Annotated in this window: 181 protein-coding genes, 1 tRNA gene, 2 pseudogenes, 2 riboswitches and 1 other annotated feature (2 of these 187 cut by a window edge); of the genes and pseudogenes, 148 read left to right on the forward strand and 36 right to left on the reverse strand. The window is 53.7% G+C overall.

Annotation, left to right across the window (positions count from 1 at the left end; genetic code table 11):
* Positions 1-109, forward strand: partial view of a glycoside hydrolase family 105 protein gene (locus MHH28_RS30860; RefSeq protein ID WP_405109191.1) — the end only. Its footprint begins 2,552 nt before the window's first position; 109 of the gene's 2,661 nt are visible here — the last part of the coding sequence; the start codon falls outside the window, past its left edge; its stop codon occupies positions 107-109.
* A 272-nt stretch (positions 110-381) separates the two neighbouring features.
* Here the strand turns inward: MHH28_RS30860 and MHH28_RS30865 are convergent, their stop codons facing one another.
* On the reverse strand, positions 382-561 hold the full coding sequence (locus MHH28_RS30865; RefSeq protein WP_405109194.1) for a hypothetical protein: 180 nt from the start codon (positions 559-561) through the stop codon (positions 382-384).
* Between the two features lie 196 nt (positions 562-757).
* Between MHH28_RS30865 and MHH28_RS30870 the strand changes: the two genes are divergently transcribed.
* Together MHH28_RS30870 and MHH28_RS30875 are read left to right on the forward strand one after the other, a co-directional pair.
* Positions 758-2,149 (forward strand): MATE family efflux transporter, encoded by a 1,392-nt coding sequence (locus tag MHH28_RS30870; RefSeq protein ID WP_405109197.1) that lies wholly within the window; start codon positions 758-760, stop codon positions 2,147-2,149.
* 545 nt (positions 2,150-2,694) lie between these two features.
* On the forward strand, positions 2,695-6,666 hold the full coding sequence (locus MHH28_RS30875) for an endo-1,4-beta-xylanase (protein WP_405109200.1): 3,972 nt from the start codon (positions 2,695-2,697) through the stop codon (positions 6,664-6,666).
* A gap of 101 nt (positions 6,667-6,767) precedes the next feature.
* On the opposite strand, the gene MHH28_RS30880 is transcribed toward MHH28_RS30875, so the two are convergent.
* On the reverse strand, positions 6,768-7,361 hold the full coding sequence (locus tag MHH28_RS30880) for a TetR/AcrR family transcriptional regulator (protein WP_405109203.1): 594 nt from the start codon (positions 7,359-7,361) through the stop codon (positions 6,768-6,770).
* A gap of 116 nt (positions 7,362-7,477) precedes the next feature.
* On the opposite strand from MHH28_RS30880, the gene MHH28_RS30885 reads away from it, so the two are divergent.
* Genes MHH28_RS30885 through MHH28_RS30895 form a run of 3 tightly spaced genes read left to right on the forward strand, consistent with a single transcriptional unit; the run spans position 7,478 to position 9,227 of the window.
* Positions 7,478-8,896 carry an MDR family MFS transporter gene (locus MHH28_RS30885; RefSeq protein ID WP_405109206.1) on the forward strand — a complete coding sequence of 473 codons (1,419 nt, stop codon included), beginning with the start codon at positions 7,478-7,480 and terminating at the stop codon, positions 8,894-8,896.
* A 32-nt stretch (positions 8,897-8,928) separates the two neighbouring features.
* Positions 8,929-9,090 (forward strand): hypothetical protein, encoded by a 162-nt coding sequence (locus MHH28_RS30890; protein WP_405109208.1) that lies wholly within the window; start codon positions 8,929-8,931, stop codon positions 9,088-9,090.
* 11 nt (positions 9,091-9,101) lie between these two features.
* On the forward strand, positions 9,102-9,227 hold the full coding sequence (locus MHH28_RS30895; protein ID WP_405109210.1) for a hypothetical protein: 126 nt from the start codon (positions 9,102-9,104) through the stop codon (positions 9,225-9,227).
* Between the two features lie 82 nt (positions 9,228-9,309).
* Here MHH28_RS30895 and MHH28_RS30900 read toward each other — a convergent pair.
* Positions 9,310-9,386: transfer RNA gene (locus tag MHH28_RS30900), tRNA-Pro, on the reverse strand.
* 152 nt (positions 9,387-9,538) lie between these two features.
* Positions 9,539-12,274 (reverse strand): tetratricopeptide repeat protein, encoded by a 2,736-nt coding sequence (locus MHH28_RS30905; protein WP_405109213.1) that lies wholly within the window; start codon positions 12,272-12,274, stop codon positions 9,539-9,541.
* Between the two features lie 474 nt (positions 12,275-12,748).
* Between MHH28_RS30905 and alaS the strand changes: the two genes are divergently transcribed.
* The 12 genes from alaS (at position 12,749) to MHH28_RS30965 (ending at position 27,852) form a co-directional block, all read left to right on the forward strand.
* Positions 12,749-15,382, forward strand: a complete 2,634-nt coding sequence (gene alaS, locus MHH28_RS30910; protein WP_405117343.1) for an alanine--tRNA ligase — start codon at positions 12,749-12,751, stop codon at positions 15,380-15,382.
* Between the two features lie 337 nt (positions 15,383-15,719).
* Positions 15,720-15,995, forward strand: a complete 276-nt coding sequence (locus tag MHH28_RS30915) for an IreB family regulatory phosphoprotein (RefSeq protein WP_036696603.1) — start codon at positions 15,720-15,722, stop codon at positions 15,993-15,995.
* Positions 15,995-16,411, forward strand: a complete 417-nt coding sequence (gene ruvX, locus MHH28_RS30920) for a Holliday junction resolvase RuvX (RefSeq protein WP_405117344.1) — start codon at positions 15,995-15,997, stop codon at positions 16,409-16,411. The genes MHH28_RS30915 and ruvX overlap by 1 nt, the downstream gene beginning before the upstream one ends.
* 13 nt (positions 16,412-16,424) lie before the next feature.
* Positions 16,425-16,733 (forward strand): DUF1292 domain-containing protein, encoded by a 309-nt coding sequence (locus tag MHH28_RS30925; protein WP_036696606.1) that lies wholly within the window; start codon positions 16,425-16,427, stop codon positions 16,731-16,733.
* Positions 16,726-17,031 (forward strand): DUF1292 domain-containing protein, encoded by a 306-nt coding sequence (locus MHH28_RS30930; RefSeq protein WP_405109218.1) that lies wholly within the window; start codon positions 16,726-16,728, stop codon positions 17,029-17,031. The genes MHH28_RS30925 and MHH28_RS30930 overlap by 8 nt, the downstream gene beginning before the upstream one ends.
* A gap of 202 nt (positions 17,032-17,233) precedes the next feature.
* Entirely contained in the window at positions 17,234-18,259 is a 1,026-nt protein-coding gene (gene mltG / locus MHH28_RS30935) for an endolytic transglycosylase MltG (RefSeq protein ID WP_405109220.1), read from the forward strand.
* A 47-nt stretch (positions 18,260-18,306) separates the two neighbouring features.
* A complete protein-coding gene (locus MHH28_RS30940; protein WP_405109223.1) occupies positions 18,307-19,239 on the forward strand; it encodes a peptidase U32 family protein in 933 nt (310 codons plus the stop codon).
* 258 nt (positions 19,240-19,497) lie between these two features.
* Complete coding sequence (locus MHH28_RS30945) at positions 19,498-20,820, forward strand: U32 family peptidase (RefSeq protein ID WP_405109226.1); 1,323 nt, start codon at positions 19,498-19,500, stop codon at positions 20,818-20,820.
* Between the two features lie 446 nt (positions 20,821-21,266).
* The gene (locus tag MHH28_RS30950) at positions 21,267-23,324 is read left to right on the forward strand and encodes a methyl-accepting chemotaxis protein (RefSeq protein WP_405109229.1); all 2,058 of its coding nucleotides are present in this window, start codon (positions 21,267-21,269) and stop codon (positions 23,322-23,324) included.
* Positions 23,325-23,532: 208 nt separating this feature from the next.
* Positions 23,533-25,419 (forward strand): sensor histidine kinase, encoded by a 1,887-nt coding sequence (locus MHH28_RS30955; RefSeq protein ID WP_405109231.1) that lies wholly within the window; start codon positions 23,533-23,535, stop codon positions 25,417-25,419.
* Between the two features lie 21 nt (positions 25,420-25,440).
* Positions 25,441-26,742 carry an ABC transporter substrate-binding protein gene (locus tag MHH28_RS30960; RefSeq protein WP_405117345.1) on the forward strand — a complete coding sequence of 434 codons (1,302 nt, stop codon included), beginning with the start codon at positions 25,441-25,443 and terminating at the stop codon, positions 26,740-26,742.
* Positions 26,743-26,790: 48 nt separating this feature from the next.
* A complete protein-coding gene (locus tag MHH28_RS30965) occupies positions 26,791-27,852 on the forward strand; it encodes a substrate-binding domain-containing protein (RefSeq protein WP_405109234.1) in 1,062 nt (353 codons plus the stop codon).
* Positions 27,853-27,993: 141 nt separating this feature from the next.
* Here the strand turns inward: MHH28_RS30965 and MHH28_RS30970 are convergent, their stop codons facing one another.
* A complete protein-coding gene (locus MHH28_RS30970; RefSeq protein WP_405109236.1) occupies positions 27,994-29,169 on the reverse strand; it encodes a glycosidase in 1,176 nt (391 codons plus the stop codon).
* Complete coding sequence (locus MHH28_RS30975; protein WP_405109238.1) at positions 29,169-30,398, reverse strand: AGE family epimerase/isomerase; 1,230 nt, start codon at positions 30,396-30,398, stop codon at positions 29,169-29,171. Before MHH28_RS30975 ends, MHH28_RS30970 begins: the two co-directional genes overlap by 1 nt.
* A 261-nt stretch (positions 30,399-30,659) precedes the next feature.
* On the opposite strand from MHH28_RS30975, the gene MHH28_RS30980 reads away from it, so the two are divergent.
* The 8 genes from MHH28_RS30980 (at position 30,660) to MHH28_RS31015 (ending at position 40,414) form a co-directional block, all read left to right on the forward strand.
* Positions 30,660-31,424 (forward strand): response regulator, encoded by a 765-nt coding sequence (locus MHH28_RS30980; RefSeq protein WP_405109240.1) that lies wholly within the window; start codon positions 30,660-30,662, stop codon positions 31,422-31,424.
* A gap of 415 nt (positions 31,425-31,839) precedes the next feature.
* Positions 31,840-33,216, forward strand: coding sequence for an ABC transporter substrate-binding protein (locus MHH28_RS30985; protein WP_405117347.1), 1,377 nt, complete (start codon positions 31,840-31,842; stop codon positions 33,214-33,216).
* Between the two features lie 109 nt (positions 33,217-33,325).
* Positions 33,326-34,207, forward strand: coding sequence for a carbohydrate ABC transporter permease (locus MHH28_RS30990; RefSeq protein WP_405109243.1), 882 nt, complete (start codon positions 33,326-33,328; stop codon positions 34,205-34,207).
* A 4-nt stretch (positions 34,208-34,211) separates the two neighbouring features.
* Positions 34,212-35,045 (forward strand): carbohydrate ABC transporter permease, encoded by an 834-nt coding sequence (locus MHH28_RS30995; RefSeq protein ID WP_405109245.1) that lies wholly within the window; start codon positions 34,212-34,214, stop codon positions 35,043-35,045.
* Positions 35,046-35,109: 64 nt separating this feature from the next.
* Positions 35,110-36,135, forward strand: a complete 1,026-nt coding sequence (locus MHH28_RS31000; RefSeq protein WP_405109248.1) for a glycosylase — start codon at positions 35,110-35,112, stop codon at positions 36,133-36,135.
* On the forward strand, positions 36,080-36,250 hold the full coding sequence (locus MHH28_RS31005; RefSeq protein ID WP_405109251.1) for an acetylxylan esterase: 171 nt from the start codon (positions 36,080-36,082) through the stop codon (positions 36,248-36,250). Before MHH28_RS31000 ends, MHH28_RS31005 begins: the two co-directional genes overlap by 56 nt.
* Before the next feature lie 105 nt (positions 36,251-36,355).
* Positions 36,356-38,425, forward strand: a complete 2,070-nt coding sequence (locus tag MHH28_RS31010) for a methyl-accepting chemotaxis protein (protein WP_405109254.1) — start codon at positions 36,356-36,358, stop codon at positions 38,423-38,425.
* A gap of 168 nt (positions 38,426-38,593) precedes the next feature.
* The gene (locus MHH28_RS31015) at positions 38,594-40,414 is read left to right on the forward strand and encodes a peptidoglycan D,D-transpeptidase FtsI family protein (RefSeq protein WP_405109256.1); all 1,821 of its coding nucleotides are present in this window, start codon (positions 38,594-38,596) and stop codon (positions 40,412-40,414) included.
* On the opposite strand, the gene MHH28_RS31020 is transcribed toward MHH28_RS31015, so the two are convergent.
* Positions 40,360-41,601 carry an AI-2E family transporter gene (locus MHH28_RS31020; RefSeq protein ID WP_405109259.1) on the reverse strand — a complete coding sequence of 414 codons (1,242 nt, stop codon included), beginning with the start codon at positions 41,599-41,601 and terminating at the stop codon, positions 40,360-40,362. The genes MHH28_RS31015 and MHH28_RS31020 overlap by 55 nt on opposite strands.
* A gap of 248 nt (positions 41,602-41,849) precedes the next feature.
* On the opposite strand from MHH28_RS31020, the gene MHH28_RS31025 reads away from it, so the two are divergent.
* The 12 genes from MHH28_RS31025 to MHH28_RS31080 all read left to right on the forward strand — a co-directional run bounded on the left by MHH28_RS31025 (position 41,850) and on the right by MHH28_RS31080 (position 57,912).
* Positions 41,850-43,220, forward strand: a complete 1,371-nt coding sequence (locus MHH28_RS31025; protein WP_405109261.1) for a polysaccharide deacetylase family protein — start codon at positions 41,850-41,852, stop codon at positions 43,218-43,220.
* Positions 43,221-43,457: 237 nt separating this feature from the next.
* The gene (locus MHH28_RS31030; protein ID WP_405117349.1) at positions 43,458-44,588 is read left to right on the forward strand and encodes an amidohydrolase/deacetylase family metallohydrolase; all 1,131 of its coding nucleotides are present in this window, start codon (positions 43,458-43,460) and stop codon (positions 44,586-44,588) included.
* On the forward strand, positions 44,542-45,654 hold the full coding sequence (locus tag MHH28_RS31035; protein WP_405109264.1) for a DgaE family pyridoxal phosphate-dependent ammonia lyase: 1,113 nt from the start codon (positions 44,542-44,544) through the stop codon (positions 45,652-45,654). The genes MHH28_RS31030 and MHH28_RS31035 overlap by 47 nt, the downstream gene beginning before the upstream one ends.
* Positions 45,647-46,402, forward strand: a complete 756-nt coding sequence (locus MHH28_RS31040) for a KDGP aldolase (RefSeq protein ID WP_405109267.1) — start codon at positions 45,647-45,649, stop codon at positions 46,400-46,402. Before MHH28_RS31035 ends, MHH28_RS31040 begins: the two co-directional genes overlap by 8 nt.
* A complete protein-coding gene (locus MHH28_RS31045; protein ID WP_405109270.1) occupies positions 46,395-47,411 on the forward strand; it encodes a sugar kinase in 1,017 nt (338 codons plus the stop codon). Before MHH28_RS31040 ends, MHH28_RS31045 begins: the two co-directional genes overlap by 8 nt.
* Before the next feature lie 139 nt (positions 47,412-47,550).
* Entirely contained in the window at positions 47,551-48,567 is a 1,017-nt protein-coding gene (locus MHH28_RS31050; protein WP_405109272.1) for a glycosidase, read from the forward strand.
* A gap of 365 nt (positions 48,568-48,932) precedes the next feature.
* Positions 48,933-50,246: an extracellular solute-binding protein gene (locus MHH28_RS31055; RefSeq protein ID WP_405109274.1), complete on the forward strand. Its 1,314-nt coding sequence runs from the start codon at positions 48,933-48,935 to the stop codon at positions 50,244-50,246.
* A 100-nt stretch (positions 50,247-50,346) separates the two neighbouring features.
* The gene (locus MHH28_RS31060) at positions 50,347-51,222 is read left to right on the forward strand and encodes a carbohydrate ABC transporter permease (protein ID WP_405109277.1); all 876 of its coding nucleotides are present in this window, start codon (positions 50,347-50,349) and stop codon (positions 51,220-51,222) included.
* Positions 51,223-51,252: 30 nt separating this feature from the next.
* The gene (locus MHH28_RS31065) at positions 51,253-52,083 is read left to right on the forward strand and encodes a carbohydrate ABC transporter permease (RefSeq protein ID WP_405109280.1); all 831 of its coding nucleotides are present in this window, start codon (positions 51,253-51,255) and stop codon (positions 52,081-52,083) included.
* A gap of 60 nt (positions 52,084-52,143) precedes the next feature.
* A complete protein-coding gene (locus MHH28_RS31070; RefSeq protein ID WP_405109282.1) occupies positions 52,144-53,952 on the forward strand; it encodes a sensor histidine kinase in 1,809 nt (602 codons plus the stop codon).
* Positions 53,942-55,537 (forward strand): response regulator, encoded by a 1,596-nt coding sequence (locus MHH28_RS31075; protein ID WP_405109285.1) that lies wholly within the window; start codon positions 53,942-53,944, stop codon positions 55,535-55,537. The genes MHH28_RS31070 and MHH28_RS31075 overlap by 11 nt, the downstream gene beginning before the upstream one ends.
* Positions 55,538-55,593: 56 nt before the next feature.
* Positions 55,594-57,912 carry a glycoside hydrolase family 3 N-terminal domain-containing protein gene (locus tag MHH28_RS31080; protein ID WP_405109287.1) on the forward strand — a complete coding sequence of 773 codons (2,319 nt, stop codon included), beginning with the start codon at positions 55,594-55,596 and terminating at the stop codon, positions 57,910-57,912.
* 153 nt (positions 57,913-58,065) lie between these two features.
* On the opposite strand, the gene ilvD (MHH28_RS31085) is transcribed toward MHH28_RS31080, so the two are convergent.
* Both ilvD (MHH28_RS31085) and MHH28_RS31090 read right to left on the reverse strand, forming a co-directional pair.
* Entirely contained in the window at positions 58,066-59,751 is a 1,686-nt protein-coding gene (gene ilvD / locus MHH28_RS31085) for a dihydroxy-acid dehydratase (RefSeq protein WP_405109289.1), read from the reverse strand.
* Between the two features lie 264 nt (positions 59,752-60,015).
* Entirely contained in the window at positions 60,016-61,056 is a 1,041-nt protein-coding gene (locus MHH28_RS31090) for an acyltransferase family protein (protein ID WP_405109292.1), read from the reverse strand.
* 213 nt (positions 61,057-61,269) lie between these two features.
* Between MHH28_RS31090 and MHH28_RS31095 the strand changes: the two genes are divergently transcribed.
* The 4 genes from MHH28_RS31095 (at position 61,270) to mgrA (ending at position 64,720) form a co-directional block, all read left to right on the forward strand.
* Positions 61,270-62,019 (forward strand): alpha/beta hydrolase, encoded by a 750-nt coding sequence (locus MHH28_RS31095; protein ID WP_405109295.1) that lies wholly within the window; start codon positions 61,270-61,272, stop codon positions 62,017-62,019.
* 56 nt (positions 62,020-62,075) lie between these two features.
* Positions 62,076-62,846 (forward strand): HAD family hydrolase, encoded by a 771-nt coding sequence (locus MHH28_RS31100; protein ID WP_405109298.1) that lies wholly within the window; start codon positions 62,076-62,078, stop codon positions 62,844-62,846.
* Positions 62,847-62,886: 40 nt separating this feature from the next.
* Positions 62,887-63,627, forward strand: a complete 741-nt coding sequence (locus MHH28_RS31105) for an NAD-dependent protein deacylase (RefSeq protein ID WP_405109301.1) — start codon at positions 62,887-62,889, stop codon at positions 63,625-63,627.
* Between the two features lie 94 nt (positions 63,628-63,721).
* A complete protein-coding gene (mgrA, locus tag MHH28_RS31110; RefSeq protein WP_405109304.1) occupies positions 63,722-64,720 on the forward strand; it encodes an L-glyceraldehyde 3-phosphate reductase in 999 nt (332 codons plus the stop codon).
* Between the two features lie 108 nt (positions 64,721-64,828).
* Here the strand turns inward: mgrA and MHH28_RS31115 are convergent, their stop codons facing one another.
* Positions 64,829-65,686: an AraC family ligand binding domain-containing protein gene (locus MHH28_RS31115; protein WP_405109307.1), complete on the reverse strand. Its 858-nt coding sequence runs from the start codon at positions 65,684-65,686 to the stop codon at positions 64,829-64,831.
* A gap of 227 nt (positions 65,687-65,913) precedes the next feature.
* Here MHH28_RS31115 and MHH28_RS31120 point away from each other — a divergent pair, with 227 nt between their 5' ends.
* The 14 genes from MHH28_RS31120 to pulA all read left to right on the forward strand — a co-directional run bounded on the left by MHH28_RS31120 (position 65,914) and on the right by pulA (position 85,703).
* Positions 65,914-67,095: a galactokinase gene (locus MHH28_RS31120; protein WP_405109310.1), complete on the forward strand. Its 1,182-nt coding sequence runs from the start codon at positions 65,914-65,916 to the stop codon at positions 67,093-67,095.
* A 1-nt stretch (position 67,096) separates the two neighbouring features.
* Complete coding sequence (gene galE / locus MHH28_RS31125; protein ID WP_405109313.1) at positions 67,097-68,083, forward strand: UDP-glucose 4-epimerase GalE; 987 nt, start codon at positions 67,097-67,099, stop codon at positions 68,081-68,083.
* An 81-nt stretch (positions 68,084-68,164) separates the two neighbouring features.
* Positions 68,165-69,748, forward strand: coding sequence for a UDP-glucose--hexose-1-phosphate uridylyltransferase (locus tag MHH28_RS31130; protein ID WP_405109316.1), 1,584 nt, complete (start codon positions 68,165-68,167; stop codon positions 69,746-69,748).
* Between the two features lie 422 nt (positions 69,749-70,170).
* Positions 70,171-71,334 carry an iron-containing alcohol dehydrogenase gene (locus tag MHH28_RS31135; RefSeq protein ID WP_405109319.1) on the forward strand — a complete coding sequence of 388 codons (1,164 nt, stop codon included), beginning with the start codon at positions 70,171-70,173 and terminating at the stop codon, positions 71,332-71,334.
* A gap of 178 nt (positions 71,335-71,512) precedes the next feature.
* Positions 71,513-72,049 (forward strand): protease, encoded by a 537-nt coding sequence (locus MHH28_RS31140; RefSeq protein WP_405109321.1) that lies wholly within the window; start codon positions 71,513-71,515, stop codon positions 72,047-72,049.
* A complete protein-coding gene (locus MHH28_RS31145) occupies positions 72,049-73,638 on the forward strand; it encodes a flotillin family protein (RefSeq protein ID WP_405117351.1) in 1,590 nt (529 codons plus the stop codon). The genes MHH28_RS31140 and MHH28_RS31145 overlap by 1 nt, the downstream gene beginning before the upstream one ends.
* 117 nt (positions 73,639-73,755) lie before the next feature.
* Entirely contained in the window at positions 73,756-74,463 is a 708-nt protein-coding gene (locus tag MHH28_RS31150) for an ATP-binding cassette domain-containing protein (RefSeq protein WP_405109324.1), read from the forward strand.
* The gene (locus MHH28_RS31155; protein ID WP_405109327.1) at positions 74,456-76,075 is read left to right on the forward strand and encodes a hypothetical protein; all 1,620 of its coding nucleotides are present in this window, start codon (positions 74,456-74,458) and stop codon (positions 76,073-76,075) included. The genes MHH28_RS31150 and MHH28_RS31155 overlap by 8 nt, the downstream gene beginning before the upstream one ends.
* Positions 76,076-76,216: 141 nt before the next feature.
* Complete coding sequence (glcT, locus tag MHH28_RS31160; protein WP_405109330.1) at positions 76,217-77,092, forward strand: glucose PTS transporter transcription antiterminator GlcT; 876 nt, start codon at positions 76,217-76,219, stop codon at positions 77,090-77,092.
* 339 nt (positions 77,093-77,431) lie between these two features.
* Entirely contained in the window at positions 77,432-79,489 is a 2,058-nt protein-coding gene (gene ptsG / locus MHH28_RS31165) for a glucose-specific PTS transporter subunit IIBC (RefSeq protein WP_405109333.1), read from the forward strand.
* 100 nt (positions 79,490-79,589) lie between these two features.
* A complete protein-coding gene (locus tag MHH28_RS31170; protein WP_036696683.1) occupies positions 79,590-79,865 on the forward strand; it encodes an HPr family phosphocarrier protein in 276 nt (91 codons plus the stop codon).
* On the forward strand, positions 79,858-81,570 hold the full coding sequence (gene ptsP, locus MHH28_RS31175; RefSeq protein ID WP_405109336.1) for a phosphoenolpyruvate--protein phosphotransferase: 1,713 nt from the start codon (positions 79,858-79,860) through the stop codon (positions 81,568-81,570). The genes MHH28_RS31170 and ptsP overlap by 8 nt, the downstream gene beginning before the upstream one ends.
* Positions 81,571-81,729: 159 nt before the next feature.
* Complete coding sequence (locus MHH28_RS31180) at positions 81,730-82,974, forward strand: MFS transporter (protein ID WP_405109339.1); 1,245 nt, start codon at positions 81,730-81,732, stop codon at positions 82,972-82,974.
* 329 nt (positions 82,975-83,303) lie between these two features.
* On the forward strand, positions 83,304-85,703 hold the full coding sequence (gene pulA / locus MHH28_RS31185) for a type I pullulanase (protein WP_405109341.1): 2,400 nt from the start codon (positions 83,304-83,306) through the stop codon (positions 85,701-85,703).
* 127 nt (positions 85,704-85,830) lie between these two features.
* On the opposite strand, the gene MHH28_RS31190 is transcribed toward pulA, so the two are convergent.
* Positions 85,831-87,435, reverse strand: a complete 1,605-nt coding sequence (locus MHH28_RS31190) for a diguanylate cyclase domain-containing protein (RefSeq protein ID WP_405109344.1) — start codon at positions 87,433-87,435, stop codon at positions 85,831-85,833.
* Between the two features lie 602 nt (positions 87,436-88,037).
* Positions 88,038-88,325, forward strand: a binding site (T-box leader).
* Between the two features lie 59 nt (positions 88,326-88,384).
* On the opposite strand from MHH28_RS31190, the gene pheS reads away from it, so the two are divergent.
* The 3 genes from pheS (at position 88,385) to MHH28_RS31205 (ending at position 94,584) form a co-directional block, all read left to right on the forward strand.
* Positions 88,385-89,416 carry a phenylalanine--tRNA ligase subunit alpha gene (gene pheS / locus MHH28_RS31195; protein WP_405109347.1) on the forward strand — a complete coding sequence of 344 codons (1,032 nt, stop codon included), beginning with the start codon at positions 88,385-88,387 and terminating at the stop codon, positions 89,414-89,416.
* Positions 89,417-89,763: 347 nt separating this feature from the next.
* Positions 89,764-92,208, forward strand: a complete 2,445-nt coding sequence (pheT, locus tag MHH28_RS31200) for a phenylalanine--tRNA ligase subunit beta (protein ID WP_405109350.1) — start codon at positions 89,764-89,766, stop codon at positions 92,206-92,208.
* A gap of 204 nt (positions 92,209-92,412) precedes the next feature.
* Entirely contained in the window at positions 92,413-94,584 is a 2,172-nt protein-coding gene (locus MHH28_RS31205) for a hypothetical protein (RefSeq protein WP_405109352.1), read from the forward strand.
* Between the two features lie 260 nt (positions 94,585-94,844).
* Here MHH28_RS31205 and MHH28_RS31210 read toward each other — a convergent pair whose 3' ends face one another.
* Positions 94,845-95,474 carry a hypothetical protein gene (locus MHH28_RS31210; protein WP_405109355.1) on the reverse strand — a complete coding sequence of 210 codons (630 nt, stop codon included), beginning with the start codon at positions 95,472-95,474 and terminating at the stop codon, positions 94,845-94,847.
* A gap of 209 nt (positions 95,475-95,683) precedes the next feature.
* Here MHH28_RS31210 and MHH28_RS31215 point away from each other — a divergent pair, with 209 nt between their 5' ends.
* The 6 genes from MHH28_RS31215 to MHH28_RS31240 all read left to right on the forward strand — a co-directional run bounded on the left by MHH28_RS31215 (position 95,684) and on the right by MHH28_RS31240 (position 103,803).
* Complete coding sequence (locus tag MHH28_RS31215) at positions 95,684-96,673, forward strand: sugar-binding protein (protein ID WP_405109357.1); 990 nt, start codon at positions 95,684-95,686, stop codon at positions 96,671-96,673.
* The gene (locus MHH28_RS31220) at positions 96,670-98,103 is read left to right on the forward strand and encodes a histidine kinase (protein WP_405109360.1); all 1,434 of its coding nucleotides are present in this window, start codon (positions 96,670-96,672) and stop codon (positions 98,101-98,103) included. The genes MHH28_RS31215 and MHH28_RS31220 overlap by 4 nt, the downstream gene beginning before the upstream one ends.
* 26 nt (positions 98,104-98,129) lie before the next feature.
* Positions 98,130-99,713, forward strand: a complete 1,584-nt coding sequence (locus MHH28_RS31225; protein ID WP_405109363.1) for a helix-turn-helix domain-containing protein — start codon at positions 98,130-98,132, stop codon at positions 99,711-99,713.
* Between the two features lie 248 nt (positions 99,714-99,961).
* A complete protein-coding gene (gene xylF, locus MHH28_RS31230; protein ID WP_405117352.1) occupies positions 99,962-101,008 on the forward strand; it encodes a D-xylose ABC transporter substrate-binding protein in 1,047 nt (348 codons plus the stop codon).
* A gap of 87 nt (positions 101,009-101,095) precedes the next feature.
* Positions 101,096-102,607 carry a xylose ABC transporter ATP-binding protein gene (locus MHH28_RS31235; RefSeq protein WP_405109366.1) on the forward strand — a complete coding sequence of 504 codons (1,512 nt, stop codon included), beginning with the start codon at positions 101,096-101,098 and terminating at the stop codon, positions 102,605-102,607.
* 2 nt (positions 102,608-102,609) lie between these two features.
* Positions 102,610-103,803 (forward strand): sugar ABC transporter permease, encoded by a 1,194-nt coding sequence (locus MHH28_RS31240; protein WP_405109368.1) that lies wholly within the window; start codon positions 102,610-102,612, stop codon positions 103,801-103,803.
* A 692-nt stretch (positions 103,804-104,495) separates the two neighbouring features.
* Here MHH28_RS31240 and MHH28_RS31245 read toward each other — a convergent pair.
* Positions 104,496-104,882 carry a cupredoxin domain-containing protein gene (locus tag MHH28_RS31245; protein ID WP_405109371.1) on the reverse strand — a complete coding sequence of 129 codons (387 nt, stop codon included), beginning with the start codon at positions 104,880-104,882 and terminating at the stop codon, positions 104,496-104,498.
* Positions 104,883-105,138: 256 nt separating this feature from the next.
* Between MHH28_RS31245 and MHH28_RS31250 the strand changes: the two genes are divergently transcribed.
* Positions 105,139-106,272: a diguanylate cyclase gene (locus tag MHH28_RS31250; protein WP_405109374.1), complete on the forward strand. Its 1,134-nt coding sequence runs from the start codon at positions 105,139-105,141 to the stop codon at positions 106,270-106,272.
* A 43-nt stretch (positions 106,273-106,315) separates the two neighbouring features.
* Here the strand turns inward: MHH28_RS31250 and MHH28_RS31255 are convergent, their stop codons facing one another.
* Entirely contained in the window at positions 106,316-106,663 is a 348-nt protein-coding gene (locus MHH28_RS31255; RefSeq protein WP_076083650.1) for a phage holin family protein, read from the reverse strand.
* A gap of 152 nt (positions 106,664-106,815) precedes the next feature.
* Here MHH28_RS31255 and MHH28_RS31260 point away from each other — a divergent pair, with 152 nt between their 5' ends.
* The 4 genes from MHH28_RS31260 to MHH28_RS31275 all read left to right on the forward strand — a co-directional run bounded on the left by MHH28_RS31260 (position 106,816) and on the right by MHH28_RS31275 (position 111,600).
* Positions 106,816-109,182 carry an endonuclease MutS2 gene (locus tag MHH28_RS31260; protein ID WP_405109378.1) on the forward strand — a complete coding sequence of 789 codons (2,367 nt, stop codon included), beginning with the start codon at positions 106,816-106,818 and terminating at the stop codon, positions 109,180-109,182.
* Between the two features lie 32 nt (positions 109,183-109,214).
* On the forward strand, positions 109,215-109,634 hold the full coding sequence (locus MHH28_RS31265; protein WP_340755540.1) for a DUF350 domain-containing protein: 420 nt from the start codon (positions 109,215-109,217) through the stop codon (positions 109,632-109,634).
* A gap of 130 nt (positions 109,635-109,764) precedes the next feature.
* On the forward strand, positions 109,765-110,310 hold the full coding sequence (locus MHH28_RS31270; protein WP_405109382.1) for a hypothetical protein: 546 nt from the start codon (positions 109,765-109,767) through the stop codon (positions 110,308-110,310).
* Positions 110,311-110,391: 81 nt separating this feature from the next.
* Positions 110,392-111,600, forward strand: coding sequence for an MFS transporter (locus MHH28_RS31275; RefSeq protein WP_405109385.1), 1,209 nt, complete (start codon positions 110,392-110,394; stop codon positions 111,598-111,600).
* Positions 111,601-111,644: 44 nt separating this feature from the next.
* On the opposite strand, the gene MHH28_RS31280 is transcribed toward MHH28_RS31275, so the two are convergent.
* Positions 111,645-112,346, reverse strand: coding sequence for a Crp/Fnr family transcriptional regulator (locus MHH28_RS31280; protein ID WP_405109387.1), 702 nt, complete (start codon positions 112,344-112,346; stop codon positions 111,645-111,647).
* 94 nt (positions 112,347-112,440) lie between these two features.
* On the opposite strand from MHH28_RS31280, the gene MHH28_RS31285 reads away from it, so the two are divergent.
* The 3 genes from MHH28_RS31285 to MHH28_RS31295 all read left to right on the forward strand — a co-directional run bounded on the left by MHH28_RS31285 (position 112,441) and on the right by MHH28_RS31295 (position 114,637).
* Positions 112,441-113,118, forward strand: a complete 678-nt coding sequence (locus MHH28_RS31285) for a lactate utilization protein (RefSeq protein WP_405109390.1) — start codon at positions 112,441-112,443, stop codon at positions 113,116-113,118.
* 158 nt (positions 113,119-113,276) lie between these two features.
* On the forward strand, positions 113,277-113,900 hold the full coding sequence (locus MHH28_RS31290) for a DUF4291 domain-containing protein (protein ID WP_405109393.1): 624 nt from the start codon (positions 113,277-113,279) through the stop codon (positions 113,898-113,900).
* A gap of 17 nt (positions 113,901-113,917) precedes the next feature.
* A complete protein-coding gene (locus MHH28_RS31295; RefSeq protein WP_405109396.1) occupies positions 113,918-114,637 on the forward strand; it encodes a response regulator in 720 nt (239 codons plus the stop codon).
* 128 nt (positions 114,638-114,765) lie between these two features.
* Here the strand turns inward: MHH28_RS31295 and MHH28_RS31300 are convergent, their stop codons facing one another.
* A complete protein-coding gene (locus MHH28_RS31300; RefSeq protein WP_405109398.1) occupies positions 114,766-115,224 on the reverse strand; it encodes a hypothetical protein in 459 nt (152 codons plus the stop codon).
* Between the two features lie 184 nt (positions 115,225-115,408).
* Between MHH28_RS31300 and MHH28_RS31305 the strand changes: the two genes are divergently transcribed.
* The 4 genes from MHH28_RS31305 to MHH28_RS31320 all read left to right on the forward strand — a co-directional run bounded on the left by MHH28_RS31305 (position 115,409) and on the right by MHH28_RS31320 (position 120,717).
* Entirely contained in the window at positions 115,409-116,839 is a 1,431-nt protein-coding gene (locus MHH28_RS31305; protein ID WP_405109401.1) for a flavocytochrome c, read from the forward strand.
* Positions 116,840-116,864: 25 nt separating this feature from the next.
* Positions 116,865-117,224, forward strand: a complete 360-nt coding sequence (locus MHH28_RS31310) for an FMN-binding protein (RefSeq protein ID WP_405109404.1) — start codon at positions 116,865-116,867, stop codon at positions 117,222-117,224.
* Positions 117,225-117,419: 195 nt separating this feature from the next.
* Positions 117,420-119,033, forward strand: coding sequence for a DcuS/MalK family sensor histidine kinase (gene dcuS / locus MHH28_RS31315; protein ID WP_405109407.1), 1,614 nt, complete (start codon positions 117,420-117,422; stop codon positions 119,031-119,033).
* Positions 119,034-119,160: 127 nt separating this feature from the next.
* The gene (locus MHH28_RS31320) at positions 119,161-120,717 is read left to right on the forward strand and encodes a flavocytochrome c (RefSeq protein ID WP_405109410.1); all 1,557 of its coding nucleotides are present in this window, start codon (positions 119,161-119,163) and stop codon (positions 120,715-120,717) included.
* A gap of 120 nt (positions 120,718-120,837) precedes the next feature.
* Here MHH28_RS31320 and MHH28_RS31325 read toward each other — a convergent pair whose 3' ends face one another.
* Positions 120,838-122,076: an NAD(P)/FAD-dependent oxidoreductase gene (locus MHH28_RS31325; RefSeq protein ID WP_405109413.1), complete on the reverse strand. Its 1,239-nt coding sequence runs from the start codon at positions 122,074-122,076 to the stop codon at positions 120,838-120,840.
* A gap of 189 nt (positions 122,077-122,265) precedes the next feature.
* Between MHH28_RS31325 and MHH28_RS31330 the strand changes: the two genes are divergently transcribed.
* The 5 genes from MHH28_RS31330 to MHH28_RS31350 all read left to right on the forward strand — a co-directional run bounded on the left by MHH28_RS31330 (position 122,266) and on the right by MHH28_RS31350 (position 125,287).
* On the forward strand, positions 122,266-122,499 hold the full coding sequence (locus MHH28_RS31330) for a hypothetical protein (RefSeq protein ID WP_209991462.1): 234 nt from the start codon (positions 122,266-122,268) through the stop codon (positions 122,497-122,499).
* A gap of 36 nt (positions 122,500-122,535) precedes the next feature.
* Positions 122,536-122,934 carry a spore coat protein gene (locus MHH28_RS31335; RefSeq protein ID WP_076083710.1) on the forward strand — a complete coding sequence of 133 codons (399 nt, stop codon included), beginning with the start codon at positions 122,536-122,538 and terminating at the stop codon, positions 122,932-122,934.
* A 168-nt stretch (positions 122,935-123,102) separates the two neighbouring features.
* The gene (locus tag MHH28_RS31340) at positions 123,103-123,594 is read left to right on the forward strand and encodes an Lrp/AsnC family transcriptional regulator (RefSeq protein WP_405109417.1); all 492 of its coding nucleotides are present in this window, start codon (positions 123,103-123,105) and stop codon (positions 123,592-123,594) included.
* 13 nt (positions 123,595-123,607) lie between these two features.
* Positions 123,608-124,825: an aminotransferase class I/II-fold pyridoxal phosphate-dependent enzyme gene (locus MHH28_RS31345; RefSeq protein WP_405109420.1), complete on the forward strand. Its 1,218-nt coding sequence runs from the start codon at positions 123,608-123,610 to the stop codon at positions 124,823-124,825.
* A gap of 267 nt (positions 124,826-125,092) precedes the next feature.
* Positions 125,093-125,287: an aspartyl-phosphate phosphatase Spo0E family protein gene (locus MHH28_RS31350; protein ID WP_405117354.1), complete on the forward strand. Its 195-nt coding sequence runs from the start codon at positions 125,093-125,095 to the stop codon at positions 125,285-125,287.
* A 188-nt stretch (positions 125,288-125,475) separates the two neighbouring features.
* On the opposite strand, the gene MHH28_RS31355 is transcribed toward MHH28_RS31350, so the two are convergent.
* Positions 125,476-126,609 (reverse strand): IS4 family transposase, encoded by a 1,134-nt coding sequence (locus MHH28_RS31355; protein WP_405109423.1) that lies wholly within the window; start codon positions 126,607-126,609, stop codon positions 125,476-125,478.
* Between the two features lie 223 nt (positions 126,610-126,832).
* Between MHH28_RS31355 and MHH28_RS31360 the strand changes: the two genes are divergently transcribed.
* The gene (locus MHH28_RS31360; protein WP_405109426.1) at positions 126,833-127,729 is read left to right on the forward strand and encodes an alpha/beta fold hydrolase; all 897 of its coding nucleotides are present in this window, start codon (positions 126,833-126,835) and stop codon (positions 127,727-127,729) included.
* Between the two features lie 62 nt (positions 127,730-127,791).
* Here MHH28_RS31360 and MHH28_RS31365 read toward each other — a convergent pair whose 3' ends face one another.
* Together MHH28_RS31365 and MHH28_RS31370 are read right to left on the reverse strand one after the other, a co-directional pair.
* A complete protein-coding gene (locus MHH28_RS31365; protein WP_405109428.1) occupies positions 127,792-129,081 on the reverse strand; it encodes a methyl-accepting chemotaxis protein in 1,290 nt (429 codons plus the stop codon).
* Positions 129,082-129,127: 46 nt separating this feature from the next.
* On the reverse strand, positions 129,128-129,868 hold the full coding sequence (locus tag MHH28_RS31370) for a cache domain-containing protein (RefSeq protein WP_405109431.1): 741 nt from the start codon (positions 129,866-129,868) through the stop codon (positions 129,128-129,130).
* Between the two features lie 257 nt (positions 129,869-130,125).
* Here MHH28_RS31370 and MHH28_RS31375 point away from each other — a divergent pair, with 257 nt between their 5' ends.
* The 5 genes from MHH28_RS31375 to MHH28_RS31395 all read left to right on the forward strand — a co-directional run bounded on the left by MHH28_RS31375 (position 130,126) and on the right by MHH28_RS31395 (position 134,101).
* Entirely contained in the window at positions 130,126-130,905 is a 780-nt protein-coding gene (locus MHH28_RS31375; RefSeq protein WP_405109434.1) for a class I SAM-dependent methyltransferase, read from the forward strand.
* 140 nt (positions 130,906-131,045) lie between these two features.
* Positions 131,046-131,612, forward strand: a complete 567-nt coding sequence (locus MHH28_RS31380) for a cob(I)yrinic acid a,c-diamide adenosyltransferase (RefSeq protein ID WP_405109437.1) — start codon at positions 131,046-131,048, stop codon at positions 131,610-131,612.
* Entirely contained in the window at positions 131,609-132,679 is a 1,071-nt protein-coding gene (locus tag MHH28_RS31385; RefSeq protein ID WP_405109440.1) for an RluA family pseudouridine synthase, read from the forward strand. The genes MHH28_RS31380 and MHH28_RS31385 overlap by 4 nt, the downstream gene beginning before the upstream one ends.
* A gap of 86 nt (positions 132,680-132,765) precedes the next feature.
* Positions 132,766-133,131 (forward strand): arsenate reductase family protein, encoded by a 366-nt coding sequence (locus MHH28_RS31390; protein WP_036722484.1) that lies wholly within the window; start codon positions 132,766-132,768, stop codon positions 133,129-133,131.
* Between the two features lie 28 nt (positions 133,132-133,159).
* A complete protein-coding gene (locus MHH28_RS31395) occupies positions 133,160-134,101 on the forward strand; it encodes a 5'-3' exonuclease H3TH domain-containing protein (protein ID WP_405109443.1) in 942 nt (313 codons plus the stop codon).
* 60 nt (positions 134,102-134,161) lie between these two features.
* On the opposite strand, the gene MHH28_RS31400 is transcribed toward MHH28_RS31395, so the two are convergent.
* Both MHH28_RS31400 and MHH28_RS31405 read right to left on the reverse strand, forming a co-directional pair.
* A complete protein-coding gene (locus MHH28_RS31400; protein WP_405109446.1) occupies positions 134,162-135,139 on the reverse strand; it encodes a hypothetical protein in 978 nt (325 codons plus the stop codon).
* The gene (locus tag MHH28_RS31405; protein WP_405109449.1) at positions 135,136-135,549 is read right to left on the reverse strand and encodes a peptide deformylase; all 414 of its coding nucleotides are present in this window, start codon (positions 135,547-135,549) and stop codon (positions 135,136-135,138) included. The genes MHH28_RS31400 and MHH28_RS31405 overlap by 4 nt, the downstream gene beginning before the upstream one ends.
* Positions 135,550-135,737: 188 nt before the next feature.
* On the opposite strand from MHH28_RS31405, the gene MHH28_RS31410 reads away from it, so the two are divergent.
* Positions 135,738-137,231, forward strand: a complete 1,494-nt coding sequence (locus MHH28_RS31410; protein WP_405109452.1) for an alpha-N-arabinofuranosidase — start codon at positions 135,738-135,740, stop codon at positions 137,229-137,231.
* A 36-nt stretch (positions 137,232-137,267) separates the two neighbouring features.
* The gene (locus tag MHH28_RS31415; RefSeq protein WP_405109455.1) at positions 137,268-137,516 is read left to right on the forward strand and encodes a DUF6171 family protein; all 249 of its coding nucleotides are present in this window, start codon (positions 137,268-137,270) and stop codon (positions 137,514-137,516) included.
* Between the two features lie 817 nt (positions 137,517-138,333).
* Here the strand turns inward: MHH28_RS31415 and MHH28_RS31420 are convergent.
* Entirely contained in the window at positions 138,334-139,266 is a 933-nt protein-coding gene (locus MHH28_RS31420) for an ArsR/SmtB family transcription factor (RefSeq protein ID WP_405109458.1), read from the reverse strand.
* Between the two features lie 139 nt (positions 139,267-139,405).
* A riboswitch (cobalamin riboswitch) is annotated at positions 139,406-139,600 on the forward strand.
* Between the two features lie 284 nt (positions 139,601-139,884).
* On the opposite strand from MHH28_RS31420, the gene MHH28_RS31425 reads away from it, so the two are divergent.
* The 16 genes and pseudogenes from MHH28_RS31425 to MHH28_RS31500 all read left to right on the forward strand — a co-directional run bounded on the left by MHH28_RS31425 (position 139,885) and on the right by MHH28_RS31500 (position 157,014).
* The gene (locus tag MHH28_RS31425; RefSeq protein ID WP_405109460.1) at positions 139,885-140,649 is read left to right on the forward strand and encodes an energy-coupling factor ABC transporter permease; all 765 of its coding nucleotides are present in this window, start codon (positions 139,885-139,887) and stop codon (positions 140,647-140,649) included.
* Positions 140,649-140,942, forward strand: coding sequence for an energy-coupling factor ABC transporter substrate-binding protein (locus MHH28_RS31430; RefSeq protein WP_405109463.1), 294 nt, complete (start codon positions 140,649-140,651; stop codon positions 140,940-140,942). Before MHH28_RS31425 ends, MHH28_RS31430 begins: the two co-directional genes overlap by 1 nt.
* Positions 140,939-141,724 (forward strand): cobalt ECF transporter T component CbiQ, encoded by a 786-nt coding sequence (gene cbiQ / locus MHH28_RS31435; RefSeq protein WP_405109466.1) that lies wholly within the window; start codon positions 140,939-140,941, stop codon positions 141,722-141,724. Before MHH28_RS31430 ends, cbiQ begins: the two co-directional genes overlap by 4 nt.
* A 44-nt stretch (positions 141,725-141,768) precedes the next feature.
* Positions 141,769-142,614, forward strand: a complete 846-nt coding sequence (locus MHH28_RS31440; protein WP_405109469.1) for an energy-coupling factor ABC transporter ATP-binding protein — start codon at positions 141,769-141,771, stop codon at positions 142,612-142,614.
* A 30-nt stretch (positions 142,615-142,644) separates the two neighbouring features.
* Positions 142,645-144,141: pseudogene (cobJ, locus tag MHH28_RS31445) on the forward strand (precorrin-3B C(17)-methyltransferase); the annotation flags it as partial.
* Between the two features lie 87 nt (positions 144,142-144,228).
* A pseudogene (locus MHH28_RS31450) lies at positions 144,229-145,314 on the forward strand (sirohydrochlorin chelatase); the annotation flags it as partial.
* The gene (cobK, locus tag MHH28_RS31455; protein WP_405109472.1) at positions 145,311-146,105 is read left to right on the forward strand and encodes a precorrin-6A reductase; all 795 of its coding nucleotides are present in this window, start codon (positions 145,311-145,313) and stop codon (positions 146,103-146,105) included. The pseudogene MHH28_RS31450 and the gene cobK, both read left to right, overlap by 4 nt.
* A gap of 2 nt (positions 146,106-146,107) precedes the next feature.
* Complete coding sequence (locus MHH28_RS31460) at positions 146,108-146,773, forward strand: precorrin-8X methylmutase (protein WP_405109475.1); 666 nt, start codon at positions 146,108-146,110, stop codon at positions 146,771-146,773.
* Between the two features lie 1,101 nt (positions 146,774-147,874).
* Positions 147,875-148,990, forward strand: a complete 1,116-nt coding sequence (locus MHH28_RS31465; RefSeq protein ID WP_405117356.1) for a cobalt-precorrin-5B (C(1))-methyltransferase — start codon at positions 147,875-147,877, stop codon at positions 148,988-148,990.
* The gene (gene cbiE / locus MHH28_RS31470; protein WP_405109477.1) at positions 148,983-150,209 is read left to right on the forward strand and encodes a precorrin-6y C5,15-methyltransferase (decarboxylating) subunit CbiE; all 1,227 of its coding nucleotides are present in this window, start codon (positions 148,983-148,985) and stop codon (positions 150,207-150,209) included. The genes MHH28_RS31465 and cbiE overlap by 8 nt, the downstream gene beginning before the upstream one ends.
* Before the next feature lie 31 nt (positions 150,210-150,240).
* Positions 150,241-151,116, forward strand: coding sequence for a precorrin-2 C(20)-methyltransferase (cobI, locus tag MHH28_RS31475; protein WP_405109480.1), 876 nt, complete (start codon positions 150,241-150,243; stop codon positions 151,114-151,116).
* The gene (gene cobM, locus MHH28_RS31480) at positions 151,113-151,910 is read left to right on the forward strand and encodes a precorrin-4 C(11)-methyltransferase (protein WP_405109483.1); all 798 of its coding nucleotides are present in this window, start codon (positions 151,113-151,115) and stop codon (positions 151,908-151,910) included. Before cobI ends, cobM begins: the two co-directional genes overlap by 4 nt.
* The gene (locus tag MHH28_RS31485; RefSeq protein ID WP_405109485.1) at positions 151,903-153,039 is read left to right on the forward strand and encodes a cobalt-precorrin 5A hydrolase; all 1,137 of its coding nucleotides are present in this window, start codon (positions 151,903-151,905) and stop codon (positions 153,037-153,039) included. Before cobM ends, MHH28_RS31485 begins: the two co-directional genes overlap by 8 nt.
* A 52-nt stretch (positions 153,040-153,091) precedes the next feature.
* The gene (locus MHH28_RS31490) at positions 153,092-154,567 is read left to right on the forward strand and encodes a cobyrinate a,c-diamide synthase (RefSeq protein ID WP_405117357.1); all 1,476 of its coding nucleotides are present in this window, start codon (positions 153,092-153,094) and stop codon (positions 154,565-154,567) included.
* A 362-nt stretch (positions 154,568-154,929) separates the two neighbouring features.
* Positions 154,930-155,811: an ROK family protein gene (locus MHH28_RS31495; protein WP_405109488.1), complete on the forward strand. Its 882-nt coding sequence runs from the start codon at positions 154,930-154,932 to the stop codon at positions 155,809-155,811.
* 186 nt (positions 155,812-155,997) lie between these two features.
* A complete protein-coding gene (locus MHH28_RS31500) occupies positions 155,998-157,014 on the forward strand; it encodes an HRDC domain-containing protein (RefSeq protein WP_405109490.1) in 1,017 nt (338 codons plus the stop codon).
* A gap of 168 nt (positions 157,015-157,182) precedes the next feature.
* Here the strand turns inward: MHH28_RS31500 and corA are convergent, their stop codons facing one another.
* Complete coding sequence (gene corA / locus MHH28_RS31505; RefSeq protein WP_405109493.1) at positions 157,183-158,118, reverse strand: magnesium/cobalt transporter CorA; 936 nt, start codon at positions 158,116-158,118, stop codon at positions 157,183-157,185.
* A 426-nt stretch (positions 158,119-158,544) separates the two neighbouring features.
* A riboswitch (SAM riboswitch) is annotated at positions 158,545-158,676 on the forward strand.
* A 116-nt stretch (positions 158,677-158,792) separates the two neighbouring features.
* Between corA and metA the strand changes: the two genes are divergently transcribed.
* The 23 genes from metA (at position 158,793) to MHH28_RS31620 (ending at position 190,781) form a co-directional block, all read left to right on the forward strand.
* A complete protein-coding gene (gene metA / locus MHH28_RS31510) occupies positions 158,793-159,710 on the forward strand; it encodes a homoserine O-succinyltransferase (protein ID WP_405109496.1) in 918 nt (305 codons plus the stop codon).
* 129 nt (positions 159,711-159,839) lie between these two features.
* Positions 159,840-161,006 carry a PLP-dependent transferase gene (locus MHH28_RS31515; protein WP_405109498.1) on the forward strand — a complete coding sequence of 389 codons (1,167 nt, stop codon included), beginning with the start codon at positions 159,840-159,842 and terminating at the stop codon, positions 161,004-161,006.
* Between the two features lie 216 nt (positions 161,007-161,222).
* Positions 161,223-162,359 (forward strand): cyclic dehypoxanthinyl futalosine synthase, encoded by a 1,137-nt coding sequence (mqnC, locus tag MHH28_RS31520; RefSeq protein WP_405109501.1) that lies wholly within the window; start codon positions 161,223-161,225, stop codon positions 162,357-162,359.
* A 610-nt stretch (positions 162,360-162,969) separates the two neighbouring features.
* On the forward strand, positions 162,970-167,379 hold the full coding sequence (locus MHH28_RS31525; RefSeq protein ID WP_405109504.1) for a bifunctional 2',3'-cyclic-nucleotide 2'-phosphodiesterase/3'-nucleotidase: 4,410 nt from the start codon (positions 162,970-162,972) through the stop codon (positions 167,377-167,379).
* A 132-nt stretch (positions 167,380-167,511) separates the two neighbouring features.
* Positions 167,512-168,354, forward strand: a complete 843-nt coding sequence (locus MHH28_RS31530) for an SPFH domain-containing protein (protein WP_405109506.1) — start codon at positions 167,512-167,514, stop codon at positions 168,352-168,354.
* A gap of 13 nt (positions 168,355-168,367) precedes the next feature.
* Positions 168,368-168,541, forward strand: coding sequence for a toxin-antitoxin system HicB family antitoxin (locus MHH28_RS31535; RefSeq protein WP_405109509.1), 174 nt, complete (start codon positions 168,368-168,370; stop codon positions 168,539-168,541).
* 516 nt (positions 168,542-169,057) lie between these two features.
* Positions 169,058-170,995, forward strand: coding sequence for a threonine--tRNA ligase (gene thrS / locus MHH28_RS31540; protein ID WP_405109512.1), 1,938 nt, complete (start codon positions 169,058-169,060; stop codon positions 170,993-170,995).
* 113 nt (positions 170,996-171,108) lie between these two features.
* Positions 171,109-171,867 carry a 3D domain-containing protein gene (locus MHH28_RS31545; RefSeq protein ID WP_405109515.1) on the forward strand — a complete coding sequence of 253 codons (759 nt, stop codon included), beginning with the start codon at positions 171,109-171,111 and terminating at the stop codon, positions 171,865-171,867.
* 137 nt (positions 171,868-172,004) lie between these two features.
* Positions 172,005-172,151, forward strand: a complete 147-nt coding sequence (locus MHH28_RS31550; protein WP_405109518.1) for a hypothetical protein — start codon at positions 172,005-172,007, stop codon at positions 172,149-172,151.
* 238 nt (positions 172,152-172,389) lie between these two features.
* Entirely contained in the window at positions 172,390-173,469 is a 1,080-nt protein-coding gene (gene liaF, locus MHH28_RS31555; RefSeq protein ID WP_405109521.1) for a cell wall-active antibiotics response protein LiaF, read from the forward strand.
* Positions 173,470-174,537, forward strand: coding sequence for a sensor histidine kinase (locus MHH28_RS31560; RefSeq protein ID WP_405109524.1), 1,068 nt, complete (start codon positions 173,470-173,472; stop codon positions 174,535-174,537).
* A 63-nt stretch (positions 174,538-174,600) separates the two neighbouring features.
* Positions 174,601-175,254 carry a response regulator gene (locus MHH28_RS31565; protein WP_405109527.1) on the forward strand — a complete coding sequence of 218 codons (654 nt, stop codon included), beginning with the start codon at positions 174,601-174,603 and terminating at the stop codon, positions 175,252-175,254.
* 209 nt (positions 175,255-175,463) lie between these two features.
* Entirely contained in the window at positions 175,464-177,125 is a 1,662-nt protein-coding gene (locus tag MHH28_RS31570) for a S1C family serine protease (RefSeq protein ID WP_405109530.1), read from the forward strand.
* Positions 177,126-177,255: 130 nt separating this feature from the next.
* The gene (locus MHH28_RS31575) at positions 177,256-177,942 is read left to right on the forward strand and encodes a response regulator transcription factor (RefSeq protein ID WP_405109533.1); all 687 of its coding nucleotides are present in this window, start codon (positions 177,256-177,258) and stop codon (positions 177,940-177,942) included.
* 1 nt (position 177,943) lies between these two features.
* Complete coding sequence (locus MHH28_RS31580; protein WP_405109536.1) at positions 177,944-179,392, forward strand: sensor histidine kinase; 1,449 nt, start codon at positions 177,944-177,946, stop codon at positions 179,390-179,392.
* A 57-nt stretch (positions 179,393-179,449) separates the two neighbouring features.
* Positions 179,450-180,406, forward strand: a complete 957-nt coding sequence (locus MHH28_RS31585; protein WP_405117359.1) for a 4-hydroxy-3-methylbut-2-enyl diphosphate reductase — start codon at positions 179,450-179,452, stop codon at positions 180,404-180,406.
* A gap of 292 nt (positions 180,407-180,698) precedes the next feature.
* Entirely contained in the window at positions 180,699-181,745 is a 1,047-nt protein-coding gene (gene aroF / locus MHH28_RS31590) for a 3-deoxy-7-phosphoheptulonate synthase (RefSeq protein ID WP_209991419.1), read from the forward strand.
* Positions 181,746-182,027: 282 nt separating this feature from the next.
* Complete coding sequence (gene glnA, locus MHH28_RS31595) at positions 182,028-183,452, forward strand: type I glutamate--ammonia ligase (RefSeq protein WP_340942542.1); 1,425 nt, start codon at positions 182,028-182,030, stop codon at positions 183,450-183,452.
* Between the two features lie 942 nt (positions 183,453-184,394).
* Positions 184,395-187,142 (forward strand): GH36-type glycosyl hydrolase domain-containing protein, encoded by a 2,748-nt coding sequence (locus MHH28_RS31600; RefSeq protein ID WP_405109541.1) that lies wholly within the window; start codon positions 184,395-184,397, stop codon positions 187,140-187,142.
* Between the two features lie 496 nt (positions 187,143-187,638).
* Positions 187,639-188,523 carry a hypothetical protein gene (locus tag MHH28_RS31605; protein WP_405109544.1) on the forward strand — a complete coding sequence of 295 codons (885 nt, stop codon included), beginning with the start codon at positions 187,639-187,641 and terminating at the stop codon, positions 188,521-188,523.
* A 105-nt stretch (positions 188,524-188,628) separates the two neighbouring features.
* Positions 188,629-189,720 (forward strand): 3-phosphoserine/phosphohydroxythreonine transaminase, encoded by a 1,092-nt coding sequence (gene serC, locus MHH28_RS31610; protein ID WP_405117360.1) that lies wholly within the window; start codon positions 188,629-188,631, stop codon positions 189,718-189,720.
* Between the two features lie 188 nt (positions 189,721-189,908).
* Entirely contained in the window at positions 189,909-190,373 is a 465-nt protein-coding gene (trmL, locus tag MHH28_RS31615; RefSeq protein ID WP_209991414.1) for a tRNA (uridine(34)/cytosine(34)/5-carboxymethylaminomethyluridine(34)-2'-O)-methyltransferase TrmL, read from the forward strand.
* 153 nt (positions 190,374-190,526) lie between these two features.
* On the forward strand, positions 190,527-190,781 hold the full coding sequence (locus MHH28_RS31620; protein WP_405109547.1) for an AbrB/MazE/SpoVT family DNA-binding domain-containing protein: 255 nt from the start codon (positions 190,527-190,529) through the stop codon (positions 190,779-190,781).
* Positions 190,782-191,167: 386 nt separating this feature from the next.
* On the opposite strand, the gene MHH28_RS31625 is transcribed toward MHH28_RS31620, so the two are convergent.
* Positions 191,168-192,235 carry a phosphodiester glycosidase family protein gene (locus MHH28_RS31625; protein ID WP_405109550.1) on the reverse strand — a complete coding sequence of 356 codons (1,068 nt, stop codon included), beginning with the start codon at positions 192,233-192,235 and terminating at the stop codon, positions 191,168-191,170.
* Positions 192,232-192,639: a hypothetical protein gene (locus tag MHH28_RS31630; protein WP_405109553.1), complete on the reverse strand. Its 408-nt coding sequence runs from the start codon at positions 192,637-192,639 to the stop codon at positions 192,232-192,234. The genes MHH28_RS31625 and MHH28_RS31630 overlap by 4 nt, the downstream gene beginning before the upstream one ends.
* Positions 192,640-193,010: 371 nt before the next feature.
* Here MHH28_RS31630 and MHH28_RS31635 point away from each other — a divergent pair, with 371 nt between their 5' ends.
* The 4 genes from MHH28_RS31635 (at position 193,011) to MHH28_RS31650 (ending at position 196,774) form a co-directional block, all read left to right on the forward strand.
* On the forward strand, positions 193,011-193,667 hold the full coding sequence (locus tag MHH28_RS31635) for a response regulator (RefSeq protein WP_405109556.1): 657 nt from the start codon (positions 193,011-193,013) through the stop codon (positions 193,665-193,667).
* Positions 193,668-193,734: 67 nt separating this feature from the next.
* On the forward strand, positions 193,735-194,952 hold the full coding sequence (locus MHH28_RS31640; RefSeq protein WP_405109559.1) for a PLP-dependent aminotransferase family protein: 1,218 nt from the start codon (positions 193,735-193,737) through the stop codon (positions 194,950-194,952).
* Between the two features lie 324 nt (positions 194,953-195,276).
* Positions 195,277-195,969 (forward strand): ABC transporter ATP-binding protein, encoded by a 693-nt coding sequence (locus MHH28_RS31645; protein WP_405109562.1) that lies wholly within the window; start codon positions 195,277-195,279, stop codon positions 195,967-195,969.
* A 31-nt stretch (positions 195,970-196,000) separates the two neighbouring features.
* Entirely contained in the window at positions 196,001-196,774 is a 774-nt protein-coding gene (locus MHH28_RS31650; protein ID WP_405109565.1) for a hypothetical protein, read from the forward strand.
* Positions 196,775-197,291: 517 nt separating this feature from the next.
* Here the strand turns inward: MHH28_RS31650 and MHH28_RS31655 are convergent.
* On the reverse strand, positions 197,292-198,182 hold the full coding sequence (locus tag MHH28_RS31655) for a DUF2161 family putative PD-(D/E)XK-type phosphodiesterase (RefSeq protein ID WP_405109568.1): 891 nt from the start codon (positions 198,180-198,182) through the stop codon (positions 197,292-197,294).
* Between the two features lie 170 nt (positions 198,183-198,352).
* On the opposite strand from MHH28_RS31655, the gene MHH28_RS31660 reads away from it, so the two are divergent.
* Positions 198,353-200,248 carry a PrkA family serine protein kinase gene (locus MHH28_RS31660; protein WP_405109571.1) on the forward strand — a complete coding sequence of 632 codons (1,896 nt, stop codon included), beginning with the start codon at positions 198,353-198,355 and terminating at the stop codon, positions 200,246-200,248.
* Positions 200,249-200,425: 177 nt separating this feature from the next.
* Here MHH28_RS31660 and MHH28_RS31665 read toward each other — a convergent pair whose 3' ends face one another.
* A complete protein-coding gene (locus tag MHH28_RS31665; RefSeq protein ID WP_405109574.1) occupies positions 200,426-201,325 on the reverse strand; it encodes a hypothetical protein in 900 nt (299 codons plus the stop codon).
* Positions 201,326-201,387: 62 nt separating this feature from the next.
* On the opposite strand from MHH28_RS31665, the gene MHH28_RS31670 reads away from it, so the two are divergent.
* The 4 genes from MHH28_RS31670 to MHH28_RS31685 all read left to right on the forward strand — a co-directional run bounded on the left by MHH28_RS31670 (position 201,388) and on the right by MHH28_RS31685 (position 204,513).
* A complete protein-coding gene (locus MHH28_RS31670; RefSeq protein WP_405109577.1) occupies positions 201,388-201,873 on the forward strand; it encodes a TetR/AcrR family transcriptional regulator in 486 nt (161 codons plus the stop codon).
* A gap of 92 nt (positions 201,874-201,965) precedes the next feature.
* Positions 201,966-202,883 (forward strand): effector binding domain-containing protein, encoded by a 918-nt coding sequence (locus tag MHH28_RS31675; protein WP_405109580.1) that lies wholly within the window; start codon positions 201,966-201,968, stop codon positions 202,881-202,883.
* Between the two features lie 53 nt (positions 202,884-202,936).
* Positions 202,937-203,869, forward strand: a complete 933-nt coding sequence (locus tag MHH28_RS31680) for a VanZ family protein (protein WP_405109583.1) — start codon at positions 202,937-202,939, stop codon at positions 203,867-203,869.
* 38 nt (positions 203,870-203,907) lie between these two features.
* Entirely contained in the window at positions 203,908-204,513 is a 606-nt protein-coding gene (locus tag MHH28_RS31685) for a DJ-1/PfpI family protein (RefSeq protein WP_405109586.1), read from the forward strand.
* A 57-nt stretch (positions 204,514-204,570) separates the two neighbouring features.
* Here the strand turns inward: MHH28_RS31685 and MHH28_RS31690 are convergent, their stop codons facing one another.
* On the reverse strand, positions 204,571-206,973 hold the full coding sequence (locus MHH28_RS31690) for a transglutaminase domain-containing protein (protein WP_405117362.1): 2,403 nt from the start codon (positions 206,971-206,973) through the stop codon (positions 204,571-204,573).
* Positions 206,974-207,252: 279 nt separating this feature from the next.
* Here MHH28_RS31690 and MHH28_RS31695 point away from each other — a divergent pair, with 279 nt between their 5' ends.
* Positions 207,253-207,822 carry a Uma2 family endonuclease gene (locus tag MHH28_RS31695; RefSeq protein ID WP_405109589.1) on the forward strand — a complete coding sequence of 190 codons (570 nt, stop codon included), beginning with the start codon at positions 207,253-207,255 and terminating at the stop codon, positions 207,820-207,822.
* Positions 207,823-207,900: 78 nt separating this feature from the next.
* Here the strand turns inward: MHH28_RS31695 and MHH28_RS31700 are convergent, their stop codons facing one another.
* On the reverse strand, positions 207,901-209,298 hold the full coding sequence (locus MHH28_RS31700; RefSeq protein ID WP_405109592.1) for a SpoVR family protein: 1,398 nt from the start codon (positions 209,296-209,298) through the stop codon (positions 207,901-207,903).
* A gap of 156 nt (positions 209,299-209,454) precedes the next feature.
* A complete protein-coding gene (locus MHH28_RS31705; protein ID WP_405109595.1) occupies positions 209,455-209,658 on the reverse strand; it encodes a hypothetical protein in 204 nt (67 codons plus the stop codon).
* A gap of 141 nt (positions 209,659-209,799) precedes the next feature.
* Between MHH28_RS31705 and hsdR the strand changes: the two genes are divergently transcribed.
* The 3 genes from hsdR to MHH28_RS31720 are packed head-to-tail and all read left to right on the forward strand — an operon-like array spanning position 209,800 to position 216,029.
* On the forward strand, positions 209,800-213,051 hold the full coding sequence (hsdR, locus tag MHH28_RS31710; RefSeq protein WP_405109597.1) for a type I restriction-modification system endonuclease: 3,252 nt from the start codon (positions 209,800-209,802) through the stop codon (positions 213,049-213,051).
* A gap of 3 nt (positions 213,052-213,054) precedes the next feature.
* Entirely contained in the window at positions 213,055-214,539 is a 1,485-nt protein-coding gene (locus tag MHH28_RS31715; protein ID WP_405109600.1) for an N-6 DNA methylase, read from the forward strand.
* Positions 214,536-216,029, forward strand: a complete 1,494-nt coding sequence (locus MHH28_RS31720; RefSeq protein ID WP_405109603.1) for a restriction endonuclease subunit S — start codon at positions 214,536-214,538, stop codon at positions 216,027-216,029. Before MHH28_RS31715 ends, MHH28_RS31720 begins: the two co-directional genes overlap by 4 nt.
* Before the next feature lie 174 nt (positions 216,030-216,203).
* Here MHH28_RS31720 and MHH28_RS31725 read toward each other — a convergent pair whose 3' ends face one another.
* Together MHH28_RS31725 and MHH28_RS31730 are read right to left on the reverse strand one after the other, a co-directional pair.
* Positions 216,204-216,503 (reverse strand): hypothetical protein, encoded by a 300-nt coding sequence (locus MHH28_RS31725; protein ID WP_405109606.1) that lies wholly within the window; start codon positions 216,501-216,503, stop codon positions 216,204-216,206.
* An 89-nt stretch (positions 216,504-216,592) separates the two neighbouring features.
* Complete coding sequence (locus MHH28_RS31730) at positions 216,593-217,510, reverse strand: ArsR/SmtB family transcription factor (protein ID WP_405109609.1); 918 nt, start codon at positions 217,508-217,510, stop codon at positions 216,593-216,595.
* Between the two features lie 479 nt (positions 217,511-217,989).
* On the opposite strand from MHH28_RS31730, the gene MHH28_RS31735 reads away from it, so the two are divergent.
* Together MHH28_RS31735 and MHH28_RS31740 are read left to right on the forward strand one after the other, a co-directional pair.
* Positions 217,990-219,786 (forward strand): glycoside hydrolase family 2 protein, encoded by a 1,797-nt coding sequence (locus MHH28_RS31735; protein WP_405109612.1) that lies wholly within the window; start codon positions 217,990-217,992, stop codon positions 219,784-219,786.
* 33 nt (positions 219,787-219,819) lie between these two features.
* Positions 219,820-220,935: a glycoside hydrolase family 105 protein gene (locus MHH28_RS31740; protein WP_405109615.1), complete on the forward strand. Its 1,116-nt coding sequence runs from the start codon at positions 219,820-219,822 to the stop codon at positions 220,933-220,935.
* A gap of 76 nt (positions 220,936-221,011) precedes the next feature.
* On the opposite strand, the gene ilvD (MHH28_RS31745) is transcribed toward MHH28_RS31740, so the two are convergent.
* The 3 genes from ilvD (MHH28_RS31745) to MHH28_RS31755 all read right to left on the reverse strand — a co-directional run bounded on the left by ilvD (MHH28_RS31745) (position 221,012) and on the right by MHH28_RS31755 (position 225,843).
* Positions 221,012-222,703 (reverse strand): dihydroxy-acid dehydratase, encoded by a 1,692-nt coding sequence (gene ilvD, locus MHH28_RS31745; RefSeq protein WP_405109618.1) that lies wholly within the window; start codon positions 222,701-222,703, stop codon positions 221,012-221,014.
* Positions 222,704-222,720: 17 nt separating this feature from the next.
* Positions 222,721-223,386: a GntR family transcriptional regulator gene (locus tag MHH28_RS31750; RefSeq protein WP_405109621.1), complete on the reverse strand. Its 666-nt coding sequence runs from the start codon at positions 223,384-223,386 to the stop codon at positions 222,721-222,723.
* A 204-nt stretch (positions 223,387-223,590) separates the two neighbouring features.
* Entirely contained in the window at positions 223,591-225,843 is a 2,253-nt protein-coding gene (locus tag MHH28_RS31755) for an FAD-dependent oxidoreductase (RefSeq protein ID WP_405109624.1), read from the reverse strand.
* A gap of 137 nt (positions 225,844-225,980) precedes the next feature.
* Between MHH28_RS31755 and MHH28_RS31760 the strand changes: the two genes are divergently transcribed.
* The 4 genes from MHH28_RS31760 to MHH28_RS31775 form a co-directional block, all read left to right on the forward strand.
* On the forward strand, positions 225,981-226,778 hold the full coding sequence (locus MHH28_RS31760; protein WP_405109627.1) for a helix-turn-helix domain-containing protein: 798 nt from the start codon (positions 225,981-225,983) through the stop codon (positions 226,776-226,778).
* A 103-nt stretch (positions 226,779-226,881) separates the two neighbouring features.
* Positions 226,882-227,655, forward strand: a complete 774-nt coding sequence (locus tag MHH28_RS31765; protein ID WP_405109630.1) for a GNAT family N-acetyltransferase — start codon at positions 226,882-226,884, stop codon at positions 227,653-227,655.
* 223 nt (positions 227,656-227,878) lie between these two features.
* Positions 227,879-229,444 (forward strand): glycoside hydrolase family 43 protein, encoded by a 1,566-nt coding sequence (locus MHH28_RS31770; protein ID WP_405109633.1) that lies wholly within the window; start codon positions 227,879-227,881, stop codon positions 229,442-229,444.
* A 19-nt stretch (positions 229,445-229,463) separates the two neighbouring features.
* Positions 229,464-230,686, forward strand: the 5' portion of a protein-coding gene (locus tag MHH28_RS31775; RefSeq protein WP_405109636.1) for a glycoside hydrolase family 28 protein. The gene runs 229 nt beyond the window's last position; only the first 1,223 of its 1,452 coding nucleotides appear in the window; the start codon lies at positions 229,464-229,466; its stop codon lies off the right edge, out of view.

Here is a 230,686-nt window from a genome sequence, read left to right on the forward strand (position 1 = left end):
GGAGCAGCTCACCTGGCAGCTCAACGATACTCACGGAATCGGCATTGTGCTGCTGGCCGGTATTGAAGCGCTTGAGCTCAGGCGGGAGCTGGAGGCGCAGCACATATAAGGGTAGCAGGCCAAATTTAAAGGGATAAATCCCATTGGTGCAGCTGAAAGGGATGATGAGCGGAAATGAAAGGGATAAATCCCTCCGAGCCTTCAGAAGGAGGAGCACAAGTGCACTTGAATTCGTCAAAAGCAGGCCTGGAGCGTAAATGAGGAGCATTAGTGCACCTGAAGTTGCCATAGCCACACAAAACCCCGCAGGAGAAAATTTTCTTCCTGCGGGGTTTTTGCGCGGTGTGCCTTACGGGTATGTAGCACAGACAAGCTGCGCGGTTAATCTTTGTCGATCAGCTCCAGCTTTTCCAGAATCTTAAGGGTGGTCATGGCAGACAGGTGCAACGCCAATTGAATGCTGGCTTTGCTGTTTCCATGCTGCTCCAGGGCGTTTTGGTTCTCGGACAGGACTTCTTCTGTAACCTGCTGGATCAGACTTTTGACGATCTCGTTATTCATAATGGGCTCCTCCTTCCGAAAGTAAATGCTCTCATTCTATATTTCGGCCGGACCCAGGATTTTACTTAGGGAGCAAGGAATGTTATCCGCTAAGATGAAAGAAATCCACACTTAACACAGACTTGGAGCGGAATCTGTAGTAGACTGGAAGGACTGTATTGTATGCCTGCAATTATTCTACAGAAAAGAATGTGATATGTTTATGCAGCTTCAAGCTCGTCAACCGGCCAAGAAATGGCTGGAAAAATATCTGTCCGGAGACAGCATGGATTACCGGCAAATTATTGCTTTGTTTCTCCCTATTCTCATTGATCAGGCTTTCATTATCGGGCTGAATCTGGTCAATACTGCGATGATCAGCTCGTCGGGGATGGCGGCGGTCAGTGCGGTGAATATGGTGGATTCACTGAATATTTTCTTGATCAATGTATTTGTGGCGATTGCGACCGGGGGGACCGTAGTGGTTGCACAATATAAAGGAAGCGGGAACGACCGCATGGTCTCCCAGGCTACGGCGGGCTCGGTAACCTCCGTCTCGCTGCTTGCGGTGGGAATTGGCCTGCTGCTGATGTCCTTCCATACGCCGATTCTGAATCTGTTGTTCGGGACGGCTTCCGCCGATGTGCTGGACAATGCCCGGGTCTATATGATTGGCAGCAGCATTTCTTATCTGGGGATTGCCGTGGTTCAGGCTGTATGCGGTGCGCTGCGGGGTGTGGGCCGGACGCGGGCTTCGCTGATGCTGTCGCTGATTATGAACCTGCTGTACGTGCTCCTTAACGTCGTCTTTATTAACCTGCTGGACATGGGTGTGCTGGGCATGACACTTGCGGTCAATATTGCGCGTTATACGGGGATGGTCTGTGCTTTGGTCTACCTGTTTAAAGTCGATACGGTGCTGCGTGTGCAGTTCCGCGACCTGCTCCATGTTCCGCTTACGATGCTGCGCAAAATCATGTTCATCGGCGTACCCTTCGCCGCGGAGCAGATGTTCTTCAACGGCGGCAAGCTGCTGACGCAGATCTTCATTGTCAGTCTGGGCACGTATGCCATTGCCACCAATGCGATTGCCGGGTCGCTGGCGATGGTTTTTCAGATTCCGGCCAGTGCGCTGTCGCTGACGATTGTGACCGTGGTCGGCCAGTGTATCGGACGGGGGGATGTCGCGGATGCCCGGAAGTTCATCAAGTCCTTCCTGTGGATTGGTTCTGCTTCGTACGCTCTGGTGGCTTTGATCCTGATGCCGCTGTTCCATCCGCTGGTGTCTATCTTTTCTCCGCCTGCGGAGATTATCGATGATCTGTTCGTGGTGCTGCTGGTCAATGCGATTGCCCAGATTCCGCTGTGGGCCTTCAGCTTCATTCTGCCATCTGCCCTGCGGGCAGCGGGAGATTCCCGCTTCACCTCCATTGCCTCAATGCTGACCATGTGGCTGTTCCGGGTTATTTTCGGCTATATTCTCGGGATTGTACTGGGTTACGGGGTGCTAGGGGTATGGCTGGCGATGAACTGCGAGTGGGCGGTCCGCGGAGCTGTATTCCTGTGGCGCTTCCGGGGCAAGAAGTGGTATGCGCACAAGCTGATTTAGATCCTGCCGGTAAGAAGACTCCTGATTCAGGGGTCTTCTTTGTTTTTTCTTCTGGTGTGAAAAACCGAATACAATGGGTGCTGCTGCGCCGAGTGAAGGTCCCATGCTACACAGCCAGTAACATTTGTAGAGGAATCCTGCAAGAAGTGCAACAATACAGCTCCATAGAAGCGGTCTATGCTGATATCCTGCACCAAATGCAACAAATCCAGCGCTGACTTGCTCAAAATACTGAAATTTGTGCAAATAATGCAACATTGTTCCACAGCCAGTAACATTTATAAAGAAATCCTGCAAGATGTGCAACAATGTGCTCCATACAAGCGGCCGGTGGGAGAACATCAACTTCCTTTACCCGTTAGGGTGATCTTGTTCAGCCTATTCAAGCCGGAATCATCTATAAAAAGCACGGTACAACCTTTAATTTCGGGTAAGACGCCCTTGGGTCCGTATGCTACGATTTGGGTGGTGAAGGGGGAGGCTTCCACATTAGCTGTAAGCGCTTAACTCATTGAAACCCAAATTCATACAGAGGAGTGCAATGCATGAAGAGAATAATCAAGAAAGTCTCTCTGGTGCTGCTGGCAGCCCTTGTGCTTCTTCCGGCAGGCGGGGGTCTTCCGGCTGCTCAAGCAGCCGAGGCTAAGACCACTATGGTGTATCATGAAACGTTTGCGAATGGGACAGGCAAGGCAGTCCAGTCGGGCGGTGCTAAGCTGGAGGCGGTTACGGGGGTTCCTTTTACAGGAAATTCCGACGGGGCAGCGCTCTATGTTAGCAGCCGTGGAAACAGTTGGGATGCCGCCGATTTCAACCTCTCGGATATGGGGATGAAGAAGGGCAGCACCTATACCGTAACAGCCGTGGTCTATGTGGATGGCAGCGTAACTGTGCCGGAAGGCGCACAGGCAGTGATGCTGACACTGGATGGTTACGGCAATTTCGCCGGTGGCGATTATCATGCGGGCCAAGCCGTGACCTTGACCAAGACCTTCACGGTGGACGCGGAGGAGAAGCTGCGCATCCAGTCAGACGATAAGGGAGCCACAGTTCCGTTCTACCTTGGTGACCTTCTGATTACGACAGAGGATACCACAGGCGGCGGGGAAGATCCTGTGCGGGAACCGGCTTTGCCGTTCAGTAAGATTAATTTTGAAGATCAGCAAGAGGGCGGCTTCACCGGCAGAGCCGGAACCGAGACACTGACCGTAACGAATGAAGCGAATCATACGGAGGGCGGTTCGTATTCCCTGAAGGTCGAGGGTAGAACGGCTACCTGGCACGGTCCTTCCCTGCGTGTGGAGAAATACGTGGACAAGGGCAGCGAATATACCCTGTCTGCCTGGGTGAAGCTGATTGATCCGGCCAGCGCGCAGCTTCAGCTCTCGACGCAGGTGGGCAATGATACAGGAGCAAGTTATGTGGCACTGTCCCCCAAGACGATCAGCACCGCTGACGGCTGGGTGAAATATGAGGGCAGCTACCGCTATAACAGCGTGGGCGGCGAATATCTGACCCTGTACATTGAAAGTTCCAATAATGCAACCGCTTCCTTCTATATCGATGATATTAATTTCGAGCATACAGGTACGGCACCAGTGGATATTCAGAGGGATCTGATTCCGCTAAAAACGGCCTATCAGAACGACTTCCTGATCGGCAACGCGCTATCTGCCGAGGATCTGGAAGGTGTGCGGCTGGACCTGCTGAAAATGCATCACAATGTTGCTACCGCAGGCAATGCCATGAAGCCGGATGCGCTTCAGCCAACCAAGGGCAATTTCACTTTTACCGCGGCAGATGCGATGGTAAATAAGGTACTTGCCGAAGGCATGAAGATGCACGGGCATGTGCTGGTATGGTATCAGCAGTCGCCCGACTGGATGAATTTGACCACAGATGCAGCTGGCAAAAGCGTTCCCCTGGGGCGTGACGAAGCACTCGCTAACTTGAGAGCCCACATCAAGGGAGTCATGGAGCATTTCGGAGACCGGGTGATCTCCTGGGATGTCGTCAACGAGGCGATGAATGATAACCCGTCCAATCCTTCCAATTGGCAAGCGGCGCTGCGTAAAGCTCCGTGGTATGACGCTATCGGCCCGGACTATCTGGAGCAGGCGTTCCTGGCGGCCAGAGAGGTGCTGGACCAGCATCCAGAGTGGGATATCAAGCTGTATTACAATGATTACAATGATGATAACCAGAACAAAGCCCAGGCCATTTACAGCATGGTCAAGGAACTGAATGACAAGTATGCGCTGACTCATCCCGGCAAGCAGCTGATTGACGGCGTAGGAATGCAGGCGCATTACAATATCAATACGAATCCCGATAACGTGAAGCTGTCCCTGGAGAAATTTATTTCGCTTGGTGTAGAAGTTAGCATTACTGAGCTGGATATCCAGGCTGGCAGCCAGAATAAGCAGACAGAGAAGGAACGGATTGCCCAGGGCTATCTGTATGCCAAATTAATGGATATTTATAAGGCCCATGCCGACCATATCGCGCGGGTAACCTTCTGGGGCATGGATGACCACACAAGCTGGAGAGCAGAGTCAAGCCCGTTGCTGTTCGATAAGAATTTGCAAGCAAAGGAAGCCTACTATGCGGTTATCGATCCGGCCAAGTTCATGGCTGAGCATGAGCCGAATACTGCGGAAGCCAACGTGTCAGAGGCGGTCTACGGCACGCCGGTTATTGACGGAACAGCGGATGGAATCTGGGCCTCTGCGCCCGAGATGGCTGTGAACCGTTATCAGATGGCCTGGCAGGGCGCAAGCGGAACCACGCGTACCCTGTGGGATGACCATAATCTATATGTACTGGTCCAGGTCAGTGATGCCCAGCTGGACAAGAGTAATGTGAATGCATGGGAGCAGGACTCTGTCGAGATTTTCCTGGATGAGAATTTCGGCCGCACGACCTTCTACGAGAGCGATGACGGACAATACCGGGTTAATTATGACAATGAAGCCTCCTTCAGTCCGGCAGACATTGCTGCAGGCTTCGAGTCGGCAACCAAGGTCACCGGAACTAACTATACCCTTGAAATGAAGATTCCGTTCAAAAAAATCACGCCGGCCGGCGGCACTAAGGTCGGCTTCGACACTCAGATCAACGATGCCAAGAACGGCGTCCGGCAAAGTGTGGCCGCCTGGAATGATACCACCGGCAACGGCTATCAGGACACCTCCGTCTTCGGCGTGCTGACGCTTAAGGCCAAAGACGGCGGCGAGCCGTCAACGGAGCCGACGCCAACACCGAAACCGGAAACAACGCCGGAACCAACAGCGACACCGGCACCAGTATCCGGCGGTACCAGCTATAGCAGCAGCACACCTGCGCCTAAGCCTGCACAGTTTGATGTCAAGGATGGTGTTGTGACAATCAGACCTGTAGTGAAGACCGAAGGCACAGAGGCGAAGGCCATTGTTACGGTTGAGCTGTGGCAGCAAGCCCTGAAGCAGGCGGTTCCGGCAGCAGACGGGCGGAAGCAGCTCATCATTGACCTGCCGGACCAGACCGGCGTAGCTTCCTATGAAGCCCAGTTGCCGCTTCAAGGCCTGAAGACTCAGGAGAAGTACCTGCTAGTTCTCCGGAGCGGCCTTGCTACGCTGTCCATTCCAAGTGAGCAGCTCGCAGGAATTACGACAACTGCTGAATATGTCAGCATCCGGGCTGGAGTAGCCGGGGGGCTGAATGCGGCTGCCCTCCAGCAGACCGGCAGCCGTCCGGTGGTGGAGCTGAGTCTGCTCGCAGGCGGGCAGAAGTTAGCCTGGTCTGGCACCGGCGCGATGACCGTCTCAATTCCTTACAAAGCGTCAGCGGAAGAGCAGGGCGAACTTGACTCCCTTCTGGTCCGTTCGCTCACCGGCACAGGCGCGTTGTCCGCTGTCGTGAATAGCCGTTATGTCGCGACGCAGGAAGCTCTGATGTTCCGGACACCGGAATTCGGCACCTTTGCCGTTGCCTATGCTCCGCTGGCCCTCACAGATATCGGGAACGTGTCCTGGGCTAAGCAGGCAGCCTCTGCCATGGCTGCCCGCAGTATCATCCCGGATGGGAACAGCCTGCTTGCTGCGGATCCTGTGAACAGGGCAGACTTCACGGCCTCCCTTGTGAAGGTGCTGGAGCTTAAGGCTGCCGCTGAAGCAGGTGCAGGCTTCAGCGATGTCCAGAGCAACGCTGCCTATAGCAAGGAGCTTGCGGCCGCGAAGCAGCTCGGAATCGTTACTGGCTACGCAGATAACACCTTCAAGCCAGCGGGCCTCCTCACCCGCCAGGAGATGATGGTGATTGCGGCCCGGGCCCTGAAGGCAGCCGGAATCATGGCTGAGGGTAGCGGATCGGCAGAGTCCTACTCCGATGCCAGCCTAATCTCCGCCTATGCCAAGGACAGCGTGTCCGCACTGCTGAAGTACGGCCTAGTGAACGGCAAGAACGGCAAGCTTGCACCGGGCGACACGCTCACCCGCGCAGAAGCAGCAGTCATTCTGTACCGGATCTGGAAGCTGTAAAAGTTACTTCTATAAGAGAGAGCAAAGCAACAGCCAGCCGCCGGGCAGATTTCCGGTGGCTGGCTGTTTATGGTTGCGGTTGGATGGCCGGGAATGAAGGGTTACCGCTTCAACACCAGCGGCAGGTACACCTCGTCCACAATATTGGCGATCGTTTCCTCCGACATGGGTACGTTATACAGCATCAGCTCATGGCGGGCCAGATCGGACGGCAATGTGAGCATGCGTGGGGTAACGGCTTCGGCAGACACTTCTCCCCGCTCAACAGCCCGCTCTAGCAGAATCGACATGGTTCTGTTTTGACGTCCATGGGGGAAAATATACGAGGCAAGCGGCATATCGCCCATTTCCGCCACAAGCCCGTAAAAAGCGTTCAATATCGCTTGAATATTATTGTGGTTCATGGCCCGGAGCACCCCGCATACATCGTCCCGCAAATTCCCGTGGTCGGGCACCTCCTCCAGCGGCAGGGGCACACGTTCCCGGATGGCAGCAAGCACAAGCTCAGCACGATTGGCCCACCGGCGGTAGAGTACGGCTTTGCTTGTTCCCGCCCGCTCGGCCACACTTTCCATCGTCAGATTGGAATACCCCTGCTCTGTCAACTCTTCCCGCACGGCTTGGAGAATGGCGGCTTCCAGTTCCTTGCCCCGGCGTCTGTTTTTCAACTTATCCTGTTCTTGAGAAGTGGACATATCGGTCTTGCCCTCCTTGGGAGAATTTCGTTGCGTTTCTTATGAGGATAGTATATCATAGGCTCAAATAAGAAACTTAAAGTTTCTTATTTAGCGACCAAAGGGAGGTAATCAACTTGCAAAAGCAGGCTAAACCAGCACCTGAACCAGTGGAACAGCAGGCAGCAGCTAAGCATTTGATGTGGATTCTGATGCTTGGTATTTTGGCCCCGATATTCGATACGACGATCACCAATGTGGCGATTGATACGCTGGTCCGGGAATTTAACACCTCGGTGTCGACTATTCAGTGGGTGATGACCGGATATCTGCTGTCACTTGCGATGGTCATTCCGATAAGCGGTTGGGCGGTGGAGCGGTTTGGGGGAAGGAGGATGTGGCTGTTTTCGCTGGGCATGTTTTTGCTCGGCTCTGTGCTGTGCAGCATGGCGTGGAACGTGGAGAGCCTGATACTGTTCCGTACCCTTCAGGGGATCGGCGGGGGCTTGCTGATGCCCATTATGCAGACCTTGGCCGTACGTGCCTACGGAGGTCAGAATATGGGTAAAAAAATGGCGACCATCGCTCTGCCAGCGCTGCTTGGGCCCATTCTGGGACCGGTGCTGGGAGGAATAATCGTCAATCATTTGAGCTGGAGATGGATATTCTTTGTCAATATCCCGCTTTGCGTGGCTGCCATAATTGTTGCCTGGAGAGGGCTTCCTAAGGAAGAGCACAGTGCCCGGATGCTACGGCTGGATGTGCCTGGACTGCTGTTGATGTCTCCGGCTATCGTGCTTATCCTGTACGGCCTTGGAGAAGTCAGCTCCCACCATGGTTTCGGTCATGCGGCAGTGCTTGTTCCCGTTCTGGCGGGGGTCTTACTTCTGACCCTGTTTGTAATTCACGCCCGGCGCAAAGGAAACGAAGCCTTGATCGATGTCATGCTATTCCGGGTACGTTCCTTAACTGTATCCTCTACACTACTGTTTCTGTCCGGATTGACCACCTACGGGGCGATGCTGCTGCTGCCGCTGTATCTCCAGCAGGTCCGCGGTGAATCGGTGCTGATCTCCGGCCTGCTGCTCGTTCCCCAAGGCATCGGGATGCTGCTGACGAGGTCGCTGGCCGGCAAATTGACGGATCAGATCGGATCAAGACCGGTAGTTCTTGCTGGTACGGTCCTTACTATCCTTGGCACTTGGCCGCTGACGCAGCTTGGCGGAGATACGAGTTATTATTTTCTGAGTGCGGTTCTTATCGTGAGGGGGGCCGGATTAGGGGCGGTTTTTCTGCCGGTTATGGCTTCTGCCTATATTGGCCTGTCCTCGAAGCAAATCCCGCACGCCAGCAGCACCACCCGTATTATGCAGCAGATTGGCGGCGCCTTCGGCGTATCGGTTATCGCAATTATTTTACAAAATGAGCTGAATTCCGTCCTGACTCCTGATCCGTCCGCAGCAGCCGTTGCCTTCGATCATACCTTTATGTGGACGATTGCCTTCTCGACTCTAGCGTTAATTCCGGCGGCGTTCCTGCCTAGAATACGAAGATAGCGCAGCTAGCAGGATCATTGCTTTTTGTGATATTGGGGATCTGGTTGCTAAAAATATCCGGGGAGGTTACGACCGTTCTTGCCATCCTTCTGCGGACGCTGGGGATTGGCCTGGCGGCCATCGTCTATCTTATCATGCTGCTGCGCCGCTCCCCGCTGACCCCAAAGCCTACCAGTCCCGGCAACGCGGACTAGAGCGGTGGCTGATGGCCATCAACCCCCATCTCGCCGGCACACCTGTAAACATTACGGGCCAGTCCATGCAATTGCCGCTGGAGCGTATCTATGAGGAGATGGAGCTGAGAAGACGGCTGTGGGCGGGGCGGGGGTAGTCGTCTGATCAGAATAGGTGTTTTGACACGCCAAAAAATCGCGGCTCCAAAGCCGCGAATCTTAATTAGATCATGTTAGATATGGTCGAGACGACAGGATTCGAACCTGCGGCCTCTTACTCCCGAAGCAAGCGCTCTACCAAGCTGAGCTACGTCTCGACGCTATGAATAATTAAATTATACGCCTGTCTGTAAGCGCTGTAAATAACCTTTTGAGGGGGATATCAGGGGCCTTACCGGGTCTGCAAAGGAGCGTTACACCAGAATGGACAATGGCCATTCTGGTGCCCCACCTTCGCACTCGCAGCACGTTAGTTTGAATCTAACTCCTCGTCCGAATCCGGCTTCGGATGAGAGAGCATCTCCTTGGCAGCTGCCACACCTTCTAGATCGAAGGCCTCCAACTTGCCCAGATAGGCTTCGTAGAGCTCGTCCAATTCCGGTGGGAGTGAAGCGCTGCCGGTTTGCGCGGTATAAGCAGCTCTTGCCACAAGAATCAAATCGGGCTGTTTGTTTATGAATTTTACTAATTTTTTCATGAATTTTTCTTCATTTTTATTTACTAAGGCTCTAGCAAGACATTCTACGGCATCATTCAATTCATTAAAATACTCATGGATAAGGGATTTATTCCAGAGTGAATCAGTATCTTTGGGTTCAAGCTCCAATGAAAGATTATAATCATCCATCGACTTTCTGTATAAGACTTCTTTATTAGCTTCATTTTCTTCCGTTTCAGCTTGCCCCTGAAGACAATAAGCTCTTTTAAAATATAGTTTCTTATTGTTTTTAAGAGATCTGCGTTTCCGTTCCTCGATCGCCTCACTTAATGAATGGATGGCTTTATCCAATATGGCATGAAAGTAAGTTAAGCTATTGTTGTCCTTTTTTAAGATCGGGAATAAATAAGAGCAAGAATTACCTAAGTTGCTATTATAAATATGATTCCAGTTCTCACTGGAGAGAGAATTTTCAATCGCCTTCTCATACATCGCGATAGCTTTCTCATACAACTTGATAATATCCTGTTCATCATATGGTTCCACCTTTTGAGATACTGCCTTATTATGAAAACAATTACCTATTAAATTATATTGGGAGGCAGTAATAAATTCTGATTTTGCTTGAGTCTCAGCATGACTGACAAATTGAATTGCCCTATCATACATTTTCTTATCCCAGCAAGCTCTCCCAACCTTAAACAACCACTCACTATCGACAATGCTGGATTCCAGCAGCAGTTTCCCTTTGGCCTCCAGCTTGTTCAGATCCGGCGGGTCCACATTAATGAGATCAATCATCTCTTCGGCAGTGGCCAGCAGCAGGTCTTCATTCTCATTCTCAGGAATCAGGTTAACCATGCCGTCTTCGGAAATGATCGCAATGACACATTCCTGTTCACCGCTATCCTTAAGCTTATGCAGATAGCGATGGGCAGAGTTGAAGCGGGCGCCGCGGCTGGGATCGCCGATGTCCGGTTTGGCATTGCCGTCCAGAATCACTCCTAACGCGTGGCACCGGGCTTGAGTATCGAAGTAGATAGCGCCGTCAATCGCTGTCAGAAATTTAACGTGATCCGGATGAATCGCTTTTTCCTCAATGGGCGTGGATTGTTTGCTTAAAGTGATAAGCTCCTGCTTGGCCGTATCGGGACTCGTAATAACGACCATAGTTCCGTGTTTCTGTTCCCTGGCCTTTCGGACAATCAGGTCCAGAGCTTCAATGCTGGATTGGTGGGCAGCAGTGGATTGATCCTTCCAGAATGTATTCTCCAGCAGCTTCATGAACCGTTCAGAGCTGTAGCCTTCTTCGCCCAGTCTGGGATTCTTGGAGCTTAAGGAAATCAGCTGCTGCTCCACCATGGCAAGATCTGAGCGGTAGTAGCGCTTGTCATTCTCTACAATGAGTTCCCCGCCTTTGGACAATTCAGCTTCGGTGTGAACCAGGACCAGCTTTAATTTGGATAAGCCGTTGAAATCCAGACGAACGGCAAGGGTGCTATGCTGCAGATTCCAGTTCACTTCGCCCAGTCCGTAAATATACCTATGGTCGGCAATGAGATACAGATCCTTATCCTCATTGGTCAGCTCCAGCAGCTTACGGATACGTTTGGCATCGTCCAGCAGAATCCGGCCCGTCTCCTTGAACCGGATGCTGAAGCGGATCAATCCCGGCAAATCGATGGCCTGGCTGTGCAGAAACAGGATGGAGCCGAACGGGCTTGCATTCTCATAGGGAAGGCTGGAGATCTCATCCATCTGCTCCATTAGGTTATGTATAGAATAATCAAACTTTAAGTCATTGTTGAATTCAGGAGCGTCAGCAGACTTATTGCTGAGGATGTACTCCTGCATTTTGCCAAAAAACAAACGTGACATTCTTCGGTTGAACAGCAGGGGGTCCTCATCGAAGCGGCTCTGGATCTTGTTGTCTTGCAGCGTAATTTCTCCCGTGGAATTCACCGAGAAATAGTTGCCGAAGAAATAGTCCAGCGACATCCGGAGGAACGAGAACTGAGGCCTGGAGAAGAATAGCTCCCGCGATACCGGATCCACATTCCTTATTTCTAATAGATAAGAAAGCATAACTTGTGTATTCTTGGCCCCGGCGTACCGTAAATGATTGGCATAGAGCAGCCGTGTATCTTCACTCTCTGGCTGCGCCTTGATCTCAACTTCCTCTTCTTTGTCCTCGGCATTCTTCTGTTTGTAATCCGCCGGGGGTTTGTAGCATTGTTGATCCAGAAAGCCCTTTAAGGCCTCCATTGTAGCGGGCAGATCGCCTTCAGCGGCTGGAAGAATACGCAGCTCGTCAAACACCCTCTGCAAGTCCACCTCCGGGAATATATCCTGGGCAACGCCAGGCTCACCATTGGAAGCGGGTACTGTTTTTTTGACACGAACGATTTTGATGAGCTCTTCATTGTTATCATACACGAGCGCATATAGCTTGAGGTGAATGCGTTTGTTCAGTTTCTTGAGCCATAGGTCCATATTCTTATAAATAATCTCATTGACCGTTGACAGTTCTTTTTTACTGATTTCCAAGGAAGCTCCCCCAGTTGCAGATGGAATGAATTGCTAAATAATAATTTGATTATATTCCGACTTGGTAAAGCTGTAAATCTCTTGATGAAGATTGACAGAACCCCACCCGCTGGCTATACTTGAAATGTTAAAAAGCAAATCGGACAAAGCGTTGATGAAAACAAGTACGCCGGAGAATGGCTTCACCAGAGAACAGGTTCCTTTGCGGATTCGCCGCATCGGGTGTGAGAACCTGGGAGACAGACCGGCTGAAAGCTAATTTCGGAGTGCGGGGACAATCCCGCCGGGGGCACCCGTTAACAGCCGCACAAGGCGATCGTCTGCAGTTGTCCGTCATTGACGGATCAAGGCGATAACCAGGGTGGTACCGCGATAATCATCGTCCCTGAATATATATTCAGGGGCGTTTTTTGTTTTTGATTTTTTGTATCCGGCCAGCGTGCCGCACTAATGAAGAGACAGGAGCTGTACATGATGAAAGCAAGTGAAATCCGTTCCAAATGGCTGCAGTTTTTTGAGAGCAAGAACCACCGTATTGAGCCGAGCGCATCGCTCGTGCCCCACAATGACCCTTCGCTGCTGTGGATTAACGCAGGTATGGCGCCGCTGAAGGCGTACTTTGACGGCCGGGAGATTCCTGAGAATCCACGCCTGACCAATTCGCAGAAATGTATCCGCACCAATGATATCGAGAACGTGGGCAAGACGCGCCGTCACCATACCTTTTTTGAGATGCTGGGTAACTTCTCCATCGGCGACTACTTCAAGGAAGAGGCCATTACCTGGGCTTGGGAATTCCTGACCGCCAAGGAGTGGATCGGCTTCGACGGCGACCGGATCTCTGTGACCGTGTATGCTGAGGACGAAGAAGCGTTCAAGCTGTGGAATGAAAAAGTCGGCCTGCCCGCAGAACGCATCATCAAGCTGGGCGATGAGAACTTCTGGGATATCGGCGAGGGCCCGTGCGGCCCGTGCTCGGAGATTTTCTATGACCGCGGGGAAGCGTACGGCAGTGATATGAGTGATCCGGAGATGTATCCGGGCGGCGAGAATGAGCGCTGGCTGGAGGTATGGAACCTCGTATTCTCGCAGTTCAACCATAATAAGGACGGCAGCTATACGCCGCTTCCCAACAAGAACATTGATACCGGTGCAGGGCTGGAGCGCTTCGCTTCCATTCTCCAGGATGTCGATTCCAACTTCGATACCGATCTGTTCCAGCCGATTATCCAGAAGACCGCCGGGCTTGCCGGGGTAACCTACAAGGATAATGTTGAACAGGATATCGCGCTAAAAGTCATTGCCGACCATGTACGTACCGTTACATTTGCAGTGGGTGATGGCGTGCTTCCTTCCAATGAAGGACGCGGCTATATTATCCGTCGTCTGCTCCGCCGCGCCGTACGCTACGGCAAGACGCTGGGACTGGACCGCCCGTTCCTGCATGAGCTGACCGAGACTGTTGGAGAGATTATGGGAGTATATTATCCTTCCGTGGTCGAGAACCGTGAATATATCGCCAAAATCATTCGTCTGGAAGAGGAACGCTTCCACGAAACGCTGTCCGATGGTCTGGCTATCCTGGGCGAGATCAGCGCCAAAGCCAAAGCGGACGGCCTGAGCACCATTGCCGGTGCCGATGCGTTCAAGCTCTATGACACGTATGGCTTCCCGTTTGACTTGACCGAGGACTTCGCGTCCGAGCAGGGGCTTGCCGTAGACCGCGAAGGCTTCGATGCCGCGATGCAGGAGCAGCGTGACCGTGCCAGAGCAGCCCGTCAAGACAGTGCCAGTATGAAAATCCAGGGCGGCGCACTGGCCGAGCTGACGGTTAAAAGTGAATTTGTTGGATATAATGACACGGTAACAGAGTCCAAGGTGCTGGCGATTGTCATTGACGGCGCACTTGTTGATGTCGTCAGTGAAGGCGCCGAATGCCAGGTCATTCTTGAAATGACTCCGTTCTATGCGGAAAGCGGCGGTCAGGTCAGCGACACCGGTGTTCTGACCGGCGGATCGGTGACAGCCAAGGTGAACGGCCTCTTCAAAGCGCCGCACGGACAGCATGTTCATCTGGTTACGGTGGAAGCAGGCGATCTGAAGGTAGGCGATACCGTCCGTGCTGAGGTGAACCGGGCGGAGCGTGAGGATATCGTGAAGAACCACACGGCCACCCATCTGCTGCACAAGGCACTGAAGGAAGTGCTGGGCAGCCATGTGAATCAGGCAGGCTCTTTAGTAGAAGGCTCACGCCTGCGGTTTGACTTCTCGCATTTCGGTGCGATCACGCCGGAGGAGCTCAGCGATATCGAGCAGCGCGTGAACGCCCAGATCTGGCGCAGCCTTCCTGTAGTCATTGAGAATAAGCCGATTGATGAAGCCAAGGCCATGGGAGCAATGGCCCTTTTCGGAGAGAAATACGGCAATGTGGTCCGTGTCGTTCAAGTCGGCGACTACAGCCTGGAGCTGTGCGGCGGATGCCATGTGTCGAATACAGCGCAGATCGGAATCTTCAAGCTGCTCAGTGAGAGCGGCATCGGTTCCGGGGTGCGCCGGATTGAAGCTGTGACTGGCCGTTACGCTTATCAGTTCACGGAGAGCCAGCTGGACCTGCTGAAGCAATCGGCAGCCCTGCTCAAATCTTCGCTGACCGATGTGCCGAAGCGGATCGAAGCCCTGCATGCCCAGGTACGCGAGTTGGGCCGTGAGAATGAATCGCTCCAGTCCAAGCTGAGCGCCACCACTGCAGCTGAGCTGACCGGCAGTGTAATCACAGTAGGCGGAGGAACACAGCTCCTGGCTGTCTCCGTACAAGCCGGCAATATTGACGCTTTGCGCTCGACGGCAGACGAACTGAAGTCCAAGCTCCCGGATGCTATACTGGTGCTCGGTGCTGCGATGGATGACAAGGTGAACTTCGTGGTCGCTGTGCCTCAGGAGCTGGTGAAGAAGGGCTTCCACGCCGGCAAGCTGGTGAAGGAGATCGCTGCTGTGTGCGGCGGCGGCGGCGGCGGACGTCCGGATATGGCACAGGCCGGAGGCAAGGACGCTTCCAAGCTGGGCGATGCCCTCAAGAAGGCTGAGGAACTGGTAGCCGCACAGGCTTAAGCGGTATGCAGTAACCCCGTCTGTAAGAAACTGTGGATTTCTATCAAGGGTTGGGAAGCAGCGGTGCTGGGGGCATTTTCCCAGTGCCGCTGCTTTATTCACAAAATGTATATTTTTTGGGGTTATTCATTATTGACCCTGGGCTTGCAATAGCTTAAAACCCAAAAAAACATCTATTTTTGTAGACAAAATGCCAAAAAAAGCGCTTTAACCAAGGGAGGATTTCCTCGTTGGGGCATGAATATGTTATGATGAGGGCAGCAAGTGAGCTGTACAGCAGCAACTTTGCGAAGCCGCCCGAACCCGAGGTGATTTTGCAGAAGGAAGGTGTCACCACATGGACTCCATGGACAAAACGGTCAAATTCAATGTGAAGGGCGACGAAAAGGAAGCCTCTCCCCAGGAAATTCTGCTCGCCGTGTACGACGCGCTGGTGGAGAAAGAATATCATCCGATCAATCAGATCGTAGGGTATCTTCTTTCAGGAGATCCGGCTTACATTCCACGCCACAACAATGCGAGAAGTTTGGTCCGGAGGAAAGAGCGTGATGAGCTGATTGAAGAACTGGTCCGTTTCTATCTGGCTAATCATCGGGTGGACCAGCCCAAATGATGAAGAAGCTGGGACTGGATTACGGCGACCGCAGAATCGGTGTCGCCACAAGTGATATTTTCGGATGGACAGCACAGTCTCTGGAGACCATTGAGCGGCGCGGTAACGGTAATGAATTCGACCGCATCGGTGAGCTGGTCAAGGAGCACGAAATCGGCGAGATTGTTGTCGGGCTGCCGAAGAACATGAATGGCTCCGTAGGACCCCGTGGTGAAATTTGCATCGAATTCGCAGATAAGCTGCGGGAGCAATTCGATTTACCCGTACACCTTTGGGATGAGCGTCTGACGACGGTATCTGCTGAGCGGGTGCTGATAGACGGGGACGTCAGCCGTAAGAAACGCAAGGGGCTTGTGGACAAAATGGCCGCAGCGCTGATTTTGCAAAATTTTTTGGATGCTAACAGTAAAAGGTGAGGGGTGTGCGGATATGACAAACGAACAGATCGGCCAAGAAGAGGAACCGGAAATTATCTATATTCCCGATGAGGAAGGTAATGAAGAGGAATTCGAGGTCATCATGAAGTTTGAAGTGGACGGATCGGATGCCAAGTATATGATGGTGGTTCCGCTCGATTCCGAGGATGAGGAGACAGATGAGGTCTACGCGTTCCGCTACGAGGAAGACGGCGACGATCTGCAGCTCTTCATGATTGAGAACGACGAGGAATGGGCCATCGTAGAGGAGACCTTCAATACTTTGGTTGACGAGCTGGATGGAGGAGCAGAGAATGACTGATTTTTCCGCTGAACAGGCGGTATGGACTTCTAAGCTCAAGGAAGTATATGGAGAAACAGTAGAACTGGAGGATGAGCAGGGCAAATCTTCCGTTTACGATATTATTGCAGAATTTGCTGTGGGTGACCGTGCTTATGCCGTTCTGGGCGGATCGGGAAGAGCTGCGGAGCAGGAAATTCTGCGCATCGTAGTTTCTCCGGACGGACTTCCAGAGCTGGAGAGCATTACGGACGATGAAGAGTGGGAGGATGTTTCCGAGCTGTACGACGAGCTCACCTTCCCCGCTGATAGCGAGTAAGCGTCTGCAGCAACTTCATATAGGGCATACGGAAGAGGGCGGATTTTTTCCGCGCTCTTTTTGCTTATGATGGCACTAAAGTGACTTTCAGTCTGCATGAAAAAAGCTTATGCTATAAAAATAAGTTGAATTTTGAACAATACAATTTTATACTTTATAGTCGGAAAGTGAGGCGTAACATTTGAAAGCCGTAATCCGCACTGTGCTTATCTTAATTCTGGTCCTGGCTGCTGCCGCAGGAGGAGGAGCATGGTACATCTGGAATGGAATGCAGCCGGTAGAGCCCGGAGGGCCGGCCGTAACGGTTACGATAGAGAAGGGTATGGGAAGCTCGCAAATTGCCGACCTGCTGGAGCAGGAGGGCATTATCAAGCACAGTCTGTTCTTCAAGGGGTATCTGAAATGGGTCCAGGAAGGCTCCAGCTTCAAGGCGGGCACGTATCAGGTAAGCCCCGGCGACTCCTATGACACGCTGATCAGCCGGATGAATGCCGGAGATGTCGTGAAGGAAGCCACGGTTACCTTTACCATTCCTGAAGGGTATACAGCGGTCCAGGTGGCAGAGAAGCTGGCCGCTGCATGGAATCAGAAGCCTGAAGTGTTCCTGAAGCTGATCGATTCCGGCACAGGTCTGGAAGCTGTAAGCAAGCTGGAGATTCCGGACAACCCGCTGCTGCGCCACCGGCTGGAGGGGTATCTGTTCCCCGAGACCTATGAACTGGCCAAGGACAGCACTCCGCAGGAAGTCATTGAGGCGATGCTGAACCAACTCGTCCAAAAGCTGGATACGATTCCTGAGTGGAAGGCCAAGCTGGCGAACCGCGGCCTCTCCCTGCATGAGCTGCTGACTGTTGCTTCACTGGTGGAGCGTGAGGTTGTAGTAGACAAGGAACGTCCGCTGGTGGCCGGTATTATCTATAACCGGCTGGATAAGGAACAGAAGCTGGAGATCGACGCTACCGTCCAGTACTTGCTGGACAAGCAGAAGGAACGGCTGTATGAGAAGGATCTGAAGGTAGACAGTCCTTATAATACGTATAAGCAGGCCGGCCTGCCGCCCGGACCGATCAGCAGCCCCGGGCTGGCGTCGATTGAAGCCGCCATGACGCCGGAAGTCTCGGACTATTTCTTCTATGTGACCAAGAAAGACGGCTCACAGGGACATTTATTTGCCAGAACCTACAAGGAACATTTAGCCAATATTCAAAAAAGCAAACAAAATCCGTAAGAACCCGCTACAATAGTAAGGATGAGCAATGCACAGGAGGTAACACGATGAATAACACACCGGAGCTGCTGGCAACAGCGGCTTCTCTGGAAGAAGCGGCGGCGCTGCTGGATGCAGGGGCGAATGCGCTGCTGGTCGGCGATGACCGCTTTGGTATGCGTCTTGCCGGACATTTTACACTAGAGGATACGGCAGCAGTGGTTAAGCTGGCTCATGCCCGGGGCGGCAAGGTATATGTAAGCATCAATGGACTGATTCCCAATACCATGCTGGAGGAGCTTCCGGCTTATGTGAAGGCGATCGGCGAGCTGGGAGTGGATGGGGTAGAGTTCGGTGATCCCGCCGTACTGGCGGCCGTCAAAGCTGAAGCGCCTGGAATGAAGCTGCATTGGAATGCGGAAATGACCTCGACCAACTATGCTACAGCCAATTATTGGGGCCGCAAGGGAGCTACGCGGGTCGTTCTTGCACGTGAGCTGAATATGGATGAGATGACCGAAATGGTCCCTAACCTTGAGGTGGAAGCCCAGGTACAGGTGCACGGCATGACGAATATCTACCATTCCAAGCGCAAGCTGGTAGCAAGCTATATGTCGCACCAGGGCCGTCCAAGCGATGGCGGAAGCCTGGGTAAGGAGCGCGGGCTGTTCCTGATTGAAGCGGAGCGTCCGAATGAGAAGTTCCCGATCTATGAAGATGAGAATGGAACGCATATTATGAGCTCGGATGATATCTGCATTCTGGAGGATCTCCATTTCCTGCTTAAGGCTGGCGTACACAGTCTGAAGATAGAAGGTCTCCTGAAGCCCGCTTCCTATAACGTGGCTGTGGTTAAGGCTTACCGTCATGCCATGGACGTCTATGCCGCTGATCCGGCTGAATATGCGTTCGAGGAATCCTGGCTGGACGAGGTCCGGGCCTTGCAGGACCCGGAGCGTGAGCTGTCGTTCGGCTTCTTCTACAAAGAGCAGGTATATTAATATAAAAGGTTTTGTCTCAGCTCTTTAAAATGGGTTGATAAAATTACCATCCAGATGGAAGCAGCGGAGGGGAATTTGGACTGTAGGAGCGATAGCGTCCGCCTTTAGGTTTGGATTTCAACTGCGGACCGCAGCTTAAATGAAGAAATCCAAACCTAACAGCGGCCGAAGGTCCAAATTCACCGCAGCAGCGTTTGTCATCAGGGTGTAAGCTTCTCTAGCCTTTTAACAAGATGAGACACAGAAAGGAGAACAGGAATGGGAACTATGACGAAGCCCCAGTTCAAGGGCAAGCGTTACCGTCTGGACAGACCGGAGCTCCTGGCTCCGGCAGGGAATCTGGAGAAATTGAAATTCGCCGTGCACTATGGCGCGGATGCAGTCTATATCGGAGGCCAGAAATACGGCCTGCGATCAGGAGCGGATAACTTCACCTTCGAGGAGATGCGCGAAGGCGTTGAATTTGCCAAGAAATACGGTGCCAAAGTATTCGTAGCCACCAATATCTATGCCCACAATGAAGATATCGCGGGGATTGAAGAATACCTGCGTAATTTATATGAGGCCGGAATCGCAGCGATAATCGTAGCAGATCCGGTAATTGTTGATACCGCCTTGCGTCTGGTTCCGGGTCTTGAGGTGCACCTAAGCACCCAGCAGTCTACACTCAACTGGCAGGCCGTTTCGTTCTGGAAGCAAGAAGGACTGCCGCGTGTCGTATTGGGCCGGGAGACCAGCCTGGAGGAGATTGCCGAGATCAAGCAGCATGTGGATATTGAGATTGAGAGCTTCATCCATGGGGCCATGTGCTCCTCGTACTCCGGGCGTTGCGTGTTGTCCAACCACTTCACCGACCGTGACTCCAACCGCGGGGGCTGCTGCCAATCCTGCCGCTGGAAGTACGATTTGTTCGAAGATGCCCGTCCCGAAGGGAACTGGGTATCGGAAGAGGATCAGGCAGAAGCGCCGCAGGCCTTGCAGCCTGGAGTCACCCAGCTTCCGCTGCATCAGCCCGAGGATAACCCGTTCACCATGGGCTCGAAGGACCTGTGCATGCTGGAGAGTATTCCTGACCTGATTGAAGCCGGAATCGACAGCTTCAAGATTGAAGGCCGGATGAAATCGATCCACTACGTAGCTACAGTAGTGAATGCCTACCGCAAAGCCATAGATGCTTATATGGCCGATCCTGAAGGGTATGTGCTGAAGCCCGAATGGCTGGAGGAGCTGCAGAAGGCGGCGAACCGTCCGCTGAATACCGGCTTCTTCTACGACACACCGGACCATGAGGACCATATCTATGAGCCGGAAGAGAAGGCGGCTCCGTATGATTTCGCAGGTCTGGTGCTGGAATACGATGCAGAGAGCGGGACAGCGCTCGTTCAGCAGCGCAATAACTTCAAGCCGGGGCAGGAAGTCGAGTTCTTCGGCCCGGATGATACCTTCTTCAAGCAGACCGTTGGAGAGCTGTGGGATGAGGCCGGCAATCCGCTGGATGTGGCCCGTCACCCGCTTCAGCGCGTGCGGATGAAGGTGGACCAGCCTGTTGCCTATTTCGATATGATGCGCAAGAGAAAATAGCAGCATTACAAATTAAGGGATGTCCGTTTACACAAGGGCATTTCTTTTTTTTGTATGTAAACCTCGAAGCTGCAACCTCACGTTGCGGGGGGAGACTTGAGCCAAATTACTTATGCAATTCGACAAAAATAAATGAATATTGAAGCAATTTGCAAATAATGCTAAGAAAAATGAGACTTTGTGCCGATATATAGGGCAGGTAACGCTTACATAAGTCTTCCATTCTAAGGGATAGGCAGGTGATGGTTATGGGGGCTCCCAATTCGGATGACAAGACAGATAAACAGAAGGAGAGTAGGATAAAAGTGGCAAAAAACAGTAAAAAGTCAAAGGATACACCAAAAGCTAAGGCCGGAAAGACAGAGGTTTCACAGGCAGCAGGCAAAACGGCAGAAAAGAAAACGTATAAAAGTGTATTGAACGGCTCACTACGCCAGGTGAAAAGGGTGAACCCGACAAAATCCGTTGGGGTTAAGCTGTTCCTGATCTTCTTATCCTCTATTGTGGTGGTTGTCCTGTTCTTGGGACTTCTGTCTTACAACAAAGCTAAGACTACAATTAAAGAAAATGTGTCCGAAGCCAACCGGCAGACGATTATTCAGACCTCGGAGAAGCTGGACATTACCTTGAAGCAGTATGAGAATCTGGCACTGCAGTTATACTTCGATACCCAGATGCAGGCGAATCTGACAGAGCTGTCTTCGGCGAAGAGCAGCTACGATAAGTTCGTGGCTACCGATGCGATCAGCAAGAAGCTGTCCAGCCAGACTACAACGGATGCCAATATAGTCGCCATCTCACTCATTCCCGAGGACCCGGAGATGGGGATTGTCTCCAGCGGAAGCACCGGCCTGGCCGGCGATGATGTGAGAGCACAGGAATGGTACAAGACCGTGGTCAAGAATTCAAGCTCATATGAGCCTTATTATACGACAGAAGGCAAATCCGCACAGAACTACTGGTTCCCTACGGCCGTTGAGGGCAGCGGCGGCAAGAATCTGGCTATGGTCAGAACGCTCAAGAATCTGGGCTCCAACGCCTCTTATGTAGTTATGCTGGAGCTTAAGAGCACTCTTCTGGAAGAAGCCTTCAAGAGTGTGGAGCTTGGGGATGGCTCGCGGATTCAGCTCGTTGCCCCGGATGGAACGGTAGTAGCTTCCTCGAAGCCTGAAGAGGACGGCAAGGCCTCCACACTGAGCTTCATCAAGGACAGCAAAGCGGACAATGACAGCAAGGAAGCTGAGGATGAGAGCGGAGAGGATATCCTGGCCGTGTACAACCCGATGCAGAAGGCAGACTGGAAGCTTGCAGGTGTAGTGCCTACCGGACAGCTGGTTGAAGCGGCCACTCCGATTCTGGTAACCACCTTTATTGCTGCGGGAGCGGCAGCTCTGCTGGCCATGGTGGTCGGCTTCTGGATGGTCCAGCTGATTGCCAAGCCGCTGGCGCGCCTGAAGGACCTGATGCTGCAAGGAGCCGAAGGCAACCTGAGTGTCCGTACCCAGTATGTCTCGCAGGATGAGATCGGCCAGCTGTCGGCCTCCTTCAATATGATGATGGGTAAGATTACGGAGCTGGTTGCCCAGACTTCAGATACAGCCCGCGAAGTCCTGGAGACAGCGGGTGAACTGGGGGATGCTTCGCGCAAGACGGCAATCTCCGCCAAGGAGATCGCTGCGGCCACGGAAGAGATTGCCGGCGGTGCCGGAAGCCTGGCCCAGGAAGCCGAGCGCGGCAATGAGCTGACAGATCTGATTGCCACGCAGATGCAGAGTGTAATTGCCGCCAATTCCGAGATGGATCAGGCAGCCCGCGGAGTTGGGGAAGCCAGCGGACAGGGTGCTGTACAGCTGGAAGAGCTGCTGAATCAGACCGGACGCACCGGCGAGATGACCTCTGCGCTGGTGGATAGAGTCAACAACCTTAAGGAAACGGTGTATTCCGTAATCAAGGTGCTGGATGTGATGAAGAATATTACCCAGCAGACAAATATTCTGTCCCTCAATGCAACGATTGAAGCGGCGCGAGCAGGCGAAGCCGGCCGTGGCTTCATGGTCGTAGCAGGGGAGGTCCGGCAGCTTGCCGACCAGTCCAAGCAGTCCATTGCCTTGGTCGCAGGAATTACCGATAAGATTGTGGCTGAGATGGACGAGACGGTAACTGTATTGTCGCAAGTGGCTCCGCTGTTCAAGGAACAGATGGTCTCCGTGAAGAGTACCAGTGAGATCTTCGTATCCGTGAAGGGGCAGATGGAAGACTTCATTACGAGTCTGGAGTCTGTAACCGGGGCCATCGACAGTCTGAACCATTCGCAGGGTGTGCTGTCTGAAGCGATGGGGAATGTGAGCGCCGTAGCACAGCAATCCTCGGCAACCTCCGAAGAAGTAGCTTCACTCAGCAGTGAGCAGCAGAATGTCAGCGACCACCTCGTAGCCTTGTCGAATAAGCTGCAAGGGGCTTCCACACAGCTGGAGAGCAAGCTGTCGCTGTTTACGATCAAATAATGTTCAGAACCGTTTTTTAGATTCGGATTCTAGGGCGTCACGCAAGCCGATATTTGGCTGCGTGGCGCCCTTTTCAGCATAGCTGGACTTGTGGGGGGGATATGTCCTTGTGCATCCTTAAGCGTATGCGTATAATGGTTTTGTTAGGATTTTGTTATTGTTGTTTGCTGAATTAGTTATGGAGATTCTGGACCAGGGAGAAGGCCGAATGAAAGCAGGACGCAATTACAACTGGTGGTCTTATATTGAGGACATGTCCATGGAGCGCAAGCTGTTGCTGGTCTTTCTGGTTATTATCACGTTACCGCTGTCTGTCATCAGTGTGATCAGCTTCAAGAGCTACTCGGAATCCATCCAGGCGAACACGGTCGCCTATTCCGAGAAGCTGATTGATCAGATGATGGATTCCATCGATGATTACATAGAAGATATGAAACGGATATCCTCCATGCCCGCCTACGTTAATGATATTAAGCAGAATCTGATCCGCTCGAACCGCTATTATGAGCAAAAGCAGATGATGGAAGGCAAGCAGGACACAGCCCTCATGGCTCCCGGCGACTTGGATCTCCTGTTGTCCATTCAGCGGGGCATCGAAGAGAATATTTCGTTTATCAATAATATTAAGCGGGGAACCAACTCCGTTTATATTTTTGATGCTTACGGGAACGGATATTATTCTGCCAAGGATGGAGGGGTCCGGCTGGATCTGAAGCAGAGCTACAGGTTCTGGAGTGAGCAGGTGAAAGACTCCGGCGGAGAAGCGACCCTTCTGGGAACACAGGCGTATACAAGCAATTTGCAGAGCACCCGTTATGCCTTTACAGTAGTGCGTCCCCTTCTGGACGGGCTGTGGAAGCCGGTCGGCCTGATCGCGGTGGAGGCTAACTTCAGTAATCTGGAGAATCAGATCGCTGAGCTGGATAAGGTAACCCATGGGAAATCGATTATCGTGGATCATTCGGGAAAAGTCATCTATGACAGCGACCAGAAGCTGCTGACTGCGGATATTTCCCGCTCCTCCTTATTCCGTTCTGCGGAGGGAAGCTCCGGGAGCTTTTATGACACGGTATCCGGTAAGGACCGGCTTAATATCTATTCAAGCTCATCCAAGACCAGCTGGAAGGTGATTATTTCCATACCGGTGGATGAATTGACCCGTGGAGTGAAGCTGACCCGCAATGCTACTATAGGCGCTACTCTAATCATCATTGTGCTGGCTCTGATCATCTCGATCATTCTGTCGTTTGCCCTGACCAAGCCGCTGACCCGGATGATTCAGTTGATGAAAAAGGTACAGAGCGGCGACCTCGATGTCACCTTCCGCGTGAAACGCCGTGACGAGATCGGCCTCCTGGGGCATCAATTCAACCGGATGCTTGCCCGCATCCGCCAGTTGATTGACGACATTTACCGGATTGAGGAGCAGAAGAAGGAAGCGGAGCTGCAGGCGCTTCAGAGCCAGATCAATCCGCATTTTATCTACAACACGCTCGAAACCATCCGGATGACGGCGGAGATCAATGATGATGTGGAAGCGGCTGACATGATCTCCATTCTGGGGAAGCTGCTTCGCTACAGCACCAGTGACTTGACCGGCTGGGCAACGATGAAGCAGGAGCTGCTATATGTACGGAACTATGTGGAGCTGCTGGGCAGCCGCTATCCGGGAAGATTTGAGCTGACGATTGATGTTCCGGGGGCGCTTGACAACTATTCCATGATTAAGCTGGTTTTTCAGCCGATTATTGAGAATGCTGCGTATCACGGTCTGGATGATACCAAGCCCCGGATGCATCTGAGCATCAAATGTGAATATACAGAGCATAAGCTTCTGTGTCATATCCGCGATGACGGCTGTGGAATGGATCAAGTCACGCTGGATACCCTCAAGGAGCGGCTTAGACATGAGACTCCCCCGAAGAAGAGCATCAATGGCGGGATTGGCATGATCAATGTACACCAGCGGATACAGCTGCATTATGGGCCGGCTTACGGTATTGAGGTGTTCAGCAAGCCGGGCGAGGGTACGGATGTCATACTATCGCTGCCGCTGCCGGGGCATGGCACTGTAATTGAAGGGAAGATCCCTTGAGGAGGAATGGGCTTGAAAAGGATGATTTTACGCTTTCCGGTGTATACTTTTCTGCTGCTGCTGTTTATCCTGCTGTCAGCGGGTTGTGACAGCCAGAGCAACAGCCGTCCGGCCCCCGCCCCGGCAGCTACTGCCGGAGATGAAGCGCCCTCTGGGCTGTCCGGTACAATCGTGATGCTGACGAACCGGATTGATCTGATTGAGAATGGAACATTCAAGGGCTACGCCAATGAGTTCAGGAAGCGGTATCCTGAGGCTCATGTGGAATTTGAGGGGCTGTCCAGCTATGCCACGGATATCCTGGTCCGCTTGTCCACCAAGGATACAGGGGATGTGCTGCTGCTTCCGGTCAATCTGCCCGCGAAGGAGCTGGAGCTGTTCTTCGAGCCTCTGAGTGAGGAATTAGCAGCGCAGGAGAGATTCTCGACCTTCGCTACTTATGGCGGCAAGCGATACGGGCTGTCTACAGGCACTACCACGAGCGGAATCGTCTATAACAAGAAGGCTTTTGAGCGGGCGGGTATTGAACAGGTGCCGCAGACGCTGGATGAATTCTACGCGGCCTGCGCCAAGCTGAAGCAGGCGGGTATCATCCCGCTGTATATGAATTACGGGGCAGTCTGGCCGCTGCGGGAGTGGGGCAATAATCTGGTTAATTATATGACGGGTAACCCTGATTATTTGAATGATATGGTCCATGAAGACAGCCCCTGGCAGATGGATAACGAATGGGGGCAGGCTCTGGGAATTGCCAGAACCATGATGGCTAAGGGTTATGTCGAGGAGCAGCTGTTCTCCAACAACTGGGAGGTCTCCAAGGCCAAGCTGGCCAAAGGAGAAGCAGGCATGTACCTGCAGGGGAACTGGACGATCCGGCAGATTATTGCTGCAGGAGCTTCACCGGAGGACATCGGCTTTTTCCCTTTTCCCTATGACAACGATCCGGCCCATTATGCTGCGCTCAATCCCGACTGGTTCATGGGCGTCAGCAGGTTCAGCCGCCATAAGGAGCTGGCGATGGCTTGGCTGGAGTATTTCATTACAGAAACCTCGTATGCGACAGACTGGGGATTCCTTCCGGCGGATCATTCGGACGAGCCTGCCCTGCCGCAGTACAGCGAGTTCCTGTCCTATCATCCGCAGCTGGTTGAGGCTACGGTGCAGACGGATACTTTTATTGACATGGCGAACCGAGCGAAGCTGAGTTTCTGGTCAGGCGACTATATTCAGGACTTGCTCGCGGCCCCGGATTTGCAGAAATCCTTGGACCAGTTGAATTCGAAATGGAAGGAAGCACGCAGGAGTCAGCAGGCTGCTCCGTAACCACCGGGCACTGCACAGCAAGCAAGATCACATTCTGGAGGTATTGTTGTGGCCAAAAAAGTAACGATGCAAAAAATAGCCGATCATCTTGGGGTATCCAAGTTCGTTGTATCCAAATCGCTCTCCGGCAAGGAGGGGGTCAATGAGACCACCCGGGAGCGGGTCATTCAAGCCGCCTCTCAGCTTGGATATTTCACCCAAGCAAACGCCTATGTACAGAGTCCGAAGCGCCGTTCCCTGACGGGAGAGCAGGACCGCAATAAGCAATCCGTGCTGGTGCTGATGCCCAATATCCGCTCGCAGACCCAAGATTCCCTGTATTGGGGTAAAATCGTGGATGGCATTGCGCTGGCGCTAGATCAGGAAGGGCTTGGCATGGTGATCATTTCAGAGCATAGGGCGGATAATTTTGCTAATGTGCTTAATCCGGACGGCCTGCTTGGTCTGATCGGAGTCGGGCAGATCTCCACCTCGTTGCTGCTTGAAGTGCATCGGACCGGGCTTCCCATGGTCATGATTGATCATGAGGATGCCCTAATTCCGTGTGATACCGTGTTTGCGAATAATACCGATTCTATGGCCCGGCTCTGCAACCACCTGATCGGCAGCGGACATACGTTATTTCACTTTGTCGGCAATATCCGCTACTCCCGCAGCTTCCGTGACCGCTGGATCGGGTTCCGCAGCGCCTTGGAGGAGAGTCATCTGAAGACCCCGGCTATTGATGACGGGCTGTTGCTGGAGGGGATGGAGGATGTCGCACTCCGCGAAGAATTCAGACGCTGGGTCGCTGCGCGTCAAGAATCGGGTACATTGCCCACTGCGCTCGTGTGCGCGAACGACCTCATAGCGCTCACGGTTAGCGACGTATTGCGGGAAGCAGGGCTTGATATTCCTGCTGATATTTCGGTGACTGGCTTTGACAATATCGAGGATTCCTTGCGGGGGGTTACTCCGCTTACAACCGTTCATGTGCCTAAGGAAGCTATGGGCCGGGCTGCTGTAGAGAAGCTGCTAAGCCGGATTCAGAATCCCGCTGCACCGCTTGAGAAGATTCTGATCTCGGCAGATATCGTCCACCGGGACTCTGTGGGCAACCCCTGGGCTTGAAGCAGCAAAATTACCCCGCAAAGTGGAGCTTTAGCTTCGATGATGACTCAAAAACTTTGCGGGGACCCCAAGCATATAAATTCTTTCAAAAAGAAACGGTACTGTCCTATGAAAGGACGGTACCGTTTCCGCTTGTTTACGTTATTTCAACTGTAAATTCCGGTCGATCAAAGCAATGCGCTGTTGTACGCAGGCATAGGAGCGAAGCGGATCTTCAGGAGTATTCATGACATAATCCAGCAGTTGGTCTACAGTGGTGGTGGCTACATGGATACGGGTATCGGAGGAAGCGTAGTAGATGAATACCTCTCCATTGTCACGGGCGATTACACCGTTGCAGAAGACAACGTTGGAGACGTCGCCGACGCGTTCTTCGCCGTCCGGAGCAATAAGGTGTCCGCCCGGGGCATGGGTCACGCGGTCAGGCGCAGCAAGGTCAGACAAGAAAGCATAGAGCACATAGCGCAGTCCGGCAGCCGTGGCCCGGACGCCATGGGCGATATGCAGCCAGCCGAGCGGAGTTTTAATTGGAGCCGGGCCTTGGCCGTTCTTGACTTCTTTGATGGTGTGGTAGTAACGCTGGTCCATAATCGTCTCACTGGTGATAACGGCGTTCTCAATCTGCTCTGCTAAGCCCCAGCCGATGCCGCCGCCGGAGCCGGCGTCGATGAACCCGTCCTGCGGACGCGTATAGAAGGCATATTTGCCGTCTACGAACTCTGGATGCAGGACCACATTGCGCTGCTGGGCGGAGCCGGTCTTGAGGTCGGCGAGACGCTCCCAGGTCTTGAGGTCCTTGGTGCGGGTAATTCCGCACTGGGCAACGGCGCTGGATAAATCACCATGAGGGGCATCCGGATCCTTGCGTTCGGTGCAGAACAGACCATAGATCCAGCCGTCCTCGTGCTGTACAAGGCGCATATCATAGACGTTGATGTCCGGGTCTGCTGTCTCGGGAAGTACAATGGGATGATCCCAGAAGCGGAAGCCGTCCACACCGCTGCTGCTCTCGGCGATGGCGAAGAAGGATTTGCGGTCATTGCCCTCCACCCGGGCTACGATGTAGAATTTGCCGTTCAGCTCGATGGCACCCGGATTGAATACGCCGTTCACTCCGATTCTCTCTGCGAAATACGGGTTGGTCTCAGGATTGAAGTCATAACGCCAGATCAAGGGGGCGTGTTCAGCAGTGAGCAGGGGATACTTGTAGCGGTCATAGATCCCGTTGCCGTAAGGCTGCTTTTCATTGGGGCGGCTGATCAGTGCTTCATAGCGTTCGGTCAAAGCCTGCTTGCGCTCTTCAAAGATTGTGTTCATTATATAGTCTCCTTCAAATGTAATGTTTCGCCAAGCCGCCGGATCATCTCGAAGCAGGCCCGGCTGTTATGGTAGGGGCATTTCCAGGCGCTGACCTTCGGTGCATGGGCCAGCGGCTGCAGGAATTCATCCACACCCCAGTGCCATTCGCCCAGCTTGTGATCAATCATATATTTCTCTATGAAGTTCCATGAGTTCTCAGCAGCCTTAAGGAAACGCGAATCTCCGGTTAACTGATACGCATTGTAGAATCCGACCATGGCTTCAGCTTGCGGCCACCAGTCTCTGGATTCATGGGATTTATCAATATAACCGTTAAGATCAGCCTCATTCCAGATTCCGCCGTCCGGTTCTATCCCCTCATTCAGTGCGGCTTCGGCCATAGACAGGGCTGCCTTGCGTACACGCCCAAGCAATGCTTCATCCCCGAGCACCTCCGCAGCTTCATAGAGCAGCCAGCTTCCCTCGATGTCGTGGCCGAAGGAGATGTTCCCGGACTTCACCTGCCACTGGTCATCCATGAACAGGTGAAAATGCTTGCCGTCCTCATCAAGGATGTGGTCCAGCATCGTGGCAATCAGTTCTGCCAGCTTGTTCCCCAGCGTCTCTGATTTCCATACCCGGTACAAGCCGGTGTACCCTTCCAGCACATGCAGATGCGTATTCATGGATTTCTTCTCATTCATATCCTTCGCGCTGAGACTTAAGTGATCGGTCATCTCCCACTCCCGCGTTAAGGCTTCGATATACCCTTTGTGAAGAGGGTCGTAGCCGTATTTCTCAATCAGGTGGAATAACTGGGTGGCATGCTGAAGGGAGTCATCCCGGCCGGTGGCATGATGGTACTCAGCCAGGGCATAAATGGCGAAAGCGAGACCATAGATTTGTTTCTTGGGCTGGGAAGCAGCGCCTTGTTCATCCACCATCCAGAAGAATCCGCCGTATTCGGAATCTGTGAAATTCTGAATGAGATAATCATAGGCACGGTCAGCGATTGCCAGATATTCTGCGGTTCCGTACACTCTGTAAGCACTTGCGAATGTCCACAGAATCCGTGCATTCAGTACAAGGCTTTTGTCCGCACCGGGCATCACCTGCAGCTGATTGTCCATTTCACCGATGAAGCCGCCATGAGTATCATCCAGGGTATACTTCATCCAGAAGCCAAGAATATTGTCTTTCAGCTCTGCTTCCAGCCGGGTGCGCCATACTTCGGTTGCGATGTTCATATTCGTTCTGTTCACTCCTTAATTTTGCTTGCTGGTATTGGAGTTTAATTTATTTATATTTGTTATTATTATATTAGTATATAATAATAACAAATATATAATTATGTTATAACCCTTTTTAGGCTTAAATTCAAGCGGGAAATGGATGAAGTCAATTGAAGACTATAAAAGTGGATAGGGACACATTTCCGATTAGACTTGGACAGTCTATACTTATATTGATAACGCTACCAAAGTAGGTATAATGACGGGGGCGATAAGGTGGTAATCCGGATTATGATTGCGGATGATGAGGAAGTGATCCGCCGCGGGCTGGAGAAGATCGCTTCCAGAATGGATGTGGAGGTTAGGGTCATCGGCTCCTACGGCAACGGGTTTGAGGCCTGGAACCATCTGCAGGAGTTAAGCCTGGAGGAGATCGATCTGCTTATTACAGATATCAAGATGCCGAGGATGGATGGATTCCAGCTGATTGAAGAAGCGAGAGCACATCATAAGCAGCTGCCTATAGCAGTACTGAGCGGCTTCAGTGAATTCGACTACGCCCGTAAGGCCATGCGCTTCGGCGTGCTTGATTATCTGCTGAAGCCCATTGATAAGGCTCAATTATATGATCTGCTCAAAAGTGTAGAAGCGACCCGGCGGACGCCTGCGGCTGCTCCCCCCGACGAAATGCCGCATCAGCCTTCCGAAGGCGGGGAGCATTATGTAGTCGAGCAGATGAAGAGCATTCTTGAGCAGGATTACGGTCTTAATTTCGAGCTTGAGCGGCTGGCTGAGGCGGTGGGAATGAATGCGAGTTATATCAGCAGGCTGTTTAAGCATAAGACAGGGCAGACCATCACGGACTATCTGATCGGCATCCGGATTGCGGCGGCCAAGAAGCTGCTTCTCCATCATCCGGACCTGAAGAATTATGAGATTGCTGACAAAGTCGGTTACAGCGATCCGGTGTACTTCAATAAGCTGTTCAAAAAGATGTGCGGCATGACGCCCAAGGAATACAAAAGCAGGTACAGATCATAAGCTTGCGCCGCACTTTACAGGAAAAGAGCCCATTGGCACTACCATTTCACTTCTTCAGGGAGTGACAGGGTAGTGTTTTTTAAAATATAAAAATTTATATGTTTCACATGATGAATTTTCCTTCTATTTCTCGCTGAAACGGTACCGTCATTTAAAAGGACGGTGCAGACGTTTTGTTTTTGCTGCCACTATATTTTATATAACAAAAATAACAAATTGAAGACCAGAAAAAGCAATTGAAACCATCGTTTAAAAGAATAGTAAGGTCTATAATTGCAATGAAAGCGATAACAACAAGAGATTCAAGATGAAGATAGGACGATTTAAGTTCTGTTTAGTGGAAAGATGAATTATGTTGTTATTGTTTTGTTATTATACTATTCCGTTTCAAATGAAGAGAGGGGTCAGAAATATGATGAAAAAAACCAAAGCAGTTACCGGATTGGCGGCGCTGACGCTGATGGCAGGGTTGTTCTCCGGCTGTGCATCTGACAACAATAATGCCACGAATGCCGCAGCAACTAATGCAGGCGGGAACACAGGCACCGCTGCGGAGGCAACTGCCGCTCCAGAGGGAGATGCCGCCAAGGATATCAAGGGTGATATTACGGTGATTACACAACGGACGGATATTGTGGATACCGTTTTCAAAGACTACGCCGCCAAGTTCAATGAGAAATATCCAAATGTCAAAGTGAATTTCGAAGCCTTATCCAATTATGAAGATCAGATCAAAATCCGTATGAGCACCAGTGATTATGGCGATGTTCTGCTCCTGCCTACCAGCGTGGCGATCAAAGATCTGCCGGACTTCTTCGAGCCGCTGGGTTCAATGTCTGATCTGGAGCAGCAATATACAGGCCTGGAAGAGCGGACGGTAGACGGGATTTCATACGGTATTCCGATTACGGTTAATTTCTCCGGCGTGATCTATAACAAGCAGGTCTTCAAGGATGCCGGAGTGACCGAGGTTCCAAGAACCTTCGACCAGTTCTCCGCTGCACTGAAGAGCATCAAGGAGAAAACGGATGCTGTTCCTCTCTACACGAACTATGCTGCGGGCTGGACGCTGACCCAGTGGGAAGCAGATCTGGCGACCGTTGCCGGCGACCGTGAATATGTCAACATCGGCCAGGTCGCTTCAGACGATAACTTCGTTCCAGGCCAGCCGCACTACGAGCTGTACAAAGTAATGTATGACGCAGCCAAAGAGGGTCTGATTGAAGAGGACCCGACCACTACAGACTGGGAATCCTCCAAGGCGGATCTGGCGAACGGCAAAATCGGTACGATGATGCTTGGCTCCTGGGCCATCGGTCAGATTAAAGCGCTGGCGGCGAACCCGGATGACGTAGGCTTCATGCCGTTCCCGACCCATGCCGACAAGATCCTGGTTCCGCTGTCTGATGACTATAATCTGGGGGTTAGCATTCACAGCAAAAATAAAGAAGCCGCCAGAGCGTGGGTGGACTGGTTCATCAATGAGTCCGGATATCCGACTACAGAAGGCGGAGGCATGAGCCCGGTAAAAGGAGCGGAATTGCCGGAAATTCTCAAGCAATTTGCAGGAACTGACATTACTTTTGACACGCTTGCTCCAGCTAAAGCCGGTGAAGAGGGCTGGGTGGATGCCATCGATAAAGAAGCTGAAATCGGCCTGTGGCAGCCTGACTTCAAGAAGGTCATCATCGAAGCGGCGATCGGCAACCGCAAGCAATCCTATGATGACATCATGAAGGAACTGAATGATAAATGGAAAGCAGCCAGAGCCAAAATTGTGACTGCCAAGTAGATCAAGGGTCAACAGAAAGGGGAGATGCCGGTAACGGCATGGTCCCCTTCACTTTTGCAGAGAGTAGGAAGCAGACTTCAGAGCAGTAAGTTTTCAGGAGGTGTGGAGCGTGCCCAAATTGTCTAACCTGAGCTATAAAAATCAACGGATTTTGATCATCTTTTTATTTTCGCTAGTACCCGTAGTTCTGCTGCTGACATTCTCCTATTTACCTGTATTTAAAATGTTTCAGTACAGCTTCACCAGCTGGAACGGGCTGAGCAAGGATATGGAGTACATCGGCTTTGACAACTACAAGACGATCTTCACCAAACCGGAGTACTTCGCCGTGTTCAAGGTTAGCTTGTATTACTTTTTTGCCACCTTTGTGCAGATGGGGCTGGCGCTTTATTTTGCCACGATTCTAAGCTTCAATGTCCGGATGAAGAACTGGTTCAAGGGGATTCTGTTCTTTCCGACCTTGCTGAACGGTGTGGCGATCGGGTTCATCTTCCTGTTCTTCTTCAAGCCGGAAGGAACGCTTAATACGATTCTTGATCTGCTCGGACTCGGGGCGCTGGAGCAGAAATGGCTGCTGAATCCGCAGCTGATCAACGTTTCCCTGGCTTTTGCCTCGGTGTGGAGGTATATGGGGATGAACTTCATTATCTTCCTTGGCGCGATCTCCTCGATCGGAAGCGATATCTATGAAGCCTCGGAGATAGACGGCGCGAACCGCTGGCATCAGTTCCGGCATATTATCATTCCAAGCATTAAGCGCATCCTGCAGCTCAATCTGATCCTCGCGGTCAGCGGTGCGATCGGAGTGTTCGAAATTCCGTACGTCATGACCGGCGGCTCCAATGGCAGCGGCACCTTTGTCATCCAGACCGTCGATGTGGCCTTCAAATACAGCAAGCTGGGACTGGCTTCGGCAATGGCTGTCATACTGCTCGGGATTGTTGTTGTGGTTACCATTCTGCAGCGCATTCTGATCAAGGAGGAGAAATAGAGCGATGCATACCTTGAAATACAACCTGGCGGCCTTCTTCAAATATCTCTCCCTGTTGCTGGGTGCGCTGATGGCGCTGATCCCGATTGTCGTTGTCTTCTTCGCCTCCTTGAAGACCAATGCGGAGTACGCTTCCACGGGGCCGCTGACCCTGCCGGAGAACTGGCTGAATTTCGCCAACTATTCTAAAGCCTTCGTAGACGGAAACATGCTGCTCGGTTTCATGAACACGATCATTATCGTCCTTATTTCCATTGCGGGCGCTACGCTTACCGGCTCGATGATGGCTTACATTCTGGCCCGGTTCAAGTTCAGAGGCAGCAAGGCGCTGATGGGAGCTTTTCTGCTGGCTACCCTGATTCCCGGAGTAACGACGCAAGTTGCCACTTTTCAGATTATCAATGCCCTGGATTTGTTCAACACCCGCTGGGCACCGATCTTAATGTATCTCGGGACCGACATTATCGCTGTCTATATCTTCATGCAGTTCCTGGACTCGATCTCTGAATCGCTTGACGAATCGGCAATGCTGGATGGCGCCTCCTACTGGAGGATCTATTGGAGAATCATTCTTCCGCTGCTGAGTCCGGCCATTGTGACGGTGATTATCGTGAAGGGCGTTAATATCTACAATGACTTTTACACCCCATTTCTGTATATGCCAAAAAGCAGCCTGCAGGTCGTATCTACCGCGCTGTTCAAATTCAAAGGGCCTTACGGCTCCCAGTGGGAGGTCATCTGCGCCGCGATTATGATCGCCATCATTCCGACGCTGATCGCGTTCGTAGCGCTGCAGAAATACATCTATAACGGCTTCGCCCAAGGGTCGGTCAAATAGCTGACGCCGTACACTAGACTTATCCGCAGCGACTGCTGTATTTAACATTTGGAGGGATTCTATTATGAGAGAAGTAAAACTGACTGGCAGCCAGAATCTGCCGAATATGCCTTGGCAGGACAGACCTGCCGGGAATGACCATCCGGTCTGGAGACATAGCGATAACCCGGTGATCAAGCGCAATCCGGCCAAGGGGGTCGCCCGTATCTTCAACAGTGCGGTGATCGCTTATGAGGGCAGCTTCCTGGGGGTATTCCGGGTGGAGGATCACACGACCCGCCCCCATCTGCGGATGGGCCGCAGCGTGGATGGCCTGGATTGGGTCATTGATGAGCAGCCGATTCAGTTCACAGACGAAGCAGGCCAGCCGTACATGCCGCGTTATGCGTATGATCCCCGTCTGGTGAAGGTGGAGGATACGTATTATATTATCTGGTGTACGGATTTCTACGGGGCGGCGATCGGCGTTGCCAAGACACTGGATTTCAAGAGCTTCGTCAGCCTGGAGAATCCGTTCCTGCCGTTCAACCGCAACGGAGTGCTGTTTCCCCGGAAAATAGGCGGCAATTTCGTCATGCTCTCCCGGCCAAGCGACAGCGGGCATACTCCGTTCGGCGATGTCTTCCTGAGCGAGAGCCCTGACTTCGTCTACTGGGGCAAGCACCGCCATGTCATGACCAAGGGCGGACAAGGCTGGTGGCAGAGCACCAAGATCGGCGGCGGCCCCGCACCGATTGAGACCTCGGAAGGCTGGCTGATGTTCTACCATGGGGTTACAGGGACCTGTAACGGCCTGGTCTACAGCATGGGCGCTGTTATTCTGGATAAGGATGAGCCTTCGAGAGTGAAATACCGCTCCCGGAACTTCGTGCTGACACCGGAAGAATGGTATGAGGAAAGGGGATTTGTCAACAATGTACTCTTCCCTTGTGCGACGCTGAACGACGCGGATACCGGCCGGATCGCTATCTATTACGGGGCCGCCGACACCTATGTTGGTGTTGCCTACACCACTGTCCAGGACATCGTTAACTATGTCATCGATACCCATGAAGAGGTTGGAGATGATGCCGCTCCCGGCAGAATATAGGAAGACAACCGCAGAGGAGACCGGATTGGCCGGTACCAGCTGTCCGCCATCGACGCAATTTGCCGCATACAACAAAATCACAGCCGCCAAAGAGCTGATGGTATATCATGAATAGGGTCATGAATATCTGCCATCTCTTTCTGATCGGACGCTTCAGACGTTCATGACCTTGTAACGGGTTCCTTCCGTACAAGAATACATAGAATCTGGCGGTGGTTTTTTGAGCAAGTCAACAGTTCGCAGTACATCTATTCTTACTCGGCTGCATCCCTCCAAGTCGCTGGGGATGCGGCTCTTTCTGGTGTTTTTTATCGCGACCATGGGAATTGTGCTGTCTCTGGGGTATACCTCCTACTCTGTGGCCAGACACACGATTGAGAACAATGCATTATCCGCTAATCAGCAGACCGTGGAGCAGACGGCAGAGAAGCTGGATGTGATCCTGCTGCGCTATGAAGATAATCTGGGTCAGCTGTTCTACAATGAGGATATTCAGCAGGCCATTGCCTTGGAAGGTCTTGCGGCCGCAGATCCTGCGAAGCACACAGAACTGGCCAAGACGCTTGACACAGAGCTCAGTCAATGGCTCTCCGCTGTACCTGGCGTGCAGGCAGTCTATCTGGTTCCGCTGAATGAAGCGTTGCCCGCCGCCGGGGCCGGTGAAGTGGACCGTGATTTCATGGCGGCTCTGCGCGGAGCGGCATGGTACAAGCAGCTCCAGGAGAAGCCGCAGAGGCTGTGGATTACCGAAACCCTGAAGCAGGGAGAGGCCGCAGGCGTGGTTCGTTTCGCCAAGTCCGCCGCAGCGGAAGCAGGCCACTCCGGTTATCTGGCGGTCTGCGATATTAAGACTACGGAGCTTGACAGCCAGCTGGGAATGGTTGATCTGGGTCAGGATTCCTATATTCAGCTGCTGACGGCCACCGATGAAGTGATTGCCTCCTCCCAGCAAGAGGAGACTGATACCTATCTGCGGCTGGGCGGAACCCTGTTCAAGGGCTTAAGCGACACCTCCGGCTCACTGCCGACCAAGGATGAGAAGGGCGAATCTATTCTTGCTGTCTATGGTACGCTGCATACCTCCGGCTGGAGACTACTCGGTGTGGTGCCTTCCGGCAATCTGACCAAGGATGCGGGACGGATTCTTAACACTACCTATATAGCAGTGGCTGCCGCTGCCGCCGTTGCTGTGCTGATTGGACTCTGGATGGTTCGGATGGTCTCCCGTCCGCTCTCACGGCTGCGGGATCTGATGGTCAAGGGGGCAGCCGGGGACCTGCGTGTACGGACCGGTGTCGTCACCCGTGACGAGATCGGCCAGCTGTCTGGCTCCTTCAACCTGATGATGGAACAGATTACAGAGCTGGTTGTCCACACCAATGAGACCGCGCGTGAGGTCACGGAAGCGGCGGAAGCCCTTGGCAATGCCTCGCGTGATACGGCGGTGGCCGCGAAGGATATTGCCGCAGCCACGGAAGAGATTGCCGGAGGTGCAGGCAGCCTGTCGCTGGAGGCGGACCGCGGCAATGAAATGACATCCCGGATCTCGGAGAAGATGGAAGCCGTCATTGCCGTAGCCCATGAGATCGGCGGAACCGCCCATAGCGTGGAGCAAGCCAGCGCTGAAGGGGTCGTCAAGCTGCAGGAGCTGCTGGGCAGAACACAAGAGACGGGTGACAGGACAGGCCGGCTGGTCCTTAAGGTGAACGAGCTTAAGGACACCGCCTCCTCAGTCATTCAGGTGCTTGAGGTCATGCAGAGCATCACCCAGCAGACCAATATCCTGTCGCTGAATGCTTCGATTGAAGCGGCGCGGGCAGGCGAAGCGGGCAAGGGCTTCACGGTGGTCGCCGATGAGATCCGCCAGCTGGCGGAGCAGTCCAAGCGTTCCATTGCCGTTGTGGGCGAGATTACGGACCGGATTATGCGGGATATGCATGAGACGGTGGACGCCCTGTCCGAGGTCGCACCGCTGTTCGGGGAGCAGATGGAATATGTTCAGAACACCAGTGGCATCTTCACCCGTGTTCAGGGGCAGATGCATCAGCTGATCACCAGGCTGGATTCGGTGTCCGCTTCCATTGACGGGCTGAACCACTCGCAGCAAGTCTTGTCAGAGACTATAGGCAATGTCAGCTCATTCGCCGAAGAATCCTCCGCCGCCTCTGAAGAGGTGGCCTCCCTGACCGGTGAACAGGAGAATGTAAGTGAATATCTGGTTACGCTCTCCGGCAGTCTGGAGAATGCCTCCTCCAGACTCCGGGAGCGATTATCCAAGTTCAGCGTGTGAACATTCTTCAGCGCCGCCTTTCCATAATGGAAAGGCGGTTTTTTTACCTCTCCAAAGTACCTGAGTCATCACCGAAGTTAGAGCCCCACTTCGTGGGGTTATTTTGACCATTGTGGTGGGTATAATATTAGCCATGGTTCTGCAGCCCACTTGATGGAGGAATAGCTCGTGCACAAGCTGATTCATAAACGTATATTTTGGGGATGCCTGATCCTGTGTATGCTGCTGGCGGGCCTGGTGATCCGGCTGGCCTGGGTACAGCTGCTGCTGAAGGACAGCCGGGTGAGCGGCACCCGGTACACTGTGGCTCAGATGGCCGAGCTGCAAAGTGAGCGCGAGACCGTGCTGGATAGCGGACGAGGGCGGCTGTATGACAGAAATGGGAAGCCGCTGGCCGGGGAGACGGTATGGACTGCTGCGCTGTTCCCGCCGGAGGAGCAGTTTCACCTGCATCATGGAGCCGGAGAACCTAACGATGACCGGCAGCTGCACCGGCTGGCGGAGATCCTTGGCGTCAGCTACAGCCAGCTGCAGGCAAGACGGCTGGGGCTGAAGGAGCCGCTGCTCTGGCCTGCCGACCAAGGCACGGGTCCGCTGGCCTTGACCCTGCCGCAGGCCAGAGAAGTGGAGGGGCTTGCGATCGAAGGCGTCAGGGCGCTGCCTTTTGCCCGCAGATATGACGGGTCTGCTTCCGGCCGCCAGTGGCTCGGTTATCTGTCCGAAGCTTCAGGTGAGGCAATCCGTCAATCCCCCACAGGCCTGAGAATTCCAAGAACCGGCACAGACGGACTGGAGAGAACGCTGGAGCCGCTGCTTCAGGGCATAGGGCATACGGAGGCGGTTGCCCAGGTGGATGCACGCGGCAACCGGGTTCCGGGCAGTCCGATCACCGTTAAGGCACCGGGCAATCCCTATTATCCGCTGTCTATATATACCACGATTGATCTGAAGCTTCAGGAGAGTATAGAGAAGCTGGCGGCGGAAGCTGGGGTGAAGGAAGGGGCGATTGTGGTACTCGACAGCCGGAGCGGAGATATCGCAGCGATGGTCTCCTTGCCGTTCTATAATCCGCAGCAGGTCTCCCCCCAGGGAGGAGAATGGAACAACCGTGCTCTTCAAGCGGCAGCCCCCGGCTCCATCTTCAAAATTGTTACGGCGGCGGCTGCGCTTGAAGCCGGGCTGACCACACCGGAGGAGCCCTTCTTCTGTGCAGGAGCGTATGGGAAATACGGATTGTCCTGTCTGCACGGCAAAGGACACGGCGCCCTCTCGCTCGCGCAAGGGTTCGCCGTGTCCTGTAATACTGTATTTGCCACGCTGGCCGAGCGGCTGAGCGGGGTGAAGCTCCAGGCCACCGCGCTTGCCCTTGGGCTTGGCCGGGGCATCGGATGGGAGGCGGAGAATACGCTTGGACTGCCGCTGCTCCGGCCGCTTGCCGGGGAGCAGCCGGGAACCATCTTCACCACGCTCCTGCCCGATGACGGAGGGGCGAGGGTCCAGACGGCGATCGGCCAGCGCGATGTGCGGGTTACCCCGCTGCAGGCGGCGAATCTGGTCGTCACGCTGCTGCATGGCGGCGAGGTGAGAGCGCCGCGGATTCTGGAGCGGGTTGCTTTTGCCAATGGACAGACGCTTAAGGAGCTTCCGGGACATCTGGCGCCTGCGCCGGAGGGCCGGATCTCTCCGGCTACTGCCCGGGTGCTGCTGGGTATGATGCGCAGTGTAGTCACTGAGGGAACAGGCCGTATGCTGAAGCATTCCGCTTGGCCGCTCGCCGGCAAGTCAGGCACGGCCCAGACGCTGGTGCATGGGACGCCGCGCAACAATCAATGGTTCATCGGCTATGGTCCGGTTGACCATCCGAAATATGCGGTGTCTGTGGCCATAGAGAATGTGGCTCCAGACAGTCCGCAGGCTGCCACCCGGCTGTTCGGTCAGGTGTTCGAGCTGTTATCGGGATTGGAAGGCGGCGGATCAACCGGGGCCTGAGGGCTTGGATCTTCATTCACGATAGGCTCCCCATTCCCGGCCGGGCCGCTGCTTCCGGGGCCGCCTGGAGTGGAGGTCCCGGGGGCCGCGAAGGGAGAGACGATGAACTCCTCCTGCGGCAGATAGATCCACTGCTGGAGATATCCCTGCTGGAGCAGCTCCTTGAGCAGAATCAGCAGAATCGGCGACAGGATGAGTCCAGGTATGCCGAACAGGGAGGAGGACAGAATCACGAACGAGAGCATCAGGAAGGCGGAGGTGACACCGATCGAATTCCCTGTGATTTTGGGCTCCAGCAGCTGTCTTACCACCATCACCACGGCCAGCAGAACGATCAGCCCGATGGCAAGCGACGTATTGCCGACAATGAACAGATAGATGATCCAGGGGATCAGCACCGCAGGTACGCCGAGCAGCGGCAGCAGGTCGACCAGGGCGCAGACCAGTGCTAAGGTAAGCACATTGCCCGTCCGGAGAATCAGCAGACCGGCAAGAATGATGACAAAGGTGATGCTGATCAGGATCATCTGGGCTTTGATATAAGAACCGATAGCCTTGAACACATTCCCCTGCAGGAAGGCATAAGCGGTCTTGAACGTCTTCGGCAGCTTCTCATGGGCGATTCTGCGCCAGTCCTTAATCTCCATACTGAGGAAGAAGGCCAGAATGATCGCAATCCCGAAATTAGCCATGAAGGAAGAGAAGGAGCCAAGCACTCCGACCATATACTTAAAGAAGGCGACCATCCACTTCGAGAGAATGTTGGTGGCATCCGTGAAATACCCGTTCAGCTTATCTGTCACATCGGATGGAAGCGAATCAATCTTGTGCTGAAGATAGGTCGTAGCCTCTGCGAAATGCTGCTGGACCACGTATGTATATTTGGGAAGATTATTCTGGAAGTGAATCGCCTGGGTCGTAATCAGCAGTCCGGCACCGAACAGGATGCCCAGCAGGATCACCAGGAACAGAACGACGGAGATCGCGGAGGCGAAGGGCTTGGCCATCCCCTTACGGTTCAGGAAGCGGGCCAGCGGCTCAATGAGCAGAAATACAAAAAAGGACAGGAACACCGGAGCAGCCAGCTGGTATAATTTGCTGAAGCCAAGCATCACTAAATATACGGTCAGAACAAGCAGCCCAATGTCGAAAAAGGTGCGCCAATATTTTTTGTACAGCGGCAGCATAGATTTAAACGACCCCTTTATGTAAGATGGATTTGTAACCGGTACTTCAATTCATTGTACACGATTTTAATAAAAAGCGTCTATTTCTTTGGCAGCTGTGTTAAAATAGGAGGTAATGTTTTTTTGGGGGATATGATCCTTCGAGGGCATTATTTACGCTTCTACTAACTCAACTTGGCCGTATCACATCGATCTCTTAACAGACGTAGGGCGAGCCAAAGTCAACTCTGGAAAAGCGGTGATTGTACATGCAGACTTTGCTGCTCTGGCTATTTTACATCTCTACCTTTTATGCCTTTATTCCCGGTATGATCAGCCGTTTGTTTGGTTATCGCGTCTTCCGCAAAGGGATTGGACGCACGGATTACGGCCTGACCTTCGATGACGGGCCTGACCCGCATTATACGCCGCTGCTGCTGGATCTGCTTAAACGATACGATGCGAAGGCGACCTTCTTTGTCGTTGGTTCCCACGCGGAGAAGCATCCCGAGATCATCAAGCGAATGCATGACGAAGGGCATTTGATCGGTATTCATAATTATGTACACAAGACGAACTGGCTCATGCGTCCCGCCACGGTGAGGAAGCAGATTGACCGGACGGATGAGATCATCTTCTCCATTACCGGAGAGCGCAGCACCTACTACCGGCCTCCCTGGGGGATCGTGAACCTGTTCGACTTCTCCAAGCGCCGTCAGGTCCAGATTGTGCTGTGGTCAGCGATGTTCGGCGACTGGAAGGAGAAGCTTGGTGCGGAAAAACTGACCGAGAAGCTCATTGCAAAGCTCGGTCCGGGTGAGGTGCTGCTGCTGCATGACTGCGGGACGACGATGGGCGCTGATCCGAACGCACCGGAGCATATGCTGATTGCGCTGGAGCGGATGCTCGCCGAAGCCGAGAGACGCGGACTGCGCAGCGTGCGGATTGACGAGATGATCAAGGCGGTGCAGCGCTCCCCGATCACGCACTTGTCCTTCGGCAAGCGGCTGCTTGTCGGCTTGTGGCTGGCGTGGGAGAAGCTCTTTCAGCTGATGTTCCAGCTCAAGACGATTACACCGGCCGACCCGTTCCTGCATTACCGTCTGCGGAAGTATCAGGGCAATAGGGTGCTGATGGATAACGGCGAGACCTTAAGCAAGGGCGACAAGGTCATTGAGCTGCATATCGACAACAGGCAGCTGTTCGAGCTGGGGGTTCATTCCCGTTCTCCGGCGCAGCTGGCGATCCGTATGATCCGCCGGATGGAGAAGGATCTGCCGCTGCTTGCAGCGCATATTGCCGGTGATGTGGAGCTGGCCGAAGCCAAAGCACTCTACGGGGTGAGCATGATCAACCGCGGGCCGGAGAAATTCGGCTTCATGGTGGTAGACCTCCCCGGCGGCCTGTTCGCCCGCACGACCAAATTCTATCTCAGTGTTCTGCTGAGTGTGATCCACCCATCAGGCGGGGCAAGGCTCAAGGTACGCAGCGAAGTGCTGGTACCCAAGATGATGCTGATGCCCGTGTCGCAGCTGCTGAACCAGATGAACCAGCGGCGGCCGCAGAAGCCGGTGCAGCGGGTGCAGGAAGAGGAACTGGCGCTTGAAGCTGAGCTGCCCGGAGCAACGGTGGTTCATTGAAGACGAAGCATAAGCAGTATAATGCACTTATATTCATTACAGATCTCCGCTGGCCTATATGGGCTGGCGGTTTTTTTGTTTGGACATGTATTGTTTTGAGAAATTTGAGAACCGGACTCACCTGAATTCTGACGATATAATCGCAATTCTATGGGATATTTCTTTAGCCGGGGGCGGGCTATGATTAATTCATACACTGGGCAGCATGAACAGCTCGACTGAAAGGTGATGGACATGATGACAGAGCGGTTGCTGCTCCGCCGGGTGAGGCGGATGGACGGCAGGGAAATGGATTTGGTGGTGGAGAACGGAAGGATCATGGAGATCGTACCGGCAGGCACAGCAGATGCGGCCGGCGGCCGGGTGTGGGAGGTGCCCGGAGCCTATGTCTCCAGCGGCTGGATTGATTTGCATGTTCATGCTTTTCCGGCCTTTGATCCTTATGGGGATGAGATCGACGAGATAGGTGTGAAGCAGGGGGTAACAACCCTGGTGGATGCCGGGAGCTGCGGGGCCGACCGGATCACGGAGCTTGCGGAGGCAGGCCGGGGAGCAGCGACCCGGCTGCTGGCTTTCCTCAATATCTCCCATATCGGGCTGCAGCGGATTGATGAACTGTCCGATATGGAATGGGTTAACCGGGCGAGGCTGCTCTTGGCCGTCTCGAAGCACCCTGATTTTATCGTTGGGCTGAAGGCGAGGATCAGCCGGAGTGTGGTCAAGGATAGCGGACTTGAGCCGCTGCATGCAGCAGTTCAGTTATCGGAAGAGACTGGCCTGCCGCTGATGGTCCATATCGGCTCGGGTCCCCCGGATATCCGTGAAGTGATACCGCTTCTGCGCAAGCGGGACATCATCACCCATTATCTGAATGGCAAAAGCAATAACCTGTTTGACAGTGCAGGCCAGCCGCTTGAGGTACTCAAGGAGGCGGTCTCACGCGGCGTCCATCTGGATGTCGGCCACGGAACGGCCAGCTTTTCCTTTGCAGTGGCGGAAGCCGCGAAGCGCAGCGGCTTCCACCCGGATACCATCAGCAGCGACATCTACCGCGGGAACCGGGTGAACGGTCCGGTGTTCAGTCTGGCCCATGTGCTGAATAAATTCCTGGCGCTCGGCTATTCCCTGGAGGAGACGGTGGCACGGGTGACAACACAGGCTGCAGACTGGCTGGGTAGACCGGAGCTGGGCGAGATCCGCACCGGAGGTGAGGCGAATCTGACGTTATTCCGGGTGAAGGACCAGCCGGTGGAGCTGGTGGATTCAGAAGGCGCGCGGCGGGAAGGCCGTCAAATTATTGAAGCGATGGGAGTGTTCGTTGATGGCAGATTCATTGAATGCGAAATACGGGCTGAAGCGGGTTATTAATGCCAGCGGCCGCATGAGTATCCTGGGGGTATCCGCCCCTACGGATACAGTGATGGAGGCGATGAAGCAGGGAGGGCAGCGGTATGTGGAGATTGCTGAGCTGGTTGATAAGGCTGGCGACTATGCAGCACGGCATATCGGCTCGGAGGCTGCTGTGATTGTCAATTCGGCTTCCAGCGGAATTGCACTTGCGGTAGCGGCGGTGGTCACACGCGGCGATCACCGCGCAAGCCTGCGCCTGCATCAGGACAAGCTGTACCGGAACCAGATTATTATGCTGAAGGGGCATAACGTGCAATACGGTGCGCCTGTTGAGACTATGATCTATCTGGGCGGCGGGGAAGTCCTGGAGGCCGGTTATGCCAATGAAGGCCGGGCAGAGCATCTCAGAGAGGCCGTGTCGGACCGGACGGCTGCTATTCTATATGTGAAATCCCATCATGCAGTGCAGAAGAATATGATTTCAGTCGAGGAGGCCTGGGAGACCGCCCAGGCGGCGGGCCTTCCGCTGATTGTGGATGCCGCAGCAGAAGAGGATCTGCAGAAGTATGCACAGATGTCCGATCTGGTCATTTACAGCGGCTCCAAAGCCATTGAAGGACCGACCTCCGGCGTTGTTGCGGGCAAGCGGACCTATATTGAATGGCTGAAGGTGCAGCTTCACGGCATCGGACGGAGTATGAAGGTCGGCAAAGAAACGACGTTCGGGCTGCTCCAGGCGCTGGATGAGTATGCGGTTAAACGGGATAACAGTGGTCAGGAAAAGGCAGCCTTGCAGACGCTGCTGACCCTGAATGAGCTTCCCGGCATACAGGTATCGGTTGTCCAGGATGAAGCAGGACGGGCGATCTTCCGGGGAAGAGTCCAGGTGGACCGGGCTCTGGCCGGAATTTCTGCACAGGAGCTGTCCGAAGGGCTGCGGCAGGGCGATATTGCGATTTATACCCGGGACTATGGCGTCCGCCAAGGGTATTTCGATATTGATCCGCGTCCGCTGACGGGAGATGACATTCACATCATTGCGGCGGGAATTCGTGAGTTGACTGGAGGAGAGGCAGATGTCTAAGATTGAAAAACGGTTTTACAAGGGCCGGGTTGCCCTGAACGTGCTGGCCCGGGATATCGGGAATGCCAAAGAGGTCTTCGAGGCGTCCGAGGGGCATGTGCTGGTTGGCGTACTCTCGAAGGATTACGCCACTGCCGGGGAAGCGGTAACAGCCATGCAAGCCTATGACCGGGAAATTGACGGCGCCGTATCCATCGGGCTGGGCTCCGGAGACAACCGTCAGGCTGCCGTGGTGGCGGAAATCGCCAAATCCTACGGAGGAAGCCACATCAATCAGGTGTTTCCTGCCGTAGGTGCCACCCGCGCCAATCTGGGCGGAGAGGAGAGCTGGATCAATAGTCTGGTCTCCCCGGCAGGGCAGCCAGGCTACGTTAATATTTCTACCGGCCCGGTTAGCGCTGCTCACAAGGAGCAGGCGGTTATTCCTGTTAAGGCGGCCATCGCCCTGGTCCGGGATATGGGTGGCAATGCATTGAAATATTTCCCGATGCAGGGTCTGAGCAGGGAAGCAGAGCTGCGCGCGGTGGCTGAAGCCTGCGCCGAGGAGAGCTTCGCACTGGAGCCGACAGGCGGCATTGACCTGTCCAACTTTGAGGCCATTCTCTCTATTGTGCTTGGTGCCGGCGTCCCGCAGGTCATTCCCCATGTCTATACCTCCATTATTGACCCGGATACCGGGCGTACGCGGCCTGCCGATGTGCAGAAGCTATACGGGATCATGACCAGGCTGGCGGACAGCTATGTCTAAACAGGTCGCCGCGTTCGGCGAAGTGATGATGCGGTTGCAGGTTCCCGGATACGAGCTGCTGTCACAGGCCAACCATTTGAAATATTCCTTCTCGGGGAGCGGTGTGAACGTATTGTCCGCTCTGACCCGGTACGGGCATCAGGGCAGTCTGGTTACCAGACTGCCAGAGGGCCCGCTGGGTGATGCCGCAATTGCCAGCCTGCGCAAGCTGGGCCTTCATTCCGGCTATATTGAGCGCGGCGGGCAGTATATCGGCATGTATTTTCTGGAGGACGGGTTCGGGGCGAGGCCCGGCAGAGTGACTTATACGGACCGGGCCGGCAGCAGCTTCAATACGGCTCCGCAGGACACGTATTCCTTTGCCCGGCTGGCGGGCAAAGCGGATGCTGTCCATTTCTGCGGCATTACACTGGCGATGAATGACGGCGTCAGAGCAGCGATGAAAAGCTACGCCGAAGCGGTCAGGCTGAGGGGAGGCCTTGTGGTTTTTGACTGCAATTACCGCCCTTCCCTCTGGGGGGAAGGCGGCTATGAACGGGCGAAGCCGCATTATGAAGAGATGCTTCATCTGGCCGATATCGTGCTCATGAACGAGCAGGATGCCATGTTCATCCTGGGCTTGGAGGCTGTAAGCGGCGAACGGGAGGGGCAGCTGCAGGAGCTGATTCCTGAAGTAGCCTCCCGTTACAGTCTCTGCACGGTGGCCGGAACCCAGCGGACCATCCATGAGGATAACCGCCACTCCCTGCGCGGGTATATCTTCAAGGCGGGCAGCTTCTCGTTCTCGGATACGCTGACCTTCACAGTCCTGGACAGGGTTGGAGCGGGAGATGCTTATACCAGCGGGATTATTCATGGCGAGCTGGAGGGCTTTGATCCGCAGCATACCGTTTCATTCGCCTGTGCTGCCGGAGTGCTGGCGCACACCGTAGCGGGCGACACGCCGATGTCCTCCGAGCAGGAGGTCTTCCGGATGCTCATGAATCCGGGCGGCGATGTTCTGCGCTGAGGACTCTTCTTCCTGGCCGGGCATATCAGCGCTATTATTCGGATGATTTCTATACTATGCCGGATATTTTGGCTCCCGGGGCCGGGCTATAATGGGGATAATTCAATTCAAATACAGACGAATCCGAGGAGGCAGTGCAATGCAAATCAACAGACATCCGGAGAATCCGATCGTAGTGCCGGGGAAATATGACTGGCGGCTGGCGACGGTATTTAATCCGGCGGTGATCAAGGATAACGGGAAATTCTATATGATTGAACGGACCGCAGGCTCCCTGACGCCATGCAAGAATTACCTGGGTCTGCTGGAAAGCGAAGACGGTGTCCATTTCACCCATGTGAAGGACGAGCCGGTGGTTACACCCGATATGCTCGGCTTCCCGTACGGCAGTGTACAGGACCCGAGAATAGTGAAAATTGGTGACCTGTTCTACATGAGCTTTGCGCTTCGTCCCTGTGCTATGAACTATTATCCGACCGGAACCGGTATCCCGGAGCGCTCGATACCTGAATATCCCGATGGCTGGGGAGAGGAAGAAGGGCACTGGCTGACGCGTTCCATTCTGATGTCCTCCCGCAATCTGACGGACTGGGAATATGTAAGCACTACAACCCCGCTTGAGATTAACGACCGCAACAATATGCTGTTCCCGGAGAAAATAGGCGGCAAATACGCGCTGCTGCGCAGACCGGAGGAGTACATTGGTGAAGCTTACGGAACTGAGCAGGCGGCCATCTGGATCTCCTACTCGGAGGATCTGAAGGAATGGGAAGCACCAAGTCTGCTGGCCAAAGCGGAAAACAGCTGGGAAAGTAAAAAGATCGGGGCCTCTACTCCGCCGATTCGTACCGAACAGGGCTGGCTGCTGCTGTACCACGGTGTGGACAGTGATACAGTCTACCGCCTCGGCGCCATGCTGCTCGATTTGGAGGATCCGTCCAAGGTGATCGCCAGAACGAAGGACTTTATCATGGAGCCGGAGACGTATTACGAGAAATTCGGCTATCAGATTCCCAATGTTATTTTTCCGACCGGCTGTGTGCTTGATGATGGCATTCTGCATATCTACTACGGCGTAACCGATACGGCTATCGCGCTGGCAACTGTTCCGCTCTCCGAGATGCTGGACCATCTGCTGGGGCAGACGGTACTGTAGGCAGAGGTTGTAACAGAATACACAATCAGCTAAAAGCTTCAACTGTGAATCACTAACCGCTTGGATATTGTCAGGCGGTTAATACAAACCTGACATTGGAAGCGTTTACCTTTTATGATCAACGAAAATAACACTATTTATATAACAGCAAGTGTAAAGTAACATGACTTATTTTCATCAGTTTCAGCATTTATTTCATAATTTTTGCAAGATCACTGTAGAATAACGGATATAATCTAACATTTGTGGGATATAGACAGCGGCGGATAGCTTTTATAATTAACGTAACAGCTCAGGCCACCACAGAATACGGGAATCTGAGATGCGGGAACAGCAGATACTAATAAGTAGGAAGAGGGTTGATTATGGTGACAATGAAACAGACAAAAAAAGTAGCTTTGCTTGGCATGGCAGGCGCGCTGGCTTTGTTCACGGCGGCATGCGGCAACAGCAACAACGCAGGTAGTGCAGACGGAAGCGGGAACAGCGAAGAAACCATCACCCTGAACATGATGCATCCCTGGACATCGCCCAATGTGGACAATGAGGTATATAAGGCGCGGATCGCCAAATTTGAGGCGGAGCATCCGAATATTGTGATCAAGCAGGACGGAGTGCCCTCCGCACAATATAAAACCAAGCTGCGCACACTGGCAGCCGCCAACAATCTGGCGGATATCAATGTCGTATGGCCCGGGGCCGACCTGGAGCCGCTGGTGGAAGGAAGCCTGGTGGAGCCGATCGACAGCCTGATGGATAACTGGAAGTCAATTCTGCCGGAGAGCGCGCTGGCCGGGTTCAATATGGGCGGCAAGCAGTATGCCGTCCCGACCAAACAAACCTTCGTAGATATCATTTATTACAACAAAGATCTGTTCGCCCAGGTAGGTTATACAGAGTTTCCTGATACGTACGACAAGTTCATCGACGCAGTCACCAAGCTGAAAGCTGCGGGCATTACACCAATCTCGCTGGGTAACAAGGAGCAATGGCCGCTGCAGTCCTCCTATCTGTCTATCATCGGGGACCGCTTTACCGGCAGTGATTTCCTTACCAAGGTGGTAAATAAGGAAGCTAAGTTTACAGATCCGGAGTTCGTCAAAGCGATTGCGGTTATCGACGAGCTGGCCAAGCTGAATGCCTTCAACACCGATGCCAACAACATGGATTCAGTGCAGGGCCAGGATTATTTCATTCAGGGCAAAGCAGCTATGCATATCTCTTCTTCCACGGTTGATGCGAGAATCCGGATCAATAATGACGGAGGCGACAAGTTCGGTATTGCCTTGTTCCCGAGTGTGGAGGGCGGCAAAGGCGATCCGGTGAAGAGCGCGGGTGTGGTACAGTACGGCATCGCCATGAAGAGCGGGCTGAATGAGAAGACCAAAGCGGCGGCTGAGGAATTCATGAAGTATTTTGTCAGTGAGGACCTGTACAAGGAGCTGATCCGCAACGGCGTTGTAGTTCCGGCCACTGTGGAAATTCCCGAGGATGCCAGCCCGTATCTGAAAGAAATGCTTGAGCTGACCGGCAAAGGCACAGCTCCTGTATTCGACAGCATCATTCCGACACAAGTGGTTGACGTAGTGCAGAACGGCATACAGGCGCTTACGATAGGCCGCGGCACACCGGAAGAGGTCGCCAAGGAAGCGCAGGAAGCTATGGACCAAATGAACTAGGACTTACTCGGAGAAACGGACAACGCCATTTGCATTATCAGGCGAAGCCGTTTCTCCATTTCATAAGCAGAAGAGGATTCAATTGGAAGGGGGATGCCCTGTGCATACGCTTAAGCAAACTAAACTGGCGATCTTTATCGGATTATTTCCGGCGCTGGTCATCTATCTTGGAATTGCGATCATACCGATCGGCATTTCGCTCTACTACTCAGTGATGGACTGGAACGGGATCGGGAAGATGACCTTTATCGGCCTGGACAACTACTCCCGTATTCTTACTGATGATACATTCTGGCTTTCGGTACAAAATAATATTGTAATTATGCTGACCGGGCTGGTCGGTCAACTTCCGCTGGGGCTGATCATGGCGCTGCTGCTGAACAAGGGGCTGAAGGGCTCAGGCTTCTTCCGCACCGTCGGATTCATGCCAGTTGTCATCTCGTCCGTTATGGTTTCCTTAATCTGGGGCATGATTTATAACACGGAATACGGGATGCTGAACAGCATGCTGGCCTTCTTTGGACTGGAGAGCTGGCAGCAGAACTGGTTGGGGGACACGAAGTGGTCCATGCTGTCCATCAGTGTGGCTTACATCTGGCAGAACTGCGGGCTGTACATGGTCATTTTCCTTGCGGCTCTGCAGAATATTCCGGACGAAGTGAATGAAGCCGCCGAGCTGGACGGTGCAACAGGCTTCCGCCGTACACTGCATATCACGATTCCGATGCTCCGCAGCACAATTATGGTAGCGGTCGTATACAGCATCAGTAACTCTTTCCGGGTATTTGATCTGATTCAGGTGCTGACCGGCGGCGGTCCGGCACATCAGACAGAAGTCATGACGCTCTATATGTACAACAGCGCGTTCATGAACCTGCGTTACGGCTACGGCAGTGCGGTATCCATTCTGATTCTGCTGTTCAGTCTGGTTGTGATATCCATCGTTAACCGGATCGGCCGGGAGAAGGATGCCTGATGAAGATTTACAGAAAGGAGGAGAGAAGCTATGAATAAAAAAACACCGTTATTCAAAGTCGTGGCCTACACATTTTTGAGCCTATTCGCTATTATGAATATAATTCCGATCTTTTGGATGGTCGTTAATTCGTTTAAGGAAGAACAGGAATATGCGGCGAACCCGTTCTCCTTCCCGACCACGCTGCATTTCTCCAATTATACCAAGGCCTGGGAAATCGCGAATATGAACATTTATTTCTTGAACAGTCTGCTGATCACGTTCGTGTCGCTGATTGTGACCGTGCTGCTGGGCTCGCTTGCCGCCTATTTCCTTGCCCGGTTCACCTTCAAGCTCCGCGGCTTCACGTATGCGCTGTTCCTGCTGGGGATGCTCGTGCCGATTCACGCCACATTGATCCCGATCTTCCTGATTATGCAGAAAATGAGTCTGATTGATACGTATTTCTCGCTAATTCTACCGTATACGGCGTTTCACCTGTCATTGACGGTGTTCATTCTGGAGGGCTTTATGCGCGGCTTCCCCAAGGATCTGGAGGAGTCGGGTATTATGGACGGAGCAGGGGTATTCCGCATCTTCTGGTCCATCATTCTGCCGATCACCCGCCCGGCTATGGCTACCGTCGTGATTCTGAACTTTATATACAACTGGAATGAATACTTATTCGCGCTCGTACTGATCACCTCGAATTCGCTTAAGACGCTCCCGCTGGGGCTGGCGAACTTCGTCGGTGTAGAGACAGCGAGCTATACGCTGCAAATGTCGGCGCTGACCATTGCGCTTGTTCCAATATTGATCTTCTATCTGTTGCTGCAGAAGCAGCTGGTTACCGGAATGACTGCCGGAGCTGTCAAGGGCTGAGTCCGGGTCGCAGGGAAGACTGTTGCAGGAAGCGGCGGTGGAGGGAAAAGGAGTCTGAGGATGAAGACACGCTGGAGAATGGCCGGTAATTTCGGTTTGAAGCGCAAGGCGATGGTGATCTTTCTGCTGTTTGTCATTCTGCCGACCATCGGGGTCGGGGTCATTGTCCAATATAAGTACAACAAGGTGCTCCGCGAGCAGTTCATCAGTGCTACCCGCCGCAACCTGGATAATGTGACCAGCCAGCTTGGAGAACAGACCAAGATGGTGGAGGATATCGCCGACTACCTCATCCTGAGTCCTGACATGCGGAACTTTCTCCGCAGTTATCCGCTGCTTGAAGCTGAGCAAAGGTCTGTATACAAACGTAATATTGAGGATTTCCTGACCTTCCAGTTAATGTCGAGAAGCTATATCCGCACCATTGAAATTTCCGGCTACAACGGCAACACCATCGAGATGGGCGAGCCGTTCAGCGGGGATGAAGGCAGGTGGCAGCGCGAGGCGGTGGCCCGCAAAGGCGGAATTCTCTGGACAGAGGGCTATCCGCTGAACAGCTCCTGGAACGGGCAGGTGCGGGTGCTCTCCATGGTCCGTATTCTCAATTCCTTCAGCGAGATTACGAAGCCGCTCGGCATGCTGACCATCCGGCTCGATGAGGCGGAGATCGCTGCCCAGCTTGAAAAAGGTGTGCTGGCAGCCGGCTACGGCAGCGTGTTCGTCATGGGCGGGGCAGGTGATCTCATCCTGGAATCCGTCAACCGTCTGCCGGACGGCTATGTTCCAGACGAGGCTCTCATGCAGAAGCTCACAGCGGGCAGCAGCAAGCTGGCCGCCTCTGACATCGGAGGCAAGCGCTATCTGGCTATGTCTAACCAAATTGAAAATTCTGACTGGAAAGTGGTCGTTATCATCTCCGAAGAGAAGATGGCGGAGGAATTCCGCAGCGTCAAGATTGTAATGTCCGTTATTCTGATTGCCATTGTGGTGCTGGCGCTCACTGCGCTTGTTGGCTTCCACTATACGATTATCCGTCCGATTCTGCGGCTGAAGATCGAGACTGGGCGTGTGGCGGGTGGTGACTTCCGCGCGCGGGTGCCCGTCAATTCCCAGGATGAGATTGCCGAGCTGGGCAGCAAATTTAATGAAATGGTTATGACCATTGAGCAGCTTATTGATCATAAATACAAGCTGGAGCTTCGGGAAAGAGAGTCGGAGCTAAGGCTGATGCAGAATCAGATGGACCCGCATTTTCTGTACAACACCCTGGATATGATCCGCTGGACGGCCCGGCTGGAGCAGGCGGAGCAATCCAGTCAGCTGATCGAAATGCTGTCCAGATTCTTCCGCGCCAGCGTCAATAACGGAAGCTATCAGACGACGGTGGGCAAGGAAATGGATTTCGTCCAGGCCTATTTGTATTTGCAGCAGTACCGGCTAGGCGATAAGCTGTCCTATTCACTGGAGCTGGAGCCGGGCATTGAAGAGACGGCTACCCTGAAGGCGACCATCCAGCCGCTGGTGGAGAACGCGGTCAAGCACGCTTTTGACAGGAGCAACCCAGTTCTTAGGATTGAAGTGAAGGCTTATACTGCCGGAGAGGAAATCAGAATTGATGTGACCGACAACGGCATAGGCATGACTCCGGACCGGATGCGGGAGATCGCAGCTAACCTGGATCGCAGGCCTTCGATGCGCGTAAGCGGTCACGAAGGGGCGCTGCGGAATATTCATGAACGGCTGTCCATTAAGTTCGGACAGGATTACGGGCTGCGGATTATCCATTCTTCGGGTGAAGGCACTGGAATTCGTGTCACACTCCCGCTGCGGCAGGCCGGAAGCGAGGGGGCAGAAGATCATGACCAATAACGGACGAATAGAACCCAGAGGGCTTAAGATGCTGATTGTCGATGATGAGCCGGTGATCTGCAAGGGGCTTCGCTTGACCATCGATTGGGCTGCGCTGGGGATAGAGGTCATAGGCGAAGCTTACGACGGTGAGGAAGCGCTGCAGATTATGGGGGAGCATGAAGTTGATGTCGTGCTCTCGGACATCCGGATGGACGGCATGGATGGTCTGCAGCTTGCCGGACAGGTGAGGCAGCGTTATCCCGGGGTCCGTATGGTGATCATCAGCGGCTATGAAGATTTCGATTATGCCCGCCAGGCGATCCGGCTCGGGGTGAACGATTATTTGCTGAAGCCGGTGAATATAGAGGAGCTTACCGGAGTTGTGGGCAAGCTGGCGGAAGATATCTTGCGGCAGAAGCAGGAGGGCGGCAAGGATGAAGTGAAGCTCTGGCTGACCAACATGGCCCGGCAAGGAATGGCCTACCGGAAGGCGGCACCAGCTTCGCTTCAGGGAGCGCAGTTCAGAATTCTTGCCTCGCAGCTCAGCTGCTATCAGGAACGTTATGCGGAGCTTGGACAGGAGGAGTATGAGCAGCTCCAGGAGCAGTGGATAGAGAGCCTCCACAGGCAGCTGGCACGCCCCGGCCTGAAGCTCGTCTCGATCTTCGATCATGAGAATCTGCTGATTACACTTGCGGCATCGGACAACTTGCTGAAGCCGCAGGAATGGCGTGAATGGCTGGACGGCTTCGTTCCCGGGCTGATCCCCGGGGCCGAGCTGCATTGCGGGGCATCACGGACTTATACCGATGCCGCTGAGACGGCAGACCGTTGTGCGGAAGCCGCAGAGCTGCTGCGCTATGCTGTTCTGAAGAGCCCTGCCGTACTGGAGGAAGAGGTTATCCGGGAGTGGAGCGCTGCAAGGGAGCCTGCAGCATTGGATATTGCCGATACGGTGCAGAATCTGGTGTCGGCTCTGTTCAAGCAGGATGCCGGGGAGACCGAAGAGCTGGTGGCGGAGATGCTGCGTTTTTTCCGGCGTGAGGCATATTTGCTCCATGAGATCGTGACGGTGTATGAGGAGCTGTTCGCTCTGCTGCGCCAGCGGCTGCGCAAGAGCGGAATCACCGGGATGGATTATGGCCGCCAGTCGCCGGATCTCTATCTGTACAATTCTTACGATGCTCTGCAGGCGCTGATCCGTAAGGATATGGGTGATCTCCTGGAGCTGATTGAACAGAACGGGACGGACCGCTCCTACTGGATCGTGGAGAAGGCCAAGCGTTATATTGAAGCGCAGTACCGTACGGATCTGAAGGCATTCGAGGTGGCGGCCTGGCTGAAGATTACACCCAGTTATTTCAGCTATATTTTCAAGCAGAGCACGGGCAAGGGCTTCACAGAATATATGAACGAGCTGCGGATTGAGCAGGCGAAGGCACTGCTTGCGGCTACGCATGACAAGGTATTCGAAATTGCCGATAAGGTGGGCTACAAGGAATACAAATATTTCGTTACCGTATTCAAGTCCTATACCGGCATGACCCCCAAAGAATACCGGGGCCTGAGGGCAAGCGAGGATCTATCCAGCAAGGATGGATAAGGCTGAAGCGGCAAACGGAAGTCAGATAACTTGGGACAAGCGGGAGGAACGAGACGATGGAAATATATAAGTTATCCTCTTATAGTGTGGAGGAGCGGGTTCAGGATCTGCTGTCCCGCATGACACTGCGTGAAAAGACAGGCCAGCTGAACCAGCGGATGTATGGCTGGGATGCCTACGCCTGGGAGAACGGGGAGCTTGTGCTTACCGAGGCCTTCCGCCAGGAGGTGGCTGACGGAGGAGGAATGGGCGCGCTGTATGGATTATTCCGCAGCGACCCATGGTCCGGCGTGGATTACAGCAACGGGATAACCGCCGCCGACAGCGCCGCTGCTGCGAACAAGGTGCAGCGCTATGTGCTGGAGCATACCCGGCTGGGCATTCCCGTGCTGCTTAGTGAAGAGTGTCCGCACGGGCATCAGGCACTGGACGGAACCCTGCTGCCCGTGAATCTGGCTGTCGGCGCAACCTGGAATCCGCAGCTGATGGAACAGGCCTACAGCCGGGTGGCACTGGAGCTGCGGAGCCGTGGAGCCCACATCGGGCTGCTGTCCGCCCTTGATATTCTGCATGATCCGCGCTGGGGGCGTTCCGAGGAATGCTACAGCGAGGACCCGTTCCTGGCCGCCGCCTTCACGGCATCGGCGGTGCGCGGGATGCAGGGAACAACACCGGGCGGGCTGGCTTCACCGGACAAGGTGGCGGTGGTTCTCAAGCATCTGTGCGCGCAGGGAGCGGCACAGGGCGGGAGGAATGCCGGGCCGGCCGCAATCGGTGAACGTGAGCTGCGCGAGATTCATCTCCCGGCTGCGCAGGCAGGGGCAGCGGCGGGGGCTGCCGGATTCATGGCCGCCTACAATGAAATCGACGGCATTCCCTGCCATGCAAATGAGGCGCTGCTGAGCGGCATTCTGCGCGGAGAATGGGATTTCGGCGGTATAGTTATGGCTGACGGCCAGGCTGTTGACCGTCTGATAGCGCTGACCGGCAGTTATGAAGGCGCGGCAGCGCTGGCCTTATCCGCCGGTGTAGACCTGAGCCTGTGGGACAAGGCGTTCAGCACACTTGAACAAGCGGTGAAGCTGGGGCTTGTCCGCGAGGCTGAGATTGACCGCGCCGTATCCCGTGTGCTGGCGCTGAAATTCCGGCTCGGCTTGTTTGAGCGCCCGTATACAGATGAAGAGCTGGCGCTTACTGTGGTGGGCCATGCGGATACCCGCAGGCTGAACCTGCAGGTGGCGCGGGAATCGGCCGTTCTGCTGAAGAACGAAGATGCGCTGCTTCCGCTCGGCGGCAAGCTCGGGCGGATCGCAGTCATCGGCCCGAACGCGGACCGGCTGTATAATCAGCTCGGTGATTACACCAGCATCCAGCGGGAAGGAAGCGGCACAACGGTGCTGCAGGGCATCCGGCAGTGCGCGCCGGCCGGGATTGAGGTTGTGCATGCTCTGGGCTGCGGCATCCGCGAATCGTCCACAGCCGGCCTGAGCGAAGCGGTAGGGCTGGCACGCAGCGCGGATGTTGCTGTATTGGTGCTGGGAGGCAGCAGCGCCCGGCAGTTCGGCGGCGACTTCGAAGCCAACGGTGCCGCTATTATCAGTGAAGGCAGTCCATCCGAGATGGACTGTGGAGAAGGAGTGGATCTGGCCGACCTGCGGCTCGGCGGCATCCAGCTGCAGCTCGCGGAGGCGGTGGCAGCCACCGGCACACCGGTGGTCGCCGTCGTTATCCAAGGCCGTCCGCATGCACTGGACGGACTGGAGCCGCTCGCCGGCGCGCTGCTGTGCGCGGCTTATCCCGGTGCGGAAGGCGGGCAGGCGATCGCTGAGATTCTGTTCGGCCGCGTGAATCCCAGCGGCAAGCTGCCGGTGTCCCTGCCGCGCTCCTCCGGGCAGCTGCCGGTATATTACAACCAGAAGGACCCGGGCCGTCCCCGGGTATATGTGGACATGCCGTCCGCTCCGCTGTATGCCTTCGGACACGGGCTGAGCTACACGAGTTATGAATACGGAAGCGTCTCATTATCCGCTGCTGCGATCTCAACGGCTGAGCTGGAGGCAGGCGGCGGGGTATCGGTCCGCGTCAATGTGAAGAATACCGGCGCCGTCACAGGGCTGGAGACCGTCCAGCTCTACATCCGCGCCCGGGAGTCGGGGATCACCCGCCGGATTGCAGAGCTGAAGGGCTTCAGCAAAATCCTGCTGCAGCCTGGTGAAGAACAAACAGTAACCTTCCGTCTTGGCTTGGAAGAGCTGGGCGTATGGAATACGTCCATGAAGTTTGCCCCTGTTCCCTGCCGGGTTACGGTGATGGCTGGAGGGAGCCTTGCCGAGACCCGGTCCGCAGAGCTTGTAATTACCGGCGGCAGATTCTAATCCCTTTCTATTAAATACACCTCGATTCAAAAAAAAGATGCCCTGGCAGACAGCAGTCTGCAGGGCATCTTTTGTATGCTTATTTCAATGGGGTAACATTTCAACAGGTAAAGACTTGCGTTCTTGTATTATACAGAATCACGGCTCTAACGATTAGATCTTCAGCACGCCGCCTTTACTTGCATTGGTAACCAGCTTGGAGTAACGGGCCAGATAACCGGTCTTCACCTTCGGTTCGAACTCTTTCCAGCCGCCACGGCGGACTGCCAGCACTTCTTCTTCCACCAGCAGCTCGATCTTGCGGTTGATCAGATCCAGCTCGATGATGTCGCCATCCTCTACAAAAGCGATCGGACCGCCCTCAGCCGCTTCCGGCGAGATGTGGCCGATGCTGATGCCGCGGGACGCACCGGAGAACCGTCCGTCCGTGATCAGGCCGACCTTCGCGCCAAGACCCATGCCCACGATCTGCGAAGTCGGAGCCAGCATCTCAGGCATGCCCGGTCCGCCCTTCGGTCCTTCGTAACGGATAACCACAACATGGCCTTCTTTGACCTTGCCGTTGGCGATGCCTTCCAGTGCTTGCTCCTGGGAGTCGAAGCAGATGGCAGGTCCTTTGTGATAGCCGCCAACGGAAGCATCTACGGCACCCACCTTGATGATAGAGCCTTCGGGAGCCAGGTTGCCGTAGAGCACAGCCAGTCCGCCTACTTGGGAATAGGGGTTGTCGATGGTATGAATAACAGACGTATCCTGGATCTCATGCCCGGTCACATTCTCGGCCAGTGTCTTGCCGGTAACGGTCATGCAGTCGCCGAAGATCGCGCCCGGCTTCTTCAGCAGCTCGTTCAGCACGGCGCTTACGCCGCCTGCCCGGTCCACATCCTCGATGAAGATATCGGAGGCCGGAGCCAGCTTGGCCAGGTAAGGCACGCGGTTGGCTACTTCATTGATGCGCTCCAACGGATAGTCGATTTCAGCTTCCTGGGCCAGTGCCAGGGTATGCAGCACAGTGTTGGTGGAGCCGCCCATCGCCATATCGAGTGCGAAGGCATTGTCCAGCGATTCCTGAGTTACGATATCACGCGGCTTCAGATCCAGCTTGATCAGCTCCATGAGCTGGGTTGCTGATTTGCGGACGAAATCTCTGCGTTCTTCGGCAACCGCCAGGATCGTGCCGTTGCCCGGAAGCGCAAGGCCCATAGCTTCGGCCAGACAGTTCATGGAGTTGGCGGTGAACATACCGGAGCATGATCCGCAGGTAGGACAGCCGAATTGTTCCAGTTCCAGCAGCTCAGCATCATTGATCTTACCGACCTGATGGGCACCAACGCCTTCAAATACGGAGGTCAGGGAGAGCTTATTGCCCTTGCTGTCCACGCCGGCCTTCATCGGCCCGCCGCTGACAAAGATCGTCGGGATGTTGACGCGCAGCGCGCCCATCATCATGCCCGGGGTGATTTTATCACAGTTGGGAATGCACACCATACCGTCGAACCAGTGCGCGGATACCACCGTTTCCAGAGAGTCGGCAATGATCTCGCGGCTTGGCAGCGAATAACGCATACCGATATGACCCATGGCAATACCGTCATCTACGCCGATTGTATTGAATTCGAACGGAACCCCGCCGGCTTCACGGATCGCTTCCTTAACGATCTTGCCGAATTCCTGCAGATGCACATGACCCGGAACAATATCGATATAGGAATTGCAGACCGCGATGAACGGTTTGCCGAAATCCTCTTCTTTGACGCCTGCTGCCCGCAGAAGGCTGCGGTGAGGAGCGCGGTCGAAGCCTTTTTTGATCATATCTGAACGCATTTTCTTGTTTGCCATGATGACTTTTCCCCCTAACAATATTGGTGAAGCAAATATAGTGCCGCATTAACGCATTGCAATCCCGGAATATACGTACCCTGCGGTGATTGGTTACGAACGTTAATAGAGAGTCTATCACAAAAAAGCTCATTTTTCTACCGGACAATGTGAAGTTTGTCGGGGAGTTATTCATGTAAAGTCTGGGCTGATATACAGAAGAAGCCTATCCCGTACATACCGGATAGACTTTAGTATAATAGCAACTGCTTGAGTAGTTTCAATCTATAGAGAGCGTCTGAGGGCGGCGCGCTGCAATGAAATCATCCAGTCTACAGACGGCTCCACCAGCGGCTTCAGCAGACGTCTCACAGCAGGCTGGGCGAGCAGCACTGTGCACAAGACTGCACCGGCAAGCAGTAGTGCTGTTCCGGCAGGATTGCCGAGATACGCGTACAGGCCGGACATGACCGCCGTGCGGACCACAAAGCCATGCAGCAGAAAAACATAAAGCGTCCGGCGTCCCAGACCGGTCATGCGGCTTAACCCGTAAGGCACCAGACCCAGAAAGGCCAGGGAAGCGATGAACTGCAGGCCATAGATTGCCAGCCGGAACAGGCCTGCGTACCATTCATGGACGCCAAGCTGCATATAGGTCATGCTGCCGTACAGCCAGCCCATGGGGAGATCACGGCCCATCAGGCCGATCACAAAGAACAGCAGGAGCGAGGCAGCGGCGGCCGTGCTTTTGACATACCGCTGATACAGCTTCATGAAAGCTCCGAAGGAGAAGTGGGTTCCGATCACAAAAAAGGGCAGATAGACAAAGGTGCGGCTGATGCTGAACCAGATGCCGTCCAATTGCAGATAACCTACGGCCACCCCTGCGGTGATGGCGAAGGCCAATTGGGCGCTCCGGGTCCAGCGGCTCATGCCCAGCATCAGCAGGCGCCAGAAGGCGTGGCTGGCCAGGAACCACAGCAGCAGATAAGGAGCGAAGAAGGAATGCTGTATGTTGCTGACATGAAACAGGGAGGCGTCAAGTAGGGAGTAGAGGCTCTGAAAAATAACATATTGCAGGGCAATCTGCAGCAGCACCTTGCGTCCTGGCGCTCCATGTAAGCTTGAACGGGCAAAGTATCCGGTCACCAGCACAAACAGCGGCATATGAAAACTGAAAATCCACTGGTAAAGAGTGTGCAGTCCGCTCATATCCTGAATCAGGGGTTCGATCGCATTGGCCACAAAGACAGTTACAATAAGCATGAAACGCAGATTAAGAAAATAGGTTTCTCCGCGCGTGTCAAGCGAGCTTTCCCGGGTCATGACGTAACCTCCAAGTGGAATAAGGTTTGCGTACCGTTTGATGTTTTAATTTTAAAATACATGTTTTCCGGAAATTAAATTGTGAAATACATCACAATAGTAAGCGCTATCATTAGGGGCGGATGACGCCAGATGTGGCGAAGTCTTGAAGGTTGTTTGAATTCACCGATTCCCTTATAATTTTCAGTATGCAGTAACCGGGAGTGAACACTAATGAAAAAGAATATAACCAGACGCCGTGTGCTAATAGGGGTTGTATTGGTTCTGCTGACGGCGGGGGTGTTTATTTGGAGGTATCTGACCCCGTATAAGCCGGAGGCACGGGCGGAAACCGCCCTGGTCTCTGCCGGGGGAGTCTCGGTTGAGCAGAATGACCATTGGATCTCGTTCGACCCATCAGTAGTGCTCGGCACAGCCGTGATTTTCTATCCGGGCGCACTGGTCAAGGCGGAAGCGTATGCGCCGCTGGCCCGTAAGGTTGCCGCTGCCGGACACCCGTTCTACATTGCCCGAATGCCGCTTAATCTGGCCGTGATTAAAGGGGATGCCGCCGAAGAGATTATCCGCGTGCATCCGAAGCAGTCCTTCGTCCTGGGCGGACATTCGCTCGGCGGCGTGATGGCTTCACGCTTCGCTGCGGAGCATGCCGGCCAGCTGGAAGGCGTTTTTTTTCTGGCCTCGTATCCCGATGAGAAAGGCAGCCTGAAGGACACCACACTGTCTGTCTTGTCTGTGCTTGGCACGCAGGATGAAGTCGTAGACCAGAAGAGCTATAACAAAGGGCGTTCCTACTTGCCGGGCAATACCGTATATGTGTCGGTTGAAGGTGGTAACCATGCCCAATTCGGCAGCTACGGCGAGCAAAAGGGTGACGGGACCGCGAAGATTACCGAAGAGGAACAGCAGACAAGGACGGTCCGGGCGATGCTGGATTGGCTGGGGAATCTGCGCCAGAGCAAATGAACATCTATCTGACTAATTAAGTAGAAGCTATACAATTTATGCAGAGGAGAGATGGAATGCCTGTATTGCACATCAAGGAGTTCTCTGTTCCCGTAAGCGGCATCCTGTTCGATAAGGACGGCACGCTGCTCGATCTTCTTGCCACGTGGGGCAGCTGGGCTGAACTGGTGCTTGAGGGGCTGGGCAGCCAGTTGACTCTGATTGGCAGCAGACCCGTGACCGGAGCCGATCTGGCCCGGGTGCTGGGGACGACGCATGATGCTTCCGGACGGATTACGGGTTATGATCCCGCAGGTCCGCTCTCCATGGCAACGGTTGAGGAATCCACCGGGATTCTGGCCTGGCAGCTCTATACAGCAGGTGTTCCCTGGAATGAAGCGGTGACGCGTGTGAATGCCATCTCCAAGGAGGCGATGAATGAGCTGCGCCGCCGCCGTACGGCTGTACCCATGCCGGGACTGCTGCCCTTCCTGAAGGAGTGTGCCGCCGCTTCCCTGAAGCTTGGAGTTGTGACCTCGGATAATCTGTCCGCTACCCGCGAGCATCTGGAATGGCTTGGCATCTCGGGGTACTTCGGGGCGGTGGTTACCCGTGACCGGGTGAAGTATGGCAAGCCTGCACCGGAGATGGCCGAGAAGGCCTGCCTGGAGCTGGGGCTGCAGCCCGTTGAGACGGTGATTATCGGTGACAGCAATGCCGATATGCAGCTGGGCCGGGGAGCAGGCCTGCGGCTTGCTGTCGGGATCTCACCGGACGGGGTGACAGAGCATCTGCTCGATGCGGATATTGTGGTATCCGGCTTCCCGGCGCTCCGCTTAACGGTCTGAAATCATTACGAATTACGCAGAGAGAGGACAGGTGTGGATCATGGAACAATTACAGCTACTGGCTTCCTGGATAAAAGAAAGCAACAATATTGTGTTTTTCGGCGGTGCGGGAACATCGACGGAGAGCGGCATCCCGGACTTCCGTTCGGCAGCCGGTCTGTACCAGACACAGCATAACTCTCCTTATCCGCCTGAGGTGATGCTCAGCCGCAGCTTCTTTATGTCCTCGCCGGACATTTTTTTTGATTTCTACCGCAGTAAGATGATTCATCCCGGAGCGGAGCCGAACGGTGCCCACCGGCTGCTGGCCGGGCTGGAGGAGAGCGGCAGGCTGAAGGCGGTCATTACGCAAAATATCGACGGCCTTCATCAGATTGCGGGAAGCCGCCGGGTGCTGGAGCTGCACGGCTCTATCCACCGTAATCACTGTATGGGCTGCCAGCGCTATTACGGCTTGGAGGAATGGCTGGAGCAGGAGGGCGCTGTGCCGCTCTGCGAGGACTGCGGCGGCATTATCAAGCCGGATGTGGTGCTCTATGAGGAAGCGCTCGATCATGAGGTACTGGTCGAAGCTGTGGATGCCATTGCGGCGGCGGATCTGCTGATCATCGGCGGCACCTCGCTGACTGTTCAGCCTGCTGCGAGTCTGGTCACCTACTTCGGAGGGCGGCATACCGTGCTGCTTAACGGTGAGCCTACCCCGTACGACCATAAGGCAGATCTGATTATTACAGAGCGGATTGGAGAGGTGCTGGGCAGAGTGCAGGGACTGCTGGGCTAGCATTCAAGCTTTTTGGCAGAAGAAGATTATAAATTCCGTCCTGTGTTTATAGTTGGGTAACGCACAAGAGAGAAACGAGAGGCAGGGATATAACATGGTATATGTGGCTAGTGATGAACGGTATGAAGGAATGCGTTACAACCGCACCGGCAGGTCGGGCCTCAAGCTTCCGGCCATTTCACTGGGCCTGTGGCATAATTTCGGCGGCATTGATGCTTACGAGAACGGCCGCGGGATGATAACCCGCGCTTTTGATCTCGGCATTACCCATTTCGACCTGGCGAATAACTACGGGCCTCCGGCGGGATCGGCGGAAGCGCTGTTCGGCAAAGTGCTGGCTGAAGATCTCTCCCCATACCGTGACGAGCTGGTGATCTCGACCAAGGCGGGATATACGATGTGGCCCGGTCCTTACGGGGACTGGGGTTCACGTAAATATCTCCTGTCGAGTCTGGACCAGAGCCTGAAGCGGCTGGGGCTGGATTATGTGGATATCTTCTACTCCCACCGTCCGGATCCGGAGACGCCTATGGAAGAAACAATGGGAGCACTGGATCATGCTGTCCGTTCAGGCAAGGCTCTGTACATCGGTTTGTCCAATTACACGGCGGAGCAGACCCGGCAGGCTATTGCTATCCTGAAGGAGCTGGGCACCCCGCTGCTGATTCATCAGCCGAGATATTCCATGCTGGACCGCTGGATTGAAGGCGGGCTTCAGGATGTGCTGGAGGAACACGGAGTGGGCAGTATCGCCTTCACACCGCTGGCGCAAGGTCTGCTCACGAATAAATATCTGAACGGCATCCCTGGAGACTCCCGGGCGGCCGGACCTTCGGCCGCGCTGAATGAGAGCCGGATTACGCCGGAGGTGCTGCGCAGAATCCACGCGCTGAACCAGATGGCGGTAGCGCGCGGCCAGAGTCTGGCCCAGTTCGCCCTGCTCTGGACCCTGCGCGGCGGCCGGGTGACCTCGGCGCTGATCGGCGCAAGCCGGGTCAGCCAGATCGAGGAGAATATCGCCGCCCTGTCTCATGCGGACTTCACGCAGGAGGAGCTGGACCGGATCGAGACGATCCTTAAGACGGAGGAGTGAAGCCTGAACGATCAACCCCAGTGTCGCCCTTAGGCTCAGCTTCGATAGATTAGAATGCAACAGCCCGCTTCCTGTTCAGGAGACGGGCTGTTGCTCTGGGCGCTAAGTCTATTGCTCCCCGGGGTTCACCGTGGCATGGCGGTAAGCGGTGGGGGACTGGCGGTAGAAGCGCTTGAACTGCCGGGAGAAGTACAGGGCGTCGGTCAGTCCGACCGATGCCGCTACCTGCTCCACGGACAGCTCGGGACGTTCACGCAGCAGCTGGCGGGACTTCTCCACCCGCAGCTTCAGCAGGTAAGTGACTGGAGAGAGACCAGTCTCCTGCTTGAAGATGCGGGAGAGATAAGCGCGGTTATATCCCAGACTGCCGCACATCTGTTCAATGGAGACCGGATGGGCATACTGGGAGGACATGTAGTGAATCATCTGTTTTACCGTCCGCTTGATCTGTGATTCTGCACCCGGCAGCCGGGAGGAGGAGACCAGCAGCTCCGCCGCTTCCCCTGCGATCAGGTACAGGTAACCCAGCGAGGTCAGGGCGGCGCTCTCCTTATTGGCATAGAAGGCGGACATCATCCCGGCAAGCGCTCCGGGAATTACACTGCCGCCTGCGGTAGACAGCACCGGGGCTAGCGGCGCGAAGCCCGCCTGCTGTGCAAGCTGCCCGGCATCGCCGCCGGTGAAGGCGGCCCAGCGGTAGCGCCAGGGCTGCTGCTGATCCGAGACGTAGCTGACCAGCTGGCCCGGATGGATCAGGAAGCAGTCTCCGGCTCCCAGTTCGTAGGTGTGCTCCTCTGTCCGGAAGACACCGGAGCCTGATTCAATATAATGCAGCAGGTAGTAATCGTAGATCTTGGGACCGGCCTGATGCAGCGGGAGGGTCTGGCTCTCTCCGGCGAAGAGTACATGCAGCGTCTGCTGATCGTAATATACAGGATTTGATCCTACTGAATAGGTATGTTGCACTGGCAAGCCGCCTTTCCTGATCAGATCGCTCCCATAGCTAAGTGCATAGGGAGCGCCGGTTCGCTTTGCTTCTTACCGAGTATAGTCTCTTCAGAGGTGAAAGTCACATTTGTCCATATATTGCACACATGATTGCATTATCAGGGCAAGTCTGATTTTATTATAATGTAAGCATGAAGGACGCAAGTTGAATTCCAAAGCGTAAGCAGCGAAAGGATGGATTGGCAATGTTGAGCACACAGGAACTGAACAGCAAATTTATTGAGAAATATGGAGACAGCAAGGAAGAAGCAAGGGTATTCTACGCCCCGGGCCGCGTGAATCTGATCGGAGAGCATCTGGATTACAACGGAGGCTACGTCTTCCCGGCAGCCTTGGATTTCGGAACCACCCTGATCGTGCGTCCGCGTGCAGACGGCAAGGTTCAGTTCGCATCAACGAATTTACCTTACGAAGCTTCTATTGACTACAGCGAAATCGGCAAAGCCAAGACCGGCGAATGGATCGACTATCCGGTAGGCGTGTTGGTAGAGCTGGCCAAGAAGGATCTGCCGGTATCCGGCGGCTATGACCTTCTGTTCCACGGTGAAATTCCTAACGGTTCCGGCTTGTCCTCTTCTGCTTCGATTGAGGTAGTAACAGGCTTCGCCTTCCTGACGCTGCTTGGCGGAGAGATAGATACGGTGGAGCTCGCCCTCTTGTCCCAGCGTGTGGAGAACCAGTACGTCGGCGTGAACTCCGGCATTATGGACCAGTTCGCAGTTGCCAACGGCAAACGCGATCATGCGATCCTGCTGATGTGCGATACGCTGGAATATAGCCTGGTTCCCTTCGTGACTGGCAGCTATAAGCTGGTTATCGGCAACACGAACAAGAAGCGCGGCCTGGTGGACTCCAAGTATAATGAGCGCCGCAGCCAGTGTGACGAGGCGCTGGCTATTCTTAAGCAAGAGGTGCCGAACCTGTCTTATCTGGCCGAGCTGACACCTGAACAATTCGAGCTTCATCAGGATAAGATTTCGGACGAAACCGTACAACGCCGCGCCCGCCATGTGGTGGAAGAGAACCAGCGTGTGCTCGACTCGGTTGAAGTACTGAAGAACAATGATCTGAAGCAATTCGGACTCTATATGAATGACTCACATGTATCCCTCCGCGACCTGTATGAAGTCAGCTGCGAAGAGCTGGACGTGATGGTAGAAGAGGCGCAGCGTATTCCGGGCACACTCGGCTCGCGTATGACGGGGGCTGGTTTCGGAGGATGTACGGTATCGCTGGTACATGAGGATGATGTGCAGCGGTTCATAACGGAAGTTGGAGAAGCTTACAAGAACAGAACCGGACTGACCGGCGAATTCTATGTATGCGGCATCGGCAACGGCGTGGAAGAATTGAAAGGAGTGAAATAAGATGGCGATTCTGGTAACAGGCGGCGCAGGATACATCGGTTCACACACTGTAGCAGAGCTGCTGGACCGCGGGGAAGAGGTAGTGGTGCTGGACAATCTGGTGACCGGACACCGTGAGGCGCTGCTGGGCGGCAAGCTGTATGAAGGAGACTTGCGCGACAAGGCGCTGCTGAAGAAGCTGTTCGCAGAGAACAGTATCGATGCGGTGATTCACTTCGCAGCCAGCTCCCTGGTGGGCGAGAGCATGAAGGACCCGGTTAAATACTACGACAACAATGTCTATGGAACGCAGTGTCTTCTCGAAGCCATGCAACAGGCCGGTGTGGATAAAATCGTCTTCTCCTCCACAGCCGCCACCTACGGCGAACCGGAAAAGGTGCCTATCGAAGAGACCGACCGCACCGAGCCTGCGAATGTCTACGGCGAGACCAAGCTGACCATGGAACGTATGATGGCTTGGTTCGACAAAGTGCTCGGCATCAAATACGTAGCGCTGCGCTACTTCAATGCCGCAGGCGCACACGCCAGCGGCAAAATCGGCGAAGACCACCGTCCGGAGAGCCACCTGATTCCGCTGGTGCTCCAGGCTGCACTGAAGCAGCGCGAGAATATCGCTGTGTTCGGGGAAGACTATCCGACAGAGGATGGAACCTGCGTACGCGACTACATCCATGTCAGCGATCTGGCGGATGCGCATGTCCGTGCAGTCACCTATCTGCGCAGCGGCAGTGCAAGCAATATCTTCAACCTGGGCAACGGCCTCGGCTTCTCCGTGAAGCAGGTCATTGAGACAGCGAAGAAGGTTACCGGCCTCGATATTCCGGTTGTGATTCAGGAGCGCCGCGCCGGAGATCCGGCAGTGCTCGTAGCTTCCTCTGCCAAAGCCCGGGAGATTCTGGGCTGGGACCCGCAGCATACCGACCTGGAAGGCATCATTCAGAGCGCCTGGAGCTGGCACTCCGCTAATCCGCAGGGATACGGGGAGTAAGCAGCAGCTCTGATTATTGCCTGAAGGTGAACCAGACAGAATGCCAAGCGCCGCATAAGGCACCATAGAAGGAGAAATGAAATGCAGAACGATAATAGTACGGCTGCTGCCGCTGAGAAGGCGCTGTATGCGATTGAACAGCTGGTTCTCTTTGCCGGACATACTGGACTGATCCAGCCGGCAGATGTGGATTACAGCCGCAATGAACTCCTGGACCAGTTCGGCTTCAGCGAGCCGTATCCCGGTGAGTTCACTGAAGGCCCGCTGGACAGCCCGCAGGCCCCGCTGGACCAGCTGATTGATTACGGGTTCGGTCTCGGACTGATCCCGGAGAATACGGATACGTACCGCGACCTGCTGGATGCCAAGATTATGGGCCTCCTGATGGCCCGTCCGTCCGAGGTGAATGCGGAGTTTGCCGCTCTCCGGGCAGAGCAGGGCATTCAGGCGGCGACGGACCGCTTTTATAAGCTGAGCATTGATTCCAATTATATCCGTATGGACCGGGTGGCGAAGAATGTCTATTGGCTCCAGGAGTCACCATACGGGGATATCGAGATGACGATCAATCTCTCCAAGCCGGAGAAAAGCCCGAAGGAAATCGCCATGGCCCGGCTCCTTCCGCCTCCGGTCTATCCCAAATGCCAGCTCTGCCGCGAGAATGTCGGCTATGCCGGCCGGGTCAATCACCCGCCGCGCCAGAACCTGCGCGTGATCCCGCTCTCGATGAACAGCGAGAAGTGGTTCTTCCAGTACTCGCCTTATGTGTACTATAACGAACATTGCATCGTGTTCCACCACGATCATGTGCCGATGAAGCTGACGAAGGATACGCTGAAGCGTCTGCTTAGCTTCGTGGAAGCCTTCCCGCATTATTTCATCGGCTCGAATGCCGATCTGCCGATTGTCGGCGGCTCCATTCTGACCCATGACCACTTCCAGGGCGGACGGCATACGTTCCCGATCCAGAAGGCCCCCAAGGAAGATACCTTCACGCATGCCTCGTATCCCGGTGTCAGCTTAAGCACCGTGAAGTGGCCGATGTCCGTGCTGCGGATGCATGCGGAAGATCCGGCGGTGCTGCTGGAGGCAGGCAACCATATCTACGAGTCCTGGAAGACGTATAGCGATCCGGCCGCCGAAGTGCTGGCATTCAGCGAAGAGGGCGGCGAGAGCGTGCCGCATAACACCGTTACGCCTATAGTGCGCCGGGCAGAGGACGGCGGCTACGAGATGGATCTGGTGCTGCGCAACAACCGGACCAGCGAAGAATATCCCGAAGGGATCTTCCACCCGCACCGGGAAATGCACCATATCAAGAAGGAGAACATCGGCCTCATTGAGGTCATGGGCCTGGCGATTCTGCCGGGACGGCTTAAGGAAGAGCTTGACGCCATCGCCGGTATATTGGCGGGCGATACCGCGCTTCTCGGAGCTGTCCAGAGCGAGGGCAAGGATCATCCGCTGGCGCTGCATGCTTCCTGGATTGTAGAGCTGGTAAGCCGCTTCAGTACTTCTCTGAACCGTGAAGAAGCGGTGAAGGCCATCCAGAATGAGGTGGGTACGAAGTTCACTCATATTCTGGAGCATGCCGGAGTCTACAAACGCACGCCGGAAGGACAGGCGGCCTTCCGCCGGTTCCTGAACAGCAGCGGGTTTAACTGAGACCTTGCTTAAGTTAATGATTGCATAATCTATTGTCCCTGCCGGATTCGGCGGGGGCATTTCTTGTCATTGGGAAATGAGGATATTCTTCTCTATTGGGGGTTAATTACTGAAGCCTGCGGGTGAAACGGACTGAGAAGACGTTATATCCCTCAGAAACTATTAAATGAGGATGAAGCGGACTGAGAAGCGCTTATCTTGTTCATTTGAGCGTAGAATAACGGATATCAGGCCGCTTAACGGAATCTCAGTCCGTTTATCCTGTCATTTGATCAGATTTTCCAAAATAACGGAATCTCAGTCCAACTACAGGTGGAGGAGTAAAGTATGCTGTCTCCGTCCGGTTCGATTTGAATGCGCCAAGCCGGAGGACTATAATAGACAAGTGCTTCACATACACATACTCATGGAGGTTTACCCATATGCGCAAGTTTGAATTTTATAACTCTACCAAGCTTATTTTTGGACAGGGAACATTGCAGGCACTCCGTACCGAGGTGCCGAAATACGGAAAGAACGTCCTGCTGATGTACGGCGGCGGCAGCATCAAGCGCAGCGGCCTGTACGACAACGTCCTTGCCGAACTGGCTGAGGCAGGTGCCGCAGTTACCGAGCTTGCCGGCGTGGAACCGAATCCGCGCCTCTCTACGGTACATAAGGGTGTAGCGTTATGCCGTGAGCATAACATCGACCTGATTCTTGCCGTCGGCGGCGGCAGCGTGCTGGATTGTGCCAAGGCGGTGGCCGTCGGTGCTAAATATGAAGGGGATATGTGGGACTTCGTGGAACGCAAAGCCGCACCGCAAGGGGCCCTTCCGCTTGGAACGGTGCTGACAATGGCAGCTACCGGCTCTGAAATGAACAGCGGCTCTGTCATTACCAATGAGGTCACTAAGGAGAAAATGGGCTGGGGCAGCATCCACGCCTATCCGGCCTTCTCGATCCTTGATCCGCAGAACACCTTCTCCTTGCCGCGTGACCAGACGGTATACGGTATGGTGGACATCATGTCCCATACACTGGAGCATTATTTCCACACTGACGGCAACACGCCGGTGCAGGACGGCTTCTGCGAGACCCTGCTTCGCACCGTGATCGAGACAGCGCCGAAGCTGATTGAGGATCTGAACAACTACGAGCTGCGCGAGACCATTATGTACTGCGGGACGATGGCCCTGAACGGTATGGTCAGCATGGGTTTTGCCGGTGACTGGGCTACCCACAACATCGAGCATGCCGTATCCGCTGTGTATGATATTCCCCACGGCGGCGGCCTGGCGATTCTCTTCCCGCAATGGATGAGATATAACCTCAGCACGAATCCTGCCCGCTTCCGCCAGCTGGCTGTGAACGTGTTCGGGATTGACCCTGCCGGCAAAACCGATGAACAGACCGGCCTCGAAGGCATTGAAGCGCTCCGCCGCTTCTGGGATTCCATTGGCGCTCCGAAGACGCTCGGCGATTACGACATCGACGACAGCGAAATCGGCAGTATGGCCGACAAGGCGGTCCGCTTCGGCCCGTTCGGCAACTTCCGCAAGCTGGAGCGCGAGGATGTTGTTGAGATTTATAAGATGGCTTTGTAATTCAGCTGTCAATAGTAAAGCCGCTTCCCTTCTACGGGGGCGGCTTCTTTTGTCTGTTAATTTTCCCGCTTCCGGCATACATTAATGAGAGCAATACCCAACTTTGTGAAACCAAGGGCATGACAGTTGCGTTTATACTAGTATGACAGTCCGGAAGCAATGACGGGAGGAGACTAACATGCAAACGCTGTATTTGGGCTGTTTGGTGCTGGGTATTTTATTTGCTGTAGTCAGTGTAGTGGTAGGCGACCTGATTGGGAGCGCTCTGGACGGGGTTTTTGACATTGTATCCTTTGATTTTTTTAATCCGACCCTTTTGGCTGGAGGGATCACTGTTTTTGGCGGGGCAGGGGTGCTGCTTAGCCGTTACAGCGGACTGGAAGATGGCGTAATTCTTGCCTTGTCCCTGCTGATTGCGGCGTTTATGGGAGTTGTCATGCACCTGGTTGTCGTGAAGCCAATGAGGAACAGCGAGATGTCGAACGGCTTCTCCATGAGTGAACTGCCGGGGAGAATCGGAGAGGTTACCATTCCGGTTCCCGGCACAGGCTATGGCGAGATTATGGTGAAGTTCGGTGCAGGCAACAGTCTGCATACGGCGGCCAGCTTCGAGCAGCATGCACTGCCGGCCGGGATCAAGGTTGTAGTCGTGGAGGTACGCGAGGGTGTAGCACTTGTGTCTGAATTCGAAGAGAGAAAAGGAGTGGACTTATGATGCTAGAGAATATTCCAGAATCCCTATTTATACCTGCGATAGTAATCGCCGTACTGCTTGTCCTCGGACTGGCGTTCTGGGCGCGTTACAAGACGGTTGGCCCGGATGAAGGCATGATAGTCACCGGTTCCTTCCTGGGCAACAATCATATCTCGGATGACGGCTCCGGCCGCAAAATCAAAATCGTCCGCGGCGGCGGTGCGTTCATTCTGCCTGTCTTCCAGAAGGCGGAGTTCATGTCACTGCTCTCCCATAAGCTTGATGTGACGACCCCGGAGGTCTACACCGAGCAAGGCGTGCCGGTTATCGCTGACGGGGTCGCTATTATCAAGGTCGGAAGCTCCACAGAAGATGTGGCAACGGCAGCCGAGCAGTTCATGGGCAAGCCGATTGAATCGCTGAAGAGTGAAGCGCAGGAAGTGCTGGAAGGACATCTGCGGGCAATCCTCGGTACGATGACTGTGGAAGAGGTCTACCGCAACCGTGACCGTTTCGCCCAGGAGGTTCAGGGCGTTGCCGCCCGTGACCTGAAGAAGATGGGACTCCAGATTGTCTCCTTCACCATCAAGGATGTACGCGATAAGCACGGATACCTGGAAGCGCTGGGTAAACCGCGGATTGCCGCTGTGAAGCGGGATGCGGAGATTGCTGAAGCCGAAGCTGTGCGGGATGCGCGGATTCAGAAGGCCAATGCCGAGGAGCAGGGGCAGAAGGCGGAGCTGCTGCGAGATACCAACATTGCCGAAGCGTCGAAGGAGAACCAGCTCAAGGTCGCCGCGTTCAAGCGCGATCAGGATACCGCCAAAGCGGAAGCTGACCAGGCGTACCACATTCAGGAGGCGCGTGCCAAACAGACGGTGGTGGAGGAGCAGATGAAGGTTGAGCTCGTCCGCAAGGAACGCGAGATTGACATCCAGGCCAAGGAAATTCAGGTGCGCGAGAAGCAGTATGACGCCGAAGTGAAGAAGAAAGCGGAAGCTGACCGTTACGCGGTGGAGCAGGCGGCTGAAGCCGACAAGGCGAAGCGTATGCGTGAAGCCGATGCGCTGCAGTACAGCATTGAGAAGCAGGCACAGGCGACCTCCGAGCAGAAGCGTCTGGAAGGTCAGGCGATCGCCGATGCTGAACTGGCTAAGGGTAAAGCGGAATCCGAGGTTATCCGGCTACGCGGTCTGGCCGAAGCGGAAGCCAAGGAGAAGCTGGCGGAAGCCTTCCAGAAGTTCGGCGAGGCGGCAGTGCTAGATATTATCGTCAAAATGCTGCCTGAGCTGGCCGGCAAGATCGCCGAGCCGCTGGCGTCCATCGACAAGCTGACTGTAGTGGATACAGGCAACGGAGAAGGAGCTGCACGGGTCAGCAATTATGTGACCCAGCTGATGTCCACAGCTCCCGAGATGCTTAAGAGCGTATCCGGCATTGATGTCGAGGCGCTGATCAAGGGACTGACCACAGGCAAATCTGCACAGAAGGATGTCGTCAGACATACCGCAGCACCAATCACCTCTGTGGTCACCAGACCGGCCCCGGCTGCTCCGCTCACGCCAACAGCCCCGGCCCCGGCGGAACCTTCAGAACACCCTGAGGGATAAGAGCAAGCCAGCGAGGTATGGCAGGCAGCAGCAACGCCAGCCATACCTTTTTTTAGTAAGATTAACAAAACAGACAATTCTTATCTTTCATACGGAAACGGAAACGGAGGCAGAGGCATGGAGCTCATACTGGATAATATACGCAAGAGCTTTGACGGCAGGGAAGTGCTGAAGGGCATAGACTTTACCTTCCAGCAAGGTAAAATTTACGGATTGCTTGGCCGCAACGGTGCAGGGAAAACCTCGTTATTCAACTGCCTGAGCGGGGAGATCCGTATGGATAGCGGCGGGGCTTTTCTGCGCAGAGATGAGGTGAGTCTTCCGCTGCTTGAGGAGGAGATTGGCTACGTCTTTTCCTTGCCGATTCTGCCTGACTTCCTGACCGGCTATGAGTTTGTGAAGTTCTACATGGACATTAATAAGAGCAGGATCAGCGCGGATAGGACCATCGAGGAGTATTTCGACATCATCCGCTTTGAGGAGGAGGACAGGCACCGTCTGATCAAGGGCTACTCCCACGGAATGAAGAACAAGATTCAGATGCTGTGCTTTATCATCTCCCGGCCGCCGCTGATCCTGCTGGATGAGCCGTTAACCTCGTTCGATGTGGTGGTGGCGCTGGAGATCAAGAAGCTGCTGCGGGAGATGAAGCAGGATCATATCATTATTTTCTCCACTCATATTCTGCAGTTGGCCGCCGATCTCTGCGATGAGCTGGTTATTCTGAATAACGGCTCGCTGAAGGAGATTCCGGCCGAGACCCTGCGCAGTCCGGAATTCGAAGAGCAGATTATTGCCCTGCTGAAGGATGAGGACCATGATTAGGACGCTGAAGGCGATTCTGGAGGTACGGGGGATGTCCGGTGCCAACCGGCTGATGTTCTATGCCCGTAAGCTCCCGGTGCTGGGCAAGCAGATCCCGGCCTCTGTCTATTCGGAGACCAAGCTGAAGCAGACCTTATCCGTTATCGTGCATATTCTGAAGGTACTCATGGCTTTTATAACCAAATTTGCGTATCTGGGGATCATGATCTATCTCCCGGTGACATTCATCGGCAACGATATCAACTTATCCCTATCCGTCCAGTACCAGCTCTATCTGCAGATTCTGCTGTGCTTAAGCTTCTTGACGGGTGCGGTCTCAAGTGCCATTATTCTGGAGCCGAAGCGGGATAAATACATATTCGTGAAGCTGATGAGACTGCCGGCGGAGCGATATATGCGGACGACACTGACTCTGCGCGGGATCAGCTTCCTGGTTACTATGATTCCGGCGATGATGTTGTTCGGGAGCCTGCTTGGTGCTCCGCTGTGGCAGGGGGCGGTGCTTGCGCTGCTGCTGACGTTCTGGCGTACGGCTTGCGAGGCGCTGCATCTGCTGGTGTTTGACCGCTATGGAATTGTCATTGTCAAAAAAATAGGCTGGGTCTGGACCGCCATCGGCGCCGGCTATCTGCTGGCTTATATTCCGCTGGTTCCCGGATTTGCGGTAGTAGAGAGCGGGATGCTGTTCAATCTGCCTGTGGTGCTTGGCGTGTTGGTGCTAGGAGCCTTAAGCGCGGTCTATATCGCCCGTTATAAGGATTACAAGAATGCCGTCGATGCCGTCACCAAAATCGATGATCCGCTGCTCGACATGGGACGGATGATGAAAGAGGCGCGGGTGAAGGATGTTGCCACCCAGGATGTGCCGTACACGGCGGAGCGCCGGAACCCGAATCAGTTCGAGGGGAAAAGCGGGTATGCCTACCTGAATGCGATCTTCTTCTCACGCCACCGGCGGCTGATTACCAGCCCGATACAGCGCAGGCTGGTGATCATTGGTTCGCTCTTTGCCGCCGCTGTGCTGACGATGCTGTTGTCGCAATCCACTTTTACCATACTGACTCACTACCTGATTACCGCCTTGCCGACCTTCCTGATCATTATGAACTATACGTCTATTGGGGAACGCCTCTGTAAGGCGATGTTCTATAACTGCGATCTCAGTCTGCTGCGCTACGGATTCTACCGTGAACAGTCGGCGATTCTAAGCAACTTCCGCATCCGGCTGCTGCGTCTAAGCATGCTTAATCTCATCCCGGCTGCCGCGATCTGCCTGGCGGTGAATCTGCTGCTCATGCTGTCGGCCGAGCGCTGGGGCGCGGGGGATGCCTTACTCTTTTGCGTGACGATTGTGGCGCTGTCCCTGTTCTTCTCGGTGCATCATCTGTTCATGTACTATATCTTCCAGCCCTACAGCACGGAGCTGAATGTGAAGAATCCGTTCTTTACGATTGTGAACAGTGTCGTGCTGGGGGTAGGATTCATTGCGATGCAGTTCAAGAGTGAGCCTGGAATGTTTGCCGTGATCGTAGTGCTATCGGCTGTGCTCTATATGCTGGCTGCCCTGATTATGGTATACAGATTCTCGGGCCGGACGTTTCGGGTGAAATAAGCCTTCGGGCGGTTTGCGGCACACTTCTAATTTGAGATTCTTGATGTTATGATAGGAGCTTAAGGTAACGAATCACACACGTTGAACATGCATCGTGCTGCCGGAATAGATCGGGATTCAGAAGTAAAAGAGGTGTCGCAAGTGAGCAGCATTACCGTGGGCAAGGTGCTAAATAATAACGTTATCATTGCCGAGCATCCCCAGTATGCCGAGGTTGTGGTCATCGGCAAGGGGATCGGCTTCAACCGCAAAGTGCGCGACCGGATCAATCTGTCCTCTGTGGAGAAGATGTTCATCCTGCGCAGCCAGGAGGAGCAGGAGCAATATAAGCAGCTGGTACCGCAGGTAGACGAGAAGCTGATTGAGGTGGTTCAGGAGATTGTGCTGCATATTATGCAGAGCAGCCGCCAGGCGCTGAATGAGCATATCCATATCGCCCTGACCGACCATATTGCCTTTGCGATCCGCAGAAGCGAGCAGCATATGGCTATTCATAATCCGTTTCTGTACGAGACCCGGGAGATCTATCCGGAGGAATACAGTCTGGCGGAATATGCGGTGAACCGGATCAACGAAGCGATGGAGGTTGCGCTGCCGCCGGATGAGATTGGCTTCGTGGCCCTGCATATTGTCAGTGCGCTCAGCAACCGCCATATCTCCGAGGTGAAGCAGCATTCCCAGCTAATCGGGGATCTGGTGGGGCTGGTAGAGGATAATCTGGAATACCATATTCCGCGGGATTCGCTGGATTATTCGAGACTGGTGACCCATTTACGCTTCGTTCTGGAACGTCTGCGCCGGGGAGAGACGGTGCGCGAGACCTCGTCCCTGGACGGACTGATGAAGCGGGAGTATCCCGAGATGTACATGCTTGCCTGGAAGCTGACGAAGGTGATCGAGCAGCGTGTGCATATCCCGGTATATCCTGCAGAGGTCAGCTATCTGACGATTCATCTGCAGCGTCTTGCCCAGAAGAAGGAAGATGAGCCGGATCTGGAGCAGCCGGAGAAGCTCTAAAATATAAGAATATATAGGCTTCACGCTATAAATGATCCTTCTATTTGTCGCTGAAACGGTACCGTCCTTTAAAAGGACGGCAAAGCCGTTTTCACTTGGCCGATTTTGGGGGTTGCAACATCAAATCAATGGTGCTACAATGATCCCTGTTATGAAACAGAAGCAGAATACAAACGTGTAACTGATACGATCAGGCATGAGTGATTTACAGTATTATGGTTGTCCAGCCCCATCTCGGGGTACTCTAACGTTAGCGTTAGACGGGCAATCTGTGTACTGTATTGCTCATGCCTTTTTTGGCTTCTGTTGACAGAAATTTAGGATTAGGAAGTGAACCTAATGTTCAAAAAATTATTTGGCGTGCTGCAGAGAGTCGGTAAGGCGCTTATGCTGCCTGTAGCCATTCTGCCTGCGGCGGGCCTGCTGCTCGGAATCGGGAACATGCTGGTGAATCCGGACTTCCTGCAATACGTGCCTGCCCTGGAGAATAATATAGTACAGGCGATAGCCACAGTACTTATGAATTCCGGGCAAATCGTATTCGATAACCTGTCTCTGCTCTTTGCCGTTGGCGTAGCCATCGGGCTGGCCGGAGGCGAAGGTGTGGCCGGGCTGGCAGCGATTATCGGCTTCCTGGTAATGAACGTAACCATGGGTACGGTAGTCGGTGTCAATGCTTATGTGCTGACCTGGAAGGATTTCTCGTATTCCAGTGTGCTGGGGATCCCCACCTTGCAAACCGGGGTGTTCGGTGGTATCCTGGTCGGGATATTGGCCGCATCCATGTACAAAAGGTTCTTCCGCATAGAATTGCCGTCGTATCTCGGCTTCTTCGCGGGTAAACGTTTCGTACCGATTATGACTGCGGTGACCTCCCTGATTCTGGGTCTTGCACTGACACTGGTATGGCCGCCGATCCAGCACGGTCTGAACTATGTGTCGCAGAGTATGATCAATACCAACCTGACGCTGTCGGCCTTTATCTTCGGGGTCATCGAGCGTTCCCTCATTCCGTTCGGTCTGCACCATATCTTCTATTCACCGTTCTGGTATGAATTCGGAAGCTATATTGACAAGGCGGGGGATCTGGTCCGCGGGGACCAGCGGATCTTCATGCAGCAGCTTCGTGACGGTGTGGACTTCACAGCGGGTACATTTACTACCGGTAAATATCCGTTCATGATGTTCGGCCTTCCGGCTGCCGCTCTTGCGATCTACCACGAGTCCAAGCCTGAGAACAGACGGATTGTCGGCAGCTTGATGATCTCGGCTGCACTGACTTCGTTCCTGACAGGGATTACGGAGCCGCTGGAATTCTCATTCCTGTTCGTAGCTCCGCTGCTGTTCGCCGTCCATGCCGTGTTCGCCGGTCTGTCCTTCATGACCATGCACATCCTTGATGTGAAGATCGGGATGACCTTCTCCGGCGGCTTCATCGACTATGTGCTGTTCGGCGTCATTCCGAACCGTACCGCCTGGTGGCTGGTGATTCCGGTAGGTCTGGTGCTGGCCGTGATTTATTACTTCGGGTTCCGCTTCGTAATCCGTAAGTTCAACCTGAAGACTCCGGGTCGGGAGGATGATTCCGGGGATGAGGATGAAGTAAGCACAGAGAGTGTGTCCAAGACGGGCGACGATCTTCCGCGCAACATTCTGTCCGCCCTGGGCGGCAAAGAGAACATCACCCATCTGGATGCCTGCATTACGCGTCTGCGGGTTGAAGTGAAGGACAAAGCTGGCGTAGACAAGAACCGTCTGAAGAAACTCGGTGCTTCTGGTGTTCTCGAAGTGGGTAACAACGTTCAAGCGATCTTCGGCACACGTTCGGACACGATCAAGTCACAGATTCAGGATGTCATGAACGGCAGAACACCGGCTGCTGCGCCCGTGGCTCCGAAGCCGGAGCTTGAGCAAGCGGCTGGCGAGCAGGGTGACGCTATTATTGCCGAAGATATCGTATCTCCGGTAAACGGCGAGCTGATGGATATTACACAGGTCCCTGACGCGGTCTTCTCCCAGAAAATGACCGGTGACGGATTCGCCTTCCTCTCCGAAGACGGCAAGATTGCTTCGCCGGTATACGGCAAGGTATTCAACGTGTTCCCGAGTAAGCACGCCATCGGCATCATGTCGGACGGCGGCAAGGAAGTCCTGGTGCATATCGGGGTTAATACGGTTAAGCTTAAGGGCCAGGGCTTCACGGTTCTGGTGGAGGAAGGCGATCTGGTAGCTGCCGGACAGCCGATTATGGAAGTGGATTTGGAGTATGTGAAGGCGAATGCACCTTCCGTCATTTCTCCGGTCATTTTCTCCAATCTGCCTGAAGGCTCCTCCGTCACCTTGAAGAAACCGGGTAAAGTAGTCATCGGCGATAAAGATATCATCACCATCCAGTAAAATGTGCAAAGGCGAAGCGCTTCCATTATAATGAAGGGGAGCGCAAGCCTTCACTATAATTCACCATCCCAAATTAACAGAAAGCGAGTTGGATTATATTATGCAAACAACTTTCAGAATTATTGACGAAGACGGAATTCACGCACGCCCGGCAACAGCGCTGGTAAATACAGCTACAAAATTCAAAGGCACTGAAGCTTTTGCAGAAGCCAAAGGTAAAAAAGTTACTCTTAAATCCATCCTGGGCGTTCTGTCCCTGGGCCTTGAAGCAGGAGATACCCTGACCCTTATTACTGAAGGCAGTGAAGAAGCAGAAGCACTGAACGCGCTGCAGGAGGTTATGGTTAAAGAAGGGCTGGGAGAGGTCCATGAATAAAATTTCAGGAATCGCGGCTTCCGCAGGTATTGCAGTAGCCCGCGCCTTTATCCTGGAACATCCGGACTATACCATTACCAAAACAGCAATTACTGATGTAGATGCTGAGCTTGCGAAGCTGAAGGAGGCCCTGGACAAATCCAGAGGCGAGCTTCAGGCGATCAAAGAGCGCACTCTGGCAGAGCTTGGTGAGAAGAAAGCGGAGATTTTTGAATCCCATCTGCTGATCCTTGATGACCCTGAGCTGATTACGCCGGTAATGGATAAAATCCGTGAGGAATCGGTTAATGCGGACTATGCCCTGAATGAAGTAGCTACCCAGTTTGTTGAGATGTTCCAGAACATGAAAAGCGCGTACCTGCAGGAACGTGCAGCCGATATGCGTGACGTAACCAAACGTGTGCTGAACCACCTGCTTGGCATTCACTATGTGAGCCCGGCAGAAATCAGTGAAGAGGTTATCGTCATTGCGATGGACCTGACACCTTCGGATACAGCACAGCTTAACCGCAATTTCGTCAAAGGCTTCACGACCAACATCGGCGGCCGGACGTCCCATTCGGCGATTATGGCCCGTTCCCTGGAGATTCCGGCGGTTGTAGGGACCAAGAATATCTTGTCCCTGGTCAAAGCAGGCGATCTGATCATCGTTGATGGTCTGAACGGCGATGTGCTGATCAACCCGAGTGAAGCCGAAGTCGCCGAGTATACTGCGAAGCAGGCAGCTTATGATCTGCAGATTGCCGAGTGGAAAAAGCTCCGTGATGAGCCAACCGTATCCGCTGACGGCAAGCATGTAGAGCTGGCTGCTAACATCGGTACTCCGAATGATGTCACAGGCGTTATTGAGAACGGCGGCGAAGGTGTAGGTCTGTACCGTACAGAGTTCCTGTACATGGGCCGCGACAAGCTGCCTTCTGAAGAGATTCAATACAATGCCTACCGTACTGTGCTTGAGAACATGCAAGGCAAGCCGGTAGTCGTGCGCACGCTGGATATCGGCGGAGACAAGGAGCTGCCGTATCTGGATCTGCCGAAGGAAATGAATCCGTTCCTGGGCTTCCGTGCGATCCGTCTCTGTCTGGACCGTCAGGATATCTTCCGCACACAGCTTCGCGCCTTGCTCAGAGCAAGCGCTCACGGCGACCTGCGCATTATGTTCCCGATGATCGCCACGCTTGGCGAATTCCGTGCAGCCCGTGATCTGCTGCTGGAAGAGAAAGCTAAGCTGCGTGAAGAAGGCAAGGAAGTGTCTGACAGTATCCAACTTGGGATCATGGTTGAGATTCCTTCGACCGCTGTTCTGGCGGACCAGTTCGCCAAAGAAGTGGATTTCTTCAGTATCGGCACCAATGACCTTATCCAATATACAATGGCTGCGGACCGTATGAATGAACGGGTATCCTACCTGTATCAGCCATACAACCCGGCGATTCTGCGTCTGGTCAAAATCGTCATCGATGCTGCACACGCCGAAGGCAAATGGACCGGCATGTGTGGTGAAATGGCCGGCGACTCTACAGCGATTCCGCTTCTGCTGGGTCTGGGCCTCGATGAATTCAGCATGAGCGCCACCTCCATCCTGCCTGCACGCAGCCAGATCTCGAAGCTGTCTGCTGCCGACATGAAGGAAATGGCTGCCCAGGCGCTGCAGCTCGGCACAGCCGAGGAAGTAGCAGCACTGGTGCAAGCCCGCGTGAATTAATTCGTTACTCTAGCAATGGTTATTACTCCAACTACTTTCCGGCCTCCTTTACAGGGGGCTTTTTTTTGTGCAGTGATTTGAATTTCAGCAACTCTGGAACCGCCCGCCCGGGCGTTATTTTATATAATGAGTCCATTACTTTCGGAGGGTGGAACCATTGTGCAGAGATTCAGTGCTTCACAGATTTATTTGTTCCATGTGTTTATGTTGTCGCTTGCGGCCAGTACGATATATACAACCTACAGTATTTATTATGTAGTTGACCTTAAGCTGAATCCGCTTCAGCTTGTGCTGATTGGGACGGTGCTGGAGATAACGGTGCTTGTGTTCGAGGGTATTACCGGAGTGGTCGCCGATACCTATAGCCGCAAGCTGTCCGTCATCATTGCCGTGTTCATTGTGGGGAGTGCTTTTGTCCTTGAAGGGAGCATTGTATGGATCATGCACCCGGCTTCCCTGTTGCCTGCCTTCGGCTGGCTGCTGATCTCCCAGATGCTGTACGGGATCGGCTGGACCTTCCTGAGCGGAGCGGATACCGCATGGATCGTGGACGAGCTTGGAGAAGAGCATACAGGAAGACTCTTCATGCGCTCCAAAATATTCGGCTTAAGTGCCTCCCTGCTGGGCATCGCGGTCAGCGTAGGATTATCCCATGTTGCGTCTAATCTCCCTTTTCTGGCTGGCGGAGTCATCTATTTCGTTCTGGGATTCATATTGATCCGGTACATGAAGGAGACGGGTTTCGTACGCCGGAAGCGTGAGCCGCAATCCTCCGCTATCCGTGAGATGGGCAAGACCTGGGTCAGCGGAGCCTCTATCCTGAGGCATCATCCGCTGCTCCTGCTGCTGACAGTTGTAACTTTATTTAGCGGTGCTGCGTCTGAAGGATATGACCGTCTGTGGCAAGTCTTTCTTATGAATGAAGTCGGGTTCCCGGAGATTGGAGTCTCGATGGCGGCTGGCTTCGGGCTGATCAGTGCGGCGACTACTTTGCTGGGTGTGCTGGCTGTCTATATAGCCGGGACAATCATTGATCTGCAAAAGGAACGTCAAGTAGCGGCCGCTTTGTTCCTCCTGACATCCGCCCGTGCCGGCTGCATTATAATGGTGGCACTTGCGCCTAATTTCTACTGGGCTATCGGGGCGATACTGCTCCTGGGGGTGGTCGGTTCGGTCAGCGACCCGATCTATACCACCTGGCTGAACACGAAGCTGCCCTCCCGGAACCGGGCCACACTCTTGTCGATGATCAGCCAGTCCGATGCCCTGGGACAGAGTGCAGGCGGTCCGGTTGTAGGTTATATCGGCAGCCGGATCTCTATCAGAGCTTCGCTGCTGTCGGCAGGCTTCCTGCTGGTTCCTGTTATTGCGTTATACGGCAGGCTGCTGCGGAAGCGGACTTGATGTTTTGGATCATTTTACAATTGTAATGGGGACGCTGGACAAGTATACTTTCGTTTAAATAGCTTCTATAACTTAATTAGCTTAAATCCCCGGCTATCCACGCCGATATAGGATATATCCCGGGACATAATTCCAGCCTTAACCCAGACCTGTGAACATAGTGTTACATATTATACAATGAACCCTATGTAGTAATTCCGGCGTAACCCGCTTGCAGAGCTGTGCAAGTACAAAGTATTAGTTATAGAGAATGTGGACATAGCTTGGTAGTAATAGAATGATAGTTCTCCGGGGAGTATTACGGATGAGCGTAGGGATGGTGAATAGCAATGAGAAGCAATTATATACAAGCAGAACAAGAAATCGATACCTATCAAGGCCATGACCTGGGCTTAACCTACACAGCGGAATGTTGTGTATTCAAAGTCTGGGCGCCAACAGCCTTCACAGTGTCGCTCGTATTATATGCAACAGGCGGAAACGGGCTGCCCCCGCAGACCGCAGATTACAAGGACAGCGGCAAAATTCTTAGTATGGAGCGCGCTGAAGGCGGAGTATGGAAGATCCGGGTTCCCGGTAACCTCAAGGGAAAATATTATATGTACCGCGCCGTATTTGCGGACGGGTCGATTAATGAAGCGGCCGATCCTTACGCTACGGCTGTATCGGCCAATGGAACGCGCACGGCCATCGTGGATTTGTCCGAGACCAACCCGGACGGCTGGGAGAGCGATGCTTCTCCTGTGCTGCCGCATCCGGCAGATGCGGTAATCTATGAGCTGCATGTCCGCGATTTCTCGTCAGACCCTAGCTCCGGTCTGACGCATAAGGGGAAATTCAAGGCCTTCACCGAGACCGGCCTGCGGGATGAAGCAGGTCATCTGCTGGGCGTTGATCATCTGGCTGAGCTGGGAATCACGCATGTGCATCTGCTGCCGGTCTTCGACTATCAGACGGTGGATGAGCTGGGTAAGCCAGGGGAAGAACCGGCATCCTCCATCTTCACAGACTATAACTGGGGCTACGACCCCCAACACTATAATGTGCCGGAAGGCTCCTACAGTACAGACCCGGCTAACCCGCTAACCCGTATCCGGGAATTCAAGGAGCTGGTTCAGGCGCTGCACAGCCGTGGCATCTCGGTGATTATGGATGTGGTCTACAATCATACCTATGGCTTCCAGAAGGGACCCTTCCAGCCGCTGGTGCCGGACTATTACTACCGCCATGATCAGAGCGGCCGGCTCTCTAACGGCTCGGGCGTCGGCAATGAGCTGGCTACAGAACGGCCGATGGTCCGCAAGTATATCAAGGATTCCCTGTCCTACTGGGCTAAGGAGTACCATATTGACGGCTTCCGCTTCGATCTGATGGGGCTGATGGACAGCGTGACCATGCGCGAGATTACCGAGGAGCTGCGGCTGGAGATCAATCCGGGGTTGCTGCTCTATGGTGAGCCATGGACAGGCGGCGACTCGCCGCTTGCCTCCAAGACGCTGAAGGGCGTGCAGCGCGGCAAAGGCTACGCCGTCTTCAACGACAACTTCCGCGCGGCGATCAAGGGAGACAGCGACGGCTGGGGCAAAGGCTTCGTGACCGGGGAATACGGCAAGGAAGGCGCGATCGCGTCCGGGGTGAGCGGGGCGATTCATGAATTCACCGATGCGCCTACAGAGACTGTGAACTATGTAACCGCACATGATAATCTCAATCTGTGGGACAAAATTCTGGCGACCCGGGGACTTCGCGGGGAAGCCGGGCTGCCGGAGCTTGAGGGCGGCAAGCTGCGGAGCGGCGGGGATCTAAAGGCCGCACTGGAGCAGGCGAATCCGTATGTGGGAGTAGATCCCGAGAATGTGCTGGACCATGAGACGGTACGCCGTTCGTTGCTGGCTAACGGAATCATTCTGACCTCGCAGGGGATTCCGTTCCTCCATGCCGGGGATGAGCTGCTGCGCAGCAAGTACGGAGATCATAACAGCTATCGCAGCCCGGACTGTATCAATGCGATCCGCTGGGAGAACAAACGCAAATTCATTGCAGTATTTCAATATTACAAAGGGCTGATTGAGCTGCGCCGGACCCATCCGGCCTTCCGCCTGCACGGGCGCCAGGAGATTGAGCGCAGTCTGGAGTTCCTGCGCTGTGATGGCGGAGTCGTTGCCTATAGACTGAAGGATCACGCCGGCGGAGATACATGGAAGAATATCGTGGTGATCTACAATGCCAATATGGAGCCGGTCACCCAGTACCTTCCGGAGACCTCCGGCTGCTGGAACATCGTAGTCGATCATACCCATGCCGGACCGGATGCCTTCCGGCAGACGGAGAACGACGCTGTTGAGGTCGCCGGACTGTCGATGATGGTTCTCTATGATAAATACGGGGAGCCTGAGCCGAGATCGAAGATTGTAGAGGTTCATTATGACCGTCCGGACGGCGATTACCGGGGCTGGAATCTCTGGGTGTGGGGTACAGGCATTCAGGATGGGCAACGGGACTTCCAGCACATGGAGGATGGTCATGCCGTAGCGCGGATTGAAGTGCTGCCGGGGACATCAAGGGTAGGCTACATCCTCCGGCTGAACGACTGGGAGGAGAAGGACGGCACGGCGGACCGCTTCATCGACTGCCCGGGCAGCGGGGAGCAGGTTATCAAGGTGACCGTTCGGGAGCGTAGTCCGGAGCATAGCATGGAGCTGGCTGATCCGCTGCAGCGGACCAGCTAGAACCTTAAAAGAGCTGATTAGTTCCATCTCCTAAGGGGAGGGAAGCTGATCAGCTCTTTTTGCTTGGGTTGTATTGAAGTATTCTCATTATAGGAATCCACAATGCAGGAGCCAACATCCGCAGGTGCTAGTTCCGCTGATCGCTGTACTTGTTGTCCACATGCTCACTGTACAGATTAGCCTCATTGCCGCCATGGTTCTTGGAGCGGTACATCGCAAGATCGGCGGCACGGAGCAGCTCGTTGATGCTGCTGCCGTGCTGCGGATACAGGGCCACGCCGATGCTGGCAGAGGTATGGAAGCTGGAGCCCTGGTTGACGGACCAGGATTTGTTGAACAGCTGGAGCAGACGGTTCAGCAGCTCGTCCAGCATTTGCGGGCTGGTGAACCGGTGCAGCACCACGGCGAATTCATCCCCGCCGATCCGGAAGGCCTGGCCGGAGCCCTTCACAGTCTGCTGCAGCTCCCGGGAGAGCAGCTGCAGGAATTCATCGCCGGCCAAGTGGCCAAGCGTATCATTCAGCTGCTTGAACCTGTCGCAGTCCAGCAGCGCCACGGCGATCTCCTGTCTGCGTTCCTCGGGCTGGTTGATCAGGTTCTCCATGTACATTTTGAAATGGGCCCGGTTCGGAATGGCGGTCAGATGATCATAGAAGGCCAGCTTGTGCAGCCGCTCCTCATATTGCTTGCGCTGGGTAATCTCACGGGATACCAGCATGAACTGCGCCGGGAAATTGCGGCTGCCCGCAATAGGGGTAACCTTGGTCTCCAGCCAGACCCAGTGCCCTTCGGCTGAACGCATGCGCAGCTCGGATATTCTCGGTGTCGACTGCACTACACTCTTCAGCTTGGCCCAGGAGATTTCGGCTTCCCGGATATAGTTGGAGAGCGGCGCCCCTTTGCTCGGCACATAACCCAGTGCAGCGGCATGGGAAGGGGACGCATACAGGATAAGACCGTTCGGGTCAGTCAGCACAATGAAATCAGACATCGTCTCCCCGATCAGCTGATAGAGTGACTTCTCATCCTGCATTTCATTCTGCAGGGAGATCAGTCTGCGGCTGAGATAGATGATGACCAGAACCAGCAGGAACAGGAAGACGGAGTAGACGGCGAACAGGGAGCTTTTGAGATTATTGAACTCCGTCATCACCTGGCTGGCATAGCTGTCGATTCTGGCCTCTGCCTCATCCAGACTGTGGCGAACCTCACTGAGCTCCGTATGTATCGAGAGGGCAGAGTAGGAGGCAGGATTCCAGCTGTTCTGGACCCGCTGCGAGATTAGTTCCCGGCCGTTATCCCTCCATGCGGTAAGCGTGGCCCCGAAGTGATCCAGCTCAGCTCTCAGCTCGTCCAGCAGCAGCTCGCTCTGCTTCATTCCATTGAACGGGCTCTTCACGGAATCCAGATTGTAGCGGGCAGTACTGATTCGCTGCAGCGCCTGGGCATTATTATCCTCGAATTCCTGCGACAGCGTACTGCGCTGCGCACTGCTGAGCGCCCCGCTGATTGTGGTCTGAAGCGCTAGGCCTGCCTGATACAGATCCCGGTCGGCGTTCAGAATGAGCTCGGAATTCTGGTAGACGTCACTGTATAGGGAGTCGGATAATTTGTTCATCGTATGATTCAGAATCAGCAGCGAGGCCACACTAATGCCAACCAGAAGCACGGCGATAGAGGTGAATAATAGAATTAATCTGCGTGTACTTGTGTTTTCCGAAAAAACGGCCACTGTCATCCTCTCCCCGCACAGAACTTTTGCAAATCTCATGAGTGTAGCATTGGTGCATGCGAGACTTATCCTTATGCGGATTATGGCGTCTTGCAGGCATGTAAGAGAGTATCTGTTAGCGAGTCCTAGAAAGCAGGGGAAGAAGGAGGCAATGGAAAGAATAAATTCCGGTTAGATCGCGGTTCTTTTCACCAGTATATAGGACATCCCTTAAGCAGAGCAATTGCTGAAAAATAATAAGCCCCGTCAGCTTTCGCTGCCGGATGTACAGGCCGTGAAGCGGACCATGGAGCCGGTATGAAAGCAGTGGGGACCTATCCGTTACAGCCGATACAAAGAACCATTATGTATACCTTACTACTATGTAAAAGGTATTCTAACCTTTGAGTCCTATTACCCACTTTTACTGCAAACGATACCCCCATGGTATCAATTGTGCATTAAATATGCGGAAAACGGGCAGAGTTGCAGGCCCGTATCCTCCTGATCCCGGCCATGTGTACCCAGAACGTATTCTGGCTTGTCAAAATGTCTGTTTTTGCATATAATAGATGGACATATCTTCCCAAGTGGAGGATCGAAGTGTAGAGGTTATAATCCTTATAAATGCATTGATGGAGAAGAGTACGCAGTGCCTGGCTTACAGGGAGGAAGCGCCGCAGATTGAGAGCGTTTCTAAGAGAGCAGAGCTGCCGAAGTTCACTCCGGAGCAGTTCCCTGAATTCCGTTCAAGGCTTCCTTGAGCGTGATAGTAGGGGGGACCGGCCGCAGACCGTTAATTCTGTATAAAGTGAGACAGGTCTCCGCAGTACCATAAGAGGGAATATTGCTCTTAAGGGAAGCGTACGGCCGTCTAACAAGGGTGGTACCACGGTCTTTTCGTCCCTTTACCGGGAGGAAAGGCCTTTTTTTGTTGAACAATACGAGATTTGAGGGGGCAGTACAAGCCATGAAAGACAAATTGGAAGCACTGAAGGCCGAGGCGCTGACGAAGCTGCAGGCGGTAAACGATCCGCAGATTCTGAATGAGCTGCGCGTCAAATACCTTGGCAAAAAAGGCGAGCTGACAGAGGTTCTGCGCGGGATGGGCGGACTAAGCGCGGAGGAGCGTCCGGTGATCGGCCAAGTGGCCAATCTGGTGCGCAGTGCCATTGAAGAGGTGATCGGCGCCAAGCAGGAGCTGTTCCAGCAGCAGGAGACAGAGAGCCGCCTGAATGCGGAGAAGATCGATGTGACCCTGCCGGGCCGCGGCATGCCGCAGGGCGGAATTCATCCGCTCAGCCGGGTGATCCAGGAGATCGAGGATATTTTCATCGGCATGGGCTACAAGGTGGCAGAAGGTCCGGAAGTGGAGACGGATTATTACAACTTCGAGGCGCTGAACCTTCCGAAGAACCATCCGGCCCGCGATATGCAGGATTCCTTCTATATTACGGATGATATTCTGATGCGCACACAGACCTCGCCGGTTCAGATCCGTACGATGCAGGCCATGAACGGGGAGCCGGTCAAGGTCATCTGTCCGGGCAAGGTGTTCCGCCGCGACGACGACGATGCGACCCACTCCTTCCAGTTCCATCAGATTGAAGGTCTGGTGATCGGCCGCAATATCCGCATGAGCGACCTGAAGGGGACCCTGCAGCAGTTCATGAAGGAGATGTTCGGACCCAGCGCGGGAATCCGTCTGCGCCCAAGCTTCTTCCCGTTCACCGAGCCCAGCGTTGAGGTGGATGTGAGCTGCTTCAAATGCGGCGGCGAAGGCTGCCGTCTCTGCAAGCAGAGCGGCTGGCTGGAGATTCTCGGCGCCGGTATGGTCCACCCGAATGTGCTGCGGATGGGCGGTTATGATCCTGAAGTCTACAGCGGCTTCGCATTCGGCATGGGTGCTGAGCGGATTGCCATGCTGAAGTACGGCATCGATGATATCCGTTACTTCTACACGAATGATATGGGCTTTGTGAAGCAGTTCAAGGGTATTTAGGGATTTGGCGGGTGTGTGCGGGGCTCGGGTGGTGAATTGAAAAGGTAGTGGGCTGCTGATTACTTGGGGACATGAACTGCAATAGAAAGAACCGGAGGGGAATTTTGGAACTGGAGGAGCGATAGCGACCGCCTTTAGGATTGGATTTCTACTGCAGCCAGCAGTGTAATCGGGAAATTCAATCCTAACAGCGGCCGGAAGTCCAAATATTCTCTGGAGGTTTTGCTAGTGCAGGATGCTTCGAAGTAAGCTAGGGAGCGCCCCGGCCTTTGCTTCGCCTTCTGCGTGCCCCGGCGCAGGCCGGCATGGAGATCAATACATCTGAAACAAAAAGGAAGTGTGCGATTATGAAAGTATCAACCGCCTGGCTGGCCGATTATATATCGCTGGAAGGGGTGACCGCGGATGAGCTGGCGGACAAAATCACCACCGCCGGCATCGAGATTGACGGAGTAGAGCGCCGCAACAAAGGAATATCCGGCATTGTGACCGGTTATGTGAAATCCAAAGAGAAGCACCCGGACGCCGATAAGCTGAATATCTGCATCGTTGATGCAGGGCAGGGCGAGGATCTGCAGATCGTCTGCGGAGCGAAGAATGTTGCGGCAGGCCAGAAGGTTCCGGTCGCGCTGGTGGGTGCCAAGCTGCCGGGCCTGGAGATCAAAAAAGCCAAGCTGCGGGGCGTGCTGTCGCAGGGGATGATCTGCTCGGCCAAAGAGCTGGGCCTGAACGACAAGCTGCTGCCCAAAGAGCTGCAAGAGGGCATTCTGGTGCTGCCTGAGCAGACTGAGGTGGGCCAGGATATTCTTAAGGTGCTGGGCCTGAATGACGAAATCCTTGACTTCGACCTGACACCTAACCGTTCCGACTGTCTAAGCATGATCGGTGCCGCTTATGAAGTAAGCGCGGTGCTGGGCCGTGAGCTGAAGCTGGCTGATCCGGCGGCAGAGCTCGCAGAAACAGGCGGCAAGGCTGCGGACTCCATCACGGTTACGATTGAGAACGAGGCATTGTGCAGCCATTATGCCGTGCGTTATATTGCCGGAGTGAAGACCGCGCCGTCCCCGCTGTGGATTCAGAACCGCCTGATGGCGGCCGGGGTACGTCCGATTAACAATATCGTGGACATCACCAACTATGTGATGCTGGAATACGGACAGCCGCTGCACGCCTTTGACGGCGGGCGGCTGCAGGGCGGAACCATCGGTGTACGGTTCGCCCGTGAAGGCGAAGAGCTGGTTACCCTTGACGGCCAGGAGCGCAAGCTGGAGCCGCAGATGCTGGTCATTGCCGATGGTTCAGGCGCAATTGGCCTGGCCGGAGTGATGGGCGGACTGTCAACGGAGGTTACCGCCGACACTGTCAATATCGTATTGGAATCAGCCAAATTCGATGGCGGAACGGTACGCAAGACTTCGCGTCAACTGGGTCTGCGCTCGGAAGCGTCCCAGCGGTTCGAGAAGGAAGTAGACCCGAATGCGGTCATTCCTGCGCTTAACCGCGCGGCTGCGCTGATTGCCCGGTATGCCGGAGGAACGGTGCATGAAGGAATTGTCCAGGCCGGGAGCGCCACTAGTCAGGAGAAGGTATTACTTTTGTCGCTGGAGAAGCTGAACCGCTACCTCGGTACGGAGCTGTCGCTGCTGGAAGTGAAAACCCTGTTCGGGCGTCTGCACTTCAAGTGCGGTGATGCAGCCCAGGGAATCGTCGAGGTTGAGGTACCGACACGGCGCGGGGATATCACCCAGGATGTGGATCTGATTGAAGAGATCGCCCGCTTGTACGGCTACGACAACATTCCGACAACCCTGATCGAAGGCACTACGACACCCGGGGCGCTGACAAGACAGCAGTCCCTGCGCCGCGAGCTGCGCCGCCTGCTCTCGCTTGGCGGGTATCAGGAGGTTATGGGTTATTCCTTTATCCAGCCGGAGCAGAGCAAGCTGTTCCCTATGCTGGCCGAAGGCAAGCTGCCCGTGAAGCTGGCGATGCCGATGAGCGAGGAGCGCAGTGTACTGCGCACCAGCTTGCTTCCGCAGCTGCTGGACATCGCCCTGTACAACACGAACCGCCGCCAAGGTGATCTGGCGCTGTTCGAAATCGGCAATATCTTCTTCACAGAAGAAGAAGTGCTTACCCGCCAGCCGAGCGAGCTGCCGGTGCTGGGGCTGCTGCTTAGCGGTACGCGTGCAGCCAAGCAATGGAACGTAACTGCTGAGCCGGTGGATTTCTTCGACCTCAAGGGTGCGCTGGAGACTGTATTTGCCCATCTGGGCCTCACGGATCGTATAGTCTATGAAGGCGATGCGCCTGAAGGCTATCATCCGGGACGTTCCGCTTCCATCTATCTGCTTCAGGCAGAGGGCCGTGTGAAGATCGGTTCGATGGGGCAGCTTCATCCCGAATTGCAGCGCCGGATGGATCTGGAGGATACGTATGTATCCGAAGTCCTGCTGCAGCCTCTCTATGATGCAGCGCGCGTTCTGCTCCAGTACAGCGAGCTTCACCGCTTCCCGGGCATGGAACGCGACATTGCGGTTGTGGTGGATGATACGGTTCCGGCAGGCGATCTGATCGGGGCGATCCGTGAGCATGGCGGCACCCTGCTGCAAAATGTACAGGTATTCGATGTGTACACAGGAGGTAAGATGGAGGCGGGCAAGAAGAGTGTTGCCCTGTCGCTGCTGTACCGCCATACCGAGCACACGCTGACCGATGAAGAGGTTGTGGAAGTGCATGACAAGGTGGTTTCTGCCCTTGAACAAACTTTTGGCGCAGAATTAAGAAAATAGCAGGAATTGTGCAAAGCCGCAGCGAATCCATTTAGAAACAGAGATTCGCTGCGGCTTTTCTGTACCCTTGTGAAGTGCGGAGGAACATGCATATCCATGCAATGGACGCGTTCTTTTGCCAAAGGTCAGGGAATAACGCTACAATAGGAGCAAGAGTAAAGAAACCAACCTAGAATCCGCACACATACAAAGGAGGGCACAACTGTGGCTATGGACCGGACACGTGTCGCCGTGGAGATATACGGAACTTCCTACAAGCTTGTCGGAAGCAGCACAGAATATATGAAACAAGTCGCCCGTTATGTCGATGAGCATATGCGTGCAATATCGAAATCACATTCCAGACTGGATACGCCGCGGATTGCGGTGCTTACAGCTGTACATATGGCAGAGCAGGCGATCCAGGTTCAGGATTTCAAGAATGAGCTGAATATGCTGACCGGTGAACGCACCGAGCTTCGTGTGGAGGTGACGCGCCTTCAGGAAGCGCAGCGTGAACAGCAGGAAGAATATGAGAAGCTGGAAGCGGCTGCGAAGGAGGAGGCGGCGCGGCTGATTGCCGCCGCCGAAGAGGAGCGGGCAAGGCATCTGGAGCAGCAGGAGCAGGAGAGGCAGCTGCATGCACAGCTGCTGGAGGAAGAGAAGCAGGCTGCAGCCGCCGCCCGCGAGCAGCTGGGGCAGGAGCTGAAGGAACGCGAGGCCGAGCTTAAGGAGATGCGTGAGAGCCATGAAGCAGAGCAGGCTGCTAGCCGTGAAGCGGCGCGCCAGGAGCTGGAAGCCGCAGAAGCCATGCGGCTAGAGCAGCTGGAAGGGATGAAGGCTGCCCATCTGCAGGAATTGGAGCAGCTGCGCGAGACGCTGACCCGGGAGAAGACGGAGACGTTGTCTGCTCTGGAGCAGGAGCTGCATGAGACCCGGGAGTCGATGGGCAGCGAGATCGTGGAGATCCGCTCCACCTTAAGCAAGGAGCTGGCCGATACCAAGGCGGCGCTCACAAGCGAGCTTACCGGAGAACGGGAAGCGCTTGAGAAGGAGCTGGCCAAGAATAAGGAGCTGCGGCAGTCCCAGGGGACGCAGGAGCACCGGCACAAGCAGCAGCTTCAGGAACTGGAGAAGCAGCTTGCCGAGCTGCGCGGCGGAACCGGGCAGCTGCAGTCCCGGCTGCGGGCGGCGGAGGCCGGGCTTAAGGGTGAACGCGATGCGCGGCTGACGCTGCTTGCGCAGTACGAAGCGGTGCTGAAGCGGGAGGAGCAGCTCGGGGAGGAGCTGCGGCTCGCGGCTGAGGGAGCGCAGCAGCGTAGCGCTGAGCTGGAGGAAGCGCGTCAGCGTTACGGGGCTGTTGAGAGTGAAGCGGCAGAGCTGCGCGGCGCGCTGCAGGAGACGGCGGACAAGCTCAGCACGGCGCTTGAAGAGCTGCACACAGCCACAGAGCTTGGCAATCTGCTGAACGATGAGCTGGAAGGGCTGCGCCAGCGTTATGAGCTGACGCAGGAAGAAGCGGCAGCGCTGCGCAAATCTCTGCGGGAGACGGCGGATCAGCTCAGCCGGACACAGGCGGAATTCGACCGCACGGCCGAGGAAGCGGCGTCCTGGCAGGAGCGTGCGAACAAGCACATGGAGGATATCAGCGAGCTGGAGATGAACCTTCTCGAAGAAGGGGAGAAGTCGGCAGCATTACAGCGCGAAGTGGAGACCCTTCGCGGACAGGCCGACGGCATGGTTCAGCAGCTTGACCAGGAAGCGCGGCTTCGTGCCGGAGCGGAGCAGGAGCTTGCTGCTCAGCAGGAGGCGGCAGAGACAGCCCGCAAGGAACTGTCTGCGCTTCGCGGCCGTTACGAGGAGCTCATCGCCCAGTACGATGAGATTCTGCAGGACGGGGAGCAACTGAAGGAACGCTGCGAGCTGCTGGAAGCCGAAGGCGAGGAAGCCGCGCGGCGTCTGGAAGAGCTGTATGAGGCAGGCCGCGAAGCTGCGGCTACGGCGGCGGAGCAGCAGGAAACACTCCGCGAGACCAGAGAGTACGAAGCCTCCTGGAAGCAGAAATATGAGGAGCTTCAGCAGCGAGAGCAGCAGTGGAATGAGCAGGAAGCACAGCTGCGCGAGGAGATTGAGATCTGGCAGCAAGAGGCCAGGGAAGCCGAGACCCAGGCAGAATCTGTCAGCCGCTCGCGCACCGAGGCGGCGCAGCGGCTGGATGAAATCGGCGAGAGCTATGAGATGGTCCAAGGCCAGCTGCGGCTGGTTCAGGCGCAGTTCGAGCTGCAGCAAGGAGAGCTGGAGAAGCTATCTCAAGAGCATCGCAGCCTGCAGGCGGAATATGCCAAGCTGCAGAGTGAATATAATGAATGGATTCAACTGATCGAACAGGACAGTTGAATGGCGGATGTCTTACAGGAAGAGCTGTTCTAAGCAGGAATGCTTAGAACAGCTCTTTCTGCTGTACAAGGACAGGGACGGATTCCTCCGGCGGAGGGACGCTGCTGTATATTTGGCTGGAGAGAGTGCCGGAGAGAAATACTGGAGGGAAGTAATGTAGGGAAGTAAAGGAGAGGAGTAGCGGATAGAAGTAAAGGAGGGAGGTAGAGGATAGAAGCAATGGATAGAAGCAATGGAGAGAAGGAGGAGATGGAAGTGAATTAAAGAAACTTATCTGCTGCTTTTGCTGGAAGGAAAGTGGAAATTAGACGAAGTGAGGGAAATGAGTGGGGAAGGTATCTAGGCTGCATCTTGCACAAATCCTGCACAAAATGCAACATTCGTGCCTCTGAGGCAGCAAATTTCGGGAAATCCTGCCTAAATTGCAACATATCACTGCCAAGGGCCCGCTCCACCAGTAACAATCCTGCAAAATGTGCAGCATTTGGCGTTCTTAAGCTATAAATGGATTGGAATTCTGCAAAAAGTGCAACAATCGGCGAAACCGGACGCGGGCAAAATGAGCAAATGAAGAGCAGGAGCAGAAGTGCACCTGAATTGAGCAGAAGTTGGCTAAATGAGCGAATCAGGTGCATAAGTGCACCTAATTTCGGCGGAAGTTGGCTAAATGAGCAAATCAGGAGCAGAAGTGCACCTGATTTCGGCGGAAGTTGGCTAAATGAGCAAATCAGGTGCAGAAGTGCACCTGATTTCAGCGGAAGTTGGCTAAATGAGCGAATCAGGAGCATTAGTGCACCTGAATTGAGCAGAAGTTGGCTAAATGAGCGAATCAGGAGCAGAAGTGCACCTGAATTGAGTAGAAGTTGGCTAAATGAGCGAATCAGGAGCACTAGTACTAGTGCCCCTGAATCCGCCGGACGCGGGCAAAATGAGCCAATGAAGAGCGCTTTTACCCCTGAATCCCGCCTCTGGTTGCAACCAAATCCGCCCAAGCCTAGTCACGGCCACATCATCCCGCCTGGACAGCCTCCTTCCCTTCAGAAATTTACTATTGCAACCGGTTACAGGCGGGGGTAGGATGTTGGTTGAGGTGAACGGGATGGATAAGAAATGGGTCAGCGGCGCAGGGGTTATTGTGCTTTTTTTGCTGCTGTCATATCTGTTTATAGGCTTTGCGCATCATTCTGCCCGGATGGGCCATATCGTCAAGGAGTTAAGCGGTCAGCCCAGTGCGGACAAGCCCGGGCATCACATTGTGCTGATCGAACAGGAGCGGTACCACCCGTACTGGGAGATGGTCGAGAAGGGGGCGGCAGAGGCCGCAGCGACCTACGGGATGGAGATCGAATTCACGGGTCCGGTGCGCAATAACATGGAAGAGCAGATCAGTCTGCTGGAAAAAGCGATTGCCGCCCAGGCGGATGCGATCATCGTGCAGGGGCTCAACGACGAGAAGTTCACGCCGGTGATTGATAAGGCGGTGAACCGGGGAATTCCGGTAATCACGATTGACACGGATGCTCCGGCCAGCCGGAGGCTGGCCTATGTGGGGACCGACAATGTAGCTGCCGGTGAGGCGCTGGGGCGCATGGTTGTGAAGACGACCGGCGGGAAGGGCAAAATAGGCGTCATCATCGGCAGCGAGCTGGCCAAGAATCAGCTTCAGCGTCTGGATGGCCTGAAGAATATTGTGAAGAACTACAGCGGGATGGAGATTGTCGATGTCCGCAGCTCCAATATCTCGCACATGGAGGCGATCCAGCAGGCGGCGGATATGCTTAGGTATCATCCGGAGATTGATGTAATGGTGGGCACCAGTTCAACGGACGCGCTCGGTGTACTTCAAGCATCGAGAAGCCTGAAGCGCGGTCCGCTGACCATCATCGGCTTCGACAACCAGGCGGAGACACTGGATGCCATCAGCCGGGGAGCGATCACAGCGACTGTTGCACAGCAGCCCTACCTGATGGGGAATATGGCGGTCCGACTGCTCCATGAGTATTTTAATGGTGCCGAGTTACAGCCCCGGTATTATACCGGAGTGAAGGTGCTGGATAAGACCAATGTGCAGGAGGGAGAGAGCCTATGAGTATCCGCCTGAAGCTGCTGATCTGCATTCCGCTGCTGGTGCTGCTGATGAGCTCGGTCTCCTTTGTACTGTTCGAGAGCGGGAAAAATGTGCAGGAGAGCTACCACCTGATGATGAACCGGATCATGCTGTACAAGGAGGTATCCTATGAGGTCGGAGAGAATATGCGCTCCTTGAACCGCTTCATTATGCAGGTGGATACGGACAGCTTCCCGGAGGTGGAGAAGCATCTGGGCGCGGTGCTGGAGCTGCGCAGCAGGCTCGACGGGATGGCGACCATTGGGGGCAGCGACCTTCCGCTGAGGAATTACAGTCACATTATTGATACGTTTGTGGAGCAGGCAGGCCAGATGATCACGGAGATTGACGGACAGGATGCGAATACGCTGGCAGGCGCCTATATTGAGGCAGAGCAGACACAGCGGTTCATCCGTGAGGAGGCCCAGGAGCTGGTTGATCTGGAGCTGGACCAATATAAGCCGATCTATGCGGAGATCATGTCCACGACAGCGAAGCTGAACCGGATGGGCAGCCTGCTGGTGATCACCGCCGCGCTGCTCAGTATCTGTATGGCAGTCTGGCTGTCCGGCAGCATTACCGGACCGATCCGCCGCCTGGTGGCAACGGCCAAGCAAATCTCGAAGGGACGGATGGATACCAAGGCGCCGGAGAGCGTCAATAACGATGAGATCAGCATACTGTGCCGTGCGTTTAACGGGATGATCGATAATATTCAGGAGCTGATGAAGGAGAACATTCAGAGTGCGGAGAAGGACCGGCTGGTTAAGGAGCTGGAGCTGAAAATGCTGCAGAGCCAGATCAATCCGCATTTTTTGTTCAACACACTGAATTCCATCGCCAAGCTTGCATATCTTGAAGGGGCGGCGAGAACCAGTGATCTGACCGTGTCGGTCTCGCGTCTGCTCCGCTATAATCTGCAAAAGCTGGACCAGGCGGTTCCGCTGCGCGAGGAGGTGGAGCATGTGAACGAGTATATCAACATCCAGCGGGCCCGCTTCCGGGACCGGATTGCTTTTGAGATGGAGATTGATGAGGAGGCGATGGACGGGATGGTGCCGTGTCTGACGCTGCAGCCGATCTTCGAGAATGCCTTCGTTCACGGTCTGGAGCAGATGGAGGAGGGGGCTATACTTACGCTATCGATCCGTTACCGCAGCGGGCAGGTGGAGATTGTGATCAGCGATAACGGAGCGGGTATGAACCGCGAGACGGTAGCCCGGCTGATGGGATCGATTCAGCAGGAGGCGCCGCAAGTCAGCGGCAAGGGCCAGTCAACGGGGCTTGGGACACATAATGTTTTTAAAAGACTGCATTTATTCTTCGACGGCCAGCAGCTCATTGAGATCAGCAGCAGTGAAGGGCAGGGGACAGCTGTGCTGTTCCGGCTGCCCTTCCGGACCTCGGCCTAGAGGCAGACAAGAAGGGGGAAGCGATAATGATGTACAAGCTGCTGATCGCCGATGATGAAGCACTGGAGCGGGAAGGGCTGGAGCTGATGATCCGGCATCTGATTCCGGACAAGTTCGAATTCCTGCACGCCGGGAACGGCCGGAAGGCGATTCAGCTGGCGGAGGAGCACCGGCCGGATATGATTTTTATGGATATTAAAATGCCCGGTATTCAGGGGCTGGAGGCAGTTCGGCAGATCCGGGAGAAGCTTCCGGCGGCGCAGATTGTGATGATTACAGCCCATGACTACTTCGCGTATGCCAAGGAGGGACTGCTGCTGGGCGTACGTGACTATCTGCTGAAGCCGGCCCGGCGGGAAGAGGTTGCGGAGGTGCTGCGGAAGCTGATGGCGGTCATCGAGGAGGAGCGGCGGCGCAGGAATGAGCAGCTTGAGCTGCAGGAGAAGCTGGCCCATCTGCTGCCGCTGGCCGAGAATGAGCTGACTCTGATGCTGATGCTGGAGCATGTGCAGGATCTGGAGCCGGAGCAGCTGGCCGGGTTGCTGGAGCTGCATTTCAGCAAGGGCTACGCGATGGTCCTGTCATTCCCCCGGCACGGGGAGACGGGCTGGGAGACATTCCGGCAGTCCAAGCGGGAGATCTATGAGGCGGTCAAGCAGTTTGCCAAAACAGGGCTCGGCTGTCTCGCCGGACCGCTGATCGGGCATCAGCTGGCGCTGTTCATTCCCCTGCCGCCGGGGCGGACAGGGTATTCCCAGCGCGTCAGCTCGCTGGACTGGGGAGAGCGGCTCCGCACCTATGCCGGGGAGCGATTCGGTCTGCCGCTTGGCATCGGCATCGGCTCGATCCGCGAGGGCTGGGACGGGCTTAGCCGCTCTTACCGTGAAGCGGTCAGGGTCTGTGCGGATCACCAGGACTCGTTCAGCGTGCATCATTACGATGATATCCTCCAGAGCTCAGGGCAGACGGCGTTCTCTCTGGATGAAGAGAAGAAGCTGCTTACCGCCCTGCTCCAGCGCAGCAAGCAGGAGGCTGCCCAGCGCTTTAGCCTGCTGTATGAATCCTTCGAGCAGGGAGGCGGGCAGCCGCTGTCAGCCGTACGGGGGGAGGTAACCGGCCTGCTGCTGTTCCTGGCCAGAGGCGTTCACTCCAATGCCGGTGCGGAGCTGCTGGCTTCCCTGAACGCAGCGGAAGATCCGCGTTCTCTGCGGTTAAGCGCGGAGTCCTGGCTTGAGCGGCTAATCGATGGCCTGGAGGAGGAACAGGAGCACCAGCGGTCCCACGTGCATCAGCGGGCGCTGCTCTATATCAGCCAGAAGTACAAAGAGGATATCTCGATGGAGCAGACGGCTGAATACGTGAACCTGAGCCCTCATTATTTCAGCAAACTCTTCCGGCAGCATGAGGGAGAGACCTTCATTGACTATGTGACAAAACTGCGGATTAATGAAGCGAAGCGCCTGATCGCTGAGGATCAGCTGAACCTGAAGGAAATCTGCTATGAAGTAGGCTATAAGGACCCGAATTATTTCAGCCGGGTCTTCAAGAAGGCTGCGGGGATGACGCCAAGCGAATTCCGCCAGCAGCAGGAGAAGCCGGGTCCTTGCTGAGCGCAGCAAGGACTTTTTTGTGCTGCCGCCCCGGATTATCCTATGAAAGCCGGGTCGGAGAATTACATTACAGCAGGCAAGACCAAGAATGCGGGTGGAAGGCAAATAAGTGCAGGGAATCGCTGCTCCCGGGACAGTTTTTCCATGCTACACTTTTTTTGTAAGCGCAATCAAATATAAAGCTAACGAAAAGGGGCGTAGCAATAGTGAGAAAATACGGAAGAATAGTTTCCCTCGGGCTGGCGGCGATGGTGCTGGCTGCATCCATGGCGGGCTGCGGTGTGGTCTCAAGCGGTGACAACGAGAAGAAGGAAGCTGCGGGAGCGGCCAAGGACGGGGACAAAATTGTCATCGGCATGTCCATGGATACCTTGAAGGAGGAGCGCTGGCAGAAGGACCGGGATATTTTCACAGCAAAAGTGCAGGAGCTTGGCGGTGAAGTGAAGGTGCTGGCCGCAAACGGGGATGATGCTACCCAGCTAAGCCAGGCGGAGCAGCTGATCTCCCAGGGTGTGGATGTGCTCGTGGTCATTGCCCATAATGCGGAGGCTACGGCTCCCATCGTGGATAAGGCGCATAAAGAAGGCATTAAGGTCATTGCCTATGACCGGCTGATTAACAATTCCGAGGTGGATTATTACATCTCCTTCGATAATGTGCGTGTCGGGGAATTCCAGGCTCAGGCGGTCATCGACAAGGCTCCCAAGGGAAATATCGTCTACATCGGCGGCGCGGATACCGACAACAATGCTCACATGTTCAAGGAAGGCGCGATGAATATTCTGAAGCCGCTGGAGGAGAAAGGCGATATCAAAATCGTCTACGACCAGTTCTCCAAGGACTGGAAGCCTGAAGAAGCGCTGAAGAATATGGAGAATGCGCTGACCGCGAACAATAACGATGTACAGGGTGTGGTAGCTGCGAACGACGGAACAGCGGGCGGCTCGATTCAGGCGCTGACGGCGCAGGGCATGGCGGGCAAAATTCCGGTATCCGGCCAGGATGCTGACCTCGCCGCTGTGCAGCGCATCGCCGAAGGCACGCAGCTGATGACAGTCTACAAGCCGATCAATGCCATTGCCACGAAGGCGGCGGAAATGGCGGTGGCGGCTGCCAAGGGCGAGACCATTTCGACAGATAAGACGGTTAACAACGGTAAAATTGATGTTCCATCGGTGCTGCTTGATCCGCTTGCGGTCAACAAGGATAACCTGGATGTGCTGATCAAGGACGGATTCCACAAGCTGGAGGATGTTTACAAGAACGTTCCGAAGGACCAGTGGCCGAAACAATAAGGGCAGCCTGTACGGCAAGCAGATGCGGCGCCAGTGGCGATCCCGCATCTGCTTGCTGCTTGAAGGACGGAAGGAGGAACGGCAGGCATGGATGTACTTGAAATGGTAGAGATCAGCAAGAGCTTCCCCGGCGTGAAGGCGCTGGACCAAGTGAACTTCAAGGTGAAGCAGGGCGAGATTCACGCCTTATGCGGGGAGAACGGCGCCGGCAAATCCACGCTGATGAAGGTGCTGAGCGGACTGTACCCTGCGGGGACGTATGAAGGTGAAATCCGCATCGGTGGGGAGAAGAAGGCATTCCACAAAATTACCGATGCGGAGCACGCAGGGATTGCTATCATTCACCAGGAGCTTGCGCTTGTGAAGGAGATGACGGTGGGCGAGAACATTTTCCTGGGGGCAGAGCCGGTGAAGCGCGGGGCTATCCAGTGGAATGAGCTATATCATCAGGCTGCGCTGTGGCTGAAGAAGGTGGGGCTGAACCTGTCCCCGGATACGAAGATCGGCAATCTCGGCATCGGCCAGCAGCAGCTTGTGGAGATCGCCAAGGCGCTCTCCAAGCATACCAAGATCCTCATTCTGGATGAACCGACAGCGGCGCTGACCGAGAGCGAGGTGTCCATCCTGATGGGCATTCTGAATCAGCTGCGGCGCGAAGGCGTGACCTGTGTCTATATCTCGCACAAAATGCCCGAGGTGTTCGCGCTGGCCGATTCCATCACCGTGCTGCGGGACGGGAAGACAGTGGCGACTCTGGACCGCCAGGCGACGAACGACGACCAGGTGGTCTCGCTGATGGTTGGCCGTGAGCTGACGGAGCGCTATCCGCGCGTCCCGCATTCACCCGGGGACAAGGTGCTTGAGGTCGCAGATTATAATGTCTGGCACCCGGAGAAGCGTCAGCAGAAGGTGCTCCGGGATATTGGGTTCACGCTCCGTCAAGGCGAGATTCTGGGCATTGCCGGGCTGATGGGGGCCGGACGGACAGAGCTGGTCAGCAGCCTGTTCGGCGCGTATGGCGGAAGAAGTGAGGGCACGGTTCTAATCGAAGGCAAGTCCGTCAAGATCCGTTCCATTGCCGAAGCGATCAAGGCCGGAATTGCCCTGGTCACGGAAGACCGCAAGCGCCAGGGGCTGGTCATGGGGATGGATGTCAAGCGAAATACGACGCTGGCCACACTCGGCAAGGTTTCAAGGCTGGGGGTTATTAATGAGAATGAGGAGATTAAGTGGTCCGAGCAGTACGTGAAGGATCTGAGAACCAAAACAGCTTCGCTGGAGACACTCGTCGGCACTCTCTCCGGGGGCAACCAGCAGAAGGTGGTTATCGGCAAATGGCTGATGAGTGACCCCAAGATTCTGATTATGGACGAACCCACCCGGGGGATCGATGTCGGGGCGAAGTACGAAATCTATAACCTGATGAACAAACTGGTCGAACAGGGAGTAGCTATTATAATGATCTCCTCTGAGCTTCCCGAAGTACTGGGGATGAGTGACCGGATTCTGGTGATGTGCGAAGGACAACTGGTACGGGAATATGACTGGCGCGAGGCAACGCAGGAGAATATTATGCTGGCCGCCACAGGAGGCAGATAGAGATGCAGCTGCAAAAAGAGCTTAAGGAACCGGAAACGGTTCCGGCCGCCGGAGGATCGCGCTTGCGTACCCTGTTCGGCAAAATGGATATGCGTGCTTATACGATGATTGGCGCATTAATTCTGATCTGGGTCCTGTTCGGCGCGCTGAATCCGACCTTCCTGACCTCGCGGAACCTGTCCAATCTGTTCACGCAGATGTCGGTGACCTCTATACTGGCCATTGGCATGGTACTGGTTATCGTGGCGGGCCATATCGATCTGTCCGTCGGCTCCATTGTCGGCTTGACCGGCGGGATGGCGGCGATCCTCAGCAACTGGCTGGAGCTGCCCGCTATCGTGGTCATTCTCGGTACCGTGGCCGCAGGTGCGGTGCTGGGTCTGGTTCAGGGCTGGCTGGTAGCCTACAAAATGATCCCCGCCTTCATCGTCACCCTCGGCGGGATGATGGTATTCCGCGGCGTGCTGATGGGCGTGACCGAATCAATGACCATTCCGGTATCTGATCCGGTGCTGGCGCTGCTCGGCAATGCCTATTTTGCTTCAGGTTTCGGCATCATTCTGGGCGTACTCGCGGTGGCTCTGCTGCTCTATAGCGCGTTCACGAAGCGGCGCTCCCGCAAAAAATACGGATTTACCGTCGCCCCGCTCAGCATGGACATTGCGAAGGTAACAGGATTGTCCCTGCTGGTGGTAGTCTTCGTGGCCTTGATGAACAATTACAAAGGGATTCCGTTCCCGATCATCTTCGTCATTGTGCTGGCGGCTATTTTTTACTTCCTGTCGACCAAGACGACCTTCGGCCGCCATATCTACGCCATCGGCGGCAATATTGAGGCCGCGCGGCTCTCCGGGATCAACATCAAGCGCAAGACGATGCTGGTCTTCATTCTTAGCGGACTGCTAGGCTCCATCGCCGCCATCGTGCTGACCTCCCGCCTGGCCTCGGCGACCATTACCGCAGGCAATATGGCCGAGATGGATGCGATTGCCGCCTGCGTCATCGGCGGAACCTCCCTGATGGGCGGAGCCGGGACAGTCATCGGGGCGATCATCGGGGCACTGGTGATGACCTCGCTTGATAACGGCATGTCGCTGATGGGATTGGAGTCGTTCTGGCAGTATGTGGTCAAAGGCTCAATCCTGGTCATCGCGGTCTGGCTGGATATTTCAGGCCGCAGCAAGGGTGTCAAGTAAGAGAGTTAACATGAATAAGCCGGCAGGGACGATGTCCCGGCCGGTTTATTTGTTGTAGAAGGAAACTATACTATGTGGCTGCGCAAAACCGAACACAATGTGCCAGTGCCATGTGAAAGGGCCGGGTGCAGGCCAAACGAGCCAATGAGGTGCACTAGTGCACCTGAATTCCTCGGATGACGGCCAAACGAGCGAATGAGGCGCACTAGTGCACCTGAATTCCTCAGATGACGGCCAAACGAGCCAATGAGGTGCACTAATACACCTGAATTCCTCGGATGACGGCCAAACGAGCCCATGAGGTGCACTAATACACCTGAATTCCTCGGATGACGGCCAAACGAGCCCATGAGGTGCACTAGTGCACCTGAATTCCTCGAATGACGGCCAAACGAGCCAATAAGGTGCACTAGTACACCTGAATTCCTTGGATGAGGGCCAAACGAGCCAATGAGGCGCACTAGTGCACCTGAATTCCTCAGATGATGGCCAAACGAGCCAATAAGGTGCACTAGTGCACCTGAATTCCTCAGATGAGGGCCAAACGAGCCAATGAGGTGCACTAGTGCACCTGAATTTCTCGGATGAGGGCCAAACGAGCCCATGAGGTGCACTAGTGCACCTGAATTCCTCGGATGAGGGCCAAACGAGCCAATGAGGTGCACTAATACCCCTGAATTCGCGGACACCGCTTACTCCACAATAATCTTGGCGGTCATTCCGCTGTGGCCGGAGCCGCACATGATGGCACAGGTCATCTCGAAGGTTCCGGCTTCCTCGGGCAGCACCACCTGCGAGGAATTCTTGGCATCCAGCCGCAGCTTCATCTCCGGGATCAGTATGCCGTGATTGCCGCTCTCATTTTCGAAGGTGATTTTGACAGGGACGCCCTTCTTCAGATGGTATTCCGTCTGGTCAAAGCTATAATTGGTGGCGGTAATTACGAGTTCTTCTTCCGCCGTCAGATTGCTGCCGGCCGCTGCATTGTTAGCGCTGTCAGAATTGCTGCTGTTATCTCCGCAGGCCGTTAGCAGAAGTGCAAATACGATTGAACAAAGAATAGCCGACTTCCTGATCATATGCATCCTCCTCATCTAATTGGACAGTTGACTCTAGCATAGCCTAAAACGCTCAGGTTGTCTTGATGAATCTCTAGGAAAGTGTATATCCGGCAGCCGTCAACTTGTGTGCAAACTTTGTCGAATTTTGCAAAAACATGATGCAAAATAGTTTAAAATTAATTATAATTAAAGCTCATATAATTAAGGATCATATACTTAAAGTTTCATATTATTCGGCTAGAAGCAGGGGAGACAGATCATCATAGATTACGCATTGCAAAGTGCTGAGAGATGGCACCGGAGAATACTCTACGGATACTGGATGATCGTACTCTGTCTGCTGCTGGCCCAGTTCCTGTATATGCTGTACTCCCGTTCTGCTGAGATGCAGACGATTTTTAGTCCCGGCAAGGGGCATATGTTCATAGTCTGCAACGTGATGATTATCCTGGCTATGGCTTCCGCCGAGGTCTGGCTTCGCCGGTCACCCCGTTATCATAAGCAGGCGGTGGTGACCTGCAGCTTTGTGGTTTCTTATCTGATGTATTTTGTGCTGGAGCCTTATGTTGACGGTGCCCAGATGACACTGATGATGCCCATTATGCTTGCCCTGATCTATTTCGACCAGCGGCTGCTCTACTCGCTCGGGACGTTCAGCACAGTATTCTACGGGGGGATCTACTTCGGGCTTGAACGGCCGCTGCTCGGTAAGCCGCTGCTGGAATTTGTGCTGGTGGAGTGTGTGTATGTCGTCTTTGCGCTGATGGCGCAGGCGGTGATCATTCGTGGCCGCGAGACGCGTGAATATGTGGAGCAGCTCACCAAGTCGGAGCAGGAGCTGATGGTGGAGCGGGCAATTTCGGACAAGCTGCTGAAGATGGATGCCTTAACCGGCCTGTATAATCACAAGACGTTCCATGAATATCTGGATTCGCTGCTGGAGCAGTGTGAGTGCAACGGGCTGAGGCTGCAGCTTGCGCTGTTTGATATCGATAATTTCAAGCAGGTCAATGACAGATGCGGACACTGGGTGGGCGATCTCGTGCTCAAAGAGGTGGCGGCCAAGGTGGGCAGCCTGATCGGGATGAATGACTTCGCGGCAAGGTACGGCGGGGAAGAGTTTGCAGTGATTTTCACGGATAAAAGCTTCCAGGAAGCCTACGCTGCTGTCGAGCAAATGCGGATAAGCATAGCCGCAATGTGCCATCCGTATGCCGGAAACGAGCCCATTACCGTCAGTATCGGACTGTGTCACTACCAGCTTGGATACGGCAAGGAGCTGCTGTTCCGCAAGACGGACGATGCGCTGTATACGGCCAAGCGGGGCGGGAAGAATGCCGTGGTGACCTCTGCGGTCACTTCCAGTGAAGGGCATAAACTTACAGAAAACCCCCAAGCTCCGGTATAAACTTGGAGCTGGGGGTTTCATTGTCTGCACGGGCCTGGCGCCGTTATTTGCCGGCTTCGAACGGAGTGGATACCGGCAGGAAGAGGTCGATGATCCCGATGACCAGTGCTGCAAGCAGGGCACCAAGCACCGAGACACTGACTCCGCTGACGACAAATTGGGCAATCCAGATGACCAGGGCGCTGACCAGGAAGCCGACGATACCGCGGCCGAAGGGCGTTGTTTTTTTGCCGAAAATGCCTTCAACGACCCAGCCGAGCAGTGCGATGACCAGAGCAAGCATGAATGCGCTCCAGAATCCCCCGACTGTGAACTGCGGAACAATCCAGCCGACCACCATCAGAACGATTGCTGCGACTATGAACCGTACTACATGAGCTAAGAATCTCAATGAACTAACCTCCTTTGGCGTTCGCTTAAGGATATGTGCGTTGTTATTGTGGCCCGAAGCCGATTTTCTATGCCCAGAAATCATACCCAAATAGCGAAAATGGGCTAAATTAGGTATAATGGTTCCATCTATGAAGGGAGCTGTGACAGTAATTGGACGACAAAATTTTGCATACGCTTGAATATCGCAAGATTTTAAATAAATTGATGCAGTATACGCAGACGCCGATGGGCCGGCTGACCGCCGAGCTCCTGAAGCCCTCCGGGGATTTTGAAGGGGTGAAGAAGCTCCTGCAGGCAACGGATGAGGCGGTGAATGTCGACCGGTTGAAGGGAATTCCTTCCTTCGGCGGCGTGACCGATATCCGGCCTGCGCTGAAGCGTGCATCAATTGGCGGGATGCTCGGCACGGCGGAGCTCCTTGCGGTAGGCAACACGATTGGCGGGGCCCGCCGGGTGAAGCGGTTCCTGCATGCCATGCATGACGATGAGAGCATTCCTTCCCTCTTCGCGCAGAGTGATCTGCTGTCGGAGCAGAAGCATGTCGAGGATGCTATTCGCATGTGTATTGACGAGAACGCCGATGTCATGGATTCGGCGAGCACGGAGCTTGCCGCCATCCGCCGCGAGCTTCGCGGGGGAGAGACGCGCATCCGCGAGAAGCTGGATTCGATGATCCGCTCGTCTTCGGTCTCGAAGATGCTGCAGGATCAGCTGGTGACGATCCGTGGTGACCGGTTCGTCATTCCGGTCAAGGCGGAGTACCGCGCCCACTTCGGCGGTATTGTACACGACCAGTCGGGCTCAGGGGCCACGCTGTTCATCGAGCCGGAATCCATTGTGGCGATGAACAACAAGCTGCGGGAGACGCGGCTGCGCGAAGAACGCGAGATCGAGATCATCCTGCACCGGCTCACTGCGCTGGTCGGCGATATTGCCGAGGAGATGGCGTATGATATCGACATTCTCGGTGAGCTGGACTTCATCTTCTCCAAGGCGCGTCTTGCACGCGATCTGAAGGCTACCCAGCCGCGGATGAATGACCGCGGATACCTTCGCCTGCGTAAGGGCCGCCATCCGCTTATTCCGGCCGAGCAGGTTGTGCCGCTGGATGTGGAGCTGGGCAATGATTACCGCTCCATCATCGTAACCGGACCGAATACGGGCGGGAAGACCGTGACCCTGAAGACGATCGGCCTGCTCAGCCTGATGGCGATGTCTGGCCTCTTCATTCCGGCCGAGGAAGGCAGCCAGCTGTGTGTCTTCGATGCGATCTATGCCGACATCGGCGATGAGCAGAGCATTGAGCAGAGCCTCAGTACCTTCTCCAGCCATATGACGAATATTATATCCATTCTGAAGCGGATGACACCGAAGAGTCTGATTCTGCTCGATGAGGTCGGGGCGGGTACAGATCCGGCCGAAGGCTCCGCGCTGGCGATAGCTATTCTGGAGAATATCCACCGGACGGAATCCCGGATGGTTGCCACTACTCACTATAGTGAACTGAAGGCATACGCTTATGAACGGGCAGGCGTTATTAATGCCAGTATGGAATTCGATGTGCAGAGCCTGAGTCCTACTTACCGGCTGCTGGTCGGTGTGCCGGGACGAAGCAATGCGTTCGCCATTGCTGAACGCCTCGGGATGCCAAGTGCGATCCTTGAGCATGCGCGCGGTGAAGTGAAGGAAGAGGATATGCGCGTTGAGCATATGATTGCATCCCTTGAGGAGAACCGGCTCACCACAGAGAACGAACGCATACGGGCGGAAGAGATTCGCCGTGAAGCGGAGGAGTTCCGCAAGCGGCAGCAGCAGGAGCTGGAGAAGCTCGAAGGCTCACGCGACAAACGTCTGGAGAAGGCAGAGAAGGATGCCAGCGATCTTCTGGCCAAGGCGCGCAAGGAAGCTGAAGAGATTATCAGTGACCTGCGCCGCCTGGCGCTGGAGGAAGGCGCATCCGTCAAGGAGCATAAGCTGATCGAAGCGCGCCGCCGGCTGGATGAAGCAGAGCCTGCACCGCGTAAGAAGGCTGTGCCGCGCAGCACGGTCAAGGCGCCGCGCAAGATTCAGCCAGGGGATGAAGTTAAGGTAGCGAATGTGAATCAGAAGGGCCTTGTGGTTGAGCTGAGCGGCACTAAGGAAGCCGTTGTACAGTTCGGCATCATGAAGATGAAGGTCAATCTGAGCGATCTGGAATTCCTGGCGTCCGCACCGGATGCACCTCCGCCGGCTCTGCGCCGGGCCACAACGGTCAAGCGCACACGCGATGAGAATGTCCGTAGTGAGCTTGATTTGCGTGGTACGAACCTGGAGGAAGCCATTATGGAGACTGACCGCTTCATTGACGAAGCCTTCCTTGGCAACCTGGGGCAGATCGCCATTATCCACGGTAAGGGGACGGGAGTGCTGCGGACAGGAATCCAGGAATACCTGCGTAAGCATAAGCATGTCAAGAGCTATCGGCTCGGGAATTACAATGAGGGCGGCGCGGGTGTGACAGTGGCTGAACTGGAGTAGCGCCCATAGTCCGGCAGGGAAGAGGGAGAAGTGTGCAGGATAATATTGATCTTTTGCTGGAACATCCGCTGGGGGCGCTGCTGGGCTACTTCACTGTCGCCATATTGGGGCTGGTTGTTTTCCTGTCCTTCTTCGAAATGGTGACGAAATACAACTGCTGGGAAGAAATCCGTAAGGGGAATGTAGCTGTAGCCATGGCAACCGGAGGCAAAATCTTCGGAATCTGCAATATCTTACGCTTCAGCATTGAGGCGGGGGCATCGATTTATGAGACGATGAAATGGTCGCTCGTAGGCTTTTTGCTGCTGCTGCTGGCTTACTTCCTGTTCGAGTTTTTTACCCCGGTCTTTTCAATTGATGAAGAGATTGCCGCAGATAACCGGGCCGTAGGACTTACGGCCATGCTGCTCTCGATATCGTTGTCCTATGTGATCGGCGCGGCCATATTCTGAATTAGGGGGCAGGGAGATGAAGCTGCTGGTTCGGATTCTGTTTTTTTCAGCCCTGGCTTTTATAGCGGCCGGCATTATATATTTAACGGTGAATTGAACCGAATGTGAGTAAGCGAAGGAGATTATACAGATGGAGACAACAGTTTGCCCATGGTGTCATACCGAGATTGTGTGGGATGAAGAGTTTGGACCCGAGGATACCTGTCCTCATTGCAATAACGAGCTTAGCGGATACCGCACAGTAACGATAGGTGCAGAGGATCTTGAGGATGAAGAACCGGATACACAGGAAGCTTCCGGGGAGGAAGAGATCAGCGACGATAATCTGTGGGATGACGACGACAAGGATAGCGTGGTGCCTGTATGGGGGACGCTGACCCAGTTCGGCGACGATTATGACCTGAAGCGTTATGAGGACAAGGTCTCCGCGATTCTGGCTGCCCAGCTGGAAGCGCCGGAATGTCCGCAATGCCATGAGCTGATGCTTCACTCCGGTACACAGCAGGTGGACGGGTTCACCCCGGCAACGCCGGAAGCGCTGGGCGGCGCAGCTGTGCTGAAGGCTCCCTTCGCGCTGAATCTGTACGTCTGTCCATCCTGCTTCCATGTGCAGCATAGCTTGGCGCAGGAAGACCGCATCCAGCTTGTCCGCAATCTCAGCACCTCGGCCGAATAAAGACCGGATTCATGCTTTCCCTGCCGTCTGGACATATTAGTGCTATATGAAGTGTCTTAGGACGAGCAGGGAGGGCTATGCATGAGAGGTTCAGTACGGGGACAGGCGGCGCTGCTGCTGGCTGTAGGCGGGCTGTACCTGCTGGCTACAGTGCTTGCAGGGACGTTCCTCAACGTATATCTGTGGAAAAGCCGGCAGAACTTCGCCATGATCGGCTGGTTCACCGTGGCCCAGCAGCTTGCCGTGGGTCTCAGCTTTTGGCTGGGCGGCAAGTGGGTGAAAGAGCATAACAAAATGAATGCCCTGCGGCTGGGAATTGCCGTATCGGGCTTTTTTTATTTGCTGGTGCTGTGGCTTCGCGAAGAAGCAGTGCATTATATTTGGCCGCTGGGCGGGGTCCTCGGGCTATCCATCGGGCTGTATTGGCTGGCGTTCAATATTGTTTTCTTCGAGATTACGGACGCTACGAACCGCGATTTCTATAACGGGTGGATGGGTCTGCTGGGTTCCCTGACGGGAATAGCCGGACCCTGGGTGTCCGGCTGGATGATCTCCCGCTGGCAAGGCGGACAAGGCTACCGTATGGTATTCATATTGTCTTTATGTATCTATGGGGTGGCTGCTGTGCTAAGCTTCTGGCTGCGCAAACGGCCGCGCGGCGAAGCCTATCTCTGGCTGGAGCCCTGGCGCGAGCTTACCCGCAGGCGCAGTCCTTGGCGGCCAGTTACGGCGGCGCTAGTGTTCCAGGGTATCCGGGAAGGCGTATTCTCCTTCCTGATCGGTCTGCTCGTCTACATTGCAGCACAGGAGGAGAGCAAGCTGGGACAGTTCGCCCTGCTGACCTCCGCCGTCTCCCTGATCAGCTATTATGCGGCCGGTAGATGGTTCAAGCCCCGTGCCCGGCTCGGCGGCATGCTGGCAGGCAGTCTGCTTCTCATCGCCTTCCTTCTTCCACTGCTGTGGAAGGTGAACTTTACGACCCTCCTAATCATGGGAATCGGGACCTCACTCTGCCTGCCGCTCTACATGCTGCCGATGCTGTCCACCAGCTTCGACCTCATGGGAGTGTCCGAGGAGAGCGCCGGCAAACGCGTGGAATTGGTAGTGCTAAGGGAGCTTAGCCTGATGAGCGGCCGGCTCCTCGGTCTGCTGATCTTCATCGCCGTGCTGTCACTGGACCAATCTCCGCAGACCATTACGCTGCTTATGCTGCTGCTGGGCGCAGCACCGCTGGGGAGTTGGGTGGTGGTGCGGGGGATGCTGGGTTTAAATCCGCACAAACCTTCATAACGACTAACCCACATAAGCGAAGACCACTTCAAACCTGCTTGCCGTTAGTCAAAATCCTTTTCCACTGCTTCTTGCAACAGCCTAAATTCATTCCTATAAAACTCAATCAAGCCGTCCCGCTTCATCCATGCCAGCTCTCTGGATAGGGCGCTGCGGTCTACGTCCAGATACTCGGCCATGGCTTCCCGGTCAAAGGGAATTGTAAAAGCTTCGGTTCCAGCTTCACGCCTAACTCTTGTTAAGTAAGTTAAAACCTTATCCCGAATAGTCGGCATAATCAGACAATCATTCCGGTCATGCAGTTCTAACGCACGTTCGGCGATACTATCGAAAAGATTGCCAAGTAATTGTTCGTGTGCCATACCTAACTTTGTGCAAGAGCTCAGTATGTTTTGGATCGGAATAAACAGAACTTCAAGCGGTTCTATGGCCTGTACTGACATCGGGCATCTTCTTCCACGGCTGGCTGCTGTTAGAACAGCGGTATATCCACCCGGATAATGGAGGGATACAATAATTTGTTTTCCTTTTACGTTCAATTTCGTACTTTGAGCGATACCCTGCAATATGATGCCGACATCATCAACGAAATCGCCCTCGCGGACCACCATCTCATCTTTTGCATATTCTTTCTGTGTGGCTGACAGACATTCAAGTATTTGGGGAATATCATCTGGAGCAATCCCTGAAAATAAACGTGATTGACAGAGGGACTCTAAGTTATTCTGAGCGGCTTCGCGTTGCATGTGCAACATCCTTTTTCTTTTTACTATACTATATTAATTATACATACACACGAAACTTAGCCACCCTGTCTAACGTCAGAACGGAGGAAGAACCATGCAAGCGAAAGAAGATTCAATCAAAGCGAGGAACCGGCTGTTAGCCACCAAGGTTATTAAAAATCTGCAAAGCAGAAAATTTGAAGCATATTACTGTGATAACGCCATTGAAGCTGCAGAAAAGGCACTATCCTTAATTCCGGAACAATCTTCGGTATCTTGGGGCGGGTCAGTCACGCTGGAGGAAATCGGGCTGCTTGATCGGGTACGTCAAGGCAGCAATACCATCATTGACCGTGATACAGCGCAAACGATGGAGGAACGTTATGACCTCATGCGACAATCTCTTTTGTGCGACACCTATTTAACCAGCTTCAACGCCGTTAGCGAAGATGGGATACTGATCAATATCGACTGTGTGGGTAACCGGGCGGCAGCGATTACTTTTGGACCGAAAAGTGTGGTTGCTGTCATTGGGATGAATAAGGTCTGCAAGTCCGCTGAAGACGCAGTGATCAGAGCCAGAACCTATGCCGCCCCCATTAACGCAAATCGTTGCTCGAATTCGTCTAGCCCATTTCTACATTCGCCGCAAAAAACGCCTTGCCTGGTCAATGGTGGTTGCGCAGATTGTAAATCAGAGGATTGCATCTGTTCTTACATCGTCGAAACCAGAATGTGTAAAACAGCGGGGAGAATAAAGGTTATCCTTGTGGGCGAATCATTGGGATTTTGAATAAGGATTAATAGCGGCTTTAGGGTAGGAGAATCTCATCTATCCCAAGCCGCTTTTCATATTAGGTAGGAAATATGTTCTAAAGTTAGACTGATTAGCAGACTCAGAATATACTGGAAAGAGCAGCATTAGAAAAAAATTCGGAGGCAACTATTCAAATGACAACTGCGCGAAAACAACTGGAACGGACGATAGATGCAGAAGACAGAATAATCATGGCCCAGTACAATAAGCAAACGGTCAGAGTCTACCAAGCATATAATCATAAAATTGCAGATGAGGTAGTAGAGCTTGGACAATTCGGGCCTTCGTTTAAAATAGATAGAATGACTTGGATCAAGCCTTCTTTTTTGTGGATGATGTACCGGTCAGGGTGGGCGACCAAAACGGATCAGGAGCGGATATTGGCGATTGATATCACCAGAGAGGGCTTCAATCATATTTTGTCACAGGTAGTTCTGTCCTCTTATGATCGTGACCTGTATGCCTCCCGAAAGGAATGGCAGACAAAATTAAAGGCTTCTCAAGTGAGATGCCAATGGGACCCCGATAGAGATATCTATGGGAACAAATTGCCGCGAAGAGCCATTCAGTTAGGTCTCAGGGGCGATATGGTGCACCATTATATTCACAAATGGATGGTTGAAATCCATGACATAACAGATTACGTCGCCGAAACCAGAGGAGCAATGAGAGCGGGGAAGTTCAGCACGGATCTATTGCCGAAGGAGAGCCCGTATCCTGTGGAGGATGCTATTAAACGAACCTTAGGAATTATTTAGTAAGACAAGGAGAACCCATGAACATTAGAGTATTAATCGTAGAGGATGACCCGATGGTGGCGAAGTTTAACCGGCATTATCTGGAGCAGGTTGCGGGCTTTGAGTATGCGGGCTGGGCGGCTACAGGGGATGAGGCGATGACTATGCTGGAGAAGGAGCAGGTAGATCTGGTGCTGCTGGATATTTATATGCCGCGTGTCAGCGGGCTGCAGCTGCTCTCTGCTCTGCGGGAGCAAGGGAGCAAGGTAGATATCATTGTGATCTCCGCTGCCAGTGACAATGCCAGCATCCGCAAGGCGCTGCAGAACGGGGCCGTGGATTATTTGATCAAGCCGTTCGAATTCGCCCGGTTTCAGGCGGCCTTGTCGGCGTATCGTGAAGATTATAAGCTGATGCACAAGGAGCATCTCAGCCAGGAGCAGCTGGATAAGCTGCTGCGGCATTCGCTCGGGATGGAAGAGGAGAAGTCCGCTGCCCTGCCGCTGCCTAAGGGACTTGCCGAAGGCACACTGGAGAGCATCTGGAGCACGATTAACCGGCTGGAGAGCCCGGTGTTCTCCACGGAGGATATCAGCAGCCATGCGCCCATCTCGCGGATCTCGGTCCGCAAATATCTGGCTTTTCTGACGGAGGCAGGTATTCTGGAGATGGAGCTTAGCTACGGTGCGGTAGGCAGGCCGGTGTATATGTATAAGGTGAGGCCTGAAGGGCATGAACTTATCCGTAAATATCTATGAGCGTTCTCTATTAAATAAAACGGAGTCACGGTTGTCCCAAGGCTGCCCCAGGCGTTCCATGACTCCATGTAGCCGTCACAATAGCTGCGAAGGTTATTAAGCTATGCCATACATAAGCGTGCGCAGCATCACTCGAAGGCCTGCTGCAGCGCCAGCGGACTGAACTCGTTAATGATTTTGTAGGCTACCAGGTGCGGGTTGTTCATGTCATTGTCGTAGATAATCATGTGATGCTTGCCCTTCAAAATAATGTCGAACCGCTGCTTCCGGTCGGCCTGGACGATGGTAATGTAATAGCTGTACTTGTTGTCTGTGCTCACATTGCGGGCGGATTTCATCAGGCGGACACCGGAGAAATCATCGTAGATCCGCTTAATCGCTTCCGGCTCGGTGAGCACAATATCCTTCTGTTCACCGGGAACAGAAGACAGGCGGGTAATTTCCAGAGCGGCGATATCTTCCAGACGGATGGTTCGGGCAACTACTCGTTTAAATGAAGTATAGCGGCTTGCGGTGTAGCTCATCAGGGAGACACCGGCTACAGCCAGAACAGCACCGGCCAGCCAATATTTTTCGCTTTTTTCCATAGTTTCTGCTCCTCCTAGTGATACGGTTGTATAAGCTCCAATTATAAATCTATAACCACATTCAAGCAAATTCACTACCTTTATTTACTTTATCATTTCTTTAATTACTAAATATTCTAGTCGGGGCTCCTTCAGGTTATGATGATTGTGAAAATATGCACAATAACAATTGGAGGAGAACAGAATGAACAGAAAGAGATGGGGAAGCCTGCTGGGCAAGGGGTTACTGCTGGCAAGTCTGGTGGTATTGCCTGCATGTAACAGCACCAAAGGGGAGTCAACGGACATCGTAATTATCGGCGGCGGCGGCGCGGGAATGACTGCTGCGATTGAAGCGCATAATCAGGGAGCCAAGGTGATACTGATCGAAAAAATGCCGATGCTTGGAGGCAACACCGTCCGTGCGGAAGGCGGACTGAATGCGGCAGGAACGCCGTATCAGGCAGCGGCTGGCATCAAAGACAGTCCGGAGCTGCATTTCGAGGATACGATGAAGGGCGGCAAGAACCTTAACAACCCGGAGCTGGTCAGAACGCTTACGAACGGTGCAGCGGCTTCGGTGGAGTGGCTGAAGGAGAATGGAGCCGAGCTGTCTGAAGTGGGACGCGCAGGCGGGGCAAGCGTGAACCGGATTCACCGTCCGAAAGGCGGCGAGGCGGCCGGGAATTTCATCGTCGTTGCGCTGAAGAAGAAGCTGCAGGATGAGAAGATTGACGTAAGAATGCAGACGACAGCTAAAGAGATCGTCAAGAATAAGGACGGCGTGGTTACCGGAGTGAAGGTGACGGATAAGGATGGTAAGGAGTACACGATCAGTGCCAATTCCGTTATCCTGGCGGCCGGCGGTTTTGGAGCCAATATGGATATGATCAAGGGGTACCAGCCGAAGCTGGAAGGGTTCTCCACTACTAACCACCCTGGCGCAACCGGCGATGGTACGACGATGGCAGAGAAGATCGGTGCCAAGCTGGTAGACATGAAGGAGATTCAGATTCACCCGACCACCATTCCGAATCAAGGTGTGCTGATCACGGAAGGAGTACGCGGAGACGGTGCGATTCTGGTCAATAGCGAAGGCAAGCGGTTCACGAATGAGCTGCTGACCCGCGATGTCGTGTCCCAGAATATTCTGGCCCAGTCCGGCAAAGTAGCTTACCTGATCTTCAATGATGAGCTGCGTGCGAACCTGAAGGCAACCGAGGTTTATTTTGGAATGGATCTGGTCAAAGAAGCGGCAACTCCTGAAGAATTGGCGGCACAGATCGGTGTAGACGGCAAAGCACTGGCGGATACACTGACTACGTATAATGGCTTCGTTGCTTCCGGTAAGGATACAGAGTTTGAACGGCCGGATCTTGAGCTGTCTTTTGACAAGGGTAAATATTATGCAATTCAGGTAACACCCGGAATCCACCATACCATGGGCGGAGTAGCGATTAACACTCAGGCACAGGTGCTGGATACCAAGGATCAGGTCATTGCCGGACTGTATGCTGCGGGCGAAGTAACCGGCGGGGTTCACGGCGCGAACCGTCTGGGCGGGAATGCACTGGCAGACATCACTACGTTCGGGCGGATTGCAGCAGATGAAGCTGTGAAGGCACTTAAGAAATAGGAACTTTCAGAAGGAGGAATTACTCATGCGTAAGTGGACAAAAACCTTGCTGTTCTCTGCCCTCGCGGCTGCAACAGTATTAACGGCGGGTTGCTCTTCCTCTTCCGGCAAGTATGTGGACGGGACATATGATGGTACGGGCAAAGGGGTCAAGAGTGATATTAAAGTGGCGGTAGAAATCAAGGATGAGAAGATCGGCGCCATTACCGTAGAGGAGCACAAGGAGACGCAGGCGATGATCGATGCGGCTGTGGAGAATACCATTCCTGAAATTATTGAAAAGCAAACCACAGAAGGCGTTGACGCCCTCTCCGGTGCTTCCGGCTCCAGCGGCGGGATTATTGAAGCGGTGACCCAGGCGCTGGAACAGGCCAAGAAGCAGTAAGCTATCATCCAATTGCTTATACAAGAGTTGCGACAAGTTCATTCCGGCAAGCCCAGCCCTCCTGTCTCCGGCAGAACGGCTGGGCTTGCCGCGTTGTTCTATCCCCTATCGGATCCATGGGAGCAGCTTTACAAATTCAAGTTCAACCCATATAGTTCGAATGGTATAGGAGCTTGAAGGGAGGTCTTCACGCCGGTGGCCAGGAAAAAAAGCTACAGTCTGCGCACAATGGTTGCCGTTATGGTGTCTACCGTTGTGCTGCTGGTACTGCTGATTTTATATTTTATTTTCCGCAATCAGATTATTCCGCAGACCCGGCAGGCGCTGGAGGATAAGGCGATTACGATTGCCCGCACCATCGCCCTGATTCCGCTGGTCTCTGAGGGACTCAGCGAGGGCAACAGCAAGGAAATCCAGGACTACACCTCAAGGATCGCCCGCCGCAATGATATTATGTTCGTCGTAGTGACCGATATGAAGGGGATCCGCTATTCCCATCCGGATGCCTCGCTGGTCGGGCTGCCCTTTGAGGGAGGCAAGCAGGAAGCCTCCCTGCGCGGGGAGGAGAGCATCTCCGAAGGAGCGGGACCGCTGGGCAGATCCCTGCGCGGCTTCGTTCCGGTCTATAACAACCGGGGGCATCAGGTGGGTGTGGTCATTGCCGGTCTGTCCCTGGAGCGGGTGCAGCGGCTGGTTCTGCAGAATGAGTGGACGATTATTGCGATTCTGGTCTCGGGAGCCTTGCTTGGAGCGGGAGGAGCCTTCATTCTGGCGGCCCGGATCAAGCGGATGGTATTCGGCATGGAGCCGGAGGATATCTCCAAGCTGCTCCAGGAGCGCAGTGCGATGCTGGAATCCACACGTGAGGGAATTATTGCTGTAGACCAGCAGGCGCGGATTACCATTCTTAATATGGAAGCACAGCGGCTCCTGAAGGCAGCGGGAATTGGCGGGAGCGCGATGAACCGGCAGATTGCCGAATATTGGCCGGAGCTGGGTCTGGAGCGGGTATTGGATGAGGGAGAGGGAATACAGGACCGGGAGCTGGAGCTGGGAGACAGCTCTCTATTGGTGAACAGCCTGCCGGTCCGGGTGAACGGGAACATCGTCGGCGCGATTGCCACCTTCCGGGATGAGACCGAGCTGGCTGTGCTGGCGGAGAAGCTGTCGGGGATCTCGGTCTATGCCGAAGCGCTGCGCTCCGGTGCCCATGAGTTCATGAACAAGCTGCATGTCATTATGGGTATGACCCATATGGGCCTGTATGATGAGCTGCAGCAATATATTCTGGGAACGGTAAGCAATTACCAGAAGGAGATCGGGTCGATCACGAGACAAATTAAGGATCCGGTGATGGCCGGATTTCTGCTGGGGAAGCTGAGCCGGGCGCGCGAAGCCGGGATAGAGCTGCTGCTGGCCGGAGACAGTTATCTGCCGGAGCCTCGGGACCCGCAGGTGATTCATGAGCTTATTACGATTGCCGGCAATCTGCTGGATAATGCGCTGGAGGCGCTGGGGGAGCTCCGTGAGCAACCCGTGAAGCGGGTGGAGCTTGCTTTTCTATATGAAGAGGGGCGGCTGCTATGCGAGGTCAGCGACAACGGTCCGGGAATTCCGGCGGGCCTGAAGGAGAAGATCTTCATTCAGGGTTACTCCTCCAAGGGGGAACAGCGGGGAATCGGTCTGTATCTGGTGCGCAAAAGCGTGGATAAATTGCAGGGCCATCTTCAGCTGGCCGCAGGCAGCGGACCGGGAGCGCATTTTATCGTGGATGTGCCTTATGAGGTGAAGGAGGAAGAGGGTGTGTGAACAGTTAAGGTCCACATGCCCGCTTACTTTAGTTACAAAACTCTTTAATAATTTACGGAAGGTTCCACAAACCGCTTCTTTGGCGCTATGATAATTGTGAAAATATGCACAAGGGGGCACAACTCACATGAATAAGAGATTAACAGCGGCGCTTATCCTCATTCTCTCCGTGATGCTGGTGATTGCAGGCTGCGGAAACAACAATGCGGGCAACAGCAAGAATGAGAGCAAGGAAGCGGGCAGCGCGGCCACAGAGCCGGCAGCAACCACTGCACCTGCAGAGAAGACAGAGGCCGTATCGAGGGCATCCGAAGCGAGCTATACTCCGTACGATCAGAAAGATAAATATGATATCGTCATCGTCGGCGCGGGCGGTGCGGGAATGTCTGCTGCGCTGGAAGCCAAAGCGGCCGGCATGAACCCGGTTATCTTAGAGAAAATGCCGGTAGCCGGCGGCAATACCACTAAGTCCTCTTCAGGGATGAATGCATCGCAGACCAAGTTCCAGAAGGAGCAGGGCATCGAAGACAGCAACGAACTGTTCTATGAAGAGACCCTTAAGGGCGGACATGATACGAACAATAAGGAGCTGCTGCACTTCTTCGTGGATCAATCCGCAGGTGCCATTGACTGGCTCGATTCGATCGGAATCCGCTTGAACAATATTACGATTACCGGCGGAATGAAGGAGAAGCGCACTCACCGTCCAGAGGACGGCTCGGCCGTCGGACAATATCTTGTGGCAGGACTCGTCCGCAACGTGCAGGAGCAGGGAATTCCGCTGTTCGTTAACGCGGATGTGAAGGAGCTTACGGTGCAGAACGGTAAGGTGAACGGCGTGAAGGTGCTGTTCAACCAGGCCGATGAGAAAACCATCAGCGCAGCAGCAGTTATTGTAACCACCGGCGGTTTCGGTGCCAATAAAGAGCTGATTGCCAAGGTTCGCCCGGATCTGCAAGGACTGGTAACGACCAACCAGATTGGTAGCACCGGTGACGGTATCACCATGATTGAGAAGGTCGGAGGAACCACAGTCGATATGGATCAGATTCAGGTTCACCCGACCGTACAGCAGGAGAAATCCTACCTGATCGGTGAAGCGGTCCGGGGCGAAGGAGCTATTCTTGTATCTGCTGAAGGCAAGCGCTTCGGCAATGAGATGGATACTCGTGACAAGGTGACGGCTTCCATTAATACACTTCCTGAGAAATCCGCTTATCTCGTGTTCGACGCCGGAGTGAAATCCCGTGTCAAGGCGGTAGATCAATACATCAAGATGGGTGTGGTCAAGACCGCAGATACCATCGAGGCACTGGCGGAGCAGATGAAGGTTCCAGCAGCAGCACTTAAGACTACTGTGGATACATGGAACAGTGCGGTAAAAGGAAAGTCGGATGCCGAGTTCGGCAGAGCTACCGGCATGGATAATGATCTGTCCGGCGCTCCGTATTATGCGATTCAGATCGGTCCTGGGATTCATTATACGATGGGCGGAGTGGTGATCAACACCAACACAGAAGTCCTGAACAAAGAGGGCAAAGCGATTACGGGCCTGTTCGCGGCAGGAGAAGTGGTCGGCGGGCTGCACGGCGAGAACCGCATCGGCGGCAACTCGGTAGCCGAGATTATTATCTTCGGACGCCAGGCTGGAATCAAGTCGGCTGAATTTGTCAAAGCGCAATAAGCTATTATTCCATATTGTTGTCATGTAAAAGGGATGCTCCGCAGCCGTCAGGCTATGCGGGCATCCCTTTCTGTGTTGCAACTCTCTCTGATGCAGCCGCCTCCCTGAACCAGCAGCCCTTTAAGTCTGTATCGCAGGGGAGGGCGCAGGCTTCGCCGAACGGGTCAGCGAGAACAGCTCCAGCTCCGGGCGGCTTTTGCCGGACAGTGTATCTGCAAGCAGCTCGGCGGCGATCATGCTGTAGACCGTGCCGTTGCCGCCATAGCCTTCAATGAAATAGCAATGCGGGTATTCCGGGTGCGGGCCCATATAAGGCAATCCGTCACGGGTGGATCCGAAGACCGCCCCCCAGGAATATTCAGCCTTGATGCCTTGCAGCTCCGGGAACAGAGCCGCAACCTCCTCGGCCAGACGCTCACATTGGGAGAGGACCCGGACCTCACGCCGCTCCACGCTGGTAAGCTGCTCATCCTTGCCCCCGGCAATAATGCGTCCGTCCGGGGTGGTCCGGAAGTACAAATAAGGCCGTGCCGTTTCCCAGAGCAGGCTCTGCTCATGCCATTTCAGCAGATGGGGCAGAGGCTCGGTCATGATCGCATAGGTGTTGATCAGCTCCGCTCCCCGGTCCTTCTTCATCTCCTGGGTCTCATACCCCATAGCAAAGACAACCTTCTTCGCAAAGATCCGGCCCTGTCCGGTATGACAGATTACCCCGTCTGCATTGTACTCATAATGAAGAGCTTCGGTATGCTCATAGACCCGGACTCCGCCGGAGTGCGCTTTATGAATCAGGCTGTGAACGGTGCGAAGCGGATTGGCCTCCGCATCTCCTTTGGAATACAGCGCACCTGGCTTGGAGAAGGCATAATGGGCGCGGATCTCCTCCTCCTCCCAGAATTCTGAATCGAAGCCGTGCTTCACCAGATTCTCATTCTCCAGCTTCAGCATAGCCACATCTTCCGGAACACTGGCATATAGCAGACTACTGCGTTCTATAATTTGCGGATCGATATCCAGCTTGCCGGGCAGCTCCAGAATCGCCCGCATGGCCTGCTGGCAGAGCCTGTAGAACAGCACGCCGTTCTCTTCCCCGAAGGTATTCATACAGGCAGTCAATGACTTGTCATTGGCGATTTGCAGCAGGCCGGTATTGGCGTGGGAGCTGCCGGTGCCGATGGTTCTTTTATCAATAAGGACGGTATCTGCCCCGCTGAGGGACATGCGGTAGGACATCATTGCTCCGCCCATCCCGCCGCCGATAATGAGACAGTCGCAGGTAATGTCTTCCGCAAGTACCGGATACCCCGGAGGCTCAGGCAGTGTGTGTTCCCAGGGCAGTTGCCCGCTGACGAGTTTCATAGCTATGGGTCGCTCCTTTGTGTCATTCAGAGTAGTATTATTTGCACTGTTGAAGAGTCTCATGCGTCAAGACCTTAAGGATTATTCATCAAGTGTGAGCTTGCTTAATGTACCTTCCGGCACATAAAGAGCCTTCCCCGGAAGCATACTAAGGAACGCTTGAACAACCAGAAGGAGGGACTACCGAACATGCAATCTAACCAAATGCAGGCACTTAGCGGAAAAGAATTGGAATACATCACCGATTCCATTTCCAATGAGGATTTGCTGATTAAGCAGCTCGCGGCTACAGCCGGAACCACTCAGAACTCGGCCGTGCAGGGGATCTGCATCCAGCAGATTCAGAGTCATACCCATCATATGGATATGCTGGTCCAGCTGCTCCATCAGCATCAGCAGTACGCACCATCGCAGCCGCAATAACAGGGATAACCCACAAATTCTAAAGGAGGTTTTACTGTGTACGCACAGAATGGAACGCCGTTTATGGCGGATGAAGATTTACTCTACACGATTTTGGCCGATCTGAAGCGGACAGTCCGCGAGTACACCACAGCAGCTACAGAATCGAATTGTCCCGCCGTCAGACGGGTATTCAATGATTTGACGATGGATACCCTCAGAATTCAGGGGGAATTGTACATGAAGATGTCGCAAATGAACATGTACACCGTTCCGGGTAAAGCGCTGCGCCAGGATGTGGACAAACAGATCCAGAGTGCCCAGCAGACCCAGCAGAAGCTGCAGCAGTTCGTGCGTGAGAAAACAGGCGGGGCAGGAGCCTATAACCAGGCTTCGAATGTTCAGCAGCACCAGCCGAACGTCCAGCAGCATCATAACGGTTCCTATTATATGTAACCCTGGCGATGGCCCTGTGAAGCATTAGAGCGCTTCCCCGGCCATGCAGGAGAAAATACAAAGGGAATGAAGTCATACAGCCCCGCCTCGGCGGGGTTATTTTGTTTGCAGAACGGTAGTTTTCATGTCATATTAATACTAAACTCTTTTTTGCAGGAGGCCCTGAGAATGAATGAATTGAAGAGGAAAGTGCTGGAACTACTCAAGGAGGACGCGCGAAGCTCAACCGCATTAATGGCGACCCTGCTTGGTGCGGAGGAAGAAGATGTCAAGACCGTGATTGCCCAGATGGAGCAGGACCATGTCATTGTGAAATATGCGACGGTTGTCAATTGGGATAAAGTCGATGATGAACGGGTGACGGCGCTGATCGAGGTGCAGATTACTCCGGAGCGGGGCCGCGGCTTCGAGGGCATAGCCGAACGGATCTATCTGTATCCGCAGGTTAAATCCGTCTATCTGATGTCAGGTGCTTACGATCTGCTGGTGGAAGTGGAGGGCCGCAACCTGCGGGAGGTCGCTAATTTTGTCTCCGAGAAGCTGTCACCCATTGACGCTGTGCTCTCGACCAAGACCAACTTTACGCTCAAAAAATACAAACAGGACGGTATCATCTTTGAAGAGCATGAGGAAGACAACCGTCTGATGATATCTCCGTGAAGGATGTAATGTCATGATTATAAATAACGCTCAGCACACAGGAGATAAAGGCAAGTCGATGAACTCTTATTTGGCCCCGCTGGTCCAGCAGATTCAGCCTTCGGGCATCCGCAAGTTTTTTGATCTGGCGGCAGGCAGCAAGGATATTATCTCGCTTGGTGTCGGCGAGCCTGATTTCAAGACGCCCTGGCATGTCAGGGAAGCCTGCGTCTATTCGCTGGAACGCGGATTTACCGGCTACACTTCCAATGCCGGGATGCCCGAGCTGCGCGAGGGCATTGCCCAGTACTTAGAGACCCGCTTTGCAGTCAAGTATGATCCTGCGGACCAGATTATCGCTACAGTCGGCGGCAGCGAGGCTATTGATTTGGCCCTGCGTGCTCTGATCTCCCCGGGAGATGAGATTCTGATTCCTGAGCCTTGTTATATCTCTTATTCTCCGATTACGGCCATCGGCGGCGGTATTCCGGTCGGCATTGAGACCTTCGGGAAGAATAACTTCAAGCTGACGGCCGAGGATCTGGAGGCCAAGATTACCCCGCGCTCCAAGATTCTGATTCTCTGCTACCCAAGCAATCCGACCGGCGCCATCATGAGCCGTGAGGATTGGGAGCCGATTGCCAAGGTGGTGGAGAAGCATGATCTTATCGTCATCTCGGATGAGATCTATGCCGAGCTGACTTACGGAAGCAATCATGTCAGCTTCGCTTCGCTGCCGGGCATGCTGGACCGGACGATCCTGGTCAGCGGCTTCTCCAAGGCCTTCGCCATGACCGGCTGGCGGATGGGCTATGCCTGCGGCCACCCGGACCTGATCTCCGCCATGCTGAAGATTCACCAATATACTGTCATGTGCGCGCCGTCGATGGGCCAGGTGGCTGCGCTGGAGGCACTTACCAACGGAATGGAAGAGAAGGACCGCATGACAGACTCGTATAACCAGCGCCGCCGGCTGATTGTCAAAGGACTGCGGGAGGCGGGACTTGAGTGTCATGAGCCGCAGGGTGCCTTCTATGCATTCCCGAGTATCCAGGCCACCGGCCTGACCTCCGACCAGTTCGCCCAGCGTCTGCTGCTTGAATATAAGGTCGCCGCCGTTCCGGGAAGTGTCTTCGGTCTGGGTGGAGAAGGCTATCTGCGCTGCTCCTATGCCACCTCGGTGGCCCAGTTGAATGAAGCGGTGGAGCGAATTGGGGCATTTGTCTCACAGCTGGCCCGGGAAGGGGCCTAACCAGGCTGCACAAAGAAGTATATCGAACTATAGCCGATCACCTTCTAATATGGTATTATTTTACTCTAAGGACAAGAAACACCTGTAATACACTTACATGGACCTCTTATTCCGGGAATAAAGGCGCTTCATGTCCGGTCGCACAGAACTACACAGTTCTTATCTCTTATCCGGTTGACGCGCGATACTACATCAGGAAGGGTGATTGTGCTGAGCGCAGATTATTACTTATCCTCCTATGGCGGGAAATGTGGTTCCGGAAGCGGGCTGCCTCGCGCCAAAGGAGATGCGAATGCACGCAGGCTCTCGCTGGAAGAAGAAATTCAGATGCTCCGCAGCAGAATGGAACAGCTCTTTATGCAGGAGAATTCCTTTACCTCGGATAATGTAATAGCAATCAGCAGCTTGCTGGATCTCAAGATTAATGAGTATATGAGAGGCCGCCCCCGCAAGAGCAATTAATACAGGATTATATGAAGCGGATGTCTTCCTTTGGGGAGATGTCCGTTTTTTTGAAAATAATTATAAGCTTTACGCTATAAAATTATCGATCTATTTCTAGTTGAGGGCTTACCGTGCCCCGATCAGTGTGCGAGGGGGAGGTTTATTAGGCTTAACTGCAATTTGTACAGGCCTGTTGATTAGCTAAATTATGGGAATGCAAGATCATTAGCGAAAAAGGTAATCCATTCTACGGGTAAACGTTGCAGCGTAAATAAGCGGTCAAAGTCGGCAAACGTTAGTTTTGCGCTCCAATGCACCCCTGCATTCCCTTCGTCAAACAGGAATTTTAATAACACATAAACCAGTAGAGCCGTATATAACTGGCCGTACACAGCGTTTGGTGTGGTCCCAAATAAGGTTGGAATGTTTAAGTGCTGCTTAATCCAGCGAAAAAACACTTCAATCTGCCACCGCTTTTTGTAGATTTCTGCAATCCGCTCGGCGGAGTGCCAGTGCAGATTCGTAGCAAGGATCACCGGATTGCCTTGCGGATCTCTTAGGATCACCACGCGAAAACGGTTTTTGGAAAGCCCTTGTTTTTTTCCCAATTGGCAGGTGAAATCTTGTTCGAGTGTTCCCGTGAAGGGTTCGCTTCGCGTTCGGGAGACCGGGGAGTGAAAGAGCGTGTTGTCCCGAAGCCGAATAACAAAGAATTGGTGCTGCTCCAGATAGTCATCGAATCGTTTGTAACCGCTATACGCCCGATCAGCTACGAGAATAAACCGCTTGTCGGTCACCTCGGGACAGCTTTTGAAATCATGGGAATTCCCTGTGGTCTCGGTCACCTTATGGAGCCGGCCTTCATCGGCCACTACCGACACGTGCAATTTAATTCCCGCTCGTTCGCCTTTCAGCAGAGCCCAAGGAAGCCGCCCTTTACCCACGGTAATTTTAGTGGAATCGACGAGCAGTAACGCTTTGGGAATCCCTAAATGTCTTCGGGTCGAGCGATTACACCGATCGATCATGAGGTTCAGCAGTTGCTTAAAAAGCTCGAAGGGAACCTTCTTCGCTTTTTTCGAGAGCGTAGAATGGTCTACGGGTCTGAGGCTGCTTGAAACCATGCGTACTTCACCATCCCGATACCCCTTCCACTGCTGGAACGAAGCCTCCGCCAAGAACAAGAAGAGGTCATAGACGGTGAATTTCCTTGCTTTATCGACATATTCAAGTTCTTGAAGAAACGGTGAGAGTTTCTCTTCGGGAATCACCGATTGCAGAATGTTCGAGATTGAAGTAGACTTTAGGTCGCCTCGTTTCGGATGTTTGTAGGGGTACAAACACTTTACCGAATGAGCGGCCTTTTTCTACCTTTTTTTAGCTAATCAACAGGCTTGCAATTTGTACAACTAAATCCCCGGATGTGCCGCCGAATCTCTGTTTAGATGTATTACACTTATCTCTGGTGATTTACTACGAACGAAGCTTTATACCTTGCTGCATTTATGGAATGAAATCACTTGTTTAGTTCTGATAGGTAATTAATTAGAGGGGAAGTCTGAAATGATCAAGGTATTTAAAAGCGAGGCCGGCAAAGAACAGGTTCTAAGGTCCTATAACCAGCTTCTTGAAGCGTGGGGGACGGAATATCAGGAGCTTGATGTGGAGACCCCTTATGGGACAACCCATTGTATAACAGCGGGAGAGCCGGAGTCCCCGCCTTTGCTTCTGTTCCATGGGGTAGGCGATAATTCGGCCGTGATGTGGCTGCTGAATATGAAGGAGCTGTCCCGGCACTTCTACTGCATTGCAGTAGATACGCTGGGCGGACCGGGGAAGAGTGTTCCAGGTGAGAGGTTCGATAAACGGACCTTTGACCAGGTTGATTGGATCAACAAGGTTGCTGACGGGCTGAAGCTTGACCAATTCTGTGTGGCAGGCGTGTCAAACGGAGCGTATATGGCCTTCAATTACACGGTGAACGGGCCGGGAAGAGTGCTGAGGGCTGTCTGTATGGAGGGAGGAATGGTCACTGCTCCAATTAAAAGTATGATACATACGCTGATGATGATGTTCCCGGAGATTCTTATCCCTACACGCAGCAATCTGCTCAGGGCAGCCCGCAAGCTCAGCTCCCCGGCTTCAGGCCTGTTCGACAAGCATCCTGAAGTCGGGGAGCATCTGGTGCTGTTAATGCAGAATCATAACCAGCAGGCGATGTTCGCCCATAAGCTTCAGCACTACGAACAAGAGAAAGCGGTTACGTTCCGGGATCAGCTATACTTCCTGCTGGGTGATTATAAGCTGAAGCAAAAGCGGGAGCTCACTGGAACATTGGACGCTGGCGGGTTCCGCTACACAGTTATCCCGGACGCCGGTCACGGCGTGAATCACGAGCAGCCGGAGCGGGTCAACCGGGAGCTGGTGGCTTTTTTGAAGGGGAGTGGGGGGAGCGAATGACTACATAAATAACCCCCTATCCTGGTCCGAAGACCTATCAGGGGGTTAGCACTGTTGCTCAGTTAGTTTACCTTGAACGCGGCCACTGCCTGCTGCAGCCCATCAGCCATCTTCGCCAGCTCAGTAGAGGCTGCGGCAACCTCTTCCATGGAGGCGAGCTGCTCCTCGGAAGCCGCGGCAGCGCTCTGGGAACGCTCAGCGGCCTGCCTGGCCACTTCAGCCATCTCCGCCACGGAGGAGGTCAGCTCCTCGGTTCCGGCCAGCAGCTGCTCGGAGGAGGCAGACATCTCATGAACCTGGGTATTAATCTCGCCGATACCGCCGAGAATATCCGTGAACAGACGCCCGGCCTCGCCTACCATCCGCGAGCCTTCCTGAACGGCGCCGGCATTGGCCAGCACCGCATCTGAGGCTGCCCGGTTGCCCTGCTGGATCTCGAGAACCAGGGTGCTGATAGACCCGGCGGCTTCGGCCGTCTGCTCGGACAGCTTCTTCACCTCACCGGCCACTACAGAGAAGCCCCGCCCGTATTCGCCCGCTCTGGCTGCCTCAATCGCCGCGTTCAAGGCCAGCATACCGGTCTGGTCGCTGATGCCTTTGATCAGACCGATAATGTTGCCGATCTGCTGGGATTGTGCGCTAAGAGAGGTAATCATGCTGGAAGCATCTGCGGCGGTCCGCTCCATCTCTCCCATCTGGTCCACCGCCTCCGTAATGATGGAATGTCCGTTCTGCGCCTGGCCTGCCGCCCGCCCAGCTGCTGCGGCGGTGTCCATCGAGGCCTCCGCGATCCGCTGCACACCGGCGGCCATCTCCTCCATCGCCCTTACAGACTCCCGGGTGGACTGAAGCTGCTGATCCGCTCCGGCTGACAGATCCTGAATATTTTCCACAATGGCCTCTGTGGTGTGGTTGGTCTGATTGGCGCTCGACATTAATTCCTCCGAGGTCGAGGCGACTTGCAGGGAGTGATCGGCAATGGTCCCCAGGAGTCTGGTCAGATTGGTCATCATCTGGTTCAGATACCCGGCCATTTTGCCGAATTCATCCTCACTGTCCACCTCCAGCTTCCCGGTGAAGTCTCCGGCGGCCATCTGCTGGGACATCTCATTGACACGGGTCAGTTTACGGGTAATATAGCGGCTGTATAGATATACGGCTGCTACCGTCAGGATAAGACCCGCCAAGCTTACCAGCAGAATAGACCTTAGCAGCCCTTTAAGCGGCGCGTACAGCTCTTGCTCCGGCATGGCGAGACCAACGGTCCAGCCGGTATCCGGCAGTTTTTCATAATACATCTGAATGGTTCCGCCGGAATCAGCATAGGTTACCTTCCCCTGATTCTGCTGCAATATTTCGCTTCCCGCTGCGGACAGACTGGCGTTTGGTTGTCCGTTATTATTTGAGCTGCATATTCTTCCCGCTATCCGGTCCGGCAATGTAATTCCCCTGCTTGTCCAGCAGGAAGGCCCATCCGGTCTGTCCAACCTTGGTCTGTTCGATCCTGCTCTGCAGCGTCTTGAGATCGATATCGCCGGCCATGACACCCAGCAAGGTATTCGTGGTATCCCGGAAAGGAACAGCAAATGTAGCCATCGTTGTCCCTGTAATTGTGTCATAGAATGGATCTGTAAACGCAGCATGCTCCCTGCCAATGGTGTACCAGCTCTGCCCGTGATAATTATAATCGGGGTCATTATACTGCTCGGTAGTCACAATCTTGTCGCCGTCACGGTGGGCATAGGTGGAGAAGTACTTCAGAGCACTGTCATACCGTCCGGGTTCAAAATAAATGCCCACACCATATGTATCCGGATTGGCCTTCAGCGCACTGGACAGCATGGTACGGTATTGATCCAGTGTGAATGCATCAGCGTGGCTCTCCAGCGTCCGTGCCAGAACCTCGGGAACCTTGCTGTGCACACTTAAATTTCCGTTAATTTCGTTAGAAATATCCGATATCTGCACATTCATTTTTTGCGTAACCTCGCGCTGGATAATGCTCTTGGAATACATGTACGATAACAGAGCGACCAGCACCAGCGTGATCAGAAAGATGGGCAGGATGAATGCAAATGTTCTCATACGTATGCTTTTGAACCGGAGCCTGGAAATCCCCTTGTGAGCCATATTAGCCATGTTAGTCCCCCCTTAAATAGTGAAGCTACTTATACCTATACTGAATATCATCGGTCGGAGAGCGGAATAAGTTGCGGTATTTTGTCGAAAAAAATAAAAAAATGTCGTTTATCCCAACTTGCAGGTTACGTCCAAAGGCGGAGACGGCGGCAGACCCGGGGCGGATGTTCGCTTCCAGCCGTAGGCATATAATGAATATTCACGAGCATCACAGAGTATGGGCTTGAACCGTACTGTGTCAGGAGAGGAAGATATTCATGCTGCATGATCAGCTGTTGAGAGACCCGAATACATATGAAGAGCTTAAGCTGGAGGGCACGGGGGCGGTCAATCCGGCGAATGGACAGCAATATCCGTGGAAGCAAGGGTATTTGGCTTTTATGGAGGAAGCGGATGCGGCAGGCAGTAACCGGAAGTACCTGGAGCTGTACAACCGGATTGCCCGTTTCTACCGGCTGTCGAACAAGCTGTATTTCGCGCTGAAATTCGGCGGAGAACGCAGCTATAGAGAGCAGTTTCTGTCATCGCTTGAGCTGCGCGGCGGTCAGCGTGTGCTGGAGAATTCGGTGGGCAGCGGCGATAATTTCCCGTACCTTAACATGAAGGCCAAAAACGCGCAGGCCGAGCTGTACGGGCTGGATATTTCCAGTGGAATGCTGAAGCAGGCGGTGCGTAATCTGCGGCGGTGGAAGCTGGAGGCACATTTGTTCCAGGGGAACGCAGAGAGGCTGCCTTTTCAGGACAATAGCTTTGACTGTGTGTACCATGTAGGCGGAATCAATGTTTTCAGTGATCCGCATGCTGCGATACTGGAGATGATCCGGGTGGCGAAGCCGGGCACAAGGCTGATGATTGCCGATGAGACGCAGAAGCTGGTGAAGGGAACGTACGGGAAGGTGCCGGTGGTTAAGGGGTATTTTGCAGAGGGAGAGGACTTGCCGGAGATGCTTGGACTGATTCCGCAGGAGATGCTGGAGGTAGAGTACAAGGAGGTGTGCAAGGGCCTGATGTATTGCATTACCTTTCGTAAGCCATGAGGCAGGTTGAGCAGGGAGACAATTAAGGCTTCCTCTTAAGGCAGTTATTTACATAGCGGAAAAGTTGATCTTTGTTTGCCACCCTACCTAAGAACGATTACACTATTAATATGTGATTTGCAACTTAGGAGGGAAGTATCATGGCGATCTATACGCGTACGGGGGATAAGGGCGAGACCTCGGTTATTGGCGGCCGGGTGGGCAAGGACGATGTCCGCGTCGAGGCTTACGGCACCATTGATGAGCTGAACTGCTTCGTTGGCCAGGCACGGAGCCTGATGGAGGACGAGCGGTTTCTAGATGTCCGCGAGCAGCTGCTGGAGATTCAGCATGAGCTGTTCGACTGCGGATCGGATCTGGCATTCGTGAAGCTGAGTGAGAACCGCTATAAGGTAAAAAGCGAGATGGCCACCCGCCTGGAAGGCTGGATCGATGCGCTTCAGGCCGAGAATCCGGTGCTGGAGCGCTTCATTCTGCCCGGCGGAAGCCAGCTGTCCTCGGTGCTGCATGTCTGCCGGACGGTCTGCCGCCGGGCAGAGCGCCGGGCAGTGACGCTGGGCCGGAGTACGGAGATTAATCCTGAGGCGGTAATCTATCTGAACCGGCTGTCCGACTATTTCTTCGCTCTGGCCCGTGCCGCCAACACCCGGCTGGAGATTGCTGAAGTAGAATATCTGCGCAGCAAAAAGGTGTTCCGGAACAAATGACCAGCTATTATCCGCCCATCTCCTATATAGTGCCGCCGTCCGAGGACGGCTGGCTGCTCAAAACCATCCTGCAGAAGCGGATGGATGTCTCCCGCAAGCTGCTCTCCCGGCTCAAAATGACGGACCTCGGCATTACACTGAACGGAGAGCGTGTATATATCAGCGTTAAGGTCAGCACCGGCGATCTAGTGCAGATCCGGATGGAGGAGGAGACCTCAGAGGATATTTTGCCGCAGCCGATTCCTTTCGAGATTCTGTATGAGGACGGGCATCTGCTTGTGGTAAGCAAGGCCGCAGGAATGATTGTCCATCCGACCCACGGCCATTATACCGAGACCCTGGCGAACGGTGTGGTTCATTACTGGGCAGAGAAGGGCGAGCGGGTCCGCTTCCGCCCTGTACACCGGCTGGACCAGGAGACCTCCGGGGTGCTGGTGATTGCCAAGAACCCTTACAGCCACCAGCACATCTCTGAGCAGATGATCGCCGGCACGGTGGACAAACGGTATACCGCGTTCGTACACGGCGTGCCTGCTCTGCCAAGCGGCGATATCGACGGTCCGATCGACCGCGACCCGCTGGAGCCGCACCGGCGGATTGTGACGCCGGACGGCTATCCTTCATTGACCCGTTATGAGGTCAAGGAGGTCTATGGCAGCGCCGCTTCACGCGTCGAGCTGAAGCTGGAGAGCGGGCGCACCCATCAGATCCGGGTGCATATGGGTTCGGTCGGCTGCCCGCTGATCGGTGACGGGATGTACCGTCACCCGCTGTATGGGCAGGCGGCGGCTGCGCCGGGCGAAGCGGCACATACGCAAGAGCAGGCGCTGCCGGGCGGGCCGCCGGAGGCGCGGGTGGCGACCGCAGGCGGCGCAGCGCTGACGCCTGCCGAAGCCGCGCAGCTCGCACAGGTCGCGGAGCTGGACGCGTCCATTCCGCGCCAGGCGCTGCATGCGGTGCGGCTGGCTTTCCGGCATCCGGTGACGCATGCCGAGCTGGTCTTCGAGGCTCCGCTGCCGCCGGATATTGCGCTGCTTCAAGAGAAGCTGCGGCAGTCGGCACGGTAAGGGCCGGGCATGTCCTGGCCGGCCTCAGCTGCCAAAATGCAGCATTTTACATGCAATTTATATTTTATATATAGAAGGAGAACCCGATGAGTGACCTCAAGGTATATCAATATCCGAAATGCAGCACCTGCCGCAGCGCAGTGAAATGGCTGAAGGAAGCAGGGCATGAGCTGGAGCTGCAGCATATCGCAGAGCAGCCGCCAACCGTGGAGGAGCTACGCGTGCTGGTGAAGCACAGCGGCCTGCCGCTGAAGAAGTTTTTTAATACAAGTGGTGAGGTTTACCGGGAGCTTGGCCTGAAGGATAAACTTGCAGACTTAAGCGAAGACGAGCAGCTTGCGCTGCTGTCCGCGCATGGGATGCTGATCAAGCGTCCGGTGGTTACTGACGGCAAGAAGGTTACCGTAGGCTACAAGGAAGACCAGTACGCCGAAGCTTGGAGCAACGCCTAAATTTATGGAATACAAGGAGAGGTTACACATGAGCACAGCAACAGAACTGAAGGGCCGGGTAATGATCGTTGATGGAATGGCTCTGCTGTTCCGCGCTTTTTATGCTACCTCTTATGGAGGCTATATCCGCAAGACCCGCGCCGGGCTGCCGACGAATGCGGTGTATGGATTTTTGCAGTATTTTTTCGACGCGGTGAGTACATTTGAGCCTTCACATGTCGTCTGCTGCTGGGATATGGGCAAGGGCACATTCCGCTCGGAGAAGTATGAAGGGTATAAGTCGAACCGTATTGACGCGCCGCTGGAGCTGATCCCGCAGTTTGATCTGGTGAAGGAAGTGGTGGCTGAGCTGGGCGTGCCGAATATCGGTCTGGTTGGTTATGAGGCAGATGACTGCATCGGCACACTGGCTTCATGCTACAGCGGGGAGTCGGAGGTCTACATTCTTACGGGTGACCACGACATGCTGCAACTGGTGAATGACAGCGTCAAGGTCGTGATTATGAAAAAAGGCCGCTCGAACTATAAGGTGTACGATCCCGCGGAATTGCTGGAAGAACGGGGCCTCACCCCTGCGCAGGTGATCGACCTGAAGGGCTTCATGGGCGACACCAGCGATAATTATCCCGGTGTGAAGGGCATTGGCGAGAAGACAGCAACGAAGCTGTTGACCGAGTACGGCACAGTGGAAGGCGTGATCGAGAACCTGCATCTGCTGCCCAAAGGCGTACGGGCCAAAATCGAAGCGGACCTCGACATGCTGCATCTCTCACGGGAACTGGCGGAAATCCGCTGCGATGTGCCGGTAGTCTGCGCACTGGCGGACTGTCTCTGGGAGCTGCAGCGGGATAACGCCGCACGCAAGTTCAATGAGCTGGAGTTCGGCAGCTTGATGCATCTGATCGGCGGAATCGCCGAGGAACGGGATGACCGGGGAATCGTGCAGATTGAGCTGGGGGATCTGGGCTGAAGCTGAAATAGACAGCAAACCAAACAAGACAGCAAACAGAAACAAGACAGTAGATACTCACTATCGTGAGCGTGTACTGTCTTGTTTGCGTGTGAAGAGATAGACCGCATTGTCCCCGGAGGGCGGCACAAGGAGGCGGGATAATTCCTCATTCAGCTCCATGCTGAAATGCTTAGCCTTATCATACGCGTCGAAGTCACCGGTGATCGCCGGGTCTCTTGTGCCGATGACGATATACAATTCCACAGAATCCGTATTGAAAACATGCTTCTCATAAGGGTTGCCGGGCACCGGCCAGGAACAAAGTACAACCTTAGGAGCGTATTTGCTAAGGGCAGCTTTGGCATCGGCTTTCTCCACAAAATCGGGGTAGGTGATATAATGCGCCCAGCTATAATCATCAGTTGCCCGGCAGGCTGTGCCATTATCGTTAAGGAATCTCGTCAGGGTACCGTCCCCCGCACCGATCTCCAGGCACTCCCTGTCTCCGATCAGTGCGGACAGCCGCTTGATTAATGAACGGGAATAGAAGCAATAGATCCCTTGTTTATTAACAAGCGGCATGAGCATTTTGGGGCGGATAATCAGCTTCCAGCATACCCGGAACAGAGGGAGCGATACGGGCTTGCGTACAAGCTTCTCCTTGAACAGGAGCTTCTGCAGAATGTAACCATCCCAGAGATTGAACCGGACAGGCCCGGAGGCCGATTCGGTGGAAACCGCTAGTTGCAGCTGTTCGATCAGGTAAATGGCAAAGCGGGCCTTAATAATATGGGGCAGAAAAGCGTTGATGGTTGTTTGATTAAAGCCGCTTTTGACAATTTTGCTCTTCGCTATTTTGGCGCTGCTTGTATAGCTGGCGAGCAAATTATGGATCAGGTTGGCTCGTTTTTGGCCCGATAAGGCATTGATTTCAAGCAGAACCTCGTCTTTATACTCAGGATATTCTGACAAAAGCGTGCGGGTATCGGTCTCATTCCTCAGAATTTGCTCGGCGGCAGCCTTACTGAAGGTTTGCGATTTGGCGTCCCGGCTCAAATGACAATACCCTCGCAGTGATCCACCTCATGCTGAATAACCTGCGCCGTAAATCCGGTAAAGCTATCCCGGTGCTTCTTGAAATCAGAGTCGAAGTATTCTAACTCAATGTAGTCGTATCGTTTCGCCGGGCGTACGCCTTCAAGCGACAGGCAGCCTTCCTCGGTGTCATACGGACGGGCGCGCTTGACGATCACCGGATTAATCATCGAAATCGTCAGCTGCTGCTCCACGCGGATAGCGATGATGCGCTTGTTGACGCCGATCATGTCCGCAGCCATGCCGACGCACCGGTCGGAGTTGGCGTTCAGGGTCTCCACAAGATCCATTAACACGGGCAGATCCTTTTCCGTTGCCGGAGCAGATTTCTGGCTAAGAAGCGATATATCTTTACTGATAGGTCTGATCATTATACTCTCCAGTTGTGCTGTATTTGTGTGTCCATAATATCATTTTTGGCGGGGAAGTGAAAAGTGGGAATGCGGGAGTTGCTGCTTAAGATAAAGATTGACGAACCGGAGGAAGCTTGATTATAATGTTAATATAAGTGTTAAATGATTAACAAATATATTAACCTAAAGAGGAGCGTTAACTTCAAATGGCAGAACGCATTGTACTGAACACCGACATCCGCAAAGGTAAGATTGACCGCAACATCTACGGACATTTCGCTGAGCATCTCGGACGCTGTATCTATGAAGGCATCTGGGTTGGAGAAGATTCCCCCATTCCGAACACCAAGGGTATCCGCAACGATGTAGTGGAAGCGCTTAAGGAAATGAAAATTCCGGTACTCCGCTGGCCGGGCGGCTGCTTCGCCGATGAATACCACTGGAAGGACGGCATCGGCCCAAGCGAAGACCGCAAGCGGATGATTAACACGCATTGGGGCGGCGCGGTAGAGAATAACCATTTCGGTACACATGAATTCATGCTGCTCTGCGCGATGCTGGAATGTGAGCCGTACATCAACGGTAACGTAGGTAGCGGAACCGTTCAAGAGATGTCCGAGTGGGTTGAGTATCTGACCTTCAACGGAGTCTCACCAATGGCTGAGCTGCGCCAAAAGAACGGCCAGGAAGAGGCCTGGAGCGTGAAGTATTTCGGCGTGGGCAACGAGAACTGGGGCTGCGGTGGTAACATGCGTCCTGAATTCTACGCTGACCTGTACCGCCAATATCAGACATATGTACGTAACTATGGAGATAACAAGATCCACCGGATTGCCTGCGGGGCGAATGCGGATGATTATAACTGGACGGAAGTATTGATGCGCGAAGCTACCCGCTTCATGGATTCGATTACCCTGCACTATTACACCCTGCCTACTTCGGACTGGAATCATAAGGGCGCGGCTACGGGCTTCGGAACAGACGAATACTTCACAACGTTGAAGAAAGCACTGTTCATGGATGAGCTGGTTACCCGCCATATCGCTATCATGGACAAATACGATCCTGAGAAAAGAGTGGGCCTGATCGTTGACGAATGGGGCACCTGGTACGATGTTGAGCCGGGGACGAACCCGGGCTTCCTCTACCAGCAGAACACGATCCGCGATGCGCTGGTTGCCGGCCTGACCCTGAATATTTTCCACAAGCACAGTGACCGTGTACGGATGGCGAACATTGCCCAGACCGTGAACGTGCTGCAGGCGGTTATTCTGACCGAAGGCGAAAAAATGCTCCTGACCCCAACCTACCATGTATTCAACATGTACAAGGTGCATCAGGATGCAGAATTGCTGGAGCTGACTGTGGACAGCCCGGTATACAGCTACGAGGGAGTGGACATTCCTGAGGTATCGGCTTCCGCTTCTGTAACCGCAGAAGGCGTAATCCATGTCAGCCTGTGTAACCTGAATCATGCGGCATCAGCAACCCTGCCGCTGGAGCTGCGCGGATTGGCTGGCCAAGCATCCGTAAGCGGTACTACTCTGGCTGGTGCTTCCATCGATGCTCATAATACTTTTGAGCAGCCGGAAGCTGTAACTCCGCAGGAATTCAGCGCCTTTAAGCTTGAAGGGGATACGCTGACTGTAGAACTGCCGCCAATGTCGGTAACCGTTCTGGAAATTACTCCGAAGGCGTAAGGAACGCAGGATGACTACCACTTCAACCTGCAAGGGATGCCGGGAGAGTACAAGGTCACGGACGCACAGATTGCCCGGATTCTGGCTTCCTCCATGTTCAACCCCGGCAATACCGCTTCAGACGAGGTCTATGCCGAGCGGCTTGCGCTGTGCGGGGCTTGCCCCAAGCTGCAGGATGGTGTAACCTGTACCGCCTGCGGCTGTATCATTCCTGTCGTGGCCCGGCTGAAGGCCCGCAGTTGTCCGTTGCCGGGCGGTGGAAAATGGCAGCCGGTCAAGGAATGACGGCTCGCGCCTGACGGCAAGGGGCCAGGCGAAATAGATAGGCTATAAGCCGCTTTTGCCATAAGAGACGGATGATCACAGATAGCCCCTCCAACCTGCACAATGCAGCGGTTGGAGGGGCTTTTTTTGCGTTGTGGAGGAGAGGGGGAAGGGGAGAAGGAAGTGTGAAAGGGAGGCGAAGGTGCAAAGTTAATGTGCAGATATAGAAGGAAGAGAATGGTGAAAAAGTAAAGGGGATAAATCCCATGGGTGCGGCGGAAAGTGGGCTGGATGAGGAAATGAGAGGGATAAATCCGAATTGGTGGGGTGAGAAGCTGGCTGGTTGGATGTTGGGAAGGGCATTAGTGCCGGCCGAAAGTGGGCGATGAGCGGAAATGAAGAGCACTAATGCACCTGAATCGGTCAAAAGTGGGATTTGAGCGAAAATGAAGAGCATTAGTGCACCTGAATCGGCCAAAAGTGGGATTTGAGCGGAAATGAAGAGCATTAGTGCACTTGAATCGGCAAAAAGTGGGATTTGAGTGAAAATGAAGTGCACTAATGCACCTGAATGGGCCAAAAGTGGGCCTGAAGCAGAAATGAGGAGTATTGGCTCCAAAAGTAGCTGAAATGAAAACTAACCTAAATTAGTCTAACTAATAAATCTTACCTACCTACCTACCTACCTACCTACCTACCTACCTACCTACCTACCTACCTACCTACCTACCTACCTACCTACCTACCTACCTACCTACCTACCTACCTACCTACCTACCTACCTACCTACTAGTACATAGCCTTCTACACCCTGCCACAAACCCTGCTAAGCAGGCTTTTACAAAGAATCAGGCAAATCTGCCACAGTATCCGTATAAAACAGCTCAAACACAAGATCCTCGTTGTAATTGCCGAAGCCCTTGCCGAACAGGGTGAGGCCGCCGATGTGCTCGGCATCCTCCTCGACTGAGAGCCGGAAGGTCCATTGTTTATTGCGGATGCCTACCTGATCTAAGGTGACTTCCGACAGCTTTTGCCCGTCCATGAAGGTGCCCGCCTGTGTAATCCGCAGCTGCTTGAGCAGGCCGTATTGATTGGTGAGTGCAGGCCACCAGGCCGGTGTGTATTTTCCCGGGTTATCTCCGTAGTCACCGGGGCTGGTCCAGAAGCCGAGCGATTGTCCGTTCAGCGTGAAGGTAATATCCGACGGCCAGTTGTTGTTGATCGAAGGGGCTTCGGAGGCGATCTCCATCGTGATGGCAAGCTCCTCCGGCTGCTGGCTCGACAGCAGGAAGTTCGGGATTTTATACTCGACGAACCCCTTGCCGAACCACAGAATCCCGGCGTTCACCCGCTCCTGGTCCCAGAAGTAACGGGGATCGTCGAAGTGCCCGATGACCCTCTCCGTCGTAGACAGTCCGCAGGTAGGCTCGATCTGGAAGTCGGAATAATGGCCCACCGGGATGTCCTTGCGGTATCCTCTGCGCGCAGTCCGGGCCTGTCCCGGAAAAACTATCTCTGCCCCGTCGGCGGCCAGTGTACAAATCTTCTGCAGTCCGCTTTTCCCGGGGGCCATATGGCTGGTGATCAGCCCGGCGGCTTCGAGCTTGCGCACATGCATGGTCATAATGGCACTGCTGAGCTTGAGGGCTGCGGCCAGCTCCTTCACGTTCATGGGCTTATCGGACAGCAGCCGCAGCATGTGCAGACGCACGGTACTGGACAAGGCCTCGTACACGGGCAAGGATTGTTCGGTCAGATCAAGTTTCATCGGATGCCTCCACGTTCAGGTTATATAGTTAATAATTATATTACTCAAATAAAATTTCTACAAGCCATGATTGGCTTCCAGGCAGCTTTTCCAATTTATATCACAGACATGCCGAGCTGGGTCCGCTATGATGTGAGATGAATTAGCGATGAAACAAGGTGCTCTTGCCGGATGCGGCAAGGGATAACAGGGAATCGGGTGCAAGTCCCGAGCGGTCCCGCCACTGTATGGAAGAGCTGCACTTCATGAGGTCACTCGGGTAGCCCCGGGGAAGACGAAGTCTGCAGCGCCTGTATTCCAAGCCAGGAGACCTACCTTGTCGACGCACACCACGACTCTACGCGGATAGGAGCGGTGTACGGATAGGTTAATGAGAAGAGGCGTTCTGCCCTGATGGACCGGAGGAATCTTGGAGCTTAGAGAGGACACCGGTTGATAGCTGCGGGATACAAGGATACGGACCATGGTGATGGGACGAAGTAAGCCCCTTGTTCTGGCTTGGCTTCAGGCTGCGCGCTCTGTCGAACTTGCCTGCGTACATACACTCCCACCCTTTAGGGTGGGATTTTTGGGCTTTATCAACTTTAATGGCAAATCAACAAACATGGAGGGTGACAAATGAAAAAGCATCGATGGTGGAGCTTTGCGGCACTCGTTGCCGGATTTACGGTGTACTTTATGCTGAATGAACCGGGGACGGCCCGGGCAATGCACATTATGGAAGGATTTCTGCCGGTAGGCTGGGCGGTGTTCTGGTGGGCGGCGTTTATCCCGTTTTTTGTGCTGGGAATCTTCAAGCTGAGAGCCATGACCCGGGAGAACCCGGAGCTGAAGCTGCTGCTGGGTCTGGCAGGGGCGTTCACCTTCGTATTGTCTGCGCTCAAAATGCCTTCCGTCACCGGAAGCAGCTCCCACCCCACGGGTACGGGACTTGGTGCGGTAATGCTGGGGCCGCTCCCCATGAGCGTAATCGGCTCGATTGTCCTGCTGTTTCAGGCGCTGCTGCTGGCGCACGGGGGGATTACAACGCTCGGTGCCAATGCGTTCTCGATGGCGGTGGCGGGCCCTTTTGCCGGATATACCGTGTATAAGCTGATGATGAAGCGGCGGGGACGCGAGAAGCTGGCCTTGTTCTGTGCGGCGGCGGTGGCGGATCTGAGTACGTATATAGTGACTTCCTTCCAGCTGGCGGTGGCTTTTCCGGCGGCGGATGGCGGCGTGCTGGCCTCTTTTCTCAAATTCGGGGGCATCTTTGCCGTGACGCAAATCCCGCTGGCCATCAGTGAAGGGCTGTTGACGGTACTGCTGTGGAACTGGCTGAAATCGTATAGCCCGAATGAATTGTCGCTGTTGAAACGCAAGGTGAACGGAGGAAGAGCCTAATGAGCAATAAATGGAAAAACGGGTTGATGCTGCTGGTTGTTATTCTGCTGGTTATTCTGCCGCTGCTGCTGGTCAACGGGGAATTCGGCGGGGCCGATGATGTGGCTGAAGGTGTAATTACCGAGATTAATCCTGATTATAAGCCGTGGTTCAAGCCGCTGACCGAGCTGCCGGGTGAAACGGAGAGTATGCTGTTCGCATTGCAGGCCGCGATTGGTGCCGGTGTAATCGGTTATACCCTGGGGCTGCTCAAGGGCAAGCAGGGCGGGACGAAGCAGCATAGCAGCAAGTGATCCGGCGGATTGACGTTCTCTCCTACAATAATGCGCTGCGCCAGTTGTCCCCGATGTGGAAAAGCTCGTTCGCAGCCCTGATGTTCCTGCTCTCTTACATCGTACATCCGGTACTGCAGGCAGCAATCACCCTATGGATGATGTCATGGTGTATCCTGCAGGCCCGGATTCCCTTCCGTGCGTATGGCATGCTGTTCGGTACAGCGCTGCTGTTCTATGCCCTTAGCGTGCCTGCACTGCTCGTGGAATTCGGGCATCCGGCAGCGGGAGAGCCAGGAATATTCCCGCTGCCGGGACTGCACCTGCCGGTATATATTACAGCGGCCGGGCTTCTGCGCGCCGGAGAGCTGCTGGCCAGGGTATCAGCCTGCATGAGCTGCTTCTTCTTCCTGATGTTCACTACCCCGTTCAGTGAGCTGTTGCAGGTGCTCCGCAGGCTGAGGATGCCGCAGATTGTCCTGGAGCTGATGCTGATTATGTACCGTTTCCTGTTCCTGCTGAGTGATGCGGCGCACGGGCTGCTGCTGGCCCGCAGGCTGCGCGGAGGCCGCCGGGGTTACAAGGACAGGCTACGGGAGACTGCGGCCATGGCGGGAGCGCTGTTCGGCAACACGATGCACCGTTATTACGGATTATCGCAGGGGCTGCTGGCCCGCGGATTCACAGACGATATTATCCTCCCGCCCTATACTGCGCGCCCTGTGCCGCGGCGGTATGCCGTTCAGGCTTATGCCGGTATTGCGGCACTGCTGCTGGCTGAGATGTACTTGGCTCTGCGGTGATCTGTGTAAGCAAGCTGTAATCAAACATATGAAAGGAGTCGGCCATGGATCAGGAATATAGTCTGGCTTGTGACGGCGTGGTGTTTCATTATCCGGACACGAAGGAGCCTGCACTGCATGAACTTACGCTCGCTATTCCCAAAGGCAGCAAGACGGCGGTGCTCGGTCATAACGGTTCGGGCAAATCCACGCTGTTCCTGCATGCGGTCGGCATTCTGTGTCCGCAGCAGGGCACGGTTCTGCAAGGCGGGAAGGTCTTATCCTACTCCAAAAAAGAGCTGGCAGCTCTGCGGCAGAGGGTAGGCCTGGTCTTCCAGGACCCGGAGCAGCAGCTGATCCTCAGCACACCGCTGGAGGATGTGTCGTTCGGGCTGCGCGGCAGCGGCATGGCTGAACCGGCCATTGCTGCGCGATGCCGGGAAGTCATGGAGCTGCTGAATCTGACCGATCTGAGTGATAAACCGATCCACCAGCTTAGCCTGGGCCAGAAGAAACGCACCGCGCTCGCCGGTGTGCTGGCTATGGAGCCGGAGCTGATTCTGCTGGATGAGCCCACCTCATATCTGGACCCGTTATCGGAAACGCAGATGCTGAAGGGTCTTGAAGCGATACATGCTAAGGGGACAACTGTAGTTATGGCTACGCATGATATGGACCTGGCCTACCGCTGGGCGGACTGGATTATTGTACTGGATCATGGAAGATGCCGGGCGGCGGGGAGGCCGGAGGAGATTTTTGCGGAGCGGGAAGAGCTGCTGGCTATCGGGCTTGGATTACCGCTGCTGGCCGATATATGGTTCAGCCTGCCTGCCACCGTGACCATAGGGCAGAGCGCTCCGCGCACTTCGGAAGATTTCACAGCCATACTGCACAAGCTGCTGGAGAGTTAATACAGATATTTCACGAACGGGGGAAGAAGGATGGAGAAACAAGGAAAGCTGCTGATTATAGGCTTTGGCCCCGGAGCGCTGGAGCATATTACCGGCCGCGCACTCGCTGCACTGGAGGAGAGTGAAGCGGTCATCGGCTATACCACTTATGTAGATCTGATCAGACCGCTGCTGCGGCACCAGGAGATTGTCGGCACGGGGATGACTGAGGAGGTCAGCCGGGCCCAGGAGGCCGTCCGCAGAGCAGAAGCGGGGCAGAGCATTGCAGTAATCTCCAGCGGCGATGCCGGTGTCTATGGAATGGCCGGTCTGGTCTACGAGGTGCTGATCGAACGCGGCTGGAGCCGCTCACAGGGGGTGCAGGTTGAGGTGATCCCGGGAATATCGGCGATCCAGTCCTGCTCCTCTCTGCTCGGGGCACCGATTATGCATGATTCCTGCACGATCAGCCTGAGCGACCATCTCACGCCGTGGGATAGTATTGCTGCACGCGTGGAAGCGGCGGCGGCAGCAGACTTCGTGATTGCTTTCTACAACCCGCGCAGCGGCAGACGGACGCGCCAGATTGAAGAAGCGCGCAATATTCTGCTGCGTTACCGTGATCCGGCTACACCGGTGGGCATTGTCAAAAGCGCGTACCGTGACGCTCAGCAGACGATCGTAACGACGCTGCAGGAGATGCTGGAGCAGGAGATCGGCATGCTCTCCACCGTGGTGGTCGGCAACTCAGCGACCGTTGTCTATGAGGACCTTATGATTACGCCGCGCGGATATGAGCGCAAGTATAGTCTGGGTGCGAAGACGCAGGCGCTGAAGCCGCATGAGCGGCTGCGTACAGCCGCAGAGCCGTGGTCGCTGGCGGCGGCGGAGTCCGGTCAGGCAGCGGGAGCGGCTGTTGCCGGAGGGACAAATGCTGTTGTTCCGGGGAGAGAAGCGGATTCTTCCTTCGAGCTGGAGATTTCTCCTGCAGTCGGCAGCCGCGGCTTCAGCGGCGATCAGATGAAGCTGCTGGCTGAGCTTGCAGGCGGCGGGGGGCAACTGGTCTATACGAAGGACGGATATTTCCTGCTGCGCGGCAGCCGGAGCGAAGAGACAGAGGCAGGAGCAAGGCTGCTGGAGGCCGGACTGAATGTAAGCAGGCCCGGAGATTACGTGAAAGTGAAGACCTGCGGGTTCTGTGAGCTGCGCAGAAGCGGGGCGTTAAGTACAGCTGTCCGCCTGCATGAGCTGCTGCACGGACTCGCCGTGCCCAGAGAGCTGCACATCAGCGTAGCAGGCTGCGGAATGGCTTGCAGCTCGGCCGTACTGGATGACATCGGGCTGGTATGCTCACGCGGCAGCTATGAGCTGTATCTCGGCGGTAAGAAGTCCGGCCGGGGCGCCCATGCAGGTGCTATGGTCCGTGAAGGAATGGATGAAGAGGAAGCGGTAGCCGCTGTTGCTGCGGCAGTTGAGGATTACAGAGTTCATGGCCGGGAGAAGGAACGTTATCATGCGTTCCGGGAACGGATGGACAGCGCCAAAGGTGGTGCAGCCCATACATCCGGCAACAATAACAGCATAGAAGGAGTGCAGACGATGAGAACGGTATTGCTGGTAGGACACGGGAGCCGGATTCAAGCGGGAAATGAGGAGCTGCTGGAATTCACCCGCCTGCTCGCGGACCGTAAGCCGGAGCTGAAGGTCGAGACCTGCTTCATCGAGCTGGCCTCGCCTTCCATCGCTGGCGGAATTGCCAGATGTATTGAGGGCGGTGCGGCGGAGATATATGTTGTGCCGATTATTTTGTTCGCGGCAGGGCATTCCAAGCTCGATATTCCAATGGCTATTGATGAGGCCAAGCTGAGATATCCCGGGGTGAAGTTCATCTACGGTCGTCCGCTCGGGGTGCAGGAACGTGCCGTTGATATTCTGCTGGAGCGGATTCAGGAAACGGAACGACTCCCAATGGTGCAGGAGAAGGCGGCTGGCGGAATGAACCTGCGCGGGAACGGTTCATCCACGATAGAGGATAAGGATACCATTGTGCTGCTGATGGGACGCGGGGGCAGTGACCCGGATGCCAACAGCGATCTGTATAAAATAAGCCGGTTGCTCTGGGAGAGAACTGGTTACCGCAGCGTAGAAAGCTGCTTCATCGCCATTGCCAAGCCTTCGCTGCCTGAGGGTCTTGAACGCTGCCTTGCGCTGGGAGCGCGCAGAATTATCGTTCTCCCGTACCTGCTGTTCACCGGAGTGCTGATGCAGCAGTTCGCTGAGAGAGTGGCGCAGTTCGCTGCCGGACATCCAGAGCTTGAAGTGGAGATCGGCGGCACACTGGGCGCACATCCGCTGCTTATTGATATGCTGGCTGAGCGGATCGAGGAGACGCTGGAAGGGCGTGCCTTCAGCAACTGCGATAACTGCAAATTCCGCGACGCGGCTTCATTGCACCATCACCATCATCACCATCATGGTGAGGAGGGGCACGGGGGGCATGGGCATGGACATCACGGGCATGGGCATCACAGTCATGAGGGACATGGACACGGGCATGGGCACCATGAGCACGCACACCATGAGCATCAGCATCACTGCCATGGGCAGCATTTTCACCACGAGTGCGAGCATCATGGGCATGAGGAACATACGCATGGGCGGCATGATGTAACGGAAACGGCGGCTCCGGCAGATAACCGGGCGCTTCGCCAGCCGCGATGATCTTCATGTTATGCGGCACCAGCGATGCCCGGGAGCTGGCGCAGAGTCTCACACGCCAAGGACTGCCGCTGCAGGCCAGCGTGGTAACGCCCAGTGGGGCTGAACGCTTGGAAGCGGCAGGAATCCCCGCCCGCGTCGGCAGGCTGGACCGCACGGCGATGATCTCTTTGCTGCAAGCGGGCGGATACCGTGCTGTGGTGGACGGCAGTCATCCTTTTGCGCTGGAGGCTCATGCCAATGCGATGGAAGCTGCTGCTGCGCTGGGATTGCCGTACTTCCGCTACGAGCGGCAGAGTCTTATCTATAACAGCCATCCCCGGCTGCTGCTTGTTCATTCTTATCAAGAGGCTGCGCGCAAGGCGAAGGAGCTGAAGGGTTCTGTGATGCTGACTACCGGCGGCAAAACGCTGGAGATTTTTGCAGAGGAGCTGCTGGGAGACCCGGATATTAGGCTGACAGTGAGGCTGCTGCCTTGTCTGGAGAACCTGGAGAAGTGCGTGGCTCTTGGGATAGAGCAGCGGAATATTATTGCGCTTCAGGGCCCTTTTAGCAGAGAGATGAATGAGGCCTTGTACCGGCAGTATGGCACCCGGGTGATGATTACCAAGGAGAGCGGAGCCGTTGGCTCGGTGGATGAGAAGCTGCATGCCGCGCTGGATATGGGGTTATATGTCATTCTGATTATGCGGCCGGGGATGTCCTTCGGGGATGGCGGAACGGTATTTGATTCTTTTGACGGGATTACGGCTGCTGTGAAGGCTGCGCTGCTAATGACAAGGGAAGAGGGATGAATGTGGATTTTGGGACAGAGTTCAAGCCGGTGACCGTACAGCCGCAGGAGATAGAGGGCCTAAGCTTTAAGATGATTACGGAGGAGCTGGGGGAACATTCCTTCAGTAGCCTGGAGTACCCGATTGTACAGCGGATTATTCATGCTTCGGCTGATTTTGAGCTGGGGCGCAGTCTGGTGTTTCATCCCGGGGCGATTGAGGCGGGAATTCACGCGATTCTGCAGGGCAAGCCGATTATAGCAGATGTGCGGATGGTGGAGGCGGGCATTGCCAAGGAGCGGATTCAGCGGTACGGCGGCGAGGTCAGGGTACATATCTCTGATCCTGATGTGGTGGACGAGGCGAAGGCGCTGGGAACAACACGGGCGATCATCGCAACACGCAAGGCCTGCGCCCAGGCACCGGGGGGAATCTATGTCATCGGCAACGCGCCGACGGCCCTGCTTGAGCTAATCCGTCTGATAAAAGCAGGCGAAGCACAGCCCGGTCTTGTCATCGGCATGCCCGTTGGCTTCGTCTCGGCGGCGGAATCCAAGGATGAGCTGCGCAAGCTGGACATTCCCTACATCACCAATATCGGCCGCAAAGGCGGCAGTACAATTGTGGTCGCCGCATTGAATGCATTAAGCCTGCTGGCAGTCCGCCGGGCGGCGGGCGAGCCGGGTTAGCTTGATCAGAGAATCAGATAGCTGAAGCGTAGGGCTGGTGAGTTGTCATACCCCGATTAAGGTGTAAGTGTTAAGAGGTATGCTTAATCGCACTCTGTACAACTAAATGCTCTGAGCTTCGAGCGAAATATCCATTTAGCTGTATAACGTGCAATTAAACGGCGCTCTAATCCGTATTCTCCCTCTATTGAGGCAGATATAGTTGTACAGATTGCAGTTAGATGAGGATAATCTCTCTTTTTACGGGTTTTAGATGTACGGAATACAACTATCTCAAATTATTCACTTCTTTAATTCTAATAGTCTGGTAGTTGAAGTTGGAAGCTGCGCGTTCTCACCGATAGCCGGGTTAATGTGCTTAATGTGAGGATTTGCTGTAGCGTGTGGGCTCACTAATTGTATTTTGTGCAACAGAATTCGTGATTTTATAGTTTAAATCTGGTTCTGTTGTAGTTCATACACTTGATTTTTGGATAGGGGCTCCACAACACCTCCCTCACCAAATTCTAATGTACAAAATGCAGCAGATTCACTTTTTTGGCGGATATCGGGGTCAACTAGTGTACAAAGTGCAATGGCCCCGTATTTACTGAAGAGATTTAGAAAAATTTGTATGAGGAATCTCCTGGTTTACTTAGAAGCAGCAGTATCAGGTTAAATAGAGAGTAAGACAGGTTACCTGCCAAGGGCGAATGCTCAGAGTATCGGCTTCAGCAATGTGCAGATTGTTGAGATTGTGCAGATTCATTCTTATACCATCAGCAAAGAGGGAGTGCCATGACCAAGGAGAGACCGAGTCAAGCCGTCAGGCAGAACCGGAGCCAAGGAAGCGGGGAGGCAGGTGCGGGGCAAGCTGAGCAGCCTGCCGGGCTTGAATTCAAGCAAGCAGCTAAACAGTCCGCGCAAGTGTCCGCGCCCGGAATCCAGCAAGCAGCTAACCAGTTGGCGCAAGCGTCCGGGCCCGGATTCGAGCGGGCACCTGAGCAGTCGGTGCAAGCGTCTGTACCAGGATTCGAGCAGACACCTGAGCAGTCCGCGCAAGCAGCCTATCCTGGCTTCGGGCAAGCACCTGAGCAGTCGGCGCAATCGCCCAACCCCGGATTGCCCGCTCCCGAATCCCATGAGGCTACCCCTGCTCCCCCGCTGCGCAGGGGCTACACGACCGGGGCCTGTGCCGCAGCTGCAGCCGCCGGTGCGGCAACCCTGCTCATCACAGGGGAGAGCCTGCCTGCGGTAGAAATCTACCTGCCGGCCGGCTTCCGTCATACGTTTGAGCTAACTGACTGGCAGCGTACAGGGATTCACACGGCAAGTTGTGCCACGGTCAAGGATGCCGGGGATGACCCGGATGCGACACATCTGGCACGGATCGAGGCGGCGGTGAGCTGGCGGGATCAGCCGGGCGTGGAGATTGACGGGGGCCACGGTGTCGGCCGGGTGACGAAGCCGGGGCTGCCGGTAGGTGTGGGCGAGGCGGCGATTAATCCGGTACCCCGGCGGATGATTCAGGAGGCGGTATCCGCCGTACTGGAGGAGCACGGTGCAGCGCGGGGCCTGAGGGTGGTCATCAGTGTGCCGGAAGGCGAGAGCATCGCCAGGAAGACGCTGAATCCCCGGCTGGGGATTGTCGGCGGGATTTCCATCCTGGGCACGCGCGGAATCGTGACGCCATTCTCCACCGAGGCCTATAAGGCCAGTGTGGTTCAGGCGATCTCGGTGGCGGCTGCGGCGGGGAACCGGCAGATTGTGCTCACCACAGGCGGCAGCAGTGAGAAATACGCTATGGCGATGTTCGCGGAGCTTGCGGAGGAGGCTTTTATCCAGATGGGGGAATATGTGGGCTTCTCGCTGGAGCATGCGAAGGCTTACGGGATTCAGAAGGTTACCTTCGTCGGGATGGCCGGCAAATTCTCCAAGGTAGCTCAGGGGGCCATGCTGATCCACTCCAAGAACGCGCCAGTCGATTTCGGGTTTCTGGCCTCCGTTGCGGCGTGTGCAGGAGCGTCTCGTGAGCAGGTGCAGGAGATTGCTGCCGCCAACACAGCCTCGCAGGTCGTGGATATGATGACGGAGGCGGGGAATAACGCATTTTTCGAGCAGCTGTGCAGGCATGCCTGTGAACAGAGTCTGGCGCATATGAACGGAGGCATGATTGTGGAAATGGTGCTTATTACAATGAAGGGCCGGGTGCTGGGAAGGGCGGAGATTCATGGATAACCTGATTTATGTGATCGGGATCGGTGAGGACGGCGCCGGCGGCCTGACACCGGATAGCTTAAGTATAGTGAACAACAGTGAGGTGCTGCTGGGCGGCGAGCGGCAACTGAATTTTTTTGGCAGGTACAGAGGCGAGAAAATCATTCTGCAAGGCGGGCTGAAGCCTTTCACAGACAAGCTGGAGGAGGTGTGGCGTGAGCGGCGGACGGTGGTGCTGGCCTCGGGGGACCCGTTTTTTTTCGGGATTGCGGGTTATCTGGTCCGCAGGTTCGGGCCGGAGCATGTCGAGGTGATTCCCCATTATAGCAGCGTGCAGCTTGCGTTCGCGCGGCTGGGGGACAGCTGGCAGGATGCAGAGCTGATCAGTCTGCACGGGCGCCCCATCCAGGGACTGGCCCAGCGTATCGACGGTAAGCACAAAATCGCCCTGCTGACAGACGAGAACAACACCCCGGCGGTTATTGCCGCTTATCTGCGGGAGTTCGGGATGGCGGAATACGAGGCGTTTGTCTGCGAGCGGCTTGGCGGGGCGGAGGAGATCTGCCGGTTCTGGACGCTGGAGGAGATGGAGACCAGGGAGTTCGAGGCGCTCAATGTCGTAATCCTGCGCTATAGGCAGGAGGTCTCCACTCCTGTGCGGCGCGGCTTCGCCTATCCCGATGAGGAATTCCGGCAGCGCAAGCCGGAGAAAGGCCTGATTACGAAGCGCGAGGTCCGTGCACTGGTGCTGTCGGAGCTGAACCTGTCCGAGGATGCAGTCGTGTGGGATATCGGCTCCGGCTCGGGTGCGGTGGCGGTGGAATGCGCGCGGATCGCCAGACTAGGGAAGGTCTACGCGCTGGAAAAAAGTGCCGAGAACCTGCCGAACATGGCAGCGAACCGCCTGAAATTCCGGGCGGATTTCCAAATCATACAGGAGAAGGCCCCGCAGGGCTTAGCGGCTCTGCCTGACCCGGATGCCGTCTTCATCGGCGGCAGCGGCGGTGAGTTGGCGAACATTATTGCGTACAGCGCCGCCAGACTGCGCCCGGAGGGCCGGATTGTGGTTGGAGCGATCACGGTCGAGACGCTGCACGGCAGCATGGAGGCGCTCAAGGCTGCTGGGCTTATCTGCGAGGTCACGATGCTTCAGGCGTCGCGCAGCAAGCCCATTCTCGGCATGACCCGGTTCGACGGAATGAATCCCGTCTATGTGGTCAGCGGCCGGAACACTATGTAATCATCCGACAATAACGAAGGAGGAACCCGCAATGAAGACCGATATAACTTCGCCGCGTGAGCAGGCTGCGGCCGGACAGGAAATATCGTCAGGAGAAGCGGCCGGGACGCTATTGACAGAAGCAGCTATGCAGTCGGCTAGTGCGTTATTTGACCCGCTGGATACAGAAGAGCTGGAGCTGGAGGAAAGACTGACTCCCCGGGTGCTCGGGACATTATACGGCGTAGGCGTAGGCCCCGGCGACCCGGAGCTGATCACGCTGAAGGCGTGCCGTCTGCTGCGGGAATGTCCGGTGATTGCCTACCCGGCCACCAAGAAGGGCGGCACATCCTACGCCTATGAAATCATCGAGCTGCATGTGGACCCGCAGGACAAAATCATGCTCGGACTGGTCTTTCCGATGACGAAGGACCCGGAGCTGCTGGCAGGCGGCTGGACCCGAACAGTGGAGCTGTGCTGGGCGGAGCTGAGACAGGGCCGGGATGTGGCTTTTGTGACGGAAGGTGACCCTAATCTCTACAGCACCTTCATTCATTTGGCCCGGCTCATGCAAGAGCTGCACCCCGGTGTTCCGGTAGTCTCGATTCCGGGAATTTCCTCGGTGCTGGGCGCGGCGGCTGCGCTGGAGCAGCCTCTGGCAGACGGCAATCAGCGGGTGGGGATCATCCCGGCTACGGACGACAGGGAGGCGCTTCGGGAAGCGCTGCTGCATCATGATACGGTGGTGTTCCTTAAGGTGGCCAAGGTGCTGGATCTGGTGCTGGATGTGCTGGAGGAGCTGGGCTTGTCCGGCCGCGCCTCTGTTGTAACCAAGGTCACCTCCCCCTATGAGACCGTCTGGCGGGATGCACGGGACCTGCGGGGCAAGGAAGTGGAGTACCTGAGTCTGATGGTGGTGAGCAAATGACGGAGCTGGAATCGAAGGTATACATTGTAGGTGCCGGACCGGGCGACCCGGAGCTGATCACTGTAAAAGGCAGCCGGATCCTGCGCTCCGCTGATCTGGTGCTGTATGCAGATTCGCTGGTCAGCGAGGAGCTGATCCGCAGCGCTAAGCCCGGTGCGCAGGTGCTTCAGAGCTCGGGCATGGATCTGGAGCAGCAGGTGGAGCTGATGACGCTTGCCGTGCAGTCCGGTAAAAGCGTAGCCCGTGTCCACACCGGTGACCCCGCCATGTACGGTGCGATTCTGGAGCAGATGTCGCTGCTGAAGCTGGGCGGCGTCCGCTATGAGATCGTGCCGGGCGTAAGCTCGGTCTTTGCCTCTGCGGCGGCGGTTGGCGCAGAGCTGACCGTGCCGGAGCTGACGCAGACAGTCATTCTGACCCGTGCGGAAGGACGCACGCCGGTGCCGGAGCGCGAGCAGCTGCGCAAGCTGGCGGAGCATCACTGCACGGTGGCGCTGTTTCTCAGTGCATCCCTGGCCGGCCATGTGAGCAGTGAATTCCTGGCTGCAGGCTGGAGCCCGGAGACCCCGGTGGCGGTCGTGAAGCGGGCCACTTGGCCGGATCAGCAGATTCTGCGGACAACGGTTGAGAAGCTGGAGGCGGACCTGCAGGCTGCCGGCATCACGATGCATGCCATGATCCTGGCCGGCTGGGCGCTGGACCCCGGGCTGACAGACCGCGATCAGCACCGCTCCAAGCTGTACGACAAGACCTTCACCCATGGCTGCCGGGAAGGAACCGGCTCCGGTGAGTAAGCGGTATGCAGCTGTTGCCATTACGCGCAGTGGTATAGAGCTGGCTGTGAAGCTTGGCGGGCGGCTTAGCGGAACTGAGGTCTTTGTCTATGCCAAGTATAGCGGCGGGCTGGAGGCGCGGAGCGGAGAGATCACTGTTTTTGACGGACCAGTCAGAGGGTTGCTTCCTAAGCTCTTCGGGAGCTATGAGGCGGTCATTCTGTTCTTCTCGCTGGGGGCGGCAGTCCGGCTGAGTGCTCCGCTGCTGCGGGATAAAAGAACTGATCCTGCCGTCATCGTCATCGATGAGCGCGGGGAGCATGTCATCAGCATGCTCTCCGGCCATCTTGGAGGCGCAAACAGGCTGACGCTGGAGATTGCCGGGCTGCTGGGCAGCCATCCGGTGATCACCACAGCCTCGGATGTGCAGGGTACCTTCGCTGTCGACCTGATGGGCCTGGAGTACGGCTGGCGCGCGGATAGCTTCACTCCTATGAAGGCGGTAAGTGCCGCGCTGGTTAACGGGGAGCCGGTGGCTCTGGTGCAGGAGAGCGGGGAACGTGAGTGGCTGCTGCCGGGTGCTGAGGTGCCGGAGCATGTCTGTATGTTCACAAGCAGGACTGAGCTTCGGCATAGCGGACGCAGCTTCAGCGCAGCAATAGTAGTAAGTGACCGGCTGGGAGCCGGCCCGGTGAATGAGCCGATGATAGCCGTCCCGGCTGAGTGCATTGTAGTGTACCGCCCCCGCAGCCTGGTGCTTGGACTCGGCTGCAACCGCGGAACGTCTGTGGACGAGCTGGAAGCCGTGGTTTTGCATACAATGAATGAACTTGGGCTGTCGCTTCAGAGTGTGCGGAATGCGGCTACGGCGGGGATCAAGGGCGATGAAGCCGGGCTGCTGGCCTTGTGCGCCAAATACGGCTGGGAGCTGGTTCTGTATCCCCCGGAGCAACTGAATACTGTAGAGCTGGCCCATCCGTCCGAGGTGGTGTTCAGGGCTACAGGAGCTTACGGTGTCTGTGAACCTGCTGCCCTGCTGTCTTCAGGTGCGCATTCGCTTTTGCAGCCTAAGCTCAAGAGCGGTAATGTGACCATCGCCGTAGCCCGGGTCGTCTATCCCGAAGAGAGGGAGGTGAGCAGAAGTGAATGAGACGAAGAAGGTAGCAGGAAATGACAAGAAATCCGGATCAGCCAGCCGGCAGCTGCAGGCGCGTCCCCGCCTGGTCATCGCGGGCACAGGCAGCGGCTCCGGCAAAACTACGGTCACGCTGGGTCTGATGCGCGCTTTTGCCCGGCGTGGCCGGAAGGTTCAGGGCTTCAAATGCGGCCCTGACTATATCGACCCCGCTTACCACAGTGCGGTCACAGGGCGTCCCTCGCGCAATCTGGACTCCTGGATGACTTCAAGCAGCTATCTGCAGGAGTATTTCCTGCATGCTTCGGCGGATGCCGACCTGTCCATTATCGAGGGCGTGATGGGACTGTATGACGGCAAGGAGGATACAGCCCTGACCGGATCAACGGCGGAAATCGCCATCCTGACCGCCAGTCCAGTACTGCTTGTGGTGGATGTCCGCAGCATGGGCCGCAGTGCAGCGGCGATAGTGCTGGGCTTCCGTCAGCTGGAGCCGGAGGTGCGGATTGCAGCTGTTCTGGTGAACCGCTGCGGGAGCGAAGGGCACTACCGGTTGGTGAAGGCTGCCATAGAAGCAGCCTGCGGTATCCCCGTGATCGGATGGCTGCCCCGCGACAGCGGACTGGACATCCCGGAGCGGCATCTGGGCCTGCTGCCCGCCGTGGAACGCGGGGAGCTTGCGCCCTTGTTCGAGCGTGCCGCCGATAGGCTGGCGCAAGGCACGGATCTGGAGCGGCTGCTTGAGCTTGCCGCTGCCGCTCCTGCTGTGCAGGGGCTGCATGCGGCTACGGATGACCCGTGTAATCCCGCTGTGCAGACGATACATAAGACATCGGCAAGCCTGATCGAGCCCGCGCCGGTCATCGCCGTAGCCCGGGATGCAGCGTTCAACTTCTACTACGAGGATAATTTGGAGATGCTCGCACGTGCGGGGGCCCGGCTGGTTCCCTTCAGCCCGCTTAGCGGTGAAGGCATTCCGCCGGAAGCGGACGGCATCTACATCGGCGGCGGGTTCCCGGAAGAATTCGCGGCGGTGATTGCCGCGAACAAGCTTTTCCTCGGCGGGTTGAGGTCCGCTGCAACCGCCGGAATGCCGCTGTATGCGGAGTGCGGCGGCTACATGGTGCTGGCCCGCAGTCTGACCGACCGCACCGGCATGGTACATGAGATGGCCGGGATCATTCCGGCACACACCGTGATGCAGGAACGCCGGGCGGCACTCGGGTACCGTGAAGTCACGGCACTTCACGACTGTCTGCTGCTGAAGCAGGGCGAGCGCCTGCGCGGCCATGAATTCCATTACTCTGTCATGAGCTACCCTGACGGGGAAGCCCGGGCCTATGCCTATGAGAGTAAGGGCAGAGGGGGCAGTCAGCCAGAAGGTTATGCCAGCGGAAGCATCATGGCTGCTTATGCGCATATCCATCTGGCCTCTTATCTCCCGGCAGCGGACCGGCTTGTAGCAGCCTGCCGTGCTTATCGTGACCGCAAACAGGCTGTGCAGCGACATGCTGCCGATTCCTGTAACCAACAAGCGGAATAACGTATCTTGTTTTCCCGATTTTCATAGAAGGTCAGGCAACAAGTGGAGAAACAGCATATGTTCATATCACCTTTGGCTATTGTAGCTAAAATGGGCGTAATGAAGTGTTGTTTTTCCCTGTTCCCATTCAATCCAGCCTAAGCCTCATCAGGAAATCACCTGTTTATACTATATGTCAACCGCTTGTCATACGTATATTTGATACGTATAATAGGACAAGAGAACGCTTCATTATCGCGCTCGGGCTGTTAACCGGCAAGTTCCGGCGCAGGAAACTATCATTGTATTTATCGTATTCAGGAGTCTATCGAAATTATCAGAAGCAACAGCATATGGGTGCACCAAGAAGGGGGAACGCTGCAGTGAAATTGTTGGGAGCGATTGAAGCAGGGGGAACAAAGTTTGTATGCGGAATCGGGAATGAGGACGGGACGATTATCGACCGGGTGAGCTTTCCGACTGCGACTCCGCAGGAGACTATGAGCCAGGTAATGGATTATTTCAGCGGCAAATCCGTGGAGGCCATCGGGATTGGTTCATTTGGGCCGATTGATCCCGTCATCGGCAGTCCTACTTATGGATATATTACAACCACACCGAAACCGCACTGGGGCGGATATAATCTGGTGGGGGCTGTGGAGGAGCAATTCCGTGTTCCGATCGGCTTCGATACGGATGTGAATGGTGCGGCGCTGGGCGAATACACCTGGGGAGCAGCACAAGGGCTGGATAGCTGCCTCTACATCACAGTGGGCACCGGGATCGGCGCCGGTGCCGTGGTGGGCGGCAAGCTCGTTCACGGGCTGTCACACCCGGAGATGGGCCATATTCTGGTCCGTCGTCATCCCGAGGACCACTACGAAGGCTTCTGCCCTTACCACGGCGATTGCCTGGAGGGTCTGGCGGCGGGTCCGGCCATCGGCAAACGCTGGGGCAAGCCGGCGGGCGAGCTGCCTGCGGACCATCCGGCCTGGGCGATGGAGGCCCACTATCTGGCCCATGCCCTGATGAACTATGTGCTGATCCTCTCGCCGCAGAAGATCGTAATGGGCGGCGGCGTGATGAAGCAGAGCCAGCTCTTCCCGCTGATCCATGCCAAGCTACAGGAGCTGCTCGGCGGATATGTGCAGCATCCGGCGCTTAATGAAGACATTGGCAGTTACATCGTGCCTCCGCAGCTTGGAGACAATGCAGGTTTGTCGGGCGCGCTGGGTCTGGCCAAGCTGGCTTTGGACCGCAAGTAGGATACCCTGGCAAAAAGGCATTGACTGTTACGTAATATATGGTATTCTAGGTTTTAACAGTATAGCATTTAAGAGGAAGCACCTCTTTCACGAATTTCGTGGGAGAGGTGCTTTTTTTGTGTGCAGACGGTATCCGGGCCACACAGAGATTATGCGTACTGTAAGACGAAGAAAGTAGGGATTCATATGCAGATCGTATTTATGAACCGTTTGTCCAGAAGGTCAGGAGTAGAGCAGGAGGTTTTTGCCCAGCTATGGATTGGAGAGGAGGAGGGGGCGTGGCGGCTCGGCTGGCGTGATTTCTCCGGCGAACAGGAGACGGGCGACAGCCTGTGGTATGAAGGCGGATCATGGAGTGAGATGCTGTGCGTATACCGCCATGAGCTTGCCGTGAAGATGGGGGAGGGCTACCGCCCGCTGATCGACGGGGTATTTCATGACGAGGACAATCTCAGCAGCCGTACCCAGGAGCAGCTTAAGCTCCAGTATTACAGCGAGCAATACGGCAATGAAGCCGTCTTCGAGGAGCTGTGCTCCTGGCGCAGGGGGAAGGCCTCCAGCGAACGGAAGGCGCCTTATATCCTGGCCAGCAACCGTCTGCTGCGCATGATCAGCGCGTTTCTACCCCGCACGGAGGAGGAATTGCTGCAGCTTCCCGGGGTGGGGGAAGGCAAAGCCTCACAGTATGGCGCGGACTGGCTCAGCATCACCTCGGCGGCTCCGCGCGAACATGATTTTCCATTAAGCTGGGTGAATCAGACGATTGACGAAGAGAGCTTCGTATCCTGGCTCTATAAGCAGAAGGAGCTTAAGTACAAGAAGCAGCTGGAACGGCTGAGGCTGCGGCGGGTTCTGTTACAGGGAATCGAAGAGGGGCAGGGGATGGAGGAGCTCAGAGCGCTTAGCGGAGTTTCCCGCCGTGAGGTGCTTGAAGTATTGGAGGAGCTGGAGAAGGACGGCTACTCGGCCGAGAAGCTTATTGCACTGGAACTGAGTGAAGTGAGCCGCGAAGAACAGAACAATATTTGGACAGCCTATGAGCTGATCGGTGACAGCTTCCTGAAGCCTGTCCTTTACAAAGCTTATGGCGACAACTTCGTTCCGGCTGAGGGCCTGGATCTGTATTACGAACGCCTGAGGCTGATCCGCATCCGCTTCCGGCGGGAGCATCCGGCGGCGCTTGGAGTGGCTGCCCCTCTGTAAGAGGTGAGGCTGACGGGCGGCACGGCCCAAGTCCGGCAGTCTTCATGACCTGAATTCTGACCAGCTTAGACGCACTACATACCGGTGACATATCAAAAAGACGAAGGCCCTCCCAGCCCCGGAACAGGGGATATGGTGCCTTCGTCCTGCGTATTCGTTCGTTCTGCTTCATAGCCATTCTTTCTTGCGGAAGATCACAAGCATTCCGCAGCCGAGCGTCACCATGACGGCAATTACGCCATAGTAGCCGTATTCGGTGTGGGTCTCGGGAATATTTTCAAAGTTCATACCGTAGATTCCGGTTATCACGGTCAGCGGCATGAATATCGTAGTAATCGCTGTAAATACTCTCATGATTTCATTGGCACGGTTCGCAATACTGGACTGATAGGCTTCGCGTAAGTTGCCCATGAGATCGCGGTAGGTTTCGAAGGTTTCAGAGATCTTGACCGCATTCTCGTAGATATCGCTGAAATACTTCTGCAGCTGATCGTCGATCAGGCGAAGATCCTTTTTGTTGAGCGTGTTGATAACTTCCTTCTGCGGCCCGAGCATCTTCTTCAGCCAGAGAATCTCACTGCGCAGACCGATGATCTCGCTCAGATGCGATTTCTTGGTATGCATGAGGATGTCTTCCTCCAGCTTCTCAATCCGCGCTTCAATCCGGTCACCGACCGAGAAGAAGTTGTCGACAACGAGGTCGATCAGGAGATAGAGGAAGCGGTCAGGCGTACTGACTTCCTGCTCCCATAGCATGGGCTTGAGGACACGCAGCTCATGGATCTTCTGCTTGGTAACGGTAATGATGAAATGTCTGCCCAGGAACACGTTGAGCGCACGGAGAAAGATTTCCTCATCATCAAACCGGATACTGTTCACTACGATGAAGTAGTGGTTCTCATAAATTTCCAGCTTCGGGCGCTGATCCTCTTCACTGAGGCAGTCTTCCACAGCCAAATCATGCAGACCATACAAAGGTTGAAGCTCTACAAGATCCTCGTCATCTGCATCAATCCAGTAGAACCCCTCATCAGGGGCAGTTAACGTTTCTTCAATATTGTCAATAGGCGTAAAAACCCCTGCATTCACCAGCCGGATTTTCATCTGATTCACTCCTTATGTCCCTGGTCTTCTCCAGGGGTATGCTAATTTCAGCACACGGGAAAATCAGCTTGGCCGGTGGTACAATCATGGATGAAGGCCAAAAGACGGTCCGAGAGCATGAAGAAAAAGGGCTCCCGCCGCCGGCAAGCTGATGTTAATCCTGTGTGGTTGTTCATTCTGCACGCTTATTCGCGAGCCCGGGTCGCCTTCCATTTTTCTCTCACCTCTTCTTTTCGCCGTTTTTTTGGGATGAAACCCCTGTCTAGTATAACGCCGGGGTATGGCTCTTACAAGAGAAATTGTTTTCTGTCATAAGGCCCCTTTAGCATTGTATGGACTTGACGAAAAGGAGGTTCATGATTTAAAGTGAAATTTAAGAAAAAGCATCTTTCGGATGCTTAAGGTTATTCAACTGAATACAGCTAAATCTTATCAAGAGCAGGTGGAGGGACTAGCCCGATGAAACCCGGCAACCGGCGTGTGAACGCACGGTGCTAATTCTTGCGGAAGCTTTGCAGGACGTTATTCGTCCGGCGGAAGTTCTCTGGCAGATGAGAGAGGCGCATATGACTGCATGATATGACCTTTCTCGCCCGGGAAAGGTCTTTTTTCGCTACTCTGCATCAGGAATAACCACCCAGCGGAACCCAATTTCAGTTAAGGAGTGAACAGCAATGCCTATCAAAATTCCCGACAGCCTGCCGGCCAAAGAAGTGTTATCCGGTGAGAATATTTTTGTAATGGATGAAAGCCAGGCCTTCCATCAGGATATCCGCCCTTTGCGGATTGCCATCCTGAACCTGATGCCTACCAAAGAAACGACAGAGACCCAGCTGCTGCGCCTTATCGGGAATTCCCCGCTTCAGGTGGATGTTGTTCTGCTGCATCCCAGCTCCCATACCTCGAAGAATACTTCGGCAGAGCATTTGAAGAGCTTTTATAAGACATTCGATGAGATCAGTCACCGCCGCTTTGACGGCCTGATTGTTACCGGCGCTCCCGTAGAACAGATGGAATTCGAGGATGTCAACTACTGGGAAGAGCTGAAGGTGATTTTTGAGTGGAGCAAGGAGAATGTCACCTCGACGATGCATATCTGTTGGGCGGCACAGGCAGGGCTGTATCATCACTTCGGCGTGCGCAAGGTGAGTCTGCCGGACAAATGCTTCGGAGTGTTTCCGCATACTGTGAGCCATAATAATGTCAAGCTGCTGCGCGGCTTCGATGAAGTATTCCATGTTCCGCATTCCCGTCATACCGATGTCTCCCGTGAAGATATAGAGCAGAACCCGGAGCTGCAGATTCTGGCTGAATCCGAGGAGGCCGGGGTATACCTGGTGGCTACGCATGACGGGAAGCAGATTTTTGTCACCGGGCATTCGGAGTACGATCCCTTCTCGCTGAAATGGGAGTATGACCGGGATATCGCAAAAGGGCTGGAGGTTGCCTTGCCGAAGCACTATTATCCAAAAGATGATCCGACCCGTACACCGCCGGCGGTCTGGCGCGCCCATGCCAACTTATTATTCGCTAATTGGCTCAATTACTATGTATACCAGGAGACTCCTTACGATATCGGTGCATTTATCTAAAGAGGTTGACCTATTCTTATAGAAGCTATTAATCAGGTGCATACACATAGCCGGTGCTTCCGAAGCGGATTCTGCCCGAAGAATGATCAGGTTGTGTACGCTATACAAAACTTTTAGGAGGCCGTGGAGATGGACGAGAAACTGAGAATTGAAAGCAGACTGGCACAGATTGGTTCGATGGAGGACCCCGCCACCGGGGCGATTAATTACCCGATTTATCATGCGACGGCCTTCCGTCACCCGAGACTTGGCCAGAGCACAGGCTTTGACTACATCCGCACCAAAAATCCTACCCGCTCTGTACTCGAAGAAGCGGCAGCGGCACTGGAGTCCGGGGATGCCGGCTTCGCCTGCGCCTCCGGGATGGCTGCGCTGACTACAGTGTTCACCTTGTTTGGACAAGGGGATCATCTCATTGTATCGCTGGACCTGTACGGCGGAACCTACCGGCTGCTGGAGAGAATTCTCTCCAAATACGGCATCAGCGCCTCCTATGTAGATACGAATGATCTGGATGGACTCGAAGCAGCCCGCCAGCCGGGCACGAAGGCCGTATTCATTGAGACGCCGACCAACCCGCTGATGATGATTACGGATGTCGAAGCGGTATGTACCTGGGCCCGCCATCACAGGCTGCTCACCATTGTAGACAATACGCTGCTGACCCCGTTCTTCCAGCGTCCGCTGGAGCTGGGCGCAGATATCGTGGTTCACAGCGCTACCAAGTATCTGGGCGGGCATAACGATGTGCTGGCGGGTCTAATCGTGACCAAGGGAGCAGAATTATCGGCTGAAATGGCCGTTCTGCATAACTCGCTGGGTGCTGTTTTGGCGCCGAATGACAGCTATCAGCTGATGAAGGGCATGAAGACGCTCGCCCTGCGTATGGAGCGGCATGAGAGCAACGCCCTGGCCATTGCCCGTTATCTGCAGGAGCATCCGGCAATTGCCGAGGTCTTCCACCCGGGGCTCCCGGACCATCCCGGCTATGCCATTCAGAACCGCCAGTCCTCCGGCAACACCGGGATCTTCTCCTTCAAGGTCAAAGAGGCCGGCTATGTGGAGCCGCTGCTCCGCCATATCAAGCTGATCGCCTTCGCCGAGAGTCTGGGCGGTGTTGAATCGCTGATGACCTATCCGGCGATCCAGACCCACGCCGATATTCCGGCTGAAATCCGCGATGCGGTTGGGGTGGATGACCGGCTGCTGCGCTTCTCTGTCGGCATAGAGCATGTAGATGATCTGATCGCGGATCTCGGACAGGCTCTGGAGGCCGCCCGAAGCGAGCTGGAATAAGACGCTGCGGCCCCCGTTCAGAGGTGCCGTATCTGCGTAGGTTGCATGCAGCAGTGCCTCCCGGTGCTGCTGTTTGCTTTTGGATGGAACGGTATCCTATACTCTGCTGCTGAAAGATTTCTCAAGCACCTCACATTGTGTTACGATGGGAGAACGGATATTTTATTTCAAATTATATTTATCTATAATTCATAGATGAAGAGGAGGCCGTGAACGGTGAGTGCAATTGACCTTATTCTGGATAAGACACTTAAGGGTGAGCGTCTTCAACTGGAAGACACGATCACGTTGTTCGAGAGCAATGAAATTGAGAAGATGGGCGCTGCTGCAGATATTATTATGAAGCGCTGGCACCCGGAGCCTATAACGACATTTGTCATCGGCCGCAACATTAACTACACCAATGTATGTGATGTCTATTGCCGCTTCTGCGCCTTCTACCGCAGACCCGGTTCGGAGGAAGGCTATGTGCTTCCCGATGAGACGATCTACCAGAAGATTGCCGAGACCATGAGCGTGAACGGAACCGAGATTCTAATGCAGGGCGGCACGAATCCGAACCTGCCGTTCAGCTATTATACGGATATTCTGCGCGGCATCAAGCAGCGGTTCCCGGAGATTACAATGCACTCCTTCTCACCGGCAGAGATTATGAAGATGGTAGAGGTCTCCGGCCTGCCGCTGGAACAGGTTATGCGCGAGATCCACGCTGCAGGCCTGGATTCTCTGCCCGGCGGAGGCGCCGAGATTCTTGACGACCGCACCCGCCGCAAGATCAGCCGACTCAAGGGCTCCTGGCGCGAGTGGATGGATGTCATGCAGACCGCGCACCGGATCGGCATGAACACGACAGCCACGATGGTTATCGGGCTGGGCGAGAGCATGGAAGAGCGGGCGCTGCATCTGCTGCGTGTCCGTGAAGCCCAGGACGAATGCATCGCGAACAAATATGATTCCGAAGGGTTCCTGGCGTTCATCTCCTGGACCTTCCAGCCGGATAATACGAACCTGAAGCTGGATCGCCAGACACCCGAGGAGTACCTGAAGACCGTAGCCATCAGCCGCTTGGTACTCGATAATATCAAGAACTTCCAGTCCTCCTGGGTTACGATGGGGCCTGAAGTTGGCAAGCTCTCCCTGCAATACGGCTGCAATGACTTCGGCAGCACGATGATTGAGGAGAACGTCGTGTCCTCCGCGGGCGCTACCTACAAGGTCAACATCGAGTCGATCACCCAGATCATCCGCGAGGCTGGCAAGATTCCGGCACAGCGCAACACGCGCTATGACATTCTGCGCACATTCGAGGATGCGAACGCGAAGATTGACAATGATTTTGTGATGCAGAACTAGAATATAGCTATACACCAACAGATCAATAACGGGCTGTGCTACATATATGTAGCACAGCCCGTTATGTTTTTTGGAAACTATTGTTTCCTCCAGTTCCGAACAAGAAGTATATAGATTTGTAGATAAGTGTTATTTGAATGATTCGTACAGTGACTTGGTTGCTGAATGTGGCTGAAGGATCGATCGGTACAGCATATGTAGCAAATGTATACGAAAAACAGCATACATTCGGCTCACTCGCAGCCATATGGCCGAACGTATGTGAAAAACAACATACATTGTGCTCACTCACAGGTATACGTCCCGAATGTATACGAAAAACAGCATACATTGTGCTCGCACGCAGGCGCATGTCCCGAATGTATGTGAAAAACAGCATATATTGTGCTGGTGTTCCAGGTAATCCCATTGTATTGGATTTTCTTTGTTTTTGTCATAGGATTGTAAATTTTTATCGTAATATTTTACAAAAAAAGCTGAAATAATGTGAGATTTTACACAACAATTTATAAGAGTTAATGTAATTTGATAGATTCATAGACAGGGCTATGATACAATCTTTCGGGCAGTAGTAGAACAATCTAGCAATCACAGGGAGGAAATTAGATTTATGGGAGAGAGAAGATGGAACAAGCCGATAGCTGCTTTATTGGCTACCACAGTTCTGGCAGCACAGGTGCTGGGCGGAGTATTGAATGTTCCTGTGCTCGCCGCAGGCAAGGCGGAGGCTTCTCCGGTGATAAATCCGGGAACCATTAATTTACGCTTGATGAGTACCACTGATGTTCATACGAACGTATACGGTTGGGACTACTTCAAGAATGCCACCTCCACGACTGTAGGTCTGGACCGTACTTCAACCTTGGTAAAGGCTGCACGCAGTGAAGCAGAGGGGAAATACAACCTTTTGCTGGATAACGGCGATTTGATTCAAGGAACACCACTGGGAACGTATATGGCCCAAGTGTCTGATTTCAGAACAAGCGAAGACCAGATTCACCCGATCATCGCAGCGATGAACCTCATGGGTTATGATGCAGCAACCTTCGGCAATCATGAATTCAATTATGGATTGGACTATCTGGATCGTACCGTTAACGGCAGTGTAAGCAGTGCAACCTATAAAGAGTCTACGGGTGCGAAATTCCCTTATGTCAATGCAAATATTTATAATAAGTCAGACGGTAAAAATACGTTTGAACCTTATAAAATCATCGATAAAGAAGTAAAAGACAGCAACGGCAACACCGTTACCATTAAAGTCGGCCTCCTGGGTCTGGTTACTCCGCAGATTATGGAGTGGGACAAGGTAAACCTGGAGAAGAACGTTATTGCCGAAGATATTGTGGAAACGGCGAAGAAGTTTGTTCCTGAAATGCAGAAGGATGGCGCGGACGTTATCGTCGCCATGACTCATTCCGGGTTCGACGCTGCTGCCGCAGAAGGAACCGGAGCAGAGAATGTCATTAACCTGCTGAGCAAGGTTCAGGGCATCGATGCCATCACCTTCTCGCATACCCACAAGGTATTCCCGACGAACGGGGATGACAGCAAGCTGGATGCTTCCTTCAAGGATCCGTCCACCAAGAAACCTTATAATAATGATGTAGCCAAGGTAGATAACGTTAACGGCCACATTAATGGGACTCCGGCAGTTCAAGCTGGCTATGGCGGGGGTTACCTGGGGCTTATTGATCTGAAAATCACCCAGAACAGCAGCGGCGAGTGGACAGTAGACAAGGCAGCTTCCAAGGCTTCTACGCGCTCTATTGCTGGCGCAGCCATTGACACTGCTATTGATGATCTTGCAGGAGCAGCTCATCAAGCTACGATTGATTACGTGAATCAGCCGCTTGGTGTAACAACTGCGCCGATGAACAGCTACTTTGCATTGGTTCAGGATGATCCGACAGTACAGATCGTAACCTATGCCCAGCAGCAGTATGTATCTAACCTGATTCATACGAACGAGAATCTGGCCGGTTATAGAAACCTGCCGATCCTGAGCGTTGGCGCACCGTTCAAGGCTGGACGCAATGGCCCTGATGAATATACAGACATCAAGAAAGGTAACCTTACGATTGCCAGTGCAAGCGATCTGTATCTGTATGACAACACGCTGAAGGCGATTGTTGTTAAAGGTTCGACCGTCAAAGAATGGGTAGAGATGAGCGCAGGAGCGTTCAACCGCATTAAGCCGACCATCTCCACACCTCAGCCGCTTTTGAATTCAGCATTTGCTGTGTTCAATTTCGATGTGATTGACGGCATCAAATATACACTTGATGTCACACGCAATGCGAAGTACAAGCCCGATGGCAGCATCAACGATCAGTCCTCCAGCCGGGTAACCTCCATTACTTATGACGACAAGCCACTGGATCTGGATCAGGACTTCGTGGTCGTTACCAACAACTACCGGGCAAGCGGCGGCGGGAACTTCCCGGGTGTTAAGGGTGCGAACATGATTATTGATTCCCAGATGGAGAACCGCCAGGTGCTGATGGATTACATCAAGGAAGCGGGAACCGTTGATCCTACCGCAGACAACAACTGGTCGATTGCACCTATTGAAGGCAACGTCACTGTAACATTCCCGTCTTCACCCAAAGCAGCAGCAGTCGCTCCTGCCAATATTACTGCTACGGGAACTCAAGATGTCAATAAATTTGAAATCTACAACCTTGACCTGAAAAAATCCGCTCCAACCCCAACGGGAGATGTTGAAGTCCATCTGCTGGGCATTAATGACTTCCACGGCCAACTGGACACTACCTCGGTAGTTAACGGAGAAGCTGTAGGAACGGCGGCTACACTTGCGGCTTATTTGAAGGAAGCCCGTGCCAAATATGAGCATTCGCTGCTGTTCCATAACGGCGACTCTGTGGGCGCATCCGCTCCTGTATCTTCGCTGGAACGCGACAAGCCTACGATGGAATGGATGAATCTCATGAAATTCGACGTCGGCACCCTGGGGAACCATGAGTTTGACCAAGGTGTTGAGGCTATGAAGGCTCAAATCTATGGCGGTAAGGACCCTAAGAACGATAAAGTCGTCCATAATGGCGCAGATTTCGATTATATCAATGCCAACGCAGTAGACAGCACAACGGGTAAACCTATTATCACCCCTTATGTTGTAAAAGAAGTGGGCGGCGTGAAGATCGGCTTCATCGGAGTTGTGACCAAAGCAACGCCAAGCAAAGTATCTCCAGCCGGTACAGCTGGGGTGAAATTCCTGAGCGCCGAGGAAGAAGTCGCGGCGATTGAGAAATATGCGGCCGAGCTGCATGCTCAAGGCGTCAAGACGATCGTGGTACTTGCCCATGATCCGGCAACAACCAAGACTGATCCGGTTACCAAAAAGAATGTATCCACCGGCGAAGCTGTAGATCTGGCTAATGCGCTTCCTGCCAATTCCCCGGTTGATGTGATCGTAGCCGGAGACAATCATGGCTATGCCAATGATACAGTGAACGGTAAGCTGATCGTTCAGGCTTACTCTTACGGAACGGCTTTTGAAGACATCAAGCTGGTGATTGACGGAACTACAGGTACAGTGAAGAGCAAGACGGCAGTTGTCACTAACACTGTTCAGAGCAAAATCACACCAGACGCAGAAACCAAAGCTCTGGTAGACTATTACCTTGGACGTCACCCTGAACTGACTAAGCCTGTAGGGACTACTGACGGTACCATTACCCGTACAGATGCCTACACTAAAGAATCAGCATTGGGTAACCTGATTGCAGATGCAATGCGTCATGCTATTTTCAAAGAGGGCGAGAAAGATCCTGCTGATTTCGCCTTCATGAACCCGGGCGGTATCCGTGCGGATCTTCCGAAAGGCAATGTAGCCTTCGGGGATCTGGCGAAGATTCAGCCATTCGGCAACACGCTGGTGAAGCTGACCCTGACTGGTCAACAGATCAAGACGCTGCTTCAGCAGCAATGGGCGGTTAAGGCTGACGGCACCACAGACACGAAGACACTGCAAATCTCCGGTCTGAAATATACAGCTAACATGTATCTGCCGGTTGCAGAGCGTGTCGCTAACCTGACCAAGGCAGACGGAACACCTATTGAAATGTCTAAGAGCTACACGGCTGTAGTTAATAACTTCATGGCTGCAGGCGGCGACAATTACAAAGTATTGACTGAGGCAAGCTCCTCGCTGGCCGGACCGATTGACCTGGATGTATTCTATGAATATATCGTCAAAACATTCAACGGCGGTGCGATTACTGCTGCCATTGAAGGCCGGATCACTAATGTGGAGAAAGATCCTGGAACGGTTAATCCCAGCCCTGCTCCAAGCTCCAATCCGAACCCGAACCCAGGGTCTAACCCTGGACCGGTTACAACCGCAACACCTAAACCGACGGCTTCGCCTTCGGCCACGCCAAGTCCGGCCGCTTCGGCTACACCGGCTGCAACGGCAGCGCCATCGCCAAGCCCGGCTGTACCTGCGGTAGCCTTCAAGGATCTGGGCAAGGTAGCCTGGGCCGCAGATGCGATCAATGCATTGGCTGCCAAGGGGATTATCAAAGGGATGGACGGCACGAACTTTGCGCCAATCAAGAGTGTAACCCGCGCTGAATTCGTAACCATGCTGGTTCGTTCACTTAACCTGGACAACAGTGCAGCGTCTGTGACATTCAGCGATGTGAAACAGGGAGCCTGGTATTCGGGCACCATCGCTGCAGCGGTAAATGCAGGCCTTGTCCGAGGCTCCGGCAACGGCAAATTCGAGCCTGGCCGTGAGATTACCCGTGAGGAAATGGCGATTATGATCGCGAATGCCCTTAAGGGTCAGCTGCAGCCGGTTGAGGCAGCAACGCTGAATAAATTCACCGATAAGGCCAAGATTGCTCCATATGCCCAGCAGGCAGTGGCGCAGTTGACCCAGCTCGGTATCGTTAACGGTGTGGATGCCAAGCAATTCGCACCGAAGAGTATTGCAAACCGGGCCCAGGCTGCGGTCATCATCTTCCGTATGCTGGAGAACAAAGCTTCATAAGTGTAATCATGCATTGATAATCAACCCTGCAAAAGCCCGTGCTGAAATAGCACGGGTTTTTTTGTGGTTTACAGTTGTATCCAAAAGTGATATCATAATTATATCAAATACATATCGTATGGAGGCGGCATTATGAAAGAGAAACTATTGCGTCCGGTCAGCGGTTTCTGGGTTATCGCTCTGATTGCTATTTGTATCGGAGGCGGGATTTACGGTGCGGTCCAGGAATACGCGGCATTGTCAGTGTTCCTGTTTGTTGCGGCGGGAATTCTATGTACCAGCATTACCGTGGTACAGCCTAACAAGTCGGTGGTCGTGACCTTCTTCGGCCAATATGTGGGTACCATTGCAGCCAGCGGCCTGTTTGCAGTCATTCCATTCAGCATCCGCAAGACCGTATCCCTGCGGGTCCGCAATTTCAACAGCGTGAAGCTGAAGGTCAATGATGTGGAAGGGAATCCGATTGAGATTGCTGCGGTCATCGTGTTCAAGGTCATTAATTCGGCCAAAGCGCTGTTTGATGTGGATAAATATATGGCATTCGTAGAAATTCAGAGTGAGACCGCTCTGCGTCATGTAGCCAGCAAGTATCCTTACGATAACTTCAATGAGTCCGGCATGTCCCTGCGGGCCAATGCGGATGAAATTGCCAAGGAGCTGGCGGTGGAGCTGCAGGAGCGGCTGTCCTTATCCGGTGTAGAGGTCATTGAAGCCCGGCTGACCCATCTGGCGTATTCCACAGAAATTGCCAGCACGATGCTGCAGCGCCAGCAGGCTTCCGCCATTCTGTCCGCACGGCAGATCATTGTAGAAGGTGCGGTCAGTATGGTAGATATGGCGATCCGTCAACTCAAGGAGAGCGGTGTGGTTGAACTGGACGAAGAGCGCAAGGCGGCAATGATCAACAATCTGATGGTGGCGATTGTGTCGGAGCGCGGCGCAAGTCCGGTCATCAACGCCGGCTCGTTATACTAAAGGTGGTTATACTATGGCGGCCAAAAAAAGCTTTCCGCTGCGGATCGATCCCGAGCTGCATGAAGCGCTGGAACGCTGGGCGGGAGAAGAATTTCGCAGCGTAAACGGACATATCGAATATTTGCTGCGTGAGTCTTTGAAGCGTGCAGGCCGCTTGCCGGTAAAAAAACAACGGGAAGAAGAATAATCAGCCCGGGGCGGCGGCCCATCTGGTTTGAAGACGGACAGCCGTTTTACGCTTGACGGAAGATAAGCTGAGATTTATAATTACCGTAATTCATGTTATCAGCGTTGACAAAGATATGAACCGCTTGCTTTGGACCGTTCCAGAGAGAGGAAGCCTCAGGCTGCAACTTCCTCCGGTACCGGCTGTCGGTTTACCCCTTTGTAGCTGCGGTTATGAACTCCAGAGAGATTCCGTTTCCGGAACCTTGAGAGATAGTAAGAACCGCCGGTTCATGGCCGTTATCCCCATGCTAACGAAGGATTATATTCTGCACTGAAGCCGAATTCTCGGCGCATCTGCAAGGATAGATCGAATTTGGGTGGAATCACGGGTGCAATCACTCGTCCCTTTGCGGGACGGGTGTTTTTTGTGTGCAGAAGCTATGAGTGATAGCCGCTTACAGGCTTAGGCCGGCGAAGTGAGTGTGTATGAAGAGTTCAGGTAAGTATAGGCCAACAAACTTTAGGGGGAAGTATCATGTCAGTAAACATTAAGCTACCGGACGGATCGGTCCGGGAATACGCAGACGGCAGCAGCATTGATGATGTAGCCGCTTCTATCAGCAGCGGACTGCGCAAGAATGCCGCAGCAGGCAAGCTCAACGGGATTGTCGTAGACCTGTCAGCACAGCTTCAGGAGGGTGATCTGGTAGAAATCGTAACCCTGGATTCGCCGGAAGGTCTGGAAGTGATGCGTCATAGCACTGCTCACCTGATGGCGCAGGCTGTAAGACGCCTGTTCGGCACTAAGGAAGTGAAGCTTGGGGTGGGTCCTGTCATCGAAGACGGCTTCTATTATGATATGGATCTGGAGCATCCGCTCAATCCCGAGGATCTGCTGAAGATCGAGAAGGAAATGGACCGCATCGTCTCCGAGAATCTGCCGATTGTCCGCCACGAGGTTAGCCGGGGGGAAGCACTGGAGCGCTTCGGCGAGCTGGGTGACCCTTACAAGCTGGAACTGATTGAAGCCCTGCCTGAAGACAGTGTCATCACGATCTATGAGCAGGGCGAATTCTTCGATCTCTGCCGTGGCCCACATTTGCCATCGACAGCCAAGATCAAAGTATTCAAGCTGATGAACGTGGCCGGAGCTTATTGGCGCGGAGACAGCAAGAACAAGATGCTGCAGCGGGTGTACGGCACAGCCTGGATCAAGAAGGCTCAGCTGGATGAGTATCTGCGCCTGCTGGAGGAAGCCAAGAAGCGCGACCACCGGAAGCTGGGCAAGGAGCTGGAGATTTTCACCTTCAACCAGTTAGTTGGACAAGGCCTGCCGATCTGGCTGCCTAAGGGCGCGAAGCTGCGCAGTATTCTGGAGCGTTATATTGTGGATCTGGAAGCAAGTCTCGGATACCAGCATGTCTACACTCCGGTACTGGGGAACGTAGAGCTGTACAAGACTTCCGGGCACTGGGAGCACTATCAGGAAGACATGTTCCCTAAGATGACTATCGATAACGAAGAGTTCGTGCTTCGCCCGATGAACTGTCCGCACCATATGATGATCTACAAGAGCTCCATGCACAGCTACCGTGATCTGCCGATCCGTATTGCCGAGCTTGGAATTCAGCACCGTTATGAAATGTCGGGAGCCTTGACAGGTCTTCACCGCGTACGCTCGATGACGCTGAATGACTCGCATATCTTCTGCCGTCTGGACCAGATCAAGAGCGAGTTCATCCGCGTTCTGGAATTGATTAAGCAGGTATACAGCGACTTCGGGATTGAAGACTACCGGTTCCGCCTCTCCTACCGTGATCCTAAGGATACTGAGAAGTATTATGCCAACGACGAGATGTGGGAGACTGCACAGCGTATGCTGCGTGAGGTAGTCGAAGAAGCCGGCCTGCCGTTCTACGAAGCTGAAGGCGAAGCAGCCTTCTATGGTCCGAAGCTCGATGTGCAGATTAAGACTGTACTCGGCAAAGAAGAGACACTTTCGACCGTACAGATTGACTTCCTGCTGCCGGAACGCTTTGAGCTGGAATATGTCGGCGACGACGGCCAGAAGCACCGCCCGGTTGTGCTGCACCGCGGGATTCTGGGAACCATGGAACGGTTCGTAGCCTTCCTGCTGGAGAACTTTGCCGGTTCACTGCCGCTCTGGCTGTCCCCGCAGCAGGTGAAGATTATTCCGGTATCGTCAGCCTTCGACGAATATGCGAAGGAAGTGGAAGCGAAGCTGCTGAAGAGCGGTATTCGTGCGGAAGTGGATCTGCGCAATGAGAAGATGGGCTACAAGATCCGTGAAGCTCAGCTGGAGAAGCTGCCGTACATGTTCGTGGTCGGCGAGAACGAAATGAACGCAGGCAGTGTGTCGATCCGCAAACGCGGCGAAGGGGATATCGGGGCCCGGCCGCTGCCGGAAGCCATTGACTCGCTTACACAGGAAATTGCCGGACGCGTCATCTAGCTAGAGTATTAACTGAGCCTCTGTTATAAGCCGCATGAGACCGCCGGAACGCGGTTTCATGTATATAATTTTGTGAAAAGGGAAACCTTCGTAGTATGGGGAGGGTTTAACTAATGAACAAAATGGGCTTATACCAGAGGTTTTGGTGTCTTTTCGTCACGCTCGTCCTTATGCTGACCGCTGCCGGGATCTTCCCGGATTACGCGCGCAAGTCGGCCCAGGCGAGAGGGATGGAGGACACTGCAGGACAGCATGGAAGCAGCATACAGAAGCAGTCACCGGTTGATCGTCAGCAGGCAGGCTCTGCATCCCGTCTTGGAGGCTCTTCGAGAGCCGTACGGCCGGATGCCGCGCTCAAGGCTCCTAACCCAGAGGTTCAGGCGGCTAAGCCTAAGAGTGCTCTCAAGGCCCCCGGTTCGGTACCGGTAGCCGCACCGGCTCCAGAGCAGATCATCACTTCGCTGAAAGTAATGGCCACCGGCTATACAGCCGGATACGAATCCACCGGCAAGACCGCGAAGCATCCAGAGTACGGGATTACGTATTCAGGAGTGAAGGTACGTCGGGACAAGAATGCGGTATCCACGATTGCAGCAGACCCGAAGGTGCTGCCGCTGGGAAGTATTTTATATATACCGGGTTATGGATATGGAATTGTGGCCGACACCGGATCGGCGATCAAGGGACGGAAGATCGACCTCTACTTCAGCACTACCAAGCAGGTCTACAAGGAATGGGGCAAGAAGTCCGTTGTGGTTCAGCTGATCAAGCGCGGCGACGGGAAATGCACGGAGAGTATGCTGAAGAGTCTCGGCCATGCTATTCAGACCTATAAAGCGGTTCCGCAATATTTACTGGAAGAAGCTATTTAAGGTTGTTGTGATGTGCCGGACATCCGGGAGTTTGAATTTATTTTCACGTGAGAATGCATAATCCGGCGGGCCGTTTCCCATAATATCGACTGGAGCAAATACTTGCTTCTTCCGATAGACAAAGGGAGGTGATTTCCGTGGCCAATTCCAAGAAACCAAAGGTACAAGAAAACTTCAAAACACCGAATGAAAAATACAATGCAGAGTTCGCTGTTGAAAATGACGGCGCCACTAAGCAAACTGGTAATTCTATGACCAAACCGGCTCAGAAACCGCAGCAGTAATGCTGGGTTCCCGGTAAGTTCCTGAAGCAACAAGGCTGTCCTGCCATGTCCGGATTACGGGCTGGAGGGCAGCTTTTTTTATGGAGCAGAGGATTAACTTAATATTCCAGTTGTCTCGGTCTGGAGACGGAGGCACGGTTCCTTCTTACGCCGCTGTTCTCCGCCGCATTCTTCCTGTAGACTAAGGCTATAAGTGTTCATAAGGAAGAGATGTATTTACGACAAGGGGGATGACATTATGAAACGAAGGTTCACCAGCCAGGTACTCGGAGGCCTGCTCCTCATCGGTCTGGGAGGAATGTTTCTGCTCCGGCAGATGGGTTACACGGATTTCAGTCTGGGTTCACTGATCTCCACCTATTGGCCGGTTATTCTGATCGTGATGGGAGTACAACGGTTTTTGGCTCCGGATGAGCAGCATTCAAGATTCTCGGCAACACTCGGCGGGTTCATTTTTCTGGCCATCGGGGTGTTTTTCCTGGGGCGGAATTTAGGCTGGTTCTACTACTCGGCAGGCGATTTCTTCAAAATGCTGATTCCGGTCATGCTGATCGGCGGCGGATTATCCGTCATCTTCAAGCCGCGGCCCAATACTCCGCCTGTACCACCGGCACCGCCTTCGCCGCCCGGTTACTACCCGCCTGGACCAGGCAGAGGCCCGCTGGATGCAGAGCCGCCCGCTCCGCTGGAATCTACGCTCGATCAGCAGTTTGAGCAGAAATTCGGCAAGTCCTCAGGCAGCGAAGAACGCAACTGGAACGATTATCTGCATAAGAATGAGGAGGATGCAGACGGTAACCCGCTGCATGCCTCGGCAGATACCCGCTGGCAGGAGAAGCAGGAGCGCCAGGATCGCAGACGTCAGGAGCGTCAGGAACGGCAGGCCCGCCGCCACGGGGAGTGGCATGAGGAGTTTCAGGATTCAGGGCATGATAAGGATACAACGAACCGTTCGGCGTTCATCGGCGATGTGCATATGGGCAAAGAGCATTTTCAATTGAAGCGGACCAACATTTCGCAGTTCATCGGGGATACGGTGCTGGATCTGACCAATGCGCAGATTCCTTACGGCGAGACCAAGATTAATATCTCCGCTTTTGTGGGCGACATTAAGGTGTACATTCCAGACGATATGGATCTGGGCGTGGCCGTGACCGGCAGCTCGTTCATCGGTGACATGCAGGTGCTGGAGCAGTCGCGCAGCGGGTTCATGAGCAATGTACAATGCAAGACACCATATTACAAGGAATCGGGCAAGAAGGTCCGTATCAATGTCAGCTGCTTCATCGGTGACATCAAAGTCAAAACGGTGGGTTAAATGGGGATGATCTTCAGTAATACCAAATGGATGCTGCTGGTGTATTTCCTGCTTAGCGGCGGAGTGACGGCGGGGCTGATGTATGCCGGGACATGCCTGGGCTATATCCAGGTAGTGGATACCCGGATGTGGATCTACCTGTGTCTGGGTATTGTACTGTTCACGGTCATTATCGGCTACATCGCCGGACAGCGGATTCAGCGGCGGATCGATCATCTCGATCTGAATATGCTGCAGGTGGCCAAAGGGAATATGTCGGTGCGGATGCCGGAGAGTGAGGACCAGTCTTTCGCACGCGTCTACCACGAGTTCAACATCATGATGGATACGGTCGAGAAGAAGATGAAGCGGCTCCAGCAGCTCGGGGAACAGGAAGTCATTGAGAAGGAAAAGGCAGCGGAGAGTGCGGTACTGGAAGAGCGCAGGCGTATGGCCCGGGATCTGCATGATACGGTGAGCCAGCAGCTGTTCGCTATTCACATGTCCGCCTCTTCGCTGCCTAAAGTGCTGGAACGCAGCGCCGAGCACGGGCAGACAGTCATGGATCAGCTGATCAGCATGTCCCAGATGGCCCAGAAGCAAATGAGGGCATTGATCGCACAACTGCGCCCGGTGGAGCTGGAAGGGCGTAATCTGTTCGAGGCACTGGAGAAGTGGTTCCCGGATTACTGCCGCCAGAACGGGCTCAAAGGGGTGAAGGAGCTTGAACTTCAGGGTGAGCTGTCTGAAGCGATTGAACATCAGCTGTTCCTGATTATTCAGGAGTCGATGGCGAATATCGTCAAGCATGCCGGCGCGCGGGTGGTCAGTCTGTCCCTGCGGGAGGTGCCGCGCCAGGTCGTGCTGAGCATCAGCGATGACGGGCAGGGCTTCGAGCACGTGCAGCATAAGCAAGGCTCCTACGGTCTCACGACCATGCGTGAGCGTGCTGAGAAGCTCGGCGGTCAAGTCGAGATCATCAGCCGCAGGGGAGCGGGAACGACAATCCGCGTACATATTCCAAAGTTTGTCCAAGGCCGCGCGGAGACGGCTGCTGACGGGACCGAGGCCGATTCTGAAGAGGCTTGATGCGCTCAGCGGTTATGAAGCAAGGGCTGCATCATAATTACACAATGTTAGGGGGAGTGCAGAATGAGTCTCGTAAAAGTACTGCTTGTAGATGATCACGATATGGTGAGGATGGGCCTCAAAACCTATCTGATGCTGGACCCGATGTTTGAAGTGATCGGGGAAGCGGCCAATGGGCATGAAGCGCTGGCGATGCTGCGCGAGCTGGGGCATGAAGCGCTGCCGGATCTGGTGCTGATGGACCTGATGATGCCGGTGATGAACGGAGCGGAGACGACCCGCGCTGTCTTAGCTGAATTCCCCGGGCTCAAGATTGTCATCCTGACCAGCTTTCTGGAGGACGATCTGGTGGTCGATGCGATTGAAGCCGGGGCTGTCAGCTATGTGCTCAAGACCGTCTCGGCAGAAGAGCTGATCTACGCGCTGCAAGGCGCCTATCGCGGCATGCCGGTGATGACCGGTGATGTGTCACAGGCGCTGACCCGCGGCATCCGCCAGCGTACGGTCCAGGGCGACTCCTCCGGCTTGACCGAACGGGAGAAGGAAGTGCTGCTGCTGATCGCAGAGGGCAAGACGAACAAGGATATCGGCGAGGAGCTGCATATCAGCATCAAGACCGTCAAGACCCATGTCAGCAACCTGCTGATGAAATGCGAGCTGGATGACCGCACCCAGCTGGCGATCTATGCCCACCGCAAGGGCTGGGCGCAGGGGTAGCGTGCTGTGTTATAGAGATTGATAAGCTATCAGGCTGTCCCGGCAGTAGTCATGAGATGACTATCCTGCCGGGACAGTCCTTTTTTATATTATCTTTTATCTCCATTTAAATTGTTTTTAAGGTGACCTTAAGGTTTACAGTACAAAATAAGAACAAGAAAACAAATAACACTTTGCCTGACACGGCAAGGCGCGGGAGGAAAGTAACCATGGACGATAACAAAAACAACTTCAATCGTGAGAACAATTACAATCGTGATCATGAACCGGGACCGGATCGTGAATGGGACAATAATCATAATGATACTGATAAAAGCACTAATTCATCCGCAGAAGGCGGCTCCTACTACTATTCTTACGGACCTTTCAAATCGATGAACAATGATGAGATGAACGGCAATGACCCGCAGCATTATAACCGCCGCGAACCCGAGCGTGTAGAGGTTACACCTCCACAGCCGGTGAAGTCCTTACCGTATAACACATCGCTCCGTACCACAGGGTATGACGGAAATGGCGGACGAGGCGGCAATCCTCCGGAGGGAGGCAACGGCTGGCAGTACAACCGTAAGCCGAAGAAGCCGGTGAAGGCGGTACTGGTATCTTTTCTCGCGGGAATGGTGGTCTTATCCGGCTCCATGTTCATGGCAGACCGGGGCAACTGGTTCACTGGAGGCCAGGAGGCAACGGCAGTTGCAACGAATCCTGTGGGGAAGACAGCTAGCGGCAACGCCAATATTACACCTTCCACTTCCGCAGCGGCACTGGTCACCGGATCGGGAGATGTATCCGGCGTAGTTGAAGGGGTAGGACCGGCAGTCGTCAAAATTGAGACACTGGTGAAATCAAACAACTCGCGGAACAGAAGCAGCAGCCCGAATATGAGCGATCCGTTCTCACAGTTCTTCTTCGGTGATCAATTCGGCGGAGGAGGTTCCGGTTCGAATAATTCGGAATCCCAGCCGGGCTCGAATAATTCTTCTCCGCAGCTTACACCTTACGGTATTGGTACAGGCTTCATCTATGATTCTGCCGGATACATTTTGACTAACCAGCACGTTGTCGATAATGCCGATGTGATTCAGGTTACGGTGGATGGCAATACCAAGACTTATGAAGCGAAGCTGCTGGGCTCCAGCAAGGATCTCGATCTCGCCGTACTGAAGATTGAAGGCTCGGACTTCCCGTCTGTGGCGCTTGGCGATTCCGACAGCATTAAGGTAGGCTCAGAGGTCGTGGCGATCGGTAACCCGCAGGGCTTCGACCATACAGTGACAACCGGGGTGCTCAGTGCCAGAGGCCGCAGTATTGATATTGCCGAAGAAGACGGAAGTGGTACAAAAACCTACAAAAATCTTCTGCAAACCGACGCCTCGATCAACCCGGGGAACTCCGGCGGACCGCTGCTCAACATGAACGGCCAGGTCATCGGTATGAACGTTGCAGTAAGCAGAGATGCTCAGGGTATCGGCTTTGCGATTCCGGTTAATACCATTAAAGGCGTGGTAGATAAGCTTGAAGCCAATCAGGAAATTCCTAAAGAACCGGTACCTTTCATTGGGGCTACTCTAATGACGATTACCGATGAAGTTGCCAAGCAAATGGGGACAACGATTAAAGAAGGCTCTGTAGTGGCTGAAATTGTCTTCAAATCTCCTGCGTATACAGCGGATCTGCGGCCTTACGATATCATTACAGGAATCGATGGCAAGAACTATGCGACCAACCAGGATCTGATTACCTATATTCAGACGCTTAAGGTGGGCGATAAGGTGACTCTGAATGTAGTCCGCGACGGCAAGAAGCTGGATCTGCCGATAACGATCGGCAACAAGAATGATTTCGAGAATGCACAGACTCAGAAGCAATAAGCACACTAGGCGGTGAGCGGCAGAGCGGAAGGGGCAACCCTTCCGCTCTGTGCTGCCTTGGTCTTGATGCGAAGAGACTGGTGCATCTGATACAATAGAGATATATGAATGAGACAATGGGGGCTGCCGGATGCGACCGAATATACTGATAATTGATGATGATGAGAAAATAACCTCCATGCTCCGCCGCGGGCTGGCCTTTGAGGGCTATGATGTCAAGACCGCGTCGAACGGGGCGGATGGGCTGCGCGCTGTTCTGAACAGTGATCCCGATGTGGTCATTCTGGACGTTATGATGCCCCAGGTGGACGGGTTCGAGGTCTGCCGCCGTCTGCGGGAGGGCGGAAGCAGTGTTCCTGTGCTGATGCTGACCGCCAAAGATGAAATCGAGCACCGGGTGAAGGGGCTGGACCTCGGCGCAGATGACTATCTGGTGAAGCCGTTTGCCCTGGAGGAGCTGCTTGCCAGAGTCCGGGCACTGCTCCGGCGCAAAAGCGAGCAGGGCGGCAGCACGGATCAGGCGGTCGCCTATGAGGATATTACGCTGGATGTGGATTCCCGGGAAGTGACCCGTGCCGGCCGGCGCCTGGAGCTGACGGCGAAGGAATTCGAGCTGCTGCATCTGTTCATGCAGAACCCGAAGCGTGTGCTCTCCCGTGATCTCATCATGGATAAGATCTGGGGCTACGATTACAGCGGGGAGTCGAATGTGCTGGAGGTATATATTGCTATGCTGCGCCAGAAGACGGAGGAGCATGGCGGCAAACGACTGATTCAGACGATCCGGGGAGCCGGTTACATCCTAAGAGGTGACTAATATGTCCATACGACTGCGGCTGACTGCCTGGTATTCAGGGATTCTTGCCGTTATGCTGCTGGTCTTGTCGGCCGTAATCTACGGCTTTGTCTATATTAATACGTATGGCGATTTGAAAAGCCGGCTCCTGAGCCAGTCCCATCAGGTTGAACTGAAGCAGGGGCTGACTTCTGACGGCACGCTGCAGCCGGTGCTAGGCGGACCTGCGGGCCAAAGCCTGTTCGCCCAGATGTACATCTATGATCTGGAAAGGTTGGTCCCCAGTGCGAACATGGCGGAGATCAGCCTGCAGTTCAAGGTTCCCGCCAAGGAGGACCTCCCCGGACAGGAGGGGTTCCTGCAAGCCAGCTATGGCGGCAATCCTTTTCTGATCTATCAAAAGGGCTTCGACATCAATCTCAATAACGGCAGTTTCCCTGCTGTCCTTCAGGTCGCCGTCTATACAGGAGAGCAGGTCACCCTGCTAAACCGGCTGAAGAATATTCTGATGGCCGGCTCCTTCGCTACCCTGCTCGCAGCCTTCACCTTCGGCCTCTTCCTGGCACGTAAGGCGATGAGTCCGATTGGCAAGGTCATTGAAGCGGCGAACGGGATACAGACGGGAACTGACCTCAGCTCGCGGATCGTATATGACGGTCCGCAGGATGAGATCGGGCGGCTGATTGAGACGGTGAACAGTATGCTCGGGCGGATGGAGGGCTTCTATACGGGGTTGGAGGAGGCCTATGCTACGCAGCGCCGCTTCGTCTCGGATGCTTCGCATGAACTGCGGACACCGCTTACAACCATCCGCGGGAATATCGATCTGCTGCAAAAGGTCTGGGAGATGGATCCGCAGGACAGCCGGATGTCCGAGGCGGATATCCGCCAGCTCTCGATTGAATCAGTGAAGGATATTGCCGATGAAGCGGCACGCATGAGCCGTCTGGTAGCGGATATGCTCTCCCTGGCCCGGGCGGATACCGGCCGGACCTTCGAGATCGAGCCGGTGGCGCTGGAGCCGATGATGACTGAAGTGGCCCGCCGGGCGTCGTTCCTGACGCGTGAAGCAGAGTGGTCTGTGGGTGAGATGGGCCATCTGAACGGTAAATATATCCTGGGCAACAAGGATTATCTGCAGCAGATGATGTTTATTTTCATCGATAATGCGTTCAAATACACCCCGGCCGGCGAGGTTACGCTGGATGCATTGCTGTATCAGAACCAGGTGGGAATCCGTATTGCCGATACGGGAATCGGGATGGACAAAGATGAAGTGCCGCATATCTTCGACCGCTTCTACCGTGCAGACGAATCCAGAGGAATTACGGAGGGCATCGGGCTCGGATTGTCCATTGCCAAATGGATTATCGAGGAGCATGGAGGCTCTGTTGAGGTGGTTACCCGGCAGGGGGAAGGGACTACCTTTGTGATCTGGTTGCCGCTTCTCTTTGCCCCGCCGCTGGAATAGGGTATAATTGAGTGGCTCCTATAACAGCAGTCATTGACAGCAGAAAGCGGTGAATTCATGGAAGTCATCAAAATCTCTCCCCGGGGTTATTGCTACGGCGTAGTTGATGCTATGGTGATGGCACGGCAGGCTGCGCAGAACCTGGATCTGCCCCGGCCGATTTATATACTGGGCATGATTGTGCACAACAGCCATGTCACGAACTCCTTCGAGGACGACGGAATCATTACGCTGGACGGGCATAACCGTCTGGATATTCTAGATAAAGTAGATAAGGGAACAGTCATCTTCACAGCGCACGGCGTCTCGCCAGAGGTCCGTAAGATGGCACGCGCCAAAGGGCTCACCACGGTAGATGCCACCTGCCCGGATGTGACGAAGACGCATGACCTCATCCAGGAGAAGGTAGAAGAAGGCTGCGAGATTATCTATATCGGTAAGAAAGGCCATCCGGAGCCTGAGGGTGCAGTGGGAATTGCGCCGGAGCATGTCCATCTGATCGAGAAGGAAGAGGACATTGCCGGTCTCTCTATTCCTTCCTCACGGATTGTCATTACCAATCAGACCACAATGAGCCAGTGGGATATCAAGCATATTATGCGTAAGCTGCTGGAGACCTTCCCCGGCGCGGAGGTTCATAATGAGATCTGTATGGCTACGCAGGTGCGGCAGGAAGCTGTCGCTGAGCAGGCAGGCCAGTGTGAGCTGGTTATTGTTGTTGGTGATCCGCGCAGCAATAACTCCAACCGCTTGGCGCAGGTCTCGGAGGAGATTGCCGGCGTAACAGCCTATCGTATCTCGGATGTATCCGAGATGAATACAGACTGGCTGAAGGGAATCACCAAGGTAGGTGTGACTTCCGGCGCTTCTACGCCGACACCGATCACCAAGGAAGTTATTAATTATCTGGAGCAGTATGACGAAGCGAAGCCGGAGACCTGGGAGATCAAGCGCACGGTCAATATGGCGAAGCTCCTGCCGCCGGTGAAGAATAAGACCGCAAGCACCAGCTGACAGCTCTGAACAGCAATAACACCCTTACTATGTACTTATAGCGATTAATCGGCAGTGCGGCCTGAGAGGGTGGTGCTGCTTTTTTTTGCGAAAAAAGAATGTCACTCGATGTTCTGTCACATAGAATTCACGCGGAGCCAGGGGAATAATGGTTGACTGAAAGGGGAATATGCGCTAAAATCACTTTAGTGCTTAAAAGCGTACACGCGTCGTAGCGAGATAGTAAATGGAGAATCAGCAGTGGCCGGTCTATCCAACAACACTAATACGGGTCCAAAAGGGGAGCTATAATATGATCGTTATTACATCCAACCAAACACCTCAGGAACAGGTGAATGAGATTATTGCCGTGATTGAGAAGGAAGGCTTGCAGGTCCACCTCTCTGTAGGGGCTGACCATACCGTAATCGGACTGGTCGGAGGCGTCACTCCGAAGCTTGCCGAGCATCTGCGCCAGATGAAGGGCGTGGAGAATGTGGTGAAGATTACCAAATCCTACAAGCTGGCAAGCCGCGACTTCCATCCGGAGGATACGGTTATCGATATCCGCGGAGTGAAGATCGGCGGAGAGAATATGGTCATTATGGGCGGTCCATGTGCCGTGGAATCTCCAGAGCAGATCGATGAGATTGCCCGGCTGGTCAAGGCTTCCGGCGGCCAGGTGCTGCGCGGAGGGGCCTTCAAGCCACGTACCGGACCGTACAGCTTCCAGGGGGTTGGCGTGGAAGGGCTGACGATGATGGCGGAAGCCGGCAAACGTCACGGCCTGCTGACCATTACTGAAGTTATGACGCCGGAATATGTGGATATCTGTGCCGAGCATGCGGATATTCTGCAGGTCGGTACACGCAACATGCAGAACTTTGACCTGCTGCGCAAGCTGGGCACCTGCGGCCGCCCGGTGCTGCTGAAGCGCGGATTCAGTGCGACCTATGATGAGCTGCTGAATGCGGCGGAATATATCCTTGCCGGGGGCAACCGGGATGTCATGCTCTGCGAGCGCGGCATTCGTACCTTCGAGACCTACACGCGCAACACGCTCGATCTGTCGGCCATTCCTGTGCTGCAGAACCTGAGTCATCTGCCTGTGATCTCTGACCCGAGCCACGGCACCGGACGCCGTGAGCTGGTAGCCCCTATGGCCAAGGCTTCGGTTGCAGCAGGCGCCAACGGTCTGATTATCGAGATGCATACCGACCCCGACAACTCCATGACCGGGGACGGCGTGCAGTCCCTGTTCCCTGAGCAATTCGACAGCCTGCTGCGGGATCTGGAGAAGCTGGCACCGCTGGTGGGCCGCAAGTTCTCCCCGTCTCTGGAGGCTGCACCTGTAGTATAATTTTCAAGTGTATAATGACTATTGAACAGCTCTCTTCTTCCGCTTCAGGGCGGAGGTTTAGGGCTGTTTTTGCTGCATAGAGGACAAAGGTGACATGGAATCCGGATGAATTTTACATTTTCACCAAAGCGTCAGAATATCTCACATTGTCGCAAGAAATACCTGACATAAGCATTGACGATGTTAGGTATGCGATTTATAATGACGACAGCAAAAAAATAAAAACAAGAACATTTGATACGATGAGCGGCCTAATGTTCGGAATCTGGGGAGGAATTAAGCATGTCGGTTGAAAAAGTATTGCAGACGATCAAGGAAAACAATATCGAGTGGGTGGATTTCCGGTTTGTAGATTTGGGTGGACGTGCTCACCACATCTCGTTGCCAGCATCCGCAGTTGAAGAAGAAACCTTTGTAAATGGAGTAGCATTCGATGGTTCTTCCATTACAGGCTTCCGGGGGATTGAAGAGTCGGATATGGTAATGATGCCTGATCCAAGCACTACTTACATTGACCCGTTCACTGCTCACCCGACACTGAACATTATGTGCGACATCTTCACACCTGACGGCGAACGTTATGAGCGCGACCCGCGCGGTATCGCAGTGAAGGCTGAAGAATTCCTGCAATCCAGCGGTGTAGGTACAGCGGCATTCTTCGCACCTGAATCCGAGTTCTTCATCTTCGACGATGTCCGTTACGAGAGCGGAATGAACACCTCCTCCTTCTACGTAGATTCCGAGGAAGCTGCATGGAACACTGGCCGCAAGGAAGAAGGCGGCAACATGGCCTTCAAGGTTGGCGTGAAGGGCGGATACGTGCCTGTAGCTCCAGTGGATTCCCAGCAGGATATCCGCAGTGAAATGTGCCGGTTGCTTGGTGAAGCGGGCCTCGAAATCGAACGCCACCACCACGAAGTAGCTACAGCGGGCCAGGCGGAGATCAACTTCCGTTTCGACACCCTGAAGAAAACAGCTGATAATCTCCTCACTTACAAATACATTGTGCAGAACACTGCACGCCAATACGGCAAGGTAGCCACCTTCATGCCAAAACCGCTGTTCGGTGATAACGGTAGCGGAATGCACGTTCACCAATCGATTTTCAACGGCGATGCTCCATTGTTCTACGAAAAAGGCGCCTATGCTAACCTGAGTGAAATGGCGCTGCACTACATCGGCGGTATCCTGTATCATGCTCCTGCATTGATCGCGCTGACGAACCCAAGCACCAACTCGTTCAAACGTCTGGTTCCCGGCTATGAAGCACCGGTCAACCTGGTCTATTCCAAGGGTAACCGTTCCGCTGCTGTCCGTATCCCGGTAGCTGCTGTGACTCCTAAGGGCTGCCGTATCGAATTCCGTACACCGGACTCCACTGCCAACCCTTACCTGGCCTTCTCCGCTATGCTGATGGCCGGCCTGGACGGAATCAAGAAGAAGATCAACCCTGAAGAAATGGGCTACGGTCCGCTGGACAAGAACATCTACGAATTGTCTGATGCAGACAAAGAAAAGATCCGCAGCGTTCCGGGTACCCTGGATGAAGCTCTGGATGCACTGGAAGCGGACTTCGAATTCCTGACAGAGGGCGGCGTATTCACCAAAGACTTCATCGATAACTATATCGCCCTGAAGCGTTCCGAAGCTCAAGCCGTTGCCATCCGCGTTCATCCGCATGAATACTCCCTGTACTTCGACGTATAAGAGATAAGCTAAGCCAATGTGCTGATGGTAATATAGCAATAGCTGCATAGAGAGGCCCCTGGAATCATTGATTCCGGGGGCTTTTGTGTGTTTTTCGTGTAACCAAACTTTCGGTGGCGGCAGTACGTGCCGGAGGGAGAGGTGAGAGGAGGAAGTAGAAAGATGAAAGGTGAAAGGTGAAAGGTGAAAGGGATAACCCCCACTGTTGCTGCTGCTGATTAAGCTGAGGGAGAGTAAATATGAAGAGCACAAGTGCACCTGAATCCAGCAAAAGTGGGCAAACGAGCTAAATGAGGAGCACAAGTGCACTTGAATCCGGCAAAAGTGGACAAACGAGCTAAATGAGGAGCACAAGTGCACCTGAATCCGGCAAAAGTGGGCAAACGAGCTAAATGAGGAGCACAAGTGCACCTGAATTCGGCAAAAGGGGAAAACGAGCTAAATGAGGAGCACAAGTGCACCTGAATCCAGCAAAAGTGGGCAAACGAGCTAAATGAGGAGCACAAGTGCACCTGAATCGGGCAAAAGTGGGCAAACGAGCTAAATGAAGAGCACAAGTGCACCTGAATTCGGCAAAAGTGGGTAAGTTGAGTAAATGTGGACCCCCGTTCGCACTTGTTACAAATAGCTTTATATTGTGTTTTCGTAAAGTTTCGTTATTTAAATAGTATTAATGAAATAAAATTACAATTTACTGTGGTACTCTGACCTTGGGAGTATAAATTTTGCACCTCAATCTATACTCATAAGTCACAAAAAACGCTTTACAAAGGGAAATTACGGTGTGATAATAAAATCGAAACCGATTTCGGAAAGCGGATTCGGGTTATGCAGTCATATGGATACCAGGTTATGTGGCCATGAGGTTACGTAGATATGCGGTTATGTGTTCATGTGTTACAAGAAGAGATCTGCTGTCAGGGAACAGGGAGGATGAATGTAATGAAGGATCAATCAAAGGTGACAAGAACAGGCTGGAGCTTCACCGGGAATAACGGGGACTTCCGGCTGGAGCAGCCGGACCGGAGCAGCTTTTTATATTTTCCGCTAGTGAATGAAGGGGGCATAATGTCCTCGGTCAGTCCCAAGCTGCATGGTCAGGCGACTTCGGGCCATAATACCTTTCTGACACCGCCAATCTCGGTGGAGGATCTGCATAATTCCCGTGCCTCGCGTAATTTTTGGGTATACATTGAAGGCAAGGGAGCCTGGTCGGCTGCGGGCAATTCTGCACGGCAGAATGCGGCATTCTATAGCGAAGCGGCAGATGAATCAGTGCTGGAGGCAGGACTTCTGTGGCATCGGGTGACGCGGGAGAGTAAGGAGCTGGGGCTGAGAGCTGAGATCACAAGCTTCGTGCCCTGCGGCAACGATAAGGTTGAGCTGATGAAGGTGGTCCTTACGAATAGCGGGACGGAAGCGCTGACGCTGACGCCCACTGCGGCTATCCCGCTGTATGCGCGGTCAGCGGACGATTTGCGCGATCACCGGCATGTCACTTCACTGCTGAACCGGATACATACTTCGGCTTATGGTGTAGAGGTGCAGCCTGCTCTGTCCTTCGACGAACGCGGCCACCGGGTGAATCATACTTCGTACGGGGTATTCGGGGCTGACGGGGGCGGAGCGCTGCCAACAGGATTATTCCCGGTACAGGAGGAATTCATCGGGGAGGGCGGAAGCCTGGACTGGCCGGAAGCCGTTGTGAACAATCTGGCTCCGCCGGTTGGGGAAGAAGGCGGAGTGGCATGGGAAGGATATGAGGCACTGGGGGGACTGCGGTTCGCTACGATCACCCTGGAGCCGGGTCAGAGCCATGCTTATGTCGTAGCCATGGCGATTGACAATGATAGAATCGATGTGCAGGCGCTGATGGCGAAATATGGCTCGGCTGCGGCTTTTGATACATTGCTTGAAGAGAATAAGCGCTTCTGGGCGGATAAAGTCAATACGGTAGAATTCCATACCGGAGATCATGCCGCCGACGAATGGATGAAATGGGTGACGCTGCAGCCGGTGCTGCGCAGACTGTACGGCAACTCGTTCCTGCCTTACCACGATTATGGCAGAGGGGGACGCGGCTGGCGCGATCTCTGGCAGGATTGCCTGGCGCTGCTGATTATGGAGCCTGCGGATGTGCGTAGCCTGCTCCTGAACAATTATGCCGGAGTTCGGATAGACGGCAGCAATGCCACGATCATCGGGCAGCAGCCGGGCGAATTCATTGCCGACCGCAACAATATTCCCCGGGTCTGGATGGACCATGGTGCGTGGCCGTTCCTGACGACCATGCTGTACCTGGATCAGAGCGGGGATCTGGACTTCCTGCTGCAGGAGCAGACCTACTTCCGCGATACTTTCATGAACCGCTGTAAGGACCGCGATGCCTCCTGGGAGCCGGGTGCAGGAAGCAGCCTGCGGACAACTGCGGGCGAAGAATATACAGGTACGATTCTGGAGCATATCCTGCTGCAGAATCTGGTTCCTTTCTTCAATGTGGGTGAGCATAACAACATCCTGCTGGAAGGAGCGGACTGGAATGATGGCCTCGATATGGCGGCACAGCGGGGCGAAAGTGTCACGTTCACAGCCTTCTATGCCAGTAACTTGCTCGATCTGTCCAAGCTGCTGAATACCTTGAAGGAACGGACGGGCGGAGATACGCTGGAGCTGGCTGAAGAGATGGTGCTGCTGCTTGACTCACTCGGCGAAGCTGTTAATTATGAATCGGTGACGGCCAAGCATGAACTGCTCAGCCGCTTCTATGCTGCTGCACCGAATAAGGTGAGCGGGGTAAGAGCCGTTCTGAAGCTTGAAGAGGTTGCAGCAGATCTCGCCCGCAAGGCGGAATGGATCTTCGATCACCTGCGCCGCAATGAATGGGTAGAGAGCGGACACGGCGACGGCTGGTTCAACGGCTATTATAATAATGACGGCGAACGTGTAGAAGGGGAATGGGCTGAGAGCACACGGATGACGCTTACCGGACAGGTCTTTCCGCTCCTCGGCCACGCGGCTGCTCCAGAACAGATTCCTGCGATCATCTCTGCGGTAGAGCGCAATCTGTATGATGAGAACATCGGCTACCGTCTGAACAGCAACTTCGGCGGCATTCAGCAGAATCTGGGCCGGGCGTTCGGCTTCGCCTTCGGACACAAGGAGAACGGAGCGATGTTCAGCCACATGACCGTTATGTACGGCAATGCGCTGTATAAGCGCGGATACGTCAAAGAAGGCCGCAAAGTGCTGGATTCACTGTATAACCTGAGTGCGAACTTCGAGGTCAGCCGGATGTATCCCGGAATTCCGGAATATATCAATGAGCAGGGCAGAGGAATGTACACGTATCTGACTGGATCGGCAAGCTGGCTGCTCCTGACGATGGTGACCGAGGTATTTGGCGTCAAAGGCAAGCTCGGCGACCTGCTGCTGCAGCCGAAGCTGGTGAATGAACAATTTGACGGCGATAAGAGCGCCTCGATCAAGACTATCTTTGCCGGACGCGAGCTGAAAGTCGTCTATACGGCTTCTGGAAGCACGGAGTACGGAGAGTATCAAATACACGCAGTGCGCTTGAACGGAGCTGAGGTAACGCTTCAGCGCGTCTCAGAGGGTGCTGTGATTCCTCGCAGCCTGCTGACAGGCCTGCCCGAAGGAGAGATTCATCTGCTGGAGGTAGAACTGGCCTAAGCCGGAGCTGCTGAATTCTATCGCCTGCTCTGCCGGTCCGTGCAGAGCAGGCTTTTTGAAAATATAAGAAATTATATGTTGCACACGATAACTTATCCTTCTATTTCTCGCTGATACGGTACAGTCCTTTTAAAGGACGGCAAAGCCGTTTCCGCTTGTATCCTAATACTAAGGATATATGAGAAGCACTAAAGAGATAAACAAAAAGCAAAAGAAGCGGAAGGGAAATTTGGAACTGTGGGAGCGGTAGCGTCCGCCTGAAAGCTTTCCGCAGGAAAGCTCGCATCGTAAGCAATAGACAGTCACCGGATTTCAACCGAGAAGAGCTGTTCAAATCATGAAATCTGGGGACGGGCAGCGGCCGGAAGTCCAAATGTTCACCACAGTGACGATGAAGCTTCAAGTTCAAAATTTAAATGTGTCTTATATAGATTTACCCAGGAAATGCTATGATAGGAAGTGCTGCGGCTATTCAGGACAGAAAGGAAAGAGTTCAATGACACGTGTACTATCCAATGGAGTATTGACAGTAGAGATTGCTGATGTAGGTGCCTATGGAGGCACCCGTTTTGACTGGACCGGATTTATTACAGGCGTGACGCTGGAGCAGGGCGGACATACCTTTTGCGTTCCGGAAAGTCTGGTGCCCGGGCAGGGTACGGGAGGGATAGGCCTCTGCAATGAGTTTGGCATTTCCCGGGCAATTGGCTATGAAGATGCTGCTCCTGGGGAATGGTTCCCCAAACCCGGCATCGGGCTGCTGCAGAAGCAAAGGGATGAGCCTTATTCATTCGTAGGGGAGTATCCGCTTAAGCCATTCCCGGTCACAGAAGAGTGGAGTGGAGACTCGGTTACATACACTGTGCAGCCGCTGGAATGCCGGGGCTACAGCATGCGGCTGGTCAAGACGCTGAAGCTGGAAGGGAACCGGCTGGACATTTTCTATAGAGTAGAGAATACAGGGACTGAAGTGCTGCGGATTGAAGAGTATATTCATAATTTTGTCGGCATTGATGGGGCGCTTGTAGGCACGGATTATGAGCTTAGGCTGCCGGGAACGCCGCAGATCGTGGCCCCGGAATCTGCTTATACGGAGAATTTGCTCAGCATAGACGGGAATAGCCTGACTTGGGCCGGGGAAACGGACCGCCAATTCTATTGCAGACTCGAAGGCTGGGAGCAGGCGGAGGGAGATTATTACTGGGAGCTGATCCATAAGCCGACCGGGGCCAGTATCAGAGAGAGCGGAGATTTCGCTGCTGAGCGGATTGCGCTGTGGGGTGACAAGCATGTGATTTCTCCCGAGGTTTTTGCTGATATCACTATTTTACCGCGTCACAGCAAGGGGTGGAGCCGCAGCTATCGATTTTCAGCTTCCTGAATGCGCCCGGGTTCCCTGATATGTGAATAATTATACTTGCTGGTGTTTAACGTTATCTGCTATCATAGCGATATCCATATTCATAGGAGAGAAAGGGTGGGGGTTATTTTGAGCAAGAGAGCATACAATTTTAATGCCGGTCCGGCAGCATTGCCGCTGGCAGTATTGGAACGTGCACAAGCGGAGTTCGTTGAATTCCGGGAGAGCGGAATGTCCATTATGGAGATGTCGCACCGCGGGGCGATATACGAATCCGTGCATAATGAAGCTCAGGAACGCCTGCTTTCGCTCCTCGGCAATCCGCAGGGCTACAAGGTATTGTTCATTCAAGGCGGAGCAAGCACACAGTTCGCTATGGTTCCGATGAACCTTATCGCTGAAGGCCAGGTCGGCAGCTATGTCATGACCGGAAGCTGGGCCGACAAAGCCCTGAAGGAAGCCAAGCTTACAGGCGGCGGTCATGTAGCCGCATCCTCGGCAGACAAGAAATTCCTGGCGATTCCCGAGCTTAGCAGCATCAAGGCTGCGGACAATGCCGCTTATCTGCATGTCACCTCGAATGAGACGATTGAAGGCACGCAGTATGCACAGTATCCTGATGCCGGTAACATTCCGCTGGTTGCCGATATGTCCAGTGATATTCTCTGCCGTGACTTCGATGTGAACCAGTTCGGCCTGATCTATGCCGGTGCGCAGAAGAATCTCGGACCATCGGGCGTCACCGTTGTGATTGCCAAGGAAGAGCTGATCTCCAGTTCTCCGGCGAATATTCCGACGATTCTGCGGTATGATACTCATTACAAGAACAACTCTCTCTACAATACGCCGCCATCCTTCTCTGTATATATGGTTAACGAAGTGTTAAAATGGATTGAGGAACAGGGCGGCCTCGCCGGCATTGAAGCCAAGAACCGTGACAAAGCAGGTCTTTTGTATGATTATATCGACGGCAGCGACGGTTTTTACCGCGGGGTAGCCGAAGTTGGCAGCCGTTCCATCATGAATGTAACGTTCCGGATGCAGTCGGAGGAGTTGGAGAAGCAGTTCATCAAAGCTTCCGAAGCGGAGGGCTTTGTCGGCCTCAAGGGACACCGTAGCGTAGGCGGCTTGCGCGCTTCGATCTACAATGCGGTTCCGCATGAGAGCGTTAAGGCGCTGGCTGATTTCATGAAGCATTTCCGGCAAACTCAAGGGTAATGAAAGAACGTTCCTGACCTTCCGCCTGGCAGCGGAAGGTTTCTTCTTGCCCATAGCCTAATGATATTGTCCGGTCCGGTCTGTACCTGCAAGCAGCATCAACAAAACATCACAGGGTCAGGGAAGGTGCAGCGGGTACTTACTCCGCCGCAGCCCTTAAGACCCTACAGAGAGGAAGCATCCGTATTATGGCTTTACACATTGTGCTGGTGGAACCGGAAATTCCGGCGAATACCGGCAATATCGCCCGTACCTGTGCGGCTACAGGAACTCATCTCCACCTCGTGCACCCGCTGGGCTTCCGCACAGACGATGCTACGCTGAAGCGTGCCGGACTTGATTATTGGCATGCGGTGAATATTGAATATCATAATTCCTTCAGTGAAGTACTGGAGAAGTATCAGGAAGGGCGATTCTTCTACGCGACCACCAAGGCCAAGAAGCGCTATAGCGATTTCAGCTTCCGCGATGGAGACTTTTTCGTGTTCGGTAAAGAAACCAAGGGGTTGCCGGCAGAGATTCTGGAGGCTGGTCAGGAAACGGCGATGCGGATGCCGATGAGCGAGGCGGTCAGATCGCTGAATTTGTCCAATTCGGCAGCGATTGTGGTCTATGAAGCACTGCGGCAGCTTGATTTCCCACAACTTTTCTAAAAGTTGACAACATTTTTTATTTTTTTCAGCAGGATTCGACATTTTAGTAACGAAATAGTTGATTAGTGCCGAAGAAAGTAATAGGGTACGTGAACTTGGAAGTCAGAAATGGCACTACTAATTATAAGTTGAACAGGAGAGTGTAAGTTAGATATGAAACCTGCTGGCGTTGTACGTAAAGTAGATCAGCTGGGTAGAATTGTTCTGCCTAAGTCTCTGCGTAAAAGGTATCAAATGAATGAAGGTGACCCTGTTGAGATTCTGGTTCAGGGCGACCACATTATTCTGGAGCGTTACCGTCCGAAGTGTGTCTTCTGTGGATCTATTGAAGGCGTAAGCGAATATAAAGACCGTTATATTTGTTCAAGCTGCCTTTCCGAAATGACCCAATTGCCAAGACACGCGTAAGCGTAGACCGCATCATTTATCTACATAGGGTAAAACGCCACAGCGGCGTCCTATAACATGGATGCTGGTTGGGACTCGGCTTCGGTGAATAGTGAACCACACAAAAAGAGCGCCGCACATCAGTGCGGTGCTCCTTTTTGTGGTATACATCCGGCGGCTTGTTCGCGGGAGCCGGTTACAGCCCCTTAGTCTTGTCGTCGTTGTAGGAAGAAGTAAGAATTCCTGCCAGATACAGTACGAATACCAGGGTCACGATCCAAAAAGTCAGGGAGAACGACATCCAGGCACCTCCATTAGTGACTATTTTTCGTTATCCTGAGTATACCCTTTTACTCTATAAAAATAAATGAAAATGTGATATTTGGCATTGACGGATGTGTGCTGGTTCATTTGAAGAACAGGAAGTTCGTCGGGACGCGGCGCAGATTGCCGTCGGAAGGCTTATTAATGACCTTTCCACGGAAAATCATCGAGGATGAGCCGCCGCCGTCCAGGTTGTAGGCATCGATGACACCGAGATTGTACAGTTTATCCTGCAGCTCAGCCAGTGTAGCACCGGAGTTGCCATTCTCGTTATATCCGTCAGCGACCAGAATCAGCAGCTGATTGTCCTTGTAGTTGCCGATGATGGTCCGCGGTGCCCGCTTCGGGGCCAGCTGCCATTTCAGCGGAATGGCTGTTTTGCTCTGATTCTTCAGCAGAACAGGGACGAAGGTTGCCCCGAATACCGGCTCCAGCTGATCCAGTTGGGCACGGCTCGTGAATTTGCCTCCGATTAGCTGGCCGGACTTGTTCAAACCGACAAAGCTAAGGTCCTTGTAGCTGGGCTCAAAGCCGTACAGGTATTGTCCGCCGACAATGGTGGTGGAGAGCGGATAACGCTTGCCGTTCTGATCGGCGAACCCTCCGGCATTAATCCCTGCCGAGGCACCGTAGCGGTTCACGGCCTGCAGTGTGGTCTCGGAAGCGCCTGTGCCGTCACCGGCCAGGCTCATCTTCATGGCTGAGGAGTCCTTCAGTTTAATCTTCATCGCGTATGCTGTATAGTTGCCGGGATTCAGCCGGTATAATTCAATGGTAATCCGGTCGCTGCTGATCACATCGGCGGGAATGCCGAGCCGGGAAGTAATCCGGCGGTTGTAGATCCGCTCGGGACGGGTGGTCTGCGCTGCTGCTGTGCTGACCAGGGCGTTCATGGCGCTGGTGGTCTGCTTGTAGAGCTGTGCGCTGGTGCCGATAGAGTCTATGGTATAGGAGGCGTTGCTCTTGGCTACAGCCAAATCCTGCTTCAATCGGGCGGTTTCATTCACGGGTCCGGGGTCAGCTGCGAAGGGGGCGGTATTCAGCTTCAGCTCAAGCGGCGGCTGGTACAGCCACAGACAGAGCAGCAGCCCGAACAATGGAGCGGTCAGGAGCATGAAGAACCGGTTCACTCTTTTGACAGGAGTCATCATTTCAGCAGATCCATCTCTTTCTTAAGCGTATCAAGCTGTTTCTTGACCTCGCTTAATTGCGTGTACAGCTTGTTGCTATTGTCTGTCTTGTTGCTGGCATTATCCTTGGTGAAGGTCAGCAGCTCATTGAACGTCTGCACGGTGCTCTGAAGCTCCTTCACCTGTTCTGACAGGACAGCAATCTTGGACTCGTAGTCGGTTTTCAATACGGTAAGCTGCTGCTGGCTTTGAGATCCAAGCTCGCTCAGCACCTGATCCTTCAGATGATTGGTGTAGCTGTACACGGCATATACGCCGAGCGCGATCATCAGAATCCAGAACAATAGAAACCATTTTACGGGCGAGCCGCTTCTCTCCGCGCTCCGGCGGGAGTGTACCCGGGTCGATTCCGCTAGCGGTTGCATTTCATCACCTCAAGCCATTTTTTTTCAAGATAAAGAATTTACATGTTTCGGGGTCCCCGCAAAGTATCTGAGTAAACATCGAAGCCAAAGCCTCACTTTGTGGGGTGATTTTTCAAGTTCTCATTCTATCAGACTTTCAGGTTTTTCGCAAAAGTGAAAGAGCCGCGCAGAAACGACAAAAAGTAATTGCATCCTGTTAAACTACTGCGATACAATTTCTATAGATTGGAATATCTGATGGACGTATTCAAGGTAAAAGTAGGAAGATTAGACTCAGGACAGCATAGATCCTTGCTTGCGTGTTGACAGGGAACGCTTACAGCGCTTTCCATTCTGGAAAATTATATAGATAGCAGGAGGTCTGGGCATTAATGACGAAGGTCTGGCGGGTGGTCATCGTGGGATGTCATCCCACAAGTATGCTGGGAACAAAATTAATATTGGAAGATGAAAAAGGGCTGACGGTAGACGGCATGTACGCTACCTGGGGAGAATGTCTGGCGGGTCTGGAGGAGTTCCGGCCTGATCTGGTGCTGAGTGACTATCAGATGCATGATGGAACCGTAGAGCAGGTACTGCCGGATATGAAAAAAATCTCACCGTGCTCGAACATTATTATCATGACAGAGGAGAACGATAAGGAAATGTTCCTGCCCCTGATTGAACTGGGGGCCAGCGGGGTATTGTCGAAGGGAGCCACTCCGGGTCAGCTTTTGCAGATGATCCGCGGAATCCGCGAAGGCTTCCTCTCCATTCCGCTGGACTGGATCGAAAAGGGCTTTCGTCCGGTAGCTTCCTCCAGAGGGCTGGAGGGAGTCTTGCAGCTGACACAGACCGAGATGTTCATCATGGAACGCATTGTGCAAGGAATTACATACGACAAGATCGCACTTGAAATTGAAGTCAGCCGCCGTTCAATCGATAACTACCTGCGCAAGATTTATGTGAAGCTGGAAGTATCGACCAGGGCGCAGGCCATTGAGAAGTTCGCGCTCTTCTCAAGACAGAACAAGCAAATCTACGCATAAACCCTGTATTACGACATAATGGCATCAGGACTGGAATATTCTTAAACCAGATAAAGGGGGGAAGCGTATGAAGTATGAGTTTTCTTCGCGCGCACATACATTGTTATCTTCACCGCTGCTGAGTATCCGTAAAGAGACACGCCGGGGTACGCTGATCTCGCTGGCGGAGGAGCTCCCGGCAGAAGAATTATTTCCGCTGTCACTGCTGTCTGAGGCGGCATCGACCGTCATCTCCACAGATGCCAGTGCACTGCAGTACGGGGAGCCTGAGGGGTATGGCCCGCTCCGCGAATGGCTTACCGGAGATTGGCTCCGCAGTAAGGGAGTGGCGGTAGCCGATGGCGGAGTGCTGCTGACAACGGGCAGCCAGCAGGCCATTGATCTGTTGTCCAGAGTGTATATTGATCCCGGAGATCATGTGCTGGTAGAGAATCCGACTTCTCCAGGTATTCTGCAGGCGCTGCGGATGCAGGGGGCCGTCATTATTCCGGTTCAGGGGGATGGGGACGGCCTGCTGCCGGATCATCTGCGCCGCACCATCCGCAGTTACAGGCCCAAGATGCTGTTCGCTGCGCCGAGCTTTACCAATCCCAGCGGTGTGCTCTGGAGTCTGGCCCGGCGGCAAGAGATTCTGGAGCTGTGCATCTCCCATAATGTGCTGATCGTGGAGGATGACTCCTACGGTGATCTGCACTTCCAGCGGAGCGAAGGCCATCCCTCGAAGAGATATCCGACCCTCTATGCACTGGAGAATGTCAGTGAAGGCGGACATGTGCTGTATATCGGTTCCTTCAGCAAGACGGTCGCGCCCGCACTGCGGACGGGCTGGGCGGCAGGAAGCCGCGAGCTGATCGGCATGATGGCTGCCGCCAAGCAGATGGCGGACTGGCAGTCCAGCTCGCTGAACCAGCGGCTGCTGCATCATCTGCTCAGCGTGTCGGCCTTCGATCTGCGGGAGCATATCGCCCTGCTGAACCGCGAATACAATACCCGCCTGAAGCTGATGGCGGAGCTGCTGAAGCGCCCGGCCTGGAAGAGCAGCGTGTACGATATGCCGTCCGGCGGCATGTTCCTCTGGGTATCGCTGCCCGAAGGACTGGACGCTATGGCTCTCTTGCGGGCAGCCCTGCTCAAGGGGGTTGCCTTCCTGCCGGGTCCGCTCTGCAGTGTTAGCGGGGGCTCGGACCGCATCCGGCTCAACTTCAGCCATCCCGGCCGGGATGAGCTGCTGCTCGGGATGAACCTGATGAGTGAAGCGGTGACTGAGTTCACGGCCCGCAGCTAGGAAACCATCAGGTGAATGACGGATAGGAAGTCTTATAGGAAGAGTGACCGCTTGGCCTTGACGGCCGGCGGTTTTTTTGGTTTTCGGGGCCCCTGCAAAGTACATGAATCATCATCGGAGCTAAAGCCCGCCCTGTGCAGTGTTTTCGGGGTCCCCGCAAAGTATTTGAATTAACACCGAAGCATTACTTCACTTTGTGGGGGAGAGTTTGTGGGGTTATTTGACGTGCAGGGGATTAAGAATAACAGGCGTCTAATGTATTGTGAAAAGAAACACAATGTAGACTAATGCCTATCGAAGGGGATGCATGCGGAAATGCAAGCGATGGAGAATGTACTGGAGTGCAGCAATTTAACAAAACGCTATGGGAAGAAGACCGCGCTGGACCGCCTCAGTCTGACGATTCCCAAAGGAAGAATAGTAGGGCTGCTGGGGCCTAACGGGGCGGGGAAGACGACGCTGATGAAGCTGATTGTCTCTCTGCTGCGGGATTATAAGGGGAGTCTTACGGTCAGCGGCATACGCCCCGGCCTGGAAACCAAAAAAATCGTGTCTTATATGCCGGACCGTGAATTCCTGTATCCGTGGATGACGATTGAAGAGAGCATTGCTTTTTTTGACCACTCGTTTGCCGACTTTCAGCGGGAGAAGGCGTACAGCATGATTGCAGCGCTGGGTCTGAAGCTGCAGGATAAAGTCAAGTCGCTGTCCAAAGGGATGCAGGAGCGGGTCAGCCTCTTGATGGTGTTCGCACGCAAGGCCCGGCTGTTCGTCTTGGACGAGCCGCTGGCGGCGGTGGACCCTTCCACACGGGATAAGATCATAGGGATTATTCTGGATAATTTTGATCCGGATAGCTCGATTCTGATCAGTACGCATCTGATTCACGATGTCGAAAGCCTGTTCACGGATGTGGTATTTGTGAATGACGGCAAGGTGCTGCTGCAGGGAAGCGTCGAGGAGCTGCGGCGGGAACACGGTATGCCGATAGAGGATTTATTCAAACGTCTGATTTGAGCTGCTATACACAAGAAAAGGGGAGAACACCATGGTTCAATTGCATCAATTCAAGCTGGAATGCCGGAAGCATTTCGCCGTCTTTGCTATTTTCACCGTCTTAAGCGGTCTGGCTAATTTGTATTTTCTGTTTGACCGGGGACAGGATATAGCCTTCGTCTTTCTGCTGGTCAATATGGTCATAGGCATTCTGCTGCCGGTCTATATCTACATGGACTATTACAAGGAGTTCTTCACGGGGACGATGCCGATTAATCATCTGCTGCCGCTAAGAACCTCTTCGCTGTTCGGTGTGAAGTCTGCCGTCTTCATGCTGGGGCTTACCGCAGTCTGGTCCACCACTCTACCCGATGTGTTCCTGAATCCCGAAGGGCTGTACCAGCTGCGGATCGCGCACTCCACAAGCCCGGCACTGGGCATTACATACTTTATTCTCTCCAAGCTGTGCAGCCTTCCAGCGGGTCTGGCGCTGATCGGTCTGGCTCTTGCGGCTGCCAAAAGATTCCGTAAGCCGGCGCTGAGCCACCTCTGTATCGCTGCCCTCATCGTTCTTATTACCGGCATCCAGTTTGCTCTGGTGATCCGCGGCAGCCAGCATTTCAGCATCGGATCCTCTGCGTCAGCCAGCTTCAAGCAGTATGCGAATCTGCTTACGGTGAGTCCGACGGGCCGGGAACAGCCGTCCAACATTAACGAGACCATTAACTGGCTGTCTGTCGGCATGAATCTGCTGGTAGCGCTGCTTGCCGGGGCTGTGGGCAGTCTGCTGCTGAACGGGCGCAAATATGAGCTTCACGGAAAATGAGCGGATGGTAAGCGCCGGGCTCCGTCATTCGTTAGACAAGTGAAGAGCTGGGGGAGGTAAGCGGGCCGAAAGTATGAAAAACCCGAAAATATGTGCTGGTGTTGCGCCTGTCCGGTAACTTTATTCTGTTGAGATAGATAGCTGGAAAAAGAGCATCTAATTTCGCTGAATTTATGAGATATGGGATATTAGCTGGATAAAGTACATTTATTCGGCTGGAATATGCCATTTACTCCATAATAACAGGTAATTAGTGCTGTTTATCCAATTAATCTTTTTTACCCGGGATAACTCAACAATTTAAGTGTTGATTCTCCATCTGTTGGCCGGGCAGTTCAGTGTGAACGCCTCATGATTACGTGAATCGCTCATGTCATGGATCCGGCAGGCGGAGCAGTGAGCGGATGGGCAGGCGGGGGTCCGCGTCAGGAAGACGGAGCAGTAAACGGCCCGGCGGGCCGCGACGCATCTGAGGGTGGACGTACCCGGTGAGATCCGCCACCGCCCGGGCGCAGAGCTACAGCTTGCCCGCGCTGATCTCCGCGATCGCCGCATACTCGATCAGCGCCGCTTGTCCAGCGGCCGTGAGCGTGTAGCGGCCGCGACCCACCCGGAAGAACCACGCATAGTAGTTCTTCTGCAGGATCGCCGCGGCGCCGGGCACGCCGCTGCGCTTCCGCAGCGCGGCGGGCGTGACGCCGCGCGCGCCTTCCGCCCGGCTGTGCGCAGCCGCCGGGCCCGGGCCCGCAGCAGCATCACCCGCTGCTGCTGCCGTACCCGTGGCCGCCGTCTCCCCGGCGGCCTTGGCAGTGCCCGGCGCGCCGCCCAGCGCCGCGCGCCCCCCGCCGAGGCCGGCCGCCTGAGCGGCTTCGGCCTCCAGGGCCTGCAGCGCGAGTGCCACGCGCAGCGCCTTCTCGCGGTAGGCCGTCACGAGCTTGACGCGCGTGCTGCCGCCGGTGTTGTAGTCTCCGCTGCGTTCGCGGAACTCGTAGAGCAGCCGCTCACGGCGGCGGACCGCACTGCGCGCCTGCGGCGGCGCCTCGCCCGGCTCCGCGAGCACCTCGACGAGCGGGGCCTTCGTCTTGTAGAAGACGACGGTGATCAGCCCGAGGCCGAGCCGGCGGCACAGCCCGGTGAGCTCGCCCCAGCGCTGGTTGACCGCGCCCTTCTTCTCCCTGACGCGTTCTACCGCGAGGTAGACGTTAGGGCTGAGCCGCAGCCGTTCAATCCCTTGCAGCAGCAGGGCGAGATTGAACGATTTTTTCATCTCCACAATGAGCGGCTGGGCCTCGTCCTCCCGGATGCCCACCAGATCACAGGTCCGCACCTCACCCTTGATGTCATAGCCTTGCCGCTCAAAAAAAATCTTCAAAGGAGCATACAGCTCCGTCTCCTGCTTGATCGCCATTCGTATTCACTCCTGCCCTGAATTGCAGCGTAATTATTCTATAGAAATCATGATTCTCTATTATAGCACAGCAAAAAAGAGGTCAACTATTCCGGGCTCGCCGCATAGGTATGTAATACACTTTCTAAGCTTGGTGGAGCAAGTAGGAGCGCAAGAGGAGGCAGCGAGCCATGGATATTTTTGAGCGTATAGCAACGCATCGGGCTGAGAACAACCGTTTGGCGTGGAGCGGCACTTTCAAGGATTATATAGAACTGCTTAGAGTAGACCCCTCTCCCGCCAAAACAGCTCATTCCCGCGTATACGACATGATCAAGTCACACGGCGTCGAGGACATTAACGGACGTAAACGGTATAAGTTTTTTGAACAGGAAATCTTCGGACTGGACCGTGCGGTGGAGAAGCTGGTGGAGGAATATTTCCATTCCGCCGCCCGGAGGCTGGATGTGCGCAAACGGATCTTGCTGCTGATGGGACCGGTTAGTGGAGGGAAGTCTACCCTGGTCACGCTGCTGAAGCGCGGCCTGGAGCAATATTCGCGCACGGATGCCGGAGCGGTATACGCCATTGAAGGTTGCCCGATGCATGAGGACCCGCTGCATCTGATTCCGCTGGAGCTGCGTCCGGAGATTGAGCGCGAGCTGGGTGTGCGGATTGAAGGCAATCTGTGCCCGTCCTGCCAGATGCGGCTGAAGAATGAGTACCACGGGGATATTGAGCAAGTAACTGTTGTCCGGGTGCTGCTGTCAGAAGAGGAGCGGGTGGGGATTGGCACATTCAGCCCTTCCGATCCGAAGTCGCAGGATATCGCTGATCTGACCGGCAGTATCGACTTCTCCACCATTACGGAATTCGGCTCGGAATCCGATCCGCGGGCCTACCGCTTCGACGGGGAGCTGAACAAGGCCAACCGCGGGATTATGGAATTCCAGGAAATGCTGAAATGTGATGAGAAATTCTTGTGGAATCTGCTGTCGCTGACCCAGGAAGGCAATTTCAAGGCCGGGCGGTTTGCGTTAATTTCGGCAGATGAGATGATTATTGCCCACACGAATGAGACCGAATATAAATCCTTCATCTCCAATAAAAAGAACGAAGCGCTCCAGTCCCGCATGATCGTCATGCCGGTTCCCTATAATCTGCGCGTCTCCGAAGAGGAAAAGATCTACGCCAAGCTGATCGGCCAGAGCGATATGAAGCATGTGCATATTGCCCCTCACGCGCTGCGCGCGGCGGCGATCTTCTCGATCCTGACCCGGCTCAAGGAGAGCAAGAAGCAGGGGATGGACCTGATCAAGAAGCTGCGCATGTATGACGGCGAAGAGGTCGAGGGCTACAAGGAAGCGGATCTGAAGGAGATGCAGACCGAATATCTGGACGAAGGCATGTCCGGCATCGATCCGCGTTATGTCATCAACCGCATCTCCAGTGCCCTGATCAAGGGCGATCTGCAATGCATGAATGCGCTGGATGTGCTGCGTGCCATCAAGGACGGTCTGGATCAGCATCCTTCGATTACGAAGGAGGAGCGCGAGCGTTATCTGAACTTTATTTCCATTGCCCGCAAGGAATACGATATTCTGGCCAAGAGCGAAGTGCAGAAGGCGTTCGTCTACTCTTTTGAAGAATCCGCCAAAACATTGTTCGAGAACTACCTCGACAACATCGAAGCCTTCTGCAACTGGTCCAAAATCCGTGACCCGCTCACCGATGAAGAGATGGAGCCGGATGAGCGGCTGATGCGCTCTATTGAAGAGCAGATCGGCATTTCCGAGAATGCCAAGAAGGCCTTCCGCGAGGAGATTCTGATCCGGATATCGTCCTATTCCCGCAAGGGCAAGAAGTTCGAGTACAACAACCACGACCGGCTGCGGGAAGCCATCGAGAAGAAGCTGTTCACGGATCTCAAGGATATCGTCAAAATCACCACTTCCTCCAAGACACCGGATGAAAGCCAGCTCAAGCGGATCAACGAGGTCAGCCGCCGCCTGATCGATGAGCATAACTACTGCCCGATCTGCGCCAATGAGCTGCTGAAATATGTCGGAAGCCTGCTGAACCGCTGACACCGCTCCCCTTAAACTTACCGCTTCAGCGAAAAGGGAATATCCCGGGCCATCGTAATGGCTTAGGGATATTCCCTTTATGTTGTCTATATTGCCCGAGCCGCTGAGTAGCGAAGCCGTGCAGTGCAGACTGGACAAGCGGTATGATCAGGTGAGCCCTTATCCTCTTGAAGGCTCCTAATTCTCCTGCTCCTCCTGAGATTCCTGAGATTCTATAGGCTCCTGGTGCTTCCCGCCAATCTTGAAGCTGAATTGGCCGTTATATTTGCCGAGCTGTCCGCCCAAGCCGATGCCGGCTCCCTGCCCGCCGCCGAATTGGGCCTTGGCTTCAGCCCCGATGCCCTTCTTGCCGCCTAGCTGAACATGGGAGTCAAAACCTGCGCCTTGACTAAGGCCCAGATGAGCGCCCGCGTCTGCATTCAGCCCGTGATCGCCCCCGGCCTGCGCGCCCATCTGGACATCAGCTCCCTGTCCGCCGCCGAGCTGCGCCTTGCCCTGTGCAGCCACTCCGTATTTGCCGAAGGCCTGGGCTTCGGCGTTTGCTCCCAGGCCTTGCCCGCCCCCCAAATGAGAATCGCCTTGGGCTTCGATCCCATAGGAGGAACTGCCGATATGGCCGCCAGCCTTAAGATTAGCGCCGCTGTAGGCCAGATTCCCGCCGGCGTGTAAGCCAATGCCGTGTTTGCCTCCGATTTCGCCTCCCGTATCGATATGAATTCCATTTCCCTCCGTCTGACTTGCTCCGGGATGGTCGTTCACTGGTTTGTTCACGGCCGCCGGATGTCCGCTTTCCAGGACAGCCTGCGGCTTGCTGGCATTCTGAAGCTGCTGCCAGCCGCCCATTTTGTCCTCCGTATGGTCATTCTCAAGCTGACTTGGAGCAGCCTGAGGTTCGGAGAACCGGACAGTCTGCGTATTCCTGGCCGTTACGCTCTGCTTAGCGATCTTCGGAGCGGTCTCCTCAGAAGTCTCCGGGCGGACCAGGTAGTGGTAATGCGAATAAGGGAAGGGCTGCGGCAAATGCCGATAGCCTGACGGGTGAGCTTGACGGTCCGAATCTTCGTTCCTGTAATTCATGCGGGATACCTCCATTCTTGAATTCATTACAATAGCCTATTCGCCAATATTGGAAGTGATACGTGTCAGATGAATATAAAAGTGGATTGAAATGCCTGAATGGCTATGCTCTGTTCATAGAGATCTTCCTGCGGGAGAATGAAGAGCTGAAGCGGAGCATGATGGCCAAGGTCAATCTGGAGGACGAGCCCGCCAAGGTGCTTAAGCAGATGATGGAGCTTAATTACAGCGTGATGAATGATAACCCTATCTTGAAGGAATGGTATAATAAGGCACTCTTCAACAAGCTGGAGAAGGAATTCTTCGAGCATGGCGGGATTGAGGGAATTCAGGAGATGATGAACAGCGGCATGCTGGAATTAATCCGCAACTGGAAGTCCAAGGGGAAAATCAGAACAGACCTGGAGGACGGGATGATTCTTGCCTTGTTCAACTCCATACCGTATATCGATATCCACAGGGACGAGATCGGGGTAAGCTTTTTTCCGCAGCTCCTGGATTATATGGTTGAATTCATTATGCAAGGCTTGACAGATATGCAACGCTAGCAAGTTTCGCAGACATCCTGCCCTGATAAGCCGGGAATACAGCAAGTCTGGAACAGTCCCTCAGGCCGCCGCCTGCTATAATGTATTCACCTATGTCTATTGAAAGGCCGGTGGAGTCACTGAATTACAGCAGAGAGATCGGGCAGACGATTGATTATATTGAGGAGCATCTCATGGACCCGCTGACAGCGGAGCAGATTGCGGCGTATGCGGGGTATTCACTGTATCATTTTTGCCGGATGTTCAGTAAGGCTCAGGCGATGCCGGTTATGGAATATGTGCGTACCCGGAGATTGTCGAGAGCGGCCGTTGAATTGTTCAACGGGCGGAGAATTACGGATATTGCGCTGGAGTACGGCTTCGAGACACCTGGGGGCTTCGCCAAAGCCTTCCGCAAGACCTACGGCTACAGTCCCTCCCAGTATGCGGCACGGATGAGCGGGTATCTCCGGGACCGGTTGGAATATGAGATTAAGGACTATATTGCAGAGCCGGTGATGGTGGCGAAGGCTGCTTTTAACGTAGCGGGGTACGGGATTGAGACGGATGTGGAGGCCGGAAATGCCACGCAGGACGTAGCTTCGTTCTGGTATTACTATGAGGGCGATAATCTGGAGGATCAGATGTACGCGAAGCTGAATCCGCCGAAGCACGGGGAGGTTGGCTTGTGCATTCCGGCAGACACTGGCGGCAACGCCGTCTATCTGCTGGGGGTTATAGTGGAGGACTTCAGCAAGGTTACGCCCGGTATGCTTAAGGCTGTAGTACCGGCAGCGCAGTACGCAGTGTTCACAACACCGCCTGTAGATGCTACTGATGCGCAGAGACCGGAGACTTTTGCCCAAGTGGTGAGGAATACCTGGAAATATATCTTCGAGGACTGGTTCCCGGGCAGCGGCTATATGCACGACGAAGATAAGCTGAACTTTGAATTCTACGATGAGCGCTGCCATGCCCGGGTGGATTCGGTAATGGAGATTTATGTTCCGGTCCGGGAGCGGGTTTCATGAAACCGCCAAGAGGTTATAGTAATAAGTGGAAAATAGAGATAAAGGAGATAACCATGGCTAAACAACGCAAGATTTTACTACCTGTAACCGTATTGTACACACTACTTGTGCTTTATTTTATGTTCTTTGCTTTCGGCAGAGGAGAGGCTTCGGATCATACGGTCTACACCTTTATTTTCATGCCTGATAACTTCCTTAAGCTGCCGTCTCCGTCTGATCTTCTGCCTCCCACCCTCATGGATTTGGTGGGTTTCGGGAACACGCTTGCGTTTATTCCTTTCGGTATATTGATTCCATGGCTGTACCGGGTCAGCTTCGTCCGGTTTATCACCTTATTCTTCATCGCGATTCTTGTGCTGGAAACGATCCAGGCTCTTACCTTCCTGGGCAGCTTCGATATCAACGACGCTCTTCAGAATTCGATTGGAGCAGCCCTCGGTTTTGGGGCGTACAAGCTTGGTTTCCGTTACCGGAGCCTCGGGCGCAATCTGGTGGCAACGGCTATATCGGTTATGGTTCTTTTTATAGCTTTATGGGGATTAGGGGAGGCGGTAGACAAAATAATAACTAAAGTAGAGGGTCCGTTTACGGCGATCACTGAATGGACGGACAGCTCGGGCAATTCATCCGGAGACAAACCGGACAGTATTCAAATCAACGGACAGAAGATCCCGCTCAACTCTAACCTATACGGCGCTGAAGGCGGAGATTCCAGAACGTTCACGTACAAGTCTGAAGGCCGGACGATTTTCTGCTTCACTTTCGGAAACCCCGAACCAACGGATTATTCCGGTGAGATCAGTATTACCCGGGATGGCCAGGAATTCTTGAATTATTCTGCAGATTTTCAGCGTACTAATCCTGAACAGTACCCTGTGGTATATGAGATGCCGGTTGAGCCGGGGCAAGAGCTGAAGATCACGCTTAAGGGCGGCTTGAAAGTATGGGATGTAGGATATAAAAAGATGCAGCATATCTGGAACTGAGTACTTAATCTTCTACTCAGAGAGGATTGGTGACGGTAATGAGAATGGCATTTGTACTGTTCGATGGCATGACCACCATGGATTTCGTGGGATTCTATGATGCAGTCACCTGGCTGGCGATCCTGAAAGCGAAGGAGGACGTATCCTGGACCTTCTGCGCTAACAAGGCGGAGGTGACGGATGACCGGGGGCTGACGATGAAAGCCAATGAGGTGCTGCCTGATCTGGGGACATTCGATCTGGTGTTCCTTCCGGGTGGCATGCAGACCCGGACACTCCGCTATGACGAGGACTTTATGAGCTGGATACTGACGGCAGAAGGCGCACGCTACAAGGTGTCGGTCTGCACGGGTGCATTGCTGTTAGGTGCGGCAGGATTCTTGGAGGGGAAAAAAGCGACCACGAACTCTTCAGCCTACGATCTGCTTGCCCCATACTGCGGGGAAGTCATTAAAGCCCGGGCCGTCAGGGACGGTGATACATTCACCGGAGGTGGAGTGACTGCTTCAATCGATCTTGGTCTGTACCTGATTGAGTGCTTAGTGGATACAGACACTGCGCTCCAAGTGCAAAAAAGACTGGAGTACCCCTACTATCAGGCATGTAAGCTGAGCGATATCTACTATCCGTATGAAGAGGAATAGAAAGGATTCAGCAAGAAAGGCAAGCCCCAATTGCGGGGCTTGCCTTTCTTGCCGTTATTATTGCCGGGCTGCAGCGTCCAATTGAACTGCCACATAGCTTCCCAGCTCCACCATGCCTGCACTATCCAGCTTAGTGGCATCGTATTGCTTGATGACCCCGGCGGTTGTCTGCATCAGCTTCGAGCTGTCGGTATTGCCCAGAACGCGCAGGACTACCAGAGTCTCGCCTTTCTTCAGCTGTTCAGCCAGCTTGGTCTTGTAGGCTTCGAGAGAATCTACCTCAAGTCCTTGTGTCACGTAATAATCATAGGCATTGCTGGTGGCCTTGAACAGAGGCAGCTCATGATCCAACCAGTACGCTTTATCCATTACATACTCTACATCGGTGGCTGTAGCGTCATTGGAGTTGTAGAGCAGATAGGGAAGTCCGGTATTAGTGGCGTTGTTGGTCGGGTCAACATTGACCCATTCGTCGCCAATCTTCACCTTGTTCCAGGCGTGATTCACGCCGCTCATTGTTCCTGTGACGACCATCGAAGGGACCTGGACGAGGTCAGAGAGCAACTGGAAGGTGTGGGCGTAGCTCATGCATACCCCGACCTTTTTGACCAGAATGCCATAGGTATTGAAAGAATCGTTATACTTCGCATCCACTGTCTTGAACTCCTGCTCTTTGGCATTCTCAAGTGCAGCATCGTCGTAGGCGGTGTTGTCATTCAGATAATCATAGATCGCCATCTGCTTCTCATCTGCGCTCATGCCTTCCTTGATCGCAGCAGCGATTACTTTATCTGCCTCGGCAAGAATCTCCTTCTGCTTGGAGCGGATGGTCTCGGCAGAATCATCGTACTTCACATTCAGCGTCAGATTCTCATAATCGTAGCCATAGCCGCGGAATCCGAGAATGAGCGGGTTCTGGTAGACCACCTTCTGAATCACATCCACCAGGGTGCGGGCATTCTGCGCCTCCGGGAAGGCTTGCAGCGAGATTTCAGTCTCGCCGTTCATCAGCGTCAACGCGAGATACTCCTCCAACGCAGAGTCTGCATGAATCAGGTCTGCCCGGATCGTGGTGCCCGGAACCGCCTGCTTGTTGCCTTCGTCTACCTTGTTCTTGGTATTCTCCTTTTGCTGGTCAATGAGATTATCTCCAGGTTCGCCGGTATCCCCGTTATCGTTGTTGTCGATAATGGTCGGCACATCCGGCGCAGGCACATAATCGGTGTTATTCTGCGGCTCCACATATCCCGGATTCGCTTTGCTGCTCTGGGCGGCTGCAAGACTCTTAAGGTCTGCTTCCGTCAGCTGTGAGACCTGGACATATCCCTTGAGCGCGGTGCCCTGAATCTTATACGGGACATCGGTTGGACCGGAAGACTTAAGCTTGACCGAACCTGTGTCGTAGAGAACAGTAACTGCAGCTTTGGAGCCGTCAATGAACTGGACCGGGACGGTCTTTGGCAGCTCTTTGGCATTCTTGAACAATTTCAGGTTGATATTATCCTCAGACGCTACGGTGCGCGGCAGCAGCTTGGATAGCGACACCGTATCCACCGAGCGGCTGAACCTGGATTCTTTGTCTCCCTGAACAGCGGTGACATAATATTCACCTTGCACATTGTTGTTCTGAAGGCTGGTGATGGTCTCATCCACAATACCGAGCGCACCGCGCCCGTCCTTCATGAAGTCGTTATAGGAAGTGCCGGGCACTGTCGCTATCTTCAGCGGACGCTGATTCGCGTACCCTTGCTCCGCCCCGTTCAGCGCCTCGTTGGTATTCTCCATCGTAATGTGGGAAGCACTGTAGATATTGTAGCTCTCAGCGCCGGGCACCTCATTCCACACCAGCGTCAGTCTGCCGTCAGGACTGATGTCGGCATCCAGAGTCGGTGTGGGCAAATCCGATTTCACCGTAAACGGAATGATCACTGGCTGCTTCAGTAGCGTAGGCGACTTGGCATCCAGGTCATAGTTGAGCCGGATGTAGTAGACAGGCGCGTTGCCCCAGGAGCTGGCTCCGGTAGCGCGCAGGGAATCGGAGGGAAGTACGCCGAAGCCGAGCGGCTTGATGGAGTATACGCTTTTGCCGTCTACGAGCTGTGAGTCCTCAAGGGTCCCGACCTTGCTCTCCGGCAGTGCCTTGATATCGGTATGTACGGATAACGTCTTGCCGATGGCTTCCGTGCCCAGATCGGTATTGAATCTGAAGATGAATTCCATATCCTGCTCAACATTATACATAGGCATAATGCCCGGACTGTGATCTGCTTCATCTGAATCATACTTCTGCTTCAGATCGTATACGGTCTGTGAAGCATCCGGCGGAGGGTTCCCCGAAGGGTTCTTCGTCTCGGCAGCCGCCGTGGCGGCCGGGCTGGATGAAGGCGCCGGCTCCGCTTCTTTGCCGCCCCCCATGCAGCCTGTCAGAACCACGCACATGATGAGCAGCAGTATTGCCATGTGTTTCACTTGCACTACCATTTGTTTCGCTTTCAATAATGTCCTCTCCCGTCTGGTTTCTGTATGAAGATAATCATGGGCAATCCAGAATTACCCATTATAAATCACAGGACATATATAACCCATGGGGACACTATTAAAACAAAATTGGGATAATTTATATTTAAGTGTTTTTTGCAGCAGAGGCTATCGGGGGGAGGGGGTGCTGAGTATTGGCGGTGATTCATGTTATAATTCAGTTGCACACATTCAGCCAGGAAACGAAGGGAGCAGATCCAAGTGTCGAATCCGGATGAGCAGAAGCAACATACGTATCAGGACTGGTTGTCATGGGACGGGGTATGGGAGTTAATCAACGGCAAAGCCTATAATATGTCACCTGCTCCTACGGCCCTTCACCAGTATGTTGTAGGGGAGCTATATTTCGCACTGCGCACACACCTGGAGAATAAAAGCTGTCATGTATTTGTTGCTCCGTTCGATGTGTTCTTCAGCGAGGATGATTCCGCTGTTATGCCCGATCATGTAACTCAGCCGGATCTGTCGGTGGTCTGCTCGAAGGATCAGATTACCAAGAGCGGCTGCCACGGCGCCCCTACCTTAATTATTGAAGTATTATCGCCGTCAACGGCACTCAAGGACTTCAATGAGAAGTTCAATCTGTACCAGAAGTATGGCGTCCAGGAATACTGGATTGTCGATCCCGGCAATCGCACGGTTCATGTGTATGCGCTGCAGGATGGTATTTATCAGGTGCGGGACTTATATTCAGAGCAGGATAGCGTGCGGTCAAATATGTTTAAGGATTTTCAACTGTCGCTGGGTAAACTGTTCGACTTCCAAATTTAATACAATTCAAAAATAAGCCGCAGCGTAATTGCATATAGCAACTACACTGCGGCTTATTGTGCGAACCCATAAGTTTCTTTACATAAACTTCCGCTGCACCTTTTTGCCGTCATAGGTAAAAAGGGCTTTTTTGTCTTCCACAACGGTCTGGAGGTGCACGGTACGGCCCCAGAGTGCGTAGATATGCGGGAGCGTGCGCTCCAGATATTTCAGATCCAGCTCGATGCTCTCGTAATGGTGGGCGATCAGCAGCTCGCCGTTGTGCTCATAATCGGCATCCTGGACGACTAGGTATGGGGAGCCGCCGTTGACCCGGGCCAGCACCAGCTGGTCGCGTACATTCTCCCAGGCTTTATCGGTGATTTTCCATTCTGGGCCTTTTTTCTCAAAAACGTAGAGGTCGAGGTCATTCACCAGTTCTTTCGACAGATAGCTGCGGATGAAGGAAAGGTCGGAATCCAGCTCGCGCACCTCGAACATTTTGTCCCGGTCCCAGCGTCGCTCGATATCCTCGAAAATCTTCAGCCCCAGGTAATAAGGGTTCAGGCTCTGGCGGGAGGGCTGCACCACCGATGAATTCAGCTTGGCGTACTCGACAGTCTCTTCGGCAGTCAGGTCCAGCTCGCGCATAATCCGCTGATGCCAGTAGGAGGCCCAGCCTTCGTTCATGATCTTGGTCTCCATCTGCGGCCAGAAATAGAGCATTTCGTCACGCAGCATGGTCATGATGTCGCGCTGCCAGTCCTCCAGAGCGGTGGAATATTGCTGGATGAACCAGACGATATCTTTTTCCGGCTCCGGGGGGAAGGTGCGTCTGCCAGCGGTTTCCGGCTCCTGTGCAACAGCATCGGTCTTCTCCAAATCCCACAGCTCGCTGTAGGCAGACGCAGGTGCTGAACCGCCGGGCGGGGAGTCCTTGCGTTCTTTCATTTTGGCTTCGAGCAGATGGGTCTTGCCCAGCTTACGCGGCTGGATCAGGCTGGGATCGATGTGCTCCTGGATCGCCAGCACGGAATCGATGAAGCTCTCTACGGTGTCTGTGCCATAGGTGACAGAGTAATCATTGATGCGGTCGGCGGTGGCGGCCATGCTCTCGACCATATCCCGGTTGGACATGGAGAAGCGCATATTGTTCTTGAAAAAATCGCAGTGCGCCAGCACATGCGCAACAATCAGCTTGTTCTGCACCAGGGAGTTGCCGTCCAGCAGGAAGGCGTAGCACGGATTAGAGTTGATGACCAGCTCATAAATTTTGCTCAGGCCGAAATCGTATTGAGCCTTCATTTTATGAAAAGTCTTGCCGAAGCTCCAGTGCCCGAACCGGGTGGGCATCCCGTATGCACCGAAGGTATAAATGATATCCGCCGGACATATCTCATAACGCATCGGATAAAAATCGAGCCCAAATCCGGAAGCAATCTCCGTAATCTCGGCAATCGACCGCTCCAGCGCTTTAATCTCATCATCACCGGGCATGCATCCATCTCTCCTTCCAGCTTGTGAACCGTTCTTCCTATGTATATGGGGAGAGGGGAGGGAGTATGATAGGGATGCGCTTTGCATGAGGGGATAGAAGAGTTATTGTACAAAAAATAGCCTGACCACAGCGAATACGCTAAGAGGTTAGGCTATTTATTTGTTTTGGGTCTTGTCCAGTAATTGGGCAAACTCCTCTTCGCTGTCACTGTATGTAGAAATTCCATCTCTGCGATCCTTGTGAGCTTGTTGAAGTTGGGAGAGAACACCTTCATCTTTGAATATGATTGAAGTCATTTGTCTCTTTTGTTCGTCTGTAAGTGTTGGCATACTATTCATCTTATATTTATTTTTGAACATTGGGACTCCCACCTTTTCGTTATTATAACATTTTATAAAATCTGATTCTTAAAGAATGTAGAAAATGTTATGATGAACTTAGGAATATTTTCCTATGCATCATTTTACATTTTACGAATAAAACATCCAGAGGTGAATGGTATGAACAATAGCAATTTCACTTTCTTGTCGAACCATTGGAATATTCTGTCCAATCTGGCTGAAATGGCGGAGCGGAACGTATATATTGACCCGAATACTTCCTTGATTAAGCTCCGTATGTTTGGGGAGACGATAACGAAATACATATGTGCTCTGGAAGAACTGCAACCGCCAGACAGAGCAAGTCAAGACGATAGGCTCAGGCTTCTGAAGCAAGAAGACCTGCTGACACAGGAACTGCTGGATATTCTCCATGCTATTCGCAAAGTTGGTAACAAGGCCAATCATGAAGAAGGAATATACGGCACGACAGAGGAAGCCAAGACACTGCTGAACATGGCGTTCCGGCTGTCGGTCTGGTTCATGCAGGTATACGGGGAATGGGATTTCGTAGCTCCCGATTATATAGAGCCGGTTAATGAGGTGGATTCGCAGAATCAGGAACAGCTTGAAGTTCTGGCTGCTTCTTATGATGCCAAGGTCGAACAGCTGGAACAGGAATTGATGAAGCTTATTCAGCAGCAGGATTCCAAAACCTCAGAGGAAAAGCAGAGACGCCATACCAAGGCTAGACAGCTAGGGAGTGCGCTTAAGCTTACCGAAGCTCAGACCCGGATGATTATTGATGAGAATCTCGTTCAGGTCGGCTGGGAAGCAGATACATTACAAATACGTTATAGCGCAGGGACTCGTCCTGAAAAAGGAAGGTATCTCGCTATAGCTGAATGGCCTTTGAAAAATGGATTTGCCGATTATGCTCTCTTCTATGGAATGGAACTGATCGGTATTATCGAGGCTAAGCGACAGAGTAAAGATGTCCAAGCCGACATTGAACAGGCGAAGAAGTATGCCTCCTATGTGATTAAGCATGGTGATGAGACTATTCACGGACCATGGGGGAATTATCAGGTGCCGTTTCTGTTTGCGACAAATGGCCGCCCCTACTTGAGGCAGCTTGAGCATAAGTCGGGGATATGGTTCCTTGATGCCCGTAAGTCTACGAACCATGCCAGAGTATTGCAAACTTGGTACTCACCAGAAGGGTTAAAGGCTCTTTTACAGCAGGACATAGATCAGGCTACAAAGGACCTTCGAGATGAATCGCTGGATTATCTGCATCTGCGTGAGTATCAGGAGAATGCGATTTTGTCTGTGGAACATGCAATAGAAGCTGGACAACGCAGAATTCTGGTGGCCATGGCGACAGGCACAGGCAAGACGAGAATGGCCATTGGCTTAATTTATCGTTTGATCAAACATAATCGTTTTAAAAGAATTCTATTCCTCGTGGACCGTTCTGCATTAGGCCGTCAGGCGGAGGCAGCATTTAAAGATTCCAAGCTGGAAAGCTATCATTCCTTTACAGAAATTTTTGAGCTTCAGACGTTGGACGACAAGAAACCGAATGTGGAAACGAAGGTTCAGATTGCTACCGTTCAAGGTATGGTAAAGCGGCTGTTTTATAGTGATGATGATAAGGGCATCCCTTCAGTAGATCAGTATGATTGCATCATCGTGGATGAAGCTCACCGTGGTTATACGCTCGATAAGGAAATGACAGAGATCGAACTGGAGTTTCGGGATCATGCCGACTATGTGAGCAAGTATCGGAAGGTACTGGATTATTTTGACGCTGTGCGAATCGGGCTTACGGCTACTCCGGCTCTTCATACGGTTGAGATTTTTGACAAGGCGATCTTTAACTACTCTTACCGTGAAGCTGTCATTGATGGCTACCTGATCGACCATGAACCGCCCGTCCAGTTTGAAACGGAACTGAAGAAGCACGGAATCAAGTGGCAGATCGGTGAGGAAGTAGCGGTATATAATGTGGACCTGGGAACCGTGGAGAAAGAAATGCTGGAAGACGAAGTCAACCTCGAAGTTACCCAATTCAATAAGTCGGTGATTACTGAGAATTTCAATCGTGTGGTGCTGGAGGCACTGACGGAGTATATCGACCCTGAGGCAGATGGCAAGACCTTGATTTTTGCAGCAACGGATGATCATGCAGATATGGTCGTTCGGATTTTCAAGGAAGAATTGGAGAAGGTCTACGGGCCAGTAGATGATGGGGCGATTCTAAAAATTACAGGTTCGATCAAAGATCCGCTGCATGCCATTAAGCTCTTCAAAAATGAACGGCTGCCGAACATCGTTGTCACCGTGGATCTGCTCAGTACTGGAATTGATATTCCGAGTATCTCTCACATTGTCTTCCTGCGCCGGGTCCGCTCCCGTATCCTGTATGAACAAATGCTGGGACGGGCTACCCGCCGCTGCGATGAGATTGATAAGGATCATTTTACGATCTATGATGCCGTAGGCATCTATGAATCACTTAAGCCATATACGGACATGAAGCCTGTTGTGACTAGACCGCAGGTCAGTCTGGACCTCTTGGTCGATGAGCTGAAGCAGATGAAGAGTGAGCATCATATCAAGTCGCATCAGGAAGAGATTGTGGCGAAGATGCAGCGGAAGAAGCAGAGCTGGACACCTCAGGATCATGAGGATTTCATAGCGCTGTCCGGTGGACTGGGTATTGACGAGTATATTGATGAGGTCAAGAAGGCGAGTGCTGAGCAGATCAATGAAGCTTTGCTGAGCAAGCCGCAGCTGCTGCAGTTCATTGAAGAGAACAGAGGGCGGCATAACCGCCAGTTCATTTCAGATCACAAGGATAAGCTAATCGGAGTTTCACGCGGTTATGGGGATGTGGACAAGCCGGAGGATTATTTGGAAGGCTTCAACGGGTTTATCCGTGAGAACCTGAATTTGATTCCCGCGCTGAACATTATCTGTACCCGCCCGAATGATCTGACCCGAGAAGAGCTGAGGAAGCTTCGGGTGGCGCTGGATCAGAAAGGGTTTACCGAGAAAAACCTGCAAACCGCGTGGCGTGACGTGAAGCAACAGGACGTTGCCGCAGACATTATCAGCTTCATCCGTCAGCAGGCGCTGGGTGATCCGCTCCTCAGCCATGAAGAACGGATCGAGAACGCTATGAAGAAGATCTATGAGATGCGGGTATGGCCGAAGGTGCAGAAGGATTGGCTGAAGCGGATCGAGAAGCAATTGCTGCAAGAATCTGTGCTGGACCCGAATCCTGAGAAGGCGTTCGATGTCGAACCTTTCCGCAGCAAGGGCGGATATAAGCAGTTAAATAAAATTTTTGATGGTCAATTGGACGAGATTGTTGCTACAATAAATGTTGCGCTATATCCAACCAGACAGAAGGAGCAAGCTTAAACTATGAGAAATCAGGAAATTGTACAAAAGCTATGGAACCTGTGTAATGTACTGCGTGATGACGGTATCACATATCACCAATATGTAACGGAGCTCACTTATCTGCTGTTTCTTAAAATGATGAAGGAAACGAATAACGAGGGCATTCTGCCTGAACAATATCGCTGGGATTCGTTACAGGAGCGGCACGGACTAGAATTAACCAATCATTACCGCCAGTTGCTGCTTGATCTAGGCAAAGATGGTCATGAGATCATTAAGCAGATTTATATGAATGCCGGCTCCAACATCGACGAACCCAAGAATCTGGAGAAAATCGTGCGCTCCATTGATCTGCTCGACTGGTATTCCGCCAAGGAAGAAGGTCTGGGGGATCTGTATGAAGGATTGCTGGAGAAAAATGCGAGTGAGACCAAATCGGGGGCAGGGCAGTATTTTACGCCTCGTCCATTGATTGATGTGATCGTTAAGCTGGTTGATCCGCAACCAGGCGAGCGTTGTAATGACCCAGCCGCAGGAACGTTTGGGTTTATGATTGCAGCGGATAGCCACATTCGGAGTAAGACGGATGACTATTTCGAGTTGAGTCAGAAGGAAGCAGAGTTTCAGAGACATGAAGCATTTACTGGTGTGGAGTTGGTAAAAGATACCCATCGCCTGGCGATGATGAACGCGATGCTTCATGATCTGCATGGGGATATTATGCTTGGGGATACGCTTTCAGATCTAGGCAAGGGCTTGAAGAATTACGATGTGATCCTGACCAATCCACCGTTTGGTACCAAGCAAGGCGGAGAGGGACTTACCCGGGACGACTTAACTTTTATGACTTCCAATAAGCAGTTGAACTTCTTGCAGCATATTTATCGGGCGTTAAAAACGGATGGGAAAGCCCGTGCAGCGGTAGTGCTTCCTGATAACGTATTGTTTGAAGGCGGGGTAGGAGCGAAGATTCGCGCGGACTTGATGGACAAGTGTAATCTGCATACTATCTTGCGGCTGCCTACGGGTATTTTTTATGCGCAAGGGGTAAAGACGAATGTTCTGTTCTTCACCCGTGAGAAGATGGATAAGGAAAGTACAAAGGATGTTTGGGTGTACGACCTGCGGACGAATATGCCGAGCTTCGGGAAGCGGGCTCCGTTGACTACAGCGCATTTCGATGCGTTCGTTGAGGCTTATACGGCTGAGGATCGCAGTAGTGTACAAGATGCAAGATTCAACGTGTTTACTCGCGAGGATATCCGTAAAAAGGATGATAGTTTGGATATTGGACTGATTGCGGACGAGTCTTTGTCTGCTTATGATAATTTACCAGATCCGATTGATTCGGCGGAATTGGCGATTGCCAAGCTGGATGAAGCAATGACCTTGCTGCTTGAGGTTGTGGCGGAGCTTAAAGCGGTGGAGAACAAGCCAGAATATGCTGTTGAAGAAAGTCAAGAGTTGCTTCAGGTTGCGGAAACGCGTGGAGAGTATAACGTATGAGTAAGAATAAAGGGAAGACGGCAGAGGAATTGCTGCAAGAGGCGCTTGTGCCTGTGGAGGAGCAGCCTTATCGAATACCTGAGAATTGGGTGTGGGTGAGGCTGAAATATATTAGCACTGCTTCACGAAGCGGAATAGAGCCAAGTAAATATCAAGATGAAGTTTTTGAACTATATAGCGTACCAAGTTTTGTGAATAACGCTCCTGAAATATTGTTAGGGAAGGAAATCAACTCAAATAAACAGGTAGTGGAAGAGAATGATGTCCTTATATGTAAAATTAATCCGAGAATAAATAGAGTGTGGATTGTTAATAAAAAGAATAAGTATATGCAAATCGCATCGACAGAATGGATTGTAGTTAGTAATTATCGAATGTATTCAAGATATCTAATGTATTTGTTTAGATCACCTTATTTTAGAAGTGTACTTACTTCAAATGTATCAGGAGTTGGTGGTTCTTTGACAAGAGCTAGACCAAATGATGTTAATAAGTATCCTATCGCAATACCACCACTTAATGAACAAAAGCGTATTGCTGATAAAATCGAAAGACTTTTGAGTAAAATCAACCTAGCCAAACAACTGATTGAAGAAGCCAAAGAAACATATGAACTTCGTCGAGCAGCAATTCTTGATAAGGCTTTTCGTGGGGAATTGACTGCAAAGTGGAGAAAAGAAAATCCAAACCTTATTGACGGGGATGAGTTGTATGAGAAGATAAAAGAAGAAAGATTTGACGCTATTGAAACGAACAGAGAAGCGATTGAAGTTAAGCAGATTTTTGAGGCATTTACACTTGAAGAGTCGGTTGATTCAAATAACTGGATTTATTTAAAGGCAAATATGTTTTGTTTTAATATTAGTTGTGGTGGTACGCCTTCAGAACATATCAGCGAATCTGGTGAAATCCCATTTCTAAAAGTTTATAATATTGTTGATAATAAAGTGGCTTTTGACTACAAGTCACAGTTTATTTCTAAGGAGATTAGCAATAGTAAATTAAAAAAGTCTGTATTAAATCCTAAAGACGTAATAATGAACATAGTTGGTCCACCGCTTAAGAAGATTGCGATTATACCTGACGATTTTTCAGAATGGAATATGAACCAGGCGATAGTTCGCTTCAGACCAATTAGAAGCGTTCTTCCTGAGTATGTTTATTACTGTCTACAGTTTGAAGATACCTTGAAGGAAGTAATTAATCAAACCAAAGGGGTAGTTGGGCAAAGTAACATTTCTATTTCCCAAAGCCGAAACCTGATAATGCCTATACCATCAACTGAAGAACAGAAGGAAATCGTTGCTATATTGGATTGTCTGATTGAAAAAGAAAATCAAATGTTAGATCGTCTAAGAGGACTTCAAAAGAACTTAGATCTAACTGAACAATCCATCCTATCTAAGGCATTCAAAGGAGAACTAGGTACAAATAGCGATTCCGATGGAAGCGCACATGACATGTTTTTACAATCATTAGGTGGAGTTTGAAAAGAAGGACTATAGAAAAAGATTAGGTACTTTGAGACCTAATCTTTTTCTTTAATCGGATGCTCCGCTCCGTAAGCTCTGTCAAATTTAGTGCGACATAAACCTCAATTATTACATTCAGTCAAAATAGCCTATTAAAATCCTTAGCTTATCATTGAGTGATACATTACCTAGCTAATAATTCCCTCGAAGGATACGAAGAGTACGAATCTCAACCGTCAGTTCTTCATTTGCCGTGTGAGACACAATCACGCCATCCTTAGATTGAAGCAATTCTTTTGTCGCTTCTTTGGGGTCCTGAATAGCACGAATGAGTGCGACTTCATCCACAAACTTGGTGTTGCCTTCGGTATGTGACGCAAGGATTTGCAGCTTGACGTATTGGTCAGGATAAATCTTTCGAACTTCTTCCCATTGCACGGCTGGCACCTCCAGTTGGCTTTGTCCTTTTATTGTAATCAGAATATTATCCATAAAAAAGCTCTCCAAAACGATCCTGTTTCGTTCATGGAGAGCTTTATTACGTTACCACCTGGGCGGTTCCAGCCCAGCCTAAATATCCTTCACTCTGCCTCAGTATAAAATATTTTAAGCAGAATATTCTGGGGATAATTTCCGAAGTGCTCCCCGAAAATCGTAAGTCCGCCTTTGTTTGCAGAATTCTCATCAATACCAATCCTCAGCTTGATGAAGGGGGAGTCTTCGATCTTTAGCTCAGCGAGTGAGACTGATGATATTTTTTGACCGTCTATTCCAGTGTCTTTCTTGGTGACTCTTAAATGTTTCAAAAGGCCGTACTGGCTTAGTTCGTTATCCCACCAGGGCGGGGTTAATTTCCCGCGCACATCTGAGAAATTTCCCGGAGCCGTCCAGGTGCCTAAAAAAACATCGTTGATATAAAAAGCGATATCACTGGGCCAATTATTGTTGGAACCCGGAAACTCGGAAGAAAGCTCCAAGGATAACTCTAATAATTCCGCAGTGAAATTTCGGTTGAACTCATTCGGAATTATATATTCAACAAAGCCCTCCGCGAACCACAGCAAGGAAGTCTCGATCCGGTCATTGGAGACGAAGGTCCGTTGATCGTCTAACTTGCCGATGACTTTAGCCGGGCTGGCTAATCCACAGGTGGGATTGACTGAGAAATTAGAGTAGTATCCCAGCTTGATTTCATTTGTAATTACATTAAAAGGAAGATGGAGCTTTTGAGGGAAGTTGACGGCAATATGATCCACAGCAACAATGAAGTTCTTCTTTCTGCTGTCAGTAGCCTCCAGGTTGTCCTGGAGCTTGATGATCTTGGCGTCCTCCAGTAATCGGATATGGCGAGAGACGATAGCTTTGCTTAAATTTAGTTTTTTGGCGAGCTCACTGACCGTAAGCGGTGTGTGTAACAATAGTCTAAGAATCGAAGCTCTTGTGTCAGATGCCAGTGCTTTCAGAACAGAAATACCATGATCGTCAAGTTCTAAGAACATATGGACCTCCTCAGTGGGATACATCTTGCTTCTATATAGATTGAACTTGAAAATACACAGACAGGGAAAAGTGACGGAGGAGAATTTTGGAACTGTAGGAGCGATAGCGTCCGCCTTTGTCACCGGATTTCTGCCGCTAATAGCGGTTCAAAATCAAGAAATCTGGGGACAACAGCGGCCGGAGGGCCAAACATTCTCTGGAGTCACGGCAATCCCGGAACAGAAAAAATACAAGTACAGTCTATATATCAGTCGGTGAACATTATAACATATTGTTAACTTTTTGGTTTACAATAAACGATCTGGTTAAGCGCTGATTTTATTTAGTATACCACGAAGTTGAAAATCAGCAATAACGCTGATATACCCTTGAAAGAGCGCTTTCATCATGGTAGTATTTGCTTGCTTGGGTGAGTGTTTACTGTAAAGCACACAAAAATGTTAACTATTATTATGCATAGAACAGGGGATGAAGACAGATGACACACCGGATGGAATATCCGCGTCCACAGTTAGTCAGAGACGCATGGCTTAACTTAAATGGAGCATGGCAATTTGAATTTGATGACAGGAAGGTTGGAGCCGCAGAGCGCTGGTATGATCCAGGTGAGAATTTTAGCCAGACCATTCAGGTTCCCTTTGCTTATCAAACCCCTGCAAGCGGAATACACGATACCTCTTTTCATGATTATGTCTGGTATAAGCGTAATTTTACACTTGATCCAGACTGGTATAAGAAGCGTGTGGTATTACATTTTGGAGCGGTGGATTATAGGGCCTGGGTGTATGTGAATGGTCATTATATCGGCATGCATGAGGGCGGACACACATCATTTTCTTTTGATATCACGCATGCCTTAACCGGACAGGAGGAACAGGTCACTGTTCATGTGGAGGACCCTTCAGAGGATGAGACTATTCCCCGGGGCAAGCAGTTCTGGATAGAGAAGCCGGATAGCATCTGGTATAACCGCACGACAGGAATTTGGCAGACCGTATGGCTGGAGGCAGTAAACCCTGTTCATATTCAGCAGGTGAAGTTTACGCCCGATCTGGATCAAGGAAGCATTGGAATAGAGGTTAAATCTGAGGGATACGGATCAGAAGAATTAGATTTGGAGTTTCGTATTTCTTTTGGCGGAGAACTTGTTATTCAGGACCGGGTACGATTGTTGCAGCCTATAACACGCAGAATAGTAGATCTGTTTGGTCTGAAAATATTCCGCACCAACTTTCATCGGGCCGGCTGGACATGGAGTCCGGAAGCTCCTAATTTGTTTGATGTGGAAATGAAGCTGTACGATCATGGGGTTGAGGCGGATAGTATTGAGTCGTATTTCGGCATGCGGAAAGTTCATACAGAGGATGGTATGGTCTACCTGAATAACAAACCTTATTATCAGAAGCTTGTACTCGACCAGGGTTACTGGCAGGAAGGATTACTTACTGCGCCAACGGATGAACACCTGAAGAAAGATATTGAATTAGCCAAGGAATTAGGGTTCAACGGTTGCCGGAAGCATCAAAAGGTAGAGGACCCGCGGTTTTTATACTGGGCAGACCAGATAGGATTCCTTGTATGGGGAGAATGTGCTGCCAGTCCCTCTTTTAATAATGATGCAGTTGCCCGGTTAACGAAAGAATGGATTGAAATTATTGACCGTGATTTCAATCATCCGTGTATTGTTGCCTGGGTTCCGCTTAACGAAAGCTGGGGCATTCCGATGGTGAAATCGGATAAGCAGCAGCAGTATCACAGCCTGGCCATGTATAGTCTGATTCATTCCTTGGATGATACCCGGCTGGTGATATCGAATGATGGCTGGGAAATGACGCAGACGGACATTTGTGCGGTACACAATTATCAGCATGGCAGAGCGGATGAGCCGGATAAGTATGAAGAGTTCAAGCGGATTCTGTCCACGAAGGAAACGATGCTTGCTTCCAAGCCGTCAGCCCGCAGTGTATATGCAGATGGTTATGAGCATCGGGGCGAGCCCATCTTGTTAACTGAATTCGGCGGTATCAGCTATAAGGCCGGGGCTGACGATGGCTGGGGATATACCAGTGCGCAGTCTGCGGAGGATCTTGTGCTGGAATATGAAAGAATCATGAAGGCGGTATACGCTTCCAAGATTATTTACGGGTATTGTTATACGCAGTTAACCGATGTGGAGCAGGAGATTAACGGTCTATTAGCCTATGACCGGACACCTAAATGCGAGATGTCGTTAATTAAAGAAATTAATAGCCAATGGCATCTGCGGACTATCTAGGAACTTATTATATGATAAGGAGCTTATGAATCCATGACAAATGAAATCCTGCTTGAAAAAATTGGGCTGGTCGTAGACAGACTAATGAATCTGGGCGGTAGCGACTATGAAAAGGATAAAACCGTGGTTCAGGCCGACACAAGAGTAGGAATTGTGCAGCGCGATTTCGGTATTGAAGAATGGGATTGGCCTCAGGGTGTCGGTCTTTATGGTCTGTACAAGCTGCAGAATTATTATGGTGATGATCGCTATATGGAATTTTTCCGGAATTGGGTTTCCCGTAATCTGGAGGCGGGACTGCCTTCCAAAAACATTAATACGACCGCTCCTTATCTTGCTTTGGTACTGCTCCTGGATCGGCTTGAGCCTTCCAGCGAACTGGAAGAGCTCTGCCGGGAACATGCGGATTGGCTCATTCATGAGTTGCCCAAAACCAAGGAAGGCGGCTTTCAGCATACGGTCACTGCCATTGGCAACCGGGATGGAATTCACCTGCACAATGGACAGCTATGGATTGATACGCTCTTTATGGCGGTCCTGTTTCTGAACCAGGCCGGGCGTAAGTTCAACCGGCCGGAGTGGGCGCATGAAGCTGAACACCAGATGCTGCTCCATATCAAGTATTTGTTCGACAAACATACCGGCCTGTTCTTCCACGGCTGGAGCTTCGAACGCAATGATAACTTCGGCAGTATCTTCTGGTGCCGCGGCAATTCCTGGTTCACCTATGGTGTTGTCGATTACCTGGAAACTTGCCGGGATACGATTAGCCCGGGTATCCGGCAATTTCTGGTGGATACGTATCAGGCTCAGGTCAATGCCTTGGTCTCACTCCAGGCCGCTTCCGGTCTGTGGCATACAGTCCTGCAGGACCCGGCCAGCTATGAAGAGGTATCCGGGTCGGCCGCAATTGCCGCAGGCATCCTAAAAGGCATTAAAGCCGGTATTCTCGATTCCTCCTATCAGGCTGCGGCAGACAAGGCCATTCAGGCGGTATGTCAGAATATTAGTGAAGATGGAACGGTGCTGAATGTGTCGGCCGGAACCGGTATGGGAATGGATAAGGAGCATTACAAGAACATTGCACTTAGACCTATGGCGTACGGACAGTCCTTGGCTCTTATTGCCTTGTATGAAGCGTTAAAATAAACCTAATAAAGTGTATGACGAACCTGATGGAGGTCGTCATACACTTGTTAGATCTCGTTCTATGAACACAAATCAACTACTCAATGATATCTGTTACTGCACCTTTTGAAGCTGAGGACACCAAGCGGGCATACTTGGCGAGCACCCCGGAAGTGACTTTTAGTGGAGGCTGCACCCATGCTTGAGATCGTGTAGCCAATTCCTCTGCTGTTACATTGAAAGAAATCTGTTGCGTTTCACTATCGATGATAATAAGATCTCCAGTTTGCAGCAAGGCAATGGGTCCGCCTACCTGCGCTTCAGGAGAGACATGGCCAACCACAAACCCGTGCGAGCCGCCAGAGAATCTGCCGTCTGTAAGGAGGGCTACTTCGCCTCCAAGGCCTTTTCCTACGATTAATGCAGTTACAGACAGCATCTCCGGCATACCGGGACCCCCCTTTGGCCCGCAATAACGGATCACCAGCACATCCCCTGAATGAATTTCATCTTTGAGAATGGCTTCGGTTGCCTCCTCCTCACTGTCGTATACCTTTGCCGGTCCTTCAAAACGCAGTTTTTTCATACCGGACATTTTGGCAACAGCGCCTTCAGGCGCCAGATTACCACGCAGTACAACCAGTGGTCCATTCGGCTTCAGAGGCTTGTCCAGCGGGCGGATAATCTTCTGATTCTCCTGCAGCGGAGTTACTTCCGCAAGATTCTCTGCCAATGATTTACCGGTTACCGTCAGGCAATCACCGTGAAGAAGTCCTTCAGCGAGCAATAGTTTCATTACACCTGGAACACCGCCAATGTCATTTAAGTCTTGCATCGAGTATTGGCCGCTCGGCTTCAAGTCAGCCAGGTGTGGTACGCGCAAGCGGACCCGCTCGAAATCATCTAATGTTAAATCGACACCAACGGAATGGGCAATGGCTAACAGATGTAAGAAGGCATTCGTTGAACCCCCCAAAGCCATTACGACCGTAATCGCATTCTCAAACGCTTTTTTCGTCATGATATCTCTTGGGTAAATATCCTGTTCCAGCAGTGCTGTAACCATGCTTCCTGCCTTAATACACTCTGCACCTTTGTCAGGTGAAATTGCCGGAGTCGAGGAAGACCCCGGAAGGCTCATTCCCAATGCCTCTGCCGCAGCCGCCATGGTATTGGCAGTGTACATCCCCCCGCAGGAGCCGGGTCCCGGACACACGCTGCATTCCACCTTGTGAAGCTGCTCCTCTGTCATTTTTCCATCATGATATTGGCCGACCGCCTCGAAAGCAGTGACGATATCAACGTTCTGACCATCAAGCTTGCCTGATTGAATGGTACCCCCATACACGTAAATGGAAGGAACATTCATCCGGCCTATGGCCATAAGACAGGCAGGAGTATTCTTATCGCAGCCGCCGATCGCAACAAGACCGTCAAAGCGCTCAGCTCCCGCAACAATCTCAATCGAATCTGCTATGGCTTCACGGCTTGGCAAGGAGAACAGCATTCCCCCATGGCCCATGGAAATCCCATCCGAAACCGTGATCGTATTAAAAATAAGCGGAGCCCCGCCACCTGTACGTACGCCCTGTTTGGCCTGCAACGCTAATTCGTTGATGTGCATATTGCAGGGGGTAACTTCACTCCAAGTGCTGGCTACACCGATCATCGGCTTCTGAAAATCCTCATCAGTAAAACCTACGGCTCTTAACATCGCCCTGTTCGGAACACGATTGACACCCTCACTGATTACTTTACTGCGAATACGTAAATCCTTCTTATTTACCATTGCCTCTTCACCTCTTGTTAAAGTAATCCATGCAAGTCCTGCATGGGGCGAATAAAATTCTGCTTCATGATCACGTGTGCCCGCTCACTGTCCTTTTGCTCAAAAGCGGCAATGATTGCAGCATGTTCTTCGACTGAGGCTTGCGTAGTTGTGTTAGGCTGCTTTAAGAATAAGTATTTGTAACGCCGGATGTGAATTTGAAGCGAAGCACTGAATGAAGCAACATAAGGATTATCAGACAGCTCTACGATGAGGTTGTGGAACTGTTCATCTATCTCCATCGCCAGGTAAGCCTGACCGCTGCTGATGGCATTTGCAAAATCAAGATTAATTGCACGGAGCTGCTCAAGCTGCTCTGGTACTATTAATTTGGCGGTCATCTCGGCTGCCAACCCCTGAAGTACTGCCATCGTTGAATATAGCTTGAATATATCCACCTTTTCGATGACCGTAACTTTAGTTTCTTTTCCTGGATGAGTGGAGACAAGTCCCTGGACTTCGAGTAGCTGAAAAGCCTCGCGGATTGGAGTGCGGCTGACGCCAAGCGACTCCGCTAACTCGGCATCTATTAGCTTTTCGCCCGGCTGTAAGGTACCATCGATAATCCATCGTTGAATCAGAGAAAAAGCTCTTTCCTTCGCAGACATTCGTATCGGTGAAGCAAAATCTTTAGGCACTGGCATTAGGATCATCCTTATTGATTTGTTATATGCAATATATCGCATATGTATATTTATTTCAAGCATTGGATGTAAAGCGGCCCATGCATCGGTACAGGGTCTACGGCATAAAACCCAATAAAGGGCCTTGCACATGCCGAAACAGGGCCCGATTAAAATCAGGCCCTGCTCATTCAATCCTTCCAGGTAAGCTATTACCTTAATCCTTTACTCGTAAACCCGCACCTCAATAATTTCCGCATACGGGCTTCCGTTAGTCTCCAGGACCACCACGCGCAGGCGGTCGGTTGTTACAGCTTTGCTAAGCTTGTGTACTTGCTTGCGCTTGTGATTGTCACTTCCTGCGGCGACTGCCGTCCAATTGCCGTCCAGGTAAGCTTCAATACGGTAATCCTTGACGAGCGTCGGCAGGACTTCATATGGCGTAACATGATGATGCAGATTAATCAGATCCTCGTTGACATCGTCATTGAACGTGATGTGCACCTCGCAGAAGGTGGCAGGTGCGCTCCAGGCCAGCTCAAGCCATTCCGGCTGGCCGGAGGACATCAGCTCCGAGGACCACAGATGAGGACCGCCGTAAGGACGGAGGTATCCGTCCACTGCTTTGTCTGCTGAGAAGGCGCTCGTTGGGGCAGACAGGCGGAGGCACGGGGCTTTGTGGTCGAATTTCTTTTTGTCCCATTGCACTACGGGCTGTGCAGGCGGATTCTCGCCGAAGTCCCGCGAGGCTGCGGGGGTTTCACTATGCCCGTAGGCGAGCATCCCCGTAGCCGGCTGATCTGCCATATGCAGCGACAGTGCAGCATTAGCCTTGACGGTCAAGAATGCATTGCGCGGCGACCCGGGCTGCCACTGTAGCGGGAGCTTCACCCACTGCGCGGGTCCGGCCTGAACGGGAGCTGACGCGGACTGAATCAGCGTATGGGGAACATAGTTCTCGGGCCGTCCGGTCTCCCATAGCTCGGCAGTCAGCTCAGCGGCTTCGGTTGCATCGATCAGCAGCTCAATTCCGTCAAGCAGAGGATCAACCGGAATGGTGATGCCGATGTTAGTGGTGAGCGGTACGCTGAACGCTGAATCCTCCACGCCGAACCGGCTCCGCTCGCTGGAAGCGCTGAGCGCAGCCTTCAGCGCCAGATCGGCATCATCCTCGTTGCGTAGCCCGAGGACGGAAGCGTCCTGGCGCAGCATCGTCTGCTGCAGCTCGTTCAGGTGAGCCGCATGGAGTTCGCGCGGCGATATTCCCTTGGCGGCGCAGAGTGCCGCGCCGGTACCAGCCGCTTCGCCTATGACCGCGCAGGTGGCCATGACGCGGGTCGTGCCGAACGCTACATGTGAAGCGCTGATGTCGCGCCCGGCCATCAGCAGATTGCTGACGTTCACCGAATACAGCGAACGGAACGGGATGTGATAGCTGCCGTCCGAATACATATGCTTCGAGCCTGACTCTGTAGCGTACACTCCCTGCGGCGGATGCAGGTCAATGGACCAGCCGCCGAACGCTACGCGGTCCGGGAATTCACGCTGGGCCAGGATATCGTTCTGGTTCAGGACATAATCGCCCACGAACCGGCGGTACTCCCGCTTGCCCGGAGTCGAACCGACCCATTCCAGCGTCATATTGTCAGCATCGAATTTGCCGGAGTTCTTAATATAATCCCAGATTCCGTAGATGACTGACCACAGCTCATCGCGGATGGCCTCATTGTCATGAACGGTGTCCTGCTCTCCGCCGAATTCGATCCACCAGTAGGCGCAACCATTGTCGCCGCTGCGGATAATTCGGCGCTCGGTAATCGAAGTTTGTGTAACATCTATGGCCATAGCCGGAGCAATATATTTGACCGGATGACCTGCATCCTTGGTATAGAAGAGCAGAGTGCTGCCGAGCGTGATATCGTCTGCGACCAGCGGGGCCCATTCTTCATTATATTCCCCGCGTGCTTCACGGCCCAGCCGGTACTCTGCACCTGCCAGGAAGCCTACGAGACCATCCCCTGTACAGTCCAGAAAGACCGCGCTTTCAAAAGTAATTCTCCGCTCCGAGCCCATCATCCACCCGGTCACAGAACGGATACTCCGCTGGCCGCTGCCATCCTCGTAAGCATCGACCTCATGGACATCCGTGTTCAGGAACAGCTGAATGTTCGGCTCGGCCTTCACCGCTTCAAGCACAACCATATCCCAGAGATACGGATTGCCGTCTTTGTTGCGGTATTGGTTCTCCACAAACAGCTCGCCCATAATCCCCGTCTCACGGGCATACCGGTGAATGCCGTGCGAGGTAGCGCCGCATACCCATACCCGCACCTCGCTGCTGGAGTTACCGCCCAGCACCGGCCGGTTATTAATCAGCGCTACGCGCTGGCCCAGACGGGCTGCTGCAACCGCCGCGCATACGCCTGCCAGTCCGCCGCCCACCACTGTGACATCTGTATGGACCGTTTCACTACGCATTGTTGAACCTCTCCTTTGGTGTATGTTAATATATCCGTAGTTTCATGATAAGATAATGGATAACCAAATGACATGCAGATTATTTCTTGATCCATATACTTTATTTCATTGAAAATTCAACATAAGGAGAGTCAGACATGCGCACGAAATGGTCGGTTCGTCCGGCAGCCTATCTCTATTGGGAGCAGAAGAAACAGTTCCTGCTGGAGCATGACACTTATCCCGTATGGACCCTGTTTGCGGTTGAGCAGGGGCAATTCGCTTACCGCTTCGGAGACCACGAAGGGGAAGGAGGCTTCGGGGACCTTGTAGTATGTCCGCCCGGTACGGCCTTTTACCGGAGAACGTTTAGTCCGTTGACCTTTCATTTCATCCAATTCGAATGGGAGGAGGAGGGGGGGCCGGAAGACGATGCAGCGCTTGGCGGCAGATGGACTGTCAGGGATGCGGAGCGCCTGAGGTCTACCTACCGTTATATGCGGAATATTGGAAGAGGAATTCAGGCGGAGCCGGGCTACAGCCGGATGAAGCATATGCTGGAGGATCTCTGGAGGCTGCTTGAAATCGAGCGCAGCAGTGCATCCGGGGAGTTACCCTCTGGTGAGACAAGCCCGGGCCCGCTTATGCAGCAGGCTAAACAATGGCTGCTGGAGCACGCTTGTACACCTATGACCCTGCAGGAGCTGGCAGCTACCCTTGATATTACACCGGTTCAATTAACGCGGCGTTTCCGTGCAGCCTATGGGACGGCCCCTTCGGACTTCGTGACCGGACTCCGGCTTAGCCGGGCCTGCCAGCTCTTGGAGGATTCCAGGCTACCCATTGAGCTGATCGCCCAGCAGTGCGGCTACGAGAACGGCTTCTATCTGAGCCGGGTGTTCTCAGCGAAATTGGGATTAACGCCCTCCCGGTACCGTAAGCTGCACCGCGTATAATAACATTTGTATAATTCAGCATATTACATTATTATATAATTAGTTATTTATCTAATTTGATATGTATTAAATTAATTTTCGCTGTAGAAAGGATTGGATTGTAATGATAATAGATGCTTCTGTCACCGCCGCAAGAAATATTATGGATGCTAACCAAGGTAAGAGTTATCCCACATTTTCGTATTCGGTATTCGACCGTTATATTGCCGGGGACATCATCATCGATAAGTCTTCGGCGCTGATCGGTACTTCTTCAGGCATATATACAGTGGTGGGGGATGAAACAAATGATGACTTTGCCTCCAGGCTGCTGCACGAATTCAAGCGCAGAGAGAGGCTTAACCAGAGATTTACGTTATTTTCATCATCTGAACGATGGGACCGCAGAATCAATGAGCTGTTTGGGGCGCAGCTACAGCAAATGCAGCGGTATTCTTTTACATTCAATGAGCACCGGTTTCTACAAGACAGCAGAGCAGGTATACCCGCTGGCTTCCGGCTGCACAGGACAAATGAGGAATCGCTTGAGGGTCATAGAGAATTCGATGCAGCGTACATCCGGAAATACTGGGGATCGGTAGAACGTTTTCTGGAAAAAGGCATCGGCTTCTATGTTTCGGAACACGATGTATTTGCAGGCGAATGTGTCTCCATCTTCTCGTCTGATCAGTATGCGGAAATTGATATTGTGACGAATCCTTTGTTCAGGGGAAGGGGACTTGCTCAATGTGTTGCCGAAGCTTTTATCCTGGAGTGCTTAGAACGTCAGATCACGCCAAGATGGGACTGTGACTCTCACAATACGGCCTCCATCCGATTGGCGGAGAAATTAAATTTTGCCGCTCCGGAGACCTATTCGCTCTATGTGAGGAAGTAAGGCTAAACGGTTGTGGTAGTATCTTCATGCAGCGACAGTCAGAGACGTTATCCGTCCTCTGCTGTCGCTGTTTCTATTTTCAGGACAAGAAAGTATAAAAAACAAGAAAAAGAACATATAAAGCGCAAGAAAATTAAACTTATACGAACTATAATGGGTTATGCTTACCTATCGTTGATTGAGTATTCGTACATATTGACCGTGTGAAGGAGGACTTGCGAATTTGAGAACATTCCGTAATCCGGTGCTGCCGGGCTTCTACCCTGATCCTTCGGCCATCCGTGTAGGTGAGGACTATTATCTGGTCACTTCAAGCTTTGAATTCTACCCCGGGGTTCCGGTCTTTCACAGCAGGGATCTTGTCCACTGGCGCCAGCTGGGCCATGTGCTCGACCGGCCGTCCCAGCTTAATCTGGATGGAATTCTTCCGTCAAGGGGGATTTGGGCGCCGACCCTCCGGTACCATCAAGGTCTCTTTTATATGATCACGACGTTTGTTGATAATGACAAGCAGCTGCATAATTTCTATGTAACCTCCGCTGATCCGGCGGGAGACTGGTCCGATCCTGTCTGGCTGGAGGATGCGCCCGGCATTGATCCTTCCTTGTTCTTCGATGATGACGGGAAGGTCTATTACACCGGTAACCGGGTTCCTCCCGAAGGCCAGGATTATCCGAAGCATATGGATATCTGGCTGCAGGAGATCGATCTGGTGCAGGGCAGACTTACCGGACCGAAGCATAGCCTCTGGCAAGGGGCCCTGAAGACCGCACACGCCCAGGAAGGGCCGCATATCTATCATGCCGGGGGATGGTATTATCTGCTGATCGCCGAGGGCGGCACGGGCCACACCCATGCGGTAACGGTTGCCAGAAGCCGGAATGTGACGGGCCCTTATGAGGGACACCGGGCCAATCCGATCCTGACCCACCGCCATCTCGGCAGGGATTATCCCATCGTGAACACCGGCCATGGGGAGCTTGTGGAGACGCAGCACGGGGACTGGTGGATGCTCTGCCTGGCCTCCCGGACCTGCGGGGGATATTACCGCAACCTGGGCCGGGAGACCTTCCTGACTCCGGTCAAGTGGGAGGACGGATGGCCGGTAGTGAATCCCGGCAAGGGTGTAATTGAGCTGGAGGAGCCAGCGCCGGATTTGCCGGTGACGCAGTGGCCTCCGCTCCCGGTGTGTGATGATTTTGCTGCCGGGAAGCTTAGTCCCGTCTGGAACTTCCTGCGCACACCGCGCGGTGAATTCTGGAGTCTCAGCGAGCATCCGGGACATCTGCGGCTGCGGCTGAAGCCGGAGGTGCTGACGGAGACCGGCAATCCGTCTTTCATCGGAAGACGCCAGCAGCACTTAAGCTTCAGAGCGGCAGCGGAGATGCGCTTCCAGCCGGAGGCCGCAGGCGAAAGCGCCGGACTGGCCCTGATCCAGAATGCGGACAACCACTTCCGCTACGAACGGGCGCTGGAAGATGGCAGGCAGGTACTGAAGCTGACCGTCCGCAGCAGAGGAGCTGAACAATTGCTGGCCTCTGCGCCGTATCCGCTGGATAAGGTACAGCTTAAGGTAGAAGCCCGGGGGCAGGATTACAGCTTTTTTTATAGAGCCGCCTTGTCTGACACCTGGACTGCACTGCATGAACGGGCAGACGGCCGGGTGCTGAGCACGGATTGGGCCGGGGGCTTCACCGGGGCTTATCTGGGGATGTACGCCAGTGCCGGTGGGGCGCAGAGCAGCAATGCTGCGGATTTCGGCTGGTTCAGCTACGAAGAGCTTGAATAGACAGAGAAGGAGGAATACGATGAATTCCATACAAGATGCCGAGGCTTATCCGCTCCCGGAGCTGCCGCAGATACCGCAGCGGACCTTCCGTATCACGGACTATGGGGCAGAAGCTGAAGGGCTGCTGTGTACGGCTGCTATACAAGATACTCTGGATGCCTGCGCTGCCGAAGGAGGAGGTACGGTAGTTATCCCGCCGGGAATCTGGCGTACCGGGCCGCTGACGCTGCACAGCCGGATTAATCTGTGTGCCGAGCGTGGGGCACTGGTGTGCTTTGAACCTGAATATACACGGTATCCGCTGCTGTTCTCCCATTACGAAGGAACTGCCGGCTGGCGCTGCCAGGCCCCGCTGGACGGGGAAGATCTGAGCGATGTAGCCATTACCGGCGAAGGCATCTTCGATGGCAGCGGCGAGGCCTGGCGTCCGGTGAAGCGCTTCAAGAGGACTGTACAGGAGTGGCATAACCTGCTTGCCTCTGGAGGGGCAGTGGATGAACAGGGGGAGATATGGTGGCCTTCCAGGGAAGCGCTTGCGGGAGAAGCCTATTACCTTACGCTGAAGCAAAATGGGGAGACAGCAAGGGAAGCTTACCTCCCTGCCCGGGCGTATCTGCGTCCTGCACTGCTGAGCCTGCGCAATTGCCGGAGAGTGTTGCTGGAGGGGCCGACCTTCCAGAATTCTCCTGCCTGGTGTCTGCATCCCATGGGCTGTGAGCAGGTGACGATCAGACATATTCAGGTCCGTAATCCGTGGTTCTCCCAGAACGGGGACGGCCTGGATCTGGAGTCATGTACACATGCGCTGGTGGAGCATTGCAGGTTCGATGTAGGCGACGATGCCATCTGCCTGAAATCGGGCAAGGATGAGGAAGGCCGCCGGGCAGGAAGAGCTTGCCGGTACATTACGATCCGCCATTGTACGGTCTATCATGGACATGGCGGGGTAGTGATCGGCAGTGAAATGTCGGGCGGTGTGCATGCGGTGCGGGTGAACGACTGCGTGTTCATGGGTACGGACATCGGGCTGCGCTTCAAGAGTACCCGGGGAAGAGGCGGGGTAGTGGAGGATATCCGCATAGAGAATATACAGATGTCAGGCATCGTCCATGAAGCGGTATCCTTCCATCTGTTCTATGCCGGGGTTGAGGGGTCTGAAGGCTATGACGAGCAGGAGGTTCCGGTTACGGAGGAGACTCCGCAGTTCCGTAACATCACGCTGCGCAATATTGCCTGCCACGG

The organism is Paenibacillus sp. FSL K6-1217, assembly GCF_045040735.1.
Taxonomy (GTDB): domain Bacteria; phylum Bacillota; class Bacilli; order Paenibacillales; family Paenibacillaceae; genus Paenibacillus_AQ.

What these genes read in the sequence shown, in the direction of transcription:
- MHH28_RS31585 (WP_405117359.1), top strand. Translation starts at nt 179,450, where the DNA reads ATGGAAGTCATCAAAATCTCTCCCCGGGGTTATTGCTACGGCGTAGTT.
- MHH28_RS31330 (WP_209991462.1), top strand. Translation starts at nt 122,266, where the DNA reads ATGCAATCTAACCAAATGCAGGCACTTAGCGGAAAAGAATTGGAATAC.
- MHH28_RS31140 (WP_405109321.1), top strand. Translation starts at nt 71,513, where the DNA reads ATGCAAACGCTGTATTTGGGCTGTTTGGTGCTGGGTATTTTATTTGCT.
- MHH28_RS30880 (WP_405109203.1), bottom strand. Translation starts at nt 7,361, where the DNA reads ATGTCCACTTCTCAAGAACAGGATAAGTTGAAAAACAGACGCCGGGGC.
- pulA (WP_405109341.1), top strand. Translation starts at nt 83,304, where the DNA reads ATGAGAAGCAATTATATACAAGCAGAACAAGAAATCGATACCTATCAA.
- MHH28_RS31050 (WP_405109272.1), top strand. Translation starts at nt 47,551, where the DNA reads ATGCAAATCAACAGACATCCGGAGAATCCGATCGTAGTGCCGGGGAAA.
- MHH28_RS31700 (WP_405109592.1), bottom strand. Translation starts at nt 209,298, where the DNA reads ATGCCCGGTGATGATGAGATTAAAGCGCTGGAGCGGTCGATTGCCGAG.
- cobI (WP_405109480.1), top strand. Translation starts at nt 150,241, where the DNA reads ATGAAGACCGATATAACTTCGCCGCGTGAGCAGGCTGCGGCCGGACAG.
- MHH28_RS30930 (WP_405109218.1), top strand. Translation starts at nt 16,726, where the DNA reads ATGACTGATTTTTCCGCTGAACAGGCGGTATGGACTTCTAAGCTCAAG.
- MHH28_RS31135 (WP_405109319.1), top strand. Translation starts at nt 70,171, where the DNA reads ATGCGCAAGTTTGAATTTTATAACTCTACCAAGCTTATTTTTGGACAG.
- MHH28_RS31105 (WP_405109301.1), top strand. Translation starts at nt 62,887, where the DNA reads ATGGAACAATTACAGCTACTGGCTTCCTGGATAAAAGAAAGCAACAAT.
- MHH28_RS31325 (WP_405109413.1), bottom strand. Translation starts at nt 122,076, where the DNA reads ATGAAACTCGTCAGCGGGCAACTGCCCTGGGAACACACACTGCCTGAG.
- MHH28_RS31660 (WP_405109571.1), top strand. Translation starts at nt 198,353, where the DNA reads ATGGATATTTTTGAGCGTATAGCAACGCATCGGGCTGAGAACAACCGT.
- MHH28_RS31320 (WP_405109410.1), top strand. Translation starts at nt 119,161, where the DNA reads ATGAATAAGAGATTAACAGCGGCGCTTATCCTCATTCTCTCCGTGATG.
- MHH28_RS31715 (WP_405109600.1), top strand. Translation starts at nt 213,055, where the DNA reads ATGAGAAATCAGGAAATTGTACAAAAGCTATGGAACCTGTGTAATGTA.
- MHH28_RS31385 (WP_405109440.1), top strand. Translation starts at nt 131,609, where the DNA reads ATGACCAGCTATTATCCGCCCATCTCCTATATAGTGCCGCCGTCCGAG.
- MHH28_RS31650 (WP_405109565.1), top strand. Translation starts at nt 196,001, where the DNA reads ATGGTTCAATTGCATCAATTCAAGCTGGAATGCCGGAAGCATTTCGCC.
- MHH28_RS31730 (WP_405109609.1), bottom strand. Translation starts at nt 217,510, where the DNA reads ATGTTCTTAGAACTTGACGATCATGGTATTTCTGTTCTGAAAGCACTG.
- MHH28_RS31765 (WP_405109630.1), top strand. Translation starts at nt 226,882, where the DNA reads ATGATAATAGATGCTTCTGTCACCGCCGCAAGAAATATTATGGATGCT.
- MHH28_RS30870 (WP_405109197.1), top strand. Translation starts at nt 758, where the DNA reads ATGTTTATGCAGCTTCAAGCTCGTCAACCGGCCAAGAAATGGCTGGAA.
- MHH28_RS31120 (WP_405109310.1), top strand. Translation starts at nt 65,914, where the DNA reads ATGTTGAGCACACAGGAACTGAACAGCAAATTTATTGAGAAATATGGA.
- MHH28_RS31280 (WP_405109387.1), bottom strand. Translation starts at nt 112,346, where the DNA reads ATGCAACGCGAAGCCGCTCAGAATAACTTAGAGTCCCTCTGTCAATCA.
- MHH28_RS31560 (WP_405109524.1), top strand. Translation starts at nt 173,470, where the DNA reads ATGGGGATGATCTTCAGTAATACCAAATGGATGCTGCTGGTGTATTTC.
- MHH28_RS31130 (WP_405109316.1), top strand. Translation starts at nt 68,165, where the DNA reads ATGCAGAACGATAATAGTACGGCTGCTGCCGCTGAGAAGGCGCTGTAT.
- MHH28_RS31360 (WP_405109426.1), top strand. Translation starts at nt 126,833, where the DNA reads ATGATCAAGGTATTTAAAAGCGAGGCCGGCAAAGAACAGGTTCTAAGG.
- MHH28_RS31240 (WP_405109368.1), top strand. Translation starts at nt 102,610, where the DNA reads ATGCAGCTGCAAAAAGAGCTTAAGGAACCGGAAACGGTTCCGGCCGCC.
- MHH28_RS31535 (WP_405109509.1), top strand. Translation starts at nt 168,368, where the DNA reads ATGGCGGCCAAAAAAAGCTTTCCGCTGCGGATCGATCCCGAGCTGCAT.
- MHH28_RS31075 (WP_405109285.1), top strand. Translation starts at nt 53,942, where the DNA reads ATGACCAATAACGGACGAATAGAACCCAGAGGGCTTAAGATGCTGATT.
- MHH28_RS31680 (WP_405109583.1), top strand. Translation starts at nt 202,937, where the DNA reads ATGGCTAAACAACGCAAGATTTTACTACCTGTAACCGTATTGTACACA.
- MHH28_RS31675 (WP_405109580.1), top strand. Translation starts at nt 201,966, where the DNA reads ATGTCTATTGAAAGGCCGGTGGAGTCACTGAATTACAGCAGAGAGATC.
- MHH28_RS31420 (WP_405109458.1), bottom strand. Translation starts at nt 139,266, where the DNA reads ATGAAACTTGATCTGACCGAACAATCCTTGCCCGTGTACGAGGCCTTG.
- MHH28_RS31340 (WP_405109417.1), top strand. Translation starts at nt 123,103, where the DNA reads ATGAATGAATTGAAGAGGAAAGTGCTGGAACTACTCAAGGAGGACGCG.
- MHH28_RS31235 (WP_405109366.1), top strand. Translation starts at nt 101,096, where the DNA reads ATGGATGTACTTGAAATGGTAGAGATCAGCAAGAGCTTCCCCGGCGTG.
- ruvX (WP_405117344.1), top strand. Translation starts at nt 15,995, where the DNA reads ATGAAGAAGCTGGGACTGGATTACGGCGACCGCAGAATCGGTGTCGCC.
- MHH28_RS30940 (WP_405109223.1), top strand. Translation starts at nt 18,307, where the DNA reads ATGAATAACACACCGGAGCTGCTGGCAACAGCGGCTTCTCTGGAAGAA.
- MHH28_RS31410 (WP_405109452.1), top strand. Translation starts at nt 135,738, where the DNA reads ATGGCAGAACGCATTGTACTGAACACCGACATCCGCAAAGGTAAGATT.
- MHH28_RS31045 (WP_405109270.1), top strand. Translation starts at nt 46,395, where the DNA reads ATGTCTAAACAGGTCGCCGCGTTCGGCGAAGTGATGATGCGGTTGCAG.
- MHH28_RS31150 (WP_405109324.1), top strand. Translation starts at nt 73,756, where the DNA reads ATGGAGCTCATACTGGATAATATACGCAAGAGCTTTGACGGCAGGGAA.
- MHH28_RS31275 (WP_405109385.1), top strand. Translation starts at nt 110,392, where the DNA reads ATGAGAGGTTCAGTACGGGGACAGGCGGCGCTGCTGCTGGCTGTAGGC.
- MHH28_RS31440 (WP_405109469.1), top strand. Translation starts at nt 141,769, where the DNA reads ATGGATCAGGAATATAGTCTGGCTTGTGACGGCGTGGTGTTTCATTAT.
- MHH28_RS31370 (WP_405109431.1), bottom strand. Translation starts at nt 129,868, where the DNA reads ATGGCTAATATGGCTCACAAGGGGATTTCCAGGCTCCGGTTCAAAAGC.
- cobK (WP_405109472.1), top strand. Translation starts at nt 145,311, where the DNA reads ATGATCTTCATGTTATGCGGCACCAGCGATGCCCGGGAGCTGGCGCAG.
- cbiE (WP_405109477.1), top strand. Translation starts at nt 148,983, where the DNA reads ATGGATAACCTGATTTATGTGATCGGGATCGGTGAGGACGGCGCCGGC.
- ptsP (WP_405109336.1), top strand. Translation starts at nt 79,858, where the DNA reads ATGAATAAAATTTCAGGAATCGCGGCTTCCGCAGGTATTGCAGTAGCC.
- pheS (WP_405109347.1), top strand. Translation starts at nt 88,385, where the DNA reads ATGAAAGACAAATTGGAAGCACTGAAGGCCGAGGCGCTGACGAAGCTG.
- MHH28_RS31625 (WP_405109550.1), bottom strand. Translation starts at nt 192,235, where the DNA reads ATGATGACTCCTGTCAAAAGAGTGAACCGGTTCTTCATGCTCCTGACC.
- MHH28_RS30995 (WP_405109245.1), top strand. Translation starts at nt 34,212, where the DNA reads ATGCATACCTTGAAATACAACCTGGCGGCCTTCTTCAAATATCTCTCC.
- MHH28_RS31665 (WP_405109574.1), bottom strand. Translation starts at nt 201,325, where the DNA reads ATGAATTACAGGAACGAAGATTCGGACCGTCAAGCTCACCCGTCAGGC.
- MHH28_RS31395 (WP_405109443.1), top strand. Translation starts at nt 133,160, where the DNA reads ATGAGCACAGCAACAGAACTGAAGGGCCGGGTAATGATCGTTGATGGA.
- galE (WP_405109313.1), top strand. Translation starts at nt 67,097, where the DNA reads ATGGCGATTCTGGTAACAGGCGGCGCAGGATACATCGGTTCACACACT.
- MHH28_RS31305 (WP_405109401.1), top strand. Translation starts at nt 115,409, where the DNA reads ATGAACAGAAAGAGATGGGGAAGCCTGCTGGGCAAGGGGTTACTGCTG.
- MHH28_RS31285 (WP_405109390.1), top strand. Translation starts at nt 112,441, where the DNA reads ATGCAAGCGAAAGAAGATTCAATCAAAGCGAGGAACCGGCTGTTAGCC.
- MHH28_RS31030 (WP_405117349.1), top strand. Translation starts at nt 43,458, where the DNA reads ATGACAGAGCGGTTGCTGCTCCGCCGGGTGAGGCGGATGGACGGCAGG.
- glnA (WP_340942542.1), top strand. Translation starts at nt 182,028, where the DNA reads ATGTCGGTTGAAAAAGTATTGCAGACGATCAAGGAAAACAATATCGAG.
- MHH28_RS31575 (WP_405109533.1), top strand. Translation starts at nt 177,256, where the DNA reads ATGCGACCGAATATACTGATAATTGATGATGATGAGAAAATAACCTCC.
- MHH28_RS31720 (WP_405109603.1), top strand. Translation starts at nt 214,536, where the DNA reads ATGAGTAAGAATAAAGGGAAGACGGCAGAGGAATTGCTGCAAGAGGCG.
- MHH28_RS31630 (WP_405109553.1), bottom strand. Translation starts at nt 192,639, where the DNA reads ATGCAACCGCTAGCGGAATCGACCCGGGTACACTCCCGCCGGAGCGCG.
- MHH28_RS30985 (WP_405117347.1), top strand. Translation starts at nt 31,840, where the DNA reads ATGAAAAAAACCAAAGCAGTTACCGGATTGGCGGCGCTGACGCTGATG.
- MHH28_RS31020 (WP_405109259.1), bottom strand. Translation starts at nt 41,601, where the DNA reads ATGCTGCCGCTGTACAAAAAATATTGGCGCACCTTTTTCGACATTGGG.
- MHH28_RS31545 (WP_405109515.1), top strand. Translation starts at nt 171,109, where the DNA reads ATGAACAAAATGGGCTTATACCAGAGGTTTTGGTGTCTTTTCGTCACG.
- MHH28_RS30915 (WP_036696603.1), top strand. Translation starts at nt 15,720, where the DNA reads ATGGACTCCATGGACAAAACGGTCAAATTCAATGTGAAGGGCGACGAA.
- MHH28_RS30975 (WP_405109238.1), bottom strand. Translation starts at nt 30,398, where the DNA reads ATGAACATCGCAACCGAAGTATGGCGCACCCGGCTGGAAGCAGAGCTG.
- MHH28_RS31760 (WP_405109627.1), top strand. Translation starts at nt 225,981, where the DNA reads ATGCGCACGAAATGGTCGGTTCGTCCGGCAGCCTATCTCTATTGGGAG.
- MHH28_RS30960 (WP_405117345.1), top strand. Translation starts at nt 25,441, where the DNA reads ATGATTTTACGCTTTCCGGTGTATACTTTTCTGCTGCTGCTGTTTATC.
- MHH28_RS31515 (WP_405109498.1), top strand. Translation starts at nt 159,840, where the DNA reads ATGGACGAGAAACTGAGAATTGAAAGCAGACTGGCACAGATTGGTTCG.
- MHH28_RS31430 (WP_405109463.1), top strand. Translation starts at nt 140,649, where the DNA reads ATGAGCAATAAATGGAAAAACGGGTTGATGCTGCTGGTTGTTATTCTG.
- MHH28_RS31095 (WP_405109295.1), top strand. Translation starts at nt 61,270, where the DNA reads ATGAAAAAGAATATAACCAGACGCCGTGTGCTAATAGGGGTTGTATTG.
- ilvD (WP_405109289.1), bottom strand. Translation starts at nt 59,751, where the DNA reads ATGGCAAACAAGAAAATGCGTTCAGATATGATCAAAAAAGGCTTCGAC.
- ilvD (WP_405109618.1), bottom strand. Translation starts at nt 222,703, where the DNA reads ATGGTAAATAAGAAGGATTTACGTATTCGCAGTAAAGTAATCAGTGAG.
- MHH28_RS31740 (WP_405109615.1), top strand. Translation starts at nt 219,820, where the DNA reads ATGACAAATGAAATCCTGCTTGAAAAAATTGGGCTGGTCGTAGACAGA.
- metA (WP_405109496.1), top strand. Translation starts at nt 158,793, where the DNA reads ATGCCTATCAAAATTCCCGACAGCCTGCCGGCCAAAGAAGTGTTATCC.
- aroF (WP_209991419.1), top strand. Translation starts at nt 180,699, where the DNA reads ATGATCGTTATTACATCCAACCAAACACCTCAGGAACAGGTGAATGAG.
- MHH28_RS31390 (WP_036722484.1), top strand. Translation starts at nt 132,766, where the DNA reads ATGAGTGACCTCAAGGTATATCAATATCCGAAATGCAGCACCTGCCGC.
- MHH28_RS31090 (WP_405109292.1), bottom strand. Translation starts at nt 61,056, where the DNA reads ATGACCCGGGAAAGCTCGCTTGACACGCGCGGAGAAACCTATTTTCTT.
- MHH28_RS31290 (WP_405109393.1), top strand. Translation starts at nt 113,277, where the DNA reads ATGACAACTGCGCGAAAACAACTGGAACGGACGATAGATGCAGAAGAC.
- MHH28_RS31100 (WP_405109298.1), top strand. Translation starts at nt 62,076, where the DNA reads ATGCCTGTATTGCACATCAAGGAGTTCTCTGTTCCCGTAAGCGGCATC.
- trmL (WP_209991414.1), top strand. Translation starts at nt 189,909, where the DNA reads ATGGCTTTACACATTGTGCTGGTGGAACCGGAAATTCCGGCGAATACC.
- liaF (WP_405109521.1), top strand. Translation starts at nt 172,390, where the DNA reads ATGAAACGAAGGTTCACCAGCCAGGTACTCGGAGGCCTGCTCCTCATC.
- MHH28_RS31310 (WP_405109404.1), top strand. Translation starts at nt 116,865, where the DNA reads ATGCGTAAGTGGACAAAAACCTTGCTGTTCTCTGCCCTCGCGGCTGCA.
- MHH28_RS31620 (WP_405109547.1), top strand. Translation starts at nt 190,527, where the DNA reads ATGAAACCTGCTGGCGTTGTACGTAAAGTAGATCAGCTGGGTAGAATT.
- MHH28_RS31215 (WP_405109357.1), top strand. Translation starts at nt 95,684, where the DNA reads ATGGATAAGAAATGGGTCAGCGGCGCAGGGGTTATTGTGCTTTTTTTG.
- MHH28_RS31725 (WP_405109606.1), bottom strand. Translation starts at nt 216,503, where the DNA reads ATGGATAATATTCTGATTACAATAAAAGGACAAAGCCAACTGGAGGTG.
- MHH28_RS31380 (WP_405109437.1), top strand. Translation starts at nt 131,046, where the DNA reads ATGGCGATCTATACGCGTACGGGGGATAAGGGCGAGACCTCGGTTATT.
- MHH28_RS31000 (WP_405109248.1), top strand. Translation starts at nt 35,110, where the DNA reads ATGAGAGAAGTAAAACTGACTGGCAGCCAGAATCTGCCGAATATGCCT.
- MHH28_RS31425 (WP_405109460.1), top strand. Translation starts at nt 139,885, where the DNA reads ATGAAAAAGCATCGATGGTGGAGCTTTGCGGCACTCGTTGCCGGATTT.
- MHH28_RS31530 (WP_405109506.1), top strand. Translation starts at nt 167,512, where the DNA reads ATGAAAGAGAAACTATTGCGTCCGGTCAGCGGTTTCTGGGTTATCGCT.
- MHH28_RS31655 (WP_405109568.1), bottom strand. Translation starts at nt 198,182, where the DNA reads ATGGCGATCAAGCAGGAGACGGAGCTGTATGCTCCTTTGAAGATTTTT.
- MHH28_RS30925 (WP_036696606.1), top strand. Translation starts at nt 16,425, where the DNA reads ATGACAAACGAACAGATCGGCCAAGAAGAGGAACCGGAAATTATCTAT.
- MHH28_RS31070 (WP_405109282.1), top strand. Translation starts at nt 52,144, where the DNA reads ATGAAGACACGCTGGAGAATGGCCGGTAATTTCGGTTTGAAGCGCAAG.
- MHH28_RS31525 (WP_405109504.1), top strand. Translation starts at nt 162,970, where the DNA reads ATGGGAGAGAGAAGATGGAACAAGCCGATAGCTGCTTTATTGGCTACC.
- corA (WP_405109493.1), bottom strand. Translation starts at nt 158,118, where the DNA reads ATGAAAATCCGGCTGGTGAATGCAGGGGTTTTTACGCCTATTGACAAT.
- MHH28_RS31005 (WP_405109251.1), top strand. Translation starts at nt 36,080, where the DNA reads ATGTCATCGATACCCATGAAGAGGTTGGAGATGATGCCGCTCCCGGCA.
- MHH28_RS31145 (WP_405117351.1), top strand. Translation starts at nt 72,049, where the DNA reads ATGCTAGAGAATATTCCAGAATCCCTATTTATACCTGCGATAGTAATC.
- MHH28_RS31295 (WP_405109396.1), top strand. Translation starts at nt 113,918, where the DNA reads ATGAACATTAGAGTATTAATCGTAGAGGATGACCCGATGGTGGCGAAG.
- hsdR (WP_405109597.1), top strand. Translation starts at nt 209,800, where the DNA reads ATGAACAATAGCAATTTCACTTTCTTGTCGAACCATTGGAATATTCTG.
- MHH28_RS31570 (WP_405109530.1), top strand. Translation starts at nt 175,464, where the DNA reads ATGGACGATAACAAAAACAACTTCAATCGTGAGAACAATTACAATCGT.
- MHH28_RS31375 (WP_405109434.1), top strand. Translation starts at nt 130,126, where the DNA reads ATGCTGCATGATCAGCTGTTGAGAGACCCGAATACATATGAAGAGCTT.
- ptsG (WP_405109333.1), top strand. Translation starts at nt 77,432, where the DNA reads ATGTTCAAAAAATTATTTGGCGTGCTGCAGAGAGTCGGTAAGGCGCTT.
- MHH28_RS31635 (WP_405109556.1), top strand. Translation starts at nt 193,011, where the DNA reads ATGACGAAGGTCTGGCGGGTGGTCATCGTGGGATGTCATCCCACAAGT.
- cobM (WP_405109483.1), top strand. Translation starts at nt 151,113, where the DNA reads ATGACGGAGCTGGAATCGAAGGTATACATTGTAGGTGCCGGACCGGGC.
- MHH28_RS31605 (WP_405109544.1), top strand. Translation starts at nt 187,639, where the DNA reads ATGACACGTGTACTATCCAATGGAGTATTGACAGTAGAGATTGCTGAT.
- MHH28_RS30875 (WP_405109200.1), top strand. Translation starts at nt 2,695, where the DNA reads ATGAAGAGAATAATCAAGAAAGTCTCTCTGGTGCTGCTGGCAGCCCTT.
- MHH28_RS31300 (WP_405109398.1), bottom strand. Translation starts at nt 115,224, where the DNA reads ATGGAAAAAAGCGAAAAATATTGGCTGGCCGGTGCTGTTCTGGCTGTA.
- MHH28_RS31600 (WP_405109541.1), top strand. Translation starts at nt 184,395, where the DNA reads ATGAAGGATCAATCAAAGGTGACAAGAACAGGCTGGAGCTTCACCGGG.
- MHH28_RS31405 (WP_405109449.1), bottom strand. Translation starts at nt 135,549, where the DNA reads ATGATCAGACCTATCAGTAAAGATATATCGCTTCTTAGCCAGAAATCT.
- MHH28_RS31065 (WP_405109280.1), top strand. Translation starts at nt 51,253, where the DNA reads ATGAATAAAAAAACACCGTTATTCAAAGTCGTGGCCTACACATTTTTG.
- MHH28_RS31640 (WP_405109559.1), top strand. Translation starts at nt 193,735, where the DNA reads ATGAAGTATGAGTTTTCTTCGCGCGCACATACATTGTTATCTTCACCG.
- MHH28_RS30945 (WP_405109226.1), top strand. Translation starts at nt 19,498, where the DNA reads ATGGGAACTATGACGAAGCCCCAGTTCAAGGGCAAGCGTTACCGTCTG.
- MHH28_RS31565 (WP_405109527.1), top strand. Translation starts at nt 174,601, where the DNA reads ATGAGTCTCGTAAAAGTACTGCTTGTAGATGATCACGATATGGTGAGG.
- alaS (WP_405117343.1), top strand. Translation starts at nt 12,749, where the DNA reads ATGAAAGCAAGTGAAATCCGTTCCAAATGGCTGCAGTTTTTTGAGAGC.
- MHH28_RS30955 (WP_405109231.1), top strand. Translation starts at nt 23,533, where the DNA reads ATGAAAGCAGGACGCAATTACAACTGGTGGTCTTATATTGAGGACATG.
- MHH28_RS31685 (WP_405109586.1), top strand. Translation starts at nt 203,908, where the DNA reads ATGAGAATGGCATTTGTACTGTTCGATGGCATGACCACCATGGATTTC.
- MHH28_RS31025 (WP_405109261.1), top strand. Translation starts at nt 41,850, where the DNA reads ATGCAGACTTTGCTGCTCTGGCTATTTTACATCTCTACCTTTTATGCC.
- MHH28_RS31645 (WP_405109562.1), top strand. Translation starts at nt 195,277, where the DNA reads ATGGAGAATGTACTGGAGTGCAGCAATTTAACAAAACGCTATGGGAAG.
- MHH28_RS31245 (WP_405109371.1), bottom strand. Translation starts at nt 104,882, where the DNA reads ATGATCAGGAAGTCGGCTATTCTTTGTTCAATCGTATTTGCACTTCTG.
- MHH28_RS31750 (WP_405109621.1), bottom strand. Translation starts at nt 223,386, where the DNA reads ATGCCAGTGCCTAAAGATTTTGCTTCACCGATACGAATGTCTGCGAAG.
- MHH28_RS31040 (WP_405109267.1), top strand. Translation starts at nt 45,647, where the DNA reads ATGTCTAAGATTGAAAAACGGTTTTACAAGGGCCGGGTTGCCCTGAAC.
- mgrA (WP_405109304.1), top strand. Translation starts at nt 63,722, where the DNA reads ATGGTATATGTGGCTAGTGATGAACGGTATGAAGGAATGCGTTACAAC.
- MHH28_RS30865 (WP_405109194.1), bottom strand. Translation starts at nt 561, where the DNA reads ATGAATAACGAGATCGTCAAAAGTCTGATCCAGCAGGTTACAGAAGAA.
- MHH28_RS31580 (WP_405109536.1), top strand. Translation starts at nt 177,944, where the DNA reads ATGTCCATACGACTGCGGCTGACTGCCTGGTATTCAGGGATTCTTGCC.
- MHH28_RS31220 (WP_405109360.1), top strand. Translation starts at nt 96,670, where the DNA reads ATGAGTATCCGCCTGAAGCTGCTGATCTGCATTCCGCTGCTGGTGCTG.
- thrS (WP_405109512.1), top strand. Translation starts at nt 169,058, where the DNA reads ATGTCAGTAAACATTAAGCTACCGGACGGATCGGTCCGGGAATACGCA.
- MHH28_RS31690 (WP_405117362.1), bottom strand. Translation starts at nt 206,973, where the DNA reads ATGGCAATACTGCTGCTCATCATGTGCGTGGTTCTGACAGGCTGCATG.
- MHH28_RS31500 (WP_405109490.1), top strand. Translation starts at nt 155,998, where the DNA reads ATGCAGATCGTATTTATGAACCGTTTGTCCAGAAGGTCAGGAGTAGAG.
- MHH28_RS31035 (WP_405109264.1), top strand. Translation starts at nt 44,542, where the DNA reads ATGGCAGATTCATTGAATGCGAAATACGGGCTGAAGCGGGTTATTAAT.
- MHH28_RS31080 (WP_405109287.1), top strand. Translation starts at nt 55,594, where the DNA reads ATGGAAATATATAAGTTATCCTCTTATAGTGTGGAGGAGCGGGTTCAG.
- MHH28_RS31415 (WP_405109455.1), top strand. Translation starts at nt 137,268, where the DNA reads ATGCCGGGAGAGTACAAGGTCACGGACGCACAGATTGCCCGGATTCTG.
- xylF (WP_405117352.1), top strand. Translation starts at nt 99,962, where the DNA reads ATGGTGCTGGCTGCATCCATGGCGGGCTGCGGTGTGGTCTCAAGCGGT.
- MHH28_RS31055 (WP_405109274.1), top strand. Translation starts at nt 48,933, where the DNA reads ATGGTGACAATGAAACAGACAAAAAAAGTAGCTTTGCTTGGCATGGCA.
- MHH28_RS31225 (WP_405109363.1), top strand. Translation starts at nt 98,130, where the DNA reads ATGATGTACAAGCTGCTGATCGCCGATGATGAAGCACTGGAGCGGGAA.
- MHH28_RS31270 (WP_405109382.1), top strand. Translation starts at nt 109,765, where the DNA reads ATGGAGACAACAGTTTGCCCATGGTGTCATACCGAGATTGTGTGGGAT.
- MHH28_RS31170 (WP_036696683.1), top strand. Translation starts at nt 79,590, where the DNA reads ATGCAAACAACTTTCAGAATTATTGACGAAGACGGAATTCACGCACGC.
- MHH28_RS31705 (WP_405109595.1), bottom strand. Translation starts at nt 209,658, where the DNA reads ATGTTCAAAAATAAATATAAGATGAATAGTATGCCAACACTTACAGAC.
- MHH28_RS31155 (WP_405109327.1), top strand. Translation starts at nt 74,456, where the DNA reads ATGATTAGGACGCTGAAGGCGATTCTGGAGGTACGGGGGATGTCCGGT.
- MHH28_RS30895 (WP_405109210.1), top strand. Translation starts at nt 9,102, where the DNA reads ATGGCCATCAACCCCCATCTCGCCGGCACACCTGTAAACATTACGGGC.
- pheT (WP_405109350.1), top strand. Translation starts at nt 89,764, where the DNA reads ATGAAAGTATCAACCGCCTGGCTGGCCGATTATATATCGCTGGAAGGG.
- MHH28_RS30970 (WP_405109236.1), bottom strand. Translation starts at nt 29,169, where the DNA reads ATGAACACAATCTTTGAAGAGCGCAAGCAGGCTTTGACCGAACGCTAT.
- MHH28_RS31345 (WP_405109420.1), top strand. Translation starts at nt 123,608, where the DNA reads ATGATTATAAATAACGCTCAGCACACAGGAGATAAAGGCAAGTCGATG.
- MHH28_RS31735 (WP_405109612.1), top strand. Translation starts at nt 217,990, where the DNA reads ATGACACACCGGATGGAATATCCGCGTCCACAGTTAGTCAGAGACGCA.
- MHH28_RS31755 (WP_405109624.1), bottom strand. Translation starts at nt 225,843, where the DNA reads ATGCGTAGTGAAACGGTCCATACAGATGTCACAGTGGTGGGCGGCGGA.